A 230,686-nucleotide genomic window follows, 5' to 3' on the forward strand; every position below is an offset into this window, starting at 1 on the left:
TAAGTTATTAGAAGAAAAAGAAAGGTTGATCGGACATGACAATTGATACGGCACATTCAACTCAACAAAGTCACCACGTTGCCCTAAGGCGTGACATTAACATGCTGGGAAGCCTACTCGGTGACGTTTTAGTGCAGCATGGCGGCAAAGAACTTCTAGATATGGTGGAATCCATTCGCGAGAAAACAAAATCTCTTCGGAATGTTGCTGATTTGGAAACTTCTCAACAATTAAAAGAAACGATCCAAACGCTCCAACCTCCTATGAGAAAACAGGTTATTCGAGCATTTGCCCTTTATTTTCATCTTGTCAATATTGCGGAACAAAATCACAGAATTCGCAGACGTCGAGATTATCAAATGTTAGAAGAAGAGCAGTCGCAACCTGGTTCAATTCCTCATGCTATTGCCTTACTTAAAAAGAATAATGTTCCTGGGGAATTGATTGAAGATACGCTATCTTCCATTTCATTGGAATTAATCCTTACAGCACATCCAACTGAAGCGACAAGACGATCTGTGCTAGAAATTCATAAAAGAATTGCAACATCACTTAAACAGCTAGACAATCCTTTACTTACAAAACGAGAGCAAAAGGCATTAAAGGCTGATCTATTGAATGAAATCACAACACTATGGCAAACGGACGAGTTACGTCATAAGAAGCCTTCTGTGATGGATGAAGTGAATATGGGACTGTTTTATTTTGAGGAAACGTTATTTGAAGTGCTTCCTCAAATTCATCAAGAGCTTGAAGAGTGTTTGCGTGACCATTACCCTGATGCTAAATGGGAAGTACCTAACATTTTGAAATTTGGTTCATGGATAGGTGGGGATCGAGACGGAAATCCATTCGTTACCCCTGAGATGACATGGAATACGCTCGAAAGACAACGGGATGTAGTCATTACAAAATACAAAGACTCAGTGAAAAATTTAATGCGGCAGCTAAGCCAGTCGACGAACCGCATCGCCATTTGTCCAGAATTGACAAAATCAATTGAAGAAGATCAAAATCGCATACCTGATACGAAAGAGTGGGGCGTTCCACATGAAGCTTATCGCGTAAAGCTTGCTTATGTATTAGAAAAACTTCAGCGCGTTAATCGTGAGAACGGATACAAAAACTCAGAAGAATTTATAACAGATCTGAAGTTAATAGGAAATAGCTTGAAACAGCACTTTCCTGAAGGGTCCCACTTCACAGAGTTGAATAAGCTTATTCGTCAGGCATCTCTTTTTGGTTTTCATCTCGCTACTTTAGATGTTCGAAACCATAGCGGTGAACATGAGGGGGCTATCGCAGAAATTTTAAGTCGTGTAAATCTGGCTGAGAATTACGCCGAATTAGATGAAGAAGAAAAGGTTCAGTTACTCAATCGTCTTCTTGAAGACCCACGACCAGTTCTTTCTACCTATGAGGATTATTCGGAGAAAACACAAAAAATACTCGATATCTTTACGATGATTAAAAAAGCTCACAAAGAGTTTGGTCCTCAATCAATTTCTGTATACTTAATCAGTATGACCGAATCAGCTAGTGACCTTCTTGAGGTACTCGTTCTTGCTAAGGAAGCAAATATTTACCGTCTACACGCAGACGGTAGCGTTGAAAGTGATTTAAATATTGCTCCTTTACTTGAAACAATCGATGATCTTAAAGCTGGTCCTGCTATTATGGAGAAGCTCTTTGATCTTCCAGTCTACAAACATCACTTAGAAAAGCATGATCAACGTCAGGAAATTATGCTGGGGTATTCCGATGGAAGCAAGGATGGTGGAACACTAACAGCTAACTGGAAGCTATATCAAGCTCAACAAGAAATTAGTCGGATCGCTTCTGACCGTAACCTTCGACTTAAATTCTTCCATGGTCGCGGTGGAGCGCTTGGCCGTGGTGGCGGTCCACTACGAAGAAGTCTATTGTCGCAACCTCCTGAAACATATACGGCTGGTGTAAAGATTACGGAGCAAGGAGAGGTTCTATCTTCTCGTTACTTGCTTTACGATATTGCTTATCGAAGTCTAGAACAAGCGACGACAACCTTGTTATCATCTGCCGTATCAGGGATCGAAAAAGATGTTAGACAAGAGAAGTGGCATGAAATTATGGAAGAAATTTCGGCTGTTTCCCTTAAATCTTATCAATCCCTCGTATTTGAGGATGATGGGTTCCTGGCTTACTTTAAACAAGGAACGCCATTACCAGAACTTGGCGCATTAAACATTGGTTCCCGTCCAATGAGCAGAAAAGGTACAGACCACTTCGATGACTTACGTGCAATCCCATGGGTATTCGCTTGGACTCAAAGTCGCCAGTTAATGCCAGCGTGGTATGCGTCAGGTACCGGTCTTACCGAGTTCGCTGCAACAGAAGAAGGATTAAGCAGTCTAAAAGAAATGTATGCGAATTGGCCGTTCTTTGCATCTCTTATCGATAACTTGCAAATGGGATTAATGAAAGCAGATCTCGCTACAGCAGAAAAATATATGTTCTTAATTGATGATGAACACCTAGCGAACCGCATCTTCGGAAAAATCGTCGATGAATACCATCGTACAAAAGATGTCATTTTAACGATTACCGGACAGGAAGAATTACTTGATGGTACGCCAAACATTAAAGATTCGATCCGTTTACGAAATCCGTATGTTGATCCACTAAGTTCTCTCCAAGTGGAACTTATCTCAACGTATCGATCCAACGGTAGTGAGGACGACGAGCTTCTGAAAGAAATTCTCCTCACAATCAATGGAATTGCGGCTGGCCTACGAAATACAGGCTGATCGTACAGTCCTCCTCATTATTATGAGGGGGATTTTTTACATGTTAAATGCTCTCGGTATTCTCGATTTTTACCACAAATACTTTGCCCTCTAATAGAAAAACTAAGACGGTAACAAAAGAATCAAAGGAGGGCAACGTATGTACAAAAAGTTAATGCCGTTATTATTGCCGGGTTTATTGCTTCTTGGAGCATGTAATGCGAATAATAACGATGAAGCGTTAAATATCAGTTCACCTACAGAGGGTATTCAGCGAATAAACAGTGGTCAGCTAACGATCGATCCTAATTCATATAGCACTGAAACACCAAGTGGTAAATTCCCTCATGGTGAAATGGTTCAGGATGGTCAGTTCGAATTCAATGAAGCACTTCCTAATGTTGATCCAAGAGAATATTTACCTGAAGGATTCCCAGAGCAATACGGAATCGGTGGCAAGGAAGAACAACAGCGTCAACAAAAAATGAGACCTGATCAAAATACAGGTCAATCAGAGTCAAATCAAAAAGCCGCACCGAATCAAGAGAAGTCTCCAACCTCCGAACCATCAGGGGAAATCACGAAAGAAGTCCAGCAAGTGATCGATTTAACAAACAAAGAACGAAAAAAGCAAGGGCTTTCTGCACTAAAAGCAATGCCATCATTAAGCGATGTCGCACAGGAAAAATCACGCGACATGCAGCAAAAAAATTACTTTTCTCACACAAGCCCTACGTACGGATCTCCATTTGATATGATGAGGGACTTCGGCGTAGATTTTAATACGGCTGGAGAAAACATCGCACAAGGTCAGCAATCACCAGAAGCCGTGGTTGATGCTTGGATGAAAAGTGAAGGTCACCGTAAAAACATCATGAACAGCAGTTTTACTCACATTGGGGTGGGACTTGCTCAGGATGGTCATTATTGGACACAGATGTTTATTGGAAAATAGTACAGCAGGTGAAAGGGTCATGTACGTGACTCTTTCGCTTTTTTATTGAAAAAATTTCAAGAATCTACATAATGAAGAAGGAGGTCTCTTTACTTTGTCGAATCAAGATACTAACCGGTTAGTAAGTAATCGTCTAAATATGATAAACTCACAAGGAGAGATGACCGATGGATTTACGATTAACTGACGAACAAGTGATGGTTCAAAAAACGATTCGGAAATTTGTAGAAAATGAGTTAATCCCTTTAGAAAATGATGTACTTCGAAATGAACGTGCAGGAAAGCCAGGCGTATCCGCCGAAAAGATGGAGGAGCTTCAGCAAAAAGCGAAAAAAGCAGGATTCTGGGGAATTAATACACCAGAGGAATATGGTGGCGCTGACCTTGGTCAAATGATGCTTGCCATTGTGATGATGGAAGTTTCTAAAACATTTGTCCCGTTTCGTTTTGGTGGATCAGCAGACAATATCTTGTATTACGCCAATGAAGAGCAGAAGGAAAAGTACCTCCTGCCGACCATTAATGGTGAAAAAAAATCATGCTTCGCTATGACAGAACCCGGCGCGGGATCAGATACGCGCAACATTAAAATGACTGCAGTACGGGATGGGGATAATTGGGTTCTTAACGGAGAGAAAACGTTTATCACTGGCGGAAATGAAGCAGATTTTGTGATGGTTATTGCCATTACAGATAAAGAAAAACACGCAGCTGCAGGTAGAGATGGTGTCACGTGTTTTATTGCGGACCGAGAGATGGGATGGAAATCTGAATACATCCACACAATGGGAGAATGGGGACCTGCTGGCCTAGTCTTTGACAATGTACGTGTGCCACACGAAAATATCCTTGGTGAAGTAGATGGAGGATACAATCTCGGACTTGAGTGGATCGGGTTTGCTCGCTGGATTGTTGGTGCGACAGCGGTAGGAGCAGGCGAAAGATTGTTGAAAATGGCGATTGACTATGCAAATGAAAGAGAAACATTTGGAAAGCCCATCGCAGAACGTCAAGCGATTCAATGGCAAATCGCCGATTCAGCTGTTGAAATAGAGGCCGCTAAATGGCTGGTGCTTAACGCAGCGTATACACTTGATGAAGGGAAAGATAATCGACAACTTGCATCGATGGCGAAATTATATGGATCTAACATGGGGAATCGCGTTGTAGACCGCGTTTTACAAATTCATGGTGGTATGGGCTATACGAAAGAGCTACCAATTGAACGCTGGTACCGAGAAGCTCGCCTTTGGAGGATCTATGACGGAACGGATGAAATTCAACGATTAATCATTGCTAGAAACCTGCTGAAAGGGCATGTGAAAGTAGGACAATACGCTTAGGAGGGTATTTATGTTTGAATCGCTCATTGGGACCCGGTCCAATCCTGTAAAAAACATTGTTGAGCGCGGTTCGTTGAAAGCGTTCTCAAAAGCAATTGGAGATGAATCGCCTATTTATATCGATGAAGCAGTAGGAATGCGCTCAAGATACGGAGCAAACATCGCGCCGCCTACATATCCAAGAGTATTTGACTATGGAGAAATAAACGGATTTGATTTACCAAATGTCGGATTGATTCACGGAAAACAATCATTTCACTATGAGCGTCCACTTCTAGTTGGAGAAACGGTGATGTGCTCGACATCACTTGAAAACTATTATGAGCGAAAAGGAAAGAGCGGCTTGCTTGGTTTTCTCATACTAAAACGATACGGAGAAGAGCCAAATGGAAAACTCATTTTTACAGAAGAGCAAGTGGTTATTATTACTGAAGCAGTGAGAAAGGGGATGAAATCATGAAGATGGCTAATGACTTTGAAGTGGGGACACAGCTAGAAATCACTCTCCCTCCTGTTTCAAGGTTAGATCTTATTAAATATGCCGGGGCATCCGGAGATTTCAACCCAATTCATACGATTGACGAAGAGGCTGCAAAAGCAGGGCTCCCAGGTATCATTGCTCACGGAATGTGGACGATGGGAAACCTATCAAAGCTATTTACTCCCTATTTTGAAGAAGGTTTCCTAGAAGATTATTCTGTTGCTTTTAAAGGAATGGTTTTCTTAAACGATGATATTACTCTTCAATCATCACTCGTTTCCATTCAAAATGATCGGTATTATTTTGATGTGCTCGCTATTAATCAAAATGAAGAAACAGTTGTGAAAGGATCAGCGACACTTAAAAGATACCAATAAAACTAAATAAATAACTCTCCATTTGAAACGAACCATTCACGGGTTCGTTTTCTTTTTGCAATAAAATCGTTAATTCGATTAATTCTGAAACTTTATTTGTTCCAAATCGTAGAAATTAAGGAAGGCAGTTACATAGCAACCTTTACAATTTTTCGAAAGGATGATGCAAGCATGATGGAATTTATCGGATTAATCATCTCCGGTATCATTTTGTTTATATTATTAGTGGCTGGTGGGATTGGCTTTTTTATTTTCAAAAGAAGATACAAAACCGCTAGCTCAAACCAAGCGCTGATTATTACAGGACCAAAACTAGGCGATGCTGAAAAAGACAATCGAATCTTCGTAGATGACAACGGCCGCAGTATGAAAATTGTACGCGGTGGCGGGATACGATTAAAGCTATTCCAAACAAGTACACCGATTGATCTAACATCATTTCAATTAGAAATTGCTTCACCAAAAGCCTATACCTCAGAAGGTGTTCCAATTAGAGCGACAAGTGTCGCAGAGATTAGTATTGGAAGTAAACTTGAAATTGTCGCGAACTATGCAGAAAAATTTCTAGGTAAGCCTCAAAAAGAAAAAGAACGTGAATTAAAAGAAGTTCTTGAAGGACACCTTCGCGCCATCATTTCTTCCCTTACAGTCGACGAAATTTACAAAGACTTCAATTCAGTGAACAAAAAAGTGAAAAACATTGCTGAAGAAGATCTTAAAAATCTTGGTTTTGAAATTACGTCGTTTGCTTTAAAAGAATTAAAAGATGACGATGAAGAGAATGGATATCTAGAAGCGCTTGGGCGTCCAAGAATTGCGGAAGCACGAAAAGACGCTGATATTGCGGAAGCAAATGCAAGACGTGAAACCCGTATGCATAAAGCCAAAACAGATCAAGAAGCAGAAGAAGATGAGATTAGACGACAAATTGAGATTGCACGCTCTCAAAAAGACAAAGATGTGAAAGAAGCCGAGTACAAAGCTGAAATTGAACAGGGGCGCGCACGTTCTGAACAGTCTTACAACCTAGAACAGGCGAGATTAAATCAGAAAGTAAAAGAAGAAGAGATGCAAGTTCAGTACATTGAACGTCAACGTCAAGTGGAATTGGAACAAGAGGAACAGAAGCGTCGAAAAACTCAGGCTGATTCAAATGCATACGATATTCGTGCAAATGCCGAAGCAGAAGCAGAGCGCGATCGTATTGATGGACAAACAAAAGCTGATATTGAAAAGCAAAAAGGACTAGCTGAAGCGGAAGTTATTAGAGAACGTGGCCGAGCGGAGGCAGAAGCAAAAGAATTAATGGCTCAAGCAATGGAAAATTACGGTGATGCTGCGATTATTGAAATGCTTGTTGACATGTTGCCGAAATATGCACACGAAATTGCTCAGCCGCTATCTCAGATTTCAGAAATGAAAGTGATTGATCTAGGAGGTAGTAATAGTAGTGGTTCAACCAAAATAACCGATAACGTCACGAAAACAATGACAGGTCTTCAAGCAAGTCTGAAGGAATCAACGGGAATGGATTTGAAAGCTATGTTAGAAAGCTTTGTTTCTAGAGGGCAATACGACTCTTTCTCCGCTAATGATCAAGTTAATGATCAAGACTCTAAAGATGAGAAAGAAGAGGACCCCAGCACATATGATAGCCAATATGAAGTCGCCACCGCTTATGAAGAAGAGAATGAAAAAGAAGCACAAGAAAATATTGAACAATCGGAAGAAGAAAACAAGTAACACTGTTAAAGTCTGGCAAAAGCCAGGCTTTTCTTTTTGACTTATTGCTATAAGAATTGACGTTATGAAAACAGTAATGATAAAGTAATGAGAGTATTATCAGAAAAGTGTTAATTTTACATAAGAGTGGAGGAAAGCTATATGAAAATCGTATCTTTGCTTTCAACATTTCTAGACGACGATCAAATTAGTGTTAATGCAACGATTCTCGAACAACATAGCAAAGATGAATCTTATCATACGCCACACGATCCGGACGTTGTTGTTTTCCCAAGAACAACCGAGCAAGTAAGTAAAATTATGAAAGCGGCCAATGAGCATAGGATTCCCATCGTGCCATTTGGCTTGGGATCTAGTCTTGAAGGGCATGTGATTCCATATCATGGCGGTATTTCAATTGATTTTCAATTGATGAACCAAGTTCTCGAAGTTCGACCAGAAGATTTTCTAGTACGCGTCCAACCAGGTGTCACACGTTCACAATTAAATAAAGAATTGAAAAAACACGGTCTCTTTTTCACAGTAGATCCAGGTGCGGATGCAACGTTAGGTGGCATGGCCTCAACAAATGCAAGCGGAACCACTTCAGTACGGTATGGTGTAATGCGTGATCAGGTTCGAGACATGGAAGTTGTTCTTGCCGATGGACGGGTCATCCATACCGGTAGCATGACTGCAAAGTCTTCATCAGGTTACCATTTAAATGGCCTTTTTGTAGGCTCAGAAGGGACACTTGGGACATTTACAGAATTAACACTCAACGTAAACGGCATACCAGAAGCTACGCTTGCAGGGCGAATCGTTTTTCCAACTGTAGAGCGAGCTGTAGCCACCGTTACTAATATTCTTCACGCAGCCATTCCGGTCGCTAGAATCGAACTAGTAGACGCACGCTCAGTACAACAGGTGAACAAAACAAATGAAACCAACTATATCGAAAAACCAACGTTATTTGTTGAATTTCATGGTAATGAAGCGGGGTTAAATCAAGATGTTACCTTTGCCAAAAGCATCGCAGAAGACAATGATTGCGAAGAATTTATATTTGAGCACGATACGAAGAAAAGAGCGCTTCTTTGGGAAGCGCGACATAATCTTGCTTACTCCTTTAGTCATGGTTCTCCAGGAAAAAAGATGATGGTAACAGATGTATGTGTTCCCATTTCAGAGTTAACTGGCGCCATTCTCGATGCACGAAAAGCCATCGAGAAATTTGATTTAGACGGAGCTCTACTGGGGCATGTAGGGGACGGGAATTATCATGCTATTGTGATGATTAATCCCGATGACCCCATTGAACTTGAAAAGGCAAACAAGCTAAACCAACACCTAGTGCACTATGCTCTAGATCGTGGCGGAACTTGCACTGGTGAGCATGGGGTAGGTACTGGCAAAGCTCAGTATCAGCAAAAAGAACATGGAGGTTCTCTCGAAGTCATGCTGGCATTGAAGAAAACGCTTGACCCTAATGGGATCCTAAATCCGGGGAAAATTTTCGTGACTGATCAAGTTTCATTCTAGATATGAAAGACCGTTCAAACAACTGAACGGTCTTTTTAATTTGAATCCTAAAAGGAACTAGTTGTCTTCTTCGAGAAGTAAGTGTAGTACAAAATGTAAGCGATTTCACTTATGTGTTTTTTAGGAGGACGAGAAATGACGATGACGAAAATTGCTGTTGTTGGGGCAGGTACAATGGGAAAAGGGATTGCTTTCTCAGCTGCAGCTGCAGGGCTTTCAGTGAAAATGCACGATGTTAGTGACGAGGCTTTGAAGCAAGCACAGATCTATGTAAAAGACCAATTTGAACGTTTGGTCAAGAAAGAGAAAATAACAAGAGAGCAAGCAACAAAAAGATTCAAAGGAATACAATTCACACACGAATTGAAAGAAGCCGTCTACGATTGTGATCTTGTGATCGAAGCAGTCCTTGAGGTAATGGAATTAAAAACAAGCATTTTTAAACAACTAGATGAGTTTGCTCCAGCTCACGCTATTCTTGCAACAAACACTTCGACAATGAGTCCAACCGAAATTGCCGCACAAACCATGCGCCCTGATCAATGTCTTGCTCTTCATTTTTTTAATCCGGTACCAAAGATGAAGCTCATTGAAGTCATTTGTGGGCTGGAAACATCTGAAGATACCATTGATAAAGCGATGCGGTTTGGAGAAACCATTGGAAAAGAATGCGTAAGAATCAATGAGTTTCCAGGCTTTGCAGTTAGTCGTATGAATTGTCTAATTGGCAACGAAGCGATGAATATGGTGATGGAAGGTGTAGCTACACCCGAAGACATTGATAAAGCCATGAAACTTGGTCTAAATCATCCAATGGGTCCTCTTGAACTAGCTGATCTTGTTGGTCTTGATACTCGAGTACGCAATATGGAGTACTTATACAAAACGCTAGGTGAAAAATATCGACCCTGTCCCATTTTAATAAAGTACGTAAAGGCAGGAAGACTTGGGCGAAAAAGCGGAAGAGGCTTTTATACATATTAATAGAAAGAAGGGTTAAGATTGGACTTTCAACTCGATCAAGACATCGAATATTTAAAAACGACTGTCCGAAACTTTGTAGAAAACGAAGTAGAAAAAGTGGCCATGACCATTGAGCGTGAAAATCAAATACCAGAACACATTATCGAGATGTCAAAAGAATTAGGTCTATTCGGTCTTAGTATTCCAGAAGAGTATGGCGGACTTGGAATTGGAATGGTTGGAAAATGCGCTCTATATGAAGAATTAGGTAAAACGCATAACGGGTTTACTACTTTAATTGGAGCACATACGGGAATTGGTTCGGTTGGAATTGTTGAACTTGGTAATACGGAACAAAAGGAATATTATTTACCCGAAATGGCACGAGGAAACATGATCGGAGCCTTTGCTCTTACTGAGCCATCTGCAGGATCAAATGCCTCTAACTTGAAAACGACAGCCGTCAAACAAGGTGATAAATATATTCTAAACGGTACGAAGCATTACATTACTAACGCAACAGAAGCGAGCGTTTTTACCGTAATGGCTGTAACTGATCCTTCACAAGGTACGAAGGGGATTACATCCTTTATCGTTGAAAAAGATTTCCCTGGCTTTCAAGTTGGTGCAGTTGAAGAAAAAATGGGGTTAAAAGGGTCACATTCAGCTGAGCTTATCTTTGATCATTGTGAAGTACCAGAGGAAAATGTTCTTGGAAAAGTAGGAGAAGGATATGTTAATGCATTAAAAATTTTGGCAAATGGTCGTGCAGGCCTCGCTGCTCGTAATCTTGGATCTTCCCAAAAGCTATTGGACTTATGCATGTCTTACGTGGAGGAGCGCATCCAATTTGACGTGCCGATCATTGAACACCAAGCTGTTGCCCATATGGTAGCTGAAATGGGAGTTGAAATTGAAGCACTTCGATCTTTTACTTATCGTGTCGCATGGATGGTTGAAGAAGGAAAAAAGGTCATTAAGGAAGCGGCAATGTTAAAGCTGTATGGATCTGAAGTATACAATAGAATCGCCGACAAGGCTCTACAAATTCACGGGGGGCTCGGTTACATTTCAGATTATCCGATTGAGCGATTTTTCCGTGACGCTCGGATCACCCGTATTTATGAAGGTACATCAGAAATTCAGAAAAACATCATTGCAGGTCAACTTCGTAAAGAATACAAATGAGGAGGTAAAAAGGAGTGGAAAACATCGTTATCGTAGAACCAGTTCGAACACCAGTAGGACGCTACGGTGGTGTCTTTAAAAATCTAAACTCTGGAAAGTTAGCTACCTATGCCATACAAGAAACACTAGCTCGATCAGGTCTCCCCCCTCACTTAGTAGAAGAAGTCATTTTAGGAGAAGTAAGACAAACAACCGAATCATCTAATGTAGCGAGAGTCGCTTCATTACGTGCTGGCATTCCTGAAACCTCTCCTGCATTTACAATCAATCGACTTTGCGCATCAGGTATGCAGTCTGTCGCCTCAGCAGTCCAACAAATTCAATCAAAGCAGTCATCTATTCTGATCGCAGGCGGAACAGAGAGTTTAAGTCAGGCTCCCATTTATTTAAGAAATAGCCGTTTCGGAGGAGACAAAACGCAATTAGTTGATTCTAATTCAGAAGCTGGACAACAGCCTGTTGAACAATATGGTTCTCATCTTGGCATGGGTATTACAGCAGAAAACGTAGCCGAACGTTACAACATATCGCGGGATGAACAAGATGCTTTTGCAGCAGAAAGTCAGCGACGAGCAGCAGAAGCGATTGAAAAGGGTAAATTTAGAGATGAAATTGTTCCGGTCGAAATTCAAAATCGTCGTCAAACGAATCTTGTCGATCAAGATGAACATCCTCGTCCAGGCACAACAATTGAGAAACTTGGCAAATTAAAACCAGTATTTAAAGAGAACGGAACGGTGACAGCTGGCAATTCTTGCGGGAGGAATGATGGAGCTGTTGCCATGCTTGTGATGACTGAAATAAAAGCAAAAGAATTAGAGCTTCAACCCATTGCTAGAATCGTTGATTGGGCAACTTCTGGGGTTTCTCCTGAGATAATGGGAATCGGACCAATTCCATCCTTTCGGAAACTTTTAGAACGCACAGGGAAAACGCTCGAGGAGATCGGTTTAATAGAGCTCAATGAAGCCTTTGCTGCTCAGGCACTCGCTGTTATTCGAGAACTTGAATTAGACATGAGCAAGGTAAACGTAAATGGAGGAGCTATAGCATTAGGTCATCCGCTCGGTGCTACAGGTGCTCGCATTCTAACCTCTTTGATATATGAAATGAAGAAGAGAAACGAACGCTTTGGAATCGCAACATTATGCGTTGGCGGTGGACAGGGCATGGCCATGATGGTAGAAAGTATAAACGGATAGACTCTTATCGGAGGCGGCATCTGCCGTCTTTTTTGATGCGTTGTTTGCACTTGGGTTCTATAATAAAAAGAAAGAGAATCACGGAAGGGGAATGGCATGCATATCAGGCCTTTTAAAGAAAACGATTTAATAGAAATGATTGATCTTTTTTATGACACTGTTCATTCTATTAACCGGAGAGACTATACAAACATACAGGTAAATGCCTGGGCTAATAAAACTGAACTTAATAGGCGTCATGCATCATGGGGAGAGGAATTCGAACGAAACTTCACTTATGTTGCTACCTTAGACAAACAGATCGTAGGATTTTGCGATTTAACCTCTTCAGGACTGCTTGACCGTTTATATGTTCATAAAGACTACCAAAGAAAAGGAATCGCTTCCGAGCTCTTAGAAAAAGTGCAACAGACCGCACGTTTGAACAATATGGAACAGCTTCATACGGAAGCAAGCATAACGGCAGTTCCGTTTTTTAGAGAGCAAGGATTTTCACTAGTAAAAAGTCAGCTAGTTGAAAAAAACGGTATCCAACTTAAAAATTTTCTCATGGCGAAGGAGTTATAGGCAATAGTGATGTTAAAAACTAGTTCGTATAGTTTTTAAATGTAACTAATATGTTAGTGAAAAAAGGATGATGGTGATGTCTCGAGAATTCACTACGCCTCAATACCCTAACGAGATGCTTAATATCATTAAGAATGGATTGAAAAAATCGTCTTCACCAACGAACGTTATTGTTGTGGGAGCTGGCGTTGCAGGACTAGTATCAGCATCCTTGTTAAAGAAGGCCGGTCATCGAGTTACCATTCTAGAAGGAAACGATCGTGTTGGCGGGAGGGTTTACACTCTTAGAAAACCATTTACAGATGATAATTATCTTGATGTTGGCGCTATGCGTATTCCTACAACTCACAAATTAACGTATGAATATATCAGAAGATTTCAACTTAAAATGAATCGCTTCGTGAATTCCTCTCCAAGAGATATCATTTATGCTAATGGAGTTAGAACTACAAGAGAAAAATACGAAGCAGACCCTGATATCCTTCAATTTCCCGTTGAACCTCACGAAAAAGGAAAAACCGCTACGGAATTATTTTTATCAGCAGTTAATCCATTTTTACTGCTTTATAAAGAAGGTGACGCTCAACAAAAGAAATTCATTCGTAAAAAATTTGATCAGTATTCAATGGAGAATTTTCTTCGCTTCAATCCCATTGGTCCTTCGCTATCTCCAAATGCTGTTCGAATGGTTAAAGTACTTTTAGGCATTGAAGGATTTTCGGAACTATCCTTTATCGACATTCTAACCGATATCGTAAATACTGTTTTTAATACTGACATGGAATTTAACGAAATTACTGGTGGAAATGATCAATTGCCTCGGTCTTTTCTACCTGAGCTAGAAGAGAATCTCTTGTTAAATCAAAAAGTACACCGCCTCATTCAAAGACCACAAAGTGTTCAAATTCAGACGAGGAATCAACAAACAGGAATTATTGAAAAGTTTAACAGCGATTATGTTCTTATGACTGTGCCTTTTTCAGTGTTTCAATTTATAGAAGTTTATCCGTACCGTTCTTTTTCATTTGATAAATGGAAAGCAATCCGTGAGTTGCATTATGTAGCTTCTATTAAAATTGGGATTGAATTTAAAGACCGATTTTGGGAAAAAGAAGGGTTGAATGGTGCAAATACCATTTCGGATTTTCCTAATCGCTATACGTATACACCTAGTCGCACAGGTAATGAGCCAGGAGCTGGAGTCTTACTAGCAAGTTATAGCTGGGAAGATAACGCGATGTTATGGAATAGCTTAAATGATGATCAAAAAATCACACAATCCCTTGAAGATCTTGCAAAAATACATGGACCTAAAGTATTTGATGAGTACTTGACGAGCGCATCATTTAGCTGGAGTCAAAATCAATTCTCAGGAGGTTGCTTTACACTCTTTAAACCGAATCAAATTACCGAATTTGAAAGCATCGTAAAAAAACCTGAAGGAAGAGTTCACTTTGCAGGTGAGCACACATCAGATTTCCACGGGTGGATTGAAGGAGCAGTTGAATCTGGTGTTAGAGCGGCATTTGAAATCAATGAGCGCACGTTATAAATCCTTTTAATCTCATTTAACAGATCGCTCAATGTTCATAATACTCTTTTGTGAAACCAATGGCTGCAATGGCTGCCCCTGCAGTTTGACCATAACTTCCAATGGCAAGAATCTGTTGTCCCATCTTCTTATTTCCATTCTTCACATACAGAAGCCCAATAGCTTCAATAGCAATGGCAAACGATTGAATCGTTTGCCCGGTTGTGATGAGCTCTGCATAGAAGGCTTCACTTATACTCGAGCTTTTTGCTTCGAAAGCAGCTCCAGCTGATTGAATAATATCTCCCATAATGTCAATATTCAGCGCTTCTTCATCAGTCCCCGTTACAATTCCTGATCCACCAAGAACATTTGCAATATTACCAGCAGACTGTAACCATGCTCCGAGCGTTCCAAACGTTTCATTCTCATTAGAAGTCAAGCTGCTTCTTCCGATAGCTTGAAGAGAGTTCCCCGTTGCTTCGACGCCATTCCCAATTACATAAAGGTCTCCTCCGATATCCTCCATAAGTGAGTCAGCTTCATTTGCTGCAACAATTGTATTCCCAATAGAGGCAATAGCTGCACCTATCGTCTGGATCCACGCTCCCGAAAGAATGAGGAATTCTCCGTACACCTCCAATACTAAACACGCTCCTTTTCATACTTTTATCCTATTCGTTTGATTTGCATTGTGACCAAAGTCGATCGTCTAATTTAGACCACCAAAGAAGGAGGGACTCCCACAATCCGCTTTCCATTATTAGGGATTAAAACCAATCGATCTACCTAGCAAAACCGACTTTATTTTTCAGTGAGAATGGTTCTCAAGTATCATTGACTATGATAATCATTCTCACTTATCATGAATAGTGTAAGATAATGAAAATCATTATCAATTAGTAAAGGAGTTCTCAACATGATGATTCAAGAATTAAATACAAATCAAACACTACTCGACCAACAAATGAAAAGAGAGTCCAATGCAAGATCTTATCCAAGAAGAATACCAATTGCCATTAATGAGGCAGAAGGGATTTTTGTTACTGACATGGAAGGAAAGCGATATTATGATTGCTTAGCTGGTGCTGGTACTTTAGCTCTTGGTCATAACCATCCCGTTACTATAGAAGCCATGCAGAAAGTCCTTCATGATAAAAGGCCTTTACATACGTTAGATATTACAACACCAATAAAAGAAGAGTTCGTGAATGAAATATTTTCAAATTTACCCGGAGATTTCGCAGAGCGTGCCAAAATACAATTTTGTGGACCAACAGGAGGCGATGCGATAGAAGCCGCCTTAAAATTAGTGAAAACTGCGACAGGGAGAAGTAGTATCCTTACGTTTCAAGGAGGATACCACGGTTCAACACATGGAACAATGGCGATTAGTGGTAATCTCGGTCCCAAAAAAAACGTCCAAGGTTTAATGCCAGATACTCATTTCATGCCATACCCGTATTCGTATCGTTGTCCATTTGGTATGAAGGAAAGCAAAGGACACAAAATTTCTAGTACTTATATTGAAAATCTATTAGATGATCCGGAGAGCGGCATTTTACCCCCGGCCGCTATGATTCTAGAAGTTGTTCAAGGCGAAGGTGGTTCCGTACCTGCACCAATCGAATGGCTACAGGAAATGAGAAGAATAACAAGCGAGCGAGGTATTCCTCTTATTATTGATGAAATCCAAACGGGAATAGGACGAACAGGAAAAATGTTCGCATTCGAACATGCAGGGATCGTACCAGATGTCATTGTCCTTTCTAAAGCAATTGGCGGCAGTCTCCCACTTTCGGTTGTTATTTACGATCGTGAACTCGATAAGTGGGAGCCTGGTGCTCACATTGGTACATTCAGAGGAAATCAAATGGCAATGGCAGCCGGAACAGCCTTATTGAAATTTATTAAAGAACAGAGACTTGATATTCATGCAGCAACGATGGGAGAAAAAATGCTTTCTGCCTTACAAAAGCTCCAGGTGAATTTCCGTGAAATTGGAGACGTAAGGGGAAGAGGGCTAATGATCGGTGTTGAAATAGTAGATCCTACACAGCCCCAGTCTTCATCAGGAAGCTATCCTTCTCAACCTGCGTTAGCTAGCAGGATTCAGAAAGAATGCTTTGACAGAGGATTGATTTTAGAAGTTGGAGGTCGTAACGGAAGTGTAGTAAGGCTACTCCCGCCACTGATTATCACGAACGAACAAGTTTTAGAAGTACTCAGCATTTTTGAGGAAGCAGTTAAGGCTGCTGTTGAAAGTTTATGATAAATGCAGTTGAAAAGAATCCTCCTGATATTTCAAAAGAGAAAATGTATGATTCCCTTTTCCTTCACAACAGTGAGAAAGGACAAGAAGCTTTCCGGGAACAAATGCACGAAATGACGAACATAATTTGCGAGACCTTTTGTGAAGAAAATGCGCCGTTCACCGGAAAGGAGCCACAAACGATTGAAAAGGAAGTTGAAGAACTTTTCGATTTTCATAGCTCAAATCAAGATTTTACTGCATTACTAAACGAGCTTAAGGCTCCTCTATTCAAAAATAACCTGCAAATTTCTCATGAAAAAAGCCTGGCTCATTTGCAATGCCCACCGCTTATACCTGCCATAGCTGCTGAACTCGCAATAAGTGTGTTCAATCAATCACTTGATTCATGGGATCAAAGTCCTTCTGCTACGTACCTTGAAGAGGGAATGATTAAGTGGCTCGCAGGTCAATTTGGTTATTCATCAAATGCTGACGGCACATTTACAAGTGGGGGGACACAATCGAACTACACTGGTCTTCTTCTAGCTAGAGATGCATGTTGTTTAAGCTTATGGGGGCAAAATGTTCAGAAAGATGGATTACCAGAAGAGTTTCATAAATTAAGGATTCTTTGCTCAGAGGAGGCACATTTCACTATACAAAAATCAGCTGTTCAGCTTGGATTAGGAGAAAAAGCAGTAATAAAAGTTAAAACAGACAAACATCACAGAATGTCGGTATCGCATTTACAGTACCAATTAGCTGAATTAAAAGCTCAACACCTTGTTCCTTTTGCACTAGTTGGAACTTGTGGCACAACTGATTTCGGAAGCATAGATCCGTTAGATGAACTAGCCGCAATCGCTCATGAAGAAGCGTTATGGTTTCATGTGGATGCCGCTTTTGGAGGCGCGCTTATTCTTTCCGAATCTCATAAGTCAAAGCTAGGAGGAATTTGTTATGCCGATTCGCTCACAGTCGATTTTCATAAGCTCTTCTATCAGCCCATTTCATGTGGGGCTTTCCTAGTGAAGAACAAAGAATCGTTCCGATTTTTAAATCACCATGCTGATTATTTAAATCCACTAGAAGATGTTGAAGCGGGGATTCCTAACCTGGTGAACAAATCGATTTTAACTTCCAGAAGATTTGACGCCTTTAAGCTCTTTCTTTCATTAAAAACGATAGGTACAAACCTGTTCGGAGAAATGATTGATTATACTTTTATCCTTGCTCAAGCAACTGCGGAATACCTTTCATTTCAGGATGATATAAAAGTTGAAAACCTTTCTCCAGAACTCAACACTGTTATCTTTCGTTATGAACCTCAAGATTTCAGTACTGATCGATGCAAATTAAATCGTAAAATACAGCAAGAATTGTTGTATGAGGGCAGAGCGGCCATAGCCAAGACTTCTGTTAATGGCCAAACCTTTTTGAAGTTCACCATACTAAACCCTAGAACCAAAATGAAGCACATCCAAGAGATCGTGGATGACATTCGTACACTCGGAAGGAAATGGAGGGAACACACGTGATCAGCGCTAAAAAGATCGCAGAACAGGCGACTATGCAAAGCTTTCTGAATTGTTATTTACGTGAAACAGGAAACTACTCAGAAATACCAAAACCTGAAGATTTATCTACAACCTTATCTCAGAAATTCATTTCCTGCCTACTAGAAAATCAGGGCATAGAGATGATCTTCCCCGTTTCTTATTGGTCCTTAACAGAGCGGCATATTTTTCAGTTCCCATTATATTACCGGTCATTAAATGGTACTTTTCATACTCTTGACTATGTGACATTAACAACACTGATTGTAAAGGAACTACTAATTGACCAAAACCGAACGGATGCAGAAGATGAATTGGTTCTGCGAGTGATGTTGAGCTGTCAAAGCATGACAACTTACATTGGAAAGCGATTCGAAGACAGAGGAAAATTAACCGATGAAGATTTTGATTACATTGAAGCAGAACAGTCTTTACTTTTTGGTCACTTAATGCACCCGACGCCAAAAAGCAAACAAGGTTTAACACACGAGGAGGATGAATTGTTTTCTCCAGAACTGAAAGGTGAATTTCAGCTTCACTATTTTAGTGTTCACCCTTCATTGATCAATGAAGATTCCAGTTTGCAGCTACAAGCAAGCGAGCTTATTAAAGAAGAGTTAAAAAGTGGAGAAGTAGATCCAGAATGGCTCCATCAATTTAAGGAGCGTGTTCTAGTGCCAATGCACCCTCTTCAAGTAAACTCACTTCTAAAAAAAGAAGAAGTGCTTGAACACATTCAAAAAGGATCGCTTGATTATCTAGGACCAGTAGGGCGCATGTATACAGCAACATCTTCCTTTAGAACTGTGTACAGCTCTTTATCTAGATTCATGTTTAAATTTTCAGTTCCGGTAAAAATCACAAATTCACTACGACTAAATCAACAGAAAGAGCTAGATCGTGGCGTAGAGGTTTCTAGACTTTTACAAACGCAATTAGGTGAAAAATTAGCAAATAATCATCCTAACTTTAAAATTATCCAGGATCCAGCTTATCTCAATATCAACATTACTAATCTTGAGTCTGGTTTCGCCGTTATGTTTAGAGAGAATCCTTTCTACGAAAATAGTGATAATACAAGCCTCGTAGCAGCACTATGCCAGGATCATGCATACAGTGGCAAGTCACGTATTTATTCCGTCATTACTGCTATTGCTAGAAGAGAGGGACGTGCGATAGAAGAAGTAAGTGTCGAGTGGTTCGATCGTTATCTCGACATATCACTTGATCCGATGCTTTGGCTTCACCAACATTATGGCATTGCACTAGAAGCACACCAGCAAAATGCTGTTGTTAAGCTTAAAGAAGGATATCCATCTACATTCTATTATCGAGACAATCAAGGATATTATTTTAGTGAGTCCAAGTCTGAAGAACTAGCGCAGCTCCTGCCTAATTTGAATGAGAAGAGCGATACTATTTGTTCCGATGACGTAGCAAATGAACGCTTTCGCTATTACTTCTTTTTTAACAACTTATTCGGATTAATCAATGCATTTGGTGTAAACGGATTAATTGAAGAAAAGCATCTTATGGATCTCCTGAGAGAACGACTCTCTCATTATTTAGCTATACAGTCATCACCTCTCATTAAAAGTTTACTTGAGGATCCTGTTCTTCCTTGTAAAGCGAATCTCTTAACTCGCCTCTATGATATGGATGAGCTTATTGGATCAATGGCTACACAATCAGTGTATACGATGGTCCGAAATCCGATCGCTCAGGAGGTTACAGTTAGGCATGGCAATGGACTTTAATGTATTCGATCAAAAATTACAAAAAACGATCTCTTTTGCTAAGGTGAGCTACGAACGCGATGTCGAGATGATTCACTCTTGGATGAACGAAGAGCATGTGCATCCTTTCTGGCAATTAAATATACCGATTAACTCATTTCGAAATCATTTACAAAAGGCACTAAAAGATACACACCAGACGCTTTATCTAGGTTTTATCAATGAGGTGCCAATGAGCTACTGGGAAGCTTATTGGGTAAAGGAAGATATCATTGAAGGATCTTATGAGAACAAGCCATATGACCAAGGCATCCATCTCTTGATCGGTCATACAGACTATTTAGGACTAGGATATTCCCTTCACCTTCTACGTGTAATGGTTTCTATACAATTGAAAGAGAAGCGGACAGAGAGAATCGTAGCAGAACCAGATATACGTAATAAAAAAATGATTCATATATTTGAGAAGTGTGGATTCACTCCACAAAAACCAATTGATCTACCGGATAAAACAGGCTTATTAATGATTTGTGAGCGGAAGCAGTTTGAAAGGAAGTGGGGAAATGCCTGAATACGTCTACGATGCAATTGGTATCGGTATTGGACCATTTAATTTAGGTCTAGCTGCTTTAACAGATGAAATGGACGATTTGGATATTCTTCTATTTGACCGAAAAAAAGAATTTGATTGGCATCCAGGTATGCTCATCGAAGGAACCACATTGCAGGTGCCATTTTTCGCGGATCTTGTAAGCATGGCTGACGTTAAAAACAAATATAGTTTTCTTAACTACCTGCAGGTTCATGGTCGTATGTATCACTTTTATTTTTTAGAAAAGTTTCATATTCCGAGAAAGGAATACAATCACTACTGTAAATGGGTGAGTGATCAGCTAAATTCATGCCGATTTGGATATGAAGTCACTGAAGTTTCATCATATGAAGCATCCGAGGAAGAATTCATTTATGCTGTTCACGTCCAGGATGTGAAAACGCTAGAAACCGACACGTTCTTGGCCAGGCATCTGGTCATGGGAATAGGCTCAGTACCTGCAGTACCAGAACATTTTAAACCTGCGCTTGGAGAAACCGTCTTTCATTCATCAGAGTTCATAGAGAAGAAACCAAAGGCTTTACAAGGAAAATCCATTTCAGTCATTGGATCAGGCCAAAGTGCAGCTGAGATTTTTTTAGATCTAGCAAAAGAACAGGAGCATCATGACTACCATCTTAGCTGGTACACAAGATCAAACGGTTTTTTCCCAATGGAGTACTCCAAACTAGGACTTGAATATTTTTCACCAGATTACACCGAATTCTTTTACGATCTTCCGCAAGAAAAAAAAGACAAAGTGATTGAAAAACAAGACTTACTTTACAAAGGGATTAGTGCAGAAACGATTTCAGAAATCTATGACGTATTATATGAACGATCTATTGGTAATCAACGCTCCCCCTTACACTTACAGGCTATGAGTGAGGTAAATCAACTAGAGATGAAAGGGGAGGTGTGTTTTGGCAAGGGACGCCACACGATTACAAATGAACCATTTGATTTCGAATCTGAAATCATTGTGCTTGGTACTGGATATAAACAGACCGTTCCAACTTTCTTACCCGAATCTTTTTTACTTAGGGACGAGAATGGCCGCCCGACGATTACGAAAGATTACCGCTTAATGACGAAAGATTCCAATCAGAACAATATATTCATTCAAAACGGAGAGCTACACACTCACGGAGTTGGTGCGCCCGACCTTGGTCTCGGAGCACACCGAAATGCTGTCATCATCAATCAAATCTCCAATAGAGAAGAATACCCCGTGCAGTCACATAACGTTTTTCAATCTTTTGGAATCGCCAAACAACCTGCTCTTACAACAAACTAGAAGGAAAGTGGTGAACGTATGTATTCTCAAAACGAACTAGATACTGTTCTTACTAAACAAAACTGGACACTTGTTAATACAAAACTCTTAGCAAAAATGATTTCAGAATTTATGTACGAAGATATGATCTCACCTCAACTCGTTCAAGAGAAAGATAGCTATACCATCTATGAACTTCGAGTTTCAGACAAGAAATCATACTCATTCCATGCGATTCCCCGCCAATTTGATAGCTATGATGTTGACTGCAAATCCATTCGCATACTAGATAATGGGAATGAGGTAGAAGTGAGTGCCGTTGGCTTCCTCCTTGATATCAAACCCTTAATAGGCATGTCATCGGAAACAACAGCTCATTTAATAAAGGAAATTAGTCAAACTCTCATTGCAGATGCTCATCTGTTAAATAAGCGAGTTTCATCAGACAAATTGATTACTGAAGACTACGCTAATCTTGAAGGCTACATGACTGGACATCCCTGGATCACGTATAACAAAGGGAGAATTGGGTTCGGGTATGATGATTATTTAGCATATGCTCCTGAACACCAAAACGAAGTAACACTTTCATGGATTGGCGTTAGTCGACACATTAGCTCATTTCAATCTATTGAGAAATTTACCTTCGAAAAACTAGTAAACTATGAATTAAGTGATCAGGATCGTTCTACATTCCACAATATATTAGAAAAAAAGATTGATGATCCTAATCAATACTTCATGATGCCTGTCCATGAGTGGCAGTGGAAAAACATTTTGGTTCAGAATTTTGCAGAGGAGATTGCAAACCAAACGATCATACCGCTTGGTCAATCCAGTGATCGTTATCTCCCACAACAGTCCATTCGGACATTTGTTAACAAATCCAATCCAAACAAGCATCATGTAAAATTACCGATGAGCATACTAAATACACTTGTATATAGAGGATTACCCGCAGAACGTACTCTTATTGCTCCGAAAATAACTGAATTCATTAAAGGCATCTATGATAAAGACTCCTTTTTAAAAGATGAATGTAGAGTGATTTTACCAGGTGAAATTGCGAGTATTAATGTGAATCATTCCTATTATAATCAATTGGAGAATGCCCCATATCAGTACAAAGAAATGCTTGGCGTTATTTTTAGAGAAAGTATCTATACTTATCTCGAGGACGGTGAACAGGCGATTACTTTAGCAGCACTTCTATACGAAGACCATGATGGGAAGCCCTATGTAAAGAGCTTGATTGAGAAATCTGGAATGTCTACAGAAGAATGGATGACGCAATTTTTTGATGTCACTATGAAGCCATTGCTCCATTATTTGTACCAATATGGAACAGTCTTTTCTCCTCACGGCCAAAACACTATTCTTGTTCTAAAAGATTCCAAACCATCACGCCTTGCAATTAAAGATTTCGTAGATGATGTCAATATTAGTGATCAACCATTCGAGGAGCTTAATTATCTTACAGAGGAATTAAAAGATGTGCTTCGGAGTGAACCACCTGAGGGACTGACCCAATTTATATTTACAGGCTTATTCATCTGTCACCTCCGTTATTTATCGAACATTTTAGTAAACGGTGAGTTAATGGAAGAACAGAATTTCTGGGAAAAACTAGCGGAATCAATTCTTTCGTATCAATCAAGGTTCCCACAACTAGAGAAGCGTTTTGAGTTATTTGATTTCTTTAAACCTACATTCACTAAGCTTTGCCTTAATCGAAATCGCATGGTAGATGAGGGCTATTCAGTAGGAGAAGATCGACCTCATGCATCTGAATTTGGTGAAGTTAGAAATGCACTAAGTCACTATAAAAAAATCACAAAATAACTGAGAGACGGGGCCCGCCCGTCTTTTTTTGGAAGTGAGAAGAGTGACATACGTATGGTGTAGAGATGATTTGAAAGGTTGAACAATTTCGTTCCAATCATTGAATGATCAAGCTATAGAGCAACTTCATTTAGAGAACGTTACATTCAAAAACAAATATGAAAGCGGTTTAAACAACGATTTAAAGGGAAATTACCATGTAATGTCAACTCGAGTTAATGGAGGCGAAAGAATGAAATATCGACAGTTAGGTCATACAGACTTGCAAGTAAGTGAAGTTAGTTTCGGAACGTGGGCAATTGGCGGAGCATGGGGGAAAACAAATGACAAAGAAGCGCTCGATTCTCTACAACATGCTATACATGCTGGCGTGAATTTTTTTGATACAGCAGATGTATATGGAGATGGACATAGTGAAGAACTCCTTGCTAAAGCAACAAAAGGGATGGAAGATAAAATTCACATCGCAACGAAATTTTGTCGTGCAGGAGACATATACGATTCTGTCAACTATTCAGAACAAAGTGTTCGTGCTTATTGTGAAGCGAGCTTAAGGCGCTTGGAACGAGATCAAATTGATCTTTTTCAAATTCATTGTCCACCAATCGACATCCTTAAGGAAGGTCAGGTGTTTGAGGTATTGGACAAATTGAAAGCCGAAGGTAAAATACGCTATTATGGTGTAAGTGTTGAAACAGTTGAGGAAGGACTATTATGTCTCAAGTATCCTGGCGTAAGTACTCTGCAGGTTATTTTTAATATATTTAGGCAAAAGCCGTTAGAGGAACTTTTTCCAAAAGCTTATGAACAAGGCGTTGGCATTCTTACGCGGGTGCCGCTGGCCAGTGGTTTATTAACTGGGAAATTCAAGAAAAACACTTCCTTTGAAGATGATGATCACCGAAACTTTAATCGGAATGGAGAAGCCTTTAATGTAGGCGAAACGTTTGCGGGACTTGAATTTGAAAAAGGTGTAGAGCTAAGCGATGAAATCAATTGGATTGCTCGCGACCGAGAGAGTATGACGACTGCTGCGCTAAAATGGATTCTTGAACATAAAGAAGTCTCTTGTGTTATCCCTGGTTTTAAAAACATTCAACAAGTAGAACAAAACCTCAAAGCCACAGAGGTTCCTAACTTTTCCAGGGAAGAAATGGAGAAGATTGCTAGCTTCTACCATCAAGAAGTGCATGAAATGATTAGAGGGGCTTATTAATAACCGAAAGGAGTTCAAACGATGGATAAACCAATCGAAATATCAAACATTCGTATTGAGCAAGATAAAGATAAAAGCCGTCGCGCATATATTGCGGATTTCAAAGAACCGATTCACTACGGCGTGCATGGTGGGGTGAAAGATTTTTATCAAGCGTCACCTGAGGTGGAACAACCGTCAACCCTTGATCACATCGTTGCTGCTGCAGGCGGCTGACTAACAGGGACATTGTCCGGTGCGCTGGAGGCGCGCCAAATACCTAGTTTTCCAAACAAACTATCTGGTCAATTCGAAGGATTGATCGAAGCGCCTGAGGGTGTCCTCAAAATCACTAAAATAAAATGTCATTATAAATTAATCATACCAGAAGGGAAAAGAGAAGCTGCAGAAAGGGCACTTCATGTATTTGAGCGTGGTTGTCCTGTTGCACAAACGCTCAAGGGCTGTGTTGCTTTCGAGCATGATTGGGAGATTATAGAAGAATAAGAAAAGAGCTGATGAAGAAGTCCTTCATCAGCTCTTTTCAATTTGTAGAATCATAGAAGCATTTCCTAAATTAAAACACCTGCTCTGAAGGATTCAACTCACTTCAATTGAATCTGCGAGGTTAATAAACTCTTTGACCGCATAAGGCAAGTATTTATTCTTTTTCCAAATCAGCCCAAGTTCGAGGCGAAGATTTGAGTGACGAAGCCTAATTGACGTAATGGAATCGTTTGGAATTGAAAGAGCGATTTTACTAGGTAGAAGGGCAAGGCCAAGCTTTGCTTCTACCATCTCGATCATAAAATCTTTCTGCGAACTGTGGCAAACGACATTCGGATGAAACCCCTGTTTCGAGCATTCTTCTACAATTCGATCATGTAACGAAAAATCATCACGAAATAAAATAAATGGCTCTGATGCAAGATCCGTTATATCGATTTCAGTGGATTCCGTTAAATGATGTTCATTGTGAACAACTACCATCAATGGATCAGAAATAACTTGAACCGTTTCCAAAGAACTGTTTTTTAAAGGGGTATTGCAAATTAGGCCAATATCGAGTGAGCCATCCTCAATCCCTTGCTTTATCGATTTTGATCCTACTTCCGTTAATAGAATTTCAACAAAAGGATATTTCGCCTTAAACTGACTAATTAACTTTGAAAAAAACGCAGCCCCGATAATAGGAGGAATACCTATTTTAATTTCACCCTTTTTAAGCTCTGTGAGGTCGGTTAATTCTGTTGTTAGATTACGAAAAGCACTTAGTACGTGATGCGCATTAATAAGGACAGCGTGACCCGCATCGGTTAATTCCAATTGCTTTGATCGATAGAAGAGCGGCACTCCAAGTTCTGCTTCCATATTTTTAATGGCTTTACTAATAGAAGGTTGGGACACGTGAAGACTAGTAGCAGCTTTTGTGAAACTTAATTGTCTAGCGACTTCAGAAAAATATTCCAAGTGACGAATTTCCATCAAAATACCTCCACACAGAGATTTTTTCAAAGGCTATGTTAGTGAACGCTGTTTTATTGGCTTATTTCTGATCGATCAAAACGATGCTATTTGAAAGAGCCAAAGTAGAGAATCATATATATAGCCAATGCACATTTCGAAAATTCTGAATTATAACCTGAAAGCATACCTAATATGCGATATATGTATTATATAAATAGCTTACTTTATTATAAGATAAGATATAACGAATGAACAGCACCATATAAGGTTCTGTCAAGCTTATGAGGGGGACAGGTAATGGAAAATTATAAGTCAATTGGTACTTTGCATGTTGCAACGGAACTCTATGAATTTATTAATGAAGATGTTATTCCTGGAACTGGCACTTCTTCTAGACAGTTTTGGAGTGGCCTTGGTGACATGATCACTGAACTGTCACCTATCAATAAACAGCTTCTACAAGTTCGAGAAGACCTACAACAAAAAATCAATGCTTATCACCTGAATAATCGAGCTGGTGACCTAGAAAGCTATAAAACGTTTCTTAAGGATATCGAATATCTTGAAGAAGAAATAAAGGATGTTAAAATTAGCACTCAATCGGTAGATGATGAAATTGCCATTCAAGCTGGTCCTCAGCTAGTTGTCCCCGTTAATAACGCTCGGTATGCGATTAATGCAGCGAATGCAAGGTGGGGAAGTCTTTATGATGCTTTGTATGGAACTGACGTTATTTCAGAAGATAACGAAGCATCAAAGAATACAGAATATAACCCAATCCGTGGCGAAAAAGTAATAACTTATGCAAAGCGTTTCCTAGATTCGGTCGTGCCACTAAAGGAAAGAAGTTACTCAGACATTAAACGATTTACTATACAGCAAGGGATGCTTAAGGTACACTTTACTGACAATGATGAAAGCGTTTTAATGAAAAGAGAGCAATTTGTAGGATATCTAGGCAGTGAAGAAAACCCCGAAGTCATTTTATTGAAAAACAATCAGATCCACCTTGAAATTCAAATTGATCGATCTCATCCAATCGGTAAAACAGATGTAGCAGGAATTAAGGATGTGTTTGTTGAATCTGCTATTACAACGATAATGGACTTTGAAGACTCTGTTGCAGCTGTTGATGCAGAAGACAAAGTCCTCGTCTATCGGAATTTTCTTGGCTTAATGAAAGGTGATTTACAATCATCTTTTTCTAAAGGTTCTAAGAAGATCGTTCGATCGTTGAATCCTGATCGCGAGTATACATCACCTGATGGAAAGATACTTTCTCTTCCTGGTCGATCCTTGATGTTTGCTCGAAATGTTGGACATTTAATGACAACGGACGCGGTTCTTGATCAATCAGGAAATGAAGTACCTGAAGGAATTATCGATGCCGTGATTACAGGATTAATCGCAAAGCACGATCTGAATAGAAATGGTCGATACCAAAACTCTTCCAAAGGATCCATCTATATTGTAAAGCCTAAAATGCACGGATCAAAGGAAGTTGCATTTGCTAATGAACTATTCAATCGAACAGAAGATTTACTTGAATTAGAGCGTTATACAATCAAAATTGGCGTGATGGATGAAGAACGACGTACTACCCTTAACCTCAAAAACTGTATAAACGAAGTAAAGGAACGCGTCGTATTTATTAACACCGGCTTCCTTGATCGAACGGGTGATGAGATCCATACGTCGATGGAAGCTGGAGCTGTTATACCGAAAGGCCAAATGAAAAACGCGACCTGGCTTCAAAGTTATGAAAAAGCAAATGTGGCTCATGGTTTAAACACAGGTTTTAGAGGAGTCGCACAGATTGGAAAAGGCATGTGGGCTATGCCAGATCTTATGGGTGAAATGATTGCACAAAAAGGTGCACAGCTTCAAGCTGGTGCGAGTACAGCTTGGGTACCCTCTCCAACAGCTGCAACCCTTCACGCCTTACATTATCATCAAACAAATGTGAGGGAATTCCAATATGAACTGGAGAAAAGGACACCAAATTATTTAAATGATCTTTTAGAAATTCCAGTTAATACAGAGAAGAAGTGGAGCGACAAAGAAATTGAGAAAGAACTCGATAATAATGCTCAAGGTATCCTTGGATACGTTGTTCGATGGATCGAACATGGGGTAGGCTGTTCTAAAGTGCCAGATATTCATAATATTGAACTTATGGAAGACCGAGCAACGCTTCGAATTTCTAGTCAGCATATGGCCAACTGGCTTCATCACGGAATTTGTTCCAAGGAACAGGTTCTAGAAACAATGAAACGAATGGCAAAAGTAGTTGATAAGCAGAACGCAGGTGACCCGGCTTATCATGCAATGGCTGATAACTTTGAAAAGTCGATTGCGTTTCAGGCTGCATGTGACCTTGTCTTTAAAGGCTTTAATCAACCTTCTGGTTATACTGAACCAATACTTCATAGTCGACGAAAAGAAGCGAAAGCAAAAGTTTATTCAAATAAGTAATTTATGTTGCAAAAGTAGCCCACAGGCTGCTTTTGCTTTGACTTACATAATAATACAGATATGCTTTCAACCCACCTCGTCTACTGTGCTATTACGTATAGGGGGTTTTACAATGAAACTTAGACGCATTTCTTCAGAAGAATTATCCCAAAAAGTTGAGAAACAACTATTAGGTTTATTGAAAGAAAGGAAATATGATAAAGGAGATAAAATCCCCTCCGTTTTGGAACTCTCGCAGTTTTTTGGTGTTTCACGGTCCACTATATTAGCTGCATTAAAAACGCTGAGTGGAAGAGGTGTTATTGATTTATTGGCAGAAGAAGGAGCTATTGTTACAGGCTATACACCGAAACGGTATTTCCAATATATGCCGATGCCTCAACATGAGAATTTGGAATCATTATTCCAAACACTTGTAATGTTAGAAACAACGTTGGTCAAACTGGCAGCGGTTAATCGAACAGAGCAAGACCTCCTAACAATGAGTCATACGCTCGAACTTCTAGAACGAAGTGAGCGTTATAGGGATAAGAGCATTCAAGACTCTCAATTTCACTTGGACGTTGCAAAAGCTTCGGGCAACCCTATTTTACTAGAGTTGTTCCAATCACTATCTGCAAAGATAAGCAAGTCAATGGATCATTACCATTGCTTAATCGCAACAGACCTGGAACGCATTCAAGACACAAATCAACAACATGAGTTAATTATGGAAATGATACTTTGTGAAGATCCAAGTGGGGCTTCAGAAGCAATGATGCTTCATTTAACTTATGCTAGAAAGCTAATGAGAAAAGGTTTCTCGATTCGTTCAGAGTTCATTGAAACTGACTGACGAACCTGTATATGAAAACAATTACTAAAGAGAGTAAAGTCGAAGCTCGACTTTACTCTCTTACTTGATTAATATGATAGAATAAAGAAAAATTCACTTTGAAACCACAATGAATATTAAGGTACAAAATGAATGAGGTAGATACAACTATACACAAAAGAAATGGGGGATATTATGAAAAGAGAATTAGATCAGCATAGTGTTATTCCTCTCTATCACCAATTAAAGGAGATATTAAAGGAGAATATTGAACGAGGTGACTGGGCTCCTGGCGATAAAATTCCATCTGAAAACGAGTTGAGAGCTGACTATAATATAAGCCGAAACACAGCTAAAAAAGCGATTGAAGACCTCGTCCAAATTGGCGTCTTGAATCGAATTCAAGGGAAGGGGACTTTTGTTTCGCAGCCGAAGCTCGAGCAACCACTAATGGGCTTTTATAGCTTTAGTAAAGTGATGAAAGAAATGGGCATGGCACCAACAGATATTATTTTGCATATGAATGAAACGACTGCTTCACCACGAGTCGCAAGTAAGTTAATGGTTGATGAAGAAGATACTCTAATCGAATTAAAGAGGTTACGCTGCGCAAATGACGAGCCTGTTATTCTTGAAACATCATATATACCGCAATACCTCATACCCGGTATTAAGCAGGAGCATGTGATGAATACCTCCTTATATGATGTAATGGAAAGTGATTTTGGTATTATCGTTACAAAAGCAAAAGAGGTGTTTGAACCTGTCCTCATAAGAGATTATGAAAGTGAATATCTCCAGGTAAAAGAAGGTTACCCCGCATTGTTGTTAGAAAGAACAGCCTATGATCGATCAGGAAAACCCGTGGAATTCTGTCATTCTATCGTAAGAGGAGATCGCTGTCGTTTCTACACAGAATTAATTTAATTAAAGAACAGGTTGACCCAACAACCTAATAACAGTACAATACCATTAAAGACCTGGTGACGTTATGTTGCCAAGGTACAACCCAACTTGACCCAACAACCCGTTGACTGGTTGAATCACTTTAAGGAGATGATTGAATGCCATTAGTTTCTAGTAAGCCGTTACTCGATGATGCGTACAAAAATCATTATGCGATTGGGGCCTTTGCTGTTCATAATCTTGAAATTATGAAAGCGGTTATTTCAGGTGCTGAGAAGATCGATACACCGGTTATCTTTCAAACGACTCCAGGAACAATTAAATATGTGGGAATCGAAAACATCAAAAATATGGTGAATTCGGTAGCTGAGAAAACCTCGATTCCAATTGCATTGCATTTAGACCACGGAGATAGTTTCAAAACGGTTCTACAATGTTTGCGGGCAGGTTATACATCAGTCATGATTGACGGATCAAAATTACAATATGAAGAGAACGTAGCGCTCGTCCAAAAGGTTGTGGAAGCTGCTCACTATGTTAATGTTCCCGTAGAAGCTGAACTCGGAACCATTGGAGGCGTGGAAGACGATCTTAGTGTAGACGAACAGGACGCTCAATTGACAGATCCAGACCTCGCAAAAGATTTTGTCGCACGAACGGATATCGATTCTTTTGCCCCTGCTTTTGGAACAGCACATGGCTTATATAAAAAGGAACCAAGGCTTAATTTTGAGCTTGTACAAAAAATTTCAGAATCGACAGGACGGCCAATTGTTATGCACGGTGCCTCTGGTGTACCAGAAGAAAAAGTTCGTGAATCGCTTCAATATGGCGTAAGTAAAGTGAATTTCTCGACTGAATTAAAGGTTGAATTCGTGGCTAGATTACGAGATTACTTGAATGAACATCCACATACAGATGATCCGAGAAAGTATTTCGTCCCTGCTCGAGAAGCTGTTGAGGAAATTGTTAAGAAAAAAATCTTAATGCTGCAAAGTCAGCAAACTTACGCTTAAGTCTATGATCACTACTGTTACGTTAAATGCAGCGATTGACCGTACGTACTATATGGATCGCTTTTCTATAAATGAAGTAAATCGGACGAAAAGAATCATAAGCGAACCTGGAGGTAAGGGCATTAACGTCTCGAAAATACTGAAAATTTTAAATATAAACACAGTATCGACAGGTTTTTTGGGGGGTTTAAATGGTCAATTCATTAAACGGTTAGCAGATGAAAAAGGAATTCATTCCGATTTTGTAATGATTGAAGGCGAATCACGTATTTGCCTTAATATCATTGATGAATTCACAAATCAAACTGAAATTCTTGAGTTAGGTCCAACCATTTTAGAAAGAGAATGGATTGAATTTAAACGAAAACTATTGGAATTGGCCAATAAAAGCACTTATGTCATTCTATCTGGGAGCTTACCTAAGGGCCTTTTAACGACGGCTTATCAAGAACTTGTTGAACTTGTTCAGCAGAATGGTACAAGAGCAATTGTTGATACGAGTGGACAACCGCTTAAGGAAGCTCTGAAAGCGAAACCCTTTATGATAAAACCAAATATTGATGAGCTAAGTGAAATCACCAATCGTCCGTTGCAAACCGATGATGAAATCATGAATGCTTTAATGGAATTAAGCCATACAGGAGTCTCCGTTGTGGCAGTCTCTAGAGGAAGCGATGGAGCGATGGCTGCTTATGACAATTGCATTTATACAATTTCTATTCCTAAGTTATCTGTTGTCAATCCTGTAGGAAGTGGCGATGCCTTTGTTGCTGGATTAGTATCTGGATTCTATGATAGAGAGCCTTTTGAGAAATCATTAATAAGAGCCTCAGCTGCTGGCACAGCCAATGCACTGCAAGAAAAAGCAGGAGACCTTTCCTTAGAAGATCTTAAATCGCTAGAAAAACAAATGAGTGTCAATCAATTTTCATTTACTAAATAAGGAGTGATGTAATTAGTGGATACGTATACATTGAAGGAAATCATGTCTCAAGGAAACGCTTCAGAAAAAACCTATCAGATCGTCAGCAATATGAATATTCCTAATGATAATGTCGAAGTCAATTATGTATTTACAGGGTGCGGCACATCCTACTACATTGCAATTTCAGCTGCCAGATACTTTCAAGAAATCACTGGAATTCAAGCCAACGCGGTGCCGGCTTCAGAAATTTTTCTTCATGAAAAGCAGGTATTCACCCCCCATAAACGATATAGAGTAGTAAGTATCTCTCGCTCTGGAACCACTTCAGAAATTATTACGGCTTTAAAAGCCATTAAGGCTAAAGAGAATATATCCACTCTAGCCGTAACATGCAACAGTGATGCTGAAATGGCACAACTAGCTGACGATCAAATTAGTCTTGATCATATAAGTGAAAAAAGCGTTGTCATGACTCAATCCTTCACTAATATGCTTTATGCAATTCAACTATATGCTGCAAGATTTGCCGAGAATAATGAGGCATTAAAAGAACTGAAACAGGTGCCTGAATTGTTAAATGAGAATGTAAGTCATGCACATGTTATGAAGGATATAGTTCAAGGTGCAAAAGCGGAGCGGTTTATCTTCTTAGGCGCAGGTATTTATAATGGATTAGCCAAAGAAGGTACACTGAAACTCAAAGAAATGACGCAAACGGAATGCGAAAGTTATTCGAACCTTGAATTCCGTCATGGTCCGATTTCCATTGTGGATGAGGAAACCGTTGTGGTGCTGTTTTCTACAACGAAAATGAGCGAGATCGACCACACATTACTTCATGATATTAAAAATAACGGTGGAAAAACGATTGTGATTGGAGATCTTGGGACAGATTTAACGGCTGATCATGTGATTAATATAGGAAGCAATTTATCAGATGAAGCGAGAGCGGCACTCTATATTCCTTACTTTCAGCTTCTAGCTTATTATCAGTCAATCAAACTTGGCTTAAACCCAGATCAACCTCGTAACCTTAATCAAGTCGTGAAAATTTCTCTGCCTTAATAACAGGAGGTCAACATGAATCTTTCACTCGGTATTGATGTAGGGGGGACCAAAATTGCAGCTGCGCTCATTACAAAAGATGGGCGCGTTCTATTTCGAAAAGAAGTCCCAAGTATAACAACGGATAAAGACAAGATGTTTCAGCAATTAAAGAACTGTATTGATCAAGTATTAGAAGAGTCTAGTTACAAACCAGAACACCTACTTGGTATCGGAATTGGTGTCCCTGGAAAAGTCGATATTGAAAAAGGAATAGCCATCTATCAAAACAACCTACCTTGGTCTCATTTTCCAATTGGTCCAAAATTGGAAGAACTTTATCCTACAAAGTCTGTCATCCTTGATAATGATGTTCATATGGCAGCATTTGCGGAATGGTATCAAAGAGGATGTAAAAAAAATGAAACGTTTGCTTATTTAACTATTAGTACAGGGATTTCTTGTTGCATTCTTCATAATGGAGCCATTTTACGTGGTGCTGGTTTTGCAGGTGAAGTAGGCTTAATGTTGACAAGTGCCTCGAAAGAAAATCCAGTGGCTACTCTTGAAAATGTAGCATCCGGTCCAGCTATTCAATCAAAGGCAGCAACCAAAAGAGCAAGACTTCAAATGAAAGAGACTGAACAAATCACAACAGCTACAGTCTTAAGAGATTATTTTCATGGGGAGAAATACGCCTGTTATGTCATGACTGAAGTTTTAAATGATATTAGTAAAGGAATTCACGGCATGATTTGCATGCTCGACCCTCACCAAATTGTTCTTGGTGGCGGGGTCATTAATCATAATCCAGAGTTAATAGACCATATTAAAGCGACACTAAAACCTCTCTTGATTACTGAACAAAGCAGTGCCGTTCATCGAATATCTGTTAGTCAATTGAAAGGAGACTCAGGACTTGTTGGAGCCGGATTAAGACTTCACAACTCATCTGATGGAGGTGCAAATGAAGATTAAAACAAATACACAACGTGTACTAGATGAAGGCATTCGACTAAAAGATCGCTATCAAAAACAGCCTACGATAAACCGCACGTACGTCGATCAAGCGATTCACCATGTTCTTCAGAAAATTGATCAAAATCTTGAAACTTTTACTAACTCTTTTCCTGATTCAAGTAGCCAAGATGGAGTGTACCCGTCCATTGAGAACAATGAATGGACAACGAGTTTCTGGACCGGAATGTTATGGCTTGCTTATGAAGTAACAGGAGATCAGAAATACCGCAGTGTAGCTGAAGGACATCTAACTAGTTTCAAACAGCGTTTAAAGAATCGAATTGCTGTAAATCACCATGATCTCGGATTTCTTTATACGCTTTCCTGTGTTAGTGCTTATAAATTGACTGGTAATGAAGAAGCCAAAAATGTAGCTATTGAAGCAGCAGACTTGCTCATGACGCGTTTTCATGAAAAAGCAGGCATCATTCAAGCATGGGGAGACTTAACGGACCCGTCACAGCGGGGAAGGATGATTATTGACTGTAATATGAATCTACCTTTACTCTATTGGGCTACAGAAGAAACTGGAGATCAGAAGTATAAGAGCGTAGCCGAAAGCCATATCCAAAAGGCAGCACAATACCTTGTGAGAGAAGATGCATCTACGCACCATACTTATTACATGGATCCAGACTCAGGAAATCCACTGTATGGTGACACACACCAGGGATATGCGGATGACTCTTGTTGGGCTCGCGGGCAAGCATGGGGAATATACGGCTTCCCTCTAAGTTATGCTTATACGAAAGACTGGAATTTAATCACGTTAACTAAGAAACTTACAAATTACTATTTAAATCGTTTACCTAAAGACTATATTTGTTATTGGGATTTAATTTTCACAGATGGCAATGAAGAAAGAGATAGCTCATCAGCTGCTATCGCACTCTGTGGATTACTTGAATTAGTGAAACATTTACCACTTACAGATGAAGAGAGACCTTTCTATGAGAACGCTATCAATAATACAACCGAATCACTAGTTAAACATTACACGACAGATGTGCACTCAAATGAAAATGGATTGTTGCGCCATGCCGTTTACTATAAAGGTGGTAACCGCGGAGTAGATGAAAGTTGTATTTGGGGCGATTATTATTATTTCGAAGCGCTTGTTCGTCTCTCGAAAGACTGGAATTTATATTGGTAATCTGGAAAGGAGTTCGATTATGGGACAAATCGGTGTATGGGAGTCAGTAGAAGACGGTGTTAAACGAAATATCTTAACAAGTGGTGAAGATCTAATGATTATGGAAGTTCGCTTCAAAAATGGAGCGATCGGAAATAAACATCAGCATCCTCATGAACAGATTTCCTATTGTCTTGATGGGCAATTTGAATTCACGATTGGCACAGCTCATACGATCATTGAAAAAGGAGAGTCACTTTATATCCCACCAAATACACTTCATGGCGTTAAAGCACTTTCAGATGGTAGTCTTTTAGATTCCTTTAGTCCAGTAAGAGAGGACTTATTAGAAGGAAAGGATTCATGAGTTCTCGTTTGTCAGATACGATTTACTTAAACGCTCAACATAAAAAAACACTACATGCGAAAAAAAAGCTAATCGCCGAGGCTGATGAAGCGCTACAAATACCATTTAGACCTTCAAAGACAGATATCGCAGACTGGGGGCACTATTTTCACTGCCCATATGATGGAGCTGCACTCAATTTCAGCTGGACGAATAATAAGAAATTTGGTTGTCCTTCATGCAGGAGAGTCTTTGAAGACTCTCCATTTCTAGGTGGCTGGATGGGAATGGCTCACGGAAAACTAGGAGAGGCAGTTAAACATCTTTCGTTTGCCTATGCAGCTACTAAAAGAGAGGATTATTTATTGAAAGCAAACAAGATCCTTTTGGATTATGCAGAGTGCTACCCTCATTACCGAACACATGGAAAGATCCCTTATAATGGGCCAGGTAAACTTTTCGCTCAAACGCTTGATGAAGCCAATTGGATGATTAACCTTTGTTATGCCTATCACATTGGTAAAGAACATTTTACCAAAGAAGAATTGGAAATTGTAAATAATCAGCTATTTCTTAATGCGGCTACCTTTTTATCTACATGGAAAGAACAACAGATTCATAATCATGCTGTCCATATAACTGTTGCTATTTGTATGATCGGTTCAATATTGGGTAATGATCACTTAATTGAACAAGGGTTTAATGGAGATTATGGATTAAGAAATCAGATTCGTAAGGGCGTACTTGAGGATGGTTTATGGTATGAAGGGTCCTTCTCCTACCATTTTTATACACTTGAATCGATCGTTCAATTAGCACATATCACAGATGATACTCGTCTTTGGTCATTCCCAGAAATCAAAAAGATGTTCGATACGCCCTTATTATTTATTGATAATGAAGGGTTGCTCCCATCTTTGAATGACTCATCCTCATCTATTTCCTTATCTAAATATGCACATCTCTACGAGTTCGCTTTTTCTAGTTATGGGGAAGAGCAGTATCAAATGATATTAAGAAGCTTATACGGCATGCAACCATCAAAGTTTAAACGCGTTCCGCAAGATTCTTATTCATTGTTCTTCATTAACCAATTCGTTTTAAATGATACCAATTGTATAGTCCCATGCTGTAAGAACAATCAAAATAAGACGTTAACTTCAAGTTCTAGCTTAACAAAAATTTCCTGTGAAAATGGATGGCAGGTCTTTCAAAAGCATGCGCCATTTGGTGGTGAACACGATCATCTCGATCAACTAGGTTTATCGCTTAGCTTAAAAAACAAACCGTTTATACGAGATCCTGGCACAACACGCTATAGTGTTCCTGTACACTATGACTGGTTCAAGCATACGTATTCACATAACACCGTTAGTATAAATGGAAGTGATCAACCACCAGCAGATGGGAAGCGTATCAAAGCTGAACAATGCGAATGGGGAAGCTGGGTAGAAAGCGTCGTAGACTGGAAAAGTGATACCTATCTTTTTCAAAATTTAATTCAGTTACCTGAGTCAATGAGTTCCTGGGATGTTGAGAGTTACAAAGATTGTTCTATCCAACGTTTCAATGCTATTACTGATCGATTGTTTCTTGACATCGTTACGGTAAACGTACCAGAAAAAAGAGAAGTGGATCTCTTATATCACGTCGACGGCCAAATACTTCACACCCAAAACTGGGAAACATCACAAGCAAAATTAAGCAAATTAAATCAAGATTTATTCAACAATAAGAGAGAAATGATGACGAATGGTTCTACATTTTTACAGTGGAAGGCGAACGAAGAAATTGTAAATCAACATAGCTGGTGTTCATCAAAAACGATGCTTTATTTAGCAAACACTCCCGATAATCCTCCCGTTTCTGATCGAGCCACTCTTATACAAAGAAGTGAGCCACATCAATCCATCACGTTTATTAACGTCTTTCAAATAGCTACGGATTTACCAAATAGAGAAGATGAGAATATAGAAGTGATACACAGCGAATCCGACATAAGAATACTTGTCTCCACTCATGCCTCTATATGTGGTGAATTCCGATTAACAAAAGGAAAGAACCACCATTCATCGACCCTTTCCTATTTTTCTAGCTAAATTAACGATCAAGGAGTGGTTAATCATTATTGAGACGAAATTAGTAAGCTCACTCACCAAAGTTTTTGCTGATGAAGATTTAACTGAGCCATATGTTTCATTTGCATCTGCTTTATTAGGTGAAACATGTTCCTTTCAAGTAGCGTATCGGTCAGATAAATTAGTAAAACAAATGAAGGTCGAAATTCACTCTCAGTTAAATGTAACAGCACGAGTAGTTGGACTGGTGCCTTCTGAGTACCCATGTCACTTTGATTACGATGATCATACCCTGCGTCATACACCAGGATTATACCCTGATCCCTTATTTCCAATTGTAGAAGAAGAAGGGCTTACAGCTTTTCCAAATCAGTGGCGATCGATTTGGATAACAGTGGACATAGAACAAGACGCTAGACCAGGCGACCACCAAATTGACATCACCCTCATTTGCACTAACGATGATCACGTTAAAGAAACTTTTCAATTGAACGTCATTGATGCAAATCTTCCAGAACAAGAAGTGATTCACACCGAGTGGCTACACACGGATTGTATCGCTTCAATTTATCAATTAAAGATCTTCAGTGATAAATACTGGGACACAGTAGAGAAGTATGTAAAGACTGCTGCTGATCATCACATTAATATGATTTTAACCCCTTTATTCACCCCTCCGCTAGATACTGAGATTGGTGGAGAGAGACCGACAGTACAGCTTGTTGATGTAACAAAAGAAGGAGAGAAGTATACATTTCATTTCGAAAAGCTTCTCCGATGGTTTAAAATGTGTCAGAATAACGGCATTCGCTATTTCGAATTCTCTCACCTTTTTAGTCAGTGGGGTGCAAAGCATTCACCTAAAATTATAGGTGATGTAAATGGGAAAAAAGAAAAACTATTTGGCTGGGAAACAGACGCTATGAGTCAAGCCTACCGTTCATTTCTAGCACAATTCTTACCTGCGCTTATTCAATTACTAGAAGAATCCAATCTAACAGATTATTGTTACTTTCATATTTCTGATGAACCGCGAATGGAGCATTTGGAATCTTATAAGAATGCAAGTCGTGTTATGCATGATTATCTTGGTGACCTACCAGTAATCGACGCACTTTCAGATTATACTTTTTACGAAAAAGGTCTTATTAAAAATCCAGTATCATCTAACGATCATATTACTCCATTTCTTGAAAACAACGTTCCCGATTTATGGACTTATTACTGTACTTCTCAATACAAAGAGGTTTCCAATCGTTTTTTTAACATGCCTTCCTCTAGAAATAGAATACTAGGAATGCAATTATATAAGTTTAATATACAGGGCTTCCTTCATTGGGGATTTAACTTCTGGTACTCTTCTTTTTCAAAAAAATTAATTGACCCGTTTCGGAACACGGATGCGAATTACTCTTTTCCATCAGGCGATGCTTTTCTCGTTTATCCCGGGGAGGAAGGGCCAATTGAGTCACTTCGTTTAGAAGTGTTAATGGAGGCTTTTCAGGATCATTCTGCATTACAACTTCTTGAAAGCTATATTGGGCGTGAACAAACGCTAGATCTACTAGAAAACGATTTGAAACAAGAATTAACATTCACCCATTATCCAAAAGATGCTGCTTGGCTTCTGGCCAAAAGAGACGAAATAAATGAACGAATTAAGCTTGAAATAAATGTTCATACTCATAAATAAACCGCCTGAAAGGCGGTTTATTTGTATTACATTTGGTGAATTTTTTTAAATTCTGATGGGCTTTTCCCTTCTTTTGTTCGAAACGCACGGCTAAAGTAATACCGATTTTCATAGCCTGAATGTCGTGCGATTTCATCCATTGTCCAATCCGTGTTGGCGAGTAATTTTTTCGCTTCTTCTACTCTTAGTGAAATCAAATATTCCTTTGGCGTCATCCGAAAAGCTGCTTTAAACCTTCTAGTAAGTTGAACAGGACTAAGTCCTAATTGAATAGAAAGGTCATTCATGCTAAATAGAGACATTAAGCCTTTCTCTTGAATAGTATTTTTCGCATCAATCATCAGCTTATCTTTTTGGCCGATTTGTTTCACATGCTTTTCTTCAAGCTCCCAACAAAACACATTCCAAATATCTCTCAGTATGTAATTAATACGGGACATATTCTGAGAGTGAGTATGATTCGAATACAAAGCCAAATATTCGAAATTAGAAGAAAGTCTTTTAAAATCTCTTAACGTCCATTTTCCACTAATAATGGATTCATCTTCTTCCAATGGCTTTAGTAACGAAGGATCTGATAAGTACTCTTTTTTTAATTCCCATTCGAAAATAAATGCAAAAAATGACAAAGGCTCAATTAACTTCCTTTTAAAAGGTGTGTTAGGTGGACAAAACACGAGGTCACCAACCTGTGCTACACCTTTCTTATCACCGATTGAAAATTCGAATTCACCTTTTTCGACCGCAAATAACACCCACTTAGGGTGGACATCTTCTTCAAATACAAATCGCTGCTTTTCTTTCCAATGAGCTAAATAAATGACCGATGGAACATAGTTTTGCAACGTTTTAGAGTCCAGGATTAATTTCACCACCTTATGAAATAAAGTATAAACAAATGACTCTATATTACATTTTAATAGAAGTTGGCAAGCGATACAATTATATTTAGAAAACTTAAAAAATTATCGAAGGTAACATCAAGGAGGATGTTCATCGCATGAAGTATGAAACAGTCGAATCTGATATTACGGTAATTGGGGGAGGTCTTGCTGGAGTTTGTGCAGCCGTATCGGCCGCTCGATTAGGTAAAACTGTTTTCCTTATCCAAAACAGGCCAGTACTTGGCGGTAATTCAAGTAGTGAAGTAAGAGTGTGGGTAAGCGGTGCTAACGCAGTAGGAACACAAAGATATGCCAGAGAAACGGGCATCATGGGAGAAATGCTTGTTGAAAATCAATATCGGAACCCTGAAGGAAACCCATACTACTGGGACCTGATCGTTTATGAAACCGTGTACAACGAACCAAATATTACACTTCATCTTAATACAGATGTTCATGAAGTAGAAGCCACTGGAGAAAATGACAATCGTGTTATCCAATCGGTTACAGGCTGGATGATGGGATCAGAGCGGAAAATTACCTACAAGAGTGAGGTATTCCTTGACTGTACAGGAGATGGATTAGTTGGTTTTCTCGCAGGGGCCGAATTTAAGTTAGGTAGAGAAGCAAGACATGAGTACGACGAAGAGTGGGCACCAGAAGAAGCTGACAACATCACACTTGGAAGTACCATCTTATTTTATACAAAGGATATTGGAACACCAGTGAAATATGTCGCACCAGCATTTGCAAGAGACATTACCCAAACTCTCATTCCAGAAAAAAGAATCATTCGAACTGGGGACTCTGGCTGCTATTATTGGTGGATTGAATGGGGCGGCGAAATGGATACCGTACATCAAAACGAAGCAATACGAGATGAATTATGGGCAGCCATTTACGGAATCTGGGACTACATTAAAAATTCAGGGAAGTTTGATGCTGACAACCTAGTTCTTGAGTGGGTAGGGTCTGTTCCAGGTAAAAGAGAGTACCGCCGATTTGTAGGCGATTATATGCTAAATCAAAATGATATTATTAGTCAGAGACCATTTGATGATCGAATTGCTTTTGGTGGATGGTCAATTGACCTTCATCCCCCAAAGGGCATGTATACTGGAGAAAATGCATCCAAGCACCTTTTCCCTGATGGTCTATATCACATTCCATTCCGCTCTTTATACTCACGCAACGTTTCGAACATGTTTATGGCGGGGCGGAATATCAGCGCAACCCATGTAGCATTCGGAACTACTCGAGTGATGGCAACTTGTGCGGTTATGGGGGAAGCTGCTGGAGTAGGCGCCGCTCTATGTGTGGACAAACAACTGACGCCACGTGAACTGTATGAAAATCATTTCAAAAGTGTGCAGCAAACTTTGCTCAAACAAGATGCTTCAATTATTGGAGCTAGAAACGAAGATGAAAGGGATCAAGCTAAACTTGCAACGATCAGCGCATCAAGCACATATCAAAAGATTGCCATTAACACACCAGCTGAACTGTACTCTTTAAAAAATGATGTGGGTATCTTGTTTCCAGTTGATCAGAAGCTCACTTCAATTGAACTTTTAGTCGATGCTACTATAGAAACAGAAGCGATTATAGAAGTATGGGATACAGGTAGAGGTGAAAATTACATTCCTCGTATATTGCATAATGAGAGGAAAGTAACCATTCCAAAAGGTGAGAAGCAGTGGATCACAGTTAGCATTCCCTGGACACCAAACGGTGAACAAAATGCTTTTATCGTGATTAAGGAAAATGAACAGCTAGCTTTATGGAAGTCAAAACAGCCACTATCCGGGGTGTTAACTTTTGAAAAAGGAGATATTCCGATCGTTGACCCTAACTTGTCCCAACAACCCGAGCAGTTAGTCGTTCAGTGGTCAATGAAAAATCTTACACGACAGCCGTTTTGTTTTAAAGTAAGTGATCCAATCGGAACTTACTTACCAGATAAAGTCATTAATGGTTACCACCGACCATTTGGATCTCCACATATGTGGATGTCTGAATCCACTGGAGGGGAAGAGTGGATCGAGTTAACCTGGGACAAGCCGGTTCAAATGAATGAAATCCACTTAACCTTTAATGATGATGTGAACGAATACTTAATTAACCTTCACTTTTTGAAAACAGAATTCGATATTATGCCAGAGCTAGTTGCCAACTATCGTATTGAAATGAATTTAGATGGTCAGTGGCAAACGGTAGATTCAATCAAATCTAACCGAAAAAGAAAGCGCGTCCATCATTTAGAAACCTTTACTACTGATAAAATACGTGTGGTTATCGAGGAAACCAATGGTTCACAGCACGCTGAACTGATCGAAGTGAGAGTCTACTAGTATCTAAATTAATAAACTCTCACAGGTGAACAGATATGCTATTGTAATAATATCTCAAAAGAAATCGAATTTTCAGGTAAGAAAGTCTGTCACCAAAGAACAGTCTAGGAGGGAATTCATGAATGCAAAAACAGCTGTAGAGTCAGAGAGGTCACTTTATACGAAATCGGAAACAAAGAAGAAAACGCTGATGACAAACTTATGGAAGTACAAAAGCTTCTACATTATGCTTGCACCGGGGTTAATTTGGTTTTTCATCTATAAGTATCTACCAATGTACGGCGTTATTATCGCGTTTAAAGATTACAACGTGATGGAAGGCATCACGGGGAGCAACTGGGCTGACCCATGGTATAAATATTTCCAAATTTTCTTTGATTCCCCTTATTTCTACCAACTATTATCCAACACATTGATCATTAGTTTATACAAAATTCTTTTTGGAATGGTTCCGAGTATTGTACTCGCTATCTTTCTAAATGAATGTAAAACAATGTGGTTTAAAAGATGGATACAAACGCTAAGCTACATGCCACACTTTCTATCTTGGGTAATCATTTATGGAATTTGTATCGCTTTCTTGTCAGAAAGCACAGGGTTATTTAATCGTTGGTTAACAGAAGGGGGAGCATCAAGCATTCCTTTCTTAACATCAACAGACTGGTTCCGTTCGATATTAGTAGGATCTGAAGCATGGCAAAGTCTCGGATGGGGAGCCATTATTTATTTAGCAGCGATAGCCGGAATTAATCCTTCTCTCTATGAAGCAGCAAAAGTAGATGGGGCGAATCGCTTTCATATGATCTGGCACATTACACTACCAGGAATACGTAACGTTATCATCCTTTTGTTTATTTTAAAGCTAGGACATATGCTTGATGCTGGTTTTGAACAAGTTTACATCATGTATAACGTCCAAGTATATGAAGTGGCTGACATTATTGATACGTGGGTTTTCCGAACAGGACTTGAACAGATGAACTTCAGCCTTGCTGCATCAGTAGGATTATTTAAGTCAGCAATTGGCCTTATTCTTGTCATCGGAGCGAACCAAATTGCGAAGAAATGGGGCGAAAACATATGGTGAAAAATAAAGGAGACCGCGCCTTTGATCTACTTGTAACGATATCTCTCATCCTAGTTGGTGTACTATCCGTTTTCCCTTTGCTTTTCGTCGTTGCAGTATCTCTAACCCCGATCGAAGAAGTATTGAAAAATGGTGGATTTGTTCTGATTCCTGAAGCGATTAACTTTGATGCGTATACTCACCTTTTATCTCAACCCAAAATACCAAAATCGTTTATGGTCACCATTTTTATTACAGTTGTTGGAACGATCATTAACTTGATTCTTACTACGTTAATGGCGTATCCATTAAGTCGTAAAAATTTACCTGGTCGCAACATTTTCATTTTCCTCGTCGTCTTTACACTCTTATTTAACGGCGGGATCGTACCAACATACTTAATTGTAAAAGCAACTGGTTTACTTAATTCGGTGTGGGCAATGATTATTCCGAATGCGATTTGGAGCTTTAATGTTCTGATCATGAAAAGCTTCTTTGAAAACTTACCAGAAGATATTTTCGAAGCAGCTCGAATTGATGGTGCAGGCGAATTTAGAATTCTCGGGCAAATTGTACTCGCTCTTTCGAAACCCGTTATGATTACAATTGGGTTATTCTATGTCGTTGGTCACTGGAACGAATTTTTCCAGGCTGTTATGTACATTACAGACCCTGCCCTAAATCCTCTCCAGGTTGTGGTTCGAGATATTCTTGTACAAAATCAAGACCAAATCGAGAACGTGGATGCAGTTATACCGACAGCTACCATTCAAATGGCAGCCGTTATTATTGCAAGCTTACCAATCATTGTGATTTATCCATTTGTTCAGAAGCATTTAACAAAAGGTATGCTACTAGGTTCGATCAAAGGATAGAAAACGATCATGTCAGAAGCAGAACATAGAATGAATGCCATACTCGTAGGGGAGAAACAATGAAACAAGTAAGAATTGGATTAATCGGTATTGGATTAAGAAGTTCTATTGCAAAATATTGGCATCAGCCGGATGGAGAATCTGTTGTTGTAGCAGCAGCAGATCTATCCATCTCTAGATTAAAAGCCTTTCAAGAAGACATAAACAAAGAAACATTTATTACGACAAATTATAAGGAACTTTTGGAACGACAAGACGTGGATGCCGTTGTTATTACAACACCTGATCACTTACATGAGGAACATGCCATTGCAGCATTTAGAGCAGGAAAACACGTGTATTGCGAGAAACCATTAGCCATTTCAGTGGAGGGGTGCGATCGTATTCTCGATGAGTGGGAGAAGTCAGAGAAGCATCTTATAATCGGGTTTAATATGAGGTACATGAATATGTTTCGAACGATGAAAGGAATTGTTGACTCTGGTGTAATAGGTGACATTAAAGCCGTTTGGGTTCGCCATTTTGTAGGGTTAGGTGGAGAGTATTACTACCATGACTGGCACGCTAACTCTGCAAATACGAATTCTCTTTTACTCCAAAAAGGTTCTCATGATTTAGATATTATCCACTGGATAACAGGAAGTTACACCAAAAAAGTCTCAGCATTTGGTAGCCTTGATTTCTTCGGAGGAGAAAAAAATAACAATCTTACGTGTCCCACTTGTGATCAAAAACATGACTGCACGGAATTTAGCACTACTCCATTGAATCAATGCGCTTTTCGCAATGAAGTGGATGTAGAAGACAATAACATGGTCATTATGGAATTAGAAGGTGGCATTAAAGCTTCTTATTTACAGTGTCATTTCACCCCAGATTATCAACGCAACTATACGTTTATTGGCACAAAAGGAAGAATTGAAAACTCCGAACCGGATGGAAAAGTATATGTGAAGACGAGAAAATCTAACACCTGGCATGAATATGCTGATCAAACGTACGACATAAAGACGGCAGAGGGAAGTCATGGTGGAGCCGACCCAGTCATATGTCAGGATTTTGTAAATCTTGTTCTTCATAATAAACAACCGCTCACAACTCCTTATGCTGGAAGAATGAGTGTCGCAGTTGGTTGTGCGGCGTCAGAATCCATTCGGGCTGGAGGAAAAGTGGTACAGGTCACTCAGCGAGTTGGATCTGAAAAGGCACAAAGCACAGGTATGACTTAACTAAACATCACGAGAAAAAGAAGGATAAAGAGGTGTATCTGAATGGTTGAATTAAATGGCTTATGGGGCAAATTTTATCGCATTACGGAATGGGTCGCTCGTCTTGTATACGTTCAATGTCTATGGCTCGTATTCTCGATTGTTGGGCTTTTGGTCGCAGGAATTTTCCCTGCAACAATGGGCATGTTTGCAGTCGTACGCCGCTGGCAACTCGGAGAGACAGATGTTCCTGTTTTCCCTGAGTTTTGGACTACCTATAAACAAGAATTTATAAAGGCCAATCTTGTTGGCTGGTTGACGACGATCGTGGGAGGGTTATTGCTCTTTAATTTAACCCTGTTCAGAGGGTATGAAGGAGTATTTTTCCTCATATGCTACCTCTTTACCTTAACAATCATATTTTTGTATAGCTTGACAGCGCTTTTTGTTGCTCCTGTTTTTGTTCAATATAAATTATCAGCCCTTAAAGTTATCAAATACGCGGCCATCATTGCATTATCTTATCCGTTACATGCTTTGATGATGGGGGCAATCATGATTGCCTTCTATTATGTCCTTTTATTAGTTCCAGGGTTATTACCGATTTTCAGCTTTAGCTGGCTTGCCTTTCTACTCATGTGGGTAGCGAATCTTGTTTTTCGTAGAATGGATCAAAAAGAAGTTCAAAAATAACATTTATGGGAGATGAAAATATGGAAATCAGACATGCAACAAACCCGACAGAAGCCAAACACTATACAACAGATCAATTAAGAGAACGGTATATGATGGAGAGGGTTTTTACTGAAGGGGAAATCAATATGCTTTATGCTCATGACGATCGTATGGTGATCGGAGGAGCTATTCCAACAAGTCAGGAAGGACTTTCGCTATCCGCAACAGAGACATTAAAAACATCTTATTTTCTAGAACGTCGAGAAATCGGGATCATTAACATCGGTGGGCATGGAACTGTTCAGGTTGATCAAGAAACGTTTGAACTCGATAAGCGTGATTGTCTTTACATAGGAAAAGGCAAGGAAAACGTTACGTTTTATCCTGGTAACGCCGAGAGTGCAGCGAAGTTTTATTTTGTCTCTACACTAGCTCATAAAGAATATCCTACTCAGAAATTAGCTATTAAAGACGCGGAGCCTAACCACCTCGGTTCTATTAAAGAGTCAAATGAACGAACGATTTACAAATACGTTCACGCAGAAGGAATTCAAAGCTGCCAACTCATGCTAGGGATGACAATGCTAGAGCCTCATAATATGTGGAACACGATGCCAGCTCACATTCATGATCGCCGAAGTGAAATCTATTTGTATTTTGATATGCCTGAAGAAGGACGTGTTTTTCATTTCATGGGAGAACCAGACGAAACAAGGCATTTGCTCGTTTCTAATGAACAAGCAGTCATTTCCCCATCCTGGTCCATCCATAGCGGTGCTGGAACTTCAAGCTATACGTTTATTTGGGCTATGGCTGGAGAGAACTACACGTTTACGGATATGGACTTTATTGATATGAAAGACTTAAAATAGGAGGCCAATGATGGGATACTTAGATCGGTTTTCATTAGAAGGGAAAACAGCACTCGTCACAGGAGCAGCTGGAGGAATTGGTCAAGCAATCGCCGTGGCTTATTCAAAAGCAGGGGCAAAGCTCATACTACTTGGTCATCGAAATAACTTAGATGAAACAACGCAACTGATTGAGGAAGGAGGTGGGAGTGCTCATCAAGTAATTATTGATTTAGAGGATGTTGAATCACTTCCAGCATATTGTGAAGATCTATTAAGTCAATTCCAAATCGATATCTTGGTTAATAACGCTGGGATCATTAGACGAGAAGAGGCTTCTAATTATTCAATAGACAACTGGAATGCTGTGATGAACACGAACGTCAATGCCTTATTCCTTCTTACTCAACATCTTGCTCGTCCGATGCTTGAACGAAAGGAAGGGAAAATCATTAATATTGCGTCTTTACTATCATATCAAGGAGGAGTGTATGTACCAGCATACACAGCAAGCAAACACGCTGTTAACGGTTTAGTAAAAGCGTTTTCGAATGAATGGGCAAAGGATGGAATTCAGGTAAATGGCCTTGCGCCAGGCTACATTGCCACAAATAATACAAAAGCCATTCGAGAAGATGAGAAACGCAACCAATCTATCTTAGAGCGCATCCCTGCTGGAAGATGGGGAGAAGCGGAGGACTTAACAGGCGCAGCTATTTTCCTAGCTTCTGAGGCTTCTAATTACATGAACGGACATACGTTAATTGTCGATGGCGGTTGGATGGCTCGGTAGTAAGTTGCTCTAAACGGAAGGGGGTGAGAAGTTGCAACGCATCTTACTTAGAGGAGGAAAAGTTTACACTCCTAATCCAAATCGTCAAGAAAATACTATTCTCATTGAAAATGATAAAATCACCGGTATCGGTTCAGATATTTCAAGAGATTTACCGGTTGATCAAGTGATAGATCTCCCTTCCCAATACGCTATTCTACCAGGTATGATCGATGTCCACATTCATGGTGCAGCAGGTTCAGACGTCATGGATAGTACCCCTGAAGCCTTAACAACGATTGCCAAGACTCTTCCCTTAGAGGGTACGACTAGCTTTCTAGCTACAACGATGACGAACCCCTCTTCAAATATTGAACATGCATTAAGAAATGCTGCTACTTATCATCAAAAAAATAACCATCCTGGCCAAGCTGAAATGATTGGGATTCACCTAGAAGGACCATTCATTAATCAAAACCGTGCCGGTGCTCAACCTACTTCCTCCATTATTAGACCTGATGTTTCAACATTCAAACACTACCAATCTCTCGCAAATGATTTAATAAAGCTTGTCACACTTGCTCCTGAGCTCGATGATCAATCAGAATTAACGAGGTATTTATATGAAAATGGGATGATCGCTTCAGTTGGTCATTCCGAAGCTAATTTTGTACAACTATCCCACGCTGTTAACTTAGGCATTCGACACGCGACACACCTTTTTAATGGAATGAACGGCCTTCATCATCGGGACCCAGGTTCGGCTGGTGCCATTCTATTAAATCAAAACATTTTAGCTGAAATCATCGTAGATGGGATTCATGTTTCTAAAGATATCGTAGATTTAACTTATCGGCTCAAGGGAGCAGAAGGACTTCTTTTAATCACAGACGCGATGAGGGCTAAATGCTTAAACGAGGGCATCTATGATTTAGGTGGTCAGGAAGTTGAAGTAAAAGATCATAAAGCCATACTAAAGAGCTCTGGCAGTTTAGCTGGAAGCATACTAAAAATGAACGAAGCTGCCCGAAACATGCTTGAATTTACTCATTGTTCCATGTATGACCTTATGAAGATGACATCTGAAAACGCAGCGAGAGAATTAGGTATCTGGAAGAGAAAAGGAAGTATAGAAGTGAATAAAGATGCTGACTTAATCGTAGTTGATGAACAAATGAATGTGCAATTAACGATATGTAGAGGACAAATCGCAATAGATCACTTCAAGAGAGCAAATAGCATAAGTTGATCCGTCAACCAATCCACTAATTGGGAGGATATTATGCAGAAACCGTTTGGATACTCTTTACTAATCGTCTTGACCTTAGTTATCTCCTTACTTGTTTCATCATCGCTTCATGCAGAAGAAAACAACATGATTCGTAATGGTAGCTTTGAAGATTCGAATGGTTCGTTAGACAAATGGGGAGTGTGGAAAGCCTCTGGAAACCCAACGATTGAAGCTATTTCTGACTCGTCGATTGATGGAAGTCACGCACTATCTATTCAAAGTCCTGATGAAAATGCTCGCGCCTCGGTGTATCAAGATATTCTTGTGGAGCCAGGGGAAAGTTATCAAATTTCTGAGTGGATTAAGCTTAGCAATGTTCAATCCTCTTCAAAGGGAGCCTATATAAGAGTATCCTTCTATAAACCGGATGGGCAAAGAAGTAAAGAATTCACGCTGTTTGAAGGGAAGGGAACAACCGATTGGGAGCAAGCCTCCCTAACGCTTGATATCCCTTCAAACATCACAAAAATACGCATCGAGAATTTTCTTGAAAACGGGACAGGGCAAATATTGATCGATGACGTTCAAGTTGTACCAACTACTAATATACTTCCAACAAAACTAGAATTGAATACTTCTTATAAAGCAATGGAAATTGATGAAACATTCCAAGCAGAAGCAACAGTATTACCTGAGAACGCTACAAATAAGGAAGTTACATGGACTAGTTCTGACAACACTGTTGCAGAAGTTAATCAAACAGGACTAGTGAAAGGTTTAAACAATGGTTTCGCAACGATTATAGCCACAACAGCATCTGGCGCGTTAACCGCCTCATTTACAGTAGAGATCGGTCAGGCTAATTATATTCTAAATGGAGCATTTGAGGATGGTGATCCTGGCTCCGTCCCTCCGAAGTGGAGTACATGGAAGCCGAAGGGAAATGGAGAAATAAAGCTTGTTACAGATCAGGTAAAGGAAGGAACACAATCTGCTTATCTACACAATACAAATCCTGATGATAGAACGTCACTCGTTCAAAGAGTTCCGATACAAGCGGAAACAACATACGCACTATCTTATTGGATGAAGACGGAAGATATTAATGAAGGTTCAGGGTCTATGGCCGTACGTATTCAATTCAAAAATGAGACATGGCAAAATACGTCAGGCATGATTTTAGTTGGAGCAAGGGAAGGTTCAAATGAATGGACAAAAATAACTAAACTCCTGAACGTCCCTAAAAACACGGTTACATTATCCATTGAACCAATGATGGATAGTCGAAATGGGAAAGCGTGGATTGATGATATGCAATTAGTAAAAGTGAACTATGATGAGCCACCTGACATCAGTGCGTTTCAAGCAACGACAATCACAACAGGAGCTGTCAAGTTAAAATGGGATGTCCCTCCCGGATATAATGACCTTTTAACATATAACATTTATCGAAGCACAGAAGAGGAGTTTCCACTTGATGAGGAACATCTATTAAATAAGAGTGAAACAAACGAATGGATCGACTCGAGAACTTCCTTAGGTGCTACCTATTTTTATAAGATAGAAGCAATAATGAAAGCCACAAAAGAAAGTAGTCAATCCAATACTGCATCAGTTGAAATCACAAACGTAAAACCACCATCTAAGCCAGAGGCATTTAGCGTTCTTACTCATATAGAAAATGGCGCAGTAGGAACATGGGGATTATCTCCAGAATCGCGCCTTGAGTTCATCAGAATTTATTCTTCTCCAAATAAAATTGAAAATTTAAATGAGGCTACTCTTGTAGCCGAAGATCAAGCTCAACATCCTTCAATCTGGATGAATGAAGACGTTACTGATGAGTATTTCGCCATGACTGTCGTTGATGCGGAAGGAAATGAGAGCGATTTCATAACTGCTAAACAAAAAGATATTCTCCCTAAAGTCCAAGATGAACCAATAAGTCTTGATCATCCTTATTTGTATTTTAATGAAAATGACATAGACGAACTAAAAGCTAAAATAGAAACAGAAGCATATGCAGAAGATGCATTTAAAGACTTACAGAAAAACGCAGATGAAGCAGTCCAACGAACCACAGGGGAATTTTCACTCCCGCCTACTAAGAATAACCTTCACTTACATTTAGGAGAAATCGCAAGAGATGCCGGACTCGTTTATTGGATAACAGATGATGATAAATACAAAGAAGCTGCCATTACGATAATGAAAGAATACGCAGATCATTACCCCGATTATCCCCTGACAGGAAGTTATGATGGGAGACTTACAGCACAAACTCTTGAAGAATCGGAATGGTTGATCAATATAGCTTGGGTATACGATATGATGCATCCCTTTCTAAATGATAATGAGAGATATAAAGTAGAAGAGAATGTATTGAAAAATGCAATAGAAGTAATTGATCGCTACCAACGAGGTCTCTCCAATTGGCAGGTCTGGCATAATGCTGCGATCGGTAATGCAGCCCTCGTTTTGAAAGACATGTCACGTCTTGATCAAGTTATCAATGATCAAAAGCATGGGGCAATAAAGCAGCTTTCGGAAGGAATCCGCCAAGATGGGCTATGGTGGGAAGGTCCAAGTACGTATCATGAATATGCCATTAAACCCCTTATGTATCTTTCTGTTCCACTCTATCAATCGAATCAAGACTTATTTCATGTAAAAAATGGTGAACAATATGCTATTAAAGAAATGCTCGATTCATTAATGAATTATACGTTTGGAAATATGGCTCGGCCTGCAATCGGAAATGCGGCATATAAAACCTTACAATCAAAAATGATATACGAGATTGGCTTCCATTACTATCAAGACCCAAAATACGCCTGGCTGATTAAACAATCCGTTGGAGAAAATCGTGAAGGTTCACTCACAGAGGCTTGGGCGATATTATTTGCAGATAAAGATCTTTCTTCTGCTGATTTTTCTATTGGTACAAATGTCTTTGCTCCGGAAGGGGAAAATAAGAACGGAAGCACCTTTTATCGAGATTCTGGTTTAACAATTATCCGTAATCATAAACCGGCTGGACAAGCGATGAATGTTAGTCTTTTTTATAGTCCTCCCGGAACTCCCAACGGACACCTTCATGCAGATAAATTAGGCATTATGATGTATGCTGATTCGAAAATGTGGCTGAAAGATGCTGGGTCCCTTGGATATGACAATCCTATGCATGTGAGCTGGGCGAAACAAACGCTAGCTCATAATACACTCGTTGTTGATCAAACGAGCCAGTATCCGCAGGGGGACTCAACATATTTATGGCAAGCTGATGAACCAGGAAACCCTTCTTCAGGTTACTTAGAACATGACTTCATTGGTCCAGTTGTGAAGCAAACCCGTGCAATAACTGAGGCAGTTTATGAAGGTGTTGCCATGGAACGCACCACTACGATGTTAGATGAGTATGTGCTAGATTGGTTTCATGCTGAAAGTGAAGACAATCATACGTACGATCTCCCTTTCCATATAGATGGAGACTTAAAGGATATCACTGTTGACGATCGAAGTAATGTCGATCAACTTCGAGATAAAGGCGGCTATCAACATTTGAATAGTTTGGAGAAGGGGATATCAGACGAGCTATGGGAAGCAACCTATCAAAAAGACGATCAGTTTTTTACCCTTACGATGCTAGGTGAAGAACAAACATCTATCTATACCGGAAATGTCTTCACTGAAATGCTGATGCCACGTAGATCGGCAAGAAAAACTGATTTTGTTTCTGTCATTCAACCTTACGAGGAAGAAAATGAAAAAGTAAATGTCATGGAAGTGCCTGTAGTGAGCGATCAATTTGCTAAAGGTGTTACTGTTTCTAGTTCGGATTTTGAAGATACCATTGTCATAGGTAACAAATTGGAACAAAAGAAGATGAACGAAATGGAATCCGACGGTGCTTTCGCTATGACAAGACATTCATTAAATGATCATAAACTAATAGAGATTTCACTTCAGGAAGGAACTTATCTCAGTTTGGGTGAAACCAACCTAACACTAGATCAAGAGGGAAGTATCGAACTTAGTAAGATGGATGAAAACTTTCGAATTGACTATCAAGGTTCTGACAATGTGATCACTCTTTCAGGTGATTTGATAAAGCCACAGACAAAAGTATGGATGTATGATGAAGAAAAAAAGAAAATGAAAAAGTTGAAAATGAATCAGAAAAACCAGCTTACTATATCCGTTAAAAATAATGATCAATTTATTTTGACGGATGGTGGAAATCCGAAAGAAGTAGCACAGCTTTATTCACATGTAGAACCTATCTTTAAAGAACAGCAAACAGAACCAGAAGTCACTGGAGAAGTTTCCATAACTTCTGCAGAAGAAGGAGTTATTGTAGAGGGCGAAGATTTTGTTGATCAGGGGGGTGGAGAGGTCGTCATCACTCCAAAAGCCGGAGCATCAGAAGGATTAGCTCTGAAAAACTGGGATCATGAAAACCACTGGTTGAAGTGGAAAATCACGGTTCCAAATGGAGGAACTTACAAGGCGATTGTACGCTATTCCACTGATATGCCGAATGCTTATCGAGAATTCAAGGTAGACGACGGCCCAATGAATAGCTTTCATTTCCCTTCCACATATGGATGGGAGAATTGGGAAGATGTACGACTGGATGCTTTAGATAACCATCCGCTTCTATTTGAACTTGAGGCAGGTGAACATGTCATTTATATGAACAACTTACTTTCCCCTTTAAATATTGACTATATTAAATTAGTAAAGAAAAACAGCTAAAATTTCATCATTATCAAAAAGCAAGCCTGGATTCGAATGAGTGATTCGAATCCAGGCTTGTTGTTTTATGAAGCTTTGGATTGAACGAGAGAAGAGGAAGTTGTTTTTTCTTTTCCAAATACGTGAAAAACAATATTTAATGTAATGGCCGTTAAACTACCTGCTACAATCCCATTATCTGTTAATATTTGAAGGCTTTGTGGCAGTTTTTCAAAAACAGATGGAGCCGCTGTAACACCTAGACCAACTCCAATCGAACAAGCAATGATAAAGAGGTTCTCTTGAGATTGAAAGTCTACGCGAGAAAGCATTTTAATGCCATAAGCCATTACCATACCAAACATAACAATCATAGCTCCACCAAGGACTGGTGGCGGGATAATAGTTGTGACAGCACCGATTTTTGGCACTAAACCGATCAAAATCAGCATTGAACCAACGAGATAAATAATTTGCTTCTTCTTGACACCAGATAGTTGAATTAACCCCACATTTTGTGAATAGGTCGTATAAGGAAATGCGTTAAATAATCCACCTAATACAATCGCTAGGCCTTCTGCTCTGTAGCCGTTTCTCACATCTTTCTCCGTCAGTTTTTCATCACAAATATCACTTAAAGCAAAGTATACACCTGTAGATTCTACAAGGCTTACAAGAACAACGAGAATCATCGTCAAGATAGCCGTCCATTCAAATGTAGGTACCCCAAAATAGAGCGGTTGAATTAAATGAAACCAGCTAGCTTCTTTAATAGGTGTTAGGTCAACCATCCCCATGAATCCGCCAACGATCGTACCAACTGCAAGTCCTATTAAGATGGCAACTGAACGGATAAACCCTTTAAAGAATCGAGTCAATAACACAATAAAGAGAAGCGTACCAAATCCAAGACTAATATTCTGTAATGATCCAAAATCAACCGAACCTTCCCCACCTGCTATATTCCCCATAGCAACGGGAATCAAGGTAATTCCGATGATGGTGACGACTGAACCAGTCACAACCGGTGGAAAGAATGCTATTAATTTGCTGAAAATAGGTGAGATTAAGATCACGAATAAACCTGCAGCGAGAATGGCTCCGTAAATGGCAGTAATACCATATGTTCCACCGATCGCAATCATTGGACCAACTGCGGTAAAGGTACAACCAAGTACTACCGGCAAGCCAATACCGAAGAAACGATTTTTCCATACTTGTAGAATACTAGCCATTCCACACATAAAAATATCAATTGAGACAAGATAAGTGAGTTCCTTTCCACTTAACCCCAGGGCCCCTCCTACAATGAGTGGTACAACGACAGCTCCTGCATACATGGCAAGAACATGTTGAATGCCTAGTGATAAATATTTCAGGCTATTCATACGAAACTTCCCTCATTCACAAAGGTGACTTTTCCAGCTTCTAGTTTAGCGATTTTCGCTAACGATTCCACCTTAATCCCTTTTGAGCGAAGGCGTTTCCCACCATCTTGAAATGCCTTTTCAATAACAATACCAATTCCAGCTACCGACGCACCTGACTTAGAAACAACTTCTATGAGACCTTCAGCAGCTTGGCCATTTGCAAGGAAGTCATCAATAACAAGAACGTGATCTTCTTCATTTAAAAATTTACTCGAAATGGTGATTGTATTCGTTTCTTCTTTAGTGAAAGAATATACATCTGCCGTTAACAAGTCCTCCTGTAATGTGAGCGACTTTCGCTTTCGAGCAAAAATAAGCGGCACATTAAGGGTGAGGGCAGCAAAAACAGCTGGTGCAATACCAGATGATTCAAGTGTAACGACTTTTGTAATGGAGTCTCTTTGAAATTTACTCGCAAATGTCTCACCAATTTCTTTCATAAGAACGGGATCGACTTGATGATTTAAGAATGAATCTACTTTTAAGACAGCGTCAGATAATGCTAAACCTTCCTGACTAATTTTGTTCATTAAATTTTCCATATAATTTCCTCCTTCAATACAAAAACCCGAAGAACATCGTTGCTCACAGAAGAGTGAGCAACATGCCTCCGGGAATATAGATAAAGAAAGAGTCTACAGTAATTAAACTGATGGTTGCTCACTCATAGTCGAATCATTTACGGTGATCCGGTAGAAACTTGCAAGCCATATTCTTGCGGTTATATGAGTGATGTTCTTATTCAGGTTATGATTGGTATTATAAACCAGCATTTAAATCAATGTAAAGACAAATCTTAACAATGACTTACTATTAATTAACTTCGTTCGGGTTTCAAAGAAATAACGTTATTTGCAAACACCAGAACATTTTAACTCACGTGTTATAGGAGAATTGATTAATCAGTCGTTAATTCTGATAACAACTTATAGGACTTTTTCCGCTTTTCATAATCATATACAGAAGAGATCACCATCATTTCATCCGCTTGCGTTTCATCAAGAAATTCCTGCATTTTTCGTTTGACTGTTTCAGGACTACCAACAATAGAAGTAGCAAGCTGCTGATCAAGTGCCGCAAGCTCATATTCACTCGCATTTAGCTTTTCAACAGGCGGTTGAATAGGCGCTTCATGATTACGAATCAAATTTAAAAACTGCTGTTGTAAAGTCGTAGACAGATAATTTGCTTCTTCATCTGTATCTGCCACAATCACGTTTACACCTACCATCGTATAAGGTTTATCGAGTGCTTTCGAAGGCGTAAAGCTTCGGTGATACGTTTGGAGCGCACTAACGGTATTTTTAGGAGAAAAGTGACTTGCGAAAGAATAGGGCAACCCTAGTTTTCCAGCAAGCTCTGCACTGTATAGGCTAGATCCTAATAACCATGTTGGTACGTTAAGGCCTTTACCAGGAATAGCTCGTACTGGAGATGATCCCGGGCTCGTAGAAGGATCAAAATATGAGCGAAGTTCAGCGACTTGTTCTGGGAAATCCTGAGCCATGCTTCCAGTGCCTCGTCTTAATGCAAATGCTGTACGCTGATCAGTTCCAGGAGCTCGTCCAAGTCCCAAATCAATCCGTCCAGGGAATAGCGATTCTAGTGTTCCAAACTGTTCAGCAATGACAAGAGAGGAATGGTTTGGAAGCATGACTCCACCAGATCCAACACGAATGGTTGAGGTACCCGCAGCAACATGTCCAATCACAACTGATGTAGCAGAGCTCGCGATGTAGGGCATATTGTGGTGCTCAGCTAGCCAGAAACGATTGTAGCCAAGTTTCTCTACGTGCTGAGCGAGATTTCTTGTTCGTTCTAAAGCATCGGATATAGTTTCTCCATCCATAACAGGAGCTAAATCTAGTACTGAGTATTTAATATCAGATAATTTTTTTTGACTAGTTGACATAATTTCATCTTCTTTCTCTATTCAGAGTGTAAAAGGGAGATTTTCTTTCAAGAAAAACCCATATTCAATTTTATCAGCAGGTATACTAATTGAAAAACAATATGCTCTAACACTCCTATCTTGACTCGCTACTCGTAAAAGAGAGGTTTGCTTATCTACTATTTTGTACATACTGATAAAAAAATAGTAGGAGAGAATAATATGAGCGAAGCACGATATCGCATTATGTTTTCGTATCGAATGAGGAGCGTTGGATTTCTATGTATACACTGCTTCGATACACTAGATAAACAAATTGTGACTATTCCCATTTACTCGAGTTATGAAGGAATTGACGTCCATCACGAGACTTTTAAGAAGCTTCCGGAACTGTTGCAAAACACCCTATTAGAAGAGAAACAAAAGCTTGATGCTGGATTCTATTCAATTCGTACTTGGAACATCGAAAACTTAGGATAATCCTTTAAACGTTCTCACAGAGAGAACGTTTTTTGTAAATTCAAAATTAAAAATGGGGGGGAACTACTAAACTTTCAATTCAATTGCATTTCCATCCAGATTTTGGTTGAAATAAAGTATAAATAAATGACTCTATATTCTATTCTCATAAGCTTGTATTATTTATATACTTAATTTAGAAAATTTAGAAAAATAAAAGCTAAACAGACTAAAGGGGGTAAGACACAATTGATCAAGGTGAGAAGTGAAGGCGCTAGTTTACCTTAAAAGCGAATGTAGAAGAGGATTTAATTAAATAATCAGAACTTTATTTTTCCGTGAAGTTGACCCGACAACCCTATCAATTCAAAGCGGAACTGATTCATTATTATGATAAACTAGAAAAGATTGGTTTCAGGAAAAAGTGAAATGAACTTCATCTATTACGATTGAAAAAGGAGAGGTTTTTATGAAAAACAAGAAGTTGCGTCATGTCCTTATACCTGCATTATCTCTTTCATTATTGCTTTCTGCTTGTAACTTATCGTCTGGAGCTGACAGCGAATCTGGTAGTGAGGAAGTAGAAGTCATTCGACAAGGGGTAAACTTACCTGACCCAGAAAATGACGTTATTAAGCAAGAACTAGATGAGGCACTTGGTTATTCTGTGAACCTCTCCGTTAATCCTAATGACTATGAAAACAAATTAAACGTTCGTTTATCGGCAGGGGATTATCCTGATTTGTTTCAAGTTAGTCGAGCTGCTCTAGTAGAATATGCTAACAAAGGTTTACTACTAGACCTTGACCCTTATATGGACGACCTTAAGGAAGTTCAGGATTTTATTGGAGAAGATAATGTTGAAAAAGCGAAGGTAAATGATAAAGTTTATGCGGTGACTGTTCCTGCAAGCATACCTTTCTATACGTACTGGGTTAGGAAAGATTGGTTAGAAGCATTAAACATGGAAATGCCTAAAACAGTAGATGATTTATATGAAGTAGCAAAAGCCTTTCGAGAAGATGATCCAGATGGGAATGGGCAAAAAGATACTTATGGTCTTACCGGATCAGGAGTAAGCGCTTTCCAACCGATACTTGGTGCTTATGGTGTAGGAATGCCAAAAAGCTTTTATAAAGAAGACGGTGAATTAGTGAACTCATTTCATGATCCTGATAATAAAGAAGCTCTCACTGCAGTTACAAAGTTTGTTGAAAACGATGTAACGGACCCTGAAATTTTTAGTAATACAGGTAACGAGCCTCAACAAAAAGCGTTTCAAGGTAAATTTGGGATTTTATTTGATGGATGGGCGAATTTAACGAGTGATGCTTATATTGAACAATACAAAGCAGTAGATCCAGATGCTGAGTGGGTACAGCTTACGGCAATTGAAGGACCTGCAGGAAAATCAGCAGGAACGTGGGATATAGGTCAAGCTAATGGCTTTTATGCTATTCCGAAAGCACTTGAAGACCAACCAGAAAAGCTCGAAAAAATATTTAAACTTCTTAACTATGTAGCATCTGATGAGGGCTCTAAACTCGTTCAGTATGGAATAGAAGGAGAACATTATAACAAAGAAGACGGCAAGATTGTCCCAACGGACAAACTGGCTGAAGAGGGTGGCTACTTTTGGCTTTACCAATTCACTGGTCGACCTGAAATGGAGTACCTATCAACGAAATTCTCAAAACAAACGGAATATATCGAAGCTTCCGCAGACGCTCCGCGAATTGAATCTCTAAATGGGTATATTGATTATCCAGAGGGCTATAATTCGGCAGATGCTGATCGATTCTCTGAAGAAGAAATGATTAAATTTATAAGTGGACAACGTGACCTTAGTGAGTATGATGAATTCTTGAATAAATTAGATACAACATTTAATTATCAGATGATGCTTGATAAAGCAGAAGAAGATATTAATAAACTAGATCAATAATTATACTACCAAAGAAACAGCGCCTTCTCTATCAATTGAGAAGGCGCTGTTCTTTAGTGAGACTTAGAGCAGCATAATGGCAATCCATCCAATCACCCCTGTTGAAATAGCATAGAACAACATAGGACCAAGTGTCATTCGGATAATGGTTCCTTCTTTTCCAACCATGCCAACAACAGAAGCAGCTGCAACAACGTTTAATACACAAATCATATTTCCCGCGTTTGCTCCAAGTACTTGAAGTGAAAGAACGAGCTGTTCATTCATTTGAAGCTGATCAGCTACGCTAAATTGAAAAAGTGAAAACATCATGTTGCTAAATGTTGCACTACCAGAAATGAATGAACCGAGAGCACCGATAAACGGGGCAACAAGTGGCCACGCATCACCAACCGCATTTGCAACAAGTGTCGCTAGCTCCATTGGCATACTCATGAGATCAGCACCATTCATTCCTGAGTTAATAAAAATCCGAACCATCGGAACAGCCGTTCCAAGTGCAATAACCGTACCAACCATCGTTTTCATAGAATCTACTACTGTATTCTTAACCGATTTTAGAGACATTTTATGAAGAAAGACTGTAGCTACTATGACAACAATAAATAGGCTTCCAGGTAGATACAAAGGTTCAAACGAAGTGCTGATCTCTGTACCTAGAATTTGGTTCCAACCAATTTTAACCGACCTTAGCCATCCTTTTAAAGGTAATACGTCCAAGCGTGTTAGCACTAATAAAAGCGCAACGAGTAAATAGGGCAACCACGCAAGCCACAAAGGTAGCGCTTTTGAAGGTTTCACATATGTTTCTTTTGCATTGTTGAAATTCCAGGCCTCATCAGGTAGAAGGAAGCCTCTTTTGGCTGCCGGAACGACAATTGTGAGTCCAACAAGACCACCAATGATGGAAGGAAATTCAGGTCCTAAAAGCGTTGCTACGATAAATGCCGGCAGTGTGAAGCTGAGTCCGGCAAATATAGCGAACTTCCATAAAGAAAGACCTTCCTTCCAAGAATGGTTTTCACCAAAAAAACGTGTTAACATCATGACTAAAATAAGCGGGATAAAAGTACCTACGAAAAGATCAATCATAACAGCACTTTGAGTGACTGCCTGCAAATATTCAGGCATCGATTGCTGTCCAATGGAAGCTGTTACTTGATCCGCGACAGCTGAACCCTGTCGGAGTCCTTGATCTACACCGACGATAATTGGTGTTCCAACGGCGCCAAAAGAAACTGGGCTGCTGTCAGCAATAAGGGCCATCGCAACTGCGGCAAGAGGAGGAAAGCCTAATGCTACAAGGAGTGGTGCTCCAATGGCTGCTGGTGTTCCAAATCCCGCTGCTCCTTCAATAAATGCCCCAAATAACCAGGCGATAATAATTAGCTGTACCCTTCGATCCATGGATATTCCCATAAAACCCGTGCGAATCGCGTCAATCGCTCCGCTATTTCGTAGCGTGTTTAATAATAAAATCGCTCCGAATACAATCCAAATAATCGACAAAGCTATGATTAATCCTTCAATGAATGCTGCTGTCATTTGTATCTTTGGTATTTTCCATATCGTATAGGCCATTAATGCGGTGAGGAGTAAACTTCCCGGCATAGCTTTCGTTGCAGGTAAACGCAAAAGAACAAGTAAGATAAACACCGCTAAAATAGGAGTCAATGCTGTAAAAAGTTGAAGTCCATTCATTTTCATCACCTTTTCTTGTATATGCTTATATGTGACATCTTTCACATATAAGCATATACGAAATACAGTTCCCCATATGTGATAAAAGTCACTCTTCTAGTAAACCATTAAACCTAACAATAAAAAATCTGGTAAAATAACTGTGAAGCAATAATGAAGGAGCTGCTAATATGCTAAAAAAGGTAGATTATTTTTTCTATCCAGTTGAAGTCACTCAGCCTACTGGAGCAGAGGTGACGTATTACTGGGAAATTAGCGTGGCGGAATACGAAGGCAAAATCTATGCTTATGCAAAGGCAGATGAATTCGGAAGAAAAATCCGCTGGCATCAGAGTGATCAGCCTGACAAAGAAAGTGCTCTTGCTGTCATTCAAGAAAAGTGCAAATCGCAAAGCAAATAGCCTAAAAGCTAACGAAGCATATTTCGTTAGCTTTTTCCTTTTAGCACATCATTACATATTCAAACTGTTCAATTTAACATGCGTTCGATACATTCAGGGTAGGATGTTAAAAAGAGGCAACAAGATAGGGTGATGAAAATATGAATCAGAAAATCATAATCCTTAGCACACTTATATTAGCTCATATTCTGCTTTTTTTAAGCTTTGTTCGGTTCCCAGGAACATTTTGGCCTGTTTTTACAGTAACACTAGCCATCTTAATTTTCTTAAGTGTTAAAACAGGCGCACTTAAGTTCAAAAAAATCACGTTCAAACATTGGCTTTATATCGTCATTAGTGCCTTATTTCTATATATACTTTCCTATGTAGGGATAGAGGGAATCAAGTGGGTTTATCCCTCTTTATTCGAAGAGATGGAGCGGTTTTATGATGTGGTCCAACCCGTAAAAGCCTGGCATTTCATTAGTCTTGTTCTGATCGTCATTCCTGGAGAAGAAATCTACTGGCGAGGATATATTCAGCAACAGTTAAAGAAGTACAAAGAGGGAGACACCATCCTTATAGCGACCATTTTATATGCGACGGCTCATCTTTATTCCGATGCATATTTATTAGTACTAGCTGCAATCGGAGGTGGGATGGCCTGGGGATGGCTTTATGAAAAAACAAAGAACTTCTGGGTGCCATTATTATCACATATCCTCTTTGATTTACTCATTTTAGTTATTATTCCATTACTGTAAGTAACACGATTAAAGACTTTTCCAGAAGGGAGAAGTCTTTCTTTGTTTTATAAACGTAGTCACTATATGTTACAGTCTAATAGGTAAACGAGCGAAGCTTCTTGAAAACATACGCTATTTTAAATAATGCACTTCACTATTCTGGACTAAGCGGTTGCGACTTGGTTATACTTCTAGTAATATTAGACTGAATGGCTAAGAATTGAAAAGAGGGTTATAAATGAAAGAATCTATATACGGATTAACGTTTGATCAGCTAACTGAATGGTTGCTAGAACGTGGTCACAAAAAATTCCGTGCCTCCCAAGTATGGGATTGGCTCTATAAAAAGCGTGTTAAAGAATTTTCTCAAATGAATAACGTAAACAAAGACTGTATCAAACTTTTGGAAGAAAACTTTGCGATCCAGACATTAACGCAAGAAATCAAGCAAGAATCTTCTGACGGTACGATCAAGTTCTTGTTCAAATTACAAGACGGGAACGTTATTGAAACGGTACTCATGCGTTTCCATTACGGTCAATCTGTCTGTGTAACGACACAAGTAGGGTGTAATATCGGTTGTTCTTTCTGTGCAAGTGGACTTCTTAAGAAGAGCCGTGACCTTACAAGCGGTGAGATTGTTGAGCAAATCATGAACGTGCAACACGCACTTGATGAAAAGGCGAAAGAAGAACGCGTAAGCCATATTGTTATTATGGGAATCGGTGAACCTTTCGATAACTATGATAATATGATGGACTTCCTTCACATCGTTAATTCTCAAAAAGGACTTTGTATTGGCGCGCGCCACATTACGGTTTCAACAAGTGGTCTTGCGAAGCAAATTTACGACTTTGCCAATGAAGATCTTCAGGTGAACCTTGCGATTTCTCTACATGCTCCTAATGATGAGCTGCGTACGAAGATTATGAAAATCAATAAGGCTTATCCACTTGGAAAATTAATGCCTGCGATTGATTACTATCTTGAGAAAACCAACCGCAGAATTACGTTTGAGTATATTATGTTGAGAGACGTCAATGATCACGTAGAAGAAGCGAAACAACTTGCGAATCTTCTCGCTGACAAACGTCATCTTTCTTACGTAAACTTGATTCCATACAATCCAGTTGATGACCACTCTTATCAGCGTAGTGAAAAAGAATCGATTCTTGCGTTCTATGATACGCTTAAGAAAAACGGTATTAACTGTGTGATCCGTCATGAGAACGGAACAGATATCGATGCTGCATGCGGTCAGCTTCGCAGTAAACAAGTAAAGAAACTTGAAAATGCAGGTAAATAATTCAATTAAGACGCACCTTTAACGGTGCGTCTTTTTTATGTATAGTAGGTGACACACTCTCAAACGGGGGAAGCATACACTGTAAACAAAAACGTTTATTTTTAGAAAATAGATGTTTATATATGGGAGATGAATTATGAAAGGATTTATTATTGTCCTTTGTTTTCTCTTTTTATGGATTACTTCAGGTATTTCTTCCGATTATAACCGCTCAAATCCATCTTTTGAATTAAGTGGTGAGGAAGCAAGCGTAAGATCTGGTTACAATTATCTTCACGTCATCATGACGAACGATCAATTATCAAGATTGGACGTTTATGATCAAAATGGTGATCTTGTGAAGGTTTATCATGAGGAAAGCTTAAAAGAGCTCTATCCATCTGCTACCTATCTCAATGCAGAAATTGATGATGATAAATTGTATCTCATTTTTGAAGAAGAGAACGGTCAAATCATTTCAAAAAGGATTGTCGTGGGGGCGAGAGGATCTTTATCGTTTATGCCTGAAAGAAAATAGAAAGGGCTGATAGAATAGATCAGCACCCTCCATGACACTCTTTGTTCACACAGTCTTGTTTCTTATGTGACTTCTTTTTATATCCATTTACATGGTAATAAATAGTTAGACAATAGCGTCCCGTACAGACGGAGTGCTTCTTATGTCCATGGGAGTGGTGAATAGAACCGGTTTCTTTTCGACGATCTCTTGCAACAATCGTTACTTGACACAGTTGTTGATATGTTCTCGTTCTCGTATTCCCCTCTGGCACATAAAATGCGGGTTCATGACAGTGATCTATTAATACCTCGACTTCCTCACAAACCCCACCATCGTAATAAATTGATAGAGTTCCTGATACTGGTCCTATATCTCCAACCGCCTCCCATATTGGGGCATAAGGGTTGAGAAGTGGATCAATTCGAAAGACACCACAGATATTTTCTTCCACCAGCTCTCCCTTTGATTGATGGGGGCGACGCTTTTCACATAAGGGGTGATCTTCTTTAAACAACGATTTACTTCTTGACATAAGAGCACATCCTTAAACTTCCTTTTATATAGTAAATGCATGGACATTTGTTTTGTATAGATAAGCGTCCAAGTCCATCTAAAAATAAGTATGACAGAAATCATTATTCCTTTTTATTGAAATAGCCAATTTAGCTTACGTTGTTCATTTTTAAACGAAATTAACGAAATAAAAAAGCACTCTCCATCGTGAGACTTCATTGAGTGCAATATATTATAGTCCTGCAGTATATTGAAGATCCATTTCAACAGTAGCTGTACAAAAAACATCTGGAGTTGGAGGTGCAGCTGAAGTACACTGAATTTGAATCAACGTTACGTTCGTTAGTTCTAATACTAAAGAAGATTGTGCATCAATCGTATACTCCGTTGCAGCGCCAGTATCGTCCGTTACAATAAGAGTCATAACGCAATCATTTGCTACTGAACTAGTGTTTATAATTGATAAAAATCCACTAGCTAGTGAAGGTGCTGGAGTGCCTATTGGAGCAACTAACAGATCAACTGGAACTGGTGCTGCCTCATCTTGACATATAGTACGAATTGGAAGACATCTTTTAATAGCCATTAACGTTGGGTTGTTACCAAAGAAGTTCGGAGTGGAACAAGGGGCAGGACAGCAAAATGATGAAGATGAACTTGAATTACACATAAAGTATTTCCTCCTGAAGATTTTTATTTTTTCTTTACATCCTCAATGTATGTCCCAGGATATGTACATGTATAAACGGATGTCCAAGTTTTACGAATTAAGTTGATTAAACTTGAAAAAATGTTTAATTAGGTCCATTCACCCGTGTCTCCTGAAGCATTTTCTACTATTTTCAAACTTTTTATTTGAATTCCAAACATTTATTAACAATTGTAGGTAAACTAATATTGGGTAAAATGCTTCAATACTTAAGGGGGAATACATATGAATAACAACAAGTTTCGTAAAACACTTATTGCTGCGCTATCAATCGGTTTAATTGCCGTACCTATTGTTCAAACTCCAGCTCAAGCAGAAGCCTCAAATGCGAATGTTCACCTACGCCTCATGGAAACGACTGATATTCATACGAATATCGTAAATTATGATTATTATAAGGATCAGCTTACGAATGAGTTTGGACTCGCCAAAACAGCCACATTAATTAACAAAGCTCGTGGTGAAGTTGAGAACAGTTTATTATTCGATAACGGCGATTTACTACAGGGAAATCCGCTTGGTGACTACGTTGCAAAAATCAACCCTCTAAAGAAAGGGGAAACTCACCCTGTATACAAAGCCATGAACCTTCTGAATTATGATGCAGGGAACATTGGAAATCACGAATTTAATTTTGGTCTCGATTTCCTTCAGACAAGCCTAGCCGGCGCAAACTTCCCATACATAAATGCGAACGTGTATGTAGATGACCACGATGATGATCCATCAAATGATCAAAACTATTTCACTCCTTATCAAATTCTTGATAAATCCGTGAAAGATGACTCAGGAACGGAACATCAACTGAAAGTAGGCGTGATCGGATTCGTTCCACCACAGGTGATGCAGTGGGATAAGGCTAATCTTGAAGGGAATGTGATCGTAAAGGATATTGTTGCAACAGCTAATAAATACGTGCCAGAAATGAAGGCAAAAGGGGCCGATATTATTGTCGCCATACCTCATTCTGGCTTTGAGAAGGCAGCACCACAGGGAAATGACGAGAATGCCGTTTACTACTTAAGCGAAGTGGAAGGCATCGATGCCATTTTATTTGGACATGCCCACAAAGTATTCCCTGGAGATAACACCTTTCAAGGAGTTGATGGAGTGGATAATACAAAAGGAACCATTAATGGAGTCGCTTCCGTCGAGCCAGGTTACTGGGGAGATCACCTAGGGGTAATCGACCTATCTTTAACGGAAGATAACGGGGAATGGTCAGTGAAGGATTCCAAATCTGAAGCTCGTCCAATCTATGATAAAGTAACGAAAACACCACTTGTTGAAGCAGACATTGATATCGTCAATGCAGTGAAAGAGGATCATGAAGCGACAATTGATTATGTGCGAACAGCTGTCGGTGAAACAACAGCTCCCATTAACAGTTACTTTGCGCTCGTTAATGATGATCCGTCCATCCAGATTGTAACCAATGCACAAAAATGGTATGTAGAAAACAATATTCAAGGTACCGAATATGAAGGTATTCCAGTCCTATCCGCTGGGGCTCCATTTAAAGCGGGTGGTCGAGGAGGTTCGTCCTACTATACAGATATTCCTGCTGGGGACATCGCGATTAAAAACACAGCTGATCTTTACGTTTATCCCAATACACTGAAAGCGGTTCTGTTAAATGGTGACGAACTGAAGGATTGGCTTGAAATGTCAGCAGGCCAATTTAATGTAATCAACAAAAAAGATAAACAGGAACAGCCTTTAATTAATCCTGATTTTCCTTCTTATAACTACGATGTTATTGATGGCGTTACCTATCAAATCGATGTTACAGAATCTGCGAAATATGATATGAGTGGGAGTGTAGTAAATGCTGATGCTAATCGAATTAAATCGCTAAAATACAACGGAGAAAAGGTAACGAAAGACATGTCCTTTATCGTTGCTACAAATAATTACAGAGCGACAGGCGGAGGGCACTTTCCGCACTTAGATGGTTCTAATATTGTTATTGATTCCCCTGATGAAAATAGACAAATTTTAATTGACTATATTCTTGAAAACAAAACAATTAATCCAACAGCTGATCAGAACTGGTCATTTCACACAGTTAATAAGAAGAAACTGAACGTCACTTTTGAATCCTCGTTACAAGCCAAAACCTATGCGGAAAGCATTAAAACGATTCATTTTGTTGATGAAACAGAAAATGGTTTCGCTAAATATACACTCGACTTAACGAAACAGAAAAAAGAAAAGCATCATCATAATCATAAGAGCGAGCACGGCCGCCATCGTTAAGAACGAATTCACGCCAATTCATCAGAATTGGCGTTTCTTATTTTAAGAATTTATCCGATGCAAACAATATTGGAATATTTACTGATATAATGGCATTACTATCGTACAGAAAGGGATTTATATGACACAAAGCCTGACAAGCACCCAAAGAGATGAGCTTTTTTCAGATCTGACAATTGAGCAACAAACGTATGTAATGAATTTTCTTAAACGCGGTAAAAAAACGGCTTTTGCGAATGTAATTGCTAGAAGTAAAGGGCGGATGATTCCAAGTGGGGCAACGGATGAAGAAATCAGGATGCTGCTTGATGATTGGATACTAGAAGATTACATCGATGCGGGCTTCGTTTCAGATGATTTAAAATGTGAGTGCGGTCGCTCTTTACGGTATCAGTATGTTGTTCGACATGCAAAAACAGGAGAAACACGGCGTTTCGGGATAAATCATTTCGAAGAGCATACCGGATTACCCGCTTCCATTGTGAGAGAAGTTGTGAAGGGATTTATGGAAATAGATTATGAGTTGGATGAGCTACTGTTGAAAAGACAGAACGGCTATCCTACATACGACATTCCTGAAGGATTGAACCTTCCACTAGACATTGAACAGCCACTTTCATTAAATCTTCCATTACTAGATCTACAAGAAAAAAGGCTAAACAGTTTAATCAGATCTTATCGTGAAGAAAAAGAAGCTCTTCAAAGAGGAAGCAACACTGTAGAACAAGTAGTCAACCCGAAAAGCAACCAGGAAGAACCGAAACCAGAAGAGGAATTACAAGGCGCTTTTGATTTGTTCGCGGAAGATGTTCAAGAACCTTTACAAGAAAAGACAAGCGAGAAACCTAAGGAAACCTATTTTGTAGGGGACCTTTCATTTACAACACAGGAAGAGGTAGACTCTTATATTCAGCAAGGTATGGAAAGTGCTCTGATGATTTGTGAGCTTTTGATTAAGGAAGGAAAGGTACAAGACAAGAGATACTCCACAAAGAAACCAAAAATTTATTATGCTGTTTGTACCTACCTCGATTCATTTGTTGCATCTGGATCAATGTCAGTCGAGCCGATAGGGCGTGAAGATCGCATCTATCGATTGAAAAGCAAGTGATTATCCTAACATTTCGTAATTATCAGATAAGTGATTGACATTTCCAGTTAACCGGTCTATAATTTCACACATGTTCAAAAATTAAATCAACACTCTTATCAAGAGCGGCGGAGGGAATAGGCCCTATGATGCCCGGCAACCTTTCAACTACAGTTGAAGCTGGTGCCAAATCCTACAGGTGATATCACCTGGAAGATAAGAGGAGGATTATGTTAGCAAACCCTCTTCTTATTGTTTAAGAAGAGGGTTTTTTATTTTATCCAGAAAAGGAGCTGTTACACATGAAAAGAACACTTGAAGAACGATTGCAAGATGGTCCAGTTATTTGCGGGGAAGGTTATCTATTTGAACTAGAGCGTCGTGGTTATTTACAAGCAGGATCATTCGTACCCGAAGTTGCCCTAGACAACCCTGAAGCGCTAAAACAAACGTATCGTGATTATATGCTTGCAGGTTCAGATGTCGTACTTGCTTTTACGTATAATGGTCATCGAGAGAAAATGAGGATTATTGGAAAAGAAGATTTGTTAGAACCGCTCAATAGACAAGCCATCCGCCTGGCTAAAGAAGTCGCGAAGGAACACCCTGAAGAAGAAGCGCTAGTTGCTGGAAACATTTCAAATACAAACTTATTTGATCCTGAAGATGAGGAAAGTAAGGAACAAATTCGGTCAATTTTTGCTGAAATGGTGAAATGGAGCAAAGAAGAAGGCGTAGATTTCATCAACGGCGAAACCTTCTACTTCTATGAAGAAGCAAAAATAGCGCTAGAAGAGATTCAAAAGCAGGATCTTCAAGCTGTAATTACACTCGGACTTATGAGTGAGAACATTTTAAGGGACGGCTATACCGTTGAGGAAGCTTGCCGTTTATTAGAAGAGCAAGGTGCACTAGTTGTTGGCATGAATTGTTTTAGAGGACCTGCCACAATGCAGCCTTACATTGAAAAAATTAGACAGTCTGTTAACGGCTATGTTGGTGCTCTTCCAATCCCTTATCGTACAACAGAAGAACACCCAACATTCTTTAACTTACCAGACGGTGGCTGTGCGTGTACATTGCCAACAGAGACGACCTTTCCAACCTCTTTAGACCCGCTTTATTGCAATCGCTATGAACTAGCGGAATGGGCTAAGAAAGCAAAGCAGGTTGGCGTCAATTACTTCGGACTCTGTTGCGGGGCTTCTCCAAGTATGCTGCGAGAGGTGGCTGAAACAGTTGGCAGAACAACTGTAAACTCGGTATATTCTCCAAATATGGAAAAGCACTTTTTATTTGGAACTGATGAGACATTGAAAGATAACAATACGGCTTATCGAACAAAAGCTTAATTCATAACAACAACCGGAGAACTTAATTTCTCCGGTTGTTGTTTTTTTACCAAAAACCCTATCTGTACACCTGTACTACAGTATTAAAATACATTTTTACATAGGATATTATATCTACTACATTTTTTCTATAAGCTGATTATTTTTGATAACGTTGGCGATGATTAGTAACAGTATCTGTAGAAGAGTAACGAATACAATGATTTATGCATTTGATAGGATAACAGCATTTTTCCAATCACGAAGTCTGAGATTGATTTTTCCGCTATATAAGTTGCTTTCCAAGTAACATTCTTTTCGAATTAAAGGCTTCTTTTATGAAAAACATCATATTTATCAAGTAGTTGTGTTATTATTTTAAATGTGTTTGAATATGTCCATGAAACATTATTGAACTCAAACCACAATGAAAACGAACTGTTTTATAAGCGAGGTAGCCTATGAATAATCAAAATGTATTAAATGAACTCCGCTCCATTTTACCCAGTGCGGAACTGAAGATAAATGAGCCATTAAATGCACATACGTATACAAGAATGGGTGGATGTGCGGATGTCCTTGTGTTTCCTAACACGCTAGAGGACGCACGAGCAGCAGTTGAGTACGCCTATCAATCTAACTATCCATTAACCATTTTAGGAAAAGGCTCTAATGTTATTATTCAAGATGGAGGCATTAGAGGAATTGTCCTGAATCTTTCGTCACTAAAAGCCATTCAAAAAGAAGAAGAAAAAGTTATTGCTCAAGCTGGTGCACGTATTATTGATGCTTCTGAATTTGCTCGTGACAGCAAACTAAGTGGGCTCGAATTCGCATGCGGAATCCCAGGATCTGTCGGCGGAGCTGTTTATATGAACGCAGGAGCATACGGTGGAGAAATCGCGGATTGTCTCGAAAGCGTTCTTGCTGTAACAAAGGAAGGAAAGCTCGTTAAATTGACAGCTGATGAACTTGATTTATCTTACCGTCATAGTAATGTAGAAGAAAATGGTCTTCTTGTCCTTGAAGCTACTTTCAAGCTTAAAGTTGGAGAGTATGAGGATATTAAAGCAATCATGGATGACTTAACGGAAAAACGTGAAACAAAGCAACCGCTAGAATACCCTTCATGTGGCAGTGTGTTTAAACGTCCTCCTGGCCTTTTTGCTGGTAAGCTCATTCAGGACTCACAGCTTCAGGGTACACGAATCGGTGGAGCTGAAGTCTCCAAAAAGCATGCTGGCTTTATTGTAAATATCGATAATGCGACAGCGACTGACTATCTGGACGTGATTCATCATGTGCAGCAAACAGTAAAAGAAAAGTTTGATGTCGATCTTGAACGTGAAGTTCGCGTCATAGGGGAACCACCTGAAAAACCATAATTCACATGACAGCCGCTCTTACAGAAAGAGCGGCCTTTTAGTGTTCTTTCACCGATATTCGATAAATCTGTGAACAAATGAAATCTGCACAATAAGTGCATACTTTACGGATAAAGTAGATATTGGCATACAATTCCAAAGACTAGAGGAGGACTATCATGAAAAGTAAAACTCAATTGATTGGTGTAATAACATTATCAATGGCGCTCATTCTTGCTGCTTGTGCAAACAACAATGAACAAGTAAATGAAAACTCTAATAACACAGAGGCAAACTCTGAAAGTAATATGGAAGGGATGAATCATTCAGGCTCTGCTGAGGTACCTGAAGAGCTACAAAAGTCTGAAGATCCGACTTATCCAGAAGGTAGCACGGCGATCATTGAAGCGAACCATATGAAAGGAATGGAAGGTGCAGAAGCAACTATTGTGGGGGCATATGATACGACAGCTTATGTTGTAACTTACACCCCTGAAGATGGCGGAGAACCCGTAGAAAATCATAAATGGGTCATTCATGAAGAACTGGAAGATCCAGATGAAGCTCCACTTCCATCAGGAACTGAAGTAACATTAATGGCTTCTCATATGGAAGGAATGGAAGGTGCGATTGCAACGGTCGAATCCGCTACAGAAACTACCGTATATATGATCGACTACACACCAACAACTGGTGGCGAAAAAGTAACGAATCATAAATGGGTAACGGAAGACGAATTAACCCTAACTGAATAATTGACCCTTCATAACCCGAACTGGTTAGGTTCGGGTTATTTTAAAGAGGTTCACTAATATCTGCCGTTCTTCCACTAGATTTTCTAACGCTATCGTCACATACAAGTAGAAAGGATGAAAAGTTTTGAAGAAAATATCGCTCTATACAATAGGTTTAATTCTCACTGTAATAATATCTGCTTGTCAAAATGATCAATCGTCACTAAATGAAAATCAATCAAATGATACAGGACAAAAACAAGCAAATCTCGCATCCATCAGTAACTCTGCCATTTATAAAGAAGCTGATAGAAACCAAATCGATCATGTCCACGGGATCGGTTATCCCGGTAACCGTAATGAACTGCTAGTGGCTACTCACGACGGTCCTCTAATTTATCATAATCAAATCTGGTACGAAGCCACAACAAACAAAAATGATTATATGGGATTCCAAGCTGTAGCTGATGGATTTTATAGTAGTGGACACCCTGGAGAAGGATCTGCGTTACCAAATCCACTTGGATTAATCAAAAGTACAGACCGAGGCAAGACATTAGAAAAGCTAGGTTTTCAAGGCGAATCTGATTTTCATTATTTAGCTGTGGGATATGAAACGAACGCCATGTATGCAGTAAATCAACAAAGAAATAGCGAAATGGAAATAGGCGTCTATTATAGTGAGGATGCTAAAAAGTGGGTGGATGTGGCGTTAAAAGGAACTCCCGATCAAATAAGTGGGTTATTCACTCATCCAAGTAACTCGAACCTTGTTGCTATAACCTCTCCTTCCGGGTTATATCTCTCTCGTAATCAAGGTGAGTCGTTTACTCGAATCACGAAAGAAGTAGCTGTTAGCACAATGGTTTTTCTAGAGGATCGCTTTATTTATGCAGTGCAGGAACCTAGGAATCAGCTCATTGTTCAATCATTGCAAGACGGTGAAGAGGAAGAAGTGACTATGCCTAATCAAACTTTAGACACCATTGATTATGTTACAGTTAATCCACAAAATAAGGATGAGATTGTCTTTCATTCAATAAGTGGTAGTCTTTATCAAACAACTGACAATGGGAAATCTTGGACTATTTTAATCAATGAAGGGAAAATCAAGAAATAAGTTGATTTCAGAGAAGAATCCGTATTCTATTCCCTTCTTTTATCAAGAATTTGTGCAGAAATAATGAAATTTCCTATCCTGCAACTTTATTTGCTAATGACGTTTAATCTGGATCAAATAGGAAAATATGACAGTGTACTTAACTTTTAAGGAGGAATGAACGAATGTCACATGAAAATTATGGATCGGTTATTCAAACACTTCATGAATGTATGACAGCCTGTAATCACTGCTACGATTCTTGTTTAAAAGAAGACGATGTCAATATGATGGCGGAATGTATTCGCATGGACAGAGAATGCTCTGATATTTGCGGTTACCTCGAACAAGCTCTCGTGAGAGGAACACCATTTGTTGCTGAACTCGCCACAGCATGTGCGACCATTTGTGAAGCTTGTGGTAATGAATGTAAGAAGCATGATCACAAACATTGTCAAGATTGCGCTGAAGCTTGTTTCAAATGTGCAGAAGAATGCAAGAAATTAGCATCATAATCAAGATAGTGAGGAAGTCTGTTTACTAAGACAGGCTTCTTTTTTATGCAGCTGTTTTGTACAATGCAGACACCCTGCACACTTTCTCGATATAATACTGTTACACTAGCTGTTCATAAAGGAGAAAGACATGAGAATAAAGAGGAAAAGTAAATTAGCGACAAAATTAGGTCTGTTTTTTCTCATAAGCATCTTATTACTCGAAGGTATTTTGTTCATGGTGCTGTACTTCGGTTTTTTAAACGAACGCATTATGGCAGAAACAGATGCCCTTCTAGCAAGAGGGAATAGCCATAGAGATGTACTAGCGAAGCATTTCGATCGTGAGACAATGGAACACGTTGCACTTATGGAATCTGAAGCTGAGACGCAGGTAGTCATAACAGATGAAAAGAATACCATCCTTGTTCATTCCAATAAAGTCATGCCTACTATTGAAGAAAACATTGCTTCCTCAAATACACTCCCTGTAACAGGAGCTATTGTGGAAGGAGATTGGGGTAAAGAACCTTTTGTTACAACTGGTTCTCCGATTTTTGTTGATGATGAGCTTGTTGGAAACGTGTATATGATTCTTGATACACAAGGTATTCGCGACGTACGAGACCACTTAACGACCCAATTTTTGATTATTAGTGGACTAGCACTCTTCCTTACCATTATTACAATTATTTACCTTTCAAGAATCATTACACGCCCATTGATTGATATGAAAATAGCCACACAGAAAATGAGTACAGGGAATCATGATGTCTCATTAAAAGTAGATCGAAACGACGAATTAGGAGAATTAGCCAAAGCGATCCAGAGCTTGTCCGACGATTTGCTACGATTAAAAAACGACCGCAGTGATTTTTTAGCTAATATTGCACATGAGCTCAGAACACCATTAACTTATCTTAACGGCTACGCTGACATTGCTCAGCGAGAAGCGTTATCATCCGACGAGAGAAACACTTATCTAGCCGTTATTAAGGAAGAATCCGAAAACTTAACCTCGCTCGTTCGAGATTTATTTGATATGGCCCAAATGGATCAACAAGGGTTTTCGATTGATCGTGAATCAGTCGATTTATGTCCATTAATTCATCAGATTAGAGAGAAAGTGAAGCCTGCTTTTGATCGAAAAGGAATTGATTTGATAGTATCCTGTCAGAACGATATTCGCTTAACGATTGACCCTGCGAGGTTTTCTCAAGTGATGTTAAATCTGTTAGATAATGCTTTACACTATAGTGAACAAGGAAAACATGTATTAATCGATGTCAGCGTCTCTCAAAAGACAGTCATCATAAAAGTAGTCGACGAAGGAGAGGGGATTCCTGAGAAGGATTTACCTTTCATCTTTGAACGCCTTTATCGTGTTGATAAATCCCGATCAAGAAAATATGGTGGCTCCGGACTCGGTCTTGCTATTGCCAAAGAAATTGTTGAAAGACACGGTGGGAGCATATCTGCTAAAAGTGAAGAAGGGAAAGGCACGACAATGACAATCGCCATAGCAGGAGTTGAATAAAATGAAGTATGTTTTAGCTGTAGATGACGAAGAAAGAATGGTTGAGTTAATCTCTCTCTACCTAAAGCCACATGGGTATCGAATATATAAAGCAAACACAGGCTTTGATGCACTTAATAAGCTAAATGAAAATCATGTGGATATGGTCTTGTTAGATATCATGATGCCAGATATGGATGGTTGGAAAACATGTGAAGAGATCAGAAAGCAGTCAGATGTTCCAATTATTATGCTAACAGCACGTGAACAATCAGAAGACATTGTAAAAGGACTAAAGCTAGGTGCGGATGATTACATCACTAAACCTTTCGATGAACGAGTTCTCCTTGCTAGAATGGAGGCAGTCGCTCGACGCTTAAAGCAGGTTGATTTAAACCAATTGGTGTTTAAAGGACTCACGTGGGATGCAGATAAACATCTTGTTTCTTACAACGATTCCCTTATCCCTGTAACTCCCATTGAATTTAAGCTTCTTGGACTTTTCTTGAAAAATCCTGAAAAAGTTTTTAGTCGTGATCACCTGATTCAAATAATTTGGGGATTTGAATCAAGTACAGAAGGACGCACGATTGACTCACATATACGTAATTTACGGGATAAATGTCGATCTGTTAACTTCCAGATCGACGAATATTTAGTGACCATCTGGGGTGTAGGGTATAAGTGGAAAAACGCATCTCATTAATCAGAGCTTTTAGCCACTAACATGACTACCAAAACGGTAGTCATGTTTTATTTATTCACACCTTCTCGATCAATTCTGGATATTCCTTGGGAACAATAAAAACAGATGATGATCTTCTATTAATTTATTGGTATTAAGGAGGACAGTATGGATCATTCAACACATTCTACTCAAGAACAACACCATTCTGATCATGGACAAGATCACACCTCTCACCACGCTCATATGGTAGAGGATTTTAAAAAGAGGTTTTATCTTTCAATACTTATTACATTACCCATACTCGTTTTGTCACCAATGTTGCAAAACCTCGTCAATCTAAATATGAGATTTATGGGAGATCTCTACATCTTATTTTCTCTATCATCGTTTATCTTTTTTTATGGAGGCTGGCCGTTTCTTACAGGAGCATGGAGTGAACTAAAAGAGAAAACCCCAGGGATGATGACTCTTATTGCACTTGCCATTGTCGTTGCTTACGTCTATAGTTCATTAACCGTTTTCGGATTATCGGGGAAAAATTTCTTTTGGGAACTGGCCACGTTGATTGACATTATGCTGCTTGGTCATTGGATTGAAATGAAGTCAGTGATAGGGGCTTCAAAAGCACTAGAAGAACTAGTGAAACTTATGCCATCAGAAGCACATCGAATCAGTCAAGATGGATCAATAGAAGATCTTCCTACCTCTGAACTAAGCGAAGGTGATCACGTTCTCATAAAGCCAGGTGAAAAGGTTCCTGTTGATGGCCTTATTGTGAAAGGACAATCTTCAATTGATGAATCGATGTTAACTGGAGAATCAGTACCAGTTGAAAAAGAAAAAGATGATGAAGTGATAGGAGCTTCAATCAATGGTGAAGGTTCATTAACAGTAAAAGTCGAAAAAACAGGTGAAGACAGTTACCTTTCTCAGGTTGTCACAATGGTAAAAGAAGCTCAAGAGTCGAAATCTAAAACTCAGAATTTTTCGAATCGCGCTGCCAAATGGCTTTTCTATCTAGCTCTTGTAGTGGGAATAACCACACTGCTCACATGGATTTTATTAGGATATGATTTTATTTTTGCACTTGAACGTATGGTAACCGTAATGGTTATTGCCTGTCCTCACGCTCTAGGGCTTGCAGCTCCTCTTGTCGTTGCAAGATCCACAGCCTTATCAGCAAAAAAAGGACTGCTCATCCGAAATCGAACTAGTTTTGAGGAAGCAAGAAAGTTAGAAGCCGTCGTTTTTGACAAGACAGGGACTCTTACAGAAGGCAAGTTCGGTGTTACTGATATTATGACCGAGAAAGATGAAGATCACATTATTCAAATTTCCGCTTCTGTTGAGTCTGAATCTGAGCACCCAATTGCTCGCGGGATTGTTGAAGAAGCTAAGAAACGAAATCTTTCAGTGAATCAAGTTGAGAATTTCAAATCAATTACTGGTAAAGGATTAGAAGGTACAATAGATGGTCAAAAGGTAATGGTCGTGAGTCCCGGTTATATGAGAGATGAAAAAATCGACTATGGTACAGAGCGATACAATGAACTTGCTAAAGAAGGAAAAACGGTTGTTTTTCTTCTGATAAATCATGAATTAGTAGCCATGATCGCCCTTGCAGATATCATTCGAGATAGTGCTAAAACTGCGATTGAGCAATTAAAGAAATTAAAGATCTCGTCTATGATGCTGACAGGAGATAATCAACAAGTCGCTACATGGGTCGGAAAACAACTTGATTTAACAGAAATTTATTCAGAAGTACTACCTCACGAAAAAGCCGAACAAATTCAGAAGATCAAACAAAAAGGCTTAAAAGTGGCGATGACCGGTGATGGTGTAAATGATGCGCCAGCCTTAGCGAATGCGGACCTCGGTATCGCAATTGGTGCAGGAACTGACGTCGCGATGGATACAGCAGATATTGTTCTAGTAAAGAGCAATCCAGAAGACGTTGTTTCAATCATTGAATTATCTAATGCAACGTATAAGAAAATGATTCAAAACCTTTGGTGGGCAGCCGGTTACAACATTATAGCGATACCACTTGCAGCTGGTATTCTTTATCCAATAGGAATTGTTCTTAGTCCGGCAATTGGTGCGGTACTGATGTCTTTAAGTACAGTCATTGTAGCGATTAATGCAAAATTATTAAAAGCGTAATCAAGATAAGTTAGAAGCGGTTTTGATCGCTTCTAACTGTTTTATAATTAAAATAGCCAAAAACTATTTTCTAAAAAAACCCTTGCAAATAATATAAGATGATAAACCACGATTAACCATATACCTATACGGGTATATGCATATTCAGAAAGGGAGGCGACATATTATGATGAGCGGCGGTGGAATGAACGGTGGATTCTGGGGATTTGGTTTTTTTGGCATTCTCATTGTCTTAGCCATTATTGCAATTATTGTATGGATGGTTAAGCCTGAAAAGAAATCCAGTGGTGCAAATTCACTCGAAACTTTAAAAGAACGGCTAGCTAGAGGAGAAATTTCTGAAGAAGAATATGATCGTTTAAAAAAGAAAATAGAAAAATAATTAAGATCAATGAAACGGCCGACTCCGTTCAACCTTTTCATTGATTCAATACTACTTTAGCGTTGAGGTGAAAAAGAATGAGGAGAAAAATAATCGGTTCATCTATGATTGCCATTCTATTGATTGTAGGAGGATGGCTTCTTTTTAAGTCGCCTTTACTAACTGACAATTCCTTTCCTGAAAGCGTAAAACAAGATGGGACTAGTATATTAGAAGTAAATGCTGAAGAAGCTGGTGATCGACCTGTCAAAACATTCAATCTAACTGCAGAGAAAAATGAATGGCAAATTAGCAAAGAAAAGAAAGTGAATGCCTGGACTTACAACGGAACAGTTCCTGGAGAGGAGATACGCGTGACACAGGGAGATTATGTAAAAGTAAATTTAAAGAATGACCTGGATGTCCCAGTCACTATTCACTGGCATGGTGTTCCAGGCCTCACACAGAATGCTGTTCAACCAGGAGAATCGTTTACGTATGAATTCATCGCAGAAGATGCCGGAACGTACTGGTATCACTCTCATCAGCATAGCTCATTACAAGTAGACAAAGGCCTTTATGGATCGCTTGTAGTTGAAGAGAAGGAACCTAAATACGATAAAGATGAATACTTTATGCTTGATGAATGGGCAGTGAATCAAGATAAACAGAACTTATCCAATATGGGCGGTATGATGATGGGTAGCATGTCTGGAGACGGAGAAGCAGACACAAAGCAAATGTACGATACGTTGACAGTCAACGGGAAATCAGGTACTTCCATCGAGCCTTTGATTGTAAAAGAAGGGAAAACAGCCAGATTACGCTTCGTTAATGCCGGGTATCAAGTGCATCGTTTAGTATTTCCTAAAAACTCCATTAGAATAATTGAAACAGATGGAGAAGAAGTGATGGATAAAACGAACTCTTCAAACGTTGTAGAGATTGCTCCGGGGGAAAGAATTGATGTTGCTTTCACCAAACAAGACGGGGACCCAGCTGTCATAGGACAAGCAAACAGTCTTGAGAACGCAGATGATATGAGAATTCCGATTGTTTCAGAGAAAAGTGATACTTCTTCTGCAGTGAAAACGTCTCTCGCTTCCACTACATCAGTTGTAGACGGAACCACTTATGGAAGTGAAAATTTGATTTTTGATGAAGCACAAACTGATCCAGATGTGAAGTATAAGATGGATTTAAGCATGGGAATGGATATGGGAGAAGGGATGGCGTTTCAGATTAACAATGAAACCTTTCCAAATACTCCACCTATACAAGTTGAAAGCGGCGATATTGTTCAAGTTGAAATCACGAACTCAGGTAGAATGAATCATCCAATGCACCTGCATGGACATCGGTTTCAAGTCACATCAAAAAACGGGAAAGAACTCGATTCTCCGCTAGTGAAAGATTTAATTCATGTTAAGCCTGGTGAAGCATACACCATTTACTTTGAAGCAAACAATCAAGGAGAATGGTTGTTTCACTGTCATGATAATAATCATGCAGATCGTGGTATGGTAACGATTGTTGATTATAAAGGAGTTTACTCCCCCTTTGAGTTAGGAGGAGAAAACAACAACTCACCGAATTAATCAAGCTATATGTCGTTCTTTTATTTATGGGAATACGCACCAGTATATTAAAGCCGAGTTGACTTAAACTAACTTGTGTGACTAACAATTGATTAGAAACACACCTTTAAACTTTTATCTAAGGAAGTGACCTGAAGTGTACAATAAAAAGCGTAATCAAAAAGGGAAAGGGAAAACCGCTACCGTCATGGCATTAAGTGCATTAGGAGGAGCGGCTGCATACGCACTAACTAGTCGGATGCAGGACGGGTTTATGGGCATGCAACAGCATCATTCTCAACAAAATTCTTCCAATCAACCTCAATCGCACTCTCAACACCAGGATCCAGAATCTTTGAAGCAAATGGCTTTCGCTCAAGGAATTGATAATGATGCCATTGCCCAATTCACAAACGCAATAAAAGACGATTTGCGCTAATTTAAGCACTCCCACTTGGGGGTGCTTTTCTTACGAATTACCTATGTTAGCTTAAACTGTTGAATAAAGAGAACGGATCAGCTGAATCCCCTATAATTAGTTGGGATTACCCTTACCTTTTACGTTAAGAAGAATAGAAATTTCAAGAGACGGCAAACCGTTCTTTTATCAATTACTGAAGGTCAGTCACTTCTTTTGTAGAATAGATAGAATAGTACGAGATTTCCCTTAAACAAAAAGGAGTGTTTAAATGATTAATCAAATCGGTCAAATCATGCTCTACGTGGACAATCAGGAAGAAGCACTAACATTTTGGACGGAAAAAATCGGTTTTCACTTAGTTTCGAAAGAAGATAACGATAGTCCAATGAAATGGATGGAGATTGCGCCTACTTTGGAAGGGGGAGCGACGAGTATCGTCCTTCATGATAGAGCGTTTATTGCGAAGATGGAACCCGAGTTAAATCTCGGAACACCATCGCTTATGTTTTTCACTGAAGATATCGATCGGCTATATGAAGATTTTAAAGGCAAGGAAATAACTGTTGGAGAGATCGTATCGATGCCTTCAGGACGAATCTTTAACTTTGCCGATCCAGAAAATCACTATTTCGCGGTTATGGAGAGAAACAAAGCATAAAAGAAAGACCTTCTCCTCACATGATTTTATGACGAACACTATCGACTACTCGATGGTGTTTTTTTTGATGTAATGAAACAGAATCTTATATAGGACGGTGATTAAAATCAGAATAATCGAAAATAAACTAGCTTTGAAGTATTTAATGCATTATAATAACTTCCAAGAAGGATATACTTCACAAAATCAAAGGAGTAGTTATGAAGCATTTATCAATCAATCAAATGGTTAAAAAACACTATTCATCACTTTCTCCAGGTCAGAAGAAAGTTGCAGAATGGATCACTCAAAATGATGAGGAAGGAGCATTGCTTACTGCTTTTCAAATGGGGAGGAAAGTAGGTGTAAGTGAAACAACTGTCATTCGATTCGCCTATGCACTAGGATTTAAAGGATATTCTGAAATGCAAGAAGCCGTGCGGCGTCATTGGTTAGAGAAAAAGCAAGATCATGAAGAATTTCCTTCACACGTACAAGAACCAACAGAGCAGACTCTTTTCAAACAGGTGATAGAAAAAGAAACATCTGTCCTAAAGCAATTATTAGCACAATTGGATGTAGAAGAGGTCTGGAAGGTAGTCGATCATTTCATTGAGGCAAAAAGTGTATACATTGCAGGGTTTGGGAGTTCCTATGGAGCGGCTTACTGGTTGTATTATAACTTAAAGCAATTCAGAGCAGGTGTATTTCTATCTGAATCAATGGCTTTTTCTCCTGAAGATCTTTGTGACCTTACGCAAGATTCAGTCGTTGTTATTCTTTCATTCCCGCGTTATCACAAAGAAGCGATCGAACTTGCTACATTTACTCAAAGGCTAGGAATTCCTGTCGTATCCATTACAAATCGGCATTTATCTCCAATTGGTCCGCTTTCTACAATAACGTTAACAACCGAAGAGAAGATGGACTCAGGACACCATTCCATTGCCTCTGTCATTAGCTTTCTAGAAGTGATCATTCAAGGGGTACAATTCAAAGATCGAGAACGAATAAGTCTTCGCCAACAAACGTTGGAACAACTTTATAGTGAGCGTAATTGGTTTGTGGAATAAACTTTGAGAATAAAGGTGGAATGGGAATGAATGAATTATCAAAACGTAACGAAACAGTTAAGGTTTCACATTTTTCTACAAAAGATATCTTAACCTTTTTAATTCCGTCGTTAATAGGGATCCTCTTATTTATTGTGCCGATAACACAGGATGGAGGTATCACGATCCCTGTGGCGTTTCTAGCGGGACAAATTAACGCTTCAATCGGCGAACTCATACCTGCTATAACGGTTTTTATTATGGTGGTAGCGACAGTAGGATCATTTGTAGCAGTAACGATTAAACCTCAATTTTTAGCAAGAAACCCAGCTTTACATACGTTATTACACGTTCGTCCATTCTGGTTAATTGCGCGTTTACTCGGAACAATATTTGCTGTCATGACGCTATACCAACTAGGACCAGAAATGATTTACTCTGAAAATACTGGTGGGCTTTTAATTTATGACTTAATCCCAATCTTATTTTCAACATTTTTACTAGCTGGGCTATTGTTGCCGCTTCTTCTCAACTTTGGACTTCTTGAGTTTTTTGGGGCATTGCTTATTAAAATCATGAGACCGCTCTTCAAATTGCCTGGTCGATCATCTCTTGATTGTCTTGCATCATGGGTAGGAGACGGAACAATCGGTGTTCTTCTCACAACAAAGCAATACGAAGATGGGTATTACACAAAAAGAGAAGCCGCTGTTATTGCGACCACTTTTTCAGTTGTTTCCATTACATTTACAATCGTCATTATTTCCTATTTGAATTTGGAGCAGTATTTTCTACATTACTATGCAACCATCATTTTTGCTGGACTTGTAGCGGCACTCATCATGCCACGCATTCCACCATTGTCTCGAAAGTCAAATAAAGGATATGAACATACAGAATTAAAGAAAGAAACGGGGATTCCAGAACAATTTTCACCCGCTAAATGGGGCTTTCATCAAGCGGTTTCAAAAGCCCAAAAGAATAAAGGACCGATGAGCGTAATAAAAGAAGGTGTACAGAACGTATTAGACATGTGGTTAGGCGTTTTACCAATCGTAATGGCTATAGGTACCATTGCTTTGATTACAGCAGAATTCACCCCATTCTTTACGATTCTAGGGAAGCCGTTTGAACCGATCCTAACATGGATGCAAGTGCCAGAAGCTGGTGAAGCCGCTCAAACAATGGTTGTCGGATTTGCGGATATGTTTCTACCAGCTGTGATTGGTAGTGGCATTGAAAGTGAATTAACCCGCTTCGTCATTGCCTGTGTATCTGTAACACAATTAATATACATGTCTGAAATGGGTGGATTACTCCTCGGATCTAAACTTCCTATCAGCATTGTCGATTTAATCATCATTTTCTTAATTCGCACATGTATTACACTGCCGATCGTTGTTGCTATCGCTCACCTTATCTTTTAAAAGAAAGGAAGTTCGAATGTGAATTTCGTAGAAGAAAACCATGATAAGATTTTAAAAACATATCATGAGCTACATCTACTTGCTGAGCCAAGCTGGCAAGAAGAGAAAACAGCTCATTACTTAAAGGAAAAGTTAGCGGAAGTCGGTTATCACATCCAAACCTTTCAGGGGCACTTCGGATTTGTTGCAGAGTTTAAAGGAAAAAAGGCTAATGTGATCGCTCTTCGTGCAGATATGGATGCGCTTGTTCAAGAGGTAGAGGGGGGTGTTAAGCCCAATCACTCCTGCGGTCATGATGCGCATAGCACAATGGTGCTATTTGCAGCATTATCACTCATAAAAGAGCCGATGCAGCATACCATTCGCTTTATCTTTCAACCTGCGGAAGAAATGGCTGAAGGAGCACTAAAAATGATAGAAGAGAATGTGCTAAAAGACGTTATGTTTCTAGCCGGGATTCATTTGCGTCCATCGATGGAGATTTCTTACGGCAAAGCCGCACCGATTATTTCGCACGGCTCAACCACCAGTATAAAAGGTTGGATCAAAGGCGTGCCTTCACACGCGGCTAGACCTGAGACAGGTAATAACCCGCTTGAAGCAGCAGCGGTTTTAATTCAGGAAATCCAGCGTATTCGGTTAAATGTTCCTGATCCTTTTTCAGTGAAGATTACTGAGCTTCATGGCGGGGAAGCATCTAATTCGATTCCCGCTAAAGCTCGCTTCACACTGGACTTAAGGTCAAGGTCCAACGAAACAATGAAGAAACTGATCGACCAAACGAAATACATCATTTCTAAAGTAGGAGAGCTAACAGAAACAGAAATAGCGTCTGAAATAGCCGAATATTCTCCAGCCGCTGTTAAGAACGATTTGGCCATTACCCTCGCTAGAAAGGCAATTGCTTCTTCTTTAGGTGCTAACAATGTAGTGGATGAGTGTGTATCACCAGGAGCGGAGGATTTTCATTTCTATTCATTAAAGTATCCTCATCTTACTGCAACCATGATTGGGCTAGGATGTGATTTAACGCCTGGATTACATCATCCTGATATGCAGTTCAACAAGGAAGCATTGATCGATGGCACGAAAATCCTCATTCAATTGTTATTAGAAGCCGATCAATATGAATGGTAAGAAAGAAGGGATACGAGTTGAAAGCAAACGTACTTGAAGCATTAACAATCCGCACCCTTCATTCGGTTGAAGAGCTTGAGGAAGTGAGACGCTTAGAAACAATCGTATGGAGCTTTGATGATTCCGTACCAGTGAATCAAAGTATGGCCGTTGTCAAAAACGGTGGATTTATATTAGGAGCCTTTTATCAAGACAGACTTATCGCTTTTCAATATAGCTTTCCAGGATTTAATGGTGAGAAAGTGTATCTTGTTTCTCAAAGTTTAGGCATTCATCCAGATTATCGAAGACTAGGCATTGGGGAAAGACTGAAAATCGAACAAAGAAAAACAGCGTCAAACATGGGATACGATTTCATTACGTGGACGTATGATCCGCTAGAGACGGTTAACGGCACGCTAAACTTACACAAGTTAGGAGCAGTCGTGAGCACGTACCTTCCAAACGTCTACGGTCTCATGGATGATAATCTCAATGCAGGGATACCAACTGATCGCTTTTTAGTTGAGTGGGATACGAATGAGACGAAGCGAAATACTGAAACGAATTCAACGATACCTTATGCTCTTATACCAGGTGGAGAAAAGCCTGAAAAACTAGACCTTTCCCTTAATGCTAGTAAGATATTTGTACCTGTTCCAGGAAACTTTCAAGAAATCAAAAAGTTCGATCTATCACTAGCTATTGACTGGAGAGAACAAACAGGACTTGTTTTTTCTAACTACCTAGAGCGAGGGTGGAAAGTGACTGATTTACTAAAAAGGGAAGAGTATCCACATCATTATGTATACCTCTTAGAGAAAGGTGATCAAAACAATGAAAATTAGTAGCATTATCTTAAGACAAATCAAGATGGACCTACTTCATCCTTTTACAACAAGCGTTGGAACCGAGCGAGACAAAGATATTATACTAGTTGAAGCGAGATCTCATTCTGGCCAATCAGGATGGGGCGAATCGGTCGCCATTATGGAACCAATTTATAACGAAGAAACCGTTCGTACCAATTGGCACATAATGAATGACCATTTAATTCCGCTGCTTCATCAACAAGACATCTCTCACCCTGATGAGGTATCAGAGCGTTTCAAGAAAATTCGCGGCAATTATAACGCCAAAGCAGCGATTGAATGTGCGATATGGGATCTTTATGCTAAAGAAAATAACCTTCCGTTAGCTCAAGCACTTGGCGGGGTGAAGAGTAAAATAGAAGTTGGCGTCAGCGTAGGAATTCAATCTTCACATGAAAACATCTTAAAGCAAATAGATGAATATCTCCAGAGCGGGTACAAACGCATTAAGATTAAAATCATGCCTGGTTGGGATATTGAGATTCTAGCTATGATACGCAAAAAATTCCCAACGATCGAGTTAATGGCCGATGCGAATTGCGCCTATACACTGGATGACATTGAACACCTTAAGAAGCTAGATCAGTTCCATTTAATGATGATTGAACAGCCTCTTGCTCACGACGACATCATTGATCATGCCAAACTTCAAGCTCAATTGGATACACCTATTTGTTTGGATGAAAGCATTCATACTTATGAAGATGCGAGAAAAGCCATTGAACTTGGAAGTTGTCGAATCATCAACCTTAAAATCGGTCGCGTTGGAGGCTTAACTGAATCTAAGAAAATCCATAACCTATGTACAAAGCATCATATTCCTATGTGGTGTGGCGGGATGTTGGAAGCAGGGATTGGTCGAGCCCATAACCTCGCCATCACTTCACTCAGTCAATTTACATTGCCAGGAGATACAGCTCCATCAGCACATTACTGGAAGAGGGATATTATTAAACCAGAAGTAGCAATGAACAATGGTTATATCGACATCCCTGAAGGTCCAGGTATAGGATTTGAGCCTGATCTAGAATATATTAACGAAATGACGGCACATAAACATGTAGCAGTGTTGAAATAGAAATTAATAAATTCGGAAGTCACTTATTTTAATAGAGATAAGTGACTTTTTTGTTTTCTAAGTACCTTTTTTGGAAAAAGAACTGTAATTTATAGCAAATTTGAAGGTTATAAGATCAAAAAGTGCCAATTTTGCGACTACCGAACATTTGTTCTCTGTCAAATTTGTTTAGTAGTTTGTGTAGGTAAGCTATTTTACTAAAATCAACTAAAAGTGAGTGGAATTTAGTAAAATATGATGTTCTAGATACAAAAGTGCCAATTTTACGAGGTGGCGAACATTTGTTCCATCATGTGTTTTTAATATAAAATAGATGAAAAGGAGGTTATAAAATGTCTAAAATGAAACTCAGTATGAATGAAGTGATATCTCTCTACGAGAGCGGTTCTAGTACTAGCGAAATAAGCTTATTAGCAGGAGTTTCTGACAGACACATTCGGCAGCTACTGACCAATAATGGCGTCGAAAAGCGAGCAAGAGGGAGCTGGAAAAGGAAATACTCGTTTAATGAAGATTATTTTAAGCATTGGACGAACGACATGGCTTATTTACTTGGATTTTTTATTGCTGATGGCTATATTGCCTCTCAATCACAATCTATTGCTTTTACGCAGAAAGATCCAACTATTTTAGAGGAGATCAAGAACGTTTTCGATTCAAATCAACCTTTATATATAAATAAACATACCGGGGTATATAGTTTGCTTTTTCACAGCAAAATTATGAAAAACGATCTTCAAATGCTATTTAATATCACATCTGAGAAAAGTTACAATATCATGTTTCCGATTGTATCAGAACAATATATTCATCATTTTATAAGAGGCTATTTTGACGGCGATGGTCACGTAAACTACCGAGGCTATACGGTTAGCTTTGTAGGCGGGTCACGTAAATATATGGAGACTTTGTTAACAACGCTAACGCAGCATGGATTTGATCCATATATGAGTGAAAATGGAAAACACTACCGAGTTTTTATTACTAGCAGGAAATCAATTAAACAATTCGCCGATTGGATTTATCATGACAAGTCACTTTATTTAAAACGTAAATATGAAGCTTTTGCTCAGGAAACATTTACAGCTGATGAACTGCATGATCGAAAACGAAACCGAGATCGCAAATAAGTGTTCAATGAATTGATATGAATCCAAATGAAGCAAGTAGAGGAGTACACAAAAGTTCATTTGTACTCCTTTGCTGAATTTTTATTTTAGTTTACATATTATATATTATAGGAAGTCGATCTAAAATAGTGAATTCCGTCTCATTCGTTAAGTAAACTTAAGATAGTGAGACGGAATTGAAATTTTATCCGATTTTTAAAATACGCGCTAGATCATCATTTAAATTATAGCTATTAATTAAATAAGAATGAAATTCCTTATTCTCATTATCGTTTCTAGAAATAATAACAGTATCTTCATCTAAGTTGATTCTAAGTTCTTTTCCAGTTTTTAAATAAATAATGAAATCAGCATCTTTAACTTGAACACGATGATTCGGTAACTGTGTTAAATCATTGTTATCTAGTTTATTAACCCAGCTAACTAATGTTGATTCATCCTCATTTGACGTGATAACTTCACTTTCTTGCTGATCGCTTCTATGTACCTGTATTTCATAGATGTTCTGTTCATCGATCTTTTGATGCAAGCTGCTTTCAAGACTTGTGGCACTTGCAGTATGCGCATATTTATCATTCTTGTAGTCTATATAAACTTCAGCTGTTTTTAGATATCCAAATGCGAGAACAGAGAAAAGTAGGATGGTTAGAAGTCCTTTTGTTGCTTTTTTCATACAAATCACCCGCTTTCCTTTTCCAGCTAATGCTGTGGTTAAATGCCTAAACACTTCACCTCTTTCATCATAACAAATTTTTATTATATTTCATTCAATTATGGGAGTTTTTTTATAATTTTCTTAGCGTTTTAATAGTACTTTTGTTTTATTTTCGTAATCATCTTATCCTATTAAAGGGGTAAAACATTGGATAGCGAATTAGTGCATAGTACATCTATTCTTGTTAAATCGGTATAGCACTTCTATTCATCTACTTACGAAGGAGATTATTCCATGCCATTTTTTATTGCAGTCCTCCCTCCTCACCAAATTATCGAGAGAATTCATTCCTTTCGAAAGAAATGGGATTATCATGAACCTTCGCCACCCCATATCACCGTAAAAGCTCAAAGTGGTTTAACAGCAACCGATGATTGGGTTGAAAAAATTGAGCGTATTTGTCGGAACTTTTCCGCTTTTGAATTGAAGCTAGGTGCCCCAGCTACATTCGGCTCTAATGTCTTGTTTAGTAGCGTCTTATCTAAAGAGATTATCTCACTCCACTTACTTCTAGTTGATGCTATTAAACCTTCACTTCAAGAACAAAAAATGTATTATGAAGTAACTGATTATATTCCTCATTTAACGATTACTCAGCAACACGATCCAATAAATCCCATTCAATTCAATAAGATAAAACGAGATGCAGAACAAACATTAGACGAATTCGAGCCCTTTTTGGTTCAATCCATTCATATTTTTTCAATGAATGCCTCCAAAACTTATACGCCTGTTCTTGAACTTCCTTTACGTCCAGTAAACAAACTGTATTAAGGCTAGCCGATTCCTATAAATCAAAAAAACGCCCGTGATGTTCTAGGGCGTTTTTTGAATCATCATTTTGATTTCAAGGCTTTCTCTAAACGTTCTAAGCCTTCTTGCAATACTGAACGTGGACAGGCAATGTTAATGCGTTCAAACCCTTTTCCACCTTCCCCAAATATATATCCTTCATCAAGAGCCAACTTAGCTTCTTCCTGAACGAATTGTTCAAGTTCTTCATGTGTCATCGACAGGTTACTGAAATCTAACCATACAAGGTAAGTACCTTCTGGTTCAATCACTTCTATTTCTGGTAGACGCTCATTAATAAATTGAGTAAGATACGACAGGTTACCTTGTAAGTACTCCATCAATTCTTCTAACCATTTCTCGCCATGAGTGTATGCCGCTTCTACAGCAATAATACCAAATGGACTTGGTGCAAATAGACCTAATTTCCCCATATAAGCGTTAAATTGCTCCCGCTTCTTCTCATCTGGAATAATGATCGTCGATAGCTGCATGCCTGCAAGATTAAATGTTTTGCTTGGTGCGATACACGTAATTGTATTTGCTTCGATTTCCTCTGAAAGAGTTGATAGAAGCGTGTGCTCATACCCTTTGAAAATAAGATCAAAATGAATATCGTCTGAAACGACTAGCACATCGTTCGCTAAACAAAGCTCAGCAAGCTTTCTAAGCTCATCTTTCTTCCACACTCTTCCTACAGGATTATGTGGATTACATAGTAGTAACATGGTCACTTCAGGATCTTTAAGCTTTGTTTCGAGGTCATCAAAGTCCATCGCATACTTGCCATTTTCTTGGATGAGAGGATTATCAACGACTTCCCGCTCGCTTTTCTCAACCATATCACGAAACGGATAGTAAACAGGCGATTGAATAACCACTTTCTCCCCCTTGTTCGTATACGTGTTAACAGCAGCGGATAGCGCTGGAACAACTCCTGGCGTGAAAACGATCCAATCCTGTTCAATCGACCAATTATGACGTCGACTAAGCCAGCTTTGCACCGCTCCCTTTGTGCCTTCTGTCGGCATAGAGTAACCAAATATCCCATGCTGAATTCGCTTTGTAAGAGCATCAATTACTGCCTGTGGAGCGCGAAAATCCATATCGGCTACCCACATTGGCAGCAAGTTTTCCTTTTCAAATATGGTATCGGTGTGATCCCACTTTACTGAATGTGTATCAAATCGGTTAATTCGTTCATCAAATACGCTCATAGTGTGCCTCCATTTGTTCAATAGTCCATCTTTAACTTTATCAAAACTTATCCGATCTGTCAGAGACGGCGCTTCTCTCTATCTTCTCGTACATTTAATTTAATAAGACAGTATCCTAGGTTGATGGTAGAATGAATATACTTATAGCTTATATCCATTTCAATAAGGTATACCTGAGATACTATGTTTAAAGCGAGGGTTAATTCATTATGAATACATTACACCATGCCTTTTGGAGCTATTTTTTCTTTCGGAAAAAAAGTAGGCGTACCGTTAAGTATCTTGTTATAGGTGGCATTGCACCTGATATCATTTATTATGTGATGTTTTTATACTTATTAGCTGAACGAAGTATCCAAAAAATCATCAATCCAGAAATAGAACTTTCCCTCCATTATTTTATCCACGGCTTATTTGAACATCCTGTCGTTGATGTATTGCGGAAACTTGGTCATTCTATCGTGATCTGGTTCATTGCCTTTATTCTTCTCATGATCATTCATCGAGGTTTTAAGCTAACCGCTCTGTCTGGGTTTATATGGGGATGGTTTTTACATGTTTTCGTGGACTTTTTAACACATGTGAGTGATGCTGTGCCGATCTTCTATCCTATTAACAATACTGTAATCCCTGGAGTTGTTTCTTATTGGAATCGTGATTACTATGGTACTGAGTTTGGTATTACCCATGGTATTGTTCTCGTATCAACGATCATCTACCTTATCCTGGAACGGCGTCGTACAAAGAAAATGTTAAATGAAGCTCGAAGTAAAGAATTTCAATCATAATAAAAAAGGAGCATGCGTCGGTTAACGCCCTGCTCCTTTTATTATTTCGAATTCTCGTCAAGCGCCGGATCCTTTTTGGTTACTCGATTCCGAATGAGGATTGGAATAACCGAAAGTAAAATAAAAACGCCTACCGCAATGGCAATAATCTTTGGATCACCTGAGACTAGGCTACTACCTAAAAAGTTGTATGCAAATGTCCCTGGAATGATACCAATAAGCGTACCAAAAAAGAATGATGCAAAACGAATTTTAGATAGTCCTGCTGAATAACTAATTAAGTCAAAGTTAAAAAGAGGAACGAACCGAAAGAATAACACATAAAAGAATCCGTTTTTCTCAATCTGTTCTTGTAATTTACGTCCTTTTCCTTGCCAATCTTTATTTGCGATCGATTTACCTAGCTTTCTTGCTACAATAAATGATAACACCGCTCCTCCTGTTGCCCCAATCACTGTATAAAAGGTTCCAAACAAAGAGCCAAATGCTAGCCCCCCTGCAATGGATAAGACAGAGGCTGGGAAAAAAATAAGAGGACGAATGGTGTAAATCACCATATAAACAATCGGCGCAAGTATGCCAAACGATAATATCCAATCTCTGATCTCTTCTACTTTAAAATCAAGGTACGAACGGCTGAACCAAATTAATAAACCAACAACAATGACTATTGCAAACCACTTAAACCATACCTTTGGATGCTTCATCTCCCCATCCTCTCTCAACACTTCTCATGTCTATATTAACTGAATGACATGAAATTTGCTGTAACATGGCTTACATCATTTGTTTGTATACTAGAAAAAGCGTTAGGATGATCAAACTACTTGATACGACACCTTCGCCCTTCGATGCCGTTTTCAAATAAAGCGGGAATCGTACGCGAAGAGGGATGGGATAAAACAATTGAATACCTCTTACTGTCATGGCATCCAGCGCAATATGACTAACGATGCCAACGAGAAGTCCAATTTGAATCAAGTGGTCGAATTGAAAGCTGAATGTTGACATCAACCAGTAGATTAGAATGATAAAAAGAATACTGTGAGTGATAGTACGATGTCCAAAAAATCTGCTTATCCCTTTGGATAATGTCCTTGCTCTGCGTCCCGTCCATGATCCCGGATGACATATGTCCGGAAGAAGTGAACCAAAAAGGCACGCTCCGTAAAAGACGATCATTTCTGGTGCATCTAATTTATTTGTTATGTAGTAGCTTTGAGCGGCTACGCCAAGGCATATACCACCAATGGCGTGTGTTTTCCCCTCCATTTTATTCCTCCTTCTTGTGTGTTTTCTTGTTCGTATTGTTGGAAAGTGCCATTTTAGAGGGGGTGCAATCATATGTTCGCATATCATTAAGTATAACACAAATCGATTACCACAAATACTAAAAAAAGACCCGCTCTGAAGCGGATCTTTTGGTTGGTTATTCGAGTTTGTCGATTTTTTTGATTTCGATGGCATCGCCAGTTTCACTTACATCTAGAACGAAAGAACCATTACTATAGCGATCATTAGGTCTGTACGTAGATGGATCGACTTCTACCGGCTCACCTTTTTTCGTTCGTACGATGATCAAGTCTTGTTTTGTTGTCGCGGCAACACCCACGACACGATGAGGATTTGATTTTAATTCTCTTAGCATCACGACACCACGCTTGGCCCTTGTGGTAATCTCAAATTCACTTAACTGCATTTTCTTGACTGCCCCTCTATGAGTGACAAGGAAAATGTCATGCTTAGCTGTTGGTTCATAAATAATTCCACTCACAACGTAATCATCTTCTTTTAAATTAATGCCCTTCACTCCGCTTGCCCGTTGCCCGACAAGACTGATCTCTTCTTCTTTAAACCGAAGGCCGTATCCGAAGTACGTTGCTAGAAAGACTTCTTTACTTCCGTTTGTCCGGTATATATCAATCAATTCATCTTCTTTTTTTAACTTTAGAGCCATGAGAGGCTTTGAATAACGCTGAGCTCTGTATTGAGAAAGCTCTGTTTTCTTAATCATTCCTTGCTTTGTCACGAAGACGAGGAATTGATCATCTTTAAACTCTTTAACTTCCATAGCTTCAATAATTCGTTCGTCAGATTCAATGGACACAATGTTTGCAACGTGCTGCCCTAAATCTTTCCACCTGATTTCTGGTAGCTCATGGACAGGCAAGTAAAGATAGCTTCCTTTATTCGTAAATAACAATATCGTATGAGTCGTATTGCTATCGAATTGCCGTAGCAGCGTATCCGTTTCTTTCATTCCAAAGTCTTTTCCATTCGATGCCGCGTAAGAACGAGGGCTTGTCCTCTTAACATAGCCATCTTCTGTCACGGTTACAATCACGTCTTCAGATGGAACCATTACTTCAAGATTAACTTTGATATCTTCAATTTCATCTTCGATCACAGTCATACGACCATCTGCATATTTCTTACGGATTTCTAATAATTCTTTTTTGATAAGATTGACAAGTCTTTTCTCACTTCCAAGAATCGTTTCAAGCTTGTTAATAAGCTGGCTAAGCTCCTCAGATTCCTTTTGAAGCGTTGTGATATCCGTATTTGTTAAGCGATATAGCTGTAAGTTGACAATCGCTTCGGCCTGAGCGTCTGTAAATTCGTATTGAACCATTAAATTGTTTTTAGCATCACGCTTATCCTTTGATGAACGAATCGTCGCAATCACTTCATCCAAAATAGAAATGGCACGAATGAGGCCTTCTACAACGTGCTGACGGTCTTTCGCACGTTTTAAGTCATATTCTGAGCGACGAATAACAACTTCCTTCTGATGTTCAATATAGGCCTTAAGAATTTGTTTTAAGCCCATTTGCTTCGGTGTTTTGTTGTAAATGGCTACCATATTGTAGTTATACGTAATTTGAAGGTCAGTCGCTTTGTATAAATATTTCAAAATACCGTTAGCATCTGCTTCTTTTTTTAACTCAATGACGAATCGAAGACCAGTACGATCTGTTTCATCACGGACCTCTGAGATCCCTTCAATTTTTCGATCTACTCTTAGTTCATCAATTTTCTTCACAAGGTTCGCTTTATTGATTTCATATGGAATTTCCGTCACAACAATTTGTTGACGTCCTCCACGAACTTCTTCAATCTCTGCCTTGCCACGTAAAATAAATTTTCCTTTGCCTGTTTCAAATGCTTTCCGAATCCCTTCTGTTCCCTGAGCAATGCCACCAGTTGGGAAGTCAGGTCCTTTAATAACACCCATTAGCTCTTGTAGTGTTACGTCAGGATTCTCCATTTGCATAACGGCAGCATCGATAACTTCTCCAAGGTTATGTGGAGGAATGTCTGTTGCATACCCGGCTGAAATACCCGTTGAGCCGTTAACGAGCAAGTTAGGAAAACGTGCTGGTAAAACAATAGGCTCATTTTGTGTATCGTCAAAGTTTGGAGCAAACTCAACTGTATCTTTATCAATATCTCGTAGAAGTTCTGATGAAATGGCCGCAAGACGAGCTTCTGTATAACGCATCGCAGCAGGTGGATCTCCATCGACACTACCATTATTACCATGCATCTCAACCAGGATGTTCCTTACTTTCCAATCCTGCGTCATTCTGACCATTGCATCATACACTGATGTATCGCCGTGTGGATGGTAGTTACCAATAACATTACCGACCGTTTTAGCTGATTTTCTAAATGCTTTCTCTGCTGTGTTACCTTCATGGTGCATCGCATAAAGAATACGACGTTGCACAGGCTTCAGACCGTCCCTTGCATCGGGCAGGGCACGGTCCTGAATAATGTATTTACTATAGCGACCGAAAGCGTCTCCAAGGACATCTTCCAGTGGGAGATCTAAGAATTTTTCTGCGTTAGCCAATGTTACGCCTCCTCTTCAATAATGGAAATGTTCTCATTTTCGATGATATTTGTTTCTTCATTTAATCCGAATGCCACATTGGATTCAATCCACTGTCTTCGCGGTTCGACTTTATCTCCCATAAGAACGGAGACGCGTCGTTCTGCACGAGCAATGTCTTCAATCTTTACGCGAATCAATGTGCGGCTCTCAGGATTCATCGTTGTTTCCCATAATTGATCGGCGTTCATTTCACCTAGACCCTTATAGCGTTGAATCGTATAGCCTTTACCAACCTTTTTCATAGCCTCTTTCATACCATCTTCATCCCAGGCGTATTCCACAACTTCCTTCTTGCCTTTACCCTTACTAATTTTATATAGCGGTGGAAGAGCAAGGAATACCTTTCCATGTTCAACTAACTGCTTCATATAGCGGTAGAAGAAAGTTAATAGAAGCACCTGAATATGAGCGCCGTCGGTGTCGGCATCCGTCATGATAATTACTTTATCGTAATTTGAATCTTCTATAGTAAAATCAGGTCCGACTCCCGCTCCAATAGCATGAATAATCGTATTGATTTCTTCGTTCTTAAAAATATCCTGCAACTTCGCTTTCTCCGTGTTGATAACTTTCCCTCGTAGCGGAAGGATTGCTTGAGTACGACGATCGCGTCCTTGTTTAGCTGAGCCTCCTGCTGAGTCTCCCTCAACTAAGTAAAGCTCATTCTTTTTTGGATTACGCGAAGTCGCTGGAGTCAGTTTTCCACTTAGAATGGTTTCCTTGCGTTTGCCTTTCTTACCAGACCTTGCATCTTCTCTTGCTCTTCTGGCAGCTTCCCGAGCTTGAGCGGCTTTAATGGATTTTTTTATTAGCATTTCACTAATGGACGGATTCTCTTCTAAGAAATAAGAAATCTGACCGGATACGATCGCATCAATCGCTGAGCGCGCTTCACTTGTCCCTAGCTTGCTTTTCGTTTGCCCCTCGAACTGCAGCAATTCTTCAGGAATACGAACAGAAACAATGGCCGTAAATCCTTCGCGAATATCGTTCCCCTCAAGATTCTTATCCTTTTCTTTCAGAAGGTTCACTTTCTTAGCATAATCATTGATCACGCGCGTAATGGCTGTTTTCATTCCAGACTCGTGTGTTCCACCGTCCTTCGTTCGGACGTTGTTTACGAATGAGAGAACATTCTCTGAAAATCCATCATTGTATTGGAAAGAGAAATCTAGTTCAATACCATTGCTCTCACCGGTAAAGGTGACAACTGGATGAAGCGTCTCTTTGTCTTCGTTTAGATAATTGATAAATGCCTCGATACCGGTTTCATAATAGAAGACTTCTTTACGGTCATGACGCTTATCATTCAGTTCAATCTTTAGTCCTTTAAGCAAAAATGCAGCTTCACGCAAACGTTCACTAAGGGTATCGTAGTTATAATTTAGCGTGCTAAACATCGATGTATCCGGCTTAAAATGTATCGTTGTTCCCGTTTTGCGCGTTTTCCCAATATTTTCGAGAGTTGTGGCGGGCTTACCCCCATTTTCGAAACGTTGTTTGAAGATGAATCCATCGCGATGAATGGTTACTTCAAGCCATTCAGAGAGAGCATTTACTACAGATGCACCTACACCGTGTAGTCCACCGCTCGTTTTATAACCACCCTGTCCAAATTTACCACCAGCGTGGAGAATCGTAAGGATAATTTCTGGTGTTGGTTTGCCAAGTTTGTGCATTCCAACTGGCATACCTCGACCGTTATCTTCTATACTGACACTATTATCTTCATATAAAGTAACGTTGATTTCATCCCCATGTCCTGCAAGAGCTTCATCAACTGAATTATCAACGATTTCATAAACTAGATGATGCAAACCTCTTGAGTCCGTGCTTCCTATATACATACCTGGACGCTTTCTAACCGCTTCAAGGCCTTCAAGAACCTGGATTGAATCGTCACTATACTCTTGCTTTTGTTTTGTTACCATGTTTTTCCCCTTTCAACTTGCTGTATAGACTAGCCTACCATATGAGAACGGGTGTTTCTATCTTTTCTTATACCCTATCCTTTTTTTAAAGCATTGCCACATCGCAGTCATTTTAATAGCCAGGCAGTGTTTTACAGCTTCTTACTAAATGCGTCTCAATAGAAAAGAAATGATGCCTCTAAGCTTTTTATTAGCAAAAGACTTTCTTTGTTCCTGAAAGTTTTCCCACTATGAGAACGACGATTATTTCCATATTAAAAAATCCTGCACAGTGGCAGGAGAGAAAAAAACATCGAACCGTATTGTACCTTATTGTCTATTCTTCATCAATTGTTTTTACGACATGCACGTTACCTTCTTCATAACCAAGCGTAACGATATGACCTTCTTCAACCGACTCCCAATCAGTTTTATCGGCTAAATAAGGAGTTTCGTTAACAATAAGATAATAATAAGGTTTTTCAACTGGCGTATTTGTCGCCTCTTCTGCATCTTCACTTGTTACATCTGCTTCATTTTCAGCATTGCTTTCATCTTTTTGATCCGTCGCATTCGTAAGTTTTGGTTCTTCATAGCGGATCATCTTTTTTTGAACCTCACCTGTTACATTTTCAAGCTGTTCATCCTGTCCATTTGCGAAAGCAGTGCTAACGGCAAGTACGAAACATAGCAATAAAATAGACAGGAGAGTTCCTCTTAACAAGTTCATACAGAGGCTCCTTTCAACATACTTTCGCTCTTAGTTTACCATAGATTTTTTGTTGAGTAGTGCGTTTTCTCATAATCGTCTTCATTCCTCCGCAAAAAACATTTCGTTAAAATAACAATTCATTGACCGCACTTGGAGAGATCTTGACTGAATCTTTCGTTTCCACAAACAAAAATATGTTAACTTTATATAAATAAAGGGTGTCGTTTAAATGTATATCAACTAATTTAATACTATATCCCATTAAAACCAATTAAATTTATTCATTTACTAACATTAATGTTAACTAAATATAAATTTATGTTGACACAATTTGATTTTTCTTTTACGATTCATTATAGTGATAACGAAAGTGAGGATCAGTCATGAGGAAAATGAAAACAATTGATTTAGTTTACGCAGGTATGTTCGCAGCATTAATGGCCGTTGGAGCAAATATTGCTCAATTCCTTGTTGTCGGTGGCGTGCCTATTACACTCCAAACTTTTTTCGCTATTTTAGCTGGCCTTTTACTCGGCAGTCGACTTGGCGCTATTTCATTGTCTGTTTACGCATTCGTTGGTCTTGCCGGTGCACCAGTGTTTGCACAGTTTACTGGTGGTCCTGCCGTCTTATTTAAACCAACATTTGGATTTATTCTATCTTATATTTTAGTTGCTTATGTTGCAGGGAAAATCGTAGAATCAAAATCTAAACCAACTATGAGAACATTCATGATCGCAAGCTTTACTGGATTTATTTTGAATTATGTTCTAGGTACAAACTATATGTACTACGCATACAAATTTTGGGCTGAAGCGCCTGAAGGATTTACTTATGGAATGGCATGGATGTGGATGGTTGCTCCATTGCCGAAAGACGTAATTTTATCAATTGTAGCTGCTCTCATCTCACCGCGCATCTACAGTGCTGTTACGAAAACAGCAAAGCGAGCGCAAGTAGCTTAACACTGCATTCCTCTATTCCCAATAGATGAATATAAATTTACCGCCGGTAGTTATACCGGCGGCTTTTTTTACGTGTGAGTATTATTCACTTGCAGTTTGCTTTGTCTTATTTGAATTTAAGAATAGAGAAACGATAAACATTAATGCAAGGAAAACAATGACGAGACCAAATCCACCTTTCTCTCCGAAAGCTTCTGAAACAATCCCAATGATGTATCCTGCGATACCACCACCAATACCAGATGCTACATAGATTAGACCTAGTGCAGTACCTGGATTTTTTGAAATTGTCGTTCCAAATGCCGTAGCGGTTGGAAATAATGTAGAGAAGAAAAGCCCAGCTCCAGCAAATAAATAAGGTACCTGGTTCGCAAAGAAGAAGCTGATTGCTACGATAATGACGGATCCTAATGAGAAAGAAATCATAATCAATCGCTCGTTGATTTTATTCGCAAGATAAGCCACTCCTAGGCGCCCAATCATAAAGAATACTGAGAAGAGTGATAGAATCGTTGCGACCATATCCGATTTTGCTTCGGTAGATATTCCTCCTAACTCAAGAGATTTTAAGTAAGGCGGGAAGAAATTAGTAAACGAAACTTCTGCAGATACTTCGAAAATTAAGAAGAACATTAAGAAAATCATTTGTGCATCTTTTAACATTGGTATAAATGCTTTTAAATTGATTTTTTCTGCTTTACCATCAGGGAATTTAACCGATGTGACATAAAAAATAACGAGAATATTTAAGATGGCAATAGCCAGATAGAAATATCGCCATGATGCAAATTGGAACATGTAGTTAAGGATTTGTGGAAAGACAATCATCCCAAGTCCATAGATCCCCATCGCTAAATTGAACATTTGATTTTGTTTCTCTGGATATGCAGCCGGTACAATCGCATTGGAAGCAACACCAAGTGCTCCAAGCCCGAACCCAATTAACATATAGAAACCTAAGAAGAATGTAATGTTCGGTGCAAATCCGGTACCTGCAAAACCAAGTCCCATGACAATCGTTGCAAAGATCACCATTATTCTTAACCCTTTTTTATCTGTTAAATAACCGAAAATCAAACTCGCGAGCGTAAAGCCTAGTTGGAATATCAAGACAACTAATCCGAATTGGCTCATATCAAGTCCAATATCCGTTTCAACTTTATCAAGTACAATCCCCTTTGTATTCGTCACCCCTCCAGAAACGAACTGGGTAAATAATAAAATAATTAACGCATGAATACTTTTCCCTTTTGACATTGATCTTACCTCCATAATTTAATCTATCACAGGGGATTCCACGGTGTATTTAACTTAAAACTTGCGATTATTTTCGGACTATTTTTCGGTAGCGTTACCATCTCCGTCACATCGAGTATTCTAGATAAGAAAAAAAGTTGCAGAGAGTATTAACTCTCTGCAACTTACTTCATCTGATAGACGAAATACGTAGCGACAAAATAGATCAAGACAATTAAAGTGGATGGCACCATATAAAAAAGCGTGCTACGTTTTTGTTTTCTTGTAATACTATATAAAATGACGAGCACCACCACAATTGATGATACAGTTGTCACAATATTAGACATGCTAGCATGCCTAAATAAGTTTGTTTTAAGATAAATAGCATCTGTAAACGAAAGTAGCATGATATTAAAGGCGTTACTTCCTAGAAGCGAGGTTATTCCCATACTGTAATTCTTAAGTTTCAACGCTGTTGCAACACTTACAGCATCAGGCAAAGAAGTACTCGCTCCTACAAGGAAAGATCCAACAAATGAAGCTCCTAATCCTGTGCTTTCCGCAATTCGATCGGCAGTTAATGTTAACACTGTTCCGACAATCATAATACCGACAGCGGATAAGATGAACATCGTTAGAACTTTTTGGTATGAAAACTCACCGTATTTTTCATTCTTTCGACTTCTTCGTTTCACTTTCTCTTCTGTTAATTTGTTAATCCATTTCACACCAGCAAAATACACAAGAACAAGAATGATCGAACTATATCCGATATGATAAATGCTCGCTGGTAGTGTTAAGGATAAACCTCCTACAACGATTAACGTCATCACGATAACAAGATAGATGTATAGCTTACTTCCTACATCTGTTTGTCCCATAATCTGTTCGCGACGGTAGACCATATCAAGAACGGCAAGGGCTAATAGATTAAATAAATTACTCCCAAGCAAATTCCCGATTGCAAGATCTGGACTATCAATAGCAATTGCGGTCACGCTTGATGTTAATTCGGGCAATGATATAGCAGCACCAATGATAATTCCCATAAACGCTGAAGACGTTTTTGTTTTCTCACTAATGGCATCACCATACATAGCAAGTCGAGTAGCAACGAAATAGGTGGCAATCGCAGCTAGAATAAATAGTAGAATTGTAAATATTAAATTCATAGATGATCTCCTTAATACGTTCGATTTCCTTGTTCACCATTTCCTTCCCAAGTTAATACTAAACCATAATAAATAGAATGACTCGAAAATGTAATGTTCCATAATTGTAAAAGATTCACAAGTGAGATTTCCTAGGTAGGAGTATACGTTTTGGGACATGAATTATTAAGAAGGAATTTAGGCATGATGAGCGGGAAAATGAACCCCCACCCTTAAAGAGCGGGGGTTTTGGTAAATGAATAGTTGTGAGCAAGCAGTTCAAAACGCCAGTGAAGACCTAAGGTACTTGAATTAGCTTAAAGTGTTGCCACTCATACGGTAGTAATTGCAGGTAGCGTTTTTCTAAATAACGACTATCAATTAGTAATAAAAGACCTCGATCGGTTTCTGTTCGAATGAGTCGACCGCCTGCTTGTTGAACACGGTTCATGCCTGGATAAACGTAAGTATACTCAAAACCATTTCTTCCAGCTTGATCAAAGTAAGATTTCATTAGCTGCCGCTCGGTATCAAAATTAGGGAGCCCTACTCCAACGACCACCACTCCTGTAAGACGATTCCCTTTTAAGTCTATCCCTTCTGAGAAGATGCCACCTACAACAGCAAACCCAACTAAGCTACCCTTTCGATTAGATGTGAATTTTTTTAAAAACGACTCTCTTTCTTCTTCCGTCATCCCGCTTTGTTGAATGATCGTTTCCACTTCGTCTGGAGAAGTGAACGCCTCAAAAACTTGTTCCATATAGCCATATGATGGGAAAAAGAACAAGTAATTACCGGGTTTTTCATGAAGCACTTTTTGAAGAAGTGTAACCAGTCTTGGTAGTGTGCGCTCACGATCGCGGTACTTCGTCGAAAGTGGAGCAATATAAATATTCGCATGTTCACGTGGAAAAGGAGAAGGTATTTTCACAGCGTAATCTTCTTCTTTCCAACCTAGCATGTTTTGATAATATGAGAAAGGTGTAAAAGTAGCTGAGAAAAAAACATTCGATCGAAACCCTTTCCGCATCTTTTGAAGGAGATGTGAAGGATCGAAACAAAAGAGCTTGATTTTCACCTCGGACTTTCCTGCCTCTACATACGTCATATATCGCTGATCATAAAGTTTGGCAATCCGAATAAAGTTCTGTGCTAAAAAATACGTTTCAAGTAGAAGCTCATCGCTTCCTTCCTGAAGCAACTCGACTTCACTCACTTGCACAAACGTATCAAGCTGAACAATAAGCTCTTCATCAATTTCGGATAGAACTAGCGAACCATTCTGCGTCGATTTTCTGTACGTAATAAACGTGTTATTTATCGATGCTGCTGCGCTCGATACTTCGCTATTTTGTCTTTTGTAATTCCGCTTTAACTCAAGAAAAGGTGACTTCATTAATTCGGCAGAATACATTTCTCTCGCCCGATCAACGAGATTATGCGCCTCATCTATAAGAACCGTCGTTTGTTTCTTTTGCTCCTCAATAAGTCGCTTTAAAGAAACGCGAGGATCAAATAAGTAATTGTAATCGCATATAACCGCATCAGCCATGTAAGACAAATCTAGAGATAGCTCAAACGGGCATAGTCGGTGCTTATGAGCATATTTTTCAATAACCTCTCGAGTGATACGCGTCTCATGATGCAAAATATCAAGCATTCCATCATTAATTCGATCGTAATAGCCATTCGCATATTCACAATACTCTTTCTCGCAAATGGTTTTTTCCTTGAAGCAAATTTTATCTCTTGCGGTAATGGTCACTGATGAAGCATGTAGTCCTTTCGTTTCCATTAATTCAAAAGCTTCTTGAGCGGTTTCTCTCGTTATCGTTTTGGGTGTAAGATAGAAAATTTTATTACCATAGCCTTCTCCCATTGCTTTAACAACTGGAAATAGCGTACTAATCGTTTTTCCTATTCCTGTGGGCGCCGTAGCGAACAACGTCGCTTCATCTTGAACTGTTTTATAGACGCTTGCTGCTAACTTCCGCTGACCTTCTCGATAGGAATCAAAAGGAAAAGTGAGTGCTTTGCTGCTCTCATCACGCATGGTTAGATGCTTTTGCTTCCACCTGGCAAATGGAGCATACTGTTCGACAACCCATTTCATAAACTCATTTAACTCAGAGGCAGTTGTTTCCTGTTGATATCGTATAATCTCATTTGTTTCTGACTGGATATATGTTAACTGAATCGTGATTTTCTCTAAGTTGTATTCCTCAACAGCCATGTATCCATAACATTTCGCTTGCGCCCAATAAACTGGGTGTGTCCCTTCATCCACTTCAGTAAGCGGGAGTGACGTGGATTTAATCTCATCGATAATAAATTGTTCATCGTTTTTAAGTAAGCCATCACATCGACCTTCAATATGAAAAGTCATCTCTTCATAAATCAAATTTGTTTCAAACGGTACTTCTTTTTTGTCATGTTCTCCATAAGTCTTCTGAATCATCTGGTGCAATCGAGTTCCTTCCGTCATCGTTGTGGCTGTACGGAAACGAGCATCGATACTTCCCCTTCGAAACGCATACTCGACAAGAGGTCGAACGGACACATTAATCATTTCATTCATCTTATCACCTAATATTTTCGTTTATGCACATTCATTAATAGCCCATTCTTAATTCGTAAAGAAACAAGCGGCTCGGCTTCCACTCGTTGATCGCTCGAAGCCTGTTGAAGGTGAAACCTTTCTCCAATTGTAGCGAAAATGAGTTGAGCCTCATATGTTGCAAACTGACTACCAATACAGCTTCTCGGACCGCCGCCAAACGGGATGTATTTGAACGGAACTTGTTTTCTTTTCATTCGATCAATAGAGAACTGCTCGGGGTTTTCAAAAAAGCAGGATTACGATGCATGATATAAGGACTGATTAAAAACGACGATCCAGATTTGAACGGATGGCCCATTATCTCAACAGGTTCTAACGCTTCTCTTAATAATACCCATGCTGCAGGATAAAGTCTTAAAGTTTCTTTAAAAAACTGGTCTGTTAATGGTCGATTCTTAAGGTCGTGATCGTTTATAGAGCGCCATTCAGTCACTAATTGTTTTTCTAATTCGGAATGTACAGAGAGTTCATACCACATCCATGACATGACATTGGCTGTTGTTTCATGTCCCGCGATTAACATCGTCAAAATCTGACTTCTTATTTCTTCTCTTGAAATCTGCGAGCCATCTGAATACGTGGTTTCTTGAAGGAGAGCTAATAAATGATCACCTTTTGGAGTCTGGGCAATAAGTTGATCAGCCAATTCGTTTAATCGCTCTTTCCCAGCTTGGTAGCGTCTATTACGTTCTGAAGGAATAAACGATGGAATAGGAAAAGGTAAGAATAAATCCCCGGCTGATTTTTCAATAATATGGGTTACTGCTTTAACTAGCTTAGCACTTTCTGGTTTTGAGACATCTTGTCCAAACATTGTTTTCGTAATAATTCGTAATGTTAACTTCATCATCTCGGAGCTAATACAGATAACATCTCCGTCATTCCATTCTTTGATAAACTGATTTGTTTCACCTAGAATAATTTCTACATATTGCGCCATTTTCTCTTTATGAAAAGCAGGCATAATCAATCTTCGTTGGCGTTCATGAGTTTGCCCTTCAGAAGTAAGCAAGCCTCTTCCGATCGTTTGACTGAGTAATGAAGCGGAGTTTCCTTTATGAAAAGATGCTGCGTTTGTAACTAGTATTTGCTTAATCGCCTCTGGTTGATGAACAACAAAAGAGGAAGCTCCTAATTCTACAAAATCAGCTACTTCCCTCGTCTTCAATAAGAAATCTAATGGAGCTTTACGAAAATCAAGGTAATTTTTCAAACGAATGCCAGATAGCTTCTCAACAGTTCCCATCATATATCATCACTCACTGTTTTTCTTTATTATAGAAAGATCTTCATAAGACTTTCAATTTTCAACAGGTTAAACTAGATAAAAAACGCTCTATCTGATTAAACCAGATAGAGCGTTTTTTTACTTAATTCACATCAATTGCCCAATTTCCATCACGGAAAATCGCTTCTGTAGATCCATCTTCCTTCACACCATCAATATCGAGTTCTCCAGAACCCATCATAAAATCAACATGAGTTACGCTGTTATTTACCCCATTTTGATCTAATGCTTCATCGTCCATGTTAGCTCCACCTTTTACGCTGCTTGGATAAGCTTTACCCAGAGCAAGATGGCAGGAAGCATTCTCATCATACAGGGTATTAAAGAAAATAAGTCCTGATTGAGAGATAGGAGATTGATGTGGCACAATGGCGACTTCACCGAGTCGACGAGAGCCTTCATCCATGTTCAATAAATTCTCAAGGGTTTCATATCCTTCTTTTGCAGAGAATTCTACCACTTTACCTTCTTTAAAAGTAAGTGAGAAATCATTGATTAAGTTACCACCATAGCTTAGTGGCTTTGTACTTGAAACGGTACCATTCACGCCATATTTGTGCGGTAATGTAAACACTTCTTCTGTTGGCATGTTGGCATTAAATTCGATGCCCTGCTCAGAAATAGATGAACCACCTTTCCAAATATGCCCTTCAGGCAATTCAATTTCAAGATCCGTCCCTGGAGCCTTATAGAGGAGCTTTTTATAGTGTCTGTCATTCAATACTTTTCTTGCTTTTGCAAGAGTGGCATTTTGTTCATTCCAGGCTGCTACTGGATTTTCTTGATCAACACGAGTAATTTTAAAGATTTGCTCCCAGAGCTTTTCAACAGCTTGTTCCTCTGATGAATCAGGGAAGATTTTTTTCGCCCATTCATCATTTGGAATAGCTACAATTGACCACGTAATTTTGTCATTCATCGTATATTTACGGAAGTTCTTCATCGCTTCTCCGCTCGCTTTATTCGAGGCTGAGATACGAGAAGATTCAATTCCTTTTAGTAGATCAGGGTTTGTAGAGCGGATTGATAGTATCGCTGCCCCTTCACTTGCGAAATGATCAAACATTTTCACACGCCATTCTGGTACGTTTTCAAGCACATCCTGGGCTGCGTTTTCATACCATAAACGGTCAAGATCATCATCGCTCCAATTGATATGTACAGTCTTAGCGCCTATTTCGTAGGCTTTTTTTACGACGATTCGTGCGAAATCAGCTCCTTCAATAGAAGCGTTTACAACTAGCATTTGATCATTTTGTAAATTAACTCCACGTTTAAGAGCAAGTTCTGCATACTTTTCTAACATGATTTTTTCTGGCAACATGCATTCCTCCTTAGTATCGAAACGACTACTAAAATTTTAACAAAAGAGAAGCTTTCTGTCCTCTTAATCGCAATGATTTGTTTAGAATAATAGAAAGAAGTGTGAAAAATGACAAAATCGAATGTAAGTATAAATAGTGAGTGTCAATGCGACAATACAATAACAGTATTTGGAACGGGTGAAGTGAGTGCTACTCCTAATATCGCCACTATCATTACAGGTGCTACCACAACTTCTAAGCAGGTTACGGAAGCTCAAGAAGAAAACGCAGAATCAATCGGAATACCGACAGAAAGCATTCAAACGTCTGATTACAGGATCGAAGAAAACGTCCGGTATGAAGACAACACTAAAATCTTTCTCGGATACAAAGTTACACACTTACTGACAGTTACAGTTGAGCCAGTGAAGAAAGCAGGAGCAGTCATTGACGTTGCGGTAGATTCTGGCGCTAATGTCGTCTCAGATATTCGTTTCGAAATAAAAGACCCAGATATTTACTATCAAAAAGCGTTAAGTGCCGCTATGGAAAAAGCCAATCAAAAAGCTCAAACAATCGCTCAGTCTCTCCACATCTCTCTACCACATACACCACACCGAATCATTGAAACCGGTTCTGCAGCACCATCACCTCGCATGTTTAGCGAAATGCAAAGTACGCAAATACAACCTGGGCAGTTAACAATTGGTGCGCAGGTGACATTAATTTTTCTTCTTACCTCATAAAAAAAGGGCGTACCAACGCCCTATTTCGTCATAGCATGTTCAACTTTAATGCAGCGATCCATAATCATTTTCATATTATGCTTTTTCCCATATTCATAAGCTTCTTCATTCATTACGCCAAGCTGTGCCCAGAAAACGTCCGCATCAATTTCCACGGTTTCTTTCATAATATCAGGAAGAAATTCGCTTCTTCTAAATACATTCACGATGTCTACGTGACCTTTAATATCTTTCAATGAATCTACCGCTTTTATGCCGAGCGCTTCATCAATTGTCGGATTAACCGGGATGATTTCATAACCTGCATCCATCATAGCCTGCGAGATCATAAATGAAGTACGTCCTGGATTATTTGATAAACCAACGACGGCAATTCGCTTATTTGTTTTTAGAATCTTGCCGATTTCTTCTCGAGTCGGGTTTTCAATTGCCATGTAGTTCTCCCCTTTGCAATTTATGGTATATCTCTATTATAGAAGATGTATGAGCATAGAAAAACTATTTCGCTCAAAGCTCTTGTGAGAGCCGTCTCATCTCCATTATTACAAGCTCAGGGCAGTCATAAGGAATATTATGCCCCGATCCTTTTGCCTTTATGTATCGTAAACCAGTAGCGAGTTTCGCTTGTTCGAAATTCAGTTCCTTCCAAATTTGCTCCAAAGTGACAGCTTCATTTGCAGGAGTCCCTGCTTTTATCTGCTGTTTGGAAGCGGGAGGGACGTATAACGAAAATCTAACTGTACCCCTCCTATCTTTCTATTGTCGGAACTTATATTGAAAGTTGGAGGAACATGTCATCTCATTCAACACGAAATCTTACACTTTTATTCTGGGTGAACTTTTTTGGTACCATCAGTTTTTTGCAACCGGTTCTTACGCTTTTTTATGTAAAAAACGGCTTAAACGAAGCTGATATCCTCATCATCTTGATGTGCTGGAGCGGCGCTGTCTTCATCGGTGAAATCCCAACTGGAGTTTTCGCGGATGCATATGGAGCTAGAAATGCATTTCTAATAGGAGCCATCATCAAGATAAGCAGTATAGGTATTCTTTTAATGGCAGATAGCTTAACAATGTTTATGCTGTTTAGCATCTTAAATGGATTATCGGTCACCTTTTTTTCTGGTGCAGACGAAGCATTAATTTATGAGTCACTAAAGAAAGATAAAAACCATCACAAAATGGATGAAGTCATGGGGAAAATTCAATCAGCGGGATTTATAGCTATGATGATTGCTGTTCTAGTTGGATCATTTCTTGCTAAAGATTTACAGAGCGAACAATTTCAGCTACTTATTCTCTTCAGCCTCATTTCTTATATTATTGAATTCATTCTCTTGTTATTCATCCGTGAACCATCAGGCAAAGTAGAAGTTAAAGGGACATCTTTACAAAATGTAATTGAAGGGATTCAGGTGATTAAGAAAGCACCTCAACTGTTATTCCTGTTCCTCAACCTCACGCTCGTCTTTATTCCTACCGTTGCGGTGTTTCAAAAATTTGATCAGCCATTGATGATTAATGCTGGTCTGCCTGTCTACATCATTGGGCCTATTTATGCTGTTGGTACATTACTTGCATTCTTTTCATCTAGAAGTATCAATATGCTTCATAGGAATTTCTCTTATAAGGTGCTTATGTACTTTTCTGGTTTTCTTTCAGCATGCGGGTTAGTCGTCGCTGCAATTTTGCAAAATCAGCTCTGGGTTATTTTGTTTGTAGTCTTGTTTCTAAGATGGGTAGGCGCCATTAGATACCCGATTTATTCCAAGTTGAGCAATGACCTCATCCCTTCTCACATAAGAGCAACTACGATCTCTTTGCTATCCATATTAGATTCTGTATTTGATTTAGTTGTCTTTACCTTATTAACTTTGTTTGCAACGAGCGGCATTCAGGGTATTCTCATCGGATCTGCTATTGTCGCACTGATAGGATCAACTCTTCCAATTCAAATCAACAAAAGGCGAGCAAAACTGGGATCCAGTCTAATGAATCGGTAAATAAATTTCCAGAATGATTTGCAATTTATAAGAGGCGGTGCTATTATATATTTAAACCATTTTACTATTAATATATTTAGGATTTAAATTAGCTGTAGCTTCGAAAGAGGGTAACAAAGTTAAATCCTCTTAAAAAGCTGCAGTTTTTTAATGTAAACGTATTACAATGGTAAATGGTGAATTTTAAATTATGTACGATGAGGTACATTAGGAGGCAATTTTTTATGCAAAACGGTAAAGTAAAATGGTTCAACGCTGAAAAAGGTTTCGGTTTCATCGAAGTTGAAGGTGGAGACGACGTATTCGTACACTTCTCTGCAATCAATGGTGAAGGTTTCAAAACACTTGACGAAGGCCAAGAAGTTAACTTCGAAATCGTAGAAGGTAACCGCGGACCACAAGCAGCTAACGTAACAAAAGCATAAATCGCTTTACAAGCCCCAGACGATCTTTCGTCCGGGGCTTGTTTATTTTCTATAAATGATTAGCTTTAATCCTTTATTAGACCAATCATCCAATACATGATGCACAGACTGACATTGATAAGGATGGAACATCGTTTGACCATTTTTATTTAACAAAACCCTCTCATTAATCGCATAACAGCCATGAACAGGCGTGTCATTGTTGAACCACACAAATACATCCTCAGAATTCACGGTATTTCGACTGCTCACTTTTTTATATCCATACGATTCTAAAGAGGAAAGAAACTCATCGCCCACTACCCACGATTGTGCTAAGTGTTTTCTTCGAACAGCTTCCTTTTCAAGATTCATCAATGTAAAAGCAAAACAATTCGGTCCGTTGCATCCCGTAAAGGTATTAATCAAGGCTGAATTTGTTGTTACTTCTTCGTTTGTTTGTATCGAAACAGATGCAGATGAAATAAAACTTTTTGAGATGCTTTCTAGTAGCTTAAACCTAAAGGAAATAGGTAGCAGGTTCCAACTCCAACCTTGAAACACTACGATTTCTTCTCCTTCATAGTTTAGTGAAATTTCCTCCAAAATGGCTAAAGCACTTGGTTCAGGATTAATCTCTAAGAGCTCCCGAAATCTAAAATGAAAACCACGTCCATTTTCTACTTGGTCGAGAAGAAGTTCTATTTGCACGGCTTTATGAAGTGATAAAAATGATCCATTCGATACCTTTGCAATCCACTTGCATTTAGGATGAACATTCCATGTTAAGAAAGACGTTCGCTCATCAAGACTTAATTGGGAGTATCCATCTTCTCTAGAAACAGCTGTGAATTTCTTCGGTTTATTTTCAAAGAATAAGAGATCATAATTAGGTACAAATTTAGCGTCCCATTCTTCAAGAACTTCTTCTGATAATCGGTTATTTTTCACTTGTTTTATTTCCAATTCTCACCCGCCCTTTCAATCAAAGTCTTATCAATTACGTTGCTTATTAGAAGAGAGCTTTTTACTAAGGAGTATTTCGTCATGAATAGGTATGTTTTGATGACCGGTTAATGGAATCTCGGGCTTTACTTGACGAGCTAAATCAACCGCTCTCCTAGCAACATCTTTCATTCTGTATCGCTTTCGCTGATAAAATTTAAGAGCGCTAAGGTTATCGTTGGTTGTGATTACCTTTATTTCTGAACATTCATTCTCGACTGCCACAAGCTCTATTCTCATCAATAATCGACCGCCAATCCCTTCCTTTTCGATCAAACTATCAAGAGAAATAATTTCAACATGATCTTCATACAATCGATAGGTCGCAACACCTATTATCTCTCCAGCTGAATCATAAGCTAAGAATCCATCTAATTCATGTAAATTATACGTTCCGGTAGAGATCACCATTTCTGTGCTGCCCCACAATTGAACAAATAATCGGGACAACGTCTTTCTATTACAATAATTAATGGGCACAATACGGTATCCAGCAAAATCATAAGCCATTAGGGTGCAGTCGTTCCAAGAACCTTCATGCAATTCATGTTTAGGAAGGATACCTAAATTCGCAAAACCTACCTGCTGATAACATCGTATCGCCCTCTTATTCCAGTGCTGTGGATCCATGACTATAAGAGAACCTTTTAAAGTTCTTTCAATATAATACACAACTGATCGAATGAGCTTTTTCCCAATATTTTTATTCCAATATGAGGTTTCCCCGATAAACTGGTCCATGCCATATGACTGATCAGGGAGCTTGATCCCCTCTACCTCTGCTAACAAATAAAACTGTATGTATCCGATCGGAATATCATGAAACAACACAAGGCACCTTACTTCATCGTCTTCTATAAAATAATCTTCCAAAACTTTTTCTCTTGTATATGGCCGGTCTCTTCCTTCGTAATAAGCAAGAACTTGTTGATCTGTTAACCATTTTAATAGAAAGAGCTCATCCCCTTCTTGAAGATAACGAATACTTAACTCATCATGTTGGATAATGAAATTCATTTTTTAACCTCCACCACACGCTTCATTTTATAACTTATGTAAACTCCTAACCCTACTACTATCGGTACTTTTCGCATTAGAGTGAATGCCTGATTGTTGATCATTCAAAAAAAATTAAAAAAATACGCATAAACAGTAATACTTCTCCTCGTTTTAGGGTATACTAGTAAGTTTAGGTTGTATCAATACAAAGATGAGTGTGTTACACTTAGAGGAACTTATTAGAGATGGGACTTGATAAACATATATGGGAAAATACATGATTGACCACCAAAAACAAATTGTCCATAGGACAGCCTACGCTGGTGATGAATGTCATTTACCCGAGACGCCGATCAAAGATCGTTCTGAAGCCAACCATGAAGAAGAACTTCTCGTTTTTCTTAGACAAAAAGGCTATCGCAAATGTGCATCCTGTTTCTTTGGCTCAACTTTTGAAGAACATTATGAATTTGACACTCCTCCAAGATACGTATAAACGTTCATTGACTATATAAAGCAAATAAATCAATAGATAAATTTGTCAAAGACAAGGATCAGCTGATCCCTGTCTTTTTATTTTGGAATAGTTAGATATGATCGTTCATTTCTCAAGTTTAAGGTTGATTAATTTGAAAGAAGCGTTATATATCTGTTTCACCCTTTTATTGTGAGCGTTTTCAAGATATAATGCAATTGGTCGCTCTTTTCTGAACACTTTTTCTATTCAAGAGTTTGTATTTTCATGTTACATAAAAGGGGTTGATATGTTATATTCATAATTATGTTTTTATAAAAATACGTTTTAGTTGATAGAAAATCCGTTGCAAAACGACAGAGGTGACACTACGTGAACAGTACTCATCAAAGAAAAGTAACTTCAGAAGGATTATTAAAATTTATTATCCCATCTCTCATTGGTATTTTCTTATTCATGATTCCCATACCAAATGATGAAGGTGTTACGATTCCAATAGCAAAACTAGCTGGTTGGCTCCAGGGCCTATTTGGGACAGCTATCCCTTTCTCTCTTCCCGCAATTATGACCATTGTTATTACAATTACAGCAGTACTTAGTTTCCTAGCAGTAGTAGCTAAACCTGATTGGATTACGAAGAGTTCATTCCTGACAAGTCTATTACAAGTATCAGGTATTTGGTTGCTTGCTCGTATTCTGGGTATGATTTTCGCGATATTAACACTATTTAAAATTGGTCCAGAATGGGTTTGGTCAGACGCGACTGGAGGATTATTACTAAATGATCTTATTCCTATTCTTTTTTCTGTATTTTTATTTGCGGGGCTTTTCTTACCTCTTCTACTAAACTTCGGTTTGTTAGAATTTTGCGGAACACTTCTTACGAAAATCATGCGTCCGATTTTCACTCTACCAGGTCGTTCTTCAATTGACTGTCTTGCTTCCTGGATGGGCGATGGTACAATCGGTGTTCTTCTAACGAGTAAACAATATGAAGATGGTTATTATACGAAACGAGAAGCAGCCGTCATTGGCACAACATTCTCGGTAGTATCGATCACTTTCAGTATTGTTGTACTTCAACAAATGAAACTTGAGGAATACTTCTTACAATATTATTTAACGATTGTGTTAGCTGGAGTTGTGGCAGCTGTTATTATGCCGAGAATCCCACCCCTCTCAAGGAAACCCGATACTACTTACGAAACAGAAGCAGATGCACCTGATGATACGATACCTGAAGGCAAATCTCGTTTTCAGTGGGGAGTAATCCAAGCAACAAGAACAGCGGTAGATAATCGTGCCTCGAACGTTATCAAAGGCGGATTTCAAAATGTACTCGACATGTGGATGGGCGTTATTCCAATTGTTATGGCGATCGGGACCATTGCTTTAATTATTGCTGAAACAACACCACTATTCAGTTACCTTGGTGCTCCGTTCGTTCCTATTCTAAATTTAATGCAAGTTCCTGAAGCCGCTGAAGCAGCTCAAACTATGGTAATAGGTTTTGCAGATATGTTCTTACCAGCCATAATTGGTGCAGATATCGAAAGCGATCTTACTCGATTTGTTATCGCGAGTCTGTCTGTTACTCAGTTAATTTATATGTCTGAAGTTGGTGGCTTGCTCTTAGGATCAAAAGTTCCTGTACGTTTTATTGACCTATTTATTATTTTCATTGAACGTACGATTATTTCTTTACCTATTATTGTAGTCATGGCACATATTATTTTTTAAATTAGTAAATCCGGGACAAATAGTTCCGGATTTTTTATTTTGTTTCTTGCTATTATTTATATAATTGATACTTTTATAAACCATTTATATATTTTTTATTATAAATACGGTATATGAAATTTTTCGTTTGCGTAAAAAACAGCGGCATACTAGCCGCTGTTCCCTTATTCTTTATCAAACAAAATAACAATTTTCCCTTTAGCATGATGTGATTCACTTAGTTCGTGTGCTTCCTGAATGCCTTCTTGACTAAATGGGAAACGGTGACCGATCGTCGCTTTAATATGACCATTTTCCATCAATGAAGAAATTTCATTTAACTGTTCTCCATTTGGTTCAAGCCATACATTTCCTGAGCGAATGCCTTTTTCCTTGGCTTTCTCTTTATCAGGCTCTCCTACAATCGAAACCAATCGACCTCCGCCACGGAGAACTGTAAAGCTTTTTTCTTGGATTTCGCCACCCATCGTATCAAGAACTACATCATATTCTTCTAATTCTTCTGAAAAGTCCTCTTCACGATAATTAATAACTCGATCTGCTCCAAGTGACTTTAGATAGGCTTCGTTTTTGCCACTCGCTGTTGTCGCAACATATGCCCCTTTATGTTTTGCAAGCTGGATGGCAAAACTACCGACACCACCGGACCCAGCATGAATTAACACCTTTTCATCTTTTTGAAGATCAGCGAAATCAATTAAGCACTGCCATGCGGTTAAACCTACAAGCGGAACCGATGCTGCTTCTTCATAAGAAATATTATCTGGAATGAAGGCAAGCAAATGATCATCTACCACGACTTCTTCTGCATATGTACCATTTGCAGTTGTTGCTGCCCTTGCAAATACTCGATCTCCTTCTTTGAAACCTTCTACGGCTGAGCCTACTTCTTTTATGACACCTGCAATATCCCAACCAAGGATAATTGGAAATTGAAAAGGTAGCATTTCTTTCAAGTAGCCTTCCCTCAATTTCCAATCAATTGGATTGATCGACGTTGCATAACTCTCAACAACAACCTGGTTTTCTCCTGGAGAAGGTGAGGCTACCTCTTTTTCAACTAACTGATCTTTTCCTCCATACTGTTCAATAACAACTGCTTTCATAGTAGAAAACTCCTCTCAATCATTGATTCTCTACTATGTTCCCGTTATATCCCTCATTCTAAACAGACTAACTTTCAATACGACCGAATTTTGACAGTGTTATTAAGTTCTGAACTGTTAAAAATCCCTGCCATTCTTTTTTTGCGCCTTCCCAACTGTCTTCGTATTGTCCCCATGACCAACTTGGTTCCCAACTGCCATTAGAAAGTTGTTTTTGAATTAAATAATCCAAATTCACTTGAAGCTCTTGATTGAGCTCTTTAGCAAAAGGAGATTGATCAGACTCAAAAAGAACAACGGGTTGTACACCATAATGATCCCATTTTTCAGGACGATCTATGATATATGGCAATTTCTGCTTAATTTTCTCGTGAATTTTTTTGTTAATCTCACCACCAGCTAACTGAGCTAAACGAAGATAGCACTGTACCTCATGAATTTCGTATTCATTTAGGCTATCCAGGTGATTCATCACTTTAGCCAATGATTCTGAAGTGATCGAATAATTACTCCCATAGTGTAAAAAATACCCTACAATTTCTGCATCGGGATTGGCAGAATAAGCGACATCTCCTTCCGTTACCTTCCACCACGGAGCGTGTGGCACTGAATTCACTGAATGAGGTACAGCTTGCCAACTCTGCTTTTCAACTTGATATGTACTTCTCAAATAGTGAAGACCATCCTTAACAAACGGGTGATCAGAATCGAGGTCAAGCTGAGTCATGTATTGAAAAGCAACTGAGGTTGCCATAGGAGAAGACTCTTTCAGGCGAAAATCAGGTTCAAGATTGTTCCCAAATCCCCCATCTTTATTTCGGAATTCTTCCAGTTCTTTCAGCACACTTTCTTTGTCGCCATTTCCTTTCCAAAAAGCAAAATACTCTCGATCAACCGGCCTCGCATGATTACGAACAAAGGAACACGCTGCTTCAAAACGGTCTTGTGATAATATCTTCACATTAATCAACCCTTTCTACTTTTTCGGTCACTTATAGCTAATTTCTGGACAACGTTGTCATTTCCTTTTATCCCTACTTGAATTTATTTGTAAGAATAAGTAGAGTGTTATTAGAAAGAAGATTTCGACAAGGAGGATACTTATGAATATTATAATTTTTGGTGCTGGTGCACTTGGTACATATTTCGGGTCAAGATGGTCTGAAACTGGTGAAAACGTCTCCTTTTATGTTCGTGAAGGAAGAAAAGCGCAAATTGAACAAGAAGGGCTACAAATAATAAGTGTAAAAGGTAATACGAAGGTGCGCTCTCCTAAACTCATCACAAATGCGTCTGAAGTATCTTCCGTTGACCTTGTTCTTCTGGGCGTTAAAGGGTATCATCTTGAAGATAGTCTTCCAGTTCTCAAGGAGCTTGTTGCGAAAGGAGCAAAGGTTCTTCCTATACTAAATGGAATTGAACATATTTCCATCCTCAAAGATGAACTCGGGGAAGAAGCAGTACTCGGTGGATTATCGTACATTATTGCTACTCTTGATGACCATGGACACGTACAACACACGAGTGAACTACATGAACTAATCTTCGGTCCGCTCCACCCTTCTCAAGAAGAAATCTGTGCTTCATTAAGCAAAATAAATGAGCATGCGAATTTTAATTCTCAATTAACTTCAAACATCGAAGAAGAGATGTGGAAAAAGTATATGTTCATTTCAGCGATGTCTGGTGTAACTACGGCTGGAGATTTTCACACGGGCATCATAAGAGATGTACCCGAAACCCTCAAACTAGTTGAAAATGTGATGAGTGAGATCAGAACACTTGCATCACAGTATGACATACACATCAATCAAGAAGATATTGATCGCCGCATGAAGTCATTCCAATCCCTTCCTTACGAAGCGACTTCCTCCATGCATCAAGATAAAAGAAAAAAGAACAAGCTAGAAGTCGAGCATCTTCAAGGAGGGGCACTTCGTCTTGCTGAGCAGGTGCAAATGAAACTTCCTTATACAGAGACGCTATATCGTTTAATGAAACCGTACGAAAACCAAATGAAATAAAACAGCATAAGAAAAAGCGAGGATTCACCCTCGCTTTTTTCTTATGCTTTTACTTTTGCTTCTGAGGAAAATAATTTCTTTGGATTTTCTTCAAACAAAATCGTCAACGTTTCGTCAGATATTCCAGCTGCCTTCAATTTAGGAATGATTTCTTCAAAAATATACGCTGGTTGCCAATTAGCCATGATTTTTTCCACTGCCTCTGGAAGAACTGGTGGGCGGCCCATCCAATAGTTTACGGTATCATGTGAGAGCATGACTTGGTTTTCAAATCCGCTATTCAATAACCCAATTAATGTAATAAGACGTTCTTTATCATAAGGAGCCCCAACGAGTCCCTGTATGCCAAAGCGGTCAAAACCGATATTTACCCCCATTTCTAATGTCTTCAAATGATAAGCAGCATCTGTATTTCCACACATATGACCAATGATGATGGATTGTGGGTGGACACCTTCTTCAATCAAAAGCTGTGCTTGCTCTGGCCCCATTGTCCCCTCTTGTGTATGCGTTAAAATTGAAATGCCCGTTTCTTTATGAACACGTGCAGCGGCTTTAAAAAACATCATTTCATAATCTGTGATTTGATCTTTACTAGAGGCTAGTTTAATAACCCCTGGTTTAATTCCAGTTGTTCCAATCCCATCCGAAATTTCCTTGCTAAACATCTCATAAATATCTTCTTCTGCCGTTCCAAGACCCTGTCTAAATTTGAAATAAGGGGTCGCACCTTCCCCTTCATAGTAGTATCCGGTCGCACAAATTATTTGTAGTCCTGTTTCAGTTGATATTGTTCGAAGAAGTTCCGGATTTCTACCACACTCGTTCGGCGTAGGATCCACTACCGTTTTCACACCGTGTGCCATGACACTTTCGGCAACTGATATACCTACCTGAAGTGCTTCTTGAAAATCAAATGCGCCAAGAGAAACATCCCCACTAAAACCTGGATAACCAAATGCAAAATGCTCATGAACTAGCGTTTTCCCGAGCTGATCTACCGGAATTGGACCCGTCACTGTTTCTACTGTTTTCCCCATATTATTTCACTCCTTCTGCTTTTTGGCGCTCGTTATCCTGGAGTTTTCTCCATAAAATCTTTCCACTACTCGTAGTTGGAAATGCATCCATAAACTCAATCATTCTTGGATATTTATAAGCTGCCATTTGTTCTTTTGACCATTCGATAATCTCTTCTTCCGTGACTTTTCCTTTATCACCCTCATTTAGAATGACAAAAGCTTTAACTGTTTCACCTCGACGAGGATCAGGAACACCGACAACGCAAGCTTGCTGAACAGCTGGGTGCTTATATAAGATTGACTCGACTTCTGTTGGCCACACTTTAAAGCCCGAAGCATTGACCATTCGCTTTACGCGATCAATCATAAAAAAGTATCCTTCTTCATCATAGCGTCCTATATCACCCGTTCGGAAGAAAGACTTCCCATCAAGGTCTATAAACGAATTGCGATTTTCATCCTCTCGATTATAGTATCCATCAAACACTTGTGGGCCGTTCACTACGATTTCACCTGGCTCACCTGGTCCAAGCTCTTTCATTGTATTAGGATCGATTACACGAGCATCCACGTCGAATGAAGGAACGCCTAAGCATTGAAGTTTTGGAAAATCAGGTGGATTGAAATGAGTGTGAGATATCGTTTCAGATAAACCATACCCTTCTATAAATCGTAAGCCTGTTAAGTTATATAATTTCTCCCCAACAGCTGCTGGTAATGGAGCACCGCCCCCAGCTAGTATTTTTAGGGATGAAATTGAATAGTTTGGTAGATTAGGGTTTGATAGAAAATCAATTAGCATTGTACTAATATTAACCCAGTTAGCAACCTCATATTTTTCAATGTATTTAGCAGCCAAATCCCGATCCCAACGTGTCATGACTACCATTGGAGCCCCGCTATAAATGGGGGCATGCATGCTGTGAAGCATACCTGTCACATGAAATAAAGGTAGCGTTACAAGATGCATGCCATCTGCTGTGATATTCATCCATTGAGATGCTCCTACAGCATTTGCTTGAAGCGTGCGGTTTGGATGAATGCATCCTTTTGGAAGACCCGTTGTACCAGATGTATAAGGCATGACCGCAACGTCATGAATAGATCTTACATATTCTCCGGGTGAATGTTGGTGATTGACGGCATCTTCCCACGTATAACGATTCGGCTTGTCCACTCTTTTAGCTTCTAGTGAAACTTCTGCTGGTATATCGCTTTCGTTACCGGCATAGTGAGAATAAGCTGCCGTGATAACATTAGTAAGTGTGGTTGACCCTACTAAAGGTTCTACCTTTTCATAGAGCTCCTGACCTACGATTGCGGTTTTAATATCGCAATCCTTAATATAGAAAGAGAGTTCCTCTGCTGTTAACATCGGATTAATGGGAACAACGACAGCATTCGCTCTTAGGATCGCATAATAGGAAATGATAAACTGTGCAGAATTTTGCATGAAAAGAAGAACGTTTTCACCCTCAGTGACCTTCAGCTGCTCAAGAAAAGCAGCCGTACGATCAACTTCCGCTAGTAGCTCTTTGTATGTTAGTGTTGCTCCGTAATAAATTATTGCTTCTTTATTCGGATATCTTTTGGCAGAAACAGCGAGGTTATCATAGATAGTCGTTTCAGGAACGGTAAGTGAATATGGTACTCGTTTAGGCCAGAATTTAAAATGATTTGTTTGCATTTTTTCGATCCCCTTTCAAGTCCACTTAATTTTCTATCTTAACTACTTTTCCGTCTTCAACAGCTCCGATAGCTGGTTTCCAGTCAAATGCACCACCGTTATAAATGCCAGTTAAATGCCAAACCATTTGCTCGTCGGGAAGTGATTGAACGCCTGCATCCATGCTTTCCATGATTTTGGCTGGATCGTCAACTGACCCGGCTTCTTTCATCGCATTTACGATGACATGCATCGCTTGATAGTTAAATGCACCTTCAGCAGTAGGAATCCGCTCGAATCGTTCTTTGTATTGACTAATAAAATTCTCTGCCCCTGGAGCATCACTATCAATAATTGGAAGAGCACCTATCGTACCTTCTAACTGATCAAGCCCGCCTAGTACAGGCTCAATTTCTTCAATTTTTGACTGATCCATCAGCATGAAACCGCCTTCAAAACCAAGCTCTCTTGCTTGTTTAATCACGAGCGCTGTAGGCTGCGAAGGTCCTCCTACAAACATTACGTCAGGATTGTTGCTTAATGCTTTTGTAACGATAGAGAAGAAATCTGTATCCTTACTAAAATCAATAGAGCCTTCAAATACAACTTCTCCGCCATTTTCTTCCCATACCGGCTTTAATGCTTCTGTCCAATCTTTACCGTATTGAGAGGAAGTAGGCAGAAGAGCTATTTTCTTTCCAAATCGCTCCATTTGATAGTCTGTAAAAGGCTCAGGATAAGCATTGTAAGCTGGCGGAATCCCTAATGTCAGCGAATTATTTTGTTCCATAATTTTCGGTTCACTCGTATAGCCTGCAATAAGAAAGTCTTCTTGTTCGTTAAATACTTGAGTAGCGAATACGCCTCCACTATGAGGAACGAAAATAATTGGTGTATCATTTTCTTGTACAAGTCTTCTCGCATTTGTACCTGTTTCATTCGGTAGATATTGATCGTCTAGTGTCACAAGGTTAATGCCATATTGTTTGCCATTCACTTCGAAACCTTCTTGATTAATCTCATCTACGGCCATTTCTAATCCGCTCAACGTATTTTCCCCATAATATGCTGCAGGTCCACTTAGTGGGCCACTAAACCCAATGTTGACCGTGTTCTCTGCAGAAGATGTTGCATCTGCATTTGTACTAGTGTCTTTTGATTTATTTTCATTAGAAGATCCTTCTGAATTACTGGAGTTACTAACGGACCCCGCCGCACAACCGCCCACAACCATCAGTCCAATTAACACCATCATGAATACAAAAAGCTTCATCCCAATTTTCATCGTTATCCCCCTATACTAATCGATTCCAATTATGCTCCAATATAAGCTTTTCGAATCTCATCATTAGACAAAAGTTCTTCCTTACTTCCTTCTAGTACAATTTTGCCACTCTCAATGACATAACCCCGATCAGAAATCTGGAGTGCTGCATTTGCATTCTGCTCTGCCAGCAGAATCGTTGTTCCCTGCTCATTGATATCCTCGATAATGTGGAACATTTGCTCAACGATCAATGGTGCTAGACCTAATGATGGTTCATCCAGGAGAAGGACTTTCGGCTTGGCCATTAATGCGCGACCTATGGCAAGCATCTGCTGTTGACCACCACTAAGAGATCCAGCTGCTTGATGGCGCTTATCGTATAAGATAGGAAAAAGAGAATATACCTCCTTTAACTGATTTTCCATTTCCTTTCGATGCTTTCGATGAACATAACTACCCATCTTCAGATTTTCATAGACAGACATTTGTGGAAATAACTTTCTCCCTTCAGGACACTGGACTATGCCTTCCTTCACAAGAGAGTGAGGCGGTTTTCCCGTTACCTTGCGATCCATAAATAGAACATCACCAGATACTGGCTTCATCAAACCACTGATCGTTCTAAATATAGTGCTCTTTCCTGCCCCGTTAGCTCCAAGTAAAACAACCGTTTCTCCTTTGTTAACATTTAAGGAAATCTGGTGAAGAACGTTCGATGCACCGTAGTTGACGTTAATTGTGGATAGCTGGAGCATGCGCTGCACCCCCTAGATAGGCTTGAATCACAGCTTCATTTTGGCGAATTTCCTCTGGTCGCCCTTCTGCAATTTTCTTCCCGTGATTCAAGACCACAATTTGATCAGCTAGACTCATAATCATCGGCATCTTATGCTCAATAAGACAAACCGTAATGCCGTGGTCAGCCATCTTCCTCATTAAATACGCAAGTCCATCTGTTTCATCTGGATTCACTCCGGCAGCTGGTTCATCAAGAAGAACCATTTCGGGATCAGTCGCTAAAGCTAGAGCAAAAGCGAGTCTCTTTTTTTCTTCCTGTGATATAAGGGTTACAGGATGTTCAACAACATGCATCATTTCAACAAACTTTAGCGCTTCTAATGCCTTTTCGTAGGACTTTTTTTCTTCATCTTTTTCTCTTTTCGTACGGAAAAGCGCATCCCATATTCCGGATTTGGTACGAAGCCTATGGCCGATCAGCACATTATCTAGAACAGTCGATTGCTCAAATAAGTTTGTTGTTTGAAAAGTTCTTCCTATTCCTAGTCTTGCAATTTGCTGTGGAGGTAACTTTGTAATCTCTTTTCCTTTGAAATTAATTCTTCCAGATGTCAGTGGGTGTATCCCACTAATCAAGTTAAAAAAAGTTGACTTCCCGGCGCCGTTAGGTCCAATGATTGCTGTAATGGTCCCTTTTTCTATAGACACATTCACATCTTCAACAGCCGCTAGTCCCCCGAAGCGCTTCGTGATTCCTTCTGTTGAAAAAAACATTATCCTGCCTCCCCTACGTTCCTTTTAACATCACGCTCTTCCTTAGCGGTTTTCACCTTTTTCTGCCGCTTTTTTTGCATATACGCTTGAATACTACCTGTTATTCCACGAGGGTAGTATAAGACTAATAAAACAACTACAGGACCGAAAATGAGCATTCGATACTCTTCAAGAAACTGCAAGGATTGCGTAAGAGAGATGACAATGAGCGTGCCAACAATCGGACCTGCTAGAGTTCCAATCCCTCCCACAAGAAGGTACATCAACATCTCGAACGTAACGGTAATAGCTGAGATTTGTGGGCCGATAAACCGAATAAAAGACGCGTACAAAGCCCCAGATAATCCAGCAAATAATGCTGATAGGGTAAAAGCAAGCAACTGATTTTTCATGATTGAAATACCAATCGTTTTCGCAAGCTCTTCACTATTACGGATCGCAATAAATGTCCTACCAAGTAATGAATGTACGATGCGATAACAAAGAAAAATCGTAAATGATAGAAAAAATAGAGCCAGATAATACTGAGATGTTAACGTATCAAAAGTGATGGGACCGATACTCCCAGGAGCGGGAATTCCAATTAACCCTCGAACTCCTCCAGTTAAACTATCCCATTTATCTATTAGGAGATAGATGATAACGCCTACACACATCGTATAAATAGCAAAGAAATGTGATTTCGTTCGAAGAGCAACCACACCGACAATAGCGCCTGCTATAGAGGTGATCGCGACAGCAAGAAATAAAGCCACCCAATAAGGCATTCCAGCTTTTGTTGTTAGTAATCCAACTCCATATGCTCCTATTGCAAAAAATCCTGCATGAGCGAGAGATAAATAACCCACATACCCCGAAATGATGTTAAAACCGTAGACTGCAATGGACCAAATAAACACAAGTGTCAGTAATTGCAGCACATACATATTTGGAAAAATTAGCGGAAAAAGAACAGCAACACACGCTACCAAAAGTAAGAGGGTTCGTTTTGAGAGAACATTTAGCATTACTGAACCCCCTTAGTAAACAACCCGGTCGGCTTGGCTGTGAGAATCACAACGAGTAAGAGAAACGCAATCACATCTTTATAGTCAGAGGATATGTACGTTGCTCCAATGCTCTCCGTTAATCCAAGTAAATAACCTCCAAGTATGGCACCAGGGATACTCCCCATTCCACCAATGATGATGATGACAAATGCTTTCATGATGACGAGGTTTCCCATAGTCGGGAATACGAGATTAATTGGCGAAGCAAGTGAAGCTGCTGCAGCCGCTAAACCACCAGCAATCGCGAACGTGAGCCATGCTACCTGATTTGCATTAATTCCTACTAGAAAGGCCCCTTCTCGATTTTGAGCCATGGCAATAATAGCTGCCCCAATCATTGTTTTGGTTAAGAAAAAATGAAGCGCAAGCATAAGGATCACGGCTGCCACGATAATTAAGAGTCTTTGCAGAGTTACCGTTAAACCGAATAAGTTAACGACAGAACCATATGGGGTGTCCATTCTGTGGTATTCTGTACCCCACATAAATTGACCAAATGCTTCTAGAAAAAGAAGGATACCAATGGCCGCAACCATCATTCTCATCCCATCAGCGCCTTCTAACTTTTTGAAAATAAGCTGTTGCGTCACTACTCCAAGAAGAGCAACGACAGCAATCGATGCAATGATAGCGATCCAATAGTGAAAACCAAAACCTACCATCATCATTAAAGTAACGTAAGCACCCACCATATAAAAAGCACCATGAGCAAAATTGGGAACATGTAAAATACCGAAAACCAGTGTTAAACCAAGGGCGACAAGCGTGTAAACGCTTCCAATTGTAAGTCCGTTAAAAATCTGCTGGAAAAGGAGCTCCATGTTATTCCTCCTCTATTAGATAGGATCCAGACTAAGGGGACGGCGGACTTATGAAGAGGATTCAAGATGTGGGAATTAATCTGGATTGAAGAAATCTTCAATCCAGATTAATAAGTTTATTTACCTTTAAATTGAGGAGCACGTTTTTCTTTAAACGCATTTGCGCCTTCTTTGTGATCTTCTGTCGTTACCATTAAAGCCTGAGTAATACGTTCTTGTTCAAGCACTTCAGATAAAGATGAAGTGAGTGAAGCATCGGCAATCTTTTTAATAAAACCATATGCTTTACCAGGACCTCTAGAAAGCTTATCAGCATATGCCATTGCTTCTTCCTCTAAGCTAGCTAAAGGATAAGTTTGATTTACAATATTTAATTGTTTCGCTTCTTTTGCAGTAATAGGCTGGGCAGAGAAGAAAAGCTCTTTCGCCTTATAAGGACCGATTAAACGCGGAAGGAAAGATAGTCCCCCACCATCTGAAATTAATCCGACCTGAGAGAAACTTAATACGAAACTACTATCTTCTGCTGCTAGAATAATGTCACTAGCGAGCGCTAGATTAAATCCTGCTCCAGCAGCAAAACCATGAATAACTGAAATAATCGGCTTCTCAAGGTCCCTCATCGTAATAACCAGTTCATTTAACTTACCAATATGTTCATAAACTTCTTTTGAAGAAGTATCCCCCATCGTTTTTACATCACCACCGGCACTGAAAGAACGGCCAGCACCTGAAAGCATAACAACTCGAATGTCGTCGTTTTCTTTCGCATCTTGAATTGCTTTTGTTAGTCCTAAGATCATTTCGGGACTAAACGCATTTAGCGCTTCAGGTCGATTAAGTGTAAGATGAAGCACAGCACCATGTACATTTACTTTAAGATGATCCGTTTTTACTGTTGTTTCCATTTTTAAACACTCTCCTTATTTTTTATACGATGAGCCAGCCACCGTCGACTAATAGATCAGATCCAGTCATATAACTCGCTTCAGGTGAAGCAGCAAATGAAATAACGTTTGCAATTTCTTCAGCCTGTCCCACTCGATTCAAAGCGGTATTTCGCTTAATTGACGCCTCAAACCTTTCATTCTTCAAACCGTCTTCTGTTAACGGAGTTTCAACAAATCCAGGGGAAACTGAATTCACTCGAATGTATGGGGAAAGTTCTACCGCCAGTGCTCTTGTAAAATTAATAACGGCTGCTTTCGCTGCACTATAATGAGGAATTTGTGCACCAGCCTTATGCCCTGATAACGAGGCTACGTTCACGATAGAGAAATCTACCATTTCTTCCTCTTTCTTTGCGGTTTCTAGCATTAATTTCCCCAGCGCCTTCGAAACGAGAAAAACACTTTTTAAATTCACATTTTGTGCATGATCCCAATTTTCTTCCGTCATTTCAAGAATGGGGGAACCTTGAGACCCTCCAGCATTATTAATTAATACATGAAGAGTTTCAGTACTTTCTTTAACGAATGTTGTTAGGTGATCAATTTGTTCCTGCTTTGTTACGTCAGCTACAAAAGTAAGAACTTTTCCTTCAAGTTCTTTAAGCTCGTTAGCCGTTTGCAACAGCTTAGCCTCTGTACGGCCAACAAGAATAACCGTTCCTCCTTCACTCGCTATCCGCTTTGCAGTCATGGCACCGATTCCGCTGCCACCCCCGGTTATCACTGCCGTTCGTCCTGAAAACCTTCCCATTTCTTTCACCGCTTTCTAAACTTCGTACTTTAATTTATTGTAGCTTTGTTTTGCAATTAGTCGATTTCGTTCTAGCGAACTTCCAAAGTCATATTTCGAAAGTTCTTGAATAATTAATCCTAATGTTTGTTCCTTTTCATCTTGAGAGAGTACGCTCATAACCAGTTTGCGAGCTGACGTTTCTACTTGCAAAAGAGCTTCTTCAAGGAAGGTTCTAGCTAGCATCTGCTTCAAATCACCGACTGATTCATCCTTCTTAAATGCTCGGAGAACTGCAGCTTCACTTGCATAAAGCATAATCGCTATATTCGCAAGCTTCATAAGGGATTCTTGATGCTCCATCAGTTCTTTACCATGCTCTTTGTAGGCTACACCTGCACATACAAGAAATACATTTCGTATGCTTTGAATAGCCGCTTCTTCATTTAATAAACGATTGTTCGGCTGCATTAATGCCTGCTTCGCTTTTTCAATGTGCTCTTCAAGAAGAATTTCGCCTTTCATCGCTTTCTTAAATAAATTTCCTGGTATTAACAAACGATTCACTTCATTCGTTCCTTCAAAAATTCGGTTGATTCTGGAATCGCGGTACATCTGCTCAATTGGGTATTCCTGAATAAATCCTGCCCCGCCATGAAGTTGTAATGACTCATCAACAACTTGATCGAGCGTTTCAGATCCAAATACTTTACAAATAGCGCACTCCACGGCATACTCCATCATTTGCTTTCCAACAATCCTGTGGTCTTCTTCGTCATATAAACCTTCCATCGCACCTTCAAGTAGAGAGGCTGTCCGATATTGTAGTGATTCTGAAGCATAAATTTTAGCCATCATCATCGCTACTTTTTCTTGAGTAGCTGAAAAACCGGCAATGGTTCGACCAAATTGTTTACGCTCACTTGTATGTTGTAACGCCAGTCCTAGAGCATGTTTTGCTCCTCCAGTACAAGCAGATCCCAGATTAAACCTTCCCAAATTCAAGACATTAAGAGCAATAACGTGACCTTTCCCTTTATCACCAAGAAGGTTATCAATTGGAACTAGGCAATCTTCTAAAATAACCGATCTTGTCGATGATCCTTTTATACCCATCTTCTTTTCTTCTGGCCCAAGAGAAATACCTGGAAAATTCTTTTCTACGATAAATGCCGAGAAGTGCTTTCCGTCTATTTTGGCATAAATAATAAAAGTATCTGAAAAGACCGCATTCGTGATATAAAGCTTTGTCCCATTTAAAATATAATGAGTGCCTTCCTCATTTAAAATAGCCGTGGTTTGGGATGCAAGGGCATCAGAGCCTGCGTTAGGTTCAGTTAAACAGTAAGCACCAATGTATTCGCCTGAAGCGAGTTTCGGTAAATAATGATTCTTTTGTTCCTTCGTTCCAAAATGTGTAATTGGAAGCGTAGCGATGCAGGTGTGGTTGGATTGAGCAACACCATAACTACCTGTCCGGCCAACCACTTCTCCTACAATCCCTTTGGAAACTTTATCTAGTCCAAGACCACCATATTTCTCAGGAATGCTATGACCGAGAAGACCAAGATCACCAGCTTTTTTTATCAAAGTTACAACCTTGTCAAACTGTTGATTTTCAATCGATTCTCTATGCGGTTCAACCTCTTTAGTAATAAACTGGTGAGCTGTTTTTGCAATCATTTTATGTTCATCGGTAAAATCTTCTGGTGTGAATATTTCTTCTGAACTAGAATGTTGAAACATAAAATCCGCACCAGAACGACTAGACTTGGTTTGTGTCATGATGAACCTCCTCTCGAACCACCGTTTTTTGCGCCTTCACATAAGGGACGATTGAGAAAATCCCTTCGGAAGCAACAAAACTTACTTCTTCTTCAAATCCGTACCTCTTAATCATTTCACCGACTCGCGAGGAAAGTAACACGTCCTCACCGCTTTTCGAACTACCTTCATAAAATGAAACAGCAGCACGTGAGGAATCAGTAAGCTCCCAATCGTGAGTAGTAAGCATATGATGTATAAGATATCCAGCACCGTAGAAGTCCTCCAAGGCAAATTCACCGGATGAACCCGAGCAAACAATCACAATCGTTTCCTCTCGGTGACTATCATTGAGCTTTTTTGCGATGGCATGACCGTTCAGTAACGAAGCCACATACACTCGTTTAGCTTCTCTCGTTCGTTTAATTGCTACGGTTCCATTTGTAGTTGATAAAATTAACGTTTTTCCTTTAACAGCTTTCTTTAATTGCAATGGATTAGGATCTAGAAACCCTTCAATTGTTCGCCCTTCATACTCACCTGAAAGCAAATAACTTCCTTCAGGTAACGTTTTCGCTTCTTGCAATGCTTCGTGTTGATCTAGAACAGGAATAACCCGTTCTGCACCAAATTCAAGTGCTGAGGTTATGGTTGATGTTGCTAGAAGAATATCAAGCACAACCGCAATTTTTTCTTCACTAATTTTTGCCTGATCAATATCTTCCTTTTTTAAAACGACATGTATTTTTCCCATATGAACTCCTAACGCTTTACTTTGGCATTGTCACGAGCGTGTGCAATTAAACTCGCTACAAACTGATTAAGATGACGAAAGCGTTCATCCGATGTTTGACCCATTTTCCAGCGATAATAGATTTGCTGACAAATGACAGCAAGTTTGAAATAAGCAAATGTTAAATAGAAGTTCATTTGCGAAACATCACGCCCTGATTTAGTAGCATAAGACGCAATAAATTCTTCTCTCGTCATAAATCCATTCATAACAGTTACTGGTGCTTTACCCATGCCCTTTTTTAAGATTTCTGGGTCATCTTGTTGCAACCAGTACCCCATTGCGGCACCAAGATCAGCCAGAGGATCACCAACGGTTGTCATTTCCCAATCGAATAAACCTACCATTTTGCTATAGTCTTCCTGATCAAACATCGCATTGTTTAATTTATAGTCGTAGTGAATCACAGTAGGGCTTTGTGATTTAGGGATATTCGAAGCCATCCATGTCGTCAATTCATCAATACCAGGAATATCATCTGTTTTCGAGCGGTTATATCGTTTGATCCAGCCGTGCACCTGACGTTCCATGAAACCATCAGGGTGAGTTACTTTACTTAAATTTGTCCGCTTATAATCAACACTGTGCAAATCAATTAGCGTATCTACCATCGTTTCTGAGATCCTTCTGCACAACTCTTCAGTAGGTTGAACGCCATCAGGAAACGAGGTGTCAAGCACAATTCCCCTTCTTCTTTCCATAAGAAAGAATGGGGCATCAAGTAAAGTTTCATTATAGATGTATGGTTTTGGTGCTAGTGGGAAAACGGGATGTAATTCTCTTAAAATCGTATACTCTCGTTCCATGTCATGCGCTTTTGGAGCAACTGGACCAAGAGGCGGTCTTCTGAGAACTGCTTCCCACTCACCAATCGATAGCTGATACGTCAAATTTGAGTGACCTGTTCCAAACTGTTCAACTATGAGAGGATCATCACTCAGATGTTCAATGTTTTCCTTAATATACCTCTCTAGTTTCTTTAGATCGAGCTGTTCTCCATCTCGGACAGGTATCGTATCGTGTGAATAGGTCATACGCCACTCTCCTGATTACGTAATATTCAGTCATTTACCCTTAAAAAACACCACGCTTATAGCAGTTGATAAGATTCCTCAAGCTTACTTCGCAATTCATCCGGTATAACTTCGCTTACTTGTTTCTTAAAATCATAATAGACGACAGTCGCTTCACCTTCAGCTACTACACCATCACTTTCCGTATCCTTTATATAGTGCATGAGCGTAAAGCTTTTTGTGCCAATTCGCTTAACAGTCGTTTCTACATGAAGTGACTGTTTAAAATAAGCTTGTTTTAGAAAATCACATTTCGTAGAAACGAGAATAAATGGCCAAGCGTCTGTTCCAGAACGTTTACCTAGATAATCAAAAAATTGTACACGTGCTTCCTCGAGGTATATAAAGTAGCTTGTGTTATTAACATGGCCAAGCGCATCCGTTTCACAAAATCTTACTCTCACACTTGTATGAACGCTCATATCGATTCCTCTTTTCTATTACTTATGAGTAAAAGCAGGCTTTCTCTTTTCGATAAATGCTTGAACGCCTTCTTTAATGTCATCTGTTTGGAAAACTTCCTCGAATAATTCCGCCTCAAGCTCAACAGCTGATTCAATTGGAAGATGAGCTCCTTTATTCACAGCGTGTTTAATTCGTGATAAAGCCTGTAGGGATTGTCCGGTTATTTTGGCAGCAAGCCCCTGCGCATAAGCCATTCCCTGGCCCGACGGTACAACGTGATTTACTAGGCCAAATCGATCGGCTTCTTCTGCAGAAATCGGTTCTCCTGTAAACATCATTTCTTTTGCTTTTGCTTCTCCAATCAGTCTAGGGAGCCGCTGAGTTCCCCCACCACCTGGGAAAAGACCTAGCTTTATTTCAGGAAGTCCAAGTTGAGCATGCTCTTCAGCAATACGCATATCGCATGTCATCGCAAGTTCACATCCACCGCCGAATGTTAAACCATTAAGAACCGCAATTGTTGGCTTAGGAAAGTGATCAAGATAGTTTAATACCTGATGAGTTTCCATCACGATATCTTTAAACCCTGTATGTCCAATCCACTCAGGAAATTCCTTAATATCTGCACCAGCCATGAATGCTTTATTACCAGCACCTGTTAAAATCACTGCAACAGCATCTTGATTGGCTTCTAACTCTGTAAATACTTCAAAAAGTTCTGTAGATACTTGCTTACTCATCACATTTAAAGGGGGATTATTAATCGTCACAACCGCTGTTTTCTCATGAATTTCATACGTTACCATTTTCATTAATTTTTCACTCCTTCTTTTGTATAGTCATACCAGCCTTTACCTGTTTTTCTTCCTAATGTTCCAGCTTTCACTTTATCTTCTATCGCCTTTGAAGGTTTATCCTCTGGATTACCTGTTTCATTATAGCGTTGCTGCATCACGTAATAACCTACATCAATTCCTGATAAATCCATCAATTCAAACGGACCGATCGGATGATTTAAGGCTTTTCTACAGATGAGGTCAATATCTTCAAAATCAGCGATGCCTTCCTCATATAAATACATCGCTTCTTTTTGTAAGGCACCAAGAATACGATTCGCAACAAAACCGGAAATCTCTTTCTTTAACAATACACCTGTTCGATTAATTTGCTCACAAACAGCCATTGTAAGCTTAGCTGTTTCTTCCGACGTTGCATCGCTCATAACAACTTCCACACAATCCATCACTAGTGGTGGGAAGAAAAAGTGCATATTCACAACTTTATCTTTACGATTCGTTGCGGACGCAATTAACGAGTTCACAATCGTTGAACTATTCGTAGCAAGAATTGTATTCGGATCAGCTAGTTGATCGAGCTTTTCAAATACCTCTCGTTTCACATCTAACTTCTCTACAATTGCTTCAATGATAAAATCAGCTCGGACAGCAGCTTCTTCAAGACTAGTCGTGAATTGCAGGCGTTCAAATGCTGCTGATTTTTGTTCTTCGGTTATCTTCCCTTTTGAAACCCACTTTGACATAATTCCTTCAAGCTTTTCTCCAGCTTCTTTTAGTGCTTTTTCATTGATATCTTGAATGGTTGTTTCATAGCCACCAAGTGCGCAAAGCATCCCAATTTGGTGACCCATTGAACCTGCTCCCAATACTGTAATGTTCTTGACTTCATCGATTTTCATACCTTTTCCTCCTTAATTAACTAACCGGTTAGAATGTTTGGGTCGAAAGCGTTTACATTATAGTGAAATGAGAAAGGAAAGCTTATTCGCTTTCCTCTATTCCGTTTAGTACCATATCCACAAAAATGCTAGCTACTTCCTTATCTGAAACTGGACCGTTTGGTTTATACCACTGATACGTCCAGTTTGTAATGCCAAGAATGGCAAACGTCACAATCCCAATATTGAGATCACTTTTGAATTCTCCGTTTTCAACACCTTGTTTTAAGAGATCCTGAAAGTAATAGCGAATTTGATCACGCTTTGGAAGAATTTCGGCTAAGTTTTCTTCTTTCAAGTTTTTCATCTCACGGAAGAAAACTCGTGCACTATGACCTTCTAATTCGACGTTGTGAATTAACATGTACACCATATCGTATAGCTTAGTTTTACAATCTTTCGACACATCTTCTAAAATTTCCTTTTGTTGCTTAATCATTCCGTCGATATAAGAAGAGTGAATATCCATCAGCAATTCTTCTTTACTCTTAAAATAGTAATAAAATGTGCCCTTCGTTACGCCAATGGCATCGACAATATCTTGAATTGACGTTTCACTAAAGCCTTGCTTCTCAAAAAGCTCAATACTTTTGACAGTCAGTTTGTGTTTCATGCTAGTACCCTCTCAATCTATCAATGTTCATTGATTAAGATTATATCATATGGAGGCTACTCAGAAGCATCCTTAGCTATACTTGACGTGCTTCATCGCGAATGGATCTTCTTAAAATTTTCCCTACGCTAGTTTTAGGGAGCTCGCTACGGAATTCGACGATCTTTGGCACTTTGTATGGAGCCATTTCATCCTGACAATAAGAAACAACTTCTTGCTCTGTTAATTCAGCTCCTGGCTTCTTAACGATAACCGCTTTGACAGTTTCACCACGATAAGGATCCGGAACACCTACTATGACAGCTTCCATAACAGCAGGATGTTCATATAGAACCTCCTCAATATCACGCGGATAAATATTATACCCACTAGCAATAATAAGGTCCTTTTTGCGATCAATAATGGAAATATACCCATCGCTGTCCATCTTTGCAATATCGCCTGTATATAGCCAACCATCTCGCAATGTATTAGCCGTTTCTTCTGGCATGTTCCAGTACCCTTTCATAATTTGTGGTCCTTTAATCACCAGCTCCCCTGACTCACCAATCGGAAGCTCTGTTTTCCCTTCACCTAGATCGACAACCTTATACTCCGTTGAAGGAAACCCAATTCCAACACTACCAGGCTTACGTTCACCGAATGGTGGATTTACATGAGTCGTCGGTGAAGCTTCACTCAATCCATATCCTTCGAGTATTTTAGCCCCAGTTTTCCTCTCAAATTCCTTCATTAATCCAACGGGCATTGGGGCGCTTCCGCTATTACAGGTCCGAATGCTACCGAGATTATACTTTTCTGCATCAGGATGATTTGTAAGTCCTACATACATCGTTGGGACGCCTGGAAACATTGTTGGTTTTTCGGTTTCGATCGTCTTCAATACTTCATCAACATCGAATCTTGGTAAAATCACGCTCTCCGCACCAATTCGAATTGACAAATTCATACAAGACGTCATTCCAAAAACGTGAAATAACGGAATGACCGTTAGGCACTTCTCTTCACCAAAGATAAACTCTCCTTTAAAGAATTCAAGGCTTTGCTCTACATTTGCAATTAGATTACGATGAGTGAGCATTGCTCCTTTTGATCTCCCAGTTGTCCCACCAGTATATTGAAGTACGGCGATTTCTTCCTTTGGATCGACAGAAATTTCGTTTAGTTGCTGAGTTGAGCTTTGAATAAATTGGTCAAAGGTCATATCTGGAGCGAAAGATACCTCAGTAGGCTGAAGGGAAACAACAATAACGTTTTTCACATTCGTTTCATTCTGTATCGCTTTTAATCTTGGATAAAGGGCATCATAGATCACAATCGTTTCCGCACCTGAATCCGCTAATATGTACTGAAGTTCGCGTTCAACGAGCATTGGATTAATTTGTGTAATGGTTCCTCCTGCTCTTAATACACCATAGTAGCTAATAGCAAACTGTGGACAGTTAGGCAGCATGAGGGCGACACGATCTTTTGGTTGCATTTGAGAGGTATTCTGAAGCGCAGAACCAAATGCTGAAGAAAAGTGCCCCAGCTCACGGTACGTTATTTTTTTCTGATAGAAAGATAGCGCAACATGATCTGGATAATCGTTCACTGTTTTCATTAACATATCTTGAAGTGAAATGTTCGGAATGTCAATCGTACTGGAAATCGATTCAGGGTAATGCTTAAACCAACTCTTTTGCTCGTTCATGCTTACACCTCCGAATAATTAAAACGTTAATCCTCCTCCGTCAACAAGAAGGCTAGTTCCTGTTACGTATGAGGCCTCATCCGAGACTAGAAACAGCACGGCGCTTGCAATTTCTTCTGGTTGTCCTACCCTTTTTAGCGCATTGGCTTTTGAGATAATGGGCCATTTACGATCGTCTTCCTTCCATGGTGTAACAATATTCGTATCGATAACACCTGGACACACAGCATTCACTCGAATATTCTTACCTCCGTATTCAAGTGCAGCATTTTTCGTTAATGTAATCACCCCGCCTTTAGAGGCATTGTAAGGGGCCATGAATTTTTTCCCCTTTAGTCCTAGAAGGCTAGATGTATTAACAATGGAACCACCATTTCTTTTTTCCATTAACGGAATACTGAATTTCATTCCTAGAAAAACGCCTCGTAAATTAATCGACACGACACGGTCCCATTCATCAACGGACATATCAGCTAACTTTACTTCTTCATTACTAACACCAGCATTATTAAAAAGAATGTCGAGTCCACCATAATGCTTTCCACATTCTTCTACAAGCGCTTTCATATCTCCTTCATTTGCTGTGTCTGTTTTTACAAAAATGGCATCACCTCCCATTTCCTTCACTTGTTCGACAGTTTCCTCTCCAGTTTCAGAGTGAATATCTGAGATAACTACTTTCGCCCCTTCATTTGCAAAGCGAATGGCAGTCGCTCTTCCAATTCCTCCTCCGCCTCCAGTAACAATCGCGATTTTATCCTGCAGCCTCATTTTACGCCTCCCTTATTCTCTTTCAAGTATTGTAGCGATCCCCTGACCTCCACCAATACAAGCTGTAATCAGCGCATATTTTCCATCTCTACGATCAAGCTCATAAACTGCCTTTGTGGCTAAAATCGCTCCTGTTGCCCCTAATGGGTGACCATGAGCAATAGCGCCTCCATTGACGTTCAGTACATCATGGTTCATGTTAAGTTCTCGATCACATGCAAGTACCTGTGCAGCAAACGCTTCATTAATTTCAATTAAATCCATTTCCTCAAGAGATAATCCAGTTTGCTGCATAACTTTATTTGTAGCAGGAACAGGTCCAATTCCCATAATATTAGGATCTACTCCGCTTACAGCATATCCTTTAACTACGGCAAGTGGTTTCAAACCGAGCTGCTCTGCTTTTTCACGCGACATGACAATGAGAGTGGATGCCGCATCATTTAAGCCTGAGCTAGATCCAGCTGTCACCGATCCTCCCTTCTTGAAGACAGGTGCCAAGGAAGAAAGCCGTTCCAAAGTAGTTTCGGGTCTAGGATGTTCATCCTTTTTCACTTCAATTGGGTCACCCTTACGAACAGGAACATGAACAGAAGCAATCTGCGAGTCAAAATATCCCTCTACCATAGCTTTACCCATTCGTTCCTGACTTCTTAGTGCAAACTCATCTTGTTCTTCTCTAGAAATTTGATATTTCTCTGCTAAATTCTCGGCTGTAATTCCCATTGGAGGATCTCCAATTTCATGAGGGGAAAGCCTGGATTTCATAAAGCGTGGTGGCATTGTACTATATGGTTTTGAAGGCTTTTCCATTAAATAAGGCGCTTGACTCATACTTTCTGCCCCTCCGACAATATAAACGTCTCCGTCTCCCGATTTAATCGCCTGTGCAGCAAGATTAATCGCATTCAGTCCGGATCCGCACTGTCGATCGATTGTTAAACCTGGTATAGAAAGCGGAAGACCAGCCTGCAATGCTGTCAGTCTAGCGATATTTCCGCCACCTCCAATAACATTTCCAAAGATCACATCATCGATTGATTCAACCTCCAAATTGATTCGAGCAACGGCTTCCTTAAGAGCGATTGCCCCAAGCTCGTGTGCTTGAATCCCAGCAAACGCTCCTCCTTGCCTACCAATAGGTGTTCTTACGCTTGAGACAATAACTGCATCACGTTTCATATTAGCTTCCTCCCCCATTACATTGCATGTTGTCCACCATCAACAATTAAAATATCTCCTGTTACATAATTAGAAGCATTTGATGCTAGAAATAGTGCTGCCCCTTTTAGATCATCATCTGAACCAAAGCGATTAAGTGGAGTCGTTTCTAACATTTTTTCGCCACCTGCATCAATCAATCCCTTCGACATTTTTGTAGGGAAGAATCCTGGTGCAATCGCATTAACATTTATGTTATAGCCACCCCACTTTACAGCAAGGTCTTTTGTAAATGTGATAACGGCTCCTTTACTCGTGTTATAACCAATCGCGTCCATATAGCGTGGATCAGCACCACCAAGACCTGCGACAGAAGCAATGTTAATGATTTTTCCACTTTTTTGGTTAATCATTTCTTTTCCAACAGCCTGTGCAAAGAGAAATGTCCCAGTTACATTAACTTCCATAACTTTATGCCATGCTTGAAGTGGCATTTCAACGACTGGCGCACCCCATGATGCACCGCTGTTATTGACAAGAATATCAATACGACCAAATTCTTTCATCGTTTCATCTACAACATGCTGAACTTGCTCTTGATTCGTTACATCACATTCAAAAGCTAGAGACTTTACTCCGGCTTTCTGTAGCTCCTCACTAACAGCTTCACAAGCCTCTCGTTTCCTTGAACAAATAACTACATTAGCTCCAGCTTCTGCAAATCCTTCTGCGATTTGCTTACCAAGTCCTCTTCCACCTCCTGTAACAATCGCAGTCTTACCAGTTAAGTCAAACAGTTGCATAACGTTCATCCTATATCCCCCTCGTTATCTATACTTCTTCAATTCTTGTCTTGCTACTGCGCTACGATGCACTTCATCCGGACCATCAGCCAGTCTTAGCGTTCTCGCATTAGCCCAGTGAGCAGCTAGCGTATAATCATCACTAACTCCAGCACCGCCAAAAGCTTGGATGGCGCGATCAATAACACGAAGCGCCATATTAGGAGCCACTACTTTGATCATCGCAATTTCTGCTTTCGCTTCTTTGTTCCCAACTGTATCCATCATATATGCCGCTTTTAAGGTAAGAAGTCTTGCCTGTTCAATTTCAATACGAGAATCAGCGATCCATTCTCGAACAACACCTTGCTCAGATATTTTCTTCCCGAACGCTTCTCGTTCTTGTACGCGCTTACATAAATCTTCAAGTGCGCGCTCTGCCGTACCGATTAATCTCATACAGTGATGAATTCGACCAGGACCTAGTCGCCCTTGAGCAATTGCAAAACCTTTTCCTTCTTCCCATAGCATGTTTGTAGCTGGTACTCGAACATCTTTATATTCAATTTCAGCATGTCCGTGCGGTGCGTGGTCATACCCAAAGACAGGAAGAACACGTTTTATTGTCACCCCTTTCGTATCAAGAGGAACAAGAATCATCGACTGCTGTTCGTGCTTTGATGCGTTCGGATCGTTTTTGCCCATTACAATAGCAATTTTGCACCTAGGGTCACCTGCACCTGACGACCACCACTTTGTTCCGTTGATAACGTACTCATCACCATCACGTTCGATTCGTGCTTGAATATTTGTAGCATCAGATGACGCAACATCAGGTTCTGTCATTGAGAAACAGGAGCGGATGTCCCCAGAAAGAAGAGGTTCAAGCCATTGTTCTTTTTGCTCGACTGTTCCGTAACGGACTAATACTTCCATATTTCCAGTGTCAGGTGCCGCACAGTTAAATACTTCAGGCCCAATCATAGAACGCCCCATTACTTCACAAAGAGGAGCATATTCAGCATTGGTAAGACCTGCGCCATACTCACTATCTGGAAGAAAAAGATTCCATAATTCAGCATCTTTCGCTTTCTGTTTTAACTCTTCCATAATTGGTGGAATGGCAGACCACCTACTATCTTGCGCTGAAAGCTGTTCTTCATAGACTTTTTCATTAGGGTATACATTCTCATCCATAAATGCCGTTAATTTTTCAAGATACGATAAGCAACGCTCTGAATAGTCGAAATTCATCATTTGTTGGCTCCTTTTACCAGTTATCTAACTAACCGGTTGGTATGTTCTTATAATAATTATAAATTTATTATTCAAAATATTCAATACAAATGTTAAAATTTAAAATCCTGTTGGCCAATTAGCTAAATTTCTATTGCTTTTTGAACCGTTTTTATAACACGCCAGTTCAAGGGTTCTGGCAAGAAACACCCGCGTTTCGCCTGGATCAATGACATCATCGATTAAATGCTTCGCGGCTGCTTTATAAGGAGAACTATCAAAGCTCCATTCCTCTAAAAGCTTCTCTCGATCCTGTTTCGGATTTTCAGATTGCATTAATTCTCTGCCATAAACGACATTCACACCAACTTCTGGTCCAGTAAAATTAATTTCTGCTGATGGCCAGGCGACGACAAAATCCGCTCCCATTGTTGGGCCACACATATTCCCGTAAGCTGCCCCTACACTTTTTCTGATGACTACGGAAAGTTTCGGAACCGTGGACTGCGCTAGAGCCTGATTCCACATCATAATTTTCGTCGGGATTTTTCCCTTTTCTGCTTCGGAACTTACTCGGAACCCTGGAATGTCGTGAAGGAAAATCAAAGGTATATGAAATGAATCACACATACAGATAAAATCAGTCGCCTTTTCACATTCCTGTACACCAGCAGCACCTGCATATTTCATCGGTTGATTTGCAATAATCCCTACTGTCCTTCCTCCTATTCTTGATAGAACAGTTAAGAGAGCAGGTCCAAACTCGGGTTTAAGTTCAAAGAACTCCCCGTTATCGACTAACTCTTTCAACACCTTTTTCATGTTATACGCACGATTCCGTTTCTCTGGAACAATTGAAAGTAGCTGATCAACTCGCCTTTCGAGCGAATCCTCATTGTGACATAATGGTGGTTCCTCTTCACTATGCGAAGGAAGATAGCTTAAGAATAACTTCAATTGATCAATGCATTCCTCTTCCGAGTCTGCAGATTGATCAATCTGACCTGTGTGCTTATGATGAATTTCAACACCTCCTAGCTGATTCTCTGTTATTTTCTCTCCAGTTGCAATCTCAAGCATTCTTGGACCAGCTACCCCCATGCACGTCCCATTCAGCTGTGTCACAAAATCCGAAGACACCGCTAGCCATGTTGGTCCTCCGAAACTATCACCTAAAATCGCTGTGACCATCGGAACTTCACGATGATGCATTAACATTTCTTGAGGGAAAAGCTTATCACTAATACCATCAGAGCCCATTCCATCTGGCATTCGGAGACCTCCCCCTTCACTTAAATTAACTAATGGTAAACCTCTCTTTAATGCATACGCATGAGCAGCTTTTGTTTTTCGAATATGGACAGCACCTTCTGTACCTGCAAATACTGTTTTATCACCAGCTTGAACTACTATCGGGCGTCCATCTACCCGAGCAACTCCACAGATCACACCGTCACCTGGACTTTTTTCCTCGAGTCCTGGAATATCAGACGAGGTTAATTTACCAAGTTCAAGAAAGGACCCTTCATCAACTAGTAGGGCAATTCGCTCCCTAGCTGTCTTTTTACCTTTTGCATGAAGCGCGTCGATTTTATGTTGTCCCCCCATACGCTCTGCAAAAACTCTACGATTCTTTAACTCTTCTACAATATTCTCCATAATCTCACTCTCCTTATCTATCTTTTAACAGTCTTCTCAATACTTTACCTGAAGATGTTGCGGGTAAGCTCTTTCGAATTTCAATCACTTTTGGTGCTTTATAAGCTGCCATATGAGCTTTCGCCCATGCTAATAATTCTTCTATAGATCGATTTGAATCGTTAGGGTCAAGGACAATGACAGCTTTAATGATTTCTCCTTTTTGCTGATCAGGTATTCCGATAACAGCTGTTTGCATAATGGCTGGATGTTCATTCATTAGTGCTTCTACATCTTCTGGAAAAACGCTATATCCTGAGCTCTTTATCATTTCTTTTACTCGACCTTTAAAATACAAATATCCTTCTTCATCAAGGTGACCAATGTCGCCTGTATGAACCCATCCGTTTTTAAGCGTAGCCGCAGTCTCTTCGGGTCGATTGTAGTACCCTTTAAACACACCAGGGCTTTGAATAATAATTTCTCCTTCTTCATAAGGTGGTAGCTCACCCCCACTCTCAAGACCGACGATTTTAATGGTAGTATGATGAATCGGAATGCCACAACTCCCATACTTAATGTTTTCTTTTGGCATAAAAGTGTCACATGTATGTGTCTCACTCAATCCATAAGAAGCTTCATAAAGCAAACCGCCCGTTATTTCTTTCCATTGATTTGCTAGTTTTTCAGTTACTTGGAGCCCGAAACTCGTCGCTAGGTTTAGTCGAAGGGAAGTAAAATCACGCTGTTCAATATTTGGTATTTGCATGATCGCTCCATTCATTGGAGCAATGCTATACCACATTGTAATACGATGATCCTCAATTGTACGAACTACGGTTTCTGGGTCAAATCGACTTAGTAACACCGTTTCATTGCCACTATAAACTGGAAGATTGACGCCCATAACCATTCCAGCAATATGACATAACGGGGCATTGGCCAGTAGCTTTTCACCTTCCCCTACTTGATTACATGTCATTGTTGCAGCGGTTTTATATAAAGCGTTTTCATAAGTTAACATAGCTGCTTTCGGTCTTCCTGTTGTGCCAGATGTAAACACCATCAGAGAAACGTCATCTAATTGAACTTTAGCAGACTGAAATAGATTCGATTCTGTTTCAAAAAGTGATTCAAGAGTCGTAAACCTTGAGGCTTCCTCGGAGTTAAGTAATTCTTGCGGTACGAGAGAGAGATTTTCCTGCTGAATAAGTGATTGATAAGAAACCGTAACAATAAAGGAGAGACTATCTTCCATTTCGTGAAGCATTGGCAATAGTTCTAGGCCGGATACTATACCTTTGATATCTCCTTCGCTTATTAAATATGAAAGCTCTGATGATTTATACATTGGGTTTAATGGTACAACAACTGCCCCGAGCTTTTGGATCGCATAATGGGAAATAAGATATTGCGGACAGTTTTGCATAAATACTGCCACGTGATCGCCTTTCGTTACCCCGATCCTTGCCAAATAATTAGCCAATTGATTTGATCGCTCACTCCATTCCTTCCATGTCAATTCGTAACCATAGTAATGGATTGCTGTTTGATTTGGTGAAACTTCGGCATTTAATGCAAGATATTCATGAAGCGGCTTTTTCCCATTTAAGTATTCTAACGTTACTGGAACAGCTTCTGGCCAACTCGTTTTCATTTTTTTCATAATAGCCTCCTTCATACTGACCGTATGGTATGTCTTTCGTTTATCATACATGTAGCCGTTCTCACTATTCAATATAAAATTCATGTTTTACATAGATAAAATTGGGAAATAGTGTTTTATCACTTTGAAAGGAAGAATGAAGATGAATAAAAACTTATACCAGCTCACACAAGAATATGAAAAATTCACCGATGACTGCAAAGGTGAAACCGTTCCAGAATTTGTAGAGAATTTCATATATGGCTCAATGGACTACAACGAACAGAACCTTCCTAAACTAACGGAAGAAATGGGGAAACAAGCTCAGAATCAAGAACCAGAAGAATTTAAAAGAGCTTTTGACGAAATGCTCCTATATCTAAGAGATCGATTTATGGCGCTCGATCCAGATAAAGAATATTGGCCACTTCACTACCGTGAAGGCGTTAGCGCATTTGTAGCGATGATTGATGGGTTAATCGTTCAATATTTCTCAGGACTATATACAGTAGAAGAATTGAAAGAGCGTACTCCACTATTTGCTGCGGTCATTCTTAATGGATTCGTTGGTGTTAACGAAAACGAATATGAAGCTCTATCGACAGATTAATTGTAAAAAATCCTGCCTTGCCGGCAGGATTTTTAATCTATTATCTTTGCAGGCGATAAACTTGTGAATACTTCTCTTCAAGATATTGAATCAAATATTCAGCATTTAGCCCTTCGCCAGTAATGTCTTTAATAATATCAATTGGTTGCTTTAGCTTACCGTACTGATGGATGTTTTCTGTTAACCATTCTTTAATAGGCACCAAGTCACCCTGTTCTAATAGCTCATCAAATTGTGGGATGTCTTTTAACATAGCATTCTTAATTTGAGCCGCATAAATGTACCCTAGCGCATAGGAAGGGAAATAACCAAATGAGCCACCTGACCAGTGGACATCCTGAAGAACGCCGACCGCATCGTTATCTGGAGTAATGCCTAAATACTGCTCCATTTTTTCGTTCCAGATCGTTGGCAAATCCTTCACTTCAATTTCTCCATTAATCAATCCTTTTTCAATTTCGTAACGAACCATGATATGCAGCGCATACGTCATTTCATCTGCTTCAATTCGAATCAAAGAAGGACCCGCAACGTTAATGGCACGGTAATAATCTTCTAATGAAACATCATCAAACTGTCCAGTTGAATAGCTTTTAAGCTTGTCGTAATTGTTTTTCCAAAATGATTGATGACGACCCACGAAGTTTTCCCAGAAAAGAGACTGTGATTCGTGAATCCCCATAGACGTACCAGTACATAAAGGCGTGCCAATCAATTTGGGTGATAAATTCTGTTCGTATAAAGCATGACCGCCCTCATGAATCGTACCAAATACTGCTGTGCGAAAATCACCTTCATCATACTTCGTCGTAACACGCACATCACCAGGATTCAGTCCAGTTGCAAATGGATGAACCGTCGTATCAAGACGACCAGCGTCAAAGTCATACCCCATTTTCCTCAATACTTCCATACTGAAGGCTTGTTGCTTATCTTGTGGGAAATGTTCAAACAAAAAGTCAGTTTTGGGCTGATCACTCGCATTAACAACTTGTTGTACAAGTGGCACAATATGTTCTCTAAGTTGGTTAAATACGCGATCAATCATTTTCACTGTTACACCTGGTTCAAATAGGTCAAGCAGCGTATCATATTTATTTTCATCGTATCCCCAATATTCGACAAATTTCTGATTGAATGCCACAAGCTTTTCGAGATACGGTCTAAACAATTCGAAGTCAGCTTTTTCCTTCGCTTCTTCCCAGATCGTCTCTGCTTTCGAACTTAAAATGACATATTCAGAGTACTCTTCTGCAGGAATTTTTATGTTCCGATCGTAGTCTTTACGGCACTCTTCTACCGTTTTACGAGTGATTTCACTTAATTCAGTTTGCTGGTCTTCCTTTGTAAGCTCATCAAGATACCCCTTCATTTCAGGAGATACCGACATTTCAAAAACTTCAGAAGACATCATTCCAATAACCTCAGAGCGCTGTTCAGCACCTTTTTTTGGTGCGCCAGTGCGGAGATCCCAATACATAACCCCAATCGCTTCATTAAAACTCGTCATTTTCTTTACATAATTTAAAAATTCCTGCTCGGTTTGTTTGATTTCTGTTGCCAAATCGTTCAACTCCTTAAAAAGTAATTTCCTTCATAAAAATAAATTCGACATATCTCGTTTAACTATGTAAGGATTTGTCGGAAGTTAAAAAATTCTAAAATAATGAATATAAACTTTCTCATGTTATCCTTTGGATAAGCTCAATAGTTCAAGGAGGGATTCAGATGTCATTGCAAAATCTGATAAACACATTTGATCAGGAAAAAGGAAGAAAGCCTGCTAGTGCAGACGAACTACTCGACTTTATCCAGGTGAATTATTTACAAGGTTCGATTTCTTTATATGAGTATCAAACCTATTTTAAAGAGCTCCACTCACAAGGCGCAAAGAAACCAGAGTACTTCACGCATGAAGAAATGAAAGCCTTTTAATCCCTCTTGTTCTATCCTACCATAAGTTACTAATGATACGTACATGAAAAGCCATGGGCAATGCTGCCCATGGCTTTTCTACATTTCCAAACTTCTTTATACAGCATTCATAATAATTGCAATCACCAGACCAATAAGGGCAATTGTTGCAATAATTGATAATATAGAAAGCGCTATAAAAATCCACCCAGCCACTTTACGTCCCGTTTTAAGTAGATAAATTCCAAGTGTAAGAAATGTAAATAGGAATCCTAATACTCCCCATAACCAGGGATTCTTATCATGCTTTGGGGCGTCCATTATTAGAAATATGGCGACTGCAATAGGTACAATAAGACCAATAAACTCGATTGTAAACCCTCCTTCCGTCATTCCCGACCCGGAAAGAATACACGATATTTTATGATTCGTCTATAATAATTTCTAATTTTTCTTTATTTATGTAAAAATGATTAAATAATCCATAAGCTACTATTTCTTTATCATTCCATAACTTTGTTCGATATACAGAAAACACGTACATATTCGTTCTAGTGGTATTTGCTTCAACATATGGAATGACAGCCAAATCGACGCCTATTTCCATAAGCGCATTTTGGTCTTTTTTAAGTTGATCCCCTACCCACCTACTATAATCAGTCTGATTAGGATTTGTATGAAACATTACGAACCCCAATACGACGATGATAATAGACATAGTTTTTTTCATTCATTTCACCCCTCCCTTGTTTCTTTAGCTCTTTTATACCATATACATATTATTCCGTTTAAATGTCTATTAGACGTGGGAACAAATAAGTACATCATAAGTTAAGGGGAGGAAAAATGAAAATGAGACAACATCGAATCAATACGCTAAAACCAGGTGAACACTATACCGCCAAAGAACTGGATAGCTTTGTATCAACGACGGATGTTCTTTTACTTTCAAGTAATGCTTCACAACTTTTTTCTGATCCGGAACGTGAGTATAAGGTGACCCATGAAGTGGAAGGTTTTTTTGAACATTCTTCTGATGAAGGTGAGAAGTACTTTCGGGATAAACGTGCTTATGTTGTTGAAAAAGTATAATGACCTGTTATAAAAGATAATTACTATCAAAAAATCCAAATTAAAACACCTCTCGTCACTAGAGAGGTGTTTTTTACAGTCTTATTATATTAATCTTTCTTTGGCGGTCTCGGTCCAAAGTATTGATAGTAATGCGTTTTGATATCACCATTGTAGAGTTTGCGGTTCTTTGTTGATCTCTTTCCATAAACTTCTTGGAAGCGAGGATGTGACGTTAGAATATAAACAGACCATGTATCAAGACGCTCACGGAAGGCTTTTCCCATCTTTCGATACATGTCTTCCACTTCTTCTCTTTCACCAAGACGCTCACCATACGGTGGGTTTCCGATGAGAGTACCATACTCAAACTTAGAGCTAACATCCGTAACTTGCATCTGCTTAAATTGAATCATATCTCCAAATCCAGCTTCAAGAGCATTATTCTTAGAAAGGTCGACCATTTTAGGGTCAAGGTCGCTACCAAAAATGTGAAGAGGTTGATCGTAATTTGCAAGGTCCTCCGCTTCAATCATAGCTTCTTCCCAGCGCTTCTTCCCGATCCACTCCCAATCTTCAGAAGCAAATTCTCGATTAAAACCGGGTGCGATGTTTTGGCCGATCATAGCTGCTTCAATTGGAAGGGTTCCTGATCCACAGAATGGATCCATGAATGGTTTATCTGCATTCCAATTTGTTAGCATCACCATTGCTGCTGCCATAGTTTCCTTAAGTGGAGCTGCACTATGGAGGTACCTGTACCCTCTACGGTGCAAGCCTTTGCCACTCGTATCAATTGTAAGAATAGCCGTATCCTTGTGAATCGCAACTTCGATTTTAAATAGTGGTCCATCTTCATCGAACCACGAAACGTTATATTTTTCCTTCATGCTCTCTACGATCGCTTTTTTGACAATCGCCTGGCAGTCCGGAACACTATATAATGTCGACTTTACAGATCGACCACTTACGGGAAACTCAGCATTTTCGGGTAGTAAATCTCCCCACGGGAGTGCTTTCGTTGCTTCGAAAAGCTCATCAAATGTCGTTACTTTGAATTCCCCGACTTTAAGCTTAACCCTGTCAGCTGTTCTTAACCAGTAGTTCGATCGACAGATTCCAATTTCATCACTTTCATAAGTGACTTTTCCGTTATCGACACGTACATTTTCAAAACCAAGATCCTTTACTTCACGAGCAACCAATGATTCGAGCCCCATGGTGGCCGTTGCAATTAGTTCCATTTTCGCCATTTTACCCACTCCAATCTTTTGCTCTTTTATGTAACGTAGGTTTACCCTATTATCATACAAAAATAAATAGTTTCATGTTAGACCTATTTCGCGTGGAGGAGAGAATGTATTCTTTTAAGTCTTTTTATTATGCTTTCCAATCCATGCGCATTCATAGCCTTAACGTACAAAAAAGCCCCTTAAGGGCTTTTCATCAAAGATGATAACGTTCTGTAAGCCATGTTCTGTTCCATCGTACTGCGAACGGGTCTCCCCTCGTACTCAGGTGGTAATCATCTATCTCCAGACGCGTCCTCACCGCCTGGCTTTCTCTCCGTTCAATTCCTTCAAGAAAGCTCCCCTACCATAATTTGGGTTTCTCGCTCGTGGGGTTTACCTCGTTCCACTCTTAATGTTTCCATTAAGACTTCGTCACTGTGGCACTTTCAGAGTATTCGGGCCTTATCCGTGAAGAACTTAGGCCGTTTCCCCGCCGTTAGCCCAATTGGACTACCCTGACTTATTGTTTCATCAGGCACGAACACTACGATCATCTCAGATCGTGCGAGCATGGACTTTCCTCTACATGCCACTTAATTGCGACATACAGCGACTACCCGAACGTTATCATTGTTAGGACAGCAAAAGCAATTATATCTTATATTCTACAATGATGCAAGGTTGCTTAAAGAATTGTTATGTTTATTTATATTAGTATAGTACGGTAATTGAAATTTTTATAACTGTAAAAAATAAACCGCCGTTTGGTGGTTTATTCGTACAACTTACTACCGAAAACGTGTTTCTCTAGGTTTGATAGTCGTTTTAGGATATCATAATTGGTATTTCCAGGCTGCGTTTGAGAACGCGTCTGCTGTCTCTTTTGTTGCTCAGACATACGATCCATCTCTCTTCTAAGACGCGTATTTTCTTGTCTCAGCTGTTCAATGTCATTTTCAAAACGCTCATAATCTTTAATTACTACGTCCAAAAACTTGTCGACATCATCCTGATCATAACCGCGAAATCCGCTTTTAAAATCTTTTTCAAGAATATCTTTAGCTGTTAATTGAGTCGGTTGTTGCTCTGCCATTTTATCACCTCTGTATGTATGCAGTTATTGTCTTTATTTTATTCTTCCAAAAGAGCTTCCTCTTGTCAATCGGAATCTCTTCTATTCTCCTTATTGACTGTAGAAATCGGGATTACTTTCACGTAAATCCTGCTCTAATAAATCAAGGTCAATAGGTGTGATGGTAAAAACTTCGTAACCTTCATCCGTTCTCTGTCTGTTCTTTGCTTCTTTCAAGTAATAATCAGGAGAACCAGGCGTATCTTCGTCATATAATACGAGCATAGCATGACTCTTACGAACGAGAAATTCATTCTTTGCTTTCAATTGCCCTGGATTTTCGTAAGGTCGACTTGTGATTGATTCAACAAAGTCAGCTTCTCCCATGATCATTTGATAGTATTCTTGAGTAGGCTCTTTCCATTTACTTTCTTGGTCTAGGAATGGCGTTAAAACGGCTAGCTTTAAATCGGGATACATTTCTCTTAAATCAAGTGCAACTTCAGCAGCCCAGAGCTCAACACCAGTTTGCCCACTGATTAGTATCCACTCAAAATCTCTCTCTTCGATAAGCTGAGACATGCGACTCTGAAGGGCTGCCTTTATAATTGGAAGTCCAGGATGATCGTCGTTAAATATTCCTAGTTCGTGTGCCTTATAGCCAGTAACAAGTAAAACGTTTGCCACTTAGACACCTCCTATGTAAAAACGAACTGGAAGACCAGTTCGTTTCATTATTTCGTTATTTTCTTCTCTTTTGAGCAGGACTTACTTGACCTGGCATACCATTGCCATTTGGTCCTTGCATAGCTCCTGCTACTTGGGAAGGATTAGTAGGTGCGTATCCAGCCGGCATTGCGCCTGTCGGGCGTGGTGGCGGATAATTGTTCATGTGTGAAGCTAGCACTTCCTCTGACTCTGTTAAAGGATAACTATGATTGTGCTCATACATGTGATGATGGACGTTTTTAATATGCGTAGGATGAATATGATCTACGTTGTGCTTATAATAGTGATTTTTGACACAACATTTTGTCGGATATACAACAGGACTTGTCGGACATGGACCTCCAGGACCTTGCATTGCTGGACTTACCTGACCTGGCATGCCGCCTTTCATGGCCGGACTCACCTGGTTTGGCATATTCGCATTTGGACCCTGCATTGCTGGACTTACTTGATTTGGCATATTCGCATTAGGCCCCTGCATTGCTGGACTTACCTGATTTGGCATATTCCCATTCGGGCCCATGCGATGATGTCTATGAAACATAGTGTAGGTTCCCCCTTCTTAAATTGGTGAATTCCCTACTAGCCTATGTTGATCACGATGTACATGTACTGTGTATTCGTCCTTATTTCCTCAATACAAACGCAATTTCCACGCCTATTTTTGTACGACTACTTCATTGTCACTATAAATCTGGGCCGACTCACTAATTTGACTCATAACGACCACTGTTAACGCAATTACCATAAAAAACATTACCATAATGACCTGCTTCAATTACCATCTCTCCATTACATCAAATCTGAATCCTTTTCTTAAAAAAACAGAAACTTCAATATACTACTCAAAGTTACAACAAGAGACGACAATTGTAAACGGTGTTTCTACATGTTTTCTAAAAGAAATCGTCGAATATCATCTCTTTGTGCGCTTGCCCGGGGAATAATTAGGAAAATGAAGCTATTTCCTACCAAATACGAGATTATCTCTAGCAATTCGCAGTCTTATTTCTTGTTCATGACCGTCCTTCATGTCCAATTTGTGAAACATTTTCAAACAAAGCTCCGCTGTCATTCTTGCGTCGTTTAGGGCATGATGACGTTCATGACGTTCAATATTTAATTTCCTTATCAACGAATCAAGCTGCGGATTACTGCGAGGAAATAATTCCTTCGCCAGTGCTTCCGAATCCAAATAAGGTGGTAAATAATCTGGCAACCCCCATTTTTGAACGAGTGTTTGTAGAAAATAAACATCAAATTTAACTGGATGAGCAATAAGGGTCGTCCCTTTACTAAACGCCATAAATTCTTCAAATGCTTCAATAAATGTCCATCCCGCTCTTATTTCATCAATGGATAGACCCGTTAGATGTCTAACAACTCGCGGTACTTTATGAATAGGGCGAACAATTCGATAGAAAGTTTCCTCGAGAATCCTTCCTTCAACAAGATCGATTTTAACCGCACCGATCGAAATAACTTCATCTCCGATAGCTGGATAAAAACCCGTCGTTTCGAGATCGTAAACGGTAAAATATCGACTGCTTGATTCTTGATATAATAACAGAGACTCCTGTAAGCGATCATAAACTGGTAAATCCTTGTCCCTTTTGATCTTTTTCTGCCATTTCATACGATCATATAGATAATAGCGCAATAATTTCAAACCTATGGACGACATTGTTAAATACTCCGATTCCTTCGAAAGCTTAATTCACTTACCTGCTGCATCCGTTTTGCTACAAGCAATGCTTCCCTCATTTTCCTTCTCTCTTCTTTTTCCCATTCGATTGGCCTTACTTGATTCGAAATCTCTACCCCTTTTTCTAGTTGATAAAGGTTTTGCCTAACACGGAACGTATAAAGGTAATGAAGAGATGTTTCGATATTGATCACATCACGATGATGAAAAATTTCTTTTTTCTTTAACTCATGAAGCCTTTTGATTGTATTAACTTCTTCCACTCCATATTTCATTGCAAAAATTCGAATACCGTTCACGATTTGCATAATAGCAGCTTTTTTCAAATCAAGCGTTTTTTCTTTCCCACGAAGTTGAAGCTTTCCAAGAGGATTTAACGGCACGCGAAAACGAATCGTATCCTTCATTAACAGCATTTGAAGCGTTTGAGCTTTCTTAATTCGCGCAGTAATGCGACTTCTTAATGTTCGTGCGAGATCAAAATCTCCGTAAACAGGACGAAAATCCATAAAAATTGTAAAATTCCGGATCTCTTCAGCATCTGTTTCAGTAATCCAACGATTTACTTCTGTTTGCCAATTAGAAAGAGAGCGTCTCCATTTCTCATTTTTCGCCATTATGCCACCCTCACACTCAGGGAGACCACATGTCGTAAGCATCGTATTGATTTTCTTTGCAAATATCGAGAAATACGTTTCAATTTCCTGTTTATGCTCGAGGTGTTCATAATCATCAATAATAAGTCCGTTGTCTTGATCTGTACTAAAAGCCTGTTCTTTGCGCCCTTCGCTCCCCATAACGATGAAGCAAAAGTTCACTGGCGCCCGTCCATATCCCTCACTGATCATTTCCTTCTCTGCAAGTAAAATAATGCGTCGATGCATTTCATCATTATAATTGGACATCATCTCACATATTTCATAACCCAACGTATTTGCGTCAAGTAACTCTTGAATAAATGAGCGGAATTCTTCATGTATTGGTGGTGAAAGATTCATTATTTCATTAAGCTCTTTAGCTCGTGATAGTCGATAAGACAGATCTAAATAGGCCGATTCCTGAATCCCTAAGAAAGATTTGGCTGAAACCATACCGACAATACGATCTCGCTTTACAACAGGTAGCAAAGAGACTTTGTGAAATTTTAAGTACGCCAATGCTTCATAACTAAAGGCATCCTCTTCTACCATATTAGGTTTTTGATACATCCACTTATGAATAGGATCTTGAAATTGTCCCATTGTAAGTGCATTTATGACCTCTAGCGGTGTTATTGTACCAAGAACACTTTCACGATCTTCACTTACTATCACACCGTCATAATTTTTCGTTCGAAAGAGCTCAGCTGTTTCTAATACCGTATAAGTTGGTGGGATCGTCACCTTCGTATCCATAATCGCGCTCACTCGTGTTCTATACAAGGCAATGTTTTCACCATCGGCCTCCCGATCTCGCTCTTGCTTAATTTCATCATAGAGGCTTCTCATACGTTCACCAATGGTATCGAGAACATTATGTGAAAAGGCAGGGTTTTCTGTCATGATCTTTAGCATGACTTCTTTTTTGATTCGAATCACCTGGCAATCTTCATTAGCTTGAACAGAAAACGTCATAGACGCATCTGTAAGCATAATCATGAGCCCAACTAGATCTCCGGGATAGTAGAAACGCATTGTCGTTTGTTGCCCATTCGCTTTGTGTACGATGTTTTTAGCAATACCTGAGACGAGGAGATAAAGCGTATTCGTATCTTCATCTTCGTGATATAAAAATTCACCCTTCTGATAAGTTGCGAAATGTGCTGATTCCATTAGACTTTCGATTTCAGCATCGCTCAAAGAATGAAATGGTTCCTTTTTCTTCAACACTTCATAGAAATCCTGCATAACAACCTCCTATCGTTAGCGAGCTGCTTTTTGCTCAATTCTCTCGATTCGCTTCATATATTGCAGCCGCTCGTTCTCTTCTTTATCTTTAAGAATCCGTTTCTTCTCTTTCCACTTTTCGTATGCAGACAGAGCATAGTGAAGGGCTTTCTCATAGTCTTTCGCTTTATGCTCATAATATTTAGCTAATTCAATGTCGCACTCTTCATCATTTGTGGATTGTGATAGCGTCAGCCAAATCTCAATGGCTTCTTGAACGTTATCCTGCTTCTTATATATCCGTGCAAGCGCCTTTTTTGCATCCTGTTCATGACGACCAGTTGTCTTTTCATATAGTAAAGCCGCATGATCCTCTTCACCAACAGCTTCCCACCATCGAGCAGACTGGTATTGTTCACCAGCTGTTAAGGACTTTCCTTCCACATCAAGAAGGAGATTAGACAAACGAGTATATAGCATGATTAAAGATAAGATATCTTCTTCATTGTGTTTCATCACGCCTGCGATCAGCTCTGGATCTGGATCTTTTACAAACTCGAAATAAAGCATAGGAGCTAAATAGCCTGGAATATCTTCTTCCCGTTCAAAACCTAGCTGCTGTTCTTCTACGTTCGCGAGTCTAACAGACTCCATATCATTTTTCCAGAATCGCCTCGCTCCGTGCAACAGATCGAAATGACCAAATTGCGGTAACTTAGGGACTTGTTCACGAATAAGCGTATGACGTGTTTTCACCTGTGGCCAATCAAACGCTTTGCCATTGTAGGTAACTAGGTTCTTCAATTCTTTTACATCTTCTAAAAAAGCTTGATACATCGGAACTTCTGCACCTGGGCCAGGCAAGAAATACTGATTTACAGAAATTCCTTCTTCTGTATACTGGCTATATCCAAGTAGAAAGATAGTATTTCCAACCCCACCTCCCAAGCCAGTTGTTTCTGTATCAAAAAACAATAAATCGGATGGCTGAAGGTGTTTTGAGGAGAGTGGATGTGCACGATAGTGACGATTCCAGCGTTCGACAACTTGCTCAAGTTCTTGGAAAGTGTAACGTCCATGCTGATAGGAAGTTGGATACTGTTTTTTTCTCACTAGCGCATATTCTCCGTCAAAGAAAAACGGGTGAGCATCTAAATCACGCCACTTGTTCAAATGAGGCACTTCGTGAATCGGCTGCTCTACTTTCGCTTCCACTGCTTCTCCTTCGTTCAAGTTCATATGCTTTTTCATTCGATTTAATTTAGCTTTCAGTGACATCAGAATGTTCACCTCTTAAATATTCAAGTAAATAAATGGCTGTTTGCTTACTATTTTCACCCGTTTCACCGGAAACGCCCACACATGAAGGACAGCCACTTTCACATTCACAATTAACAACAATGGATTCGGCTTCTTTTAATATAACCCCTAGCTCTTTGTAAACTCGCTCCGATAGCCCAATGCCACCAGGGTAGCGATCATAGAAGAAAACGGTAGGCTTGTTTGAATGGACAGCTTTGATTTGTGGTGTCACATGGAGATCCGATACATCGCACATGACAAACAGCGGAGCAACGTTACGAAGAACGTTACCAAGTCCTAACAATCCTTCCTCTAAGCGATTTTCTCCCATTGTTTGAACGAAGCTTTCAGGAAAGTCAAACCAGCAAGCATTCGTGTGAAGCTCTTCCTCGGGTAAGTGAATCGGACCTGATCCAATATTTTCGTGAGTTTCAAATTTAATTTTCTTAAAAATAGTTGCCATAGCATTTACCATAACTTCTCCATACGTTGCGGTTGTGTGTGGGAGCGGTTCATGCTTGTCTTCTTCTAGAACCTTCAGTTGAACAGCAAGATTAGCATCCGTATAGTAATCCACATCAACTTCCCTTACCCAAGCTTTTTTCTCGTCATAGTCAAGAAGCTCCACTTGATATTGCACACCCTGGTGAAGGTAAATCGCTTCTTCATGAAGAAGCGTCATGGCACTAAATCTGTCCATTTCTCCAATGACTTTTACATTAGCAGCCGTTGTTTGATCAATAATAACGACATTTTCCTGCGAAGCAGAACGAAGGCTTACGTTGTGAGCCGGGAATGCATCGTTCATCCAGAACCAGCGATTTGCCCGATGATGAAGCAGCTGTTCGTCTGTTAAAAACTCAAGAACATCCTCGATGTCTTCCCCACCAAACGTATCCCCTTGTTGAAATGGAAGCTCATACGCTGCACATTTAACATGATCTACAAGAATAATTAAGTTATTGGGATTCACTCGCGCCTCTTCTGGGTTCCGTTCAAAAAAGTAATCCGGATGTGTAATCATATATTGATCAAGCGGACTAGAGCTAGCGACAACAAATACAACAGACTCATCTTGACGGCGACCTGCACGTCCAGCCTGCTGCCACGTGCTCGCAATGGTGCCTGGATAGCCTGTCAGCACGCACGCTTGAAGCTGTCCAATGTCCACACCAAGTTCGAGGGCGTTCGTGCTTACCACGCCTTTAATGTCTCCATTTCGAAGTCCTCTTTCAATTTCCCTTCGCTGCTTCGGTAAATAACCACCCCGATATCCCATAATGGAACGCGGTCCTAATTCACGCTGTTCTAGCTGCTGTAAGTATGTGAGAAGGATCTCAACCCGAACACGACTACGCGCGAAAACAATTGTTTGAATGTTGTTTTTTAATAGTTCCGCCGCTAAGTTTCGTGCTTCAAGCGTAGCCGATCGTCTAATGTTCAAGGCTTGATTTACAACAGGGGGATTATAAAGAACAAAATGCTTTCGTCCAGTAGGAGCCCCATTGTTATTAATTAACGTAATTCCTTCACCAGTAAGCTCCTCTGCAAGCTCTTTTGGATTCGCAATCGTAGCCGAAGTACAAATAAATATGGGATTACTTCCGTAGAATTGACAAATCCTTTTCAATCTTCGAATCACATTGGCTACGTGACTCCCGAAAACACCACGATACGTATGTAGCTCATCGATGACAATCACTTTAAGGTTCTCAAAAAGAGAAACCCACTTCGTATGGTGTGGGAGAATAGCAGAATGCAGCATATCTGGATTCGTCATCACAATGTGCCCTGCTTTTCGAACGATTTGTCTAATGGTTGGAGAAGTGTCCCCATCATACGTATACCCTTTTAAATCCACTTCCATTTCATCAATCAATTCATTTATTTCACTTTTTTGATCTTGCGCAAGGGCTTTTGTTGGAAATAAATACAGTGCCCGACTTGACGGATCCTTCAAGATCGTATCCAAAACAGGCAAGTTATAGCACAAAGTTTTCCCAGAGGCGGTTGGTGTAACAGCGACAAAACTGTTCCCCTTTGAAGCTTCTTCATATGCTGTAGCCTGATGAGTATATAGCTGTTGCACTCCTCTATCTTCAAGTGCTTTCTTTAACTCAGGCTGCAATTCTGCAGGATATGGCGCTGTTTTAGCTTCTTTCGGTTCAATCGTTTTCCAATTAACAATATTGGATCGATACTTTTCCTCCTGCTGAAACATCTCCAGTAGCTGGGGCAGTTTCTTTTTTCTTTCCATCCGATCACCTCAAAAATTATTCTATTTCTATTGTAGCGAATATGCGTTCGAATGGATACCGTTTTGATTTGAAAGTAAAGCTTTTCCATTACCTACTAACTAATAATCGAAAACCTTCGTCAATGCTATTACAATCGAGCTCATTTCTTTCTTTAAGAGAACACGCTTTTCTCTTAAGGTACACGTATTCATCTTCAAAATAGAAACATATCAAATCAGGGTGCAATAGAGGCTTTCTATCGAGAATTTATCATCACCATACTTTTTCTCGTCCGACAACTTTACTAGTGACAAAGAAGCTACCATGGTCTCACAACCTGGGTAGCTTCTTTGTTTAATTATCCAATTCTTTTATTACCTTCTCTACATTCGTCTCAGGAAGCGAACAACTAAAATTCTCACAAACATAGATCGTTGTCGTATCTGTCTTTTCAAATTCAGCTACAAATGGAGCTGCTTCTTTTAACAAGGTAGGATCTTCAGTACTAATCACTGTAAGTTCAGGGAAAAAGTTCTGCTGTAAAAACTCTGCAATCTTTTCTTTGCTTGTATCACCATTTTTCCCAATAATAACAACTTCTTTTGGAGAGGATAAAGTATAAAGCTTGCTCATTAAGAAATAAGCGTGTCCACTGGAATACGAAGATACATCACCTGAAAAAGCGGTAAACATCTTTTTAGCCCACACATCATACTTTGCCTCCCCCGTTAACTTCGACAAACGAAGCAGTTGAAGAACAGCTACACTATTTCCAGACGGTAGCGCCCCATCATGCACATCCTTAGGTCGTGCAATTAATTCATCTGCATCATGGCCGTAAAGATAGAAACCTCCAGCGCTATCGTCCCAGAATAAATCGTGCATCTCATCTGACAGTTTTTTCGCTTTGACGAGGTATTCTGACTTAAACGTAGCTTCATACAATTCGTTTAATGCCCATAATCCATAAGCATAATCATCATGGTATGCTTTAAATTTCACTTCACCATCGCGGTAACGAGCCATTAATCTACCGTCTATGACGAGATTTTCTTCGATGAATCTGAATGATTGCTCAGCAGTTTGTGTGTAGGTATGTTGAGCGAACACCCTTCCTGCCTTAGCGAAAGCTGCAATCATAAGCATATTCCAGCTTGTAAGGATCTTATCATCCTTATAGGGGTGAATCCGTTTTTCACGAACCTCATACAGCTTCTTTCTAGCCTCTTTTAACTGCTTATTAACATCTTTTTCTGTCATGCTAAATGATTTAGCAACCTTTGAAAGATCGGTTTGAATCAAGTTAGGAATGTTTTTCCCTTCAAAGTTCCCTTTTGACGTGATGTCATAAGCTTTGCAATATAGGGAGCCTAGCTTATCGCCAAGAATGTCGTGGACCTCACTCTCTGTCCAAACATAAAACTTCCCCTCTTCTCCTTCTGAGTCAGCGTCTTCAGCGGAATAAAAGCCACCTTGCTCAATAGTCATATCTCGCGTCACATACTCGAGAACATCACAAGCGACTTTCTTATAGTGTTCTTCTCCCGTTACTTGATAAGCTTCCGTGTAGGTAAGGGCAAGCATGGCGTTATCATACAACATCTTCTCAAAGTGAGGCACTAGCCATTCCTGATCTACCGCATATCTTGCGAAGCCATAGCCAACATGATCATAGATCCCGCCCTTTGCCATCGCGTCAAGCGTTCGTGTAACCATTGTTAATGCGAGATCATTATCGTATTGTCGATAATATCTAAGTAAATACATCAGCATATGAGGTGATGGGAATTTTGGAGACTGACCAAAACCACCAAAGATGGTATCAAAGGAATTTTGCATCTGCTCAAAAGCTTTATGTAAAGGTTCCTCTGTTAATTCCCCACCTTCTGCATTCATCCGCTCTTGCAAGGAGGCTGTAATTTTCTCCCCGATTCCTGTAATTCGATCAGGGTTTTCCTTATATTGCTGATAAAGCTGCATAATAGCATCTTTAAACCCAGGAATATTGTATCTGCTTTCTTTCGGGAAGTACGTTCCTGCGTAGAATGGTTTTTGATCAGAAGTTAGAAAAACGTTCAATGGCCACCCACCCTGACCCGTTAATCCCTGACAAACTTTCATATATATTGAATCAATATCTGGACGCTCTTCGCGATCGACCTTAATCGCTACAAATCGATCGTTTAAAAGCTTTGCTGTTTCCTCATCCTCAAAGCTTTCTCTTTCCATTACATGACACCAATGGCAGGTCGAATACCCGATCGAAACGAGAACAGGCTTATCCTCCCGCTTCGCTTTTTCAAACGCTTCTTCTCCCCATGGATACCAGTCTACTGGATTGTGAGCATGCTGAAGCAAATAGGGCGATTTTTCATGAATTAACTTATTTTCGTATGGCTGATTGGCTTGATTTTTCACGTTACACCCTCCGTCTCTTGGTTTATCTATCTTCAGTGTATCAAAATGTGCTCCATAATCCTAAAAACAAAAATAAGCGGGATTACCGCTTATCATATGTCTGATCAATATATTTCTGCTCTTCTTCGGTTGTCATTAATCTTTTTGCTTTTCCAATTGTTCCTCCATTTAAATCCCATATGTAATTATGAACTTCTACCGCATTAGAAAAATCTCCCTCGTCCCATTCTTCTAATGTTTCAACGTAAAAATCTTGATATTTGTATTCTTCATTCGTACCCTGTACTTTCTCTAATACTTCTAACATATTATCGATGCGTTCTTCTGAAATTTGATAGATTCCCCATTTATCTTTAGCAACCACTTTTTGATGAGTCATGCCGTGAATGTAATCCTGAAATTTGCTTTCCTTTGGTATGCCTTCAGCGCTAATCGGTTCTTCATTGTCACTTACATAGCGCGCAGGGTCAACAGATGATCCAGTCGCTTCATCAACGGTATCCGCTTCATTCGTTGTTTCTTTTAAATCCCAACCTAAATCAGAAATAAACCAGTAAGTGAATCCAAATATGAAGACCAAAATAGTAGAAATGGAAATGATTAATGTTTTTGTAGATGGCATTGACTGTTCCAACTCCTTAAACAAATCGATCCCTCTCAAATCGGGAAGGGATTGTTTAGATTTAACGTTCCGCAAGTCCAAAAAGGACATTTATACCTATTTTTACATACATTTCTAAAAATACAAGGTTAATAAACTATTTTCTGAAAATTTATTCGAAACTTGAATATTTGCATGTTTTATTAGGCTAATGGATAAGCATGTCCAGCTCTTTCGACATAAAGTATTGAGAGACAGGAGGTGTTAAAATGGGAAATCGCCGTAATGCAAGTAACCCTAGAACATATGTTAAACGAAACAACCAAACAGAAGGTGAAGCAACTGGTCGTAGATCTAGAGGATGTGGATCAAGAGATAGTGACACAAGAGGTCGCCAAACTGGTCCGAGCTGTTCTAGATACTGCTCTAACGTTTGTCGTCGTTTATTTCCTTTAGACTTCACACGATGCTTCAATGACTGTGTATCCTGTCAGGAAGAAGTTCTCTTTGAAACGGACCACGAATTTTACGAAGATTAAGAGATGACGTTGAAAAGGACAATCCTATTTAATAGGCATTGTCCTTTTTAGCTTATTTCACTATTTTCTCCTCTGATTAGCTACGCCTTATCCTGGAATTAACTGACGATTAATGGACCAATCAAACTGATCTGTCTTTAACCATTTTGTAAGAGCTTCGATATCCTCGGAGAAAACACGATCTTCCTTGATGGAAGGGACAACTAATCGACCTTCTTCATAAAGCTTCTGAGCTGATACAGAAGCTAACGAGATTCCGCGAATTTCTAATGCTTGCATCCCGCAAATCATTTCAATGCCGACTACCTTTTGGGCATTCAATATAATTTGATAAGCATGACGAGCCCCTATTGTCCCCATACTTACGTGGTCTTCCTGATTTGCTGAAGATGGAATGCTATCAACACTTGCTGGGTGTGCTAACGTTTTATTTTCTGATACAAGAGAAGCAGCCGCATATTGCATGATCATGGCGCCAGACTGCAAACCAGGGTCCGGACTTAGAAATGCTGGGAGATCATTTAGCTGAGGATTAACGAGCCTCTCCACTCGTCGTTCCGAAATATTAGCCATTTCGGCTACAGCTATTTTTAAGAAGTCCATCGCAATTGCAATGGGCTGACCGTGAAAATTCCCTCCGGACACAACCGTTTGTCCATCCTCTAAGATGAGTGGATTATCTGTTGCAGCATTCATTTCGATTTCAAGTTTTTCTTTAATATACGCTAAGCTTTGTCTAGAAGCTCCATGTACTTGCGGGATACAGCGCAGCGAGTAAGCATCCTGTACTCGTTTCTCTCCTTGATGTGTCACGAGTTTGCTATCGTTTGTGAGCGTTCGTATTCGCTCTGCAACTTCCATTTGTTCTGGATACCCACGCGCTTCATGTATCGCTGGATGGAAGGCATCTACTATACCTTCAAGCGCTTCAAACGTCATTGCTCCAATCCAATCACACTGATTTATTAAGCGCTCTGCTTCAATATAGTTAATGACTCCCATCGCCGTCATCGCCTGTGTACCGTTAATTAGTGCAAGCCCCTCTTTTGCCTTTAAGGAAAGAGCAGGAAAAGAGAGAGCATCATACACACTTTTTGTAGGAACGATGCTGCCCTTATAGTGCACTTTTCCTTCCCCTACCAGAACTAGCGCAAGGTGAGATAGGGGTGCTAGATCCCCGGAAGCACCAAGAGAACCTTGACTTGGTATAACTGGAATGATATTTTCATTCGCAAGATGGCAAAGGCGCTCCACAATACAAGGACGCACGCCAGAATATCCTTTGAGTAAAGCGTTCAATCTTAATACAACCATTGCTTTACTCACTGATTCTGGGAAGTATTCACCTATCCCGCACGCATGAGAACGAATGAGATGGAGCTGAAGTGTATCAACATCTTTATCCTGTATATGAACATCGCTAAATTTACCGAAGCCTGTATTGATCCCATATACAGTCTTTCCACTAGCGACAATCCGTTCTACAGCCTCTCTGCTCCGCTTCACTTTATTCATGCTGACTGGATCAATCGTAATCTGTTCTCCACCATAAATAAGTTGTTTCATTTCGATTAATGTTAAATTAGTTCCGTTTAATTGAATCATGTCGATCCCCTTCTTTCAGTAATTTGATCGCCATAAAAAAAGAGACGACAATGGAACAGACTGTTCCATTGCCGCCTCCTCATCGCTAATGACTTTAGGCAGCTTTTAACCTATATGATTTATTCCTAGTCCAAACGTTTCATGTTCAAGACCTTTCACCGGAGCACCAATTGTTCCATAGAAAGCTACCGCAAGCCACTCACCTTCGTCATAATGCTCATAAGGAGAGCCGCGTACTATTGCAAAACGCAAGCCTACAGTCCTCATCATGTCACCTGCTCCAATTTGCCCCCGCATGACCCCTTCTAATGCTTCTAAGATGGCGTGATACAACGCATGCGTTTCTCGATAGAGGTCTTCCGAAATAATATTATTCCTTTTTGCGGATGTTTCGACAGCTGATATTACTTTTTGCATGCTCATAGATCCTGACTTTCCCTGACAGTAATCAACATCTTTTAGCTGAGCTAAAAATGGTTCTAACTCTTCAGGAGTTAAAGAAGCTACAAGCATCGCTAATTTTCCAATCAAAATTTTTTGTGCCAATACTCTCACCTGTCTATCATTCTACTATTCACTAATATCTCACTTAATTGTAAGCGCTACCAACACGTGCGGTCAAGATGATTTAGTTTGGATCGTATTCCTTATCTTCTGCAAACGCCTGTTAAAAATGAGAGCATCGTATGAACGGCGCTTTTCACCCCCATCTCCCCTACATCTTTTCTGGGATCAAGGCACACAATGTCCATTGCTTTTACTTTCGAATGCTCACCAGCTAACTGAACAGCCTCAAACAGCTCTTCCGTACTCATACCACCAGGCGTTGCTGCTGGTGCTGCCGGGTTATAAGCGATATCAAGGACGTCCATATCAACCGTTAAATAAATCGTATCAACCACTTTTTCTAATTGAGCTAAGGCATCCGTCACAATGTGGCGAATCCCGTTTTTTCTTACCTTCTTCATCGTAGTGTAGTGAACGCCGTGTTGATCAGCATAATTCTTCAACTCGTGACTATTAAAAAAACCATGCAATCCGATCGTATGAACATGCTTTCCTTCAACTGTGTGACTTTCTACTAATTGACGAATCGGCGTTCCATTTGCTGGACCGATATGTGCTAAATCACGTAAATCAAAGTGCGTATCCAATTGTAAAATGCCAATCGTTTCGTTGTTATGAACTTGCTTCCAGCCTTTAATTAACATAGCAGTAATCGAATGATCCCCACCCATCATTAACGGTATAGTATGTGGATGGTGTTCTCTCATAGCTACCATCGCTTGCTGAATTTGCTGGTGTGTGTACCTGATATCCGTCACATGCTGCTTGACATCTCCAAGGTCTATTGCTTTTATACGAGCTAGATCAACCTCTTCGTCAAGGTTATAAGTGCCAAATGCCCGCCAAGCTCTTCGCATGGCATCAGGATTTTCACTAGCAGCAGACGTACTAATAGACGATTTAGATAAAGGTACCCCGAGAATGGTAACGTCATATTCCTCCCAGTGTGGTTTCCTCTCCCCTATTGTCTCAATCCATTCATGGACTTTTAGATCAACTCGTTTATCTGTTTGCTTAGACCAAATCATACTAGGGCGATTTAACATTGGGTATGGATAATCGTTCATTGCAGGTAGCCTCCTACTACGAGTGGCACTCCCCCTTTAATGACGGTATCGACATGATTCATTCCATATTGATAGGAGAGAGTTAGATAATTCGGAACATCAAATATTGTGAAATCTGCTTTTTTTCCAAACTCAAGACTTCCAGCCACATCTGCACAACCAATTGCATGGGCTGCATTGATTGTAGTCGCAGTCAACACTTCTTCAGGTGTCAATCCCATTTTCAAACAGCCTAAGTTCATAATAAATGGGAGAGAAAGTGTGGGAGATGACCCTGGATTCGCATCAGTAGATAACGCAATGGCTATTCCTGCATCAATCATTTTTCTCCCCTCTGCAAAATCAGCCATTAAGAAAAATGCTGTTCCTGGAAGTAATACGCCAATAACTCCAGCGTCTGTCATGTCCTTTATCCCCTGATCCGATGCTCTGAGAAGGTGATCTGCTGAAATGGCCCCAACGGATGCAGCTAGTTCCGCTCCGCCATAAGGTTCAATTTCATCTGCATGAATTTTGGGAATTAGTCCATGAGCTTTACCTGCTTCAAGGATTCGCTTTGATTGATCCGGTGTGAAAACACCCCGTTCACAAAAAACATCATTAAAAGTAGCCAACTTCCGCTTTGCTATTTCAGGGATCATTTCAGTGATCACTTTCGAGACGAATTTTTCAGGATCGCTTTTCTCTGATAAAGGAACAGCATGAGCACCCATAAAGGTTGAAACGATATCTATAGGATGCGACTCATTTAATAGTTTAGCTACCTCTAATTGCTTTATTTCATGATCTAGCGTTAGCCCGTAACCACTTTTGGCCTCAAGTGTTGTCACACCGTGTAACAAAAATTTGTTCAAGCGTTTTTTAGACTGTTCGAAAAGTTCTTCATGACTCGCTTCTTGGGTCGCGCGAGTTGTTGCATGAATCCCCCCGCCTGCTTCCATGATTTCCATATACGTCTTCCCATGTAATCGCATCGCATATTCATTTTCTCTCGTCCCTGCATGAACTAAATGCGTATGAGGGTCTATCAGCCCTGGCGTTACCACTTTCCCTGTTGCATCGATGATCTCTGACGCATGAATAGAATCTTGATACTTATTAACTATGTCGGCGCTTGGTCCTACTTCAATAATAATTCCATTTTCCATATAAACCGCACCATCTTCAATCATTCCAATTTGCGACATTTCTTCTTTTCTAGCAGGATGATTGGAATAACCTTCCATCGTAATTAGCTGGGCCGCATTCTTTATTAATAGTCGCTTTGTCATTACCATCCACCTCCTATTTCTTTCGTAGCATCGGGACTTGAATCCCTTTCTCTTCTGCTGTTTTCCTTGCTAGTTCATACCCCGCGTCAACGTGTCGAATGACACCCATACCAGGATCAGTTGTTAACACACGTTCAAGACGTTTTTCCGCTTCTTTTGTGCCATCTGCTACAATGACCATCCCTGCATGGAGAGAATATCCCATTCCAACACCGCCACCGTGGTGAACGCTGACCCAGCTTGCTCCACCTACACTATTAATCATAGCATTCAAAATGGGCCAGTCGGCTACAGCATCGCTTCCATCTTTCATGGCTTCTGTTTCTCGATTTGGTGAAGCTACAGAGCCAGAGTCAAGATGATCACGTCCAATCACAATTGGTGCACTCAATTCTCCGCTCGCTACCATATCATTTATAATTTTTCCGAATTTAGCTCGTTCTCCATAGCCGAGCCAACAAATACGTGAGGGAAGTCCCTGGAAACTAATTTTCTTCCTTGCCATTCGAATCCAATTGCACAAGTGTTCATTATGACTAAACTCTTTTAAAATCACTTCATCTGTTTTATAAATATCTTCTGGATTTCCCGACAAAGCTACCCAGCGAAATGGACCCTTTCCTTCACAAAATTGCGGGCGAATATAAGCCGGTACAAAACCTGGAAAATCGAATGCATTTTGAATCCCTTCGTCTTTTGCCACTTGACGAATGTTATTTCCATAATCAAAGGTGATGGCTCCGAGTTTTTGCATATCAAGCATAGCTTGAACGTGTGTAGCGATACTTTTCTTTGCCAGCTTATTATATTGGACTGGATTTTCTATCCTTAACTTATTCGCTTCTATTAGATCTAATTTCACTGGAATATATCCATTAAGGGGATCATGTGCCGAAGTCTGATCTGTTAGAATATCTGGAATAAAACCCTTTTCGATCATTTTAGGTAACATCTCTGCTGCATTACCAAGTAAACCAATCGAAAGCGCTTCTCCTTTGTCACTTGCATTCTTCGCCATTTCAATCGCTTTAGCAAGACTATTAGTAGAAGTATCAAGATAGTTTGTTTCAATTCTCCGCTCCATTCGCTTTGGATCCATTTCTATCGCAATACAAACGCCACCATTAAGAGTTACAGCTAGCGGTTGAGCAGCCCCCATCCCACCTAAGCCAGCTGTTAGGGTAATCGTATTCTTTAAAGTTCCATTGAAATGCTGTTTGGCGCATTCACCAAACGTCTCATATGTCCCCTGTACAATTCCCTGACTTCCAATGTAGATCCAGCTGCCAGCCGTCATCTGGCCATACATCATTAACCCTTTTCGATCAAGCTCATGAAAGTGCTCCCAATTGGCCCATGCCGGAACTAAATTAGAGTTAGCAATTAATACCTTCGGAGCATCTTTATGAGTTCTGAAAACAGCAACCGGCTTTCCAGACTGTATTAACAACGTTTCATCATTTTCCAACACTTTTAACGAATTCACGATCGCCTCATAACAATCCCAGTTACGTGCCGCTTTTCCTATTCCTCCATATACAACAAGTTCATCTGGATTTTCTGCCACATCAGAATGTAGATTATTACTAAGCATCCGTAAAGCTGCCTCCTGAACCCAGCCTTTTGTATGAAGCTCTGTGCCTCTATACTGCGTCACTCTCTTTGATTTGATATCCGACATACTCCCCATCCTTTCGAAATGCGTTCATATTGAAATCGTAGCATGACAATCACTATGGAAATAGATGACCAATTTTCGAATAATAGTACATTATTTATAAAAAACGATATCAGTTTAAGCTGCTATCAAAACGAATAGTAATTATTTTATAAAGAGTAATTAAGCTATTTCCATCACATGATTAAAAGTAAGCCGAGTCGGGTAAATTTCATGAATGTAGGGAACCATCTGTTTAAGAACGTCTATGAAAATAGAAAAAGCGATATTTTATATCGGTTTTATTAGTATTCTGTTATCTAAGAAATTCCGTGTTATGTATGACGTAATATTGGGAAGAGTATAGGTGGTTGCTTTATTAAAGTTTAGAATCAAAAAGGAGTGGAGAACATGAATAACAGTCAATTTGACAAAATCAAGAACGGAAAAGGATTTATCGCAGCGTTAGACCAAAGTGGTGGTAGTACTCCTAAGGCGCTCGCAGAATATGGCGTTCCTGAAGATTCCTACTCTAACGAAGATGAAATGTTTGACCGAGTACATCAGATGCGTACAAGAATTATTACTTCACCCGCTTTTAGTGGAGACCAAATTCTAGGCGCTATCTTATTCGAACAAACAATGGACCGCGAAATCGAAGGAAAGTATACAGCAGACTTTCTTGCAGACAAAGGGATCGTTCCTTTCCTAAAAGTGGATAAAGGACTAGCAGATCAAGAGAATGGCGTACAGCTTATGAAACCAATTCATGATTTAGATGAGACGCTAGGTCGTGCATCTGAGCGAAAGATTTTTGGAACTAAAATGCGCTCTGTCATCCATGAGCCTAATCCAAGTGGCATTAAAGCAGTCGTAGATCAGCAGTTTGAAATCGCCAAACGAATTTTAGCGACTGATATTATGCCAATTATTGAACCAGAAGTTAATATTCATAGTGAAAGCAAAGAGAAATCTGAAGAGATTTTGCGCGATGAAATTTTGAAGCAACTCAATGATTTATCTGAAGATCAAAATGTCATGCTAAAGCTTTCAATTCCAACGAGAGCAAATGCTTACAAAGAATTGATTGAACATCCACGCGTTCTTCGCGTTGTAGCACTTTCAGGCGGCTATTCTCGTGATGAAGCCAATGAAAAACTGAAAGAAAATGATGGTCTGATTGCAAGCTTTTCGAGAGCATTAGCAGCTGATTTAAATGCGAATCAGTCTGATGCAGAATTTAATGAAGCGTTGCAAAGTGCGGTTGATTCCATTTATGATGCTTCAGTTAATAAAAAATAGTAACAAGAAGATATAGTAGTGTATTTCTTTTATCAATATGAAACGGGTGCGAATACGAGAATGTATTCGCACCCGTTTGTTATGTGGAGAATTTCTTGACTTTCGGTTCATTCGACTGAAACCGTCGATACTCTCCTGGAGTTTGCCCTGCGACTTCTTTAAAAACTCGACTAAAATAGTTCGGGCTCTTAAATCCTGATTCACGCGCAATGAATTGAATAGTTTCTTGTGTAGTCATGAGCAACTCTTTTGCTTTTTGAATACGGGTATACGTTAATATTTCACGAAACGACCGTCCATATTTTTGTGTTAATGTATGGCTTAAGTAAGCTGGATTGCGAAGGACATGATTAGCTACTTCTTCTAATGATAGATTAGGATCATTGGAATGATCATCAATGTAAGCGAGCGTTTCCTCAATGATATTTCTTTTTAAAGGTGGGTTATCGGCTAATTGATGAAGAAGTTGTGTGATGAATAATATTAAGTCCTGTACAATTCGGTAGAGTACAGAACTATATAATATCGATTCAAACACTTCTTTATACAAAGTTTCATTACGGACATCCGTCAACCCTTTTCGAACCATAAATCTTCGAATTTGAGCAAGAATGCTTGTTAAACGTGTTCGAAGCAATCCTGGGTCTGGATATGGAGGTTCCATTCCATAAAATTGCTCATACATCCACTTTTTCATTTCATCTACACAAGATTCATCAAGCATGAAAACCCACTTCCGCTGTTCTGTAATCGTCAAAAATGGATCTATCTCCTCCCAGGCTTCATCTTGATCAGCACGAAGAATTTGTTGGTAGCCAGTGAAGAACACCATTTCCATAACTTTCTTTAACTTCATATAAATTTGGTGTAGTGACAGATCTGACTTCCCATGATGCACCGCTATTACGAGGGACGATTCATTCAACTGCTCCCACTCCCGTAAGAAGCGCTGTGCCTGACTATTTGAATCTGGAATGGCATTCTCAAATACAACCACGATTCGATCACTGGTTGAAAAGACAAGGGGCTTGTTATAAAAATCAAATTGATCTATAAACTGACGCAACTCCTCAAGATAATCGCTTTTTTCTAACTTCATTAAATATACTGGAAAGTGATGGTTTACTTGATCATCAATAAACAATGATTTATACCAAACTCTTTCGTATGCCTCTCCTCCTAACAGTGTCTTATTTACCGCTTTAGCATTACGAAAGGCTTTTTGCAGAGATGTTTTCACCTCTAGGGGAGAAAGCGGTTTCACGATTAAGTCTATTGCACCGATTTCAATCGCTTCTTTTGCCCGTTCAAACGTTGGTTCTGCCGTCACAGCAATAACTTCACCTGCATACCGGTTAATAAAAGTTTTCATAAGACCCCACTTCCCCCTGGGGATCATATCTAATTCAATGAAAACCACATCTGGTAATTCCCTTTCTAACATAGTCATCACTTCTGTTAGATGGTTCGCAGTTATGAATAAGGAAATAGGAAAGGAATACTTTGAAATTAACCATTCTAATCCGCTCAGTTCTCGTGAATCACGGTCTGAAATTAATAGTTTGTACATAGATCTTTCTCACCTACTTTTTACTTACCATTTCGTTTAATCTACCTTACATCATCAGCGGATTATCCTTTGTTAAAAAATTCACTTATTTCAACTTTCTTTATCATTCATTTTGTCAAAATAATGCACATATCACAATGTTTTTTCATCATTCATATAAACTCTTTTATGACAAAACAAAAAAGGACATGCTAGTCATTTAGCAATCCTTCTTATCCTTCATTATAAGTTTAAGACTTCTTCATTCACCTTTACCAAGTACAGCAGTAACACCCCATACTTTATCGTATGCTCCGTAGCCATTTAACCCAATATCGAGGTCATGGAAATAGCGATGTAGCATTTGCACATCCTTTTGACTTGCATGCTCAACGTAACGAAGCGCGATGGATTTGATCTCCTGAAGGTCTCTTTCAAGATCCTTGTCCTCATTGTTTGCATAGAAATTTATATAAGAAACGATTTCAATAGCTTTATCGGTTTGATCATTTATATTCAAATTTGATATTTCTCCAAATCCTGTTGTCTGATTGTAATAGGCATGATTCGCTGCAATAAATGCATTCACGTTTTCCAAATCTGTCTTTTCAGGAAGAAGAGAGGCAATATCCTTCATTTCTTCCTTCGAATAAACTTGTCTATCCTCCAAAACCGACGATACAAGTTCCTTACTTGAAGTTTGCACATTTTCGTTTATGGAAAATAGGGCATAAATGGTAAGGGCCAAACTACCTAGTGTCGCTAGACCAAGTATGATGAATCTTAGTCTGGTATTCATCAAGATATAGCCTCCCTTATTATTATGAAACTGATCTTTAACGCAACAAAAGCGATATCTCATAAGGCTAATCGATATCGCTTTTGGCTATACGGCATGAGTGGAATGGTTCATCTTATTGATCTCCTAAAGTAACGGTGACACCAAAGGTATCTTCGTGGTCGTAGTTGTTCAGCGCTTTATCAAGATCATGAAAATACCTATGAATTTCTCGAACCTCTGACGTCGTAATCTCTATACTAGCAAGAGCCTTAATCGCCATTAAGTCCTTCTTAAGATCGTCATGATCTACACCAATTTCTAAAAACACATTAATATAAGCTACAGCAGCATCCGCTTGAACTTGTTGGGCTTCTATGTCCATCGGACGATCAATCATGCCATAGCCTGTTGTTCGATTGTAAAAAGCATGAAAATCTCCGACAAACTCTTCCACTTGTTTATATTCGGCCGGGAATGATGCAGCAGATACCACTTGATCATTCGCTTTCACTTTTGTACCATTCACTTCGGTATGCAGTGAGAAAATATAAATATAGAGAGCCGCAAATGTAGCAGCGACGAGGAGACTGAGTATGGAAAACATCACCTTAACCTGATCCATTTCATCTTCCCCCATTCGGATTTCTCTCTACTCTATTACAATTCCTTATTTCGCAAATCCGAATATATTTTTAATTTTCGTTACGCCCCATTTAGGATCATGTGATCTACTTTCATCACGGAAGCGATCCTGCACCACCGCCATCAGTCTTTCTTCTCGAGCTGACATATGATCTTCAGCAATTTTTCTTTCTTTTGTCACCTCAAATTGATAAAACTCACGCTCATCGACTGAAATATCAGCAAGATTATCGATTTTTTTACCGATAAAATTGAGTTCCATTTGATTAATAGTTGCATGAGCATCTGATGCAGTCGCTATTTCTTCATGAACAATTTCATGAACCTGATGGACAATATCCTTCTCCAACCGTTTAACCGTTTCATCGATTTTCAGTAGTTTCTTCACTTCATCAGATTCAACAAAGGAGACAATTTTTGAGAGAGATGATTGAATATCAGTCTGATCAGCAGGATTGTTAATCGGTTCAGGAGTATTTTCAATTCCTTTTCCTTGTTGATCCAATGCATTAATAATGACCTCATCTTCGGCATGGCTTTCCTTCATATTTTTAATTAATTGAAGCACTTCAATATCGCCAATTGTATACGTCCGAGCGTTGTTTTCATCACGTGGTATAGTTAAAAACGGAGCAAATTGCTCTTCCCATAATTTCAGTGTATGACGAGACACGTTCAACATGGAAGCCACCCTGGAAATCATCAAAGTATTATTCATCTTCATCATTCCTCCCCGTTGATTTTATAATGAGTTATTCCATACCTCTACACCAGTTTTCCTGCCAGATGACAAAGGTTCTTATCAACAGACAGAGACTCTTAAATATAGCGCTAATCTACCAAACCCTCCCCGTTTGTTGTAATGTTTTGAAACGGTTTAACAGCATTGGACGAATCATGACACCATTTTTCCTTCAGAGAAAGATATCGACATTAAGTCTGTTTTGTTAGTTGCTTAAATTCGTTGTATATGATGTAGCAGAATTGACTAGTGGACCTTATCCAAAAGAAAGACGACACTTAAATCCTTAGTGGATCAGGTGTCGTCTTTCATAAATAATAGGTTGATTTTATACTCGTGTAAAAAAGATGAAGGTACTAAGAAACCCTTAGTAGACATTTTAGGCAGAATTCTGAAGAATATCTTTTATATCATTCAAGTGTCCAATTAATGATAATGCTGGAACAAGAACATATAGGAAACCTTGGAACAGAACTCTCTTCTGTGATTTTTATCTAAGAAGCTCGAATCCTCCCCAGAATATCGCCACCATGATAGGGATGAAGAAGAAGGGGTATTGAGTCTGTTGTTGATTGACCAGATCTTTAAGAAGTTCAACCTTCCATTCCTCACCTTTTTGTGGTTCATAGGTAATTCTATCCTCTTTCAGCCCCAAGACGTTATGAGATTGTAGAACTAGCGTATCCTCTTTTGCTTCTAGCCCTTCGTAACCGAGCGGTGAATATCCCAGCGGATATGCGATTAAATAAGACTAGACAGATGCAATCATTAGAAGGGGGCTATAGACAAGGATACGCCTCACTTTCCTCAAAACTTTTTCATAATCTTTCAACTAAAAGCAAATAGCTTGCGTGTATTTTTATGTCCTATTTTCTTAAACCACAACAAATATGATAGAGCTCCTAAAATACAATTTGAACGATAAATAGCCAATTGGTGTTGGAATTGTATTTATTAGAAATGGGTTCCTAGCTTATCTTCACCTAGATAATCCCTAAAGTTCCACTTTCTTAAATCCACCAGCATAATTCCCAAAAAGCTAACTAGAATAGGAACAAACTCTGCAAAAAAAGGGCCCGTTTATCCAATACTGATGAACGGGCCCTTTTTTTTATTCAATTCAAGCTAATGTTTACTCATACTCATTTTTTATTGACGAATTGATTTTAACTGCTCACTCAAATCTTTTGTCTGAACATATACGGATTGATAAATCGAAAACATTTTTTTATATGCTTTTACATTAGCTTGATTCGGAGTGAAACGTTCTTTCACTTTTATAAAGGAATCACTGCAGGATTCAAGTGTAGAAAACCAGTTACAACCCACAGCTGCTAGCATCGCCGCCCCAAGGGCTGGCCCCTCTTCACTCTCATGCTTTACAACAGTAGCATCAAAAATGTCCGCCTGCATTTGTAGCCAGGAATCATTCTTTGCCCCACCACCAATAGAAACAATTTCTTGAATGTCTTTTCCATTTTCTCTAAAAATAGAAAGTGACTCCTTCAACGAAAAAGTGACCCCTTCTAATACTGCTTTTACAAAATGAGTTCTAGTGTGTGAAACATCCATTCCGATAAAACTGCCTCGTATGGATGAATCCGCATGCGGCGTTCTCTCTCCGGCCAAATATGGCGTAAAGAGCAATCCATTTGCACCTGCAGGGATATTGTCGATAGAAGAAAGCAATTCATCGAATGGCACTCCTTCGGCAAATTGGTCTCGAAACCAGTTCAGACTCTGACCTGCGGAAAGCGTGACCCCCATTGTATAATAAGCACCCGGCTTACTATGATTAAAAAAGTGAACCTTGCCGTTAAAATCAAGCTGATTGCGATCTTCATATGACAAAATGACGCCAGAAGTTCCAATACTACAGAGTGTTTTACCATTTCTAAGAATCCCAGCTCCAATAGCCCCGCATGCATTGTCAGCACCACCAGCAAAGATTTCTACATTATCCAAGCCTTTCACTAATCCCTTTGTTATATTACCGACTTTGGCAGTAGATTCAATCAATGGTGGGCATAGGGATAGACTGATGTTAGTCTTGGAAGTGACTTCTTCACTCCATTTATGCCCACTAATATCCATCATCAAGGTCCCGGCTGCATCGGAATACTCCATCTGGATCTCGCCAGTTAAACGATAACGTACATAATCTTTTGGAAGGAGGAAAACCTTAGTTCTAGCGTATAAATCTGGTTCATTCTCTTTCACCCAAAGTAATTTAGGAAGTGTAAATCCTTCGAGCGCAGGGTTATGGGTGATTTCAAGCAACCTCTTTTCCCCCACAAGTTTCTCAATCGTTCGGCATTGTTCAGTAGTTCTTGTATCATTCCAGAGAATGGCCTGCCGAAGAGGCTTATTATCTTGATCCAGTAATACAAGCCCATGCATTTGCCCAGAAAAACTCATTCCTTCAATAATTGCCGAGGAAGGAAGTTGTCGGGTAATCTCCTCCAAAGCATGAAGGGTTTGTTCCACCCAATCGTCAGGGTTTTGCTCGCTGTATCCAGACTTGGGTTGATGAAGCGGATATGTCTTTGATACTTCTGCTTGAATTTGCCCAGTTCGATCTACAGCGATGACTTTGACTGCACTTGTGCCTAGATCGACTCCAATAACATAGCTCATGGTGCTTCCTCCTTTCCCTCAACCATTTACTTTAAGTTTCATTCTTTAACTTATACACGAACATTTGAAAAAGCATTTAGTAAATATGAGTTAATTTCACCTTTTAGTTTTTCCATACGTCCTGATTTTGTCTCAATGTCATTAAGTCCTAAAGCATATTTCTCAAGCTTATGAAAGTCCGTCTTTCCTTCGATAATTTCTTTCCCAATACCTTCTGAGAAACTACGATAGCGATCCGAAATAAAATTCTCAAGAATTCGATCCTCTAACATTTGATGAGCCGCCTTTAATCCAATTGCAAAGCTATCCATCCCAGCAATATGGGCGTGGAAAAGATCGTCAGGATCGAAGGAGTTCCGACGAACTTTAGCATCAAAGTTCAAGCCACCTTTTCCAAGTCCATCATTTTTTAATATCTCATACATTGCGAGAGTAGTAGCGTACAAATCCGTTGGGAATTCATCAGTATCCCACCCAAGAAGCGTATCACCTTGATTAGCATCCACAGATCCTAGCATGCCATTTATTCGAGCGGTATGGAGTTCGTGTTCAAACGTGTGACCTGCCAACGTCGCATGATTCGCTTCGATATTGAATTTAAAATGGTTCTGCAAATCATATTTTTGAAGAAATGATAGAGATGTAGCTACATCAAAATCATATTGATGCTTTGATGGTTCTTTTGGTTTCGGTTCAATAAGAAATTGTCCGGTAAAATTAATTTCGTTTGCATAATCAAGCGCCATGTGGAAAAAGCGTGCTAGGTTGTCGAGTTCAAGCTTCATATCTGTGTTAAGCAAAGTTTCATATCCTTCACGTCCACCCCAGAATACATAATTCTCTGCGCCAAGCTCTTTCCCAACTTCCAGTCCTTTCTTCACTTTTGCTGCTGCATAAGCAAACACGTCTGCTTCAGAGGTGGTCGCAGCTCCGTGAGTGAATCGCGGATGGGTGAACATGTTTGCCGTATTCCACAACAGCTTTGTAGAGCTTGTTTTCATGTAGTCTTTTATCATCTTAACGATGGTATCGAGGTTATTATATGACTCTTTAAGTGTTTCTCCTTCAGGAGCTATGTCTACGTCATGAAAACAGAAAAATGGCGCATCTAGCTTATCAAACAGTTCAAATGCAGCTTCGACCCTTGCTTTTGCTTGATCCATACCGCTGTATTCACTCCATGGACGTATCATCGTGCCGGCACCAAATGGATCAGCACCATCTGCAGTGAATGTATGCCAGTAAGCAACCGAAAAACGAAGATGTTCTTTCATCGTTTTATGACCAATTTTTTCATTCGGGTTGTAATATTTGAATGCAAACGGGTTTGTGGATTGTGCTCCCTCATACTGAATACGATTAATGTTGTTAAAATAACCCAAAATAATCTCCTCCTCAAATAAAATTAGCTAACCAATGCGTACACTCACCCTACCTGTTACTGGATAAGAACTTCATGATGTAAAGCAGAGAACATGGTGTCACCTACAGTAAAAAAATCCTCTAAACTTATCTAATTTCTAATGACTTTATGTAACTGCTTTCACTCAGAAGTATAGCACCCCTACATTAGTTTGTCTATTAGATAAACTAAGTTTAAAATTACTAAAGTGAACAATATTAATAATTTAGTCAAATAGATACTAGTTGTAGAGGAGTTATATCATTAATAGTTGATTTGGAAAAATAAGACTCCATCACTAGTAAGAAATTACTCATCCAATGGTATTTCTCTTTCATGAATGCACTTACAGTCAACGTAATTTTCTGCTTCTACCGATCTTCTTTACTTAAAAAAATGGGGTGCGATCCGCCCCCCTCTGTAAGTCATTTATATTGCTAGCCATATATACTCCTCCAAATATTGCTTCTGCTTGCCTCAACGTTCTTATATTAATCGGATTTCATTATATCCCCCCCCCAAATTAGGAAGTCGTAAATGCTGCTATATTAACTTAGACGACGATATAACATTCATCTATCCTACTCAAATTCATAGAAAATTCATTTCAAACACTACGAGAGCAGTTAACAAATAACGAGGAGTATCAGGCTATTGTGATATACTTTTTTTTAGCTTATAGTATTCTAAACACATAAGCTAATAGCTATGGTTTAAGACGGGGGTATAGAAATGACAAATACATTTAATGCTTTTTATAGTACCTTTGAGTGGATTACGAAACTAGCTCTTCTCAATTTGCTTTGGTTACTATTTTCATTAGGAGGAGGGATTCTACTTGGGATCTTCCCTTCTACGCTTGCTATGTTTGCTGTTATTAGACAATGGTTAAAAGGAAATACACAGTTATCAATCAGTAAATCATTCTGGCATTATTATAAAGCAGATTTTTGGAAAGGAAATATTCTAGGAGCAATTTTATATTTCTTGATTGGCTTTATCTGTCTTGATTTGTTTTACATCAACCACATACATCCAGTTCAATGGACTTATATTCCTTTGTTCGCTTTTATTCTATTGATTGGACTACTATTCTTATACATTTTCCCTACTTTTGTTCATTTCGAAATTAAGCTGAGCACTGTCTTCAAAAATACTTTCTTTATAATGTTGCTTAGCCCCTTAACTACGATAATGATGGTTATTTGTCTAACGTCTATCTATTTTATAATTAAACTACTACCTGCACTAGCGTTTATCTTCGGAGGAAGTGCAACAGCTTTCATTCTTATGTGGCTATCTCTTCATGCATTTTCTAAAGTAACCAGTAAAAACTCGGTTCAACATCTATGAGAACTTACAAACATGCTCCAGTGATTTCTATCATAAATAAAAATAAACCTATAGTTAGTTTATCCACTATACAAACTAAGAAACCTTTGATAAAATGAAAACATTGCAAGCGATTTCATTTGAAGGGAGGAAAGAGTAGATATTCTCTACTCTGTAAAAAAATGGAACTAAGACGAAGCATTTACATTATGTTAATCACCCTTGTTGCAACTTTAGGAGGACTTTTATTCGGTTACGATACGGCAGTAATTTCTGGGGCAGAAGGGTCACTACAGACATACTTCTCAGATCATTTACAGCTAAGCTCGCTGGTTCACGGACTTACTGTATCAAGTGCGTTAATTGGCTGTATCATCGGTGGGGTTTTATCAGGTTACTTTTCCAAAAAGATTGGCAGAAAATATTCTCTTATACTAGCTGCTGTACTCTTTTTACTATCAGCTCTCGGCTCAGCTTATCCCGAATTTTTGTTTTTTGGCTATGGTGATGAGCCGACTTACTCTTTGTTAATTATGTTTAATCTTTATAGAATCATAGGTGGGATCGGGGTTGGATTAGCCTCAGCTGTTTCTCCAATGTACATTGGAGAAATCGCTCCATCTAATATAAGAGGAACGTTAGTATCTCTTAACCAATTCGCTATTATTTTCGGGATGCTCGTCGTCTATTTCGTTAACTGGGGCATCGCTAAGGGGCAACCCCTAGAATGGATGAATGATATAGGCTGGAGGTATATGTTTGCTTCTGAAGCTATCCCGGCTCTATTATTCTTGTTGCTATTGTTTACGGTGCCTAAGACACCAAGGTACCTCGTATCTATCAATAAAAATGAAGAAGCATTTGCTATCCTTTCAAAAATTCATGATCAAACGATGGCTAAGGCAACCCTATATGAGATAAAAAATTCATTTGACACGAATAAAGCAAAACTCTTTGCTTTTGGGAAAACCATCGTATTTGTAGGTATTTTGCTATCTATTTTCCAACAGTTTGTAGGAATAAATGTAGCTCTCTATTATGCACCACGAATATTTGAAAGTATGGGAGCAGCACGAGACGCCTCAATGGTTCAGACGATTATCATGGGATTAGTCAATGTGATCTTTACGATTATCGCCATCTTAACGGTAGACAAATGGGGCAGAAAACCCCTTCTCATTGTCGGCTCAATCGGTATGACAATCGGAATGTTCGGCGTAGCTGGAATGGCTTTCTCTGGCATTATCGGAATTGCCACGTTAGTTTTCATTATTATTTATACAGCTTCCTTTATGATGTCCTGGGGACCGATCGTTTGGGTATTAATTTCAGAAATTTTCCCGAACAAAATCCGAGGACAAGCCGTCGCAATCGCTGTTGCTGCTCAATGGGCGGCTAACTACTTAATCTCTTCTACTTATCCTATGATGATGGAAGTAAGCGGTGGTCTGACATACTCTTTTTATGGAATTATGAGTATTCTATCAGCCATGTTTGTATGGAAGTTTGTTCCTGAAACAAAAGGAAAATCATTAGAAGAATTAGAAATGCTTTTACGAAAAAAAGGTATTAAGGAAAAGAAATTGGCGTAATCTCATGAAAGCTCCTCGCTTCGCGGGGAGCTTGTTCATTGTAATGCTCCCACACTTAGCAAAACAAAAGGACGAAACCTAATCGGTTTCGTCCTTTTGTCAGTATTATTCCTTTTCTTCTAACCATAGAATACTTGTAACTCCTCGGGGATAATATTTACTTCCTGTTATTTCACCAGAGATAATTTGGTCACTCCAGCTCCAAACTGACAATTCTGGATGTGTCAGCCATTTCACATGCGCCGCATCCGCTTTTGCTCCGTTTTCATCAACGTGATGCAATATTTCACGAGCAATAAATTGAGAAAGATACACTTTACTAAGCCAGGAGTTGTTACTAGTAGAGGAAATTTTCCACCCTCCATCATCAAACTTACACACGCCTTCTTTTAGGACCGTATCGAGATGTGTTTTTAAAACCCTAATGTACTCCCCAAATCTTCCTTCTGGATCAAGAGCTTCTTTACAATTCGTATAATATGGAAAGATTAGCCCTTCAATAGCAGGAATAATTCTAGAATCATTATTCTCCCCAATCACAGCAGGGATATAGCCGGAATCCGTCAAATGACTTGCCATCGTATGAGCACTTTTCTCTGCTTGTTTTCCAGCTAATGTAGCCAGCTCTTTTTCCCCTTGATCTGAAAAAATCTTTTCTAGCGCGACATAGGCCGCCCATATTTTCCCTCCAAGGTAAATATTATTTCTAGCCTGCCCTAAGGAAACGTCCAAACTATCATACGTTGTAATTTCTGCTCCGCCCATAACACGACTTGAATCCAGCCCTAGCAATCCGTTGCGCTGAACTGGGTCTGGATGGTCGCGATTTAACATACTCTCGAAACAGCTTTTAAAAATAGTTAAGTTGTCTAATAACCATTGTTCGTCATGGGTTTGTTCAATATAAACTGACGCAGTGAGTACCCAGTTAACCAGCTGCTCCCCTGTCATATGAGAGAAACATCCATCAATCCCATACACTTCATAAGAAGAGTAGTGTGGACGACTAATCGTATTCGCTACGCCCATATCATGAGTGAAACTGATTCCACCTGGATACAGTTCTTCTTCATTTGGAAAACGAACTTGATCTTCATAACTGAATCTATCAATGAACATATCCAATTCATTCTTCACTGTCCAAGGATTCATTTTCATCTCAAAAAACAACTGATCCACTGTTAAATCAAATGTATTCATCATGCGATATTCGCCTTCATTAACTACCCAGAAAGGCTTCCCTTCATGTTCAAGTAATTGAGTATTTCCATAATAACTACGGACCGCATGGGCCATCATGAACTTCTGATCGTTCGATAAATTTGCTTCACTAATCATCGCATTGCTTTGCAGTGCCCGTTGTTTCAGCTCATCAAAGTTTCCAATGGCGAAGTTTGCTACGCTTTCTATGTTTGAAAAGTATTTTGTGTAGAAATAAGAAGTATCCATACCAGCTGTCACAATTCCACCTCGATAGAAGCAGATGGCAAATTGATACGTCGCTTTTTCCCCTGGTGGAACATCAGCAATAAGCGTACCTACTGGTCCGAGACCAAACGTCCAATTTTCCTCGAAAGGAGTAGTTAGGATATTTTCCATACTAAAGTGCATAGCTGACTTCGTTTCAGCCTTCTTACTTGCTATAGCCGTTATTCTTCCTTCACCGATACCTGCCAATTCTTCTGCCGTATCATCCAATCGCCGCATCGAAGAATAGGGGTCGCTCCCTTCGTATCCAAAAAAGGCTCGACGCTTTCTCTCTCCCTTTGTATTATCGATGGTTAATTCTGCTAGAACTGCTGGGACAAGCGTTCGTTTCAATTCCTCTTCGCTTGCTGTTTCTGGATTCTCTACTGTATGAACCTGTGAATACACCGTAAATGTTAAATCACCTGCTTTCCAGGTATCCGTACATAGTTGAAAATCTCGTTCAACTTGGTCTTTGGGAAAGGAATGAATGATGTTAGGATTGTCTGGGTTAGGATCCGGGTTCTCAATATCATACCGCTTACTCTCATCGTCATTCGCATCAAAGAATGGAAGAGCATCATAATGACCTTCTTGCTTCAGTGATTCCAGTCCAACGTATATGTTCTTCCTCGGTGAACGCCCTAGTTCTAAATCGAGTCCACCTCCATTACCCCCATAACCTAATGTAAAACTTGAAAAAGCACCGATCGGTGAATGATGAGCATTATAAAAATTGTTTTCTGGCATAACTATCCCTCTCTTTTCCTATAATAAGCTATCCTTTAACTGCACTAGATGATATTCCTTCTACAACCTTGTTACTGAAAAAAATAAATGCAATTAAAATCGGTAACACACTAATGATCAAAGTAGCTCCGATTGCCCCCCAATCCGTCATGTACTGACCAATGAAATTCTGAATACCAACCGTTAACGTCTTGTACTTATCTGAGCTAATAAACGTGTTAACAAATACAAACTCATTCCAGTTATAGATCATATTAATAATTACGGTTGTAGACATAACTGGAATCGTCATTGGCAAAATAATTCTAAAAAACAATCGATGAATGGAACAACCGTCAATAATCGCTGCTTCTTCAATCTCACGGGGCAACGTATAATAGAATCCTAGTAAAATCATCATTGTGATCGGTAAGTTATATGCCGTATAAGTGACAACAATAGACAATGGATTATCTATCAAATTCACATTTAAAAACATATTAAACAACGGAATGAGAGCTGAATGAATCGGGATCATCAAACCAATCATAAACAACCCCAGTACTAGTTTACTTAATTTCCAATTCAGCCTCGTAATCGCGAAAGTAGCCATACTGGCTAATAGTACTGTTAATAGGATGGCTACCGCTGTAATCCATACACTATTGAAGAAATATAGGCCAACCCCTCCATCCCAAACCTTCTGGTAGTTTTCCCAATTAAACTTGCTGGGAAAGGAAAAAGGAGATCCCGAAAAAATCTCTTGATTATCTTTCAGAGAGAATAAGAACAACCAAATGATTGGATATATTTGAAATAAACCTAATATACCTAAGCAGAGATAGAGCAAGACATAACCTATACGATTCATAAAAGAAGCCCTCCTAGTACTGGATATTTTCATCCGATTCCGTCAGTTTACGAATGATGAGTGTCACGATCAACGTTATTAGAAGAAGCATAAAACCTACCGCGCTTCCATAGCCAAACTCATAATTTGAAAATGCTAGCTTATACATATAGGAAGCCATAACTTCACTAGCCCCGTTCGGCCCTCCGCCAGTCATAACGTAAATGAGATCAAAATATTTTAAAGAACCTACAATGGCAAGTACGACAGTCACTTTTACGACGCCCATAATAAGTGGAAGTTTTATTTTATAAGCGATTTGCAGAGCAGATGCCCCATCAATCCTTGCAGCTTCAATAATCGAATCTGGAATATTCTTGAGCGCAGCATAATAGATCAATATGTAAAACCCTGCATACTGCCATAGAATTGGGATGAAAATGGCGTATAATACAAGTGAAGGCTCCGCTAACCACGAAGGCGGATTATCAATTCCAATCCCTATAAGAATACTATTCAGAATACCATTATTAGGATTGTAGACTTTAATCCATAGCTGTGCGATTGCAACAGAAGATAAAAGCATAGGGATCAAATAAATTTTCCTCAATAAATCGGCACCTTTTATCTTCGATACGAGGATAAGAGAAATGGCCAGATAGATAATCAAACTGAGTGTTGAAAACAATGCAAGGAGAAAAGAATGTAGAGCACTATCCCAAAACTTATCATCCTGAATAACATTAATATAATTATCCATTCCAATAAATTTCATCGCACTTATACCATCCCAATCCATTAACCCATAATAACCACTCAATAGTAACGGAATGAAGATGAGGATCCCTATTAATAACAGAGATGGTAGAACGTATAACGCAATGACAAACTTATTCGACATAACTTTATTCATAACCACAACTCCATACTGTTCAGATTAGAAAATGCTACCTACTCGCTAGAGAGGACGACCACATTATTTTTAATGAAAAAATTAATATGTTTAAACAAAATACAAAGTAAATTTGAGACGCCTCTTTATTAACTATTTTTGTTATTAGAAAGGAAAGAAACTGGCCTCACTTACAATAGAGGCCAGCTATACTTTTATTTCCCATTACTCAGAATCTGAGAGTGCTTTCTCGTGCAACTTCGCAAACTCTTTCGGTGTAATTTCTCCGCCGAAAAGCGCCTGAATGGCATCAAGGTGAATCTGGGCCACCTCTGGCTTCATTTGCACATCCGCGAACAAAGTGATATTACTAGATTCATTTAATTCATTCAGTACATCGTTGTACATATCTGGAAGCTCTAGATTTTCACTATTCACTTTTGTTGCAGGGATTACGCCCGCTTCTTCTACAGACTTCTCTCCCCACTTCTCTACGAAGAATTTAACAAATTCCTTCGATTCCTCTTTAACATCTGAATTTTCCGCTACAAAAAGCCCAACACCTGGACCACCAACGAAACTATTCTCATCACCACTACCTTCAACTGTTGGAAATTTAAAGAAATCAACTGAATCTCTAAACTTCTGAGGAACATCTTCATTCGTCGTGTAGTTTGGTAGATCCCAAGTTGCAATTAAATACATAGCAGCTTGTCCGTTCATAAACATACTTTTGGCTTCTTCATCTGACAGGCCATTAAACCCCTTCTCAAACGCTCCCATGTCTACAAGGTTTTGAACCTTTTCTGCTGCTGACACTAAGGCCGGGTCTTCAAAAGTGCCAGAACGATCAATAGCTTTAATTAACATGTCTGATCCACCAATTCGATCTGCAAGATACATGTACCACAATGAACCAGTCCATCTATCTTTATTTCCTAGTGCGATTGGTTCCACATTATTTTCATTCAATGTTTTTACTACGTTTTTTAATTCTTCATACGTTTTAGGCGCCTTAAGACCATACTTCTCAAAAATCGCTTTGTTATAGAAGACAGTTGCAATATTTAATTCAAGTGGAAGTCCGTACGTCTTTCCATCAATCCCATATGCCTCAGTTGTACCTGAGACAAATTGATCTTTTAATCCATCATCCAGAACATCATCTAGCGGTGTAAACATCTCACCATCCACATAAGGTTCCAAAAATCCTGCCGCCCAAGTCATTCCTACATCGGGTAGCTGTTCTGACGTAGATAATACTTTTAACTTATCTTTATATTGTTCATTACTAAGCACCTCAAGGTTAACGTTCACATCCGGGTTTTCTTTTTCAAAATCCGAAATGATTTCGCTTACAATTCTATTGTGATCTTTAGAACTCCCTTCAGGCCAAAGGTGCATGAAATCAATCGTTTTCGTATCACCACTCGATTCTTCATTACTACTTGAAGAAGCACAACCTGTAGCTAGTAAGACCGTGAATATAACCATCACAAAAAATGTAACCGCTTTCTTATAACCCATCTAAAATCCCCCTCATAATTAATAAACCGCTTTCCGTAAATTCAGAATAGCAAATGTATTTATGTTTGTCTACTGGATAAACTAAGTTTATGTTAGAATACTGGTAAGAAGTTAATCGAAAAGGGGAACAAAATGAAAATGACACTAAACCACACTTGGAATCAACACGTTGTAAAAAGAGGGAATAAATCGATCGTACTACAAGTAATAAAAGACAATACTCCGATTTCACGAGCGGATATAGCGAAAATGACCGGGCTTAATAAAAGTACTGTTTCCTCTCTTGTCAGCGAGCTCCTTCTCGAAGAATTGATATATGAATCTGGCCCTGGAGAGTCGAGTGGTGGCAGAAGACCCGTTATGCTTCTGTTCAACGAGCTTGCCGGTTTTTCAATTGGAATTGATCTAGGTGTAAACTACATGTTAGGCATCTTAACAGATTTAAATGGCAACATTGTCAAAGAGGAAAAGTTGAATTTCTATGATTTAACATATAAAAAAATTGAGTCTCAACTCATTGCCATGGTCAAGAGTCTTTCAATGAACACTCCTTCATGCAAATATGGTGTAATAGGAATTGGAATTGGCGTACCAGGAATTGTGAATAAAGACGGCGAAATTTTATTAGCTCCAAACCTGGGGTGGAAGAACATTAGGTTAAAAACCATTATTGAAGATGAGTTTGCCATTCCTGTTATCATCGAAAATGAAGCAAATGCTGGAGCATATGGCGAAAAGAAATTCGGAGTTGGTCAGGCATTTGATAATATTGTATATGTTAGTGCTGGAATTGGAATTGGCGTTGGTTTACTATTGAACGGTAAACTTTATCAGGGTCATGAGGGTTTTTCAGGAGAGATGGGCCACATGACAATTGATGTGAATGGCCTCGAATGTCGCTGCGGGAATAAGGGGTGCTGGGAATTATATGCTTCCGAGAATACTTTGCTTAAAAAAGCTAAAGAATTAAAGTTAAACCCACACAAAGGAAAAGAACTTTGTTTAGATGCATTAATTAAACTGGCTAATACGGATCAGCGTTCTGCTGATTTGTTTGAAGAAATAGGAACTTACCTTGGAATCGGCATTAACAATATCATAAATATATTCAATCCGGAACAAGTTATCATAGGAAATCGTCTCGCTTCAGCCAAAAAATGGCTAAAAAAACCAATAAACAAACATATCAAGGATCATACACAAAGATTTCAACAAAAAGGACTTAGGATTGATTTTTCTGAGCATTCAACTCATTCTTCTGCCCTAGGCGTAGTAGCCTTTACAGTTGAAAACTTTCTTCAGATCGATTTAGTTAATTAAAAGAGAGCACCGCTTTACTTGCTACCTAGTATGTTACTTATCGGAAAAGAGAAACAGTCAATAGTTGTTCTTTTTTCCGATTTTTAACGGATAATCAATTCGATAAATACATGCATGTGAGTGCTATTATCATAACAAATATTCAAACATTTTAGCTCTTCTATTGTCATTTGATCTCCCGCTCAATAAAACTCACCTTTAATCGCCTAATGTAAACGTTATATGAACTTTCCTCTCTTGAGTAAACAGTATTTACATCACCCTTCCCCATTCTTACAAATGCAAGTGATTCTTCCCCATACATTTCAATTATTCTTTCATCAAAAAGAATCTGATCATTCGACTACATCGACAGCTTGCAATCTTCTCACCGTTCATCCCCCTTGCTGACGTTTCTTTTACAATCCTTTTAAATCGGTGATGTTAAAAAACCGCTGACTGTAGAATAATTATTACACTCCTAAAGTTAATTAAATAACAAAATGATAAGTAGAATGATAGTTAAAATTAACAAACAAAAGATGGTATTCCTCAGAATTTGATTCTTTTTTTGCCTTTCTTCCTTTACTGGTGAACCGTAAAAATGAGGAAAAAACAGAATAATAATCCATTGTGGTATCGATACTCCAAGCATTAATGGCAACTCAGCTTTTAACCGAAACGGCTCGCCTTCAATCAGTGTAATAATATAAATAACAATTCCTACTACAACAGGGCAGAGTATGATGTAAATCAACTTTTGCAACTTGGATTTTAATATAGATTTTTCATTGTGGTATTCTCCCATAACTCCCCTCCCATTGCCTTAGTTTTCTCTTCTCAACCACAAACTAATTGCCACTTAACACGGACTTGTCTATGAACTTTATTCCAGATAACTCCGAGTTTACGGAACATCGTTATGTGTTAACGGTGTTTTCAACTATTGGTTTGTATCCGTAGGACAGAAGACATTACTCCTATGAGGCAAGATGAAAAACAGTGAAAGATCCGGAATTATTCCAAGATACGGTAGAATTGTACATTCCGGAGCTACAGCGATCATGGTTAATAAGGTAACCTTATCTAGTCTTACGGTATTCAAATATAATCCTCTTAAAGCAAATCAATACTTTTATTAGCGTCTTATTATTTAACGCTATTTCAATCTTACTGAACGTTGGATTAATACCAATTATTTCAAAAGAATCCGCATAACTCAATCTTTAATTCCAGTTAAAAGGAGCCTATCTTTTTAAAGATAATCGTAGAAGAAGTCGTAAAAGAACATGTGAATGGGATTTTTTCTAATTGTTAGATTAGAACTCCGTTATATAGCGGAATTCTTTTCTACTTTACTGGCATTGAAGAAGCCACTCCATTCCCCCTTCAAGTATATAAAAACCCTCTGAAAACATTCAGAGGGTTAAATCAATTATTTTACACCTTTCATCAATTTCTGGATCTTAGGTGAAAGTAGGAATAGTGCAATACTCAATATGATTGCCATACCTCCGATTGCCCCGAAGTACAGCGTTTCTGTTTCTGGTTTATAGAAACGAACAAGTTGTGCATTCAATGCTTGTGCGGCAGCTGAAGCTAAGAACCATAGACTCATAGTTTGAGCAGAGAAAGCTTCTGGAGCTAATTTAGTTGTGGCAGAAAGACCTACTGGTGATAAGCATAGCTCACCAAGCACAACGATAAAATAGCTAAGCACAAGCCATAATGGACTTACTAGTGAATCCTCTCCTCCCAAATATACAGGCAGTAGTATCACTAAGAATGATAAACCAGCAAACAATAGACCAAATGAAAACTTCTTCGGAATCGATGGTTGACGATTGCCAAGTTTCACCCACATCCAAGCAAATACTGGAGCTAATAGAATGATAAATAACGGGTTTAACGATTGGAACCAAGCTGGGGATATACTGATTCCCATGAATTCCAGTTCAGTTCGTTTATCTGCGTAAACTGCAAGGATGGTTGAACCCTGTTCTTGAATTGCCCAGAACATAACAGCTGCAATAAATAATGGAATGTAAGCGATGACTCTGGAACGTTCAGTTTGCGTTGTTTTCGGACTATAGTACATCACGATAAAGTAAATGGTTGGAACGACGATACCGAAGATACCTACTAAATTAATAAATACGTTTAATGTAAATAAGCCAGCAGGAATCGTAATACCTAAAATAATAGTAAGACCAACCACAACTAACCCTGCGATTAATCCATATTTCTTCTTCTCAGATGGCGCAAGCGGGTTTGGAACATAAGTACCAGCTAGACCAAGATTCTTTTTCTTAGTTAACATGAATACAACAAGACCTACGAACATACCGACAGCTGCAACCGCAAATCCCCAATGGAATCCTTTTGTTTCCATAAGCTTACCAACGATTAGCGGGGCAATGAATGCACCAAGGTTGATACCCATATAGAAAATACTGAAAGCTGCATCGCGGCGCGTGTCATTTTCGCTGTACATTTCTCCAACGACAGTTGAAACATTCGGTTTTAATAGTCCTGTTCCCACTACGATCAATACCATGGAAACAAAGAACATGGCTAAACTTCCTGGAAATGATAATGCAATATGACCAAACATGATGAATATCCCACCGTAGAAGACGGCTTTCGAAGTTCCGAATATCCTATCTGCCAACCACCCTCCGATTACTCCGGACATATATACAAGTGAACCATAAATCGACATGATTGCTAAAGCTGTGTTTTGCTCTAGACCCAGACCGCCTTTTGAAACCTCATAGTACATGTAGAATACAAGGATGGCACGCATTCCGTAATAGGAAAAGCGCTCCCAAAATTCTGTGAAGAATAAAGTGAATAATCCCTTCGGATGTCCAAAGAAACCTTTTTGAGGGACGCTATCCACAATTTTCTGTTTATTCAATGATGACATGTTACTACCTCCCTTATTCCTTTACTATAATATTTTAATATTTTAATAAAGTCAAAAATAGTTTGAAACCCTTTAATATAAACAAAAACATTTTTTGTTTTTCAAATATTAAGTTATTTTAAGATAATTAAAAATTTATTAAGGTACTGTAATAAATATAAAAATAAGCCCGCCATCCAATTTGAACGGCAGACTTATTCTCATTTTCATTACTTTATTATGTTTAAAAACACATGATAACATTTCAATCTCTTGATCTAGGTTTGTCACGTTAACATTTGACTCGTTTAAAATTTTTTTAGGGATGGTGCAGATACTTCCTCTCCAGTTACCATTGCTTGATCATTATGTGAATGAATTAACGCTGTTTTTCATGATTGCTCATCGAGCGATACAAGTATGAGTATGCGGATACCAACATCATCCATTTTATTTATCATAAATATTCCTTGTTCCTTCTCATAAAATCATCAGGTTTTAAAACAACTTTTACATGATCACATATATAGTAGAAAGTATCCTTATCACCAGAAAGAGAGGTTAATGTTTTCTTTAAGTTGATCTGATATGAAAAAAAATGTTGAGCATACGATTAATGAAGATCGGTCTTCAACCTCTACTGTGCTCCTTTATGACAGCATTTTTCCGAATTAACGGAACTAAAACGACAGACTTTGAAAAAGAGTAAGGGTTATAACTAATGTAGATAAAGAACCAGCAGACAGTAATGTTATCATTTTCCACCAGTTTATTTCCTTTGAAGGTTTTACAGCCTCTTTAGACACCGTAACCCATATAGCCATAGATACTATAACTAAGATAAAAATAACTTCTTTAGACATATTTGAGACCTCCATAATTTTTCTTAAGTAAACTTTCCTGGGTATTAATTCCAATTATTTCAAATCAGGAAGCATAACTCAATCTTTATTTCAGATAAATGGAGCTTATCTTAATACAAGTAAGCTCCGAGTTTATTGGAAACTATGATACTACTTTACAATCCTCTCTTCTAATTCGCTCTCTTGCTGCTAAAAAAACCAGACAAAAGATTTTTTGCCTGGGGTTACTTACTATCATACTGTTTTATCCAAACGTGTATCCATCAAATACCTTCAAACCTTCGTCATTCAATACTTGTTCTACCACTGAAGGTTTAAGTGGGCTTTTAGTAAATACATCTTTACAGGAAATCATTATGTTGTCACCTGCTATTTGTGCTAATTGATCGTGTGTAACGCTATATACTAATTTACCTAGATTTGACCAAACCATTGCACCTGAACACATTACACAAGGCTCGCAGCTAGTGTACAGGGTGTATTCCTCCAAATCAAATAGCTGATTCTCTGAACAAAAATCTCTGATTAGACCTATTTCTGCATGGTAGGTAGGATCTGAGTGGGTATGTACTTTATTCTCAGCAGCTTTTACAATTTCATTGCCTTTAACCAGGATTGCACCAAAAGGTTCGTTTCCTTCTGCTCTTGATTTTGAAGCTTGTTGGATAGCTATTTTCATGTAATATTCATCGTTGTACGTCATAGAAGCTCTCCATTCCCTGTTGAATTATCCCTCATTATAAAGGAAGTACATCTCACTTGCCATCCTTCTCTAAACAAACGCCTCAAATCTCCCATGTCATAAATGAATGAAAGAAATTCCGATGAATTACTATCAATTGGTAGGCTAGTATCCCAAGTCTTAACCTTATCTCCAATAACAAATTGACTACCTGTATATTCGTTGAAGATTGTATTATTTGTGTACTACAAATCTATTTATAGATAAGCTCCGATTTTACTGGAAAATTTGAATTCAAGATATCCTCAGATTTTGAGCTAAGCCACCTGTAGTTTAAGAATTTTTTTTACTTCATTCTCAACGACCTTGAATACCTTAGAGTATATTCCTTTTACATTATCTCGTTGAACTTCACTGTTTTTAATTGGGTATGCAAGTTTCCAACCACGATAGCCTTTTTCTTCTCCCTCATACAAAATTCCTGATATAAAATTTTGCGTACCATTAATCCTTTCCGCTTCTTCTTCATAAGACACGGGATTTTCTAAATCTTGAAAAGGTATAGTATTTGCTCGCGAGCCTACAAAGAAGAATGGAATGTTTTTACTCTTATACATTTCTACATATTTTGATTTTGAAGCATCAGATAAATGGTCTTCCATAATGAATACTGCATCATACTTTCTTAAGTTTGAATGATGTAACTCACTTAGAGATAATTCATTAAAATTTATCTGTTCCTCTCTAACATTAGGTTGTTCACCAACAACTGCAATCTTTAACAGCACGCCATCATATGGCTCTTCTTTTACATTATTCGTTTGACAAGCACTCAAAAGAAATAACATCAATGTTAAAATAGTTAAAAGTAATTTTTTTGATTTTATAATAACTACCCATCCTCTCATCTTCTACACACCAACATATCATTTTGACTTTACTGAACTCTACTGTCCAATTTGTTTGAGAACTTCAGAATCCATATACACCTCCCATTAACTGACCTTTTACTAGCTAAAACAAAATAGAGCGTAATCCTTTTAGATTAACGCTCCTATATAATAGAAGAGTGTTTATGTATTTATTTCTTCAAGAACGCTCTAATAATATAAATAACAGCTATGATAGGTATTACCGTAACAAAAATCAACATTATAGAAGCAGCACCCATATCCATATAATCCCCTATTTCATTACCATTTAAATGATTGAGAATTTACTAAATTAAATGTAACAAGCACTAGCCTATCCGTTAGCTAAAGAAAAATCACAAAACATAAAGATATAATTGCTGCTATCTTTGCGTCCTTCCTGACTGTGGTTCTTATTGTGGGTACCCATCTTATATTTCCAGACAGGCTAATCAATCTTGCAATCAAAAACAAAATGAGAAAATACATAAAAAATAAACCAATCATAAAATCACCCTTACTGCATTGTAGATAAAATTAATTCAAACGGCTCCGTGAGCACAATAAGTGATACCAAAATTTTAGCTATCGCTTCGATTTAACGGAACAATAGATTAATTTCCATATTCTTGAGTTTCCCGCTAATCTGAAGACTTGATTCCAAGGTATATCTTGAAGCAGATTTTAAATTAAAGCACCCGTTAGTTTAAAGGATTAACAACGGTGACGGTGAACTCTATAATAATTAATGGGATTTTTTAGTTTTAAAAACTAAAGGAGGATTCTAATGAAAAATATTTTCGAGATCAAGCATACAGATGAAATATTAATTCGTATCGATAACTTAAATGTAAATTCACAACCAATATGGGGTCAAATGGATGTTTCTCAAATGTTAGCTCATTGCTCATCTTTCCAAGATATCGCATTGGGAGATTCTTTCCCTAAAAGAGGTTTGTTAGGAATATTAGTAGGTAGATTTGCAAAACCCATCTTTTATAATGACAAACCTTTGGAGCACAATATGCCGACTATTCCAACCATTTTAATTACATCTAAAAGAGATTTTGAAGTTGAAAGAGAAAAACTAAAACAAAAAATAATAACATTTCAAAAGAATGGACCAGAGTCCTGTACAGATCATCCACATCCTTTTTTCGGAAAACTTTCTTCCCACCAATGGGGAAAAGGTATCTACAAGCATCTTGACCACCATTTAAAACAATTTGGAGTTTAGTAGCAGGAGTTTAAATATACCGGACTATCTTAAACTATTCTGCTTTGCCAATAGCCCTGATATTCCTTATGCTTAATAAAAAAGAGCTAGGACTCTATTGATCAATCGCTACGATACAATGGAAGGCTTGATTTTAAGGCCTTTTGTTAAAATCATTGTCTTAGAGTTAACGTGCACCTCTAATCTGCTTTAACTTTTAAAAAACTCCTTGCACCCGAGTATTAACAAATTGCTTTCTGTATACGTTTTTTTGTAATCTTCCAATGAGATGTATGCCAAATAATTTGTTGTTTATCTATGAGTAGTAGTTGTGGTGATTTGTGAGGTATGTTTGTAACCTTTGCAATCTCATTAGAAATTCTTCTGCTTTCAACAACCTTTACCATATAACAGTCCACTATTCCTCCCCCTACCTTTTGGAAGTTCCTCAAGTGTTTGAAGGCTCTAGAACTAATCATACAAGATGTGCTATGTTTAAAGACTAATACCGGCGAATGCATCGATTGTCTCCACAGATCCCACCAATCTTCAAGAGATGTCAATTCATGAATAGAGTTCATTTTCATTCCTCCAAAAAGTTAATCATTCCTACTAGTTCTATCGATTACTCCTATTATCAATCATGGAACCAAGGACCAAACCTAATAGGATACCCAACATAAGACTAATCGCTAGTTGATTCACAGCTATCCCTATGCTGGTGCCCATGATAAACCAAGAGCAATTCCTAACCCACGGTACTTTGATTTCGTTTTCACATTATTCTCCCTACAGCTTTATTCATTGAACTAAAAGCTACATTACATTAGATACGATTTCATGCTGGAAACGTTTCAAAAATTTGTTCCGTCATAAAAATTAAGTGATAGCCGCTTTACAGCTATCGCTCCGAGATTAATTAAGGCGCAGTATCAAGATACCTTCCTTAAAACCATTACGGTTCTATTACTTGATAAGATCTCTTTTAATAATTGAATACATATATAAATCATCAAACTTACCAAGAGTATATTCATAGCTCCTGAGTAAACCTTCTTTTGTAAAACCTAGTTTGCTAACCAATCTATGGGATTGAATATTAGTAGGCTCTATTAAAGCCTCTATCCGTTCTAAATGGTAGTGATTAAATCCATACTTAATAATAGTTTCTAGCGCTTCTGAGGCAATGCCTTTCCCCAATAATTTTTATTTAATTCAAATCCAACTTCAGCTTTATAATGTTTGGGCTGCATATTTAAATACCCGCAACTACCTATAACCTTACCTGAGTCTTTTAAAGTAACGCCCCACCTAATGCCTGTTCCTTCTTTTATTATTGAATGATACCAGTCGATTTCATCCATTACTTATTCAACACTTTGGGCAGGCGGTAACCCCATATGTTTTACGACTTCTTCATCGGACAAATAGTGATACATATCCAAAGCATCCTCTGCGACTACCTCTCTTAGTACTAATCTATCTGTTTCAATTATTGGATTGTGTTTTTCCATTCATGTTCCTTCCCTTAACATTGTTTTTCTATTTTCATGTTTAGCTTACAGATATAAAGAGGATACGAATCTATGTATCGATCTTCAGCTCTTGCTCCGAGATTGTGGAAGAATTAGGCTCAAAAGCTTTTTTATTAGTGTTTCCCCTCAGTTATGTTATTCACAATATTACTAGTAAACATCAGAATAAAAAAACTAAACAGCATAAGAGTGTTAGATACAACTAACCAATAGTTTTTAATCAGCGCCGCAGCTACGATACCAACTGGAGCTATAATAAATGTTATTAGCCAAAAAGGGCTAGCAACTTGAAATAATATATTTGGAATCCAAACACTCACACTTAAAATCAGACTAGATATAGCCAATACCTTAAAAAAATTTTCTTTGTCCATAAAACCCCACCTATCTTTATATCTAAACTGAATCTTGCATTTACCTGCCAGTTAGTAAAAAACAATCCACTCTATTAGACAAATGCTCCGAGATTACAGAACAACATACTCAACCGTTATTCATATTCCTAGCCTCTAAATATAAAGTTTAATAGAAATTAAATCAATATCCGCATAATTAACGAACCCAAATTTTACTCTATTACTTATGTAGGTAATTTCGTAAATTTAGACTTATAAATCTATAACTGAATTCGATTTAAATCATATGTTTTTTTGAATTTGAGTATCTAGGAACCAGAAATATTCCTACCATAAACATTACAAAGGAAAGTCCACGTATAACATCATAATAGTCATTTGTTCTAAGAAAAGAAATGTTTATAATCATTACAATCGCCCCTAATATAACCATAGATATTCCTAGTCCTTGCCTCACCATTAATACTCACCCCATTTTATTCGGTAAACTTCACTGCAAACGTATCTCATTTACTAAAACATCTAGTATCCTAGTCTCCCAGATAACTACTCAAATCTCTAATACCAATTATTTCAAATTATTATTCATAACTCAATCTTTAATTATAAATAAAAAGAGCCTATCTTATTACAGATAAGCTCCGATTTAATCGAACAACATAGATTTAAAGTGAGTTTATATCAAAAAACAAGTCCGATGATGGTGAGAAGTAAATTCTTTAGGATTCACTGATGCTAGTGGTTTAGTTGACTTCCTGGTGATGCCAACATTCAACGCCTCCCCTTCTCCTCCTAGTGATTAAACCACTAAAACACTTTACGCTGATAGATGCGAATAGAGAGAAGACAGGAGAAGCCATATAAAACTACAACATAGATTCCTATCCCTATAAATAAGGACGGGCTTGATGTTGTTAGGATAAGGTGAACGACCTGCCTAATCCGATCATGTAAATTCGGAATTACGAAATTAATTGTAAGTAAATACAGACCAAATAATCCAATAAAGCCCACGTAAAGATATTGGGTTTTAAATTGATAACTAAACGGTAATAGAAAAGAGGCTGTTGTGAGAACAATAGTGAACATGAGCAGATAGTCCTTCCATAAGGTGAACTCACCGTGAAAAACAAGTTTTCCAACTAATAACGCCAGCGCCACCATACATGTAAACAATACGAAGACCACATATTTCGAACCAACGATTTGTTTCCTAGTGTACGGTAAAGAGTTTAGAAACATATGTATGTTCGATTTCTCATCCAAAGAGATAGCACTCATAAAGATCGAGAGGCAGAATATAAGTCCTGGATAGATAATTGAAGAAACCCCAAGAGCTGAATATCCACATAACATTAGCATAAGAAGCGCCAACACGTTCTTTTGCATCACAATATCTTTACGAACTAAGTTGACCATGTGATGGTTCCCCCTTCTTCGTAAAAAACATAATATCTTCAAGCGTCGGTTTTTCAATAAGGACCGTTTCCCCGAACATCTCTTCCACCTCGCATTTATGATCGGTTAAAGCCACAAACCCAAATGAAGATTTCTGAATGGCTACAAATTCTCGTTCAGTTTCCTGATCAAGTAGCTCAATCCCGCCTTTGACAATGGCATATTCTTCGCTGATTTCATTAAGATCCTTCGTAAAGATATGCTCACCGTTGTGAATAAAGGTAATATAATCCGCAATCGTATCTAAATCTGTTGTGATATGAGTGGAGAAGAAAATCGTCTTTTCTCCATCCAACATCAGTTGTTGCAGAATCTCAAGCAGCTCTCTTCTGAAAATCGGGTCGAGTCCTGATGTAGGCTCATCCATTATTATGAGCTCTGCATGATGGGATAAAGCAATGGCTAAAGAAGTTTTCATCATCATGCCTTTAGAAAAAGTCTTGATCGGTTTTTTAAGTGGAAGTTGAAAGGTTTTTACATACTTATAAAACAGATCATCATCCCACATATTGTACGCCCTTTTAACTATACCCTTCATTTGAGCTAAAGTAAGTTGTTCATAGAAGACGTTTTCATCGTAAACAAAACCGATTCGCTGTTTAATTTCTTTCTCTCGTTCCTTATAAGATGAACCAAACACAGATACATTCCCACTATCTGGCTCGAGTAAGTTCATCATCATCTTAATCGTAGTGGACTTCCCAACCCCGTTTCCACCGATAAATCCATGCACAAACCCTTTTTTAACGGTCAGCGAAAAATCCTTCAGTGTAAATCCATCAAATGATTTTGTCACATTGTTCAGTTCTACCACAGGTTCCATTATTCTTCCTCCCTGTACAAAATAGTAAGCAATTCCTGTAACTCAGTAAGTGGAAGACCAATATCTTTGCTGTTTTGTACCGCTGCTGATAGCTGCTCTTCAATCCCTCTCATCTTACCTTCCTTAATCATCTCGTCATTTTGATCCGACACAAATGAACCTCTTCCTACTACAGAAAAAATAAAACCTTCCTTCTCAAGCTCTTCATAGGCCCGTTTAGTCGTAATTAGACTAACGTTCAACTCTTTTGCCAACTGTCGCATTGATGGTAGCAAATATCCCACCTTAACTTCATTAGAGAGAATCTGATTTTTGATTTGGTTGTAGATTTGTACATACATGGATTGTTTCTCTCGATTTGAAAGTATAATTTTCATTCCAGAACCTTCCTTAAATTGTATACAAGTCATTATATACAATATATACAATATATACAATGATTTCAAGTAAAAAGAATTGTTAGGTAAGAGTGTATTTTTACAATTAGTGTAAAATGAATATTGCATAATAAATGAGCCACTTATGCGCAAAATTAAACCACCAATTGCGGAAGATTGAGCCACCGTATGCGTAATATAGAGCCAAAAACATATTTTCACGATAAATACCTCCGGTATACTTAAGTAACATGCTTAAAAAGCATGACACTTGTGTAGAAGGAGGATTTTTTTATGGTTAATTATCGGAAGATTCTGGGGATGGAGTTCGATGGTATAAGCCAGAGGACCATCAGTTCCAGCACCGGCCACTCGCGAAATACTATTGCTGAAGTTATCCAGCGGGCTAAAGAAAGAGGGTTAAGGGAGTTAGAGGATTCCATGAATAATCAGTGGCTTGGGACTTACTTGTTCCCTGAGAAACAAGCGATTGAAAAGGGATACTGCCCCGTTGATTTTGAGTGGGTTCACAAAGAACTTCAAAAGAAAAATGTCACCCTGACGCTTCTGCATAACGAATATGCCAGTGCAGCTAGAGAAGATGGAAAAGTCCCTTATGCCTATCGAACATTTGCTGAAAAATATGGGAACTTCGCAAAGAAGCATAAGCTAACCATGCCAATCAGAAGAAAGCCAGGCGAGATCTTAGAGGTGGACTGGGCAGGAACGACGCTTAAGATCATAGATAATTCGACCGGCGAGGTTATACCAGCGTATGTATTCATTGCAACCCTTCCCTATAGTCAGTTGAGTTATGTAGAGGCATTTCTTGATATGAAATCAACTTCCTGGCTGCGTGCACATATTCATGCATTCGAATATTTTGGAGGCGTTACCGAGGCTTTGGTACCTGATAATTTGAAGACGGGCGTGACTAAGCCCCATCGGGGCGATCCAATGATCAATGAAGCTTACCGGGAATTAGCCGATTACTACCGGGCGGTTGTGGTGCCCAGTCGCGTCAGAAAGCCGAAAGACAAAGCGAGTGTAGAAGGAACTGTCGGATACATATCAAGGCAGATCATTGCATCACTACGAAACTATCAGTGTTTTCATCTAGAGGATTTAAATGCACGAATCTTTGAAAAGCTGGAAGAAATCAATACGATGAATTTCCAAAAGCGCGAGGGTTCTAGGTCCAAAGTGTTTGAAGAAGAGGAGAAGAGCCACCTTCATCCTCTACCTCCAACACGGTTCAAGATGACGGAATGGGCGACTGCCAAAGTTCAACCGAACTACCACGTTCAAGTGGACTATAAGTTCTATTCCGTCCCCTATGAATACGTCCGCGAGGATGTCGATGTCCGAATCACTGCGGATGTAATTGAATTGTACTTTAAAGATGTGCGGATTGCATCCCATCCACGTAAACAAAAAACAGAAGATTCATATGCCACAAATCCGGATCACATGCCAGACCACCATCGGCTTTATCTCGATCACAATCCAGAAAACAACCGGAAATGGGCAAGGACTGTCGGACCGAATACGGAACGACTAGTTGAACATATCTTGAAAACAAATATCGAAAAGAAAGCTTTGAATATATTGAACGGGTTGAGAAGTACAGCCTCTAAAAGAACGGAATCTGAGCTTGAGGAAGCGACCAAGACCTTACTGGAGATATCCTCCCATCCCACTGTTGCCGTTCTTAAAAGTATCTTGGAGAGGCAGAAGAAAAAGCAAGTGAACAAACAGCTAGTTGGAGAACCGCAAACAGAGGACTATGGTTTTACCAGAGGCGCTAACTATTTTGGGAGGGATAAAAAATGATTAACCAAGAAACCTTACGAAAGTTAATGGACATGAAGATGAGTGGAATGGCGGAGTTATATCAACTACAGAATGAAAATAAAGACTTCCAAGGCATGGATTTTGATGATCGTTTTAACTTATTGGTGGATACAGAATATGATCGCAGAAGATCGAATAAGCTGGACCGATTGATTAAACAAGCCACATTTGATGACTCGAGCGCAACCGTTGAACTGATCGAATATCACGCTGACCGTAAGTTGGATAAGCAGTTAATTTTAGAGCTGGCGTCCGGCACCTATCTTCAGAAGCATCATAATATTATCCTTATGGGCGCTTCAGGCAATGGAAAGACATGGATATCAAATGCTTTCGGCATTCAGGCCTGCCGGCAGTTCTACAAGGTGAAATATATCCGATTGCCCGAATTATTGGATGAACTCGCAGTTGCCAAACATGAGGCAGATGGAAGTTTTCGCAAACTGATTAAAAAGTACAGATCGATTGATTTATTGATATTGGATGAATGGCTCCTGAGTGAGCTGTCTCAAGATCAAGTACTCCACGTTTTAGAAATTATCGACCCGAGGCTCAAGCGGACTTCTACCATCTTTTGTTCCCAGTTCTCACCCGAAGGGTGGCATTCCAAACTCGGACAAGCCCAGGTAGCTGATGCGATTCTTGACCGGATTGTCCATGACTCTTATAAAATAATAATCGATGGCCACATATCAATGCGTGAAAGGCATAGTTTAGTCGCTCCTCGTTGACCATATTAAAGAAGAGAGTCACTAGTGAAATTTACCCGGTGGCTCTCTTCTATGCATTCACTGGCTCCATTCTCCGCAATTGATGGCTCAAAACTTCGCACAAGTGGCTTTTTCGTTCCGCATTACTCATAAAATTGACTCTTTTACCTTATTCAATCAAAGTATCTCATTCAAATGGTAGAAAATATCGGGTTTACCTAAGAAAAATGCCTGGTCTCAAAAGTCATATAACTCTTCAATACCATCGCCTTAATTTTTCTGCATGTATAATCAATCTATACCAATTTGCCAGAGGGTTTAAGAGAACTCAACCTTTTCTTCAACAAAAAGAAGCCTATCCTTATTGCAGATAAGCTCCGAGTTTCTTGAAGACTCGTTATCAAAATAATCTACTAAAGTTAAATAAGATTTTATCTGAGTTTCACACTATAATACCTCATAGCTTTTGGTATACCCTTGATTTCAAAGGCTTCATCTAATATTAAATTTCTTAACCTGTACTCAATATACTGATCACCGATATATTGATCTAGATGTCCGATGACCTCTCCAATAACTCGGGCTGATTTCATAAATTCATCATGCTCTTGCTCGTTATGTAACCTTTTGGCTACATTAATTATATAGTCATCGTAATAGGCTTCATCAACACTGCATATCTCACTATTTTTCCAAATCCTAAGAACTTCTTGTTTAGTAGATAACGCTTCCCATTCCTCCTCAAATTGTTTCCTTTCCTCTTGAGACAACGGCGAAATCTTCCTATTGTTTTTATAAATCAACTTTAATTTCTCAGGTGAAATTTCTCCTGTATGTAACAAAGTATATTTCGTATCTGTTGTATCGAATAAATCTTTGAATTTTGTAGTTGCATTTATTAAAGATACATCATTAGTTTTTTCTTTTAAAAGATAGAGAACGTACCTTAGAGCTGTTTGTTCATGTGCGTTATGACCCATCCAGATAATAATGGGCGTATTTTCAGGGATAGCGCTAATTTTTAAAGTCGTATCGTTGAAATTCTCTTGATAATTATCTATATCTTCATCATCAAAATTTATATGGTTCTTTAACCATTCATACCTTTTTCTAAGACCATTCTTTTCATGTAAACGCCACACTGGACCAATAGATAACAAATCCGAAAAGGAAATGATTTTTTCGGTATCTTTTAACTTCATTTTTTTAAAAACTATGTTTAAACTTCCTGAAAGAGAAGCACCAAAAACAATATGAACTGCTTGATGCCGGGTTACATCTTCCCTGTTGATTTGACTTGTTTTATACTCCAGAAACGAGTTACAAGCCTTTTTCAAATCCTTCTCCAATTGTGTATCAGAATCTTGCTCTACTTCTTCAACCATATTAATCCGTAATAAAATTTGAAATAACAATGATTTCACTTCTTGTTCAGTAGAACTTTCTACGATTTTTTTAAATTCATCAATCAATCTAGTTGCCTCCATCCCATTTCTTCATTAATAATTAAGCTTACCTTATTACACAAAAAGCTCCGAGATAATGGAACAAGCTGCTTCATCCTATTAATTTGATTACTGTTTAAAAAAGATCCATATTAGTCTAAGCTAACTTGTAATACTTTGTTTAAACACTAAGTTTTTTCTCCTGTACACACTGAGCACGATGCCAAAGACTATGGAGTGCATTATTGTTGGCGTTAATCCATAACTGATAAAAGGCAACGAAACCCCTATTATCGGAAGGAGACCAAGGGTCATTGCAATCGAGTAGAGAAATTGAACCGAGAATAAGCTTAGACCTCCTACAACAAGCATCTTTCCGAATGAATCATTTATTCTAAAGGTGACGTAGATCATTCGAGTCATCAACATAGCTAGAACTATAAATAGAATAATTCCTACCATCCAACCGAAATGATAGGTAAGGCTTAGAAAAACAAAATCAGTATGGCCTGTTGGTATAAAAACTTGTTCCCCTCGTTGGCCGAACCAACCTGCAGCCTTTAATAATTCCTTCGCCTGCAAGTACATATAACCACTAGAATTTGCATATTCGGTTGGATTTAAATAACCCAAGATTCTATCTTGCTGATAATCATCTAGATTTCCCCACAATAAATATCCTGCTGAGAATATGACAGCTAGACTACTTACCGCTAACAGCAATATTCTTTTTTTGCTTATGTCACTAAACCAAAGCAGAACAACTGTCATTGCGCTAAAGACGAAGATTGAATTAGGATCGAGGACAACTAAAAAAAAGAAGATTGGCACAGAACATAAAAGAATAAACTTCCAATAAGATACCTTGCTACTTATGATTAAAGCTGAACATCCTACATAAAAAAGTAAAAGCGTTTGTGTACTGTCAATCCCGAATGGACCTATTCGTAATACTGGAGTGCCATTCGTATATGTTGTTGGAAACAGGACTAAAAGAGTTAAAACAAATAGACCCATGAGATAAAAAAACCATCTCCACTTATATAATTTTCGATAATCAAAAAACATAAGCCCAGTTATTATCGTTACACTAATAACAGAAAAAATGATTTTCCTTTCAAAATAGTAACTTAGGTCTAAATTCCAAAACATCAAAGGCAAAAAACTCAATCCAATCGTAACGACTAGTAAACTAATAAGCCACCAGTCTGTTTTTGGACGATGAAGTTTATTTAAACGTTGGCCAAGCTGAACGGGGCTCCCCATTTGCTTAATAGCTACTCTTTCAGCTTCTTCTTCCTCTATCCCTGTTTGAACCAGTCTTTTTTTCTCAGTATTTATATGATGATTTAGCTCATGGGAAATCATTTCTTTCGCTTCTATGGCTTTTATTTGTTCCTGTACCTTGCCTAAGAAATCATACTTTTTGTCACTCATACTTCATAGTTTCCAGTCAAATTACTAAGTTTAAGAACGCCTCTAACTCTTTTGTTTTCAATTTTCTTCAATACTTTTCTACCCTTACTCGTTAGTTTATACATTTTTGAGTAATCGCTACGCCACCTTACGATTAAGTAGTTTTTTTGTTCAAGAGCATGTAGAACTGTATATAATAGTCCTTCCTCATCTTCAAACTTCAAAATTCCTCTGCTACGCAATTGTTTCGCCACGTCATGACCCGTTTTCTCTTCCAGAAGCAGCTGTAATACTGCGAGAAGGATCATTTCATCATCTTCCACTTCTTTCTCTATCTTTTTGTGTATTTGATTCCTATCATCCTCTGTGAATTCCAATTGACTAAAGCATGTTGTTTTCATCGATTTCTTCAAGTTCTTTAGCCTTTCCTCCATCAGATCATTCCTCCTAATTGTTCCTTAAGCAATTGCTTAGCTCGTTTCAATCTCGTTTTAACCGTGTTACTATTTTGATCTGTCACGCTACTTATTTCTTTAATCGACATCTCTTCAAAATAAAAGAGATAAATGACCTCTCTATAATGAATTGGGAGATCCATGACAGCTATGACCAGCTCTTCGTCTTCTTCCTGTCGAATAACTGAATCTTCCACACCAGATTCTCGTGCTGGAGTAAGAGCAACTTCAACTTCAGAAGGAATCACTTTTCTTTTGTACCAGCTCTTAAGATAGTCTTTGCAATGATTAATGGCAATTCTCCAAACCCAGGTCTTCATTTTCGAATGTTGTTTGTAGGTATGTAAATTCTTATAGCATTTCACAAAGACCTCTTGAGTCAAATCTTCGGCTATTGCCTTGTCTTTTACATAGGAATACATCAGATAGAGAATTTCTTCTCCAAAGTTTCTCATCATCTCGTCTATTAAATTATTTTTATCAGCCGTATCAACTATATTTTCAATGTACTCTTCCACTTTTCACCCTCCCTTACATTAGACGATGTACCGACTTGAAAGTTTTTGAAAAATAGTTATTTACTAAAAAATCTATTCGTGAGTTAAATTAACATTAAAAAAGGCAATCTCCATAATGAAAATTGCTTTTTTTATATCCAATTAAAGCTCCGATTAAATGGAAGACTAGACTTCAAGATATCTTCGATACTTAAAATAAGTCTTCTTTGAAACCTCGAACCATTTTCATAAGCTCCACTATATGATGATTAGAAAGATCTTGATTTTAAGATTTTTCAAAAGCCCACTCATATAACCATTTAAAAAATGTTGCAAAAAAAGAGATGCCAATTATACTTACAACTGTCTGCTTATGTGATAAGAACAACACATTCCATATTGATAGGCCAACAATCATGAATAAGAAGAACTTAAAATAACTTAACACTTTCACCACCTCTATTTTTCACACTAAGATTTGATACACAGACTTCAATATTTTCATTTCGTTTCCAATACATTTACGAAAGAAGGTCCTACTTTGTTTCAACCTGTCTATTATTTGATAACTGATCCTTCTATATAAATACTCTAAACAAAAAAAGAGAGCCAATTCTTTGTTAAAGAATCGCTCCGATTTAATAGAACAATGGACTAAATTCAATATTCTTGAGTTGCGCTCGATTGCCGTGTTGTGCTTTTTATAATGTCGTAATAAGGGGTCCTTCATTTGTAAGAATAACCGTATGTTCGTATTGAGCCACAAAGCTTTCATTGGTTAAGAAAGTCCATCCATCTTCAGATTCGAAAACTTCCTCTTCAAATGTAGAGATCATAGGCTCAAAGGCAATTACCGCACCATCTTTCAAGATTTCATCATCCCAACTAGCGAAATAATTAAAAATATGTTTAGGTTCTTCATGAAGCGAACGTCCAATACCGTGCCCAGTAAGATTTTTTATTACTGTTAAGCCATGGCGTTTCGCTACATTGTGGGCAGCCTTTCCGAGAGCACTTTTTTTTGAACCTGGCTTTGCCTGCTTAAGTCCAGCATGGAATGCCTCTTTAGAAACGTCACATATTTTTTGTAATGCCGCGTCTCCTTTCCCTACTACAAATGAAATTCCAGTATCTGCGTAATATCCGTTTTTTGAACCTGAAACGTCTATATTCACTAAATCTCCTTCATGGATGACCCGTTTTCGCTTCGGAATCCCATGCGCCACTTCATTATTTATACTAATACACGTATACCCAGGAAAATCGTATTCTCTTTTTGGCGCAGATTGAGCTTCTGCCTTTTCAAACATCTCTCTTGCAATTTCATCGAGTTCTTTTGTGGTAATTCCGGGTTTCGTACTATGGACCAATTCATCACGAATCGCTCCACAAATTTCACCAATTATTTTCAATCCATCAAAATCCTTTTTAGTTTTTGCAACCATTGATTTCCCCACTTTTTAATGTATTTTATGATTAGTATTCCATTTAGTTTCTAGCATGATTACAGCCATTGAATTGAACCAGGTCAGCCATCTTTTTGATCCACCTCTGCCATCATATTGATCCACTTGAGACAAAGCTGATCCAGCCTCCTATATAATAAAGAAGCACCTTAACGGTGCTATTTTTATTATGTAGGAGGTTTTTCATGGTTAAATATCGAGAAATTCTAAGGCTTCATGCGCAGGGAGTCACACAAAGGGGGATCGCTTCTAGTTGTGGTCATTCAAGGAATACAGTGAGAGATGTTATTAAAAAGGCTGAGGAAATAGGTGTGGTGTGGCCACTGGAGAAGGATGTGACAGATTTAGATTTACTATCCATTCTCTTTCCGGAAAAACAACTTCCTTCTGATCATCGCCGCAAGCCAGATGGAGAATACATCCATAAGGAACTAGCGAAATCAGGTGTTACCCTATCACTATTATGGGATGAATACTCTCTCCAGTGCAGGGCTAATAACGAAATTCCATACAGTTACCGCCAGTTCTGCCGGTTCTACAACGATTACGCTAGGAAAACGAAAGCCACTATGCGTATTAAAAGGAAACCTGGAGAACAGATGGAAGTCGACTGGGCTGGCCAAACGATGTGTCTTACAGATCATTTAACAGGAGAAGAAATCCCTGTCTATCTCTTTGTTTCCGCACTTCCGTGTAGTCAATATGCTTATGTCGAAGCTTTTTTATCCATGAACAGTGAAAGCTGGATTACAGCCCATATTCATTCATTTCAATTCTTTGGAGGAGTAACAAGAATTGTCGTTCCAGATAATCTAAAAACAGGTATTGTGAAAGCGTCTCGTACTGAGCCCATCATTAATCCCAGTTATCAAGAAATGGCCGAGCATTATCAGACCACCATTATCCCAGCTCGAGTTCGTCATCCGAAAGACAAGCCTAGTGTAGAAGGTATTGTGGGTCATATATCAACCTGGATTATTGCTTCTCTCCGCCATGAGAAGTTTTTTACTCTCGCAGAAATAAACAAGGCGATTAAAGGTAAATTAGAAGAGATAAATACGAAGCCTTTTCAGAAAAAAAGTGGAAATAGGCAGCAAGCATTTTTAGAAGAAGAGAACTTCGCTCTCATGCCCCTGCCTACTTCACCGTATGAGATGGCGAGCTGGGCAAAGACGGTTGTCCAACCCGACTATCACATAAAAGCTGATGCCAAGTTTTATTCTGTTCCTTATGATTATATCAAATGTACGGTGGACGTTCGTATAACAAGAACGATTATTGAAGTGTTCTATAAAAATGCCCGCATTGCTTCTCACAAAAGAGTGATTGGTAAAGGTGATGCCTATCAAACGATACCAGATCATATGCCTAGAAAGCATCAGCAATATTTAGAGTTTGATAGAGAGTATGTCTGTAAATGGGGCGAGTCCGTAGGACCTTTCACATCATTAACAATTGAGAAAATTTTCGAATCTTATCCCTCCGAAAAGCAAGGTTTAAAGGCAACCTTCGGTTTAATCAAGTTGGCCGATAAATATTCAATTGAACGTGTTGAACTGGCTTGTGAAAGAATCCTTTCTTACACACCGCGACCTAAACTGAAGAGCATACAGACGATATTAAAAACCGGACAAGATAAATTACCTAGCGAGAAAACGTTGAGGAAATCTATTAAACAAGAAAATGAGAACGCTTACGGTTTCACACGTGGTGCGAACTATTATGGAGGCAAGGATTATGACAACCGATAATACTTTAACGAAGTTGAATGAAATGCGAATGTCTGCGATGGCAGATACTTTTAGAGATCAATTAAGGAACCCTGAATACCAAGAGTTATCATTCGAGGATCGCTTCGGTTTATTAGTAGATATTGAATGGTCACGCAGACAAAATAGTAAACTCGAGCGTTTGATAAAAGCAGCTGAACTACGGGATACTCAAGCATGTATTGAAGATATTACGTATTTTTCTGACCGAAGGTTAGATAAGGCACAAATCTTGCGCTTGGCGACCGGAAACTATATTGAAGAACATCATAATATCATATTAATGGGGGCTTCTGGGAACGGAAAAACTTACTTAGGATGCGCATTTGGAAACGCAGCATGTCGTCAGTTTTATAAGGTGAAATACATTCGACTGCCAGACTTACTAGACGAATTAGCCATCGCCAGAGGCGAAGGAGTTTATAGAAAGGTCATGGCAAAATATAAAAAAGTAAATCTACTTATATTAGACGAATGGCTTCTAACTCCGTTAAACGAAACAGAAGCGAGAGATCTTTTGGAAATTGTGGAAGCACGTCACCAACAAGGGTCTACTATTTTCTGTTCTCAATTTGATCCGCGAGGCTGGCATGAAAAGATAGGTGAAAGTACACTAGCTGATGCCATCCTAGATCGAATTGTTCACGATTCATATAGTATTGTCATTGACGGTGAAAAATCTATGAGAGAACGTTACGGTCTACAAAAATAGTATTATAGCCACTATCATTTATGATAGTGGCTCACTTATGGCACGAGTGGATCAAAAAGATGGCAGAGGTGGGTCTAACCCATGTCCTTCTTCAATATGTTAAACCTTTGTAGTAAACATAATTTCTTGTTGCATCTATCAATATTAAGTTTCCCTTTCCTAAAAGAAAGCTCTTTTTCAACTCTACTGCTCCGTCAGTTTCCTTCCGCTTATGTTATAAAGGGCTAATGCTCTATTGAACAATCTCCCCCCTTTACTTCAATATAACAATTTAATCAGCTCTTTATTTTTCCATAATCTTCAAAATTTTAATTAGTGATATTCCCAAAAGAATACTTTCAGTTCTTTAGGATAATTACACTATTCACTTCATGTTTATTATCCGACAAGATATAGCAATTTTAAGGATATGCATTTTTCAATGCTGAGTTGTTGATCTATTCTTTCTCTCTGTTGATAACATATGGACTCCAACAGCAATAAGCAGTAAAAAGCTTAAATTTATTATGCGGTAAATCAAAGCAACTCCATCAAATATATCTAGTTGTGACCGTCAAGTAGAATGACACAAGTTCTGCTGATCAATTTGAAACACTTTGTTCACCAAAAATCGTTTTTCTATGCTTCATTCTCCAACTGTCTTCATTTAAATGAATAATCTCTACTCGATGTAAGATTCGGTCCAAGATAGCTGTCGTAATCGCTTGGTCGCCCAATAGTTCTCCCCACTCTTTTGGCCCCTTATTTGACGTTAATATGATCGAAGTTTGATTGTATAGGTTGTTAATCAGATGGAAAAACATATTCGCTTCCTGCTTATTCATCGCCATAAACATCAAGTCATCTATGATAACTAAATCTGCTTCTCTAATTCGCTTCATCCTTGTTTTCGATTTCCTCGTGATTTCTTCTGTCTTTAATGCTTGAATAAGATCTCCCATGGTCGTGAAAATCACCTTATAACCTTGATTTAATGCTTCAATACCCAGACCTATCGAAAGGTGGGTCTTTCCGACACCTGGCGGTCCAAGAAAAATAATGTTATAGAGTTGCTCAATCCATGTTAAATCTTTTAATTGATTTAACTTCTTACTACTTAAGGATTTTTGCTCTTTTACGTCATAATCATCGATCGTATTATGGAAAGGGAAGGTAGCCCAATTAAAACGTTTCTCCAGCTGTTTCTCATCTCTGCGATTTTGTTCATAGGTGGCTAGATCCAGGAGAAACTGAGTAAAGGATAAGTCCTTTTTCTCAGCTTCTCTGATCAATTCGGACAACTGATTTGCCGTCTCAGCTAGTCGTAGAGACCTTAGTAAATCTTGTACTTGCTGGAACTGACTCAATTTGCCTCACCTTCTTCCAATAAAACCGTATAGGTATCTACGTTTCTTTTTTGTGCTTCTGTTTCCATCATCCAACCAGATACGCTGTTTAATGGCGAAACAATCTCAGCGTTATCATTCGTTGTCTCGTGATCCTGTCGTTGTCGCTGAAGATATAAAATGATATCGCTGAAATCTGTTGCACTGTATAAGTTTCTTTTTATACATTCTTGTAGAGCTGCCGTTAGAATCTGTGCGTTTTGTTGTTTTGTTTCTCTTAGGATCATGTGTAACTGATCGCGAATATATCGTGGATACTTCTCACGAAGTTTATCCAGGTAATCAAACGCCATTGTTGTTTCTTCAAACCGATTAGCTACGTTATCTATAAAGGCATCGATCCCTTTTGTACGATCTCTCGTATGCTGTCGATCTTTCATCAGCTGACCTTTGCCATCCGGGATCTGATGTTTGGCTAGAAGTTCTCCTGTCTCACGGTGATAGATTAAAAGATGTCGATCATCTGTTTCCTTGATTGAGACAGTTTCATATTTATGAAACGTTCCCAATGGAAGAGAGTACCTGTTAGACAAATACCGTATGGTATTGTCCTTACGCACGCTTCTTGTTATACTGGTTTCATAATTGTTTAGGAAATGGACATTTCCTTTGACTGGTCTTAAGTGTTGCTTTTCCAAGGAGAACACTTCGACCGGTCTTTTTTTTGTTGTATTGTGGATTTTATAGTTACCTGTTCGATGTAACCATTCCCACCCTTGCTCATTCCACGCATCAATATTCTGGAACACTCTATGTTTGGCGAAATTGTACTTGATAAACCCGACCACATTTTCGATCTTTCCTTTGCTTTCTGGATCAGCTTTACGACAAACCCGTAGGTTTAATTTCCTTGTTTCTCTATATTGCTGAAACTCTTTCGTCAAAATAAGATCGCCACCATTTTCGCTCACCACTATAAGGCTATCCTGGTCATAAACTAATTCTTTTGGAATTCCACTGAACCATTGAAACGCATTTTCATGTGCCTGAATGACATCTTGAGTGGTAAATGGTCGATCTAACCATTCCTGATATTTATATCTTGAGTTAGACAAAACAAAGGCAATAAAGTTTAGCTTCATTTCTTTATTATCAGATGTTTTTTGTTTTGTATGACCAAAATCAACTTGAATCTGCTGCCCCATGGGTAAATCAGGTATCGCTTCGTATTCTCTTGGTGACCTTTCTTTCGTTATTTGATAGTCTTTCCGTAACTCTCTTACGAAAGCACGAACCGTGCTCTCACCAACTTTAAGATCTTTGTGCCTCTCAATTAACCAATCTTGTACCTGGGCAGCTGTAAGATCAGGATGCTCATTCAACCAAGATAAGATTAACACCTTATAAGGGTCTAGAATCTTCTTTCTTGTTTGTAAGGATTCTACCCATACGGTCATGTCCGAAGGAGATTTCTTAAGGTGTCGATAGACAGTCGATCTTGATACTCCTAGCTTGTTTGCCACTTTAGACTTACTAAATCCCTGTTTGATTAGCTGTTGAATTTCCATATACATTTCCCACTTATCCACCTTTGTTCGGCCCTCCGCTGATCTATGATATAAACTATCTAATCATACAATGGTAGAGCTTTCTATTTAACTGGTATATTAGGGTAAATAAGTGTTTCATCTTATATTCCGAAAACTGTCTACTTTAGTTTAGCAGTCACACTAGTACACCGTGAATTAATACAGCAAATAATATAAAATACATTACAGTGCTTTTCATATTACTCCCCTCTTTTTTAATTTGCACAATTTTCAGCGATTTTGTGTAGATCAACCGTACCATATTATCCATTTTTTGTGATTTAATGATATGCTAAACTTCATTGAAATTTTCACTAAATGTAAAATACAAATTGTTTAAATAACAAAATCATACGAACTCAATCCTTACTAACCTGCCCAATTTTTTAATAAAGAAAAGGCGACTATTCTTATTGAATAATCGCTCCGAGATTGCGGAAGATAGAAAACCTTTAATGATGTGGGATTATAAAATTTTTGAGAACTCATTGTTCCTTTTATTCGATTTGTTCAATTTCTTTTGTATGAAAATCAATAGTATAGATCTTTTTTACTTTTACTTTGCCACTACTATGATCGTAAACTCTAATATAATATTTTGTTCCTTCTTCTTTAATAAAGTCTACGGTGTATTTCTGCTTTTCTTTGTCACTTAGTTTATTAAAAATCATAACTTCTGCATCATCCTTAGATAATTTGCCATTCTTTTCGGCTATTTCATCACTAACTGTTACTCCGCTCTCGACTTTTTTCTCAGAAACATTTCCTGCGCAGCTTACCAATCCAAATAGTAAAGTAGCCATTACAATGCCAAACGATGAGCTTCTCTTCATAGGAACACTCCTATCTTACAGCTTCTTTCCCTAAATCCAATATTAAGAAAACGCTCCGAGATAATGGAATAGCATTATTTTATAAACTGATCGCTAGGTAATATTGTTAAATCCTTTATAGAAATATTTTTGTCTTTATCTAGAAACCACTTTATTAAGTAAAAACCTAATGAATAGCCGCCCCAAAACGGTAAACCTTTATCTTTACTTCCGAACATATATAAATCCGTTATGGTTCCTTTATCATCAATATGATTCTTATATGTACTTTCCCATATTGTTTTAGCTTGAGTTTCAGATAAAGCATCTTTATAAGGACCAAGATATTCCTCACCTAATCTTTCCTTCACAAAATGCTCTGCTAATCCTTCTAAAACCATTCGGTCCAGTAACGTTTCTCCATCTTCTTTCAGCCCTAATGCACTGATACGCCAATGGTGATGGTATTCGTGTGTTACGACAGATTTAATTGTTGAACGTACGTTTTCTTCTGGAAGAATCGCAAAACACATCTTTCCATTCCAATCCGTAAAAGCTGATACGCCATTAAGTTTTGATTTAACAAAATCATCATTTTTATCTAAAATGAACAACTCAAATTGTACAGGTCTATTTGACGGGTACTGTTTTTGCAAAAGCTCCAATTCTTCTTGTATGAAGTTTTCATAATCAAGCGATTTCATATTGGTCAATTGTTCTTCAAGTGAGACGATGTCATTGTTTAAATTAAACATTCCGAAGAACATCATCATTTCAAATTCTTCTTCATCAAATTTGAAAATATCCAAGAGAATCTCTTTCCTGTTTCCATTAGGAGATGATTTTACTAATGAAATAAATTTCTCCATATCAACAAGTCTATCTTTATTTATAACTAGACTATTTAGTTGGGTCATTGTTCTCCCTCCTTTCTCAAACAAAACTAGTTTCCAATTAAACTGCGCTAACCCTAGTTAGAGCGCTTACTTTTATTAAGCAATTGCTCCGATTACATTGAATACTGAACACTACTCTTTATCTTTCAGGTTTTTCAGTTCGCTTTCAAGGTTTTGAACCTTTTCCTTTAATTCCTGATTCGGTTGTATTAACCTTCTTCCTATAATGATTAAAGTACCTATAACTGCAACAACTCCGCCAATAACAGCCACTACTCCTAATAAAATAAGATCCAAGAAACCATCCCTCCTAAATATAGCTAATTCCCTATACGAAAAAGTATGGTTTTAGTTCCAATAACCTCTATTATCTCGAATTCAAGTCTTCAAGAAACCTGCCCGATTGTCGAACATCACTCAATTACTATCCAACGCTAAAATTAACATATTTTGGATTTTTTCTCCGCCATACTCAGTACTTTTCTATCTTATTCATTTTAATCAAACCAAAGATTCAATTCGTATCATACACACTGATTCGAAATCATCAACAGTAATTGTTATGTAACTAAGGGGTCTAATTATTTAGGTTTATACATAAATTTATTATTTTGATTTGGTTCGGGAACGGTTCAATCAAACCTCTATTACCTATCTTTAGTCTATCGTCTTAATACCCTTACACTCCAAAAAAGAAAGCGTTATCACTAAAGATAATTATGGTAATATATAGTTAAAACGAAATGGGGGACGTTATGAGCACGGTTGTTACACCTGAAAAGCACGTTAAGATCCAGAGAAGGAAGTGGCCATATTATCTACTTGGGGGAATTTCACTTTTACTGATCATTGCTATCGCTATAAGCTTCTGGTTTGTTCAAAGAACAGCTCCTGAGACAAAGGGGGAAATGATCCTATCAGGCTTGGAGGAATCTGTATCCATTTATCGAGATGATTCAGGTATTCCTCATATTGAAGCCTCTTCTACTAAAGATCTATTTATGGCTCAGGGATTCGTCACAGCTCAGGACCGCATGTTTCAAATGGACTTAAGTCGTCGGCAAGCTTCTGGAACTCTCAGTGAAGTCATTGGTGAATCGACAATTGATAAGGACAAATTCTTTCGAACGCTTGGTTTAAGAAGAGCTGCAGAAGATTCATTTAATGCCTACTCTCAAGAAGCGAAACAAATTCTTCAATGGTATGCTGATGGTGTGAATGCCTATATGACTCAAGCAAAAGAAGAAAACTCATTATCGCTTGAATTTACACTTGCGGGTTATGAGCCTAATGAGTGGGATCCAATCGATTCTCTTACAATCGGAAAATATATGGCTTTTGATCTAGGAGGACATTGGGAAGGTCAAGCCTTTCGTTATTATCTTCTGCAGAATTTCTCAGAAGAAGAAGCCGTGGACTTGTTCCCAAGTTACCCTGAAGAAGGCTCAACTGTGATTCAAGAAATTAAGGAAAGTAACCTTGATATGTCAAAAAGCTTTGCGAAATCAGTAATCCCAGATCAATATAATGGGAGTAACAATTGGGTCGTTTCTGGAGATAAAACCGCTTCGGGACAACCGCTTCTAGCCAATGATCCTCACCTGGGTCTTGGTACCCCACCGATATGGTATGAAACTCACTTAAATTCACCTGAATATAATGTAAGTGGCGTTATCTTTGCTGGTGTGCCAGGTATTATCGTTGGACGAAATGACTCCATTTCCTGGGGCGTTACCAATGTTGGTCCTGATGTTCAAGATCTTTATATTGAGAAAAGAAATCCAGATAATCCTACTGAATTTCAATATAATGATGAATGGGAGAAAGCAGAAGTTATTGATGAAAGCATTCCTGTAAAAGAAAGTGAACCTATTCCATATGAAGTCGTTATTACACGCCACGGCCCGATTCTCTCTGAATTTGCTTATGACGACCAACCAGATACTGCATTGTCTTTAAGATGGACAGCCCTTGACCCATCTAGGGAGCTTGAGGCCGTTCTAATGATGGATAAAGCATCTAACTGGGAAGAATTCAAAAGTGCCTTAACCTCTTTTCATACACCCGCTCAGAATTTCGTTTTTGCTTCTACTGACGGCACGATTGCCTACCGGGCGAATGGATTAATTCCTATTCGCAAAAATGGTGACAGCATGGTGCCAGTCCCTGGATGGAACGATGAATATGAATGGGAAGGTTATATCCCATGGGAAGATCTCCCAACAATTGTTAATCCTGAAGAAGGCTTCATTTCTACTGCAAATAATAAAATCACAACAGAAGACTACCCCTATCACATTACACATACATGGGCACAACCGTATCGTCAAGATCGCATTCGAGAAGTTTTGCTTGAAAGCGATGAACTTGAACCAAAAGACATGATGGCGCTACAAAATGATTTCGTGAATTTACAGGGAAAAGAATTTACTCCTCTTCTCATAAAGGAACTTAACAGTGAAAACTTAACTTCAGTTGAAAAAGAAGCGCTATCTGTCCTTAATGAATGGAATTATATTGATGGTAGAGATGAAGCTGCTCCCCTACTCTTTCATCTCTGGTTAGTAGAAATGGAGAAAGTTCTATTTGAGGGAGAAATTGAAAAAGAAATGATGCCGCTTTTTGATGGTAAAAGCCAGGTGGTTGACCAGCTCATAAGACGAGCTGCAAGCGGGGATGAAGGGCCATGGATAAAGAAGTCTGGAGGATTTACATCCGTAGTCACTGAATCTTATCAGGCTGCAGTTTCGAGAGCAGTTGATTTACAAGGGCGTACACCAGAAAAATGGGCATGGGGTACGTTCCATTCGGTTCCATTTGAACACCCGCTAGGTGCGATTAAACCGTTAAACCTCCTGTTTAACCCTGATGTAAATGCAATGGGTGGCAGCCGCGTTACGGTAGGTGCTGCTGGGTGGAACACGACAACTGGACTTGTAACCCATGGTGCACCATGGAGAGGCGTTACTGATTTATCAAATATCCAAACAAGCTACAATGTCATTTCACCAGGTCAGTCCGGATACGTTTTTAGTAAGTGGTATGATAATCAAATTACGGATTGGGTTGAAGGAGAATATCATGAAACAAAGATGAATGATTACGAAGAAAATGCTCAACACCTCATTCTAAAACCATAACAAATGGCTCTCTCAGTCAATGAGAGAGCCTTTTGGCATTCTTACTTTACAGAAACGGTCCAATTCTGCGTATCTTCTAATTTTCCAGTTTGAATTCCTGTGATTGTATCATAAAGCTTTTGAGACAGTTCCCCAATTTCATGATCATTGATGACCATTTTCTTACCAGCCCAGTTTAATTCACCTACAGGGGAGATAACAGCGGCCGTTCCTGTTCCAAATGCTTCTTCGAGCTGCCCTTTTTGAGATAGCTCATACAGCTCTTCAATGGAAACTTTTCTTTCCGTAACAGGGATATCCCATTTCTTTAACAATTCAATAACCGACATTCTCGTAATGCCGTGGAGAATGCTACCGTTTAATTCAGGTGTCACAACTTCCCCATTGATTTTAAAGAAGATGTTCATGCTTCCCACTTCTTCGATGTAACGCTTCTCTACCCCGTCCAACCAGAGAACATCAGCATTTCCATCTTTATATGCTTTCGCTTGCGCTTGATATGCAGATGAGTAGTTACCAGCCGTTTTGGCCATACCCGTTCCACCTTTAACAGCTCTTGTAAATTTATCCTCTACGCTAATTTTCACTGGAGTTAACCCTCCTGAGAAATACGACCCTACTGGTGAGAGAATAATCATCAATTTGTATGTGTGGGAAGGGGCAACAGATAGATTCGGTTCCGTTGCAATAATATAAGGACGTACATAAAGAGACGTTCCAGGTGTTGAAGGAACCCAATCTTGCTCCAAGCTAATTAATTCCTTAAGATAGCCCATTACACGCTCTTCATCAATATGTGGAATGCTTAAACGTTCACTTGAAAGGTTCAGTCTCTGTAAATTTTTTTCAGGTCTAAACAATAAAATTCGATTATCAGCACGATAGGCTTTTAACCCTTCAAAAACGGTTTGACCGTAATGAAAAATCATTGCAGCAGGATCAAGAGTGATTGGCTCATATGGAATGATGCGAGGTTCATACCACCCTTTTTCAGTTTCATAATCCATTACAAACATGTGATCTGTGAACGTTCTTCCAAAAGGAATTTGATCCTTCTCAGGCTTCGCTTTCAAATTAGTGCTTTTCACAATTTCTAAATCTGTACTCATGGCCAGGACTCCTTACTCTCTTGAAAGTGGTTATGATAATGAATTCATACTCCTTCCACATGAAGGCAGTAGATTAACTATTCATCTATTGTACTGCCAAACTCTACTGAATTAAAGCTTTATAGTGCAGAAAGGTAAAAAAATTCAGTTTTTAACACCTATCTCTATCATTTCATACAAATTCTAGATTTCAGGTCCTACTGGTCAACATTTGAAGCACACTTTTTTCACTTTTTACTGTAAGCGATTTCGAGTGAACAGTAACAATGTTTTTAACCAATATAACAACCAGTTCAGGTAACGCCTTTTAATATTTGCTATTGCAAGAGAGGCGATTTTTATGTAAATTAGTCAAGTATGTTTATTAGGAGGTCTCATCATGAATCAAACACAAAATACTCAACGCGTGCAAATGGTTACAGCTGATCCATCCGCTATTGGATTATTCGGTCTTGCTATGGTAACGCTTGTTGCATCATCAGCCAAGCTTGGTTGGACAGATGGCGTCTCATTTGTACTCCCTTGGGCGATTTTTCTAGGGGGCATTGCACAGCTGATCGCTAGTTTTCTAGATGCAAAGCACAATAATACATTTGGTACGACAGCCTTCGCAGCTTTTGGACTGTTTTGGCTTGGAGTAGGAACGTCATGGTTAATCGAATTCGGTGTTTTTGGAGACGCTGCAGCTGCCGCTGTGGATCCAAAGCAATTAGGCATTGCATACATCGGCTATTTGATCTTCAGTGTCTTCATGACAGTTGGAGCTATGGAAACTCATAAAGTACTTTTCTTTATTTTTGTCTTTATTGATTTCTTATTTATCGGACTCACATTTTCCACTTTAGGTATTTTCCCTGAAGGCATGCACTTCTTAGCCGCCATTGCTGAGTTCTGCATTGCGATTTTAAGCTTCTATGGCTCAGCTGCGAGTGTTTTGAATACTCACTTTGGCAAAGTCACACTCCCGATTGGCAAACCATTCGGTATTTTCAAACAAGCTTAGTATCACGTAAAGAGACAGATGAATCTAGATTCATCTGTCTCTTTTATAATTTATAAAGATTTATGAAGATCATGGAGCCTTTGAATTGCCTTAATGCGAATCAAGTTCTAATCAAATGAGTTGTATCACCTATCTCCTTCACTGCGAACTTCCCCCATATCACGCTTATATATATCAACCATAATATCATTATGTAAACTTAATTAGTGATTAACTATAAAAACACTCTTTAATCTCTTTTCAACTCAGCCAGATTAAGTGAATTGATTCTCTCCAAATCATTTTAATACAACATGTAGATCATATATTTTCAATTAATTGTGAAATGCTAAAATGAAATACAAGGCTAACCTCGTATCTCCCATTAAAATTCATTATCCTTATTTACTCAACTGTTTAATATGATTGATGATATAATTTATCTCAGCTAATTTTTGAAAAGGTTCTGTATTTTCGACAATCGAAAAATCTAAATTCCTATTTTTTATGTTCGTAAGACCCAATCACCTTTGAAGATTAGTTCATATACAATTCAGAAAAATTCAATTTTATTAGCCCTCTTATCATCAAGTAAAAACGCCCTTACCTAAGTAAGGACGCTTTTTGATTATGCCGAATGATTTTGTGTTAATTCATCACTTAGTTTTGTTCTCATAGCCATTCGCCCACGATGTAGACGAGACTTCACTGCCCCCGGTGATAGCTGCAGTTTATATGCTATTTCACTTTCCTTTAAATGATCATAGTAGTGAAGTTTCATCACCACTCTTAATCTCGGGGATAACAAATGGATCTTTTTTTTCACAGATTCTTCAAAAAGAAGAATCTCACAGTCTTCTTCTACGTTACAATCGTGATCCGCTTGATTCATGAGAGTATCTTCCGTATTAAACAGAGTCACTTTTTTTTGCTTTCTTAATTGATCAATCGATTTTCGAGCGGCAATAGTTGAAAGCCAGGATCCTAGCTTCCTTTCACTTTGCACTTCGTCTAATCGATCATACGCCTTTAAAAAGGTTTCTTGAAGCACATCTTCGGCAAGTCCGTGATCTTTCAAGACTCTTAATGCAGTATAGTAAACGCGGTTATAGTGTTTTGTAAAGATGTCATTAAAACAAATTGTTCTCGAGTCTATCATTGTTGTTGGTCCTTAAAGTAATCTTGCACAAAGCCTGGAGCATTTGAAGAATCAAAGGTTAACACTTCATAATACCCACCTTTTATATCCTCATAATGAATGCCAACTAAATAATCCCCTTCCTCTTCTTCTTTGCTGCTTAATAATATCATTTCGATTTGCTTCTTATCCTTTATCTCAAAAGGTTCAACGGACTCATTCTCTACAATTTGATCATAAGCTTCTCTCGGGTATTGATTTTGTGCTTCATCCCATGGATAAATGCTTACATGATCGATTTCACCTTCGTCAATAAATGCATCCTCATAGAAGCCTTCTTCTTTCAACCAATTAACAGTATTTTTATAGGAATTATAGATCGAATTGTCTTGCGCATAGTAGTATTCCTCTTTCCAATCGGAACCTTCTCTTACTTCAGATACACGAGATCGAATCCCTTTTGGATGAATCAATTGATCATAGGATAAACTGTAAATGTCCTCTCTTACATGTTGATAGAATTCTTGAATTTGAAGCGGATCAAGTATGGAAACTTCTTTATTGACGGGCCCTCCCGGTTGAAGAGTGACTTTTTGAATTTTTGAAGGGTCACTATTTAAGACAGGGTAAGTTAATTCTTTGTATTCCTTAGTTTCCATTACACGTTTAAGGGTTTCCTGGACGTTCTTTCGATCGACTTGATATGAACGTTGCACGCGATCACCGTTTTTTAATTCATAAGAGATGAAATACATCATTCCTGTAGAATTAAACTGATCGTTCTGGTTAATCATCTCTTTTTGTAATTGTATAACTGCATTAATTGCACCTTCTGATTCTATTAAATCAGGTGAAGTATTTTCGATATGTTCTTCTAACTGATAGATATTGTCACCTATATAAACATTTTTAATTTCACTCGTTTCTGGAACGTAACTTTCATAGTTTAACCAGAACAATGGCAAAATCCCTATAATTAAACCAGCTGTTGCTCCGTAAACGAACAAGCCTTTAAAGTGCTTCCAGTGAAACACACGCCAGCTTTTATCTAACACCATTGAAGAAAGGAAATATCCGACGATCCCACCTATAACGTACCCAAAAATCAACCACGATAACATTAGTTGAGTTTCTCCAAAATAGGTACCACCGACTAGAGCAAAGCAAAAGGTCATTCCAAACTGAAAGACTGGCTTTAACACGTTAATGGCAATCGTCTGTGTAGCTACTTCTAATGGACGTTTCTTATAGATAGCTTTTCCACCAAAGTAGAATACTATTGAAGCGATAAAATAGATACCCAACATTATATACTGAACGGGGAGATACCCCTCCTGTGGGTCATTAGGGTAATATTGAAAAACGTTGACAAGGGGTGAATAGTTACCTACCGTATGATCGATTACCACCAAGTCTGAAAAACCAGCAATAAAGAAGCTAAGATGTACCGCTACAAGAACATAAATTCCTGCCGGAAGAAGCAGAAGGATATAAGTCAAAACAGCTTGAACGGTTGATAATCCAGTTAATGTACCAGCAAAGACACAAATCATAAACGTTAGAATGCTTACAATGATCATCATCAACGTCCAATAACCAAGCTGGCTAATTGAATAAAAAGCTGACACGTCAGTAAACAAAAAGAACATGAATAGAATAAGACTAGTCAACAAAATAGGCGCAATGAGCAAAATCACTCCTGATAAAGCGTGATGGCGAAATAAATGCTCTCTGCTAATTGGTAAACTGTGAATAAAGTCTGAAGCACCTTTCACGTGAATGTAACGAAAAAGAAATACAGCCATTAAAACGGGCATAAGAAATAGCAGCATAAATTGTATTTCAAACATAAATATCGGATCAAAAAGCCCAGCTCCGCTTGCTTCTATCCTATATTCATCGTTAAACGCCATGAGTAATTGGAGCGGCAAAGTAAAGGCAAGACCACAAAAGAACAAAATACTAATCCAACCAACATTTCTAAAATCTCTTTTGAACATTTCTCTTCTAAACAAGGACGTTTTCGATAGCATATCCAACACCCTCCATTTCATAGATGAATATTTCTTCTAATGTAAGTGGTAATCGATCCATTAAGACTGGACCAATTTTCTCGATTTCAGTCATCACTTTCTTTTCTTCTCCTTTTACGATCAAGAGAATAACACTTCCCCGTTTTTCCTTATAGAGAATATCAAGATCGCTAGAAGTCAAATCGTGTTCTCCTGAATCTTTAAATGCGACTTGAACTTTATGTACGTCTTCCTTTAATGCATCTAAATCACGTTCAAGAAGAATTTCACCATGGTGAAGAATCCCGACATGATCACAAATCTCCTCAACTTCTCTTAAATTATGTGACGAGAGCAACACAGACATTTCTCTTTCAGCCACATCCTGAATGATCATGCTTCTTACTTTTTTTCTCATAACCGCATCCAAACCATCAAAAGGCTCATCTAAAATAAGCACATCCGGCTTAACTGACATAGATAAGATGAAAGCCACTTGTCTTTGAAGACCTTTAGAAAACTGACTTACTTTCTTGTTCTCATCGAGCTTAAACAAATTCGTTAGATTTGTGTAGCGCTCCTCATCCCACTGTTCATATAAACTAGCGTAATAATTGGCTAGCTGCCTCATTGTATATTGTGGTAAAAAATAGAGGGCATCTGGAATAAACACCACTCGTTGCTTCGTAGAGACATTTTCATAAATGGGATGGTCCAGTACGAGAATTTCTCCTGAATCTTGTCTCAGAATACCGGCAATCATTCGCATGAGTGTTGTTTTTCCTGCGCCATTTGAACCAAGCAAACCATATATTGATCCAGGCTGCACTGCAAAACTAACTTGATGGATGATTTTGTTAGTCCCAAAAGACTTTTCAACACCGTTTACTTCAATCATCCTTTTTCCCCCCTTCAATTTCAGTTAATAGTGACTCAATTTCCTCTACTGTCATTCCAAGATAAATGGCTTCAGCTAGTAGCTTCTTTAACTGATCTCGCACGTTTTTTAGCTCCTCACTCTCAAGTTTTTTTGAAGGATTAACAAAACTCCCCTTCCCTTTCACTGAATAAATGTATCCTTGAGACTCAAGCTCTCTATATGCCTTTTGGATGGTATTCGGATTAATTGTCAGCTGATGCGCAAGTTCACGGACAGAAGGAAGTTTCTCATCGTCTTTCATAACATCTTTAATGATCAGCTGCTTCAAACGATCAACTAACTGTTCATAGATCGGCTTTCGACTTCTAAAGTCCAATTCAAACATCAATTCACCTCCACTCTCACTAGCTATAACTGTATTAACTGTATTAATATATGTAGTACAGTTAAAGTATATCGAAAGCCAATTGATTTGAGAAGTCTTTTTTTGTAATTTTTTCTATTAATGATCAAAAATGACTTTATCAAAATAAAAATAAGCCGTATCTCAATTCCATATTTGGGAATGAGTTACGGCTATTAGTTAGTTTTCAATAGACTCCCTTGTCTAAAGGTTTATGTAAATTCGCAAATAAATCAGAACATTTTCTTTCCAAGATATTATTTACGCAAAATCTTTTCCATCGCTTTTCCTTTTGCTAACTCATCGATCATCTTATCCAAATAGCGAATTTCCTGCATAGTTGGTTCTTCAATGTTTTCTACTCGCACACCACAGACCACTCCTTTGATCATCTTGCGTGAAGGATTCATTTGGGGAGCTTCCATAAAGAAGGTCTCAAAGTCTGTCTTTTTTTCTAATTGAGTTTCAAATTCATTTTGGCTATACCCTGTCAACCAACGAATGATTTCGTCCACTTCTGCTTTTGTACGCCCCTTTTTTTCCGCTTTCGTCACATAATGGGGATAGACGCTTGAGAAGCTCATTGTATAAATTTTATGTTTTGTCATAAAAAGGCCTCCTTTGATTACTAAAGTAAAGATTTGCAACGGCTTACCTATTCGTCTTCACATCATACTGTCCCTGAACCTTTAATGTTATGCAATTTAATCAGTCAACGTACCCTGATGAAAAATCATTTTCCACGTTCCATTATTGTTTCTCCATATAGAACTTCTTAAGGTCTTTTGTGATCTTGTTTTATCATGGATGCGATATGTTGCAAGAACGGCAGCCTCTGATAAAAAGCGTATCTCGAATTCACTTAGAATCATTTCTCTATTGGAAAGACCATTATTGTAATCCCCCTCTTTATGCCACACTTTCCCTGAACTTCCAAACTCAAAGAAATCATCTGCAAGTATCTGATTTAATCTATCTGGATGAGAACGTACTTCAGGCTTTAATAGTTCTTCTTCTAATTTCATTAAATGATGTTTTAACTCTATTTCATCGATGATAATTACTCCCACTTTTTACTTATTCATCCATATTATACTCTTTAAAAACGACAGAACGTGATATTCTTCACGAAATTATTGATGTAAGCGGTTAAGTATGAGGCTATGCATTGAAATTCGCTCAAGGATAATTTAACCTATTAGAGTAGGTATAAAAGATGACTGGATGATAGACACTTTATAGGGAAAAATAAACAGAGTGAAGTCCAACTTTTCTTCTATCTCTTGATTAGTAACTTCGTTTCTAATCAGGTATAAAAATACCTTAACATGGTTTTGCCTTACTATATAACAAATAAGCGTAACTGCTTACAAGAAGGAGAAGTGACTATGTCAGAATCAATCACAACCGAAACAGGCGAAAAACGCGTCCCTACTCAAGACGAACGCGAACTGCTTGATCAGCTTTTGGATCCTAAAGTTCAAGAGTCACTAAGCGTGCTTGTAAAGGAACTTCCTAAAGTAACGGAACTTGTTAATATGATGTCTAAATCATATGATACGGTCCAAGGTCTTGCAACAGATGATGTATTGAAGAATGATACAGTAGAATTTATGTCTGAAATCCTTCATCCTGTTACAAACTCCGTAAAAGACGTGGCAGCAAATGCAATTGAAGCAAAAGATGAAGCTGAAAAGAGCTCAGAAGTTATTGGGTTATTTGGTCTTTTAAAAATGTTGAAGGATCCTCAAGCTCAGAAGCTTTTCAGATTCGTGAATGCTTATCTTAAAGTTTCAGGAGAAAAAAGTAACCAAAAATAATACTGATCTGCTAGAAATGGAGGAACAATCATGTCAAAACAAATAGTCATTTTGGGCGCAGGTTATGGTGGGCTTCTTTCTGCTTTATCCGTACGTCAATACTTAAATGAATCAGAAGCTACTGTTACATTAATTAATAAAACACCTACTCATCAAATCATTACAGAGTTGCACCGTTTAGCTGCTGGTAACATCTCAACGGAAGCTGCGGCACTTCCACTGGATAAGTTATTAAAAGGAAATAACATTAATCTTAAAGTAGCATCGGTTGATTCATTTTCTGTTGATAATAAAGAAGTTAAGTTATCTGATGGTTCTACACTTTCTTACGACGCATTAGTCGTAGCACTAGGTAGTAAAACAGCGTACTTTGGTATTCCAGGACTTGAAGAAAACAGTATGGTACTGAAATCGGCTGAAGATGCAAACCGCATCCACGCTCATGTTGAAGAACGCATCAAGAGCTTTGCAGCATCAGGTGACGAAGCGGATGCTACAATCCTTATCGGCGGTGGCGGTCTTACAGGGACTGAACTCGTAGGAGAACTAGCTGATGAAACACCAAAGCTTGCTCGTAAATATGGCGTAGATCCTGCCAAGATCAAATTGAAGCTTGTTGAAGCGATGCCTAAAATTCTTCCAATGCTTCCTGATGAGTTAATTAACCGAGCGATGACTAGCCTTGAAAAACGCGGCGTTGAATTCCTAACAAACCTTCCTGTAACGAATGTAGAAGGAAATGTCGTGGAATTGAAAGATGGCCAAAAGATTGTTACAAACACATTTGTTTGGACAGGCGGCGTTCAAGGTAATCCACTTGTTGGAGAATGCGGTATCGAAGTCAATCGAGGCCGTGCAACAGTGAACAATTACCTGCAATCCACTTCTCATGAGGATGTATTCGTTGCTGGTGACAGTGCCGTTTACTTCAAACCAGGTGACGAACGTCCACAGCCTCCAACTGCTCAAATCGCTTGGCAAATGGGTGACCTTATTGGTTACAACTTGTATGCTTACCTTTATGACAAAGACTACAAAGAATTTGAACCAGTTAACTCTGGAACATTAGCAAGTCTTGGTCGTAAGGATGCCGTTGCTCAAATCGGTGGCAACGCAACATCCCTTAAAGGCCTTCCTGCATCTGTGATGAAAGAAGCAAGTAACGTCCGTTACCTTTCACACATCAAAGGATTGTTTGCATTAGCATACTAAACAACGAATCATTTTCTATAAAGATATAAAAAAGTGCTGGGAAATTTCCCAGCACTTTTTTTCAGATAATAAAACCTGGTTTTGTACCTTTATCAATTGGTTTTAAAGAATATAAGTCACCTGAAACACCGTGGCAACATACGACATTCATGCCTTCTATAAACATTCGACTCGTAAAAACAGTTTCGCCATGATCACAAAAGATTTCTATGCTTGAGGAATCTATAAAAAGACGAATTTGATGTTTCACTTTTTGTTTTCTTAGTGCATATCTTTTTGTACCATATTCTTTAGCATAAACATGGGTCATATTTGATCGATCAAGACAATACTCTTTTCCATTTGAAGAGAAAATCACGTTTTCATTTGCATCATTCCTAAAAATAATTTCAAACTCTCGGTCGGCTTCAATGACCATTTCAAAGGCCCGAGAAGTTAATTGATGATTTGTTTGAAGCTCCTGCCTCTTTGTTCTCAGTTCTTTTAGCTCTTGAAGAGGCTGTTGTAATAAACGATCCCCCTCAATCTTAACTTCTCTCGGCAACGTTAACATGTGAGCCCACATATTTTGGTCTGTAGGATAGATGCTCTTTGAATTGCCTAACCAACCAATCAGAATCCTTCTTCCACATGCATCGTCATAAGTTTGTGGAGCATAGAAATCAAACCCTTTGTCTAGTTCGATATATTCGTGTGCATTCAGTTTACCCGTAGCAACATCTAATACATCACTAATACAATACACCACCGAAAATACATTGTTATACTGATATTTATTTTTACTCAGCTCCCCCTGAGGAGAAAAGATAAGAACACCGCGATTATTTTGTTCAAAATAGTTGGGGCACTCCCACATATACCCTGCATCCTTAAAATTCGTCTGTAGAATGCCATGATACGTCATTTCATTTGGTTGGTCTCCTGAATAAAGGGCGATTGCGCCTTTATGCTTACTCGTTTCACCACCAACGAGCATGTAGTATTTGTTATCCCGTTTAAATACAATTGGATCTCTAAAATTATTGCTGAAATCGGGGGGCGTCCCTTCTATCATCACGTTTTCCTTCGATATCGTTTGATCTTCATTTAGGAATCCATACACCTGACTTGGTATGGCTTCACTCTCCTCAGTTAGATGATTTCCTGTATAGAATAGGTGCATGTTATCCCCTTCAACAAAAGCGGATCCTGAGTGACAGCCGTGAGAATCATATAACTGATCTGGATAAAGAGCGATACCGTGATCTTTAAAATGAATAAAATCTTTCGTTGAAATATGATACCAATGTTTTAATCCATGAACTGGGCCTAATGGGAACCATTGATAGAAGATATGGTGTTCTCCTCTAAAAAAAGCTAATCCATTTGGATCATTCATTAATCCATGATGAGGTGCTATATGATAATTTGGATAATAAGTATCCTCTTTTGCAATTTTTTCAATCGTACTTAGATAGTCATTCGAAACATCTGACAAAGTAACGAAACGATTCTGGCGGTTAGAAAAATCAATGTAATCAATCATGTAAAGCTTCCCTTCTGTTAAACCTTAAGAAAATGAACATTAGCCATGTTTAATATTTAAATTTAATGCAGGTTGTTCCGCAGATGGCTTTTCACGATAAGCAATGAACGTAACGAGAAACGATGTGGCCAATGCAACTAGAATGACTAGAATGTATTGAAAGAAACCATCGCCTATATACAATAACAATCCTGGTAGCATCGTCGAACCAGTACCCGCTGCAGCGATGCCCAAGATCGAAGCAAACCCACCGCCGACTGCGCCACCTAAACAACCGTAAATAAATGGTTTTACTTTAGGTAAGTTAATCGCGAACATCACGGGCTCAGTTATGCCAAAGAAAGCAGGTATAACGGAACCTAACATATTAGATCGCTTAATTTTATCTCTTTGCTGAATAACAACTGCAAGAGCTGCTCCAGCTTGTCCGGCAATTGCTGCCGTACCAATCGGATTGATTAAATCATATCCCGTTTCCGCAACCATTTTAACCGTTATTGGAACAATCGTGTGGTGCATACCTGTTATCGCTAAAAGCTGAATGGCACCTCCATAAACAAATCCACCGATACCAAATGGTAATTCAAAGAAATACATGATGCCAGAAGTAAGTAAATTCTCTATTCCCAAAATCACTGGGCCTACGATAACAAGTCCAAGAATTAACGAAAACAGTAATGTGACAAACGGTGTCAAAATAAGGTCTAGCATCTCAGGAATGTATTTTCTCGCTATTTTTTCAATTTTTGCAGCTAACCATCCCATAAAGACAGCAGGAAGAATTGAACTTTGCATACCTGTAATTGGAATATCAAATCCTAATAAAGTCAGGAACAACGGATCAGCTTTCCCGAAAGATACAGCCCACTTATCCGGTAATTGCGGTGCTACCAGCATTAAACCGAGAGCAATTCCAATAACAGGAGATCCTCCAAATTTCTTCATAGCAGACCAGGTAATCAATACCGGAATGAATGTAAAAGCTGTATCTGTTAAAACTTGTGAGAGTACTAAAATCGTTGAAGAAAGCTCCATTCCGAAACCGTTTATTAACAAGCCTCTAAGTCCCATTAATAGGCCCGTTGCAATTAGAACGGGAATAACAGGGATGAAAATATCTGCAAACGTTTTCGTTAATTGATGGATTTTAGAACTGTTTGAATTTCTCGGTTCATTAGAGACCTCTTTACTGTCACTAACTCCACCCTTTTCTAGTTCAGCATAGACTTTATTTACAAAACCAGTACCAAGAATAATTTGATGCTGCCCACTTTGATAAAAATATCCGCTTACACCTTCAATTGAATCAAACGATTCTTTCTTGAGCAATGTATCATCATATAATTCGACTCTTAATCTTGTTGCACAGTGAGAGATGCGAGATATATTCTCTTTTCCACCTAAAGCTTGTAATACAGAATGAGCGACCGTTTTAGGATTCTTAGCCATGATCCTACCCCTCCAATAAAATATTCGTTATCCAAACAAAAGCGGAAACGTTTCCACTTTGTTATAAAAAGAAAATTACTACCAAGATTACTACCAAACTGGAAACGTTTCCAGTTTGGTATAAAATGAAAGCGACTCTAGAAATCGCTTTTGAATAAGTAAATGATATCGTTTACACAAAGAAGAGTCAAGAGTTTTTTTATTTAGTACTATTTCCATCAAAAAAGGTTACAGGAAGTACATTTTTCTTTTCAACCGGCTGTTCCTTAATTAGTTTAATAAGCACTTGTACAGCTTTTTCAGCCATTTCAGCAACAGGCTGGATGATTGTTGAAAAAGTTAATTCATCTTCCTTACTGGAAGTAACGCCATCAAAACCAATCACCTGAACTTCCTCAGGAACTCTTCTCCCTAGTTTTTTTAGAGATCGCAACAATAATTTCGCCCATTTATCGTTCATGGTAAAAAAACCATCCACATCAGGGTTTTGTTCTAAAAACCGCTGGATGACCGCTTCAATGTCTGTGACAGGCTCTCTTAATTCGTAAATACAGTGATCAAAATTTTTACTTAAACTCACAGTTTCAAATCCAAGTCTCCGATTCATAGATTCATTTTCAATGTTTGAAACACTTCCTAAATAGGCAATCCGCTTACAACCTCGCTTCATCAGTTCTTTGGCTGCAAGCTCTCCACCTTTCTTATTATTACTCGTTACGAATACGACATCTTTTGTAAAGTGCCGATCAATGCTTACAATTGGTAGGTGACTTGAAATATATTGATCAAGTTCAGCACTATAAGTAATGGCAATTAATCCATCTATTTTATTTTTCTCGAGCATTGAAATATATTCTATTTCTTTCGTACGCTCATTTTGAGTGTTGCATAGGATCATTTTATAGCCAAGATGAGACAATTCCTTTTCAACATGATAAGCAAATTTTGAAAAGAATGGATGCCAAATAGTGGGGACAATCAAAGCGATCGATTGACTTTGCTGCATTTTAAAATTCCTAGCAACTTCATTTTGCTTATAATTCAAAGTTTCAATCGCTCGTTCTACTTTTCGTCGCGTTGTTTCTTTAACAGGGCCATTGTTATTTAGTACTCGAGAAACAGTACCTAGTCCTACCCCAGCTTCTCTTGCTACATCTTTCATATTTACCAAAGTTCTGATTCACCTGCTTTGTTAATAAATTCATCCAGAAATTATTGTAACATAGAAAAAGTTCTCAAGTTGATCGATAACTGCATTGAGATAAGCTTTAAGGTTATCCTATTCCAAGTACACCTTCACCATACGATCATCCTCTTTAACCGGGTCTCCCCGACCATCTTTATTGTTTGTTATCGCAAATAATGTGTCCTCGTCCAATAATAAGGAGCGAACTCGTCCAATATCTTCTGTCTCCACAGTAGTACCCTGGCCCTTCAGTTCAAACGACCGAATTTCCTCGCCTCTTAAGCAAGCAACGTAAAGTTTGTCATCTTGAAAAACCATTCCTGACGGAGCCCATGTATCATCTCCAGAGTGATAGAGCGGCTGCACCATGCCATCAGCAATTTCATCTCCTTCAATCACTGGCCACCCATAATTGTTTCCTGCTTCAATTTGATTGATTTCATCATGAGCAGACTGCCCATGCTCTGAACTAAAAAGCTGTCCTTCTTCATTCCACGCAAGACCCTGAGGGTTTCGATGTCCATAAGAATAAACATAAGAATCATTAAATGGATTATCTTCTGGTACGTTTCCTTCTAAATCCATACGTAAAATTTTGCCTGCTAAACTACCTTTATCCTGTGCAAGCTCCGGTTCTCCAGCATCACCTGTTGTGATATAAAGCATATCGTCTGGTCCGATTTTCAGTCTTCCTCCGTTATGAAACTGAGAGCCAGGAATATTCGCTAGAAGCTCATCCGTTTCTTCCCAGGTGCTTTCTATAAGTTCAACCTTCACGACCCTATTCAGAGTCTTCTCACCTTCTACATAAGTGTGGTAGAGAAACGCAATTTGGGACTGAGGAAAATCTTCAGCTAGTGCCATCCCCAAAAGCCCGCCCTCACCTTCACTATGCACAGGTTTAGTAAGGTGGATCGTTTGTCTTTTCAGGGAATTATCGAATTTCGCTACCTTACCTGCTCGTTCTGTGAGATAAAACGTTTCTTCTGTTTGGACGATCTCCCATGGAACATTTAAATTTTCAATATAGGCTGACTCTCTTTTAATCTCCTCATCTGCACCATCGCTAGAACTTGAGTTTGGATCATTACTTGAGCAGGCTGTTACGAGGAGTAACGCACAAAGCACACCCCCTATTTTCACCATGTCTTCCTCCATTTCATCCAGATCTTATTTTAAACAGTGCTACTCACAAATCATGAGTACATTTCCATCAAGATCTTTAAAATTAAACCAATGACCATTCTCAATATCAGTGATAAGCTCAATTCTTTTTTCTTTCATAAAAGAAAAAGCGACTTCAATGTCTTTCGTATTGAAATGAAGAGGTGGAGTTTTATAAAGGTTATGCTCAGAATAAATTTTGCTATCCAATACAAGGCGGTTACCTTTCATTGGCACGACATACAAATGTCCTGCTACTATGTCGCCATGGGCAGGAATCCCTAGTAAATCACAATACCAATTTTTTGCATTTTCAATATTTTTTACGGGAATAAAAACAGCACCAATTTCATTTAAAATCGGATTCATTTGAATTACCTTCCCTCCCAAATCAATTTTCAGTACTTACTCCTTCTTTCTTATTTGATCCGATCCTTCCAAAACCCACTAAAAAAATATACACCACATTTTTGAGGAAGAAATGATAAACATGTATGATATGCTTGATTTAACAAATATCCCCATAATAAATCACTCTACAAAAAAGGAGGGGGCTAGCATGAGTACCATTAAGAATATTCTCTTAATCGTTTTTTCAAGTGACCACTCTCAAAACGATCTTGCAGAGCTACTGGTAATGCCTTTAGGACTATTTTCCCTACTATCGATTCATCATTTTTTTCATTTTGTTCCGCTAAACTGGTACTCGTTACGATCAGCTGTCATTTTCATAGCTATTTTTGCACTCTTCTATTCTTTTATGAAACTAATTAGAAAAAAACTAGGAACCAAAAACAATAAACTCTCACCTTTTGTCATTTACATGGCCTATTTTGTTGCCATCCTTGGAGGATCAGTGATCATGGCCTCATGAACAAAACCGCACTTCCCCTTTACTAACCCCTCCCAAAAAGCTCGAAGCAGTAATGCTCCGGGCTTTCACTTCAGGCATGAAGAATATCAAATCTAAAAATCTCATCCACAGCCAGTGAAGTTACCTGCGGCTGGATCAGGAAGTATTATTATTATCTCTCAATCATTTAATCCCTTTCCCCGTAGAATTTGCTGCATATATTTCTCGATCCTTGCTTCTCGTGTTTTGGATTGTTTAGCTTTAGAAAAGTAAAGGACATATGCTCTTTGCCTTCCTGGTGTTAAAGCTTCAAATGCAGAATGTAATGCAGGAACTTCATTGAATTTATTTTGAAGTTCTTCAGGGATTTCTATATTCTTCTTAATATTCACTTCTAAACCAGCTTTTTCAACAGCAATGGCGTTATAAATATATTCTTTCAATATGTTTTCCTTATCCACTATTTCTTCTATATGGGTGAATCTTATCTGACGGCTAGACTGTACATTTTCCGTTTGTTGAATAAGCATGTCATGCATATCTTGTAACAAGACACCTTTAAAAAATAATAGTGCACAGTATTCTTTAAATCCATGTATTAAAACGATATTTTTTCCTTGGAATGTGTAACATGGGACCCCCCACTTCAATTCTTCCGTCAGCTCACAGTCAAGAATGATCATTCTCAATTCCTTGAATTCTTTCTGCCACTTTTTGGATTTATTGATAATGCCATCAACTTTAGGATTCATTCTACTATTTGCCATTAAAGAACTTCCTTTCGCAGTTTTTTGATCAGCCGAAAGTTTTAAATCACTATTTGCAATTGCCCCATCCATCCATTTTCAATTACATTACTTTCATATTCACTTCTAAATAATACCACAATCCTATCTATTATCTTGAGTAGGTTTAGTCTCATTCACGATACCCTTCCGTATTAGATTTATCGTTCAAATACAAAAAGCAGTTCAATGTAGTTACAAATCAATCTTTGCACGCTACACTGAACTGCTTCATTTTCATGTTATCTTAAGTTTCTTGTTTAGTTATGGCTACTTCAATGTCATAATCTGCCGGGTCAAGTTCTGTTTTCGTTCCGAGCGCAAGTCTAGCTAGCTCCAAGCCGAGATACGGGCCAACTGTGAGTCCAGAAGCCCCCAGACCATTAGCAGCAAGTAAATTCTTACTACCAGGTACATAACCAAACACTGGTAAAAACCCTGGTGTGAAAGGACGGAACCCTACTTTCGCTCCTAAAAACGTACTACCCGCTAATCCAGGGGCGACGGATAGGGCTTTAGTAAAGATTTCCTGCAGTCCTCCAGCAGTCACACGCTGATCCATACCAGCTTCATTTTCATGAGTTGCCCCAACAACGACGCGTCCATCATCAAAGCTTAATAAGTACTGATCGTTAGGCGGCATCACGACTGGCCACTCATTCGTTACCGAATTA

Annotated in this window: 205 protein-coding genes, 1 other RNA gene, 2 pseudogenes and 2 riboswitches (1 of these 210 running past the window's edge); of the genes and pseudogenes, 93 read left to right on the plus strand and 115 right to left on the minus strand. The window is 38.9% G+C overall.

The genetic code is table 11. From position 1 onward, the window contains the following. The first annotated feature begins 35 nt into the window (after positions 1 to 35). From ppc to AC0VYV_RS11630, 12 genes are all read left to right on the plus strand, one after another. Complete coding sequence (ppc, locus tag AC0VYV_RS11575) at positions 36 to 2,786, plus strand: phosphoenolpyruvate carboxylase (protein ID WP_475365217.1); 2,751 nt, start codon at positions 36 to 38, stop codon at positions 2,784 to 2,786. 139 nt (positions 2,787 to 2,925) lie between these two features. Continuing rightward, the gene (locus tag AC0VYV_RS11580; RefSeq protein ID WP_475374867.1) at positions 2,926 to 3,720 is read left to right on the plus strand and encodes a CAP domain-containing protein; all 795 of its coding nucleotides are present in this window, start codon (positions 2,926 to 2,928) and stop codon (positions 3,718 to 3,720) included. A gap of 167 nt (positions 3,721 to 3,887) precedes the next feature. Further along, entirely contained in the window at positions 3,888 to 5,063 is a 1,176-nt protein-coding gene (locus AC0VYV_RS11585; RefSeq protein WP_475374868.1) for an acyl-CoA dehydrogenase family protein, read from the plus strand. 10 nt (positions 5,064 to 5,073) lie between these two features. Next, positions 5,074 to 5,523 carry a MaoC family dehydratase N-terminal domain-containing protein gene (locus AC0VYV_RS11590; protein WP_475365219.1) on the plus strand — a complete coding sequence of 150 codons (450 nt, stop codon included), beginning with the start codon at positions 5,074 to 5,076 and terminating at the stop codon, positions 5,521 to 5,523. Then, the gene (locus AC0VYV_RS11595) at positions 5,520 to 5,921 is read left to right on the plus strand and encodes a MaoC/PaaZ C-terminal domain-containing protein (RefSeq protein WP_475367547.1); all 402 of its coding nucleotides are present in this window, start codon (positions 5,520 to 5,522) and stop codon (positions 5,919 to 5,921) included. The genes AC0VYV_RS11590 and AC0VYV_RS11595 overlap by 4 nt, the downstream gene beginning before the upstream one ends. A gap of 171 nt (positions 5,922 to 6,092) precedes the next feature. Continuing rightward, positions 6,093 to 7,664, plus strand: a complete 1,572-nt coding sequence (locus AC0VYV_RS11600) for a flotillin family protein (RefSeq protein WP_475367548.1) — start codon at positions 6,093 to 6,095, stop codon at positions 7,662 to 7,664. A 141-nt stretch (positions 7,665 to 7,805) separates the two neighbouring features. Continuing rightward, positions 7,806 to 9,185: an FAD-binding oxidoreductase gene (locus tag AC0VYV_RS11605; RefSeq protein ID WP_283154228.1), complete on the plus strand. Its 1,380-nt coding sequence runs from the start codon at positions 7,806 to 7,808 to the stop codon at positions 9,183 to 9,185. 111 nt (positions 9,186 to 9,296) lie between these two features. After that, positions 9,297 to 10,169, plus strand: a complete 873-nt coding sequence (locus tag AC0VYV_RS11610; protein WP_475373820.1) for a 3-hydroxyacyl-CoA dehydrogenase family protein — start codon at positions 9,297 to 9,299, stop codon at positions 10,167 to 10,169. A gap of 18 nt (positions 10,170 to 10,187) precedes the next feature. Then, positions 10,188 to 11,336 (plus strand): acyl-CoA dehydrogenase family protein, encoded by a 1,149-nt coding sequence (locus AC0VYV_RS11615; protein ID WP_475365224.1) that lies wholly within the window; start codon positions 10,188 to 10,190, stop codon positions 11,334 to 11,336. Positions 11,337 to 11,350: 14 nt separating this feature from the next. After that, entirely contained in the window at positions 11,351 to 12,538 is a 1,188-nt protein-coding gene (locus AC0VYV_RS11620; RefSeq protein ID WP_475365225.1) for a thiolase family protein, read from the plus strand. 96 nt (positions 12,539 to 12,634) lie between these two features. Next, complete coding sequence (locus tag AC0VYV_RS11625) at positions 12,635 to 13,105, plus strand: GNAT family N-acetyltransferase (RefSeq protein WP_194221706.1); 471 nt, start codon at positions 12,635 to 12,637, stop codon at positions 13,103 to 13,105. Between the two features lie 76 nt (positions 13,106 to 13,181). Further along, positions 13,182 to 14,657, plus strand: coding sequence for a flavin monoamine oxidase family protein (locus AC0VYV_RS11630; protein ID WP_430246543.1), 1,476 nt, complete (start codon positions 13,182 to 13,184; stop codon positions 14,655 to 14,657). A 28-nt stretch (positions 14,658 to 14,685) separates the two neighbouring features. Here AC0VYV_RS11630 and AC0VYV_RS11635 read toward each other — a convergent pair whose 3' ends face one another. Further along, positions 14,686 to 15,273 (minus strand): DUF6944 family repetitive protein, encoded by a 588-nt coding sequence (locus AC0VYV_RS11635; protein WP_430246583.1) that lies wholly within the window; start codon positions 15,271 to 15,273, stop codon positions 14,686 to 14,688. 282 nt (positions 15,274 to 15,555) lie between these two features. Between AC0VYV_RS11635 and AC0VYV_RS11640 the strand changes: the two genes are divergently transcribed. From AC0VYV_RS11640 to AC0VYV_RS11680, 9 genes are all read left to right on the plus strand, one after another. Next, positions 15,556 to 16,908 carry a diaminobutyrate--2-oxoglutarate transaminase gene (locus tag AC0VYV_RS11640; RefSeq protein ID WP_475365226.1) on the plus strand — a complete coding sequence of 451 codons (1,353 nt, stop codon included), beginning with the start codon at positions 15,556 to 15,558 and terminating at the stop codon, positions 16,906 to 16,908. Further along, positions 16,905 to 18,428 (plus strand): pyridoxal phosphate-dependent decarboxylase family protein, encoded by a 1,524-nt coding sequence (locus AC0VYV_RS11645; RefSeq protein WP_475373821.1) that lies wholly within the window; start codon positions 16,905 to 16,907, stop codon positions 18,426 to 18,428. The genes AC0VYV_RS11640 and AC0VYV_RS11645 overlap by 4 nt, the downstream gene beginning before the upstream one ends. Further along, on the plus strand, positions 18,425 to 20,203 hold the full coding sequence (locus tag AC0VYV_RS11650) for an IucA/IucC family protein (RefSeq protein WP_475373822.1): 1,779 nt from the start codon (positions 18,425 to 18,427) through the stop codon (positions 20,201 to 20,203). Before AC0VYV_RS11645 ends, AC0VYV_RS11650 begins: the two co-directional genes overlap by 4 nt. Further along, complete coding sequence (locus tag AC0VYV_RS11655) at positions 20,187 to 20,753, plus strand: GNAT family N-acetyltransferase (protein WP_475365229.1); 567 nt, start codon at positions 20,187 to 20,189, stop codon at positions 20,751 to 20,753. The genes AC0VYV_RS11650 and AC0VYV_RS11655 overlap by 17 nt, the downstream gene beginning before the upstream one ends. After that, positions 20,746 to 22,071, plus strand: coding sequence for a lysine N(6)-hydroxylase/L-ornithine N(5)-oxygenase family protein (locus AC0VYV_RS11660; protein ID WP_475373823.1), 1,326 nt, complete (start codon positions 20,746 to 20,748; stop codon positions 22,069 to 22,071). Before AC0VYV_RS11655 ends, AC0VYV_RS11660 begins: the two co-directional genes overlap by 8 nt. Positions 22,072 to 22,089: 18 nt before the next feature. Further along, complete coding sequence (locus tag AC0VYV_RS11665) at positions 22,090 to 23,892, plus strand: IucA/IucC family protein (protein WP_475373824.1); 1,803 nt, start codon at positions 22,090 to 22,092, stop codon at positions 23,890 to 23,892. Positions 23,893 to 24,124: 232 nt separating this feature from the next. Further along, on the plus strand, positions 24,125 to 25,108 hold the full coding sequence (locus AC0VYV_RS11670) for an aldo/keto reductase (RefSeq protein ID WP_475373825.1): 984 nt from the start codon (positions 24,125 to 24,127) through the stop codon (positions 25,106 to 25,108). Between the two features lie 21 nt (positions 25,109 to 25,129). After that, entirely contained in the window at positions 25,130 to 25,324 is a 195-nt protein-coding gene (locus tag AC0VYV_RS11675; protein WP_303533281.1) for a hypothetical protein, read from the plus strand. A 12-nt stretch (positions 25,325 to 25,336) separates the two neighbouring features. After that, entirely contained in the window at positions 25,337 to 25,594 is a 258-nt protein-coding gene (locus AC0VYV_RS11680) for an OsmC family protein (RefSeq protein ID WP_430246555.1), read from the plus strand. A 93-nt stretch (positions 25,595 to 25,687) separates the two neighbouring features. On the opposite strand, the gene AC0VYV_RS11685 is transcribed toward AC0VYV_RS11680, so the two are convergent. Beyond that, a complete protein-coding gene (locus AC0VYV_RS11685; protein WP_475365233.1) occupies positions 25,688 to 26,572 on the minus strand; it encodes a LysR family transcriptional regulator in 885 nt (294 codons plus the stop codon). A gap of 279 nt (positions 26,573 to 26,851) precedes the next feature. Between AC0VYV_RS11685 and AC0VYV_RS11690 the strand changes: the two genes are divergently transcribed. From AC0VYV_RS11690 to AC0VYV_RS11740, 11 genes are all read left to right on the plus strand, one after another. Continuing rightward, on the plus strand, positions 26,852 to 29,029 hold the full coding sequence (locus AC0VYV_RS11690; RefSeq protein ID WP_475373827.1) for a malate synthase G: 2,178 nt from the start codon (positions 26,852 to 26,854) through the stop codon (positions 29,027 to 29,029). 112 nt (positions 29,030 to 29,141) lie between these two features. Beyond that, a complete protein-coding gene (locus AC0VYV_RS11695; protein WP_475365235.1) occupies positions 29,142 to 29,864 on the plus strand; it encodes a FadR/GntR family transcriptional regulator in 723 nt (240 codons plus the stop codon). Positions 29,865 to 30,038: 174 nt separating this feature from the next. Further along, complete coding sequence (locus tag AC0VYV_RS11700; RefSeq protein ID WP_475365236.1) at positions 30,039 to 30,770, plus strand: GntR family transcriptional regulator; 732 nt, start codon at positions 30,039 to 30,041, stop codon at positions 30,768 to 30,770. A 137-nt stretch (positions 30,771 to 30,907) separates the two neighbouring features. Continuing rightward, positions 30,908 to 31,765: a class II fructose-1,6-bisphosphate aldolase gene (gene fba / locus AC0VYV_RS11705; RefSeq protein WP_475365237.1), complete on the plus strand. Its 858-nt coding sequence runs from the start codon at positions 30,908 to 30,910 to the stop codon at positions 31,763 to 31,765. A gap of 4 nt (positions 31,766 to 31,769) precedes the next feature. Further along, positions 31,770 to 32,708: a 1-phosphofructokinase gene (gene pfkB, locus AC0VYV_RS11710; protein WP_475365238.1), complete on the plus strand. Its 939-nt coding sequence runs from the start codon at positions 31,770 to 31,772 to the stop codon at positions 32,706 to 32,708. 15 nt (positions 32,709 to 32,723) lie between these two features. Beyond that, on the plus strand, positions 32,724 to 33,755 hold the full coding sequence (locus AC0VYV_RS11715; RefSeq protein ID WP_475373828.1) for an SIS domain-containing protein: 1,032 nt from the start codon (positions 32,724 to 32,726) through the stop codon (positions 33,753 to 33,755). 15 nt (positions 33,756 to 33,770) lie between these two features. Beyond that, a complete protein-coding gene (locus tag AC0VYV_RS11720; RefSeq protein WP_475365240.1) occupies positions 33,771 to 34,712 on the plus strand; it encodes an ROK family protein in 942 nt (313 codons plus the stop codon). After that, entirely contained in the window at positions 34,702 to 35,907 is a 1,206-nt protein-coding gene (locus AC0VYV_RS11725) for a glycoside hydrolase family 88 protein (protein WP_430246570.1), read from the plus strand. Before AC0VYV_RS11720 ends, AC0VYV_RS11725 begins: the two co-directional genes overlap by 11 nt. A 19-nt stretch (positions 35,908 to 35,926) precedes the next feature. Continuing rightward, positions 35,927 to 36,253 carry a cupin domain-containing protein gene (locus AC0VYV_RS11730; RefSeq protein WP_430246571.1) on the plus strand — a complete coding sequence of 109 codons (327 nt, stop codon included), beginning with the start codon at positions 35,927 to 35,929 and terminating at the stop codon, positions 36,251 to 36,253. Beyond that, positions 36,250 to 38,331, plus strand: a complete 2,082-nt coding sequence (locus AC0VYV_RS11735) for a heparinase II/III domain-containing protein (RefSeq protein WP_475373829.1) — start codon at positions 36,250 to 36,252, stop codon at positions 38,329 to 38,331. The genes AC0VYV_RS11730 and AC0VYV_RS11735 overlap by 4 nt, the downstream gene beginning before the upstream one ends. Before the next feature lie 172 nt (positions 38,332 to 38,503). Next, positions 38,504 to 40,003 (plus strand): DUF4091 domain-containing protein, encoded by a 1,500-nt coding sequence (locus tag AC0VYV_RS11740; protein ID WP_430246573.1) that lies wholly within the window; start codon positions 38,504 to 38,506, stop codon positions 40,001 to 40,003. 26 nt (positions 40,004 to 40,029) lie between these two features. On the opposite strand, the gene AC0VYV_RS11745 is transcribed toward AC0VYV_RS11740, so the two are convergent. Beyond that, positions 40,030 to 40,848, minus strand: coding sequence for a helix-turn-helix domain-containing protein (locus tag AC0VYV_RS11745; RefSeq protein WP_475365243.1), 819 nt, complete (start codon positions 40,846 to 40,848; stop codon positions 40,030 to 40,032). Positions 40,849 to 41,003: 155 nt separating this feature from the next. On the opposite strand from AC0VYV_RS11745, the gene AC0VYV_RS11750 reads away from it, so the two are divergent. The 9 genes from AC0VYV_RS11750 (at position 41,004) to AC0VYV_RS11790 (ending at position 54,674) form a co-directional block, all read left to right on the plus strand. Next, entirely contained in the window at positions 41,004 to 43,238 is a 2,235-nt protein-coding gene (locus tag AC0VYV_RS11750) for an FAD-dependent oxidoreductase (protein WP_475373830.1), read from the plus strand. Positions 43,239 to 43,428: 190 nt separating this feature from the next. After that, the gene (locus AC0VYV_RS11755; RefSeq protein WP_236690353.1) at positions 43,429 to 44,325 is read left to right on the plus strand and encodes an ABC transporter permease; all 897 of its coding nucleotides are present in this window, start codon (positions 43,429 to 43,431) and stop codon (positions 44,323 to 44,325) included. Next, on the plus strand, positions 44,319 to 45,179 hold the full coding sequence (locus AC0VYV_RS11760; protein WP_048309424.1) for a carbohydrate ABC transporter permease: 861 nt from the start codon (positions 44,319 to 44,321) through the stop codon (positions 45,177 to 45,179). The genes AC0VYV_RS11755 and AC0VYV_RS11760 overlap by 7 nt, the downstream gene beginning before the upstream one ends. A gap of 59 nt (positions 45,180 to 45,238) precedes the next feature. Beyond that, on the plus strand, positions 45,239 to 46,408 hold the full coding sequence (locus tag AC0VYV_RS11765) for a Gfo/Idh/MocA family protein (protein WP_475373831.1): 1,170 nt from the start codon (positions 45,239 to 45,241) through the stop codon (positions 46,406 to 46,408). Positions 46,409 to 46,450: 42 nt separating this feature from the next. Continuing rightward, complete coding sequence (locus AC0VYV_RS11770; RefSeq protein WP_226613263.1) at positions 46,451 to 47,080, plus strand: YesL family protein; 630 nt, start codon at positions 46,451 to 46,453, stop codon at positions 47,078 to 47,080. Between the two features lie 20 nt (positions 47,081 to 47,100). Then, positions 47,101 to 47,934: a 5-dehydro-4-deoxy-D-glucuronate isomerase gene (gene kduI, locus AC0VYV_RS11775; protein WP_430245344.1), complete on the plus strand. Its 834-nt coding sequence runs from the start codon at positions 47,101 to 47,103 to the stop codon at positions 47,932 to 47,934. Between the two features lie 10 nt (positions 47,935 to 47,944). Next, on the plus strand, positions 47,945 to 48,706 hold the full coding sequence (gene kduD, locus AC0VYV_RS11780) for a 2-dehydro-3-deoxy-D-gluconate 5-dehydrogenase KduD (RefSeq protein ID WP_283154206.1): 762 nt from the start codon (positions 47,945 to 47,947) through the stop codon (positions 48,704 to 48,706). 31 nt (positions 48,707 to 48,737) lie between these two features. Next, positions 48,738 to 49,934, plus strand: coding sequence for an N-acetylglucosamine-6-phosphate deacetylase (gene nagA / locus AC0VYV_RS11785; RefSeq protein WP_430245348.1), 1,197 nt, complete (start codon positions 48,738 to 48,740; stop codon positions 49,932 to 49,934). A gap of 33 nt (positions 49,935 to 49,967) precedes the next feature. Then, complete coding sequence (locus AC0VYV_RS11790) at positions 49,968 to 54,674, plus strand: carbohydrate binding domain-containing protein (RefSeq protein WP_475373832.1); 4,707 nt, start codon at positions 49,968 to 49,970, stop codon at positions 54,672 to 54,674. A 65-nt stretch (positions 54,675 to 54,739) separates the two neighbouring features. On the opposite strand, the gene AC0VYV_RS11795 is transcribed toward AC0VYV_RS11790, so the two are convergent. The 3 genes from AC0VYV_RS11795 to AC0VYV_RS11805 form a co-directional block, all read right to left on the minus strand. Further along, a complete protein-coding gene (locus AC0VYV_RS11795; protein WP_475373833.1) occupies positions 54,740 to 56,041 on the minus strand; it encodes a nucleobase:cation symporter-2 family protein in 1,302 nt (433 codons plus the stop codon). Beyond that, the gene (locus tag AC0VYV_RS11800) at positions 56,038 to 56,625 is read right to left on the minus strand and encodes a xanthine phosphoribosyltransferase (protein WP_475373834.1); all 588 of its coding nucleotides are present in this window, start codon (positions 56,623 to 56,625) and stop codon (positions 56,038 to 56,040) included. Before AC0VYV_RS11800 ends, AC0VYV_RS11795 begins: the two co-directional genes overlap by 4 nt. Before the next feature lie 105 nt (positions 56,626 to 56,730). Next, positions 56,731 to 56,832, minus strand: a riboswitch (purine riboswitch). 149 nt (positions 56,833 to 56,981) lie between these two features. Continuing rightward, on the minus strand, positions 56,982 to 57,995 hold the full coding sequence (locus AC0VYV_RS11805) for an LLM class flavin-dependent oxidoreductase (protein ID WP_475373835.1): 1,014 nt from the start codon (positions 57,993 to 57,995) through the stop codon (positions 56,982 to 56,984). A 201-nt stretch (positions 57,996 to 58,196) separates the two neighbouring features. Here AC0VYV_RS11805 and AC0VYV_RS11810 point away from each other — a divergent pair, with 201 nt between their 5' ends. Continuing rightward, positions 58,197 to 58,454: a hypothetical protein gene (locus AC0VYV_RS11810; protein WP_283154203.1), complete on the plus strand. Its 258-nt coding sequence runs from the start codon at positions 58,197 to 58,199 to the stop codon at positions 58,452 to 58,454. Between the two features lie 448 nt (positions 58,455 to 58,902). Beyond that, positions 58,903 to 60,378 (plus strand): type 2 periplasmic-binding domain-containing protein, encoded by a 1,476-nt coding sequence (locus tag AC0VYV_RS11815; RefSeq protein ID WP_475373836.1) that lies wholly within the window; start codon positions 58,903 to 58,905, stop codon positions 60,376 to 60,378. A 63-nt stretch (positions 60,379 to 60,441) separates the two neighbouring features. Here AC0VYV_RS11815 and AC0VYV_RS11820 read toward each other — a convergent pair whose 3' ends face one another. Then, a complete protein-coding gene (locus AC0VYV_RS11820) occupies positions 60,442 to 62,079 on the minus strand; it encodes an L-lactate permease (protein ID WP_475373837.1) in 1,638 nt (545 codons plus the stop codon). A 170-nt stretch (positions 62,080 to 62,249) separates the two neighbouring features. Between AC0VYV_RS11820 and AC0VYV_RS11825 the strand changes: the two genes are divergently transcribed. The 4 genes from AC0VYV_RS11825 (at position 62,250) to AC0VYV_RS11840 (ending at position 65,028) form a co-directional block, all read left to right on the plus strand. After that, entirely contained in the window at positions 62,250 to 62,480 is a 231-nt protein-coding gene (locus AC0VYV_RS11825; RefSeq protein WP_194221742.1) for a hypothetical protein, read from the plus strand. A gap of 140 nt (positions 62,481 to 62,620) precedes the next feature. Beyond that, complete coding sequence (locus tag AC0VYV_RS11830; RefSeq protein ID WP_430245365.1) at positions 62,621 to 63,223, plus strand: CPBP family intramembrane glutamic endopeptidase; 603 nt, start codon at positions 62,621 to 62,623, stop codon at positions 63,221 to 63,223. Positions 63,224 to 63,443: 220 nt separating this feature from the next. Continuing rightward, a complete protein-coding gene (gene rlmN / locus AC0VYV_RS11835) occupies positions 63,444 to 64,511 on the plus strand; it encodes a dual-specificity RNA methyltransferase RlmN (RefSeq protein WP_226613275.1) in 1,068 nt (355 codons plus the stop codon). Positions 64,512 to 64,647: 136 nt separating this feature from the next. Then, positions 64,648 to 65,028 (plus strand): hypothetical protein, encoded by a 381-nt coding sequence (locus tag AC0VYV_RS11840; RefSeq protein WP_475373838.1) that lies wholly within the window; start codon positions 64,648 to 64,650, stop codon positions 65,026 to 65,028. Positions 65,029 to 65,047: 19 nt separating this feature from the next. On the opposite strand, the gene AC0VYV_RS11845 is transcribed toward AC0VYV_RS11840, so the two are convergent. Further along, entirely contained in the window at positions 65,048 to 65,542 is a 495-nt protein-coding gene (locus AC0VYV_RS11845; protein ID WP_475365254.1) for an S-Ena type endospore appendage, read from the minus strand. 213 nt (positions 65,543 to 65,755) lie between these two features. Beyond that, on the minus strand, positions 65,756 to 66,193 hold the full coding sequence (locus AC0VYV_RS11850; RefSeq protein WP_475365255.1) for a hypothetical protein: 438 nt from the start codon (positions 66,191 to 66,193) through the stop codon (positions 65,756 to 65,758). 264 nt (positions 66,194 to 66,457) lie between these two features. On the opposite strand from AC0VYV_RS11850, the gene AC0VYV_RS11855 reads away from it, so the two are divergent. From AC0VYV_RS11855 to AC0VYV_RS11950, 20 genes are all read left to right on the plus strand, one after another. Further along, positions 66,458 to 68,491 carry a bifunctional 2',3'-cyclic-nucleotide 2'-phosphodiesterase/3'-nucleotidase gene (locus tag AC0VYV_RS11855; protein ID WP_283154196.1) on the plus strand — a complete coding sequence of 678 codons (2,034 nt, stop codon included), beginning with the start codon at positions 66,458 to 66,460 and terminating at the stop codon, positions 68,489 to 68,491. A 121-nt stretch (positions 68,492 to 68,612) separates the two neighbouring features. After that, positions 68,613 to 69,602, plus strand: coding sequence for a DUF3895 domain-containing protein (locus tag AC0VYV_RS11860; protein ID WP_475365256.1), 990 nt, complete (start codon positions 68,613 to 68,615; stop codon positions 69,600 to 69,602). A gap of 92 nt (positions 69,603 to 69,694) precedes the next feature. Next, positions 69,695 to 69,804, plus strand: a riboswitch (SAM riboswitch). A 79-nt stretch (positions 69,805 to 69,883) separates the two neighbouring features. Next, positions 69,884 to 70,933 (plus strand): homocysteine S-methyltransferase family protein, encoded by a 1,050-nt coding sequence (locus tag AC0VYV_RS11865; protein WP_475365257.1) that lies wholly within the window; start codon positions 69,884 to 69,886, stop codon positions 70,931 to 70,933. A gap of 440 nt (positions 70,934 to 71,373) precedes the next feature. Continuing rightward, positions 71,374 to 72,297 (plus strand): UDP-N-acetylmuramate dehydrogenase, encoded by a 924-nt coding sequence (murB, locus tag AC0VYV_RS11870; RefSeq protein WP_194221750.1) that lies wholly within the window; start codon positions 71,374 to 71,376, stop codon positions 72,295 to 72,297. A 158-nt stretch (positions 72,298 to 72,455) separates the two neighbouring features. Continuing rightward, entirely contained in the window at positions 72,456 to 73,031 is a 576-nt protein-coding gene (locus AC0VYV_RS11875) for a YdhK family protein (protein ID WP_283154193.1), read from the plus strand. Between the two features lie 124 nt (positions 73,032 to 73,155). Further along, positions 73,156 to 74,130 carry a F510_1955 family glycosylhydrolase gene (locus tag AC0VYV_RS11880; RefSeq protein WP_475365258.1) on the plus strand — a complete coding sequence of 325 codons (975 nt, stop codon included), beginning with the start codon at positions 73,156 to 73,158 and terminating at the stop codon, positions 74,128 to 74,130. Between the two features lie 164 nt (positions 74,131 to 74,294). Then, positions 74,295 to 74,624 carry a four-helix bundle copper-binding protein gene (locus AC0VYV_RS11885; protein WP_194221753.1) on the plus strand — a complete coding sequence of 110 codons (330 nt, stop codon included), beginning with the start codon at positions 74,295 to 74,297 and terminating at the stop codon, positions 74,622 to 74,624. A 130-nt stretch (positions 74,625 to 74,754) separates the two neighbouring features. Then, entirely contained in the window at positions 74,755 to 76,140 is a 1,386-nt protein-coding gene (locus tag AC0VYV_RS11890; RefSeq protein ID WP_430245384.1) for a sensor histidine kinase, read from the plus strand. 1 nt (position 76,141) lies between these two features. Next, positions 76,142 to 76,825 carry a response regulator transcription factor gene (locus AC0VYV_RS11895; RefSeq protein ID WP_475365259.1) on the plus strand — a complete coding sequence of 228 codons (684 nt, stop codon included), beginning with the start codon at positions 76,142 to 76,144 and terminating at the stop codon, positions 76,823 to 76,825. Between the two features lie 147 nt (positions 76,826 to 76,972). Next, entirely contained in the window at positions 76,973 to 78,973 is a 2,001-nt protein-coding gene (locus tag AC0VYV_RS11900; RefSeq protein ID WP_475365260.1) for a heavy metal translocating P-type ATPase, read from the plus strand. A gap of 166 nt (positions 78,974 to 79,139) precedes the next feature. Next, complete coding sequence (locus AC0VYV_RS11905) at positions 79,140 to 79,355, plus strand: SHOCT domain-containing protein (RefSeq protein WP_475367572.1); 216 nt, start codon at positions 79,140 to 79,142, stop codon at positions 79,353 to 79,355. A 77-nt stretch (positions 79,356 to 79,432) separates the two neighbouring features. Further along, on the plus strand, positions 79,433 to 80,932 hold the full coding sequence (locus AC0VYV_RS11910) for a multicopper oxidase family protein (RefSeq protein ID WP_475373839.1): 1,500 nt from the start codon (positions 79,433 to 79,435) through the stop codon (positions 80,930 to 80,932). Between the two features lie 136 nt (positions 80,933 to 81,068). Beyond that, on the plus strand, positions 81,069 to 81,350 hold the full coding sequence (locus AC0VYV_RS11915) for a hypothetical protein (RefSeq protein ID WP_475365263.1): 282 nt from the start codon (positions 81,069 to 81,071) through the stop codon (positions 81,348 to 81,350). Positions 81,351 to 81,600: 250 nt separating this feature from the next. After that, positions 81,601 to 81,990, plus strand: coding sequence for a VOC family protein (locus tag AC0VYV_RS11920; protein ID WP_194221757.1), 390 nt, complete (start codon positions 81,601 to 81,603; stop codon positions 81,988 to 81,990). Positions 81,991 to 82,190: 200 nt separating this feature from the next. Then, a complete protein-coding gene (locus tag AC0VYV_RS11925) occupies positions 82,191 to 83,042 on the plus strand; it encodes a MurR/RpiR family transcriptional regulator (protein ID WP_475365264.1) in 852 nt (283 codons plus the stop codon). A 26-nt stretch (positions 83,043 to 83,068) separates the two neighbouring features. Further along, complete coding sequence (locus AC0VYV_RS11930) at positions 83,069 to 84,448, plus strand: YjiH family protein (protein WP_475365265.1); 1,380 nt, start codon at positions 83,069 to 83,071, stop codon at positions 84,446 to 84,448. Between the two features lie 18 nt (positions 84,449 to 84,466). Beyond that, complete coding sequence (locus AC0VYV_RS11935) at positions 84,467 to 85,585, plus strand: amidohydrolase (protein WP_475373840.1); 1,119 nt, start codon at positions 84,467 to 84,469, stop codon at positions 85,583 to 85,585. Between the two features lie 17 nt (positions 85,586 to 85,602). After that, on the plus strand, positions 85,603 to 86,412 hold the full coding sequence (locus tag AC0VYV_RS11940; RefSeq protein WP_475373841.1) for a GNAT family N-acetyltransferase: 810 nt from the start codon (positions 85,603 to 85,605) through the stop codon (positions 86,410 to 86,412). After that, positions 86,402 to 87,514 carry an o-succinylbenzoate synthase gene (gene menC, locus AC0VYV_RS11945; RefSeq protein WP_475373842.1) on the plus strand — a complete coding sequence of 371 codons (1,113 nt, stop codon included), beginning with the start codon at positions 86,402 to 86,404 and terminating at the stop codon, positions 87,512 to 87,514. Before AC0VYV_RS11940 ends, menC begins: the two co-directional genes overlap by 11 nt. 332 nt (positions 87,515 to 87,846) lie before the next feature. Then, a complete protein-coding gene (locus tag AC0VYV_RS11950; protein WP_475373843.1) occupies positions 87,847 to 88,644 on the plus strand; it encodes an LAGLIDADG family homing endonuclease in 798 nt (265 codons plus the stop codon). Positions 88,645 to 88,828: 184 nt separating this feature from the next. Here the strand turns inward: AC0VYV_RS11950 and AC0VYV_RS11955 are convergent, their stop codons facing one another. Further along, positions 88,829 to 89,317, minus strand: coding sequence for a hypothetical protein (locus AC0VYV_RS11955; protein ID WP_475373844.1), 489 nt, complete (start codon positions 89,315 to 89,317; stop codon positions 88,829 to 88,831). Positions 89,318 to 89,593: 276 nt separating this feature from the next. Here AC0VYV_RS11955 and AC0VYV_RS11960 point away from each other — a divergent pair, with 276 nt between their 5' ends. Further along, on the plus strand, positions 89,594 to 90,133 hold the full coding sequence (locus AC0VYV_RS11960) for a 2'-5' RNA ligase family protein (RefSeq protein ID WP_475373845.1): 540 nt from the start codon (positions 89,594 to 89,596) through the stop codon (positions 90,131 to 90,133). 62 nt (positions 90,134 to 90,195) lie between these two features. Here the strand turns inward: AC0VYV_RS11960 and AC0VYV_RS11965 are convergent, their stop codons facing one another. Beyond that, on the minus strand, positions 90,196 to 91,368 hold the full coding sequence (locus AC0VYV_RS11965) for a MalY/PatB family protein (protein ID WP_475367601.1): 1,173 nt from the start codon (positions 91,366 to 91,368) through the stop codon (positions 90,196 to 90,198). Positions 91,369 to 91,577: 209 nt separating this feature from the next. Here AC0VYV_RS11965 and AC0VYV_RS11970 point away from each other — a divergent pair, with 209 nt between their 5' ends. Then, complete coding sequence (locus tag AC0VYV_RS11970) at positions 91,578 to 92,156, plus strand: hypothetical protein (protein ID WP_475373846.1); 579 nt, start codon at positions 91,578 to 91,580, stop codon at positions 92,154 to 92,156. A 41-nt stretch (positions 92,157 to 92,197) separates the two neighbouring features. Here the strand turns inward: AC0VYV_RS11970 and AC0VYV_RS11975 are convergent, their stop codons facing one another. The 5 genes from AC0VYV_RS11975 to AC0VYV_RS11995 all read right to left on the minus strand — a co-directional run bounded on the left by AC0VYV_RS11975 (position 92,198) and on the right by AC0VYV_RS11995 (position 98,694). Then, positions 92,198 to 92,863, minus strand: coding sequence for a TVP38/TMEM64 family protein (locus tag AC0VYV_RS11975; protein ID WP_475373847.1), 666 nt, complete (start codon positions 92,861 to 92,863; stop codon positions 92,198 to 92,200). A gap of 70 nt (positions 92,864 to 92,933) precedes the next feature. Further along, a complete protein-coding gene (locus AC0VYV_RS11980; protein ID WP_430245409.1) occupies positions 92,934 to 93,428 on the minus strand; it encodes a metal-dependent hydrolase in 495 nt (164 codons plus the stop codon). Positions 93,429 to 93,585: 157 nt separating this feature from the next. Then, positions 93,586 to 96,012, minus strand: a complete 2,427-nt coding sequence (gene parC, locus AC0VYV_RS11985; protein ID WP_475373848.1) for a DNA topoisomerase IV subunit A — start codon at positions 96,010 to 96,012, stop codon at positions 93,586 to 93,588. Positions 96,013 to 96,014: 2 nt separating this feature from the next. Continuing rightward, a complete protein-coding gene (parE, locus tag AC0VYV_RS11990; RefSeq protein ID WP_430245413.1) occupies positions 96,015 to 97,985 on the minus strand; it encodes a DNA topoisomerase IV subunit B in 1,971 nt (656 codons plus the stop codon). Between the two features lie 316 nt (positions 97,986 to 98,301). Beyond that, on the minus strand, positions 98,302 to 98,694 hold the full coding sequence (locus tag AC0VYV_RS11995) for a hypothetical protein (protein WP_430245416.1): 393 nt from the start codon (positions 98,692 to 98,694) through the stop codon (positions 98,302 to 98,304). Between the two features lie 365 nt (positions 98,695 to 99,059). On the opposite strand from AC0VYV_RS11995, the gene AC0VYV_RS12000 reads away from it, so the two are divergent. Then, the gene (locus AC0VYV_RS12000; protein WP_430245417.1) at positions 99,060 to 99,641 is read left to right on the plus strand and encodes a biotin transporter BioY; all 582 of its coding nucleotides are present in this window, start codon (positions 99,060 to 99,062) and stop codon (positions 99,639 to 99,641) included. A gap of 81 nt (positions 99,642 to 99,722) precedes the next feature. On the opposite strand, the gene AC0VYV_RS12005 is transcribed toward AC0VYV_RS12000, so the two are convergent. The 5 genes and pseudogenes from AC0VYV_RS12005 to AC0VYV_RS12025 all read right to left on the minus strand — a co-directional run bounded on the left by AC0VYV_RS12005 (position 99,723) and on the right by AC0VYV_RS12025 (position 107,248). Further along, positions 99,723 to 100,898 carry an MFS transporter gene (locus AC0VYV_RS12005; RefSeq protein WP_430245419.1) on the minus strand — a complete coding sequence of 392 codons (1,176 nt, stop codon included), beginning with the start codon at positions 100,896 to 100,898 and terminating at the stop codon, positions 99,723 to 99,725. Positions 100,899 to 101,062: 164 nt separating this feature from the next. Continuing rightward, positions 101,063 to 102,052 (minus strand): sodium:calcium antiporter, encoded by a 990-nt coding sequence (locus AC0VYV_RS12010; RefSeq protein ID WP_430245421.1) that lies wholly within the window; start codon positions 102,050 to 102,052, stop codon positions 101,063 to 101,065. Positions 102,053 to 102,329: 277 nt separating this feature from the next. Next, positions 102,330 to 104,612: an ATP-dependent DNA helicase gene (locus AC0VYV_RS12015; protein WP_475373849.1), complete on the minus strand. Its 2,283-nt coding sequence runs from the start codon at positions 104,610 to 104,612 to the stop codon at positions 102,330 to 102,332. Positions 104,613 to 104,620: 8 nt separating this feature from the next. Then, positions 104,621 to 105,903, minus strand: a pseudogene (locus AC0VYV_RS12020) (cytochrome P450). A 121-nt stretch (positions 105,904 to 106,024) separates the two neighbouring features. Next, positions 106,025 to 107,248, minus strand: a complete 1,224-nt coding sequence (locus tag AC0VYV_RS12025) for an aminopeptidase (protein ID WP_475374889.1) — start codon at positions 107,246 to 107,248, stop codon at positions 106,025 to 106,027. Between the two features lie 126 nt (positions 107,249 to 107,374). Between AC0VYV_RS12025 and AC0VYV_RS12030 the strand changes: the two genes are divergently transcribed. After that, a complete protein-coding gene (locus AC0VYV_RS12030) occupies positions 107,375 to 107,992 on the plus strand; it encodes an SIMPL domain-containing protein (RefSeq protein ID WP_475373850.1) in 618 nt (205 codons plus the stop codon). Positions 107,993 to 108,012: 20 nt separating this feature from the next. Here the strand turns inward: AC0VYV_RS12030 and AC0VYV_RS12035 are convergent, their stop codons facing one another. Then, entirely contained in the window at positions 108,013 to 108,426 is a 414-nt protein-coding gene (locus AC0VYV_RS12035; RefSeq protein WP_475373851.1) for a CoA-binding protein, read from the minus strand. 357 nt (positions 108,427 to 108,783) lie between these two features. Between AC0VYV_RS12035 and AC0VYV_RS12040 the strand changes: the two genes are divergently transcribed. Further along, entirely contained in the window at positions 108,784 to 109,995 is a 1,212-nt protein-coding gene (locus AC0VYV_RS12040; RefSeq protein ID WP_475373852.1) for an MFS transporter, read from the plus strand. 224 nt (positions 109,996 to 110,219) lie between these two features. Continuing rightward, on the plus strand, positions 110,220 to 110,420 hold the full coding sequence (gene cspD / locus AC0VYV_RS12045; protein ID WP_048309367.1) for a cold-shock protein CspD: 201 nt from the start codon (positions 110,220 to 110,222) through the stop codon (positions 110,418 to 110,420). A gap of 42 nt (positions 110,421 to 110,462) precedes the next feature. Here cspD and AC0VYV_RS12050 read toward each other — a convergent pair whose 3' ends face one another. Together AC0VYV_RS12050 and AC0VYV_RS12055 are read right to left on the minus strand one after the other, a co-directional pair. Further along, positions 110,463 to 111,365 carry a hypothetical protein gene (locus AC0VYV_RS12050; protein WP_475365283.1) on the minus strand — a complete coding sequence of 301 codons (903 nt, stop codon included), beginning with the start codon at positions 111,363 to 111,365 and terminating at the stop codon, positions 110,463 to 110,465. 30 nt (positions 111,366 to 111,395) lie between these two features. Further along, positions 111,396 to 112,421: a GNAT family N-acetyltransferase gene (locus AC0VYV_RS12055; RefSeq protein ID WP_475373853.1), complete on the minus strand. Its 1,026-nt coding sequence runs from the start codon at positions 112,419 to 112,421 to the stop codon at positions 111,396 to 111,398. Positions 112,422 to 112,680: 259 nt separating this feature from the next. On the opposite strand from AC0VYV_RS12055, the gene AC0VYV_RS12060 reads away from it, so the two are divergent. Further along, positions 112,681 to 112,899, plus strand: a complete 219-nt coding sequence (locus tag AC0VYV_RS12060; RefSeq protein ID WP_430242829.1) for a hypothetical protein — start codon at positions 112,681 to 112,683, stop codon at positions 112,897 to 112,899. Positions 112,900 to 113,250: 351 nt separating this feature from the next. Next, a complete protein-coding gene (locus tag AC0VYV_RS12065; RefSeq protein ID WP_475365285.1) occupies positions 113,251 to 114,618 on the plus strand; it encodes a YjiH family protein in 1,368 nt (455 codons plus the stop codon). 164 nt (positions 114,619 to 114,782) lie between these two features. On the opposite strand, the gene AC0VYV_RS12070 is transcribed toward AC0VYV_RS12065, so the two are convergent. Continuing rightward, positions 114,783 to 115,724, minus strand: coding sequence for an NADP-dependent oxidoreductase (locus AC0VYV_RS12070; protein ID WP_475373854.1), 942 nt, complete (start codon positions 115,722 to 115,724; stop codon positions 114,783 to 114,785). Positions 115,725 to 115,791: 67 nt separating this feature from the next. Beyond that, positions 115,792 to 116,685 (minus strand): hypothetical protein, encoded by an 894-nt coding sequence (locus tag AC0VYV_RS12075; RefSeq protein ID WP_475373855.1) that lies wholly within the window; start codon positions 116,683 to 116,685, stop codon positions 115,792 to 115,794. A 142-nt stretch (positions 116,686 to 116,827) separates the two neighbouring features. Between AC0VYV_RS12075 and AC0VYV_RS12080 the strand changes: the two genes are divergently transcribed. Further along, positions 116,828 to 117,748 (plus strand): ketopantoate reductase family protein, encoded by a 921-nt coding sequence (locus AC0VYV_RS12080; RefSeq protein WP_430242837.1) that lies wholly within the window; start codon positions 116,828 to 116,830, stop codon positions 117,746 to 117,748. A gap of 41 nt (positions 117,749 to 117,789) precedes the next feature. Here the strand turns inward: AC0VYV_RS12080 and AC0VYV_RS12085 are convergent, their stop codons facing one another. From AC0VYV_RS12085 to AC0VYV_RS12195, 23 genes are all read right to left on the minus strand, one after another. After that, positions 117,790 to 118,788: a phosphotriesterase family protein gene (locus AC0VYV_RS12085; RefSeq protein WP_430242839.1), complete on the minus strand. Its 999-nt coding sequence runs from the start codon at positions 118,786 to 118,788 to the stop codon at positions 117,790 to 117,792. Between the two features lies 1 nt (position 118,789). After that, positions 118,790 to 120,457: a long-chain fatty acid--CoA ligase gene (locus tag AC0VYV_RS12090; RefSeq protein ID WP_475365288.1), complete on the minus strand. Its 1,668-nt coding sequence runs from the start codon at positions 120,455 to 120,457 to the stop codon at positions 118,790 to 118,792. 25 nt (positions 120,458 to 120,482) lie between these two features. Continuing rightward, positions 120,483 to 121,721, minus strand: a complete 1,239-nt coding sequence (locus AC0VYV_RS12095; RefSeq protein ID WP_430242841.1) for an ABC transporter substrate-binding protein — start codon at positions 121,719 to 121,721, stop codon at positions 120,483 to 120,485. Between the two features lie 29 nt (positions 121,722 to 121,750). Next, positions 121,751 to 122,458, minus strand: a complete 708-nt coding sequence (locus tag AC0VYV_RS12100) for an ABC transporter ATP-binding protein (protein WP_194221791.1) — start codon at positions 122,456 to 122,458, stop codon at positions 121,751 to 121,753. Further along, on the minus strand, positions 122,436 to 123,215 hold the full coding sequence (locus AC0VYV_RS12105) for an ABC transporter ATP-binding protein (RefSeq protein WP_430242845.1): 780 nt from the start codon (positions 123,213 to 123,215) through the stop codon (positions 122,436 to 122,438). The genes AC0VYV_RS12100 and AC0VYV_RS12105 overlap by 23 nt, the downstream gene beginning before the upstream one ends. Then, positions 123,215 to 124,222, minus strand: coding sequence for a branched-chain amino acid ABC transporter permease (locus tag AC0VYV_RS12110; protein ID WP_475373856.1), 1,008 nt, complete (start codon positions 124,220 to 124,222; stop codon positions 123,215 to 123,217). Before AC0VYV_RS12110 ends, AC0VYV_RS12105 begins: the two co-directional genes overlap by 1 nt. Continuing rightward, a complete protein-coding gene (locus AC0VYV_RS12115; RefSeq protein ID WP_430242851.1) occupies positions 124,222 to 125,085 on the minus strand; it encodes a branched-chain amino acid ABC transporter permease in 864 nt (287 codons plus the stop codon). Before AC0VYV_RS12115 ends, AC0VYV_RS12110 begins: the two co-directional genes overlap by 1 nt. 116 nt (positions 125,086 to 125,201) lie before the next feature. After that, positions 125,202 to 125,993: an enoyl-CoA hydratase/isomerase family protein gene (locus AC0VYV_RS12120; protein ID WP_430242853.1), complete on the minus strand. Its 792-nt coding sequence runs from the start codon at positions 125,991 to 125,993 to the stop codon at positions 125,202 to 125,204. A 22-nt stretch (positions 125,994 to 126,015) separates the two neighbouring features. Next, the gene (locus AC0VYV_RS12125) at positions 126,016 to 126,786 is read right to left on the minus strand and encodes an SDR family NAD(P)-dependent oxidoreductase (protein ID WP_194221796.1); all 771 of its coding nucleotides are present in this window, start codon (positions 126,784 to 126,786) and stop codon (positions 126,016 to 126,018) included. Between the two features lie 15 nt (positions 126,787 to 126,801). Further along, positions 126,802 to 128,550, minus strand: coding sequence for an acyl-CoA dehydrogenase family protein (locus tag AC0VYV_RS12130; protein WP_430242857.1), 1,749 nt, complete (start codon positions 128,548 to 128,550; stop codon positions 126,802 to 126,804). Further along, positions 128,531 to 129,283, minus strand: coding sequence for a 2-phosphosulfolactate phosphatase (locus AC0VYV_RS12135; protein WP_430242859.1), 753 nt, complete (start codon positions 129,281 to 129,283; stop codon positions 128,531 to 128,533). Before AC0VYV_RS12135 ends, AC0VYV_RS12130 begins: the two co-directional genes overlap by 20 nt. 8 nt (positions 129,284 to 129,291) lie before the next feature. After that, positions 129,292 to 130,356 carry a phosphotransferase family protein gene (locus AC0VYV_RS12140; protein ID WP_475365292.1) on the minus strand — a complete coding sequence of 355 codons (1,065 nt, stop codon included), beginning with the start codon at positions 130,354 to 130,356 and terminating at the stop codon, positions 129,292 to 129,294. Between the two features lie 56 nt (positions 130,357 to 130,412). Further along, a complete protein-coding gene (locus tag AC0VYV_RS12145) occupies positions 130,413 to 130,817 on the minus strand; it encodes an acyl-CoA thioesterase (protein ID WP_430242862.1) in 405 nt (134 codons plus the stop codon). 18 nt (positions 130,818 to 130,835) lie between these two features. Next, positions 130,836 to 131,612, minus strand: coding sequence for an enoyl-CoA hydratase (locus AC0VYV_RS12150; protein WP_475373857.1), 777 nt, complete (start codon positions 131,610 to 131,612; stop codon positions 130,836 to 130,838). Continuing rightward, the gene (locus AC0VYV_RS12155) at positions 131,612 to 132,496 is read right to left on the minus strand and encodes a 3-hydroxyacyl-CoA dehydrogenase family protein (RefSeq protein ID WP_475372584.1); all 885 of its coding nucleotides are present in this window, start codon (positions 132,494 to 132,496) and stop codon (positions 131,612 to 131,614) included. Before AC0VYV_RS12155 ends, AC0VYV_RS12150 begins: the two co-directional genes overlap by 1 nt. Positions 132,497 to 132,578: 82 nt before the next feature. Then, entirely contained in the window at positions 132,579 to 133,148 is a 570-nt protein-coding gene (locus AC0VYV_RS12160; RefSeq protein WP_194221803.1) for a TetR/AcrR family transcriptional regulator, read from the minus strand. A gap of 76 nt (positions 133,149 to 133,224) precedes the next feature. Beyond that, the gene (locus tag AC0VYV_RS12165) at positions 133,225 to 134,841 is read right to left on the minus strand and encodes a long-chain-fatty-acid--CoA ligase (protein WP_475365294.1); all 1,617 of its coding nucleotides are present in this window, start codon (positions 134,839 to 134,841) and stop codon (positions 133,225 to 133,227) included. An 18-nt stretch (positions 134,842 to 134,859) separates the two neighbouring features. Continuing rightward, the gene (locus tag AC0VYV_RS12170) at positions 134,860 to 135,612 is read right to left on the minus strand and encodes an SDR family NAD(P)-dependent oxidoreductase (RefSeq protein WP_475365295.1); all 753 of its coding nucleotides are present in this window, start codon (positions 135,610 to 135,612) and stop codon (positions 134,860 to 134,862) included. A 12-nt stretch (positions 135,613 to 135,624) separates the two neighbouring features. Beyond that, positions 135,625 to 136,794 carry a thiolase family protein gene (locus tag AC0VYV_RS12175; protein WP_475365296.1) on the minus strand — a complete coding sequence of 390 codons (1,170 nt, stop codon included), beginning with the start codon at positions 136,792 to 136,794 and terminating at the stop codon, positions 135,625 to 135,627. Between the two features lie 17 nt (positions 136,795 to 136,811). Then, positions 136,812 to 137,585: an SDR family oxidoreductase gene (locus AC0VYV_RS12180; protein WP_194221807.1), complete on the minus strand. Its 774-nt coding sequence runs from the start codon at positions 137,583 to 137,585 to the stop codon at positions 136,812 to 136,814. A 15-nt stretch (positions 137,586 to 137,600) separates the two neighbouring features. Beyond that, positions 137,601 to 138,809, minus strand: a complete 1,209-nt coding sequence (locus AC0VYV_RS12185; protein ID WP_475373858.1) for an acyl-CoA dehydrogenase family protein — start codon at positions 138,807 to 138,809, stop codon at positions 137,601 to 137,603. A 102-nt stretch (positions 138,810 to 138,911) separates the two neighbouring features. Then, a complete protein-coding gene (locus AC0VYV_RS12190; protein ID WP_475365297.1) occupies positions 138,912 to 140,450 on the minus strand; it encodes an acyl-CoA carboxylase subunit beta in 1,539 nt (512 codons plus the stop codon). 13 nt (positions 140,451 to 140,463) lie between these two features. After that, positions 140,464 to 142,095, minus strand: coding sequence for a class I adenylate-forming enzyme family protein (locus tag AC0VYV_RS12195; protein ID WP_475373859.1), 1,632 nt, complete (start codon positions 142,093 to 142,095; stop codon positions 140,464 to 140,466). A 142-nt stretch (positions 142,096 to 142,237) separates the two neighbouring features. Between AC0VYV_RS12195 and AC0VYV_RS12200 the strand changes: the two genes are divergently transcribed. Next, on the plus strand, positions 142,238 to 142,684 hold the full coding sequence (locus AC0VYV_RS12200) for a hypothetical protein (RefSeq protein ID WP_430242888.1): 447 nt from the start codon (positions 142,238 to 142,240) through the stop codon (positions 142,682 to 142,684). 40 nt (positions 142,685 to 142,724) lie between these two features. On the opposite strand, the gene AC0VYV_RS12205 is transcribed toward AC0VYV_RS12200, so the two are convergent. Continuing rightward, a complete protein-coding gene (locus AC0VYV_RS12205) occupies positions 142,725 to 144,248 on the minus strand; it encodes a carboxypeptidase M32 (RefSeq protein WP_475365299.1) in 1,524 nt (507 codons plus the stop codon). Between the two features lie 164 nt (positions 144,249 to 144,412). On the opposite strand from AC0VYV_RS12205, the gene yppF reads away from it, so the two are divergent. Next, a complete protein-coding gene (gene yppF / locus AC0VYV_RS12210) occupies positions 144,413 to 144,619 on the plus strand; it encodes a YppF family protein (protein WP_475365300.1) in 207 nt (68 codons plus the stop codon). A gap of 96 nt (positions 144,620 to 144,715) precedes the next feature. Here the strand turns inward: yppF and AC0VYV_RS12215 are convergent, their stop codons facing one another. Continuing rightward, positions 144,716 to 144,991 carry a hypothetical protein gene (locus AC0VYV_RS12215; protein WP_283154157.1) on the minus strand — a complete coding sequence of 92 codons (276 nt, stop codon included), beginning with the start codon at positions 144,989 to 144,991 and terminating at the stop codon, positions 144,716 to 144,718. 28 nt (positions 144,992 to 145,019) lie between these two features. Next, positions 145,020 to 145,328 (minus strand): hypothetical protein, encoded by a 309-nt coding sequence (locus tag AC0VYV_RS12220; RefSeq protein WP_475365301.1) that lies wholly within the window; start codon positions 145,326 to 145,328, stop codon positions 145,020 to 145,022. A 122-nt stretch (positions 145,329 to 145,450) separates the two neighbouring features. Between AC0VYV_RS12220 and AC0VYV_RS12225 the strand changes: the two genes are divergently transcribed. After that, positions 145,451 to 145,690, plus strand: coding sequence for a hypothetical protein (locus AC0VYV_RS12225; protein ID WP_194221816.1), 240 nt, complete (start codon positions 145,451 to 145,453; stop codon positions 145,688 to 145,690). 89 nt (positions 145,691 to 145,779) lie between these two features. On the opposite strand, the gene AC0VYV_RS12230 is transcribed toward AC0VYV_RS12225, so the two are convergent. The 17 genes from AC0VYV_RS12230 to hutU all read right to left on the minus strand — a co-directional run bounded on the left by AC0VYV_RS12230 (position 145,780) and on the right by hutU (position 165,560). Next, on the minus strand, positions 145,780 to 146,922 hold the full coding sequence (locus AC0VYV_RS12230; protein WP_194221817.1) for a THUMP domain-containing class I SAM-dependent RNA methyltransferase: 1,143 nt from the start codon (positions 146,920 to 146,922) through the stop codon (positions 145,780 to 145,782). 208 nt (positions 146,923 to 147,130) lie between these two features. Further along, positions 147,131 to 147,526, minus strand: an RNA gene (rnpB, locus tag AC0VYV_RS12235) — RNase P RNA component class B. A gap of 147 nt (positions 147,527 to 147,673) precedes the next feature. Then, entirely contained in the window at positions 147,674 to 147,994 is a 321-nt protein-coding gene (gpsB, locus tag AC0VYV_RS12240) for a cell division regulator GpsB (protein ID WP_048309322.1), read from the minus strand. A gap of 90 nt (positions 147,995 to 148,084) precedes the next feature. Further along, entirely contained in the window at positions 148,085 to 148,660 is a 576-nt protein-coding gene (locus AC0VYV_RS12245; RefSeq protein ID WP_475365303.1) for an SLOG family protein, read from the minus strand. A 55-nt stretch (positions 148,661 to 148,715) separates the two neighbouring features. Then, on the minus strand, positions 148,716 to 149,246 hold the full coding sequence (locus tag AC0VYV_RS12250) for a CotD family spore coat protein (protein ID WP_194221819.1): 531 nt from the start codon (positions 149,244 to 149,246) through the stop codon (positions 148,716 to 148,718). A 417-nt stretch (positions 149,247 to 149,663) separates the two neighbouring features. Further along, positions 149,664 to 150,386 (minus strand): 3'-5' exonuclease, encoded by a 723-nt coding sequence (locus AC0VYV_RS12255; protein WP_475373860.1) that lies wholly within the window; start codon positions 150,384 to 150,386, stop codon positions 149,664 to 149,666. Between the two features lie 2 nt (positions 150,387 to 150,388). Next, entirely contained in the window at positions 150,389 to 152,293 is a 1,905-nt protein-coding gene (locus tag AC0VYV_RS12260) for a DUF294 nucleotidyltransferase-like domain-containing protein (protein ID WP_194221821.1), read from the minus strand. 15 nt (positions 152,294 to 152,308) lie between these two features. After that, positions 152,309 to 153,550 carry a ribonuclease H-like domain-containing protein gene (locus AC0VYV_RS12265; protein ID WP_475373861.1) on the minus strand — a complete coding sequence of 414 codons (1,242 nt, stop codon included), beginning with the start codon at positions 153,548 to 153,550 and terminating at the stop codon, positions 152,309 to 152,311. Further along, positions 153,534 to 155,831, minus strand: a complete 2,298-nt coding sequence (locus AC0VYV_RS12270; RefSeq protein WP_475373862.1) for a DEAD/DEAH box helicase — start codon at positions 155,829 to 155,831, stop codon at positions 153,534 to 153,536. The genes AC0VYV_RS12265 and AC0VYV_RS12270 overlap by 17 nt, the downstream gene beginning before the upstream one ends. Positions 155,832 to 156,165: 334 nt before the next feature. Next, on the minus strand, positions 156,166 to 158,229 hold the full coding sequence (locus AC0VYV_RS12275) for a thioredoxin domain-containing protein (RefSeq protein ID WP_475373863.1): 2,064 nt from the start codon (positions 158,227 to 158,229) through the stop codon (positions 156,166 to 156,168). A gap of 82 nt (positions 158,230 to 158,311) precedes the next feature. Beyond that, positions 158,312 to 158,851: a DUF6241 domain-containing protein gene (locus tag AC0VYV_RS12280; RefSeq protein WP_475365307.1), complete on the minus strand. Its 540-nt coding sequence runs from the start codon at positions 158,849 to 158,851 to the stop codon at positions 158,312 to 158,314. Between the two features lie 187 nt (positions 158,852 to 159,038). After that, on the minus strand, positions 159,039 to 159,305 hold the full coding sequence (locus tag AC0VYV_RS12285; RefSeq protein ID WP_430242918.1) for a hypothetical protein: 267 nt from the start codon (positions 159,303 to 159,305) through the stop codon (positions 159,039 to 159,041). Between the two features lie 151 nt (positions 159,306 to 159,456). Beyond that, entirely contained in the window at positions 159,457 to 160,974 is a 1,518-nt protein-coding gene (hutH, locus tag AC0VYV_RS12290) for a histidine ammonia-lyase (RefSeq protein WP_475373864.1), read from the minus strand. A gap of 105 nt (positions 160,975 to 161,079) precedes the next feature. Beyond that, positions 161,080 to 161,520, minus strand: coding sequence for a hut operon transcriptional regulator HutP (hutP, locus tag AC0VYV_RS12295; protein ID WP_226613503.1), 441 nt, complete (start codon positions 161,518 to 161,520; stop codon positions 161,080 to 161,082). Positions 161,521 to 161,621: 101 nt separating this feature from the next. Continuing rightward, positions 161,622 to 162,608, minus strand: coding sequence for an agmatinase family protein (locus AC0VYV_RS12300; protein ID WP_430242923.1), 987 nt, complete (start codon positions 162,606 to 162,608; stop codon positions 161,622 to 161,624). Beyond that, the gene (gene hutI / locus AC0VYV_RS12305; protein WP_475365309.1) at positions 162,605 to 163,879 is read right to left on the minus strand and encodes an imidazolonepropionase; all 1,275 of its coding nucleotides are present in this window, start codon (positions 163,877 to 163,879) and stop codon (positions 162,605 to 162,607) included. The genes AC0VYV_RS12300 and hutI overlap by 4 nt, the downstream gene beginning before the upstream one ends. 13 nt (positions 163,880 to 163,892) lie before the next feature. Continuing rightward, positions 163,893 to 165,560: a urocanate hydratase gene (gene hutU / locus AC0VYV_RS12310; RefSeq protein WP_475373865.1), complete on the minus strand. Its 1,668-nt coding sequence runs from the start codon at positions 165,558 to 165,560 to the stop codon at positions 163,893 to 163,895. A 387-nt stretch (positions 165,561 to 165,947) separates the two neighbouring features. Between hutU and AC0VYV_RS12315 the strand changes: the two genes are divergently transcribed. Then, positions 165,948 to 166,838 (plus strand): fructose bisphosphate aldolase, encoded by an 891-nt coding sequence (locus AC0VYV_RS12315; RefSeq protein ID WP_475367652.1) that lies wholly within the window; start codon positions 165,948 to 165,950, stop codon positions 166,836 to 166,838. Between the two features lie 79 nt (positions 166,839 to 166,917). Here the strand turns inward: AC0VYV_RS12315 and AC0VYV_RS12320 are convergent, their stop codons facing one another. The 6 genes from AC0VYV_RS12320 to xylA all read right to left on the minus strand — a co-directional run bounded on the left by AC0VYV_RS12320 (position 166,918) and on the right by xylA (position 174,571). Continuing rightward, a complete protein-coding gene (locus AC0VYV_RS12320; protein ID WP_475365312.1) occupies positions 166,918 to 168,408 on the minus strand; it encodes a helix-turn-helix domain-containing protein in 1,491 nt (496 codons plus the stop codon). A 241-nt stretch (positions 168,409 to 168,649) separates the two neighbouring features. Next, entirely contained in the window at positions 168,650 to 169,186 is a 537-nt protein-coding gene (locus AC0VYV_RS12325) for a hypothetical protein (protein WP_475365313.1), read from the minus strand. 115 nt (positions 169,187 to 169,301) lie between these two features. After that, the gene (locus AC0VYV_RS12330; RefSeq protein WP_194221835.1) at positions 169,302 to 169,790 is read right to left on the minus strand and encodes a hypothetical protein; all 489 of its coding nucleotides are present in this window, start codon (positions 169,788 to 169,790) and stop codon (positions 169,302 to 169,304) included. A 45-nt stretch (positions 169,791 to 169,835) separates the two neighbouring features. Next, on the minus strand, positions 169,836 to 170,528 hold the full coding sequence (locus AC0VYV_RS12335; protein ID WP_475373866.1) for a MerR family transcriptional regulator: 693 nt from the start codon (positions 170,526 to 170,528) through the stop codon (positions 169,836 to 169,838). 1,173 nt (positions 170,529 to 171,701) lie between these two features. After that, on the minus strand, positions 171,702 to 173,189 hold the full coding sequence (xylB, locus tag AC0VYV_RS12340) for a xylulokinase (protein ID WP_475373867.1): 1,488 nt from the start codon (positions 173,187 to 173,189) through the stop codon (positions 171,702 to 171,704). Positions 173,190 to 173,239: 50 nt separating this feature from the next. Further along, positions 173,240 to 174,571, minus strand: a complete 1,332-nt coding sequence (xylA, locus tag AC0VYV_RS12345) for a xylose isomerase (protein ID WP_303533555.1) — start codon at positions 174,569 to 174,571, stop codon at positions 173,240 to 173,242. A 752-nt stretch (positions 174,572 to 175,323) separates the two neighbouring features. On the opposite strand from xylA, the gene AC0VYV_RS12350 reads away from it, so the two are divergent. Both AC0VYV_RS12350 and xylE read left to right on the plus strand, forming a co-directional pair. Continuing rightward, positions 175,324 to 175,944: a YesL family protein gene (locus tag AC0VYV_RS12350; protein ID WP_475373868.1), complete on the plus strand. Its 621-nt coding sequence runs from the start codon at positions 175,324 to 175,326 to the stop codon at positions 175,942 to 175,944. 188 nt (positions 175,945 to 176,132) lie between these two features. Then, positions 176,133 to 177,515, plus strand: a complete 1,383-nt coding sequence (xylE, locus tag AC0VYV_RS12355; protein ID WP_475373869.1) for a D-xylose transporter XylE — start codon at positions 176,133 to 176,135, stop codon at positions 177,513 to 177,515. A 105-nt stretch (positions 177,516 to 177,620) separates the two neighbouring features. Here the strand turns inward: xylE and AC0VYV_RS12360 are convergent, their stop codons facing one another. From AC0VYV_RS12360 to AC0VYV_RS12375, 4 genes are all read right to left on the minus strand, one after another. Beyond that, positions 177,621 to 179,732 (minus strand): glycoside hydrolase family 52 protein, encoded by a 2,112-nt coding sequence (locus AC0VYV_RS12360; RefSeq protein WP_475373870.1) that lies wholly within the window; start codon positions 179,730 to 179,732, stop codon positions 177,621 to 177,623. 28 nt (positions 179,733 to 179,760) lie between these two features. Further along, on the minus strand, positions 179,761 to 180,582 hold the full coding sequence (locus AC0VYV_RS12365) for a carbohydrate ABC transporter permease (RefSeq protein ID WP_475372595.1): 822 nt from the start codon (positions 180,580 to 180,582) through the stop codon (positions 179,761 to 179,763). 13 nt (positions 180,583 to 180,595) lie between these two features. Beyond that, a complete protein-coding gene (locus AC0VYV_RS12370) occupies positions 180,596 to 181,474 on the minus strand; it encodes a carbohydrate ABC transporter permease (protein ID WP_475372596.1) in 879 nt (292 codons plus the stop codon). A 204-nt stretch (positions 181,475 to 181,678) separates the two neighbouring features. Continuing rightward, the gene (locus AC0VYV_RS12375; protein WP_475373871.1) at positions 181,679 to 182,980 is read right to left on the minus strand and encodes an extracellular solute-binding protein; all 1,302 of its coding nucleotides are present in this window, start codon (positions 182,978 to 182,980) and stop codon (positions 181,679 to 181,681) included. Positions 182,981 to 183,118: 138 nt separating this feature from the next. On the opposite strand from AC0VYV_RS12375, the gene AC0VYV_RS12380 reads away from it, so the two are divergent. Next, positions 183,119 to 184,300 (plus strand): ROK family protein, encoded by a 1,182-nt coding sequence (locus tag AC0VYV_RS12380; protein ID WP_475374890.1) that lies wholly within the window; start codon positions 183,119 to 183,121, stop codon positions 184,298 to 184,300. A gap of 466 nt (positions 184,301 to 184,766) precedes the next feature. On the opposite strand, the gene AC0VYV_RS12385 is transcribed toward AC0VYV_RS12380, so the two are convergent. The 5 genes from AC0VYV_RS12385 to AC0VYV_RS12405 all read right to left on the minus strand — a co-directional run bounded on the left by AC0VYV_RS12385 (position 184,767) and on the right by AC0VYV_RS12405 (position 189,640). After that, positions 184,767 to 185,087, minus strand: a complete 321-nt coding sequence (locus AC0VYV_RS12385) for a hypothetical protein (protein WP_475373872.1) — start codon at positions 185,085 to 185,087, stop codon at positions 184,767 to 184,769. A gap of 627 nt (positions 185,088 to 185,714) precedes the next feature. Then, positions 185,715 to 187,208, minus strand: coding sequence for a peptide MFS transporter (locus AC0VYV_RS12390; RefSeq protein ID WP_475373873.1), 1,494 nt, complete (start codon positions 187,206 to 187,208; stop codon positions 185,715 to 185,717). Between the two features lie 659 nt (positions 187,209 to 187,867). Beyond that, positions 187,868 to 188,050, minus strand: coding sequence for a hypothetical protein (locus tag AC0VYV_RS12395; RefSeq protein ID WP_430242953.1), 183 nt, complete (start codon positions 188,048 to 188,050; stop codon positions 187,868 to 187,870). 244 nt (positions 188,051 to 188,294) lie between these two features. Continuing rightward, positions 188,295 to 188,753 (minus strand): nucleoside deaminase, encoded by a 459-nt coding sequence (locus AC0VYV_RS12400; RefSeq protein WP_475373874.1) that lies wholly within the window; start codon positions 188,751 to 188,753, stop codon positions 188,295 to 188,297. Positions 188,754 to 189,049: 296 nt separating this feature from the next. Beyond that, complete coding sequence (locus tag AC0VYV_RS12405; RefSeq protein WP_475373875.1) at positions 189,050 to 189,640, minus strand: hypothetical protein; 591 nt, start codon at positions 189,638 to 189,640, stop codon at positions 189,050 to 189,052. Positions 189,641 to 190,430: 790 nt separating this feature from the next. On the opposite strand from AC0VYV_RS12405, the gene AC0VYV_RS12410 reads away from it, so the two are divergent. Beyond that, the gene (locus tag AC0VYV_RS12410; RefSeq protein ID WP_475373876.1) at positions 190,431 to 190,880 is read left to right on the plus strand and encodes a DUF1569 domain-containing protein; all 450 of its coding nucleotides are present in this window, start codon (positions 190,431 to 190,433) and stop codon (positions 190,878 to 190,880) included. Between the two features lie 221 nt (positions 190,881 to 191,101). On the opposite strand, the gene ytxJ is transcribed toward AC0VYV_RS12410, so the two are convergent. From ytxJ to AC0VYV_RS12445, 7 genes and pseudogenes are all read right to left on the minus strand, one after another. Beyond that, the gene (gene ytxJ / locus AC0VYV_RS12415) at positions 191,102 to 191,446 is read right to left on the minus strand and encodes a bacillithiol system redox-active protein YtxJ (protein ID WP_475373877.1); all 345 of its coding nucleotides are present in this window, start codon (positions 191,444 to 191,446) and stop codon (positions 191,102 to 191,104) included. A 31-nt stretch (positions 191,447 to 191,477) separates the two neighbouring features. Continuing rightward, positions 191,478 to 191,588 carry a glycine zipper domain-containing protein gene (locus AC0VYV_RS12420; RefSeq protein ID WP_475365326.1) on the minus strand — a complete coding sequence of 37 codons (111 nt, stop codon included), beginning with the start codon at positions 191,586 to 191,588 and terminating at the stop codon, positions 191,478 to 191,480. 237 nt (positions 191,589 to 191,825) lie between these two features. Then, positions 191,826 to 192,373, minus strand: a pseudogene (locus tag AC0VYV_RS12425) (GNAT family N-acetyltransferase). A gap of 134 nt (positions 192,374 to 192,507) precedes the next feature. Beyond that, on the minus strand, positions 192,508 to 192,768 hold the full coding sequence (locus AC0VYV_RS12430; protein ID WP_475373878.1) for a hypothetical protein: 261 nt from the start codon (positions 192,766 to 192,768) through the stop codon (positions 192,508 to 192,510). A gap of 789 nt (positions 192,769 to 193,557) precedes the next feature. Further along, entirely contained in the window at positions 193,558 to 194,169 is a 612-nt protein-coding gene (locus AC0VYV_RS12435; RefSeq protein ID WP_475373879.1) for an ABC-2 transporter permease, read from the minus strand. Further along, positions 194,150 to 195,031, minus strand: a complete 882-nt coding sequence (locus AC0VYV_RS12440; RefSeq protein WP_475373880.1) for an ABC transporter ATP-binding protein — start codon at positions 195,029 to 195,031, stop codon at positions 194,150 to 194,152. The genes AC0VYV_RS12435 and AC0VYV_RS12440 overlap by 20 nt, the downstream gene beginning before the upstream one ends. Continuing rightward, positions 195,031 to 195,408, minus strand: a complete 378-nt coding sequence (locus AC0VYV_RS12445; RefSeq protein WP_475373881.1) for a GntR family transcriptional regulator — start codon at positions 195,406 to 195,408, stop codon at positions 195,031 to 195,033. The genes AC0VYV_RS12440 and AC0VYV_RS12445 overlap by 1 nt, the downstream gene beginning before the upstream one ends. A gap of 294 nt (positions 195,409 to 195,702) precedes the next feature. Between AC0VYV_RS12445 and istA (AC0VYV_RS12450) the strand changes: the two genes are divergently transcribed. Together istA (AC0VYV_RS12450) and istB (AC0VYV_RS12455) are read left to right on the plus strand one after the other, a co-directional pair. Continuing rightward, a complete protein-coding gene (istA, locus tag AC0VYV_RS12450) occupies positions 195,703 to 197,241 on the plus strand; it encodes an IS21 family transposase (RefSeq protein ID WP_475373882.1) in 1,539 nt (512 codons plus the stop codon). Beyond that, on the plus strand, positions 197,238 to 197,993 hold the full coding sequence (gene istB / locus AC0VYV_RS12455) for an IS21-like element helper ATPase IstB (protein ID WP_475373883.1): 756 nt from the start codon (positions 197,238 to 197,240) through the stop codon (positions 197,991 to 197,993). The genes istA (AC0VYV_RS12450) and istB (AC0VYV_RS12455) overlap by 4 nt, the downstream gene beginning before the upstream one ends. A 410-nt stretch (positions 197,994 to 198,403) precedes the next feature. On the opposite strand, the gene AC0VYV_RS12460 is transcribed toward istB (AC0VYV_RS12455), so the two are convergent. The 5 genes from AC0VYV_RS12460 to map form a co-directional block, all read right to left on the minus strand. Continuing rightward, positions 198,404 to 199,444 carry a DUF1835 domain-containing protein gene (locus AC0VYV_RS12460; RefSeq protein WP_475373884.1) on the minus strand — a complete coding sequence of 347 codons (1,041 nt, stop codon included), beginning with the start codon at positions 199,442 to 199,444 and terminating at the stop codon, positions 198,404 to 198,406. A gap of 135 nt (positions 199,445 to 199,579) precedes the next feature. Further along, entirely contained in the window at positions 199,580 to 200,854 is a 1,275-nt protein-coding gene (locus tag AC0VYV_RS12465) for an FtsW/RodA/SpoVE family cell cycle protein (protein ID WP_475373885.1), read from the minus strand. Further along, on the minus strand, positions 200,851 to 201,267 hold the full coding sequence (locus AC0VYV_RS12470) for a PadR family transcriptional regulator (RefSeq protein WP_475373886.1): 417 nt from the start codon (positions 201,265 to 201,267) through the stop codon (positions 200,851 to 200,853). The genes AC0VYV_RS12465 and AC0VYV_RS12470 overlap by 4 nt, the downstream gene beginning before the upstream one ends. Further along, positions 201,267 to 201,806, minus strand: a complete 540-nt coding sequence (locus AC0VYV_RS12475; protein WP_404681867.1) for a sigma-70 family RNA polymerase sigma factor — start codon at positions 201,804 to 201,806, stop codon at positions 201,267 to 201,269. The genes AC0VYV_RS12470 and AC0VYV_RS12475 overlap by 1 nt, the downstream gene beginning before the upstream one ends. A 680-nt stretch (positions 201,807 to 202,486) precedes the next feature. Further along, positions 202,487 to 203,230 carry a type I methionyl aminopeptidase gene (gene map / locus AC0VYV_RS12480; protein WP_475373887.1) on the minus strand — a complete coding sequence of 248 codons (744 nt, stop codon included), beginning with the start codon at positions 203,228 to 203,230 and terminating at the stop codon, positions 202,487 to 202,489. A gap of 206 nt (positions 203,231 to 203,436) precedes the next feature. Between map and istA (AC0VYV_RS12485) the strand changes: the two genes are divergently transcribed. Together istA (AC0VYV_RS12485) and istB (AC0VYV_RS12490) are read left to right on the plus strand one after the other, a co-directional pair. Then, positions 203,437 to 205,002: an IS21 family transposase gene (gene istA / locus AC0VYV_RS12485; protein WP_475373888.1), complete on the plus strand. Its 1,566-nt coding sequence runs from the start codon at positions 203,437 to 203,439 to the stop codon at positions 205,000 to 205,002. Continuing rightward, positions 204,989 to 205,732, plus strand: a complete 744-nt coding sequence (gene istB / locus AC0VYV_RS12490) for an IS21-like element helper ATPase IstB (protein WP_475372702.1) — start codon at positions 204,989 to 204,991, stop codon at positions 205,730 to 205,732. The genes istA (AC0VYV_RS12485) and istB (AC0VYV_RS12490) overlap by 14 nt, the downstream gene beginning before the upstream one ends. A 581-nt stretch (positions 205,733 to 206,313) precedes the next feature. Here the strand turns inward: istB (AC0VYV_RS12490) and istB (AC0VYV_RS12495) are convergent. From istB (AC0VYV_RS12495) to AC0VYV_RS12515, 5 genes are all read right to left on the minus strand, one after another. Beyond that, positions 206,314 to 207,078, minus strand: coding sequence for an IS21-like element helper ATPase IstB (gene istB, locus AC0VYV_RS12495; RefSeq protein ID WP_475373889.1), 765 nt, complete (start codon positions 207,076 to 207,078; stop codon positions 206,314 to 206,316). Then, entirely contained in the window at positions 207,075 to 208,646 is a 1,572-nt protein-coding gene (gene istA / locus AC0VYV_RS12500; RefSeq protein ID WP_475373890.1) for an IS21 family transposase, read from the minus strand. The genes istB (AC0VYV_RS12495) and istA (AC0VYV_RS12500) overlap by 4 nt, the downstream gene beginning before the upstream one ends. Before the next feature lie 497 nt (positions 208,647 to 209,143). After that, positions 209,144 to 209,479: a hypothetical protein gene (locus AC0VYV_RS12505; protein WP_475372880.1), complete on the minus strand. Its 336-nt coding sequence runs from the start codon at positions 209,477 to 209,479 to the stop codon at positions 209,144 to 209,146. A 74-nt stretch (positions 209,480 to 209,553) separates the two neighbouring features. Further along, positions 209,554 to 210,375, minus strand: coding sequence for a DUF2268 domain-containing putative Zn-dependent protease (locus AC0VYV_RS12510; protein WP_475373891.1), 822 nt, complete (start codon positions 210,373 to 210,375; stop codon positions 209,554 to 209,556). Between the two features lie 111 nt (positions 210,376 to 210,486). Continuing rightward, on the minus strand, positions 210,487 to 210,651 hold the full coding sequence (locus AC0VYV_RS12515) for a hypothetical protein (RefSeq protein WP_475366330.1): 165 nt from the start codon (positions 210,649 to 210,651) through the stop codon (positions 210,487 to 210,489). 458 nt (positions 210,652 to 211,109) lie between these two features. Between AC0VYV_RS12515 and AC0VYV_RS12520 the strand changes: the two genes are divergently transcribed. Continuing rightward, on the plus strand, positions 211,110 to 213,494 hold the full coding sequence (locus tag AC0VYV_RS12520) for a penicillin acylase family protein (RefSeq protein ID WP_475373892.1): 2,385 nt from the start codon (positions 211,110 to 211,112) through the stop codon (positions 213,492 to 213,494). 41 nt (positions 213,495 to 213,535) lie between these two features. Here AC0VYV_RS12520 and AC0VYV_RS12525 read toward each other — a convergent pair whose 3' ends face one another. Further along, positions 213,536 to 214,603 (minus strand): branched-chain amino acid aminotransferase, encoded by a 1,068-nt coding sequence (locus AC0VYV_RS12525; protein WP_475365332.1) that lies wholly within the window; start codon positions 214,601 to 214,603, stop codon positions 213,536 to 213,538. Between the two features lie 379 nt (positions 214,604 to 214,982). On the opposite strand from AC0VYV_RS12525, the gene AC0VYV_RS12530 reads away from it, so the two are divergent. After that, on the plus strand, positions 214,983 to 215,606 hold the full coding sequence (locus AC0VYV_RS12530; RefSeq protein ID WP_255622575.1) for an acetate uptake transporter: 624 nt from the start codon (positions 214,983 to 214,985) through the stop codon (positions 215,604 to 215,606). Positions 215,607 to 216,213: 607 nt separating this feature from the next. On the opposite strand, the gene AC0VYV_RS12535 is transcribed toward AC0VYV_RS12530, so the two are convergent. From AC0VYV_RS12535 to AC0VYV_RS12560, 6 genes are all read right to left on the minus strand, one after another. Continuing rightward, complete coding sequence (locus tag AC0VYV_RS12535; protein ID WP_475365333.1) at positions 216,214 to 216,744, minus strand: RNA polymerase sigma factor; 531 nt, start codon at positions 216,742 to 216,744, stop codon at positions 216,214 to 216,216. Next, positions 216,741 to 218,756, minus strand: coding sequence for a DUF6449 domain-containing protein (locus tag AC0VYV_RS12540; RefSeq protein ID WP_475365334.1), 2,016 nt, complete (start codon positions 218,754 to 218,756; stop codon positions 216,741 to 216,743). Before AC0VYV_RS12540 ends, AC0VYV_RS12535 begins: the two co-directional genes overlap by 4 nt. Further along, positions 218,731 to 219,633, minus strand: coding sequence for an ABC transporter ATP-binding protein (locus AC0VYV_RS12545; protein WP_430242983.1), 903 nt, complete (start codon positions 219,631 to 219,633; stop codon positions 218,731 to 218,733). Before AC0VYV_RS12545 ends, AC0VYV_RS12540 begins: the two co-directional genes overlap by 26 nt. Then, complete coding sequence (locus tag AC0VYV_RS12550; protein ID WP_194221853.1) at positions 219,626 to 220,000, minus strand: GntR family transcriptional regulator; 375 nt, start codon at positions 219,998 to 220,000, stop codon at positions 219,626 to 219,628. The genes AC0VYV_RS12545 and AC0VYV_RS12550 overlap by 8 nt, the downstream gene beginning before the upstream one ends. Positions 220,001 to 220,275: 275 nt before the next feature. Continuing rightward, positions 220,276 to 220,626, minus strand: coding sequence for a DUF2200 domain-containing protein (locus AC0VYV_RS12555; RefSeq protein ID WP_475365335.1), 351 nt, complete (start codon positions 220,624 to 220,626; stop codon positions 220,276 to 220,278). 96 nt (positions 220,627 to 220,722) lie between these two features. Beyond that, positions 220,723 to 221,088, minus strand: a complete 366-nt coding sequence (locus AC0VYV_RS12560) for a nuclear transport factor 2 family protein (protein WP_475365336.1) — start codon at positions 221,086 to 221,088, stop codon at positions 220,723 to 220,725. Between the two features lie 318 nt (positions 221,089 to 221,406). Between AC0VYV_RS12560 and AC0VYV_RS12565 the strand changes: the two genes are divergently transcribed. After that, positions 221,407 to 221,838 carry a helical membrane plugin domain-containing protein gene (locus AC0VYV_RS12565; RefSeq protein ID WP_430242989.1) on the plus strand — a complete coding sequence of 144 codons (432 nt, stop codon included), beginning with the start codon at positions 221,407 to 221,409 and terminating at the stop codon, positions 221,836 to 221,838. Positions 221,839 to 221,868: 30 nt separating this feature from the next. Then, positions 221,869 to 223,050: an NAD(P)/FAD-dependent oxidoreductase gene (locus tag AC0VYV_RS12570; protein ID WP_475373893.1), complete on the plus strand. Its 1,182-nt coding sequence runs from the start codon at positions 221,869 to 221,871 to the stop codon at positions 223,048 to 223,050. Between the two features lie 61 nt (positions 223,051 to 223,111). On the opposite strand, the gene AC0VYV_RS12575 is transcribed toward AC0VYV_RS12570, so the two are convergent. The 5 genes from AC0VYV_RS12575 to AC0VYV_RS12595 form a co-directional block, all read right to left on the minus strand. Then, a complete protein-coding gene (locus AC0VYV_RS12575; RefSeq protein ID WP_475365337.1) occupies positions 223,112 to 224,575 on the minus strand; it encodes a sucrose-6-phosphate hydrolase in 1,464 nt (487 codons plus the stop codon). Between the two features lie 39 nt (positions 224,576 to 224,614). After that, entirely contained in the window at positions 224,615 to 226,024 is a 1,410-nt protein-coding gene (locus AC0VYV_RS12580) for a PTS transporter subunit EIIC (RefSeq protein ID WP_475365338.1), read from the minus strand. A gap of 199 nt (positions 226,025 to 226,223) precedes the next feature. Then, complete coding sequence (locus AC0VYV_RS12585) at positions 226,224 to 227,186, minus strand: LacI family DNA-binding transcriptional regulator (protein WP_475367488.1); 963 nt, start codon at positions 227,184 to 227,186, stop codon at positions 226,224 to 226,226. Positions 227,187 to 227,303: 117 nt separating this feature from the next. Then, on the minus strand, positions 227,304 to 228,356 hold the full coding sequence (locus tag AC0VYV_RS12590; RefSeq protein WP_475365339.1) for a PQQ-dependent sugar dehydrogenase: 1,053 nt from the start codon (positions 228,354 to 228,356) through the stop codon (positions 227,304 to 227,306). Positions 228,357 to 228,395: 39 nt separating this feature from the next. Further along, entirely contained in the window at positions 228,396 to 228,743 is a 348-nt protein-coding gene (locus AC0VYV_RS12595) for a VOC family protein (RefSeq protein ID WP_475365340.1), read from the minus strand. A gap of 190 nt (positions 228,744 to 228,933) precedes the next feature. Here AC0VYV_RS12595 and AC0VYV_RS12600 point away from each other — a divergent pair, with 190 nt between their 5' ends. Then, positions 228,934 to 229,248 (plus strand): hypothetical protein, encoded by a 315-nt coding sequence (locus AC0VYV_RS12600; RefSeq protein ID WP_475365341.1) that lies wholly within the window; start codon positions 228,934 to 228,936, stop codon positions 229,246 to 229,248. 158 nt (positions 229,249 to 229,406) lie between these two features. Here the strand turns inward: AC0VYV_RS12600 and AC0VYV_RS12605 are convergent, their stop codons facing one another. Then, positions 229,407 to 229,994, minus strand: coding sequence for a YdeI/OmpD-associated family protein (locus tag AC0VYV_RS12605; RefSeq protein WP_475374891.1), 588 nt, complete (start codon positions 229,992 to 229,994; stop codon positions 229,407 to 229,409). Between the two features lie 265 nt (positions 229,995 to 230,259). Beyond that, positions 230,260 to 230,686, minus strand: the end of a protein-coding gene (locus tag AC0VYV_RS12610) for an NAD(P)/FAD-dependent oxidoreductase (protein ID WP_475373894.1). 701 nt of this gene lie beyond the right edge of the window; 427 of the gene's 1,128 nt are visible here — the last part of the coding sequence; its start codon lies off the right edge, out of view; its stop codon occupies positions 230,260 to 230,262.

This window comes from Anaerobacillus sp. QJM3NY_17, assembly GCF_056173665.1.

Bases quoted from the DNA above. Each gene is read 5' to 3' on its own strand.
- AC0VYV_RS11750 (WP_475373830.1), top strand. From the start codon at position 41,004: ATGAAGTATGAAACAGTCGAATCTGATATTACGGTAATTGGGGGAGGT.
- AC0VYV_RS12380 (WP_475374890.1), top strand. From the start codon at position 183,119: ATGACACTAAACCACACTTGGAATCAACACGTTGTAAAAAGAGGGAAT.
- AC0VYV_RS12170 (WP_475365295.1), bottom strand. From the start codon at position 135,612: ATGAGGCTGCAGGATAAAATCGCGATTGTTACTGGAGGCGGAGGAGGA.
- AC0VYV_RS12265 (WP_475373861.1), bottom strand. From the start codon at position 153,550: ATGTCACTGAAAGCTAAATTAAATCGAATGAAAAAGCATATGAACTTG.
- AC0VYV_RS12575 (WP_475365337.1), bottom strand. From the start codon at position 224,575: ATGATTGATTACATTGATTTTTCTAACCGCCAGAATCGTTTCGTTACT.
- AC0VYV_RS11760 (WP_048309424.1), top strand. From the start codon at position 44,319: ATGGTGAAAAATAAAGGAGACCGCGCCTTTGATCTACTTGTAACGATA.
- AC0VYV_RS11765 (WP_475373831.1), top strand. From the start codon at position 45,239: ATGAAACAAGTAAGAATTGGATTAATCGGTATTGGATTAAGAAGTTCT.
- AC0VYV_RS12120 (WP_430242853.1), bottom strand. From the start codon at position 125,993: ATGGAAACAACAGTAAAAACGGATCATCTTAAAGTAAATGTACATGGT.
- AC0VYV_RS12605 (WP_475374891.1), bottom strand. From the start codon at position 229,994: ATGGCAAATAGTAGAATGAATCCTAAAGTTGATGGCATTATCAATAAA.
- AC0VYV_RS11970 (WP_475373846.1), top strand. From the start codon at position 91,578: ATGAATACATTACACCATGCCTTTTGGAGCTATTTTTTCTTTCGGAAA.
- AC0VYV_RS12260 (WP_194221821.1), bottom strand. From the start codon at position 152,293: ATGCAGGATTTCTATGAAGTGTTGAAGAAAAAGGAACCATTTCATTCT.
- AC0VYV_RS11645 (WP_475373821.1), top strand. From the start codon at position 16,905: ATGATAAATGCAGTTGAAAAGAATCCTCCTGATATTTCAAAAGAGAAA.
- AC0VYV_RS12470 (WP_475373886.1), bottom strand. From the start codon at position 201,267: ATGGAGGAAAGGCTAAAGAACTTGAAGAAATCGATGAAAACAACATGC.
- AC0VYV_RS12195 (WP_475373859.1), bottom strand. From the start codon at position 142,095: ATGAAAAAAATGAAAACGAGTTGGCCAGAAGCTGTTCCAGTAACGTTA.
- AC0VYV_RS12525 (WP_475365332.1), bottom strand. From the start codon at position 214,603: ATGAGTACAGATTTAGAAATTGTGAAAAGCACTAATTTGAAAGCGAAG.
- istB (WP_475373883.1), top strand. From the start codon at position 197,238: ATGATTAACCAAGAAACCTTACGAAAGTTAATGGACATGAAGATGAGT.
- AC0VYV_RS12530 (WP_255622575.1), top strand. From the start codon at position 214,983: ATGAATCAAACACAAAATACTCAACGCGTGCAAATGGTTACAGCTGAT.
- AC0VYV_RS12365 (WP_475372595.1), bottom strand. From the start codon at position 180,582: ATGAATCGTATAGGTTATGTCTTGCTCTATCTCTGCTTAGGTATATTA.
- AC0VYV_RS12110 (WP_475373856.1), bottom strand. From the start codon at position 124,222: ATGCTAAATGTTCTCTCAAAACGAACCCTCTTACTTTTGGTAGCGTGT.
- AC0VYV_RS12400 (WP_475373874.1), bottom strand. From the start codon at position 188,753: ATGACGTACAACGATGAATATTACATGAAAATAGCTATCCAACAAGCT.
- AC0VYV_RS11920 (WP_194221757.1), top strand. From the start codon at position 81,601: ATGATTAATCAAATCGGTCAAATCATGCTCTACGTGGACAATCAGGAA.
- AC0VYV_RS12360 (WP_475373870.1), bottom strand. From the start codon at position 179,732: ATGCCAGAAAACAATTTTTATAATGCTCATCATTCACCGATCGGTGCT.
- AC0VYV_RS12465 (WP_475373885.1), bottom strand. From the start codon at position 200,854: ATGAGTGACAAAAAGTATGATTTCTTAGGCAAGGTACAGGAACAAATA.
- AC0VYV_RS12255 (WP_475373860.1), bottom strand. From the start codon at position 150,386: ATGTCGTCCATAGGTTTGAAATTATTGCGCTATTATCTATATGATCGT.
- AC0VYV_RS11630 (WP_430246543.1), top strand. From the start codon at position 13,182: ATGTCTCGAGAATTCACTACGCCTCAATACCCTAACGAGATGCTTAAT.
- AC0VYV_RS11610 (WP_475373820.1), top strand. From the start codon at position 9,297: ATGTGTTTTTTAGGAGGACGAGAAATGACGATGACGAAAATTGCTGTT.
- AC0VYV_RS12590 (WP_475365339.1), bottom strand. From the start codon at position 228,356: ATGGTGAAAATAGGGGGTGTGCTTTGTGCGTTACTCCTCGTAACAGCC.
- AC0VYV_RS12040 (WP_475373852.1), top strand. From the start codon at position 108,784: ATGTCATCTCATTCAACACGAAATCTTACACTTTTATTCTGGGTGAAC.
- AC0VYV_RS12510 (WP_475373891.1), bottom strand. From the start codon at position 210,375: ATGACCCAACTAAATAGTCTAGTTATAAATAAAGATAGACTTGTTGAT.
- AC0VYV_RS12030 (WP_475373850.1), top strand. From the start codon at position 107,375: ATGACAAAATCGAATGTAAGTATAAATAGTGAGTGTCAATGCGACAAT.
- AC0VYV_RS11865 (WP_475365257.1), top strand. From the start codon at position 69,884: ATGAAAAGAACACTTGAAGAACGATTGCAAGATGGTCCAGTTATTTGC.
- AC0VYV_RS12035 (WP_475373851.1), bottom strand. From the start codon at position 108,426: ATGGCAATTGAAAACCCGACTCGAGAAGAAATCGGCAAGATTCTAAAA.
- AC0VYV_RS12330 (WP_194221835.1), bottom strand. From the start codon at position 169,790: ATGGATCAGGTTAAGGTGATGTTTTCCATACTCAGTCTCCTCGTCGCT.
- AC0VYV_RS12315 (WP_475367652.1), top strand. From the start codon at position 165,948: ATGAATAACAGTCAATTTGACAAAATCAAGAACGGAAAAGGATTTATC.
- AC0VYV_RS12300 (WP_430242923.1), bottom strand. From the start codon at position 162,608: ATGAACGATTATCCATACCCAATGTTAAATCGCCCTAGTATGATTTGG.
- AC0VYV_RS11975 (WP_475373847.1), bottom strand. From the start codon at position 92,863: ATGAAGCATCCAAAGGTATGGTTTAAGTGGTTTGCAATAGTCATTGTT.
- AC0VYV_RS12395 (WP_430242953.1), bottom strand. From the start codon at position 188,050: ATGTCTAAAGAAGTTATTTTTATCTTAGTTATAGTATCTATGGCTATA.
- AC0VYV_RS12440 (WP_475373880.1), bottom strand. From the start codon at position 195,031: ATGGAACCTGTGGTAGAACTGAACAATGTGACAAAATCATTTGATGGA.
- AC0VYV_RS12540 (WP_475365334.1), bottom strand. From the start codon at position 218,756: ATGCTATCGAAAACGTCCTTGTTTAGAAGAGAAATGTTCAAAAGAGAT.
- fba (WP_475365237.1), top strand. From the start codon at position 30,908: ATGCCATTAGTTTCTAGTAAGCCGTTACTCGATGATGCGTACAAAAAT.
- hutH (WP_475373864.1), bottom strand. From the start codon at position 160,974: ATGATTCAATTAAACGGAACTAATTTAACATTAATCGAAATGAAACAA.
- AC0VYV_RS12555 (WP_475365335.1), bottom strand. From the start codon at position 220,626: ATGACAAAACATAAAATTTATACAATGAGCTTCTCAAGCGTCTATCCC.
- AC0VYV_RS12535 (WP_475365333.1), bottom strand. From the start codon at position 216,744: ATGATAGACTCGAGAACAATTTGTTTTAATGACATCTTTACAAAACAC.
- AC0VYV_RS12150 (WP_475373857.1), bottom strand. From the start codon at position 131,612: ATGAAAATGGTAACGTATGAAATTCATGAGAAAACAGCGGTTGTGACG.
- AC0VYV_RS11660 (WP_475373823.1), top strand. From the start codon at position 20,746: ATGCCTGAATACGTCTACGATGCAATTGGTATCGGTATTGGACCATTT.
- rlmN (WP_226613275.1), top strand. From the start codon at position 63,444: ATGAAAGAATCTATATACGGATTAACGTTTGATCAGCTAACTGAATGG.
- AC0VYV_RS12250 (WP_194221819.1), bottom strand. From the start codon at position 149,246: ATGTTTCATAGACATCATCGCATGGGCCCGAATGGGAATATGCCAAAT.
- AC0VYV_RS11900 (WP_475365260.1), top strand. From the start codon at position 76,973: ATGGATCATTCAACACATTCTACTCAAGAACAACACCATTCTGATCAT.
- AC0VYV_RS12595 (WP_475365340.1), bottom strand. From the start codon at position 228,743: ATGAATCCGATTTTAAATGAAATTGGTGCTGTTTTTATTCCCGTAAAA.
- istB (WP_475372702.1), top strand. From the start codon at position 204,989: ATGACAACCGATAATACTTTAACGAAGTTGAATGAAATGCGAATGTCT.
- AC0VYV_RS12580 (WP_475365338.1), bottom strand. From the start codon at position 226,024: ATGGCTAAGAATCCTAAAACGGTCGCTCATTCTGTATTACAAGCTTTA.
- kduD (WP_283154206.1), top strand. From the start codon at position 47,945: ATGGGATACTTAGATCGGTTTTCATTAGAAGGGAAAACAGCACTCGTC.
- AC0VYV_RS11825 (WP_194221742.1), top strand. From the start codon at position 62,250: ATGCTAAAAAAGGTAGATTATTTTTTCTATCCAGTTGAAGTCACTCAG.
- AC0VYV_RS12010 (WP_430245421.1), bottom strand. From the start codon at position 102,052: ATGAATTTAATATTTACAATTCTACTATTTATTCTAGCTGCGATTGCC.
- AC0VYV_RS12015 (WP_475373849.1), bottom strand. From the start codon at position 104,612: ATGAATGAAATGATTAATGTGTCCGTTCGACCTCTTGTCGAGTATGCG.
- AC0VYV_RS12390 (WP_475373873.1), bottom strand. From the start codon at position 187,208: ATGTCATCATTGAATAAACAGAAAATTGTGGATAGCGTCCCTCAAAAA.
- AC0VYV_RS11730 (WP_430246571.1), top strand. From the start codon at position 35,927: ATGGGACAAATCGGTGTATGGGAGTCAGTAGAAGACGGTGTTAAACGA.
- AC0VYV_RS11830 (WP_430245365.1), top strand. From the start codon at position 62,621: ATGAATCAGAAAATCATAATCCTTAGCACACTTATATTAGCTCATATT.
- AC0VYV_RS11925 (WP_475365264.1), top strand. From the start codon at position 82,191: ATGAAGCATTTATCAATCAATCAAATGGTTAAAAAACACTATTCATCA.
- AC0VYV_RS12230 (WP_194221817.1), bottom strand. From the start codon at position 146,922: ATGGCGAAAATGGAACTAATTGCAACGGCCACCATGGGGCTCGAATCA.
- AC0VYV_RS12270 (WP_475373862.1), bottom strand. From the start codon at position 155,831: ATGGAAAGAAAAAAGAAACTGCCCCAGCTACTGGAGATGTTTCAGCAG.
- map (WP_475373887.1), bottom strand. From the start codon at position 203,230: ATGGTTGCAAAAACTAAAAAGGATTTTGATGGATTGAAAATAATTGGT.
- AC0VYV_RS11995 (WP_430245416.1), bottom strand. From the start codon at position 98,694: ATGAACTTGTTAAGAGGAACTCTCCTGTCTATTTTATTGCTATGTTTC.
- AC0VYV_RS11600 (WP_475367548.1), top strand. From the start codon at position 6,093: ATGATGGAATTTATCGGATTAATCATCTCCGGTATCATTTTGTTTATA.
- AC0VYV_RS12570 (WP_475373893.1), top strand. From the start codon at position 221,869: ATGTCAAAACAAATAGTCATTTTGGGCGCAGGTTATGGTGGGCTTCTT.
- AC0VYV_RS11795 (WP_475373833.1), bottom strand. From the start codon at position 56,041: ATGAATAGCCTGAAATATTTATCACTAGGCATTCAACATGTTCTTGCC.
- AC0VYV_RS12175 (WP_475365296.1), bottom strand. From the start codon at position 136,794: ATGAAACGTGATGCAGTTATTGTCTCAAGCGTAAGAACACCTATTGGT.
- xylE (WP_475373869.1), top strand. From the start codon at position 176,133: ATGTTAATCACCCTTGTTGCAACTTTAGGAGGACTTTTATTCGGTTAC.
- AC0VYV_RS11890 (WP_430245384.1), top strand. From the start codon at position 74,755: ATGAGAATAAAGAGGAAAAGTAAATTAGCGACAAAATTAGGTCTGTTT.
- AC0VYV_RS12600 (WP_475365341.1), top strand. From the start codon at position 228,934: ATGAGTACCATTAAGAATATTCTCTTAATCGTTTTTTCAAGTGACCAC.
- ytxJ (WP_475373877.1), bottom strand. From the start codon at position 191,446: ATGAAAATGAACTCTATTCATGAATTGACATCTCTTGAAGATTGGTGG.
- AC0VYV_RS11605 (WP_283154228.1), top strand. From the start codon at position 7,806: ATGAAAATCGTATCTTTGCTTTCAACATTTCTAGACGACGATCAAATT.
- AC0VYV_RS12225 (WP_194221816.1), top strand. From the start codon at position 145,451: ATGAGACAACATCGAATCAATACGCTAAAACCAGGTGAACACTATACC.
- AC0VYV_RS12445 (WP_475373881.1), bottom strand. From the start codon at position 195,408: ATGAAAATTATACTTTCAAATCGAGAGAAACAATCCATGTATGTACAA.
- AC0VYV_RS11950 (WP_475373843.1), top strand. From the start codon at position 87,847: ATGTCTAAAATGAAACTCAGTATGAATGAAGTGATATCTCTCTACGAG.
- AC0VYV_RS11580 (WP_475374867.1), top strand. From the start codon at position 2,926: ATGTACAAAAAGTTAATGCCGTTATTATTGCCGGGTTTATTGCTTCTT.
- AC0VYV_RS12420 (WP_475365326.1), bottom strand. From the start codon at position 191,588: ATGGGCACCAGCATAGGGATAGCTGTGAATCAACTAGCGATTAGTCTT.
- gpsB (WP_048309322.1), bottom strand. From the start codon at position 147,994: ATGGCAGAGCAACAACCGACTCAATTAACAGCTAAAGATATTCTTGAA.
- AC0VYV_RS12505 (WP_475372880.1), bottom strand. From the start codon at position 209,479: ATGAAGAGAAGCTCATCGTTTGGCATTGTAATGGCTACTTTACTATTT.
- AC0VYV_RS11960 (WP_475373845.1), top strand. From the start codon at position 89,594: ATGCCATTTTTTATTGCAGTCCTCCCTCCTCACCAAATTATCGAGAGA.
- AC0VYV_RS12215 (WP_283154157.1), bottom strand. From the start codon at position 144,991: ATGACGGAAGGAGGGTTTACAATCGAGTTTATTGGTCTTATTGTACCT.
- AC0VYV_RS11755 (WP_236690353.1), top strand. From the start codon at position 43,429: ATGACAAACTTATGGAAGTACAAAAGCTTCTACATTATGCTTGCACCG.
- AC0VYV_RS12370 (WP_475372596.1), bottom strand. From the start codon at position 181,474: ATGAATAAAGTTATGTCGAATAAGTTTGTCATTGCGTTATACGTTCTA.
- AC0VYV_RS12125 (WP_194221796.1), bottom strand. From the start codon at position 126,786: ATGGGAAGGTTTTCAGGACGAACGGCAGTGATAACCGGGGGTGGCAGC.
- AC0VYV_RS12545 (WP_430242983.1), bottom strand. From the start codon at position 219,633: ATGATTGAAGTAAACGGTGTTGAAAAGTCTTTTGGGACTAACAAAATC.
- AC0VYV_RS11855 (WP_283154196.1), top strand. From the start codon at position 66,458: ATGAATAACAACAAGTTTCGTAAAACACTTATTGCTGCGCTATCAATC.
- kduI (WP_430245344.1), top strand. From the start codon at position 47,101: ATGGAAATCAGACATGCAACAAACCCGACAGAAGCCAAACACTATACA.
- AC0VYV_RS12160 (WP_194221803.1), bottom strand. From the start codon at position 133,148: ATGAAACACAAACTGACTGTCAAAAGTATTGAGCTTTTTGAGAAGCAA.
- AC0VYV_RS12585 (WP_475367488.1), bottom strand. From the start codon at position 227,186: ATGAAAGATGTAGCAAGAGAAGCTGGGGTAGGACTAGGTACTGTTTCT.
- AC0VYV_RS11845 (WP_475365254.1), bottom strand. From the start codon at position 65,542: ATGTCAAGAAGTAAATCGTTGTTTAAAGAAGATCACCCCTTATGTGAA.
- AC0VYV_RS11955 (WP_475373844.1), bottom strand. From the start codon at position 89,317: ATGAAAAAAGCAACAAAAGGACTTCTAACCATCCTACTTTTCTCTGTT.
- AC0VYV_RS11790 (WP_475373832.1), top strand. From the start codon at position 49,968: ATGCAGAAACCGTTTGGATACTCTTTACTAATCGTCTTGACCTTAGTT.
- AC0VYV_RS12520 (WP_475373892.1), top strand. From the start codon at position 211,110: ATGAGCACGGTTGTTACACCTGAAAAGCACGTTAAGATCCAGAGAAGG.
- AC0VYV_RS12115 (WP_430242851.1), bottom strand. From the start codon at position 125,085: ATGGAGCTCCTTTTCCAGCAGATTTTTAACGGACTTACAATTGGAAGC.
- AC0VYV_RS12375 (WP_475373871.1), bottom strand. From the start codon at position 182,980: ATGGGTTATAAGAAAGCGGTTACATTTTTTGTGATGGTTATATTCACG.
- AC0VYV_RS11640 (WP_475365226.1), top strand. From the start codon at position 15,556: ATGATGATTCAAGAATTAAATACAAATCAAACACTACTCGACCAACAA.
- AC0VYV_RS12105 (WP_430242845.1), bottom strand. From the start codon at position 123,215: ATGTTTTTTTCAACAGAAGGAATCACGAAGCGCTTCGGGGGACTAGCG.
- AC0VYV_RS11810 (WP_283154203.1), top strand. From the start codon at position 58,197: ATGAGCGAAGCACGATATCGCATTATGTTTTCGTATCGAATGAGGAGC.
- AC0VYV_RS12200 (WP_430242888.1), top strand. From the start codon at position 142,238: ATGAATAAAAACTTATACCAGCTCACACAAGAATATGAAAAATTCACC.
- pfkB (WP_475365238.1), top strand. From the start codon at position 31,770: ATGATCACTACTGTTACGTTAAATGCAGCGATTGACCGTACGTACTAT.
- AC0VYV_RS12410 (WP_475373876.1), top strand. From the start codon at position 190,431: ATGAAAAATATTTTCGAGATCAAGCATACAGATGAAATATTAATTCGT.
- AC0VYV_RS12435 (WP_475373879.1), bottom strand. From the start codon at position 194,169: ATGGTCAACTTAGTTCGTAAAGATATTGTGATGCAAAAGAACGTGTTG.
- AC0VYV_RS11695 (WP_475365235.1), top strand. From the start codon at position 29,142: ATGAAACTTAGACGCATTTCTTCAGAAGAATTATCCCAAAAAGTTGAG.
- AC0VYV_RS12100 (WP_194221791.1), bottom strand. From the start codon at position 122,458: ATGCTCCAGCTATCCACAATTAACGTCAACTACGGTGCATCGAACGTT.
- AC0VYV_RS12005 (WP_430245419.1), bottom strand. From the start codon at position 100,898: ATGTCAAAAGGGAAAAGTATTCATGCGTTAATTATTTTATTATTTACC.
- hutU (WP_475373865.1), bottom strand. From the start codon at position 165,560: ATGTCGGATATCAAATCAAAGAGAGTGACGCAGTATAGAGGCACAGAG.
- AC0VYV_RS11585 (WP_475374868.1), top strand. From the start codon at position 3,888: ATGGATTTACGATTAACTGACGAACAAGTGATGGTTCAAAAAACGATT.
- AC0VYV_RS11910 (WP_475373839.1), top strand. From the start codon at position 79,433: ATGAGGAGAAAAATAATCGGTTCATCTATGATTGCCATTCTATTGATT.
- AC0VYV_RS11595 (WP_475367547.1), top strand. From the start codon at position 5,520: ATGAAGATGGCTAATGACTTTGAAGTGGGGACACAGCTAGAAATCACT.
- AC0VYV_RS11860 (WP_475365256.1), top strand. From the start codon at position 68,613: ATGACACAAAGCCTGACAAGCACCCAAAGAGATGAGCTTTTTTCAGAT.
- AC0VYV_RS12000 (WP_430245417.1), top strand. From the start codon at position 99,060: ATGAGGAAAATGAAAACAATTGATTTAGTTTACGCAGGTATGTTCGCA.
- AC0VYV_RS11675 (WP_303533281.1), top strand. From the start codon at position 25,130: ATGGATAAACCAATCGAAATATCAAACATTCGTATTGAGCAAGATAAA.
- AC0VYV_RS12280 (WP_475365307.1), bottom strand. From the start codon at position 158,851: ATGCCATCTACAAAAACATTAATCATTTCCATTTCTACTATTTTGGTC.
- AC0VYV_RS11590 (WP_475365219.1), top strand. From the start codon at position 5,074: ATGTTTGAATCGCTCATTGGGACCCGGTCCAATCCTGTAAAAAACATT.
- AC0VYV_RS12155 (WP_475372584.1), bottom strand. From the start codon at position 132,496: ATGAAAATCGATGAAGTCAAGAACATTACAGTATTGGGAGCAGGTTCA.
- AC0VYV_RS12060 (WP_430242829.1), top strand. From the start codon at position 112,681: ATGATTGACCACCAAAAACAAATTGTCCATAGGACAGCCTACGCTGGT.
- AC0VYV_RS11850 (WP_475365255.1), bottom strand. From the start codon at position 66,193: ATGTGTAATTCAAGTTCATCTTCATCATTTTGCTGTCCTGCCCCTTGT.
- AC0VYV_RS11735 (WP_475373829.1), top strand. From the start codon at position 36,250: ATGAGTTCTCGTTTGTCAGATACGATTTACTTAAACGCTCAACATAAA.
- AC0VYV_RS11690 (WP_475373827.1), top strand. From the start codon at position 26,852: ATGGAAAATTATAAGTCAATTGGTACTTTGCATGTTGCAACGGAACTC.
- AC0VYV_RS12130 (WP_430242857.1), bottom strand. From the start codon at position 128,550: ATGACACAAACCAAGTCTAGTCGTTCTGGTGCGGATTTTATGTTTCAA.
- AC0VYV_RS12335 (WP_475373866.1), bottom strand. From the start codon at position 170,528: ATGAATAATACTTTGATGATTTCCAGGGTGGCTTCCATGTTGAACGTG.
- AC0VYV_RS12220 (WP_475365301.1), bottom strand. From the start codon at position 145,328: ATGAAAAAAACTATGTCTATTATCATCGTCGTATTGGGGTTCGTAATG.
- AC0VYV_RS11770 (WP_226613263.1), top strand. From the start codon at position 46,451: ATGGTTGAATTAAATGGCTTATGGGGCAAATTTTATCGCATTACGGAA.
- hutI (WP_475365309.1), bottom strand. From the start codon at position 163,879: ATGACAAAGCGACTATTAATAAAGAATGCGGCCCAGCTAATTACGATG.
- cspD (WP_048309367.1), top strand. From the start codon at position 110,220: ATGCAAAACGGTAAAGTAAAATGGTTCAACGCTGAAAAAGGTTTCGGT.
- AC0VYV_RS11800 (WP_475373834.1), bottom strand. From the start codon at position 56,625: ATGGAAAATTTAATGAACAAAATTAGTCAGGAAGGTTTAGCATTATCT.
- AC0VYV_RS12135 (WP_430242859.1), bottom strand. From the start codon at position 129,283: ATGGGAAAAATACATGTCGTTTTAAAAAAGGAAGATATTGATCAGGCA.
- AC0VYV_RS12180 (WP_194221807.1), bottom strand. From the start codon at position 137,585: ATGAACGTTATGCAACTGTTTGACTTAACTGGTAAGACTGCGATTGTT.
- yppF (WP_475365300.1), top strand. From the start codon at position 144,413: ATGTCATTGCAAAATCTGATAAACACATTTGATCAGGAAAAAGGAAGA.
- AC0VYV_RS11625 (WP_194221706.1), top strand. From the start codon at position 12,635: ATGCATATCAGGCCTTTTAAAGAAAACGATTTAATAGAAATGATTGAT.
- AC0VYV_RS11665 (WP_475373824.1), top strand. From the start codon at position 22,090: ATGTATTCTCAAAACGAACTAGATACTGTTCTTACTAAACAAAACTGG.
- parE (WP_430245413.1), bottom strand. From the start codon at position 97,985: ATGGTAACAAAACAAAAGCAAGAGTATAGTGACGATTCAATCCAGGTT.
- AC0VYV_RS11895 (WP_475365259.1), top strand. From the start codon at position 76,142: ATGAAGTATGTTTTAGCTGTAGATGACGAAGAAAGAATGGTTGAGTTA.
- AC0VYV_RS12565 (WP_430242989.1), top strand. From the start codon at position 221,407: ATGTCAGAATCAATCACAACCGAAACAGGCGAAAAACGCGTCCCTACT.
- AC0VYV_RS12320 (WP_475365312.1), bottom strand. From the start codon at position 168,408: ATGTACAAACTATTAATTTCAGACCGTGATTCACGAGAACTGAGCGGA.
- AC0VYV_RS12145 (WP_430242862.1), bottom strand. From the start codon at position 130,817: ATGAGCGTTCATACAAGTGTGAGAGTAAGATTTTGTGAAACGGATGCG.
- AC0VYV_RS12090 (WP_475365288.1), bottom strand. From the start codon at position 120,457: ATGCAAACAAATCATTTTAAATTCTGGCCTAAACGAGTACCATATTCA.
- AC0VYV_RS11740 (WP_430246573.1), top strand. From the start codon at position 38,504: ATGAAGGTCGAAATTCACTCTCAGTTAAATGTAACAGCACGAGTAGTT.
- AC0VYV_RS12325 (WP_475365313.1), bottom strand. From the start codon at position 169,186: ATGAATACCAGACTAAGATTCATCATACTTGGTCTAGCGACACTAGGT.
- AC0VYV_RS11840 (WP_475373838.1), top strand. From the start codon at position 64,648: ATGAAAGGATTTATTATTGTCCTTTGTTTTCTCTTTTTATGGATTACT.
- ppc (WP_475365217.1), top strand. From the start codon at position 36: ATGACAATTGATACGGCACATTCAACTCAACAAAGTCACCACGTTGCC.
- AC0VYV_RS12550 (WP_194221853.1), bottom strand. From the start codon at position 220,000: ATGTTTGAATTGGACTTTAGAAGTCGAAAGCCGATCTATGAACAGTTA.
- AC0VYV_RS11805 (WP_475373835.1), bottom strand. From the start codon at position 57,995: ATGTCAACTAGTCAAAAAAAATTATCTGATATTAAATACTCAGTACTA.
- AC0VYV_RS12095 (WP_430242841.1), bottom strand. From the start codon at position 121,721: ATGAAAATTGGGATGAAGCTTTTTGTATTCATGATGGTGTTAATTGGA.
- AC0VYV_RS12405 (WP_475373875.1), bottom strand. From the start codon at position 189,640: ATGAGAGGATGGGTAGTTATTATAAAATCAAAAAAATTACTTTTAACT.
- AC0VYV_RS11685 (WP_475365233.1), bottom strand. From the start codon at position 26,572: ATGGAAATTCGTCACTTGGAATATTTTTCTGAAGTCGCTAGACAATTA.
- AC0VYV_RS12430 (WP_475373878.1), bottom strand. From the start codon at position 192,768: ATGGACAAAGAAAATTTTTTTAAGGTATTGGCTATATCTAGTCTGATT.
- AC0VYV_RS11875 (WP_283154193.1), top strand. From the start codon at position 72,456: ATGAAAAGTAAAACTCAATTGATTGGTGTAATAACATTATCAATGGCG.
- AC0VYV_RS11670 (WP_475373825.1), top strand. From the start codon at position 24,125: ATGAAATATCGACAGTTAGGTCATACAGACTTGCAAGTAAGTGAAGTT.
- AC0VYV_RS11720 (WP_475365240.1), top strand. From the start codon at position 33,771: ATGAATCTTTCACTCGGTATTGATGTAGGGGGGACCAAAATTGCAGCT.
- AC0VYV_RS11655 (WP_475365229.1), top strand. From the start codon at position 20,187: ATGGCAATGGACTTTAATGTATTCGATCAAAAATTACAAAAAACGATC.
- xylB (WP_475373867.1), bottom strand. From the start codon at position 173,189: ATGAGCTATGTTATTGGAGTCGATCTAGGCACAAGTGCAGTCAAAGTC.
- istA (WP_475373882.1), top strand. From the start codon at position 195,703: ATGGTTAATTATCGGAAGATTCTGGGGATGGAGTTCGATGGTATAAGC.
- istA (WP_475373888.1), top strand. From the start codon at position 203,437: ATGGTTAAATATCGAGAAATTCTAAGGCTTCATGCGCAGGGAGTCACA.
- AC0VYV_RS11700 (WP_475365236.1), top strand. From the start codon at position 30,039: ATGAAAAGAGAATTAGATCAGCATAGTGTTATTCCTCTCTATCACCAA.
- AC0VYV_RS11725 (WP_430246570.1), top strand. From the start codon at position 34,702: ATGAAGATTAAAACAAATACACAACGTGTACTAGATGAAGGCATTCGA.
- AC0VYV_RS11815 (WP_475373836.1), top strand. From the start codon at position 58,903: ATGAAAAACAAGAAGTTGCGTCATGTCCTTATACCTGCATTATCTCTT.
- AC0VYV_RS12185 (WP_475373858.1), bottom strand. From the start codon at position 138,809: ATGAATTTCGACTATTCAGAGCGTTGCTTATCGTATCTTGAAAAATTA.
- AC0VYV_RS12350 (WP_475373868.1), top strand. From the start codon at position 175,324: ATGACAAATACATTTAATGCTTTTTATAGTACCTTTGAGTGGATTACG.
- AC0VYV_RS12085 (WP_430242839.1), bottom strand. From the start codon at position 118,788: ATGGGGAAAACAGTAGAAACAGTGACGGGTCCAATTCCGGTAGATCAG.
- menC (WP_475373842.1), top strand. From the start codon at position 86,402: ATGAAAATTAGTAGCATTATCTTAAGACAAATCAAGATGGACCTACTT.
- AC0VYV_RS12025 (WP_475374889.1), bottom strand. From the start codon at position 107,248: ATGTTAGAAAAGTATGCAGAACTTGCTCTTAAACGTGGAGTTAATTTA.
- AC0VYV_RS11885 (WP_194221753.1), top strand. From the start codon at position 74,295: ATGTCACATGAAAATTATGGATCGGTTATTCAAACACTTCATGAATGT.
- AC0VYV_RS12385 (WP_475373872.1), bottom strand. From the start codon at position 185,087: ATGGGAGAATACCACAATGAAAAATCTATATTAAAATCCAAGTTGCAA.
- AC0VYV_RS12165 (WP_475365294.1), bottom strand. From the start codon at position 134,841: ATGAACGAGCAAAAGAGTTGGTTTAAGCATTACCCTGAATCGATTTCC.
- AC0VYV_RS12080 (WP_430242837.1), top strand. From the start codon at position 116,828: ATGAATATTATAATTTTTGGTGCTGGTGCACTTGGTACATATTTCGGG.
- AC0VYV_RS12055 (WP_475373853.1), bottom strand. From the start codon at position 112,421: ATGAATTTCATTATCCAACATGATGAGTTAAGTATTCGTTATCTTCAA.
- AC0VYV_RS11930 (WP_475365265.1), top strand. From the start codon at position 83,069: ATGAATGAATTATCAAAACGTAACGAAACAGTTAAGGTTTCACATTTT.
- murB (WP_194221750.1), top strand. From the start codon at position 71,374: ATGAATAATCAAAATGTATTAAATGAACTCCGCTCCATTTTACCCAGT.
- AC0VYV_RS12070 (WP_475373854.1), bottom strand. From the start codon at position 115,724: ATGAAAGCAGTTGTTATTGAACAGTATGGAGGAAAAGATCAGTTAGTT.
- AC0VYV_RS11820 (WP_475373837.1), bottom strand. From the start codon at position 62,079: ATGAATGGACTTCAACTTTTTACAGCATTGACTCCTATTTTAGCGGTG.
- AC0VYV_RS12140 (WP_475365292.1), bottom strand. From the start codon at position 130,356: ATGACCTATTCACACGATACGATACCTGTCCGAGATGGAGAACAGCTC.
- AC0VYV_RS12190 (WP_475365297.1), bottom strand. From the start codon at position 140,450: ATGGAGAATATTGTAGAAGAGTTAAAGAATCGTAGAGTTTTTGCAGAG.
- AC0VYV_RS11905 (WP_475367572.1), top strand. From the start codon at position 79,140: ATGATGAGCGGCGGTGGAATGAACGGTGGATTCTGGGGATTTGGTTTT.
- AC0VYV_RS11980 (WP_430245409.1), bottom strand. From the start codon at position 93,428: ATGGAGGGGAAAACACACGCCATTGGTGGTATATGCCTTGGCGTAGCC.
- AC0VYV_RS11965 (WP_475367601.1), bottom strand. From the start codon at position 91,368: ATGAGCGTATTTGATGAACGAATTAACCGATTTGATACACATTCAGTA.